Origin of the sequence: Pseudomonas versuta (genome assembly GCF_001294575.1) — a bacterium.
Lineage (GTDB): Bacteria > Pseudomonadota > Gammaproteobacteria > Pseudomonadales > Pseudomonadaceae > Aquipseudomonas > Aquipseudomonas versuta.
On record NZ_CP012676.1, the window covers coordinates 3508891 to 3680000 of the forward strand.

General features: G+C 58.2%; 163 protein-coding genes, 2 tRNA genes, 2 rRNA genes and 2 pseudogenes (1 of these 169 running past the window's edge). 92 read left to right on the forward strand and 77 right to left on the reverse strand.

Going from position 1 to position 171110, the window contains the following annotated elements; genetic code table 11:
* Window positions 1–274: 274 nt before the first annotated feature.
* On the reverse strand, window positions 275–1396 hold the full coding sequence (locus AOC04_RS15730) for a polysaccharide deacetylase family protein (RefSeq protein ID WP_060694951.1): 1122 nt from the start codon (window positions 1394–1396) through the stop codon (window positions 275–277).
* A gap of 215 nt (window positions 1397–1611) precedes the next feature.
* Here AOC04_RS15730 and yaaA point away from each other — a divergent pair, with 215 nt between their 5' ends.
* The 15 genes from yaaA to AOC04_RS15805 all read left to right on the forward strand — a co-directional run bounded on the left by yaaA (window position 1612) and on the right by AOC04_RS15805 (window position 20963).
* Window positions 1612–2391 carry a peroxide stress protein YaaA gene (gene yaaA, locus AOC04_RS15735; protein ID WP_060694953.1) on the forward strand — a complete coding sequence of 260 codons (780 nt, stop codon included), beginning with the start codon at window positions 1612–1614 and terminating at the stop codon, window positions 2389–2391.
* 634 nt (window positions 2392–3025) lie between these two features.
* Window positions 3026–4342, forward strand: coding sequence for a nucleotide sugar dehydrogenase (locus tag AOC04_RS15740; protein ID WP_060694954.1), 1317 nt, complete (start codon window positions 3026–3028; stop codon window positions 4340–4342).
* Between the two features lie 134 nt (window positions 4343–4476).
* Window positions 4477–5958 carry a mannuronan synthase gene (alg8, locus tag AOC04_RS15745; RefSeq protein ID WP_060694956.1) on the forward strand — a complete coding sequence of 494 codons (1482 nt, stop codon included), beginning with the start codon at window positions 4477–4479 and terminating at the stop codon, window positions 5956–5958.
* Between the two features lie 35 nt (window positions 5959–5993).
* Window positions 5994–7163: an alginate biosynthesis protein Alg44 gene (locus AOC04_RS15750; RefSeq protein ID WP_060694958.1), complete on the forward strand. Its 1170-nt coding sequence runs from the start codon at window positions 5994–5996 to the stop codon at window positions 7161–7163.
* Window positions 7164–7165: 2 nt separating this feature from the next.
* Window positions 7166–8653, forward strand: coding sequence for an alginate biosynthesis TPR repeat lipoprotein AlgK (algK, locus tag AOC04_RS15755; protein WP_060694960.1), 1488 nt, complete (start codon window positions 7166–7168; stop codon window positions 8651–8653).
* Window positions 8650–10125 carry an alginate export family protein gene (locus tag AOC04_RS15760; protein ID WP_060694962.1) on the forward strand — a complete coding sequence of 492 codons (1476 nt, stop codon included), beginning with the start codon at window positions 8650–8652 and terminating at the stop codon, window positions 10123–10125. Before algK ends, AOC04_RS15760 begins: the two co-directional genes overlap by 4 nt.
* A 26-nt stretch (window positions 10126–10151) precedes the next feature.
* Complete coding sequence (gene algG / locus AOC04_RS15765; protein ID WP_060694964.1) at window positions 10152–11723, forward strand: mannuronan 5-epimerase AlgG; 1572 nt, start codon at window positions 10152–10154, stop codon at window positions 11721–11723.
* An 11-nt stretch (window positions 11724–11734) separates the two neighbouring features.
* Entirely contained in the window at window positions 11735–13168 is a 1434-nt protein-coding gene (locus tag AOC04_RS15770; protein ID WP_060694967.1) for an alginate O-acetyltransferase, read from the forward strand.
* An 8-nt stretch (window positions 13169–13176) separates the two neighbouring features.
* The gene (locus AOC04_RS15775; RefSeq protein ID WP_060694969.1) at window positions 13177–14298 is read left to right on the forward strand and encodes a mannuronate-specific alginate lyase; all 1122 of its coding nucleotides are present in this window, start codon (window positions 13177–13179) and stop codon (window positions 14296–14298) included.
* A gap of 199 nt (window positions 14299–14497) precedes the next feature.
* On the forward strand, window positions 14498–16048 hold the full coding sequence (locus AOC04_RS15780) for an MBOAT family O-acyltransferase (protein ID WP_060694971.1): 1551 nt from the start codon (window positions 14498–14500) through the stop codon (window positions 16046–16048).
* 12 nt (window positions 16049–16060) lie between these two features.
* The gene (locus AOC04_RS15785) at window positions 16061–17239 is read left to right on the forward strand and encodes an alginate O-acetyltransferase (RefSeq protein WP_060694973.1); all 1179 of its coding nucleotides are present in this window, start codon (window positions 16061–16063) and stop codon (window positions 17237–17239) included.
* Window positions 17240–17270: 31 nt separating this feature from the next.
* On the forward strand, window positions 17271–17927 hold the full coding sequence (locus AOC04_RS15790) for an alginate O-acetyltransferase AlgF (RefSeq protein ID WP_060696966.1): 657 nt from the start codon (window positions 17271–17273) through the stop codon (window positions 17925–17927).
* A 102-nt stretch (window positions 17928–18029) separates the two neighbouring features.
* Entirely contained in the window at window positions 18030–19481 is a 1452-nt protein-coding gene (locus AOC04_RS15795; protein WP_060694975.1) for a mannose-1-phosphate guanylyltransferase/mannose-6-phosphate isomerase, read from the forward strand.
* 188 nt (window positions 19482–19669) lie between these two features.
* The gene (locus tag AOC04_RS15800) at window positions 19670–20134 is read left to right on the forward strand and encodes a hypothetical protein (RefSeq protein ID WP_060694977.1); all 465 of its coding nucleotides are present in this window, start codon (window positions 19670–19672) and stop codon (window positions 20132–20134) included.
* A gap of 10 nt (window positions 20135–20144) precedes the next feature.
* The gene (locus tag AOC04_RS15805) at window positions 20145–20963 is read left to right on the forward strand and encodes an SDR family oxidoreductase (protein WP_060694979.1); all 819 of its coding nucleotides are present in this window, start codon (window positions 20145–20147) and stop codon (window positions 20961–20963) included.
* Window positions 20964–21037: 74 nt separating this feature from the next.
* Here the strand turns inward: AOC04_RS15805 and AOC04_RS15810 are convergent, their stop codons facing one another.
* A complete protein-coding gene (locus AOC04_RS15810; protein ID WP_060694981.1) occupies window positions 21038–21922 on the reverse strand; it encodes a LysR family transcriptional regulator in 885 nt (294 codons plus the stop codon).
* Window positions 21923–22031: 109 nt separating this feature from the next.
* Here AOC04_RS15810 and AOC04_RS15815 point away from each other — a divergent pair, with 109 nt between their 5' ends.
* Window positions 22032–23255 carry an MFS transporter gene (locus AOC04_RS15815; protein ID WP_060694982.1) on the forward strand — a complete coding sequence of 408 codons (1224 nt, stop codon included), beginning with the start codon at window positions 22032–22034 and terminating at the stop codon, window positions 23253–23255.
* 14 nt (window positions 23256–23269) lie between these two features.
* Complete coding sequence (locus AOC04_RS15820; protein ID WP_060696967.1) at window positions 23270–23665, forward strand: hypothetical protein; 396 nt, start codon at window positions 23270–23272, stop codon at window positions 23663–23665.
* A gap of 110 nt (window positions 23666–23775) precedes the next feature.
* Here the strand turns inward: AOC04_RS15820 and AOC04_RS15825 are convergent, their stop codons facing one another.
* From AOC04_RS15825 to AOC04_RS15840, 4 genes are read right to left on the reverse strand one after another with little or no spacing between them, the layout of a single operon-like run.
* The gene (locus AOC04_RS15825; RefSeq protein WP_060694985.1) at window positions 23776–24642 is read right to left on the reverse strand and encodes an efflux RND transporter periplasmic adaptor subunit; all 867 of its coding nucleotides are present in this window, start codon (window positions 24640–24642) and stop codon (window positions 23776–23778) included.
* Window positions 24643–24652: 10 nt separating this feature from the next.
* Window positions 24653–24853, reverse strand: a complete 201-nt coding sequence (locus AOC04_RS15830; protein WP_060694986.1) for a DUF1656 domain-containing protein — start codon at window positions 24851–24853, stop codon at window positions 24653–24655.
* Window positions 24843–27029, reverse strand: a complete 2187-nt coding sequence (locus tag AOC04_RS15835) for an FUSC family protein (protein WP_060694988.1) — start codon at window positions 27027–27029, stop codon at window positions 24843–24845. The genes AOC04_RS15830 and AOC04_RS15835 overlap by 11 nt, the downstream gene beginning before the upstream one ends.
* 23 nt (window positions 27030–27052) lie before the next feature.
* A complete protein-coding gene (locus tag AOC04_RS15840; protein ID WP_060694990.1) occupies window positions 27053–28564 on the reverse strand; it encodes an efflux transporter outer membrane subunit in 1512 nt (503 codons plus the stop codon).
* Between the two features lie 213 nt (window positions 28565–28777).
* Between AOC04_RS15840 and AOC04_RS15845 the strand changes: the two genes are divergently transcribed.
* Window positions 28778–29710, forward strand: a complete 933-nt coding sequence (locus tag AOC04_RS15845) for a LysR family transcriptional regulator (protein WP_060694992.1) — start codon at window positions 28778–28780, stop codon at window positions 29708–29710.
* Window positions 29711–29852: 142 nt separating this feature from the next.
* The gene (locus tag AOC04_RS15850) at window positions 29853–30842 is read left to right on the forward strand and encodes a 2-hydroxyacid dehydrogenase (RefSeq protein ID WP_060694995.1); all 990 of its coding nucleotides are present in this window, start codon (window positions 29853–29855) and stop codon (window positions 30840–30842) included.
* Window positions 30843–30950: 108 nt separating this feature from the next.
* On the opposite strand, the gene AOC04_RS15855 is transcribed toward AOC04_RS15850, so the two are convergent.
* Window positions 30951–31847, reverse strand: a complete 897-nt coding sequence (locus tag AOC04_RS15855; RefSeq protein ID WP_060694997.1) for a DMT family transporter — start codon at window positions 31845–31847, stop codon at window positions 30951–30953.
* 134 nt (window positions 31848–31981) lie between these two features.
* On the opposite strand from AOC04_RS15855, the gene AOC04_RS15860 reads away from it, so the two are divergent.
* Window positions 31982–32857 (forward strand): helix-turn-helix domain-containing protein, encoded by an 876-nt coding sequence (locus tag AOC04_RS15860; protein WP_060695000.1) that lies wholly within the window; start codon window positions 31982–31984, stop codon window positions 32855–32857.
* A gap of 116 nt (window positions 32858–32973) precedes the next feature.
* On the opposite strand, the gene AOC04_RS15865 is transcribed toward AOC04_RS15860, so the two are convergent.
* The 3 genes from AOC04_RS15865 to AOC04_RS15875 all read right to left on the reverse strand — a co-directional run bounded on the left by AOC04_RS15865 (window position 32974) and on the right by AOC04_RS15875 (window position 37148).
* Window positions 32974–35400, reverse strand: a complete 2427-nt coding sequence (locus tag AOC04_RS15865) for a TonB-dependent siderophore receptor (protein WP_060696968.1) — start codon at window positions 35398–35400, stop codon at window positions 32974–32976.
* A gap of 204 nt (window positions 35401–35604) precedes the next feature.
* Window positions 35605–36597, reverse strand: coding sequence for a FecR family protein (locus AOC04_RS15870; protein WP_060695003.1), 993 nt, complete (start codon window positions 36595–36597; stop codon window positions 35605–35607).
* Complete coding sequence (locus AOC04_RS15875) at window positions 36594–37148, reverse strand: RNA polymerase sigma factor (RefSeq protein WP_060695005.1); 555 nt, start codon at window positions 37146–37148, stop codon at window positions 36594–36596. Before AOC04_RS15875 ends, AOC04_RS15870 begins: the two co-directional genes overlap by 4 nt.
* 413 nt (window positions 37149–37561) lie before the next feature.
* On the opposite strand from AOC04_RS15875, the gene AOC04_RS15880 reads away from it, so the two are divergent.
* On the forward strand, window positions 37562–37990 hold the full coding sequence (locus tag AOC04_RS15880; RefSeq protein WP_060695006.1) for an HPF/RaiA family ribosome-associated protein: 429 nt from the start codon (window positions 37562–37564) through the stop codon (window positions 37988–37990).
* A gap of 187 nt (window positions 37991–38177) precedes the next feature.
* On the opposite strand, the gene AOC04_RS15885 is transcribed toward AOC04_RS15880, so the two are convergent.
* Window positions 38178–38678, reverse strand: coding sequence for a phosphate-starvation-inducible protein PsiE (locus AOC04_RS15885; RefSeq protein WP_060695008.1), 501 nt, complete (start codon window positions 38676–38678; stop codon window positions 38178–38180).
* Between the two features lie 256 nt (window positions 38679–38934).
* Here AOC04_RS15885 and AOC04_RS15890 point away from each other — a divergent pair, with 256 nt between their 5' ends.
* The 3 genes from AOC04_RS15890 to AOC04_RS15900 all read left to right on the forward strand — a co-directional run bounded on the left by AOC04_RS15890 (window position 38935) and on the right by AOC04_RS15900 (window position 40256).
* The gene (locus AOC04_RS15890; protein ID WP_003439988.1) at window positions 38935–39192 is read left to right on the forward strand and encodes a YebG family protein; all 258 of its coding nucleotides are present in this window, start codon (window positions 38935–38937) and stop codon (window positions 39190–39192) included.
* A gap of 78 nt (window positions 39193–39270) precedes the next feature.
* Window positions 39271–39846 (forward strand): NAD(P)H-dependent oxidoreductase, encoded by a 576-nt coding sequence (locus tag AOC04_RS15895; protein ID WP_060696969.1) that lies wholly within the window; start codon window positions 39271–39273, stop codon window positions 39844–39846.
* A 38-nt stretch (window positions 39847–39884) separates the two neighbouring features.
* Window positions 39885–40256 (forward strand): MerR family transcriptional regulator, encoded by a 372-nt coding sequence (locus AOC04_RS15900; protein ID WP_060695010.1) that lies wholly within the window; start codon window positions 39885–39887, stop codon window positions 40254–40256.
* A 10-nt stretch (window positions 40257–40266) separates the two neighbouring features.
* On the opposite strand, the gene AOC04_RS15905 is transcribed toward AOC04_RS15900, so the two are convergent.
* The 4 genes from AOC04_RS15905 to hmgA all read right to left on the reverse strand — a co-directional run bounded on the left by AOC04_RS15905 (window position 40267) and on the right by hmgA (window position 44752).
* Window positions 40267–41286, reverse strand: a complete 1020-nt coding sequence (locus AOC04_RS15905) for a Glu/Leu/Phe/Val dehydrogenase family protein (RefSeq protein WP_060695012.1) — start codon at window positions 41284–41286, stop codon at window positions 40267–40269.
* A 204-nt stretch (window positions 41287–41490) separates the two neighbouring features.
* Window positions 41491–42129 (reverse strand): maleylacetoacetate isomerase, encoded by a 639-nt coding sequence (gene maiA / locus AOC04_RS15910; RefSeq protein ID WP_060695013.1) that lies wholly within the window; start codon window positions 42127–42129, stop codon window positions 41491–41493.
* Window positions 42130–42140: 11 nt separating this feature from the next.
* The gene (gene fahA / locus AOC04_RS15915; protein WP_060695015.1) at window positions 42141–43445 is read right to left on the reverse strand and encodes a fumarylacetoacetase; all 1305 of its coding nucleotides are present in this window, start codon (window positions 43443–43445) and stop codon (window positions 42141–42143) included.
* Window positions 43446–43447: 2 nt separating this feature from the next.
* Window positions 43448–44752, reverse strand: coding sequence for a homogentisate 1,2-dioxygenase (gene hmgA / locus AOC04_RS15920; protein ID WP_060695017.1), 1305 nt, complete (start codon window positions 44750–44752; stop codon window positions 43448–43450).
* 162 nt (window positions 44753–44914) lie between these two features.
* On the opposite strand from hmgA, the gene AOC04_RS15925 reads away from it, so the two are divergent.
* Window positions 44915–45709 (forward strand): IclR family transcriptional regulator, encoded by a 795-nt coding sequence (locus tag AOC04_RS15925; RefSeq protein WP_060695019.1) that lies wholly within the window; start codon window positions 44915–44917, stop codon window positions 45707–45709.
* 305 nt (window positions 45710–46014) lie between these two features.
* Here the strand turns inward: AOC04_RS15925 and AOC04_RS15930 are convergent, their stop codons facing one another.
* Both AOC04_RS15930 and AOC04_RS15935 read right to left on the reverse strand, forming a co-directional pair.
* On the reverse strand, window positions 46015–46701 hold the full coding sequence (locus AOC04_RS15930) for an LrgB family protein (protein WP_060695021.1): 687 nt from the start codon (window positions 46699–46701) through the stop codon (window positions 46015–46017).
* The gene (locus tag AOC04_RS15935; RefSeq protein ID WP_060695022.1) at window positions 46691–47077 is read right to left on the reverse strand and encodes a CidA/LrgA family protein; all 387 of its coding nucleotides are present in this window, start codon (window positions 47075–47077) and stop codon (window positions 46691–46693) included. Before AOC04_RS15935 ends, AOC04_RS15930 begins: the two co-directional genes overlap by 11 nt.
* Window positions 47078–47176: 99 nt before the next feature.
* Between AOC04_RS15935 and AOC04_RS15940 the strand changes: the two genes are divergently transcribed.
* Window positions 47177–48073 carry a LysR family transcriptional regulator gene (locus AOC04_RS15940; protein ID WP_060695024.1) on the forward strand — a complete coding sequence of 299 codons (897 nt, stop codon included), beginning with the start codon at window positions 47177–47179 and terminating at the stop codon, window positions 48071–48073.
* Here AOC04_RS15940 and AOC04_RS15945 read toward each other — a convergent pair.
* Window positions 48054–48509, reverse strand: a complete 456-nt coding sequence (locus tag AOC04_RS15945; protein WP_060695026.1) for a flavodoxin — start codon at window positions 48507–48509, stop codon at window positions 48054–48056. The two genes, AOC04_RS15940 and AOC04_RS15945, sit on opposite strands and share 20 nt — an antisense overlap.
* Window positions 48510–48643: 134 nt before the next feature.
* Between AOC04_RS15945 and AOC04_RS15950 the strand changes: the two genes are divergently transcribed.
* Both AOC04_RS15950 and AOC04_RS15955 read left to right on the forward strand, forming a co-directional pair.
* Window positions 48644–49117 (forward strand): PAS domain-containing protein, encoded by a 474-nt coding sequence (locus tag AOC04_RS15950; protein ID WP_060695028.1) that lies wholly within the window; start codon window positions 48644–48646, stop codon window positions 49115–49117.
* A gap of 52 nt (window positions 49118–49169) precedes the next feature.
* Window positions 49170–49775 (forward strand): hypothetical protein, encoded by a 606-nt coding sequence (locus AOC04_RS15955; RefSeq protein ID WP_060695030.1) that lies wholly within the window; start codon window positions 49170–49172, stop codon window positions 49773–49775.
* Between the two features lie 6 nt (window positions 49776–49781).
* Here AOC04_RS15955 and AOC04_RS15960 read toward each other — a convergent pair whose 3' ends face one another.
* Window positions 49782–50723 carry a MerR family transcriptional regulator gene (locus AOC04_RS15960; protein ID WP_060695032.1) on the reverse strand — a complete coding sequence of 314 codons (942 nt, stop codon included), beginning with the start codon at window positions 50721–50723 and terminating at the stop codon, window positions 49782–49784.
* Between the two features lie 251 nt (window positions 50724–50974).
* On the opposite strand from AOC04_RS15960, the gene AOC04_RS15965 reads away from it, so the two are divergent.
* From AOC04_RS15965 to AOC04_RS15990, 6 genes are all read left to right on the forward strand, one after another.
* A complete protein-coding gene (locus tag AOC04_RS15965) occupies window positions 50975–51541 on the forward strand; it encodes a putative antibiotic biosynthesis monooxygenase (RefSeq protein WP_060695034.1) in 567 nt (188 codons plus the stop codon).
* 94 nt (window positions 51542–51635) lie between these two features.
* Complete coding sequence (folM, locus tag AOC04_RS15970) at window positions 51636–52346, forward strand: dihydromonapterin reductase (RefSeq protein WP_060695036.1); 711 nt, start codon at window positions 51636–51638, stop codon at window positions 52344–52346.
* Window positions 52347–52367: 21 nt separating this feature from the next.
* A complete protein-coding gene (gene folE, locus AOC04_RS15975; RefSeq protein WP_060695038.1) occupies window positions 52368–52928 on the forward strand; it encodes a GTP cyclohydrolase I FolE in 561 nt (186 codons plus the stop codon).
* On the forward strand, window positions 52928–53314 hold the full coding sequence (folX, locus tag AOC04_RS15980; protein WP_060695040.1) for a dihydroneopterin triphosphate 2'-epimerase: 387 nt from the start codon (window positions 52928–52930) through the stop codon (window positions 53312–53314). The genes folE and folX overlap by 1 nt, the downstream gene beginning before the upstream one ends.
* Before the next feature lie 15 nt (window positions 53315–53329).
* Window positions 53330–53626: a DUF1244 domain-containing protein gene (locus AOC04_RS15985; RefSeq protein WP_003439952.1), complete on the forward strand. Its 297-nt coding sequence runs from the start codon at window positions 53330–53332 to the stop codon at window positions 53624–53626.
* Window positions 53619–53960, forward strand: a complete 342-nt coding sequence (locus tag AOC04_RS15990) for a HopJ type III effector protein (RefSeq protein ID WP_060695042.1) — start codon at window positions 53619–53621, stop codon at window positions 53958–53960. The genes AOC04_RS15985 and AOC04_RS15990 overlap by 8 nt, the downstream gene beginning before the upstream one ends.
* A gap of 182 nt (window positions 53961–54142) precedes the next feature.
* On the opposite strand, the gene trxB is transcribed toward AOC04_RS15990, so the two are convergent.
* A complete protein-coding gene (gene trxB, locus AOC04_RS15995; protein WP_060695045.1) occupies window positions 54143–55105 on the reverse strand; it encodes a thioredoxin-disulfide reductase in 963 nt (320 codons plus the stop codon).
* Window positions 55106–55416: 311 nt separating this feature from the next.
* Between trxB and cysZ the strand changes: the two genes are divergently transcribed.
* Window positions 55417–56172, forward strand: a complete 756-nt coding sequence (gene cysZ, locus AOC04_RS16000) for a sulfate transporter CysZ (protein WP_060695047.1) — start codon at window positions 55417–55419, stop codon at window positions 56170–56172.
* A gap of 120 nt (window positions 56173–56292) precedes the next feature.
* Window positions 56293–57462, forward strand: a complete 1170-nt coding sequence (locus AOC04_RS16005; protein ID WP_082363721.1) for a glycosyltransferase family 4 protein — start codon at window positions 56293–56295, stop codon at window positions 57460–57462.
* A 12-nt stretch (window positions 57463–57474) separates the two neighbouring features.
* On the opposite strand, the gene AOC04_RS16010 is transcribed toward AOC04_RS16005, so the two are convergent.
* Together AOC04_RS16010 and AOC04_RS16015 are read right to left on the reverse strand one after the other, a co-directional pair.
* Window positions 57475–57957, reverse strand: a complete 483-nt coding sequence (locus AOC04_RS16010; RefSeq protein ID WP_060695051.1) for a glutathione peroxidase — start codon at window positions 57955–57957, stop codon at window positions 57475–57477.
* Between the two features lie 133 nt (window positions 57958–58090).
* On the reverse strand, window positions 58091–58576 hold the full coding sequence (locus tag AOC04_RS16015; protein WP_060695054.1) for an FKBP-type peptidyl-prolyl cis-trans isomerase: 486 nt from the start codon (window positions 58574–58576) through the stop codon (window positions 58091–58093).
* On the opposite strand from AOC04_RS16015, the pseudogene AOC04_RS23580 reads away from it, so the two are divergent.
* From AOC04_RS23580 to AOC04_RS16025, 3 genes and pseudogenes are all read left to right on the forward strand, one after another.
* Window positions 58545–58884, forward strand: a pseudogene (locus AOC04_RS23580) (DUF3565 domain-containing protein). The gene AOC04_RS16015 and the pseudogene AOC04_RS23580 overlap by 32 nt on opposite strands.
* A 59-nt stretch (window positions 58885–58943) precedes the next feature.
* Window positions 58944–61043 (forward strand): phosphate acetyltransferase, encoded by a 2100-nt coding sequence (gene pta / locus AOC04_RS16020; protein ID WP_060695057.1) that lies wholly within the window; start codon window positions 58944–58946, stop codon window positions 61041–61043.
* On the forward strand, window positions 61044–61949 hold the full coding sequence (locus AOC04_RS16025) for an acyltransferase (protein ID WP_060695059.1): 906 nt from the start codon (window positions 61044–61046) through the stop codon (window positions 61947–61949).
* 77 nt (window positions 61950–62026) lie between these two features.
* Here AOC04_RS16025 and cysN read toward each other — a convergent pair whose 3' ends face one another.
* The 3 genes from cysN to AOC04_RS16040 form a co-directional block, all read right to left on the reverse strand.
* Window positions 62027–63925 carry a sulfate adenylyltransferase subunit CysN gene (cysN, locus tag AOC04_RS16030; protein ID WP_060695061.1) on the reverse strand — a complete coding sequence of 633 codons (1899 nt, stop codon included), beginning with the start codon at window positions 63923–63925 and terminating at the stop codon, window positions 62027–62029.
* A 9-nt stretch (window positions 63926–63934) separates the two neighbouring features.
* On the reverse strand, window positions 63935–64852 hold the full coding sequence (gene cysD, locus AOC04_RS16035; protein WP_003439932.1) for a sulfate adenylyltransferase subunit CysD: 918 nt from the start codon (window positions 64850–64852) through the stop codon (window positions 63935–63937).
* 223 nt (window positions 64853–65075) lie between these two features.
* On the reverse strand, window positions 65076–65834 hold the full coding sequence (locus AOC04_RS16040) for a Nif3-like dinuclear metal center hexameric protein (RefSeq protein ID WP_060695063.1): 759 nt from the start codon (window positions 65832–65834) through the stop codon (window positions 65076–65078).
* Window positions 65835–65935: 101 nt separating this feature from the next.
* Between AOC04_RS16040 and algW the strand changes: the two genes are divergently transcribed.
* Entirely contained in the window at window positions 65936–67093 is a 1158-nt protein-coding gene (algW, locus tag AOC04_RS16045) for a Do family serine endopeptidase AlgW (RefSeq protein ID WP_060695065.1), read from the forward strand.
* A gap of 59 nt (window positions 67094–67152) precedes the next feature.
* On the opposite strand, the gene hisC is transcribed toward algW, so the two are convergent.
* The 10 genes from hisC to AOC04_RS16095 all read right to left on the reverse strand — a co-directional run bounded on the left by hisC (window position 67153) and on the right by AOC04_RS16095 (window position 75201).
* Entirely contained in the window at window positions 67153–68205 is a 1053-nt protein-coding gene (hisC, locus tag AOC04_RS16050; RefSeq protein ID WP_060695067.1) for a histidinol-phosphate transaminase, read from the reverse strand.
* Window positions 68206–68207: 2 nt separating this feature from the next.
* Window positions 68208–69536, reverse strand: a complete 1329-nt coding sequence (gene hisD / locus AOC04_RS16055) for a histidinol dehydrogenase (protein WP_060695069.1) — start codon at window positions 69534–69536, stop codon at window positions 68208–68210.
* A 149-nt stretch (window positions 69537–69685) separates the two neighbouring features.
* The gene (hisG, locus tag AOC04_RS16060) at window positions 69686–70321 is read right to left on the reverse strand and encodes an ATP phosphoribosyltransferase (RefSeq protein WP_060695071.1); all 636 of its coding nucleotides are present in this window, start codon (window positions 70319–70321) and stop codon (window positions 69686–69688) included.
* A 182-nt stretch (window positions 70322–70503) separates the two neighbouring features.
* Complete coding sequence (murA, locus tag AOC04_RS16065; protein ID WP_060695073.1) at window positions 70504–71769, reverse strand: UDP-N-acetylglucosamine 1-carboxyvinyltransferase; 1266 nt, start codon at window positions 71767–71769, stop codon at window positions 70504–70506.
* 31 nt (window positions 71770–71800) lie between these two features.
* The gene (locus AOC04_RS16070; protein WP_003439919.1) at window positions 71801–72040 is read right to left on the reverse strand and encodes a BolA family protein; all 240 of its coding nucleotides are present in this window, start codon (window positions 72038–72040) and stop codon (window positions 71801–71803) included.
* Window positions 72041–72154: 114 nt separating this feature from the next.
* Window positions 72155–72460 (reverse strand): STAS domain-containing protein, encoded by a 306-nt coding sequence (locus AOC04_RS16075; protein ID WP_060695075.1) that lies wholly within the window; start codon window positions 72458–72460, stop codon window positions 72155–72157.
* Window positions 72457–73116, reverse strand: a complete 660-nt coding sequence (locus AOC04_RS16080) for an MlaC/ttg2D family ABC transporter substrate-binding protein (protein WP_060695077.1) — start codon at window positions 73114–73116, stop codon at window positions 72457–72459. The genes AOC04_RS16075 and AOC04_RS16080 overlap by 4 nt, the downstream gene beginning before the upstream one ends.
* A gap of 11 nt (window positions 73117–73127) precedes the next feature.
* Entirely contained in the window at window positions 73128–73595 is a 468-nt protein-coding gene (gene mlaD / locus AOC04_RS16085; protein WP_060695079.1) for an outer membrane lipid asymmetry maintenance protein MlaD, read from the reverse strand.
* Window positions 73595–74392 (reverse strand): lipid asymmetry maintenance ABC transporter permease subunit MlaE, encoded by a 798-nt coding sequence (gene mlaE, locus AOC04_RS16090; protein ID WP_060695081.1) that lies wholly within the window; start codon window positions 74390–74392, stop codon window positions 73595–73597. The genes mlaD and mlaE overlap by 1 nt, the downstream gene beginning before the upstream one ends.
* A complete protein-coding gene (locus AOC04_RS16095) occupies window positions 74392–75201 on the reverse strand; it encodes an ATP-binding cassette domain-containing protein (protein WP_060695083.1) in 810 nt (269 codons plus the stop codon). The genes mlaE and AOC04_RS16095 overlap by 1 nt, the downstream gene beginning before the upstream one ends.
* A 282-nt stretch (window positions 75202–75483) precedes the next feature.
* Between AOC04_RS16095 and AOC04_RS16100 the strand changes: the two genes are divergently transcribed.
* The 10 genes from AOC04_RS16100 (at window position 75484) to AOC04_RS16145 (ending at window position 82508) form a co-directional block, all read left to right on the forward strand.
* The gene (locus AOC04_RS16100; RefSeq protein ID WP_060695084.1) at window positions 75484–76458 is read left to right on the forward strand and encodes a KpsF/GutQ family sugar-phosphate isomerase; all 975 of its coding nucleotides are present in this window, start codon (window positions 75484–75486) and stop codon (window positions 76456–76458) included.
* Window positions 76458–76982, forward strand: coding sequence for a KdsC family phosphatase (locus AOC04_RS16105; RefSeq protein WP_060695086.1), 525 nt, complete (start codon window positions 76458–76460; stop codon window positions 76980–76982). The genes AOC04_RS16100 and AOC04_RS16105 overlap by 1 nt, the downstream gene beginning before the upstream one ends.
* An 8-nt stretch (window positions 76983–76990) precedes the next feature.
* Window positions 76991–77563: an LPS export ABC transporter periplasmic protein LptC gene (lptC, locus tag AOC04_RS16110; protein WP_060695088.1), complete on the forward strand. Its 573-nt coding sequence runs from the start codon at window positions 76991–76993 to the stop codon at window positions 77561–77563.
* Window positions 77550–78095: a lipopolysaccharide transport periplasmic protein LptA gene (gene lptA / locus AOC04_RS16115; RefSeq protein ID WP_060695089.1), complete on the forward strand. Its 546-nt coding sequence runs from the start codon at window positions 77550–77552 to the stop codon at window positions 78093–78095. The genes lptC and lptA overlap by 14 nt, the downstream gene beginning before the upstream one ends.
* Complete coding sequence (gene lptB / locus AOC04_RS16120; RefSeq protein WP_060695091.1) at window positions 78095–78820, forward strand: LPS export ABC transporter ATP-binding protein; 726 nt, start codon at window positions 78095–78097, stop codon at window positions 78818–78820. The genes lptA and lptB overlap by 1 nt, the downstream gene beginning before the upstream one ends.
* A 183-nt stretch (window positions 78821–79003) precedes the next feature.
* The gene (locus tag AOC04_RS16125) at window positions 79004–80497 is read left to right on the forward strand and encodes an RNA polymerase factor sigma-54 (RefSeq protein ID WP_060695093.1); all 1494 of its coding nucleotides are present in this window, start codon (window positions 79004–79006) and stop codon (window positions 80495–80497) included.
* A 76-nt stretch (window positions 80498–80573) separates the two neighbouring features.
* Window positions 80574–80882, forward strand: coding sequence for a ribosome hibernation-promoting factor, HPF/YfiA family (gene hpf, locus AOC04_RS16130; protein WP_060695094.1), 309 nt, complete (start codon window positions 80574–80576; stop codon window positions 80880–80882).
* Window positions 80883–80894: 12 nt separating this feature from the next.
* Entirely contained in the window at window positions 80895–81356 is a 462-nt protein-coding gene (gene ptsN / locus AOC04_RS16135; protein ID WP_060695096.1) for a PTS IIA-like nitrogen regulatory protein PtsN, read from the forward strand.
* A 5-nt stretch (window positions 81357–81361) separates the two neighbouring features.
* Window positions 81362–82219, forward strand: a complete 858-nt coding sequence (rapZ, locus tag AOC04_RS16140) for an RNase adapter RapZ (protein ID WP_060695098.1) — start codon at window positions 81362–81364, stop codon at window positions 82217–82219.
* Window positions 82220–82235: 16 nt separating this feature from the next.
* Window positions 82236–82508, forward strand: a complete 273-nt coding sequence (locus AOC04_RS16145) for an HPr family phosphocarrier protein (protein WP_060695100.1) — start codon at window positions 82236–82238, stop codon at window positions 82506–82508.
* Window positions 82509–82554: 46 nt separating this feature from the next.
* On the opposite strand, the gene AOC04_RS16150 is transcribed toward AOC04_RS16145, so the two are convergent.
* The 6 genes from AOC04_RS16150 to pmbA form a co-directional block, all read right to left on the reverse strand.
* Window positions 82555–83448 carry a ZIP family metal transporter gene (locus AOC04_RS16150; RefSeq protein WP_060695102.1) on the reverse strand — a complete coding sequence of 298 codons (894 nt, stop codon included), beginning with the start codon at window positions 83446–83448 and terminating at the stop codon, window positions 82555–82557.
* 27 nt (window positions 83449–83475) lie between these two features.
* Window positions 83476–84087: a superoxide dismutase gene (locus tag AOC04_RS16155; protein WP_060695105.1), complete on the reverse strand. Its 612-nt coding sequence runs from the start codon at window positions 84085–84087 to the stop codon at window positions 83476–83478.
* Window position 84088: 1 nt separating this feature from the next.
* Complete coding sequence (locus tag AOC04_RS16160; protein WP_060695107.1) at window positions 84089–84538, reverse strand: hypothetical protein; 450 nt, start codon at window positions 84536–84538, stop codon at window positions 84089–84091.
* Window positions 84539–84564: 26 nt separating this feature from the next.
* Window positions 84565–85941, reverse strand: coding sequence for a class II fumarate hydratase (locus AOC04_RS16165; RefSeq protein WP_060695110.1), 1377 nt, complete (start codon window positions 85939–85941; stop codon window positions 84565–84567).
* Complete coding sequence (locus tag AOC04_RS16170) at window positions 85934–86329, reverse strand: hypothetical protein (protein WP_060695112.1); 396 nt, start codon at window positions 86327–86329, stop codon at window positions 85934–85936. The genes AOC04_RS16165 and AOC04_RS16170 overlap by 8 nt, the downstream gene beginning before the upstream one ends.
* Before the next feature lie 154 nt (window positions 86330–86483).
* Entirely contained in the window at window positions 86484–87830 is a 1347-nt protein-coding gene (pmbA, locus tag AOC04_RS16175; protein WP_060695115.1) for a metalloprotease PmbA, read from the reverse strand.
* A gap of 107 nt (window positions 87831–87937) precedes the next feature.
* Here pmbA and yjgA point away from each other — a divergent pair, with 107 nt between their 5' ends.
* Window positions 87938–88459 (forward strand): ribosome biogenesis factor YjgA, encoded by a 522-nt coding sequence (yjgA, locus tag AOC04_RS16180; RefSeq protein ID WP_003439877.1) that lies wholly within the window; start codon window positions 87938–87940, stop codon window positions 88457–88459.
* A gap of 45 nt (window positions 88460–88504) precedes the next feature.
* Here yjgA and tldD read toward each other — a convergent pair whose 3' ends face one another.
* The 8 genes and pseudogenes from tldD to mreB form a co-directional block, all read right to left on the reverse strand.
* A complete protein-coding gene (gene tldD / locus AOC04_RS16185; protein WP_060695117.1) occupies window positions 88505–89947 on the reverse strand; it encodes a metalloprotease TldD in 1443 nt (480 codons plus the stop codon).
* 177 nt (window positions 89948–90124) lie between these two features.
* Entirely contained in the window at window positions 90125–90964 is an 840-nt protein-coding gene (locus AOC04_RS16190; protein WP_060695119.1) for a carbon-nitrogen hydrolase family protein, read from the reverse strand.
* A gap of 36 nt (window positions 90965–91000) precedes the next feature.
* Window positions 91001–94812: pseudogene (locus AOC04_RS16195) on the reverse strand (YhdP family protein).
* Between the two features lie 72 nt (window positions 94813–94884).
* Window positions 94885–96342: a ribonuclease G gene (gene rng / locus AOC04_RS16200; protein WP_060695120.1), complete on the reverse strand. Its 1458-nt coding sequence runs from the start codon at window positions 96340–96342 to the stop codon at window positions 94885–94887.
* Between the two features lie 56 nt (window positions 96343–96398).
* Complete coding sequence (locus tag AOC04_RS16205) at window positions 96399–97004, reverse strand: Maf family protein (protein ID WP_060695122.1); 606 nt, start codon at window positions 97002–97004, stop codon at window positions 96399–96401.
* Between the two features lie 52 nt (window positions 97005–97056).
* Window positions 97057–97545 carry a rod shape-determining protein MreD gene (gene mreD / locus AOC04_RS16210; RefSeq protein WP_060695124.1) on the reverse strand — a complete coding sequence of 163 codons (489 nt, stop codon included), beginning with the start codon at window positions 97543–97545 and terminating at the stop codon, window positions 97057–97059.
* A complete protein-coding gene (gene mreC, locus AOC04_RS16215; protein WP_060695126.1) occupies window positions 97545–98588 on the reverse strand; it encodes a rod shape-determining protein MreC in 1044 nt (347 codons plus the stop codon). Before mreC ends, mreD begins: the two co-directional genes overlap by 1 nt.
* Before the next feature lie 174 nt (window positions 98589–98762).
* The gene (gene mreB, locus AOC04_RS16220; protein ID WP_003439856.1) at window positions 98763–99800 is read right to left on the reverse strand and encodes a rod shape-determining protein MreB; all 1038 of its coding nucleotides are present in this window, start codon (window positions 99798–99800) and stop codon (window positions 98763–98765) included.
* A gap of 210 nt (window positions 99801–100010) precedes the next feature.
* On the opposite strand from mreB, the gene gatC reads away from it, so the two are divergent.
* From gatC to AOC04_RS16245, 5 genes are all read left to right on the forward strand, one after another.
* Window positions 100011–100298 (forward strand): Asp-tRNA(Asn)/Glu-tRNA(Gln) amidotransferase subunit GatC, encoded by a 288-nt coding sequence (gatC, locus tag AOC04_RS16225; protein ID WP_003439854.1) that lies wholly within the window; start codon window positions 100011–100013, stop codon window positions 100296–100298.
* Window positions 100299–100313: 15 nt separating this feature from the next.
* Window positions 100314–101765, forward strand: coding sequence for an Asp-tRNA(Asn)/Glu-tRNA(Gln) amidotransferase subunit GatA (gatA, locus tag AOC04_RS16230; protein WP_060695129.1), 1452 nt, complete (start codon window positions 100314–100316; stop codon window positions 101763–101765).
* A 10-nt stretch (window positions 101766–101775) separates the two neighbouring features.
* On the forward strand, window positions 101776–103221 hold the full coding sequence (gatB, locus tag AOC04_RS16235) for an Asp-tRNA(Asn)/Glu-tRNA(Gln) amidotransferase subunit GatB (RefSeq protein ID WP_060695130.1): 1446 nt from the start codon (window positions 101776–101778) through the stop codon (window positions 103219–103221).
* Between the two features lie 84 nt (window positions 103222–103305).
* Entirely contained in the window at window positions 103306–103677 is a 372-nt protein-coding gene (locus AOC04_RS16240; protein ID WP_060695134.1) for a septal ring lytic transglycosylase RlpA family protein, read from the forward strand.
* 49 nt (window positions 103678–103726) lie between these two features.
* Window positions 103727–104767: a calcium/sodium antiporter gene (locus AOC04_RS16245; RefSeq protein ID WP_060696970.1), complete on the forward strand. Its 1041-nt coding sequence runs from the start codon at window positions 103727–103729 to the stop codon at window positions 104765–104767.
* A 22-nt stretch (window positions 104768–104789) separates the two neighbouring features.
* Here the strand turns inward: AOC04_RS16245 and AOC04_RS16250 are convergent, their stop codons facing one another.
* The 3 genes from AOC04_RS16250 to AOC04_RS16260 all read right to left on the reverse strand — a co-directional run bounded on the left by AOC04_RS16250 (window position 104790) and on the right by AOC04_RS16260 (window position 106860).
* Window positions 104790–105731, reverse strand: a complete 942-nt coding sequence (locus AOC04_RS16250) for an AEC family transporter (RefSeq protein WP_060695135.1) — start codon at window positions 105729–105731, stop codon at window positions 104790–104792.
* Window positions 105732–105799: 68 nt separating this feature from the next.
* Window positions 105800–106285: a WbuC family cupin fold metalloprotein gene (locus AOC04_RS16255; RefSeq protein ID WP_060695137.1), complete on the reverse strand. Its 486-nt coding sequence runs from the start codon at window positions 106283–106285 to the stop codon at window positions 105800–105802.
* A 17-nt stretch (window positions 106286–106302) separates the two neighbouring features.
* The gene (locus AOC04_RS16260) at window positions 106303–106860 is read right to left on the reverse strand and encodes a hypoxanthine-guanine phosphoribosyltransferase (protein WP_060695139.1); all 558 of its coding nucleotides are present in this window, start codon (window positions 106858–106860) and stop codon (window positions 106303–106305) included.
* Between the two features lie 165 nt (window positions 106861–107025).
* Here AOC04_RS16260 and upp point away from each other — a divergent pair, with 165 nt between their 5' ends.
* Together upp and AOC04_RS16270 are read left to right on the forward strand one after the other, a co-directional pair.
* Window positions 107026–107664 (forward strand): uracil phosphoribosyltransferase, encoded by a 639-nt coding sequence (upp, locus tag AOC04_RS16265; RefSeq protein ID WP_060695140.1) that lies wholly within the window; start codon window positions 107026–107028, stop codon window positions 107662–107664.
* 1 nt (window position 107665) lies between these two features.
* Window positions 107666–108943, forward strand: a complete 1278-nt coding sequence (locus tag AOC04_RS16270; protein ID WP_060695142.1) for a uracil-xanthine permease family protein — start codon at window positions 107666–107668, stop codon at window positions 108941–108943.
* 57 nt (window positions 108944–109000) lie between these two features.
* On the opposite strand, the gene hemH is transcribed toward AOC04_RS16270, so the two are convergent.
* On the reverse strand, window positions 109001–110026 hold the full coding sequence (hemH, locus tag AOC04_RS16275) for a ferrochelatase (RefSeq protein WP_060695144.1): 1026 nt from the start codon (window positions 110024–110026) through the stop codon (window positions 109001–109003).
* 13 nt (window positions 110027–110039) lie between these two features.
* Window positions 110040–110942 (reverse strand): TIGR01777 family oxidoreductase, encoded by a 903-nt coding sequence (locus AOC04_RS16280; protein ID WP_060695146.1) that lies wholly within the window; start codon window positions 110940–110942, stop codon window positions 110040–110042.
* A gap of 206 nt (window positions 110943–111148) precedes the next feature.
* Here AOC04_RS16280 and AOC04_RS16285 point away from each other — a divergent pair, with 206 nt between their 5' ends.
* From AOC04_RS16285 to AOC04_RS16335, 11 genes are all read left to right on the forward strand, one after another.
* Window positions 111149–112135, forward strand: coding sequence for an NAD(P)/FAD-dependent oxidoreductase (locus tag AOC04_RS16285; RefSeq protein WP_060695148.1), 987 nt, complete (start codon window positions 111149–111151; stop codon window positions 112133–112135).
* Entirely contained in the window at window positions 112132–112347 is a 216-nt protein-coding gene (locus AOC04_RS16290; protein ID WP_060695150.1) for a TIGR02450 family Trp-rich protein, read from the forward strand. Before AOC04_RS16285 ends, AOC04_RS16290 begins: the two co-directional genes overlap by 4 nt.
* Window positions 112348–112516: 169 nt before the next feature.
* Window positions 112517–113485, forward strand: coding sequence for a YbgA family protein (locus AOC04_RS16295; protein ID WP_060695152.1), 969 nt, complete (start codon window positions 112517–112519; stop codon window positions 113483–113485).
* A gap of 2 nt (window positions 113486–113487) precedes the next feature.
* Window positions 113488–114423 (forward strand): MerR family transcriptional regulator, encoded by a 936-nt coding sequence (locus AOC04_RS16300; protein WP_060695154.1) that lies wholly within the window; start codon window positions 113488–113490, stop codon window positions 114421–114423.
* A 15-nt stretch (window positions 114424–114438) separates the two neighbouring features.
* The gene (phrB, locus tag AOC04_RS16305; protein ID WP_060695156.1) at window positions 114439–115884 is read left to right on the forward strand and encodes a deoxyribodipyrimidine photo-lyase; all 1446 of its coding nucleotides are present in this window, start codon (window positions 114439–114441) and stop codon (window positions 115882–115884) included.
* Window positions 115877–116647 carry an SDR family NAD(P)-dependent oxidoreductase gene (locus AOC04_RS16310; RefSeq protein ID WP_060695158.1) on the forward strand — a complete coding sequence of 257 codons (771 nt, stop codon included), beginning with the start codon at window positions 115877–115879 and terminating at the stop codon, window positions 116645–116647. Before phrB ends, AOC04_RS16310 begins: the two co-directional genes overlap by 8 nt.
* Complete coding sequence (locus AOC04_RS16315) at window positions 116644–117891, forward strand: NAD(P)/FAD-dependent oxidoreductase (protein ID WP_060695160.1); 1248 nt, start codon at window positions 116644–116646, stop codon at window positions 117889–117891. Before AOC04_RS16310 ends, AOC04_RS16315 begins: the two co-directional genes overlap by 4 nt.
* Window positions 117888–118688: a DUF1365 domain-containing protein gene (locus tag AOC04_RS16320; protein ID WP_060695163.1), complete on the forward strand. Its 801-nt coding sequence runs from the start codon at window positions 117888–117890 to the stop codon at window positions 118686–118688. Before AOC04_RS16315 ends, AOC04_RS16320 begins: the two co-directional genes overlap by 4 nt.
* A complete protein-coding gene (locus AOC04_RS16325) occupies window positions 118675–119946 on the forward strand; it encodes an SAM-dependent methyltransferase (RefSeq protein WP_060695165.1) in 1272 nt (423 codons plus the stop codon). Before AOC04_RS16320 ends, AOC04_RS16325 begins: the two co-directional genes overlap by 14 nt.
* Entirely contained in the window at window positions 119939–120469 is a 531-nt protein-coding gene (locus AOC04_RS16330) for a DUF2878 domain-containing protein (protein ID WP_060695167.1), read from the forward strand. Before AOC04_RS16325 ends, AOC04_RS16330 begins: the two co-directional genes overlap by 8 nt.
* A gap of 133 nt (window positions 120470–120602) precedes the next feature.
* Window positions 120603–120908, forward strand: coding sequence for a YkgJ family cysteine cluster protein (locus tag AOC04_RS16335; RefSeq protein WP_003439808.1), 306 nt, complete (start codon window positions 120603–120605; stop codon window positions 120906–120908).
* 92 nt (window positions 120909–121000) lie between these two features.
* Here AOC04_RS16335 and AOC04_RS16340 read toward each other — a convergent pair whose 3' ends face one another.
* The 6 genes from AOC04_RS16340 to hemA all read right to left on the reverse strand — a co-directional run bounded on the left by AOC04_RS16340 (window position 121001) and on the right by hemA (window position 126365).
* On the reverse strand, window positions 121001–121519 hold the full coding sequence (locus AOC04_RS16340; protein WP_060695169.1) for an acyloxyacyl hydrolase: 519 nt from the start codon (window positions 121517–121519) through the stop codon (window positions 121001–121003).
* 113 nt (window positions 121520–121632) lie between these two features.
* Window positions 121633–122424 (reverse strand): glutamate racemase, encoded by a 792-nt coding sequence (murI, locus tag AOC04_RS16345; protein WP_060695171.1) that lies wholly within the window; start codon window positions 122422–122424, stop codon window positions 121633–121635.
* A complete protein-coding gene (locus AOC04_RS16350) occupies window positions 122417–123172 on the reverse strand; it encodes a molybdopterin-synthase adenylyltransferase MoeB (RefSeq protein ID WP_060695173.1) in 756 nt (251 codons plus the stop codon). Before AOC04_RS16350 ends, murI begins: the two co-directional genes overlap by 8 nt.
* Window positions 123166–123996 carry a peptide chain release factor N(5)-glutamine methyltransferase gene (prmC, locus tag AOC04_RS16355; RefSeq protein WP_060695175.1) on the reverse strand — a complete coding sequence of 277 codons (831 nt, stop codon included), beginning with the start codon at window positions 123994–123996 and terminating at the stop codon, window positions 123166–123168. Before prmC ends, AOC04_RS16350 begins: the two co-directional genes overlap by 7 nt.
* Window positions 123997–125079, reverse strand: coding sequence for a peptide chain release factor 1 (prfA, locus tag AOC04_RS16360; RefSeq protein ID WP_060695177.1), 1083 nt, complete (start codon window positions 125077–125079; stop codon window positions 123997–123999).
* Between the two features lie 2 nt (window positions 125080–125081).
* A complete protein-coding gene (gene hemA / locus AOC04_RS16365) occupies window positions 125082–126365 on the reverse strand; it encodes a glutamyl-tRNA reductase (RefSeq protein WP_060695179.1) in 1284 nt (427 codons plus the stop codon).
* Window positions 126366–126578: 213 nt separating this feature from the next.
* On the opposite strand from hemA, the gene AOC04_RS16370 reads away from it, so the two are divergent.
* The 9 genes from AOC04_RS16370 to AOC04_RS16410 all read left to right on the forward strand — a co-directional run bounded on the left by AOC04_RS16370 (window position 126579) and on the right by AOC04_RS16410 (window position 134700).
* Window positions 126579–128303: a tetratricopeptide repeat protein gene (locus AOC04_RS16370; RefSeq protein WP_060695181.1), complete on the forward strand. Its 1725-nt coding sequence runs from the start codon at window positions 126579–126581 to the stop codon at window positions 128301–128303.
* 3 nt (window positions 128304–128306) lie between these two features.
* The gene (lolB, locus tag AOC04_RS16375; RefSeq protein ID WP_060695184.1) at window positions 128307–128933 is read left to right on the forward strand and encodes a lipoprotein insertase outer membrane protein LolB; all 627 of its coding nucleotides are present in this window, start codon (window positions 128307–128309) and stop codon (window positions 128931–128933) included.
* 1 nt (window position 128934) lies between these two features.
* A complete protein-coding gene (gene ispE / locus AOC04_RS16380; RefSeq protein WP_060695185.1) occupies window positions 128935–129810 on the forward strand; it encodes a 4-(cytidine 5'-diphospho)-2-C-methyl-D-erythritol kinase in 876 nt (291 codons plus the stop codon).
* 10 nt (window positions 129811–129820) lie between these two features.
* A tRNA-Gln gene (locus AOC04_RS16385) sits at window positions 129821–129895 on the forward strand.
* Window positions 129896–129940: 45 nt separating this feature from the next.
* Window positions 129941–130882, forward strand: a complete 942-nt coding sequence (locus AOC04_RS16390; protein WP_003439794.1) for a ribose-phosphate pyrophosphokinase — start codon at window positions 129941–129943, stop codon at window positions 130880–130882.
* Between the two features lie 140 nt (window positions 130883–131022).
* Window positions 131023–131613 carry a 50S ribosomal protein L25/general stress protein Ctc gene (locus AOC04_RS16395; protein WP_060695187.1) on the forward strand — a complete coding sequence of 197 codons (591 nt, stop codon included), beginning with the start codon at window positions 131023–131025 and terminating at the stop codon, window positions 131611–131613.
* Between the two features lie 167 nt (window positions 131614–131780).
* On the forward strand, window positions 131781–132365 hold the full coding sequence (gene pth, locus AOC04_RS16400; protein ID WP_003439790.1) for an aminoacyl-tRNA hydrolase: 585 nt from the start codon (window positions 131781–131783) through the stop codon (window positions 132363–132365).
* A 23-nt stretch (window positions 132366–132388) separates the two neighbouring features.
* Window positions 132389–133489 carry a redox-regulated ATPase YchF gene (gene ychF / locus AOC04_RS16405; protein ID WP_060695189.1) on the forward strand — a complete coding sequence of 367 codons (1101 nt, stop codon included), beginning with the start codon at window positions 132389–132391 and terminating at the stop codon, window positions 133487–133489.
* A 137-nt stretch (window positions 133490–133626) separates the two neighbouring features.
* Window positions 133627–134700 (forward strand): FUSC family protein, encoded by a 1074-nt coding sequence (locus AOC04_RS16410; protein WP_060695191.1) that lies wholly within the window; start codon window positions 133627–133629, stop codon window positions 134698–134700.
* A gap of 11 nt (window positions 134701–134711) precedes the next feature.
* On the opposite strand, the gene AOC04_RS16415 is transcribed toward AOC04_RS16410, so the two are convergent.
* Complete coding sequence (locus AOC04_RS16415) at window positions 134712–135929, reverse strand: MFS transporter (protein ID WP_073509536.1); 1218 nt, start codon at window positions 135927–135929, stop codon at window positions 134712–134714.
* Between the two features lie 171 nt (window positions 135930–136100).
* On the opposite strand from AOC04_RS16415, the gene AOC04_RS16420 reads away from it, so the two are divergent.
* Window positions 136101–136177, forward strand: a tRNA-Met gene (locus tag AOC04_RS16420).
* A gap of 182 nt (window positions 136178–136359) precedes the next feature.
* Here the strand turns inward: AOC04_RS16420 and AOC04_RS16425 are convergent.
* Window positions 136360–137760, reverse strand: coding sequence for an FAD-binding oxidoreductase (locus tag AOC04_RS16425; protein ID WP_060695196.1), 1401 nt, complete (start codon window positions 137758–137760; stop codon window positions 136360–136362).
* Between the two features lie 137 nt (window positions 137761–137897).
* Here AOC04_RS16425 and AOC04_RS16430 point away from each other — a divergent pair, with 137 nt between their 5' ends.
* The gene (locus AOC04_RS16430) at window positions 137898–138614 is read left to right on the forward strand and encodes a GntR family transcriptional regulator (protein WP_060695198.1); all 717 of its coding nucleotides are present in this window, start codon (window positions 137898–137900) and stop codon (window positions 138612–138614) included.
* Window positions 138615–138647: 33 nt separating this feature from the next.
* Here AOC04_RS16430 and AOC04_RS16435 read toward each other — a convergent pair whose 3' ends face one another.
* Window positions 138648–141896: a hybrid sensor histidine kinase/response regulator gene (locus tag AOC04_RS16435; protein WP_060695201.1), complete on the reverse strand. Its 3249-nt coding sequence runs from the start codon at window positions 141894–141896 to the stop codon at window positions 138648–138650.
* Window positions 141897–142135: 239 nt separating this feature from the next.
* Between AOC04_RS16435 and AOC04_RS16440 the strand changes: the two genes are divergently transcribed.
* The 6 genes from AOC04_RS16440 (at window position 142136) to AOC04_RS16465 (ending at window position 148105) form a co-directional block, all read left to right on the forward strand.
* On the forward strand, window positions 142136–142693 hold the full coding sequence (locus AOC04_RS16440) for a fimbrial protein (protein ID WP_060695202.1): 558 nt from the start codon (window positions 142136–142138) through the stop codon (window positions 142691–142693).
* 73 nt (window positions 142694–142766) lie between these two features.
* A complete protein-coding gene (locus AOC04_RS16445; RefSeq protein WP_060695204.1) occupies window positions 142767–143465 on the forward strand; it encodes a fimbrial biogenesis chaperone in 699 nt (232 codons plus the stop codon).
* Window positions 143466–143500: 35 nt separating this feature from the next.
* Window positions 143501–146131, forward strand: coding sequence for a fimbria/pilus outer membrane usher protein (locus tag AOC04_RS16450; RefSeq protein WP_060695206.1), 2631 nt, complete (start codon window positions 143501–143503; stop codon window positions 146129–146131).
* Between the two features lie 571 nt (window positions 146132–146702).
* Window positions 146703–147071: a hypothetical protein gene (locus AOC04_RS24270; protein ID WP_237178877.1), complete on the forward strand. Its 369-nt coding sequence runs from the start codon at window positions 146703–146705 to the stop codon at window positions 147069–147071.
* Window positions 147072–147090: 19 nt separating this feature from the next.
* The gene (locus AOC04_RS16460; RefSeq protein WP_060695210.1) at window positions 147091–147579 is read left to right on the forward strand and encodes a fimbrial protein; all 489 of its coding nucleotides are present in this window, start codon (window positions 147091–147093) and stop codon (window positions 147577–147579) included.
* A 7-nt stretch (window positions 147580–147586) separates the two neighbouring features.
* Window positions 147587–148105: a fimbrial protein gene (locus AOC04_RS16465; RefSeq protein ID WP_237178878.1), complete on the forward strand. Its 519-nt coding sequence runs from the start codon at window positions 147587–147589 to the stop codon at window positions 148103–148105.
* 10 nt (window positions 148106–148115) lie between these two features.
* Here the strand turns inward: AOC04_RS16465 and AOC04_RS16470 are convergent, their stop codons facing one another.
* The 5 genes from AOC04_RS16470 to AOC04_RS16490 form a co-directional block, all read right to left on the reverse strand.
* Window positions 148116–148760: a response regulator gene (locus tag AOC04_RS16470; protein ID WP_060695214.1), complete on the reverse strand. Its 645-nt coding sequence runs from the start codon at window positions 148758–148760 to the stop codon at window positions 148116–148118.
* Window positions 148761–148863: 103 nt separating this feature from the next.
* Window positions 148864–149514 (reverse strand): response regulator, encoded by a 651-nt coding sequence (locus AOC04_RS16475; RefSeq protein WP_060695216.1) that lies wholly within the window; start codon window positions 149512–149514, stop codon window positions 148864–148866.
* A gap of 124 nt (window positions 149515–149638) precedes the next feature.
* Window positions 149639–150835, reverse strand: a complete 1197-nt coding sequence (pvrR, locus tag AOC04_RS16480) for a response regulator cyclic di-GMP phosphodiesterase PvrR (protein ID WP_060695218.1) — start codon at window positions 150833–150835, stop codon at window positions 149639–149641.
* 11 nt (window positions 150836–150846) lie between these two features.
* Entirely contained in the window at window positions 150847–153615 is a 2769-nt protein-coding gene (locus AOC04_RS16485) for an ATP-binding protein (protein WP_060695220.1), read from the reverse strand.
* A gap of 124 nt (window positions 153616–153739) precedes the next feature.
* Window positions 153740–154624 carry a Dyp-type peroxidase gene (locus AOC04_RS16490; protein WP_060695222.1) on the reverse strand — a complete coding sequence of 295 codons (885 nt, stop codon included), beginning with the start codon at window positions 154622–154624 and terminating at the stop codon, window positions 153740–153742.
* Window positions 154625–154860: 236 nt separating this feature from the next.
* Between AOC04_RS16490 and AOC04_RS16495 the strand changes: the two genes are divergently transcribed.
* Complete coding sequence (locus AOC04_RS16495) at window positions 154861–155085, forward strand: DUF6555 family protein (protein WP_060695224.1); 225 nt, start codon at window positions 154861–154863, stop codon at window positions 155083–155085.
* A 54-nt stretch (window positions 155086–155139) separates the two neighbouring features.
* On the opposite strand, the gene AOC04_RS23585 is transcribed toward AOC04_RS16495, so the two are convergent.
* Window positions 155140–155304, reverse strand: coding sequence for a metallothionein (locus AOC04_RS23585; protein ID WP_073509524.1), 165 nt, complete (start codon window positions 155302–155304; stop codon window positions 155140–155142).
* A gap of 181 nt (window positions 155305–155485) precedes the next feature.
* Between AOC04_RS23585 and AOC04_RS16500 the strand changes: the two genes are divergently transcribed.
* Entirely contained in the window at window positions 155486–156904 is a 1419-nt protein-coding gene (locus AOC04_RS16500) for a short-chain fatty acid transporter (protein WP_060695226.1), read from the forward strand.
* Window positions 156905–156977: 73 nt separating this feature from the next.
* Here AOC04_RS16500 and can read toward each other — a convergent pair whose 3' ends face one another.
* Entirely contained in the window at window positions 156978–157622 is a 645-nt protein-coding gene (can, locus tag AOC04_RS16505; RefSeq protein WP_060695229.1) for a carbonate dehydratase, read from the reverse strand.
* Window positions 157623–157743: 121 nt separating this feature from the next.
* Here can and AOC04_RS16510 point away from each other — a divergent pair, with 121 nt between their 5' ends.
* A complete protein-coding gene (locus tag AOC04_RS16510; RefSeq protein ID WP_060695232.1) occupies window positions 157744–158163 on the forward strand; it encodes a hypothetical protein in 420 nt (139 codons plus the stop codon).
* A 117-nt stretch (window positions 158164–158280) separates the two neighbouring features.
* Here AOC04_RS16510 and rimI read toward each other — a convergent pair whose 3' ends face one another.
* Window positions 158281–158733: a ribosomal protein S18-alanine N-acetyltransferase gene (rimI, locus tag AOC04_RS16515; RefSeq protein ID WP_003439747.1), complete on the reverse strand. Its 453-nt coding sequence runs from the start codon at window positions 158731–158733 to the stop codon at window positions 158281–158283.
* Entirely contained in the window at window positions 158726–159502 is a 777-nt protein-coding gene (locus tag AOC04_RS16520; protein WP_060695235.1) for a hypothetical protein, read from the reverse strand. Before AOC04_RS16520 ends, rimI begins: the two co-directional genes overlap by 8 nt.
* A 178-nt stretch (window positions 159503–159680) precedes the next feature.
* Here AOC04_RS16520 and mksB point away from each other — a divergent pair, with 178 nt between their 5' ends.
* The 3 genes from mksB to mksF are packed head-to-tail and all read left to right on the forward strand — an operon-like array spanning window position 159681 to window position 164447.
* On the forward strand, window positions 159681–160958 hold the full coding sequence (gene mksB / locus AOC04_RS16525) for an Mks condensin complex protein MksB (protein ID WP_060695238.1): 1278 nt from the start codon (window positions 159681–159683) through the stop codon (window positions 160956–160958).
* A complete protein-coding gene (gene mksE / locus AOC04_RS16530) occupies window positions 160948–161610 on the forward strand; it encodes an Mks condensin complex protein MksE (protein WP_060695239.1) in 663 nt (220 codons plus the stop codon). The genes mksB and mksE overlap by 11 nt, the downstream gene beginning before the upstream one ends.
* Window positions 161607–164447, forward strand: coding sequence for an Mks condensin complex protein MksF (mksF, locus tag AOC04_RS16535; RefSeq protein WP_060695241.1), 2841 nt, complete (start codon window positions 161607–161609; stop codon window positions 164445–164447). The genes mksE and mksF overlap by 4 nt, the downstream gene beginning before the upstream one ends.
* A gap of 75 nt (window positions 164448–164522) precedes the next feature.
* Here mksF and AOC04_RS16540 read toward each other — a convergent pair whose 3' ends face one another.
* The 5 genes from AOC04_RS16540 to AOC04_RS16560 form a co-directional block, all read right to left on the reverse strand.
* The gene (locus tag AOC04_RS16540) at window positions 164523–166826 is read right to left on the reverse strand and encodes a PqiB family protein (protein ID WP_060695243.1); all 2304 of its coding nucleotides are present in this window, start codon (window positions 166824–166826) and stop codon (window positions 164523–164525) included.
* The gene (locus AOC04_RS16545) at window positions 166819–167442 is read right to left on the reverse strand and encodes a paraquat-inducible protein A (RefSeq protein ID WP_003439738.1); all 624 of its coding nucleotides are present in this window, start codon (window positions 167440–167442) and stop codon (window positions 166819–166821) included. The genes AOC04_RS16540 and AOC04_RS16545 overlap by 8 nt, the downstream gene beginning before the upstream one ends.
* Entirely contained in the window at window positions 167429–168088 is a 660-nt protein-coding gene (locus tag AOC04_RS16550; protein ID WP_060695245.1) for a paraquat-inducible protein A, read from the reverse strand. The genes AOC04_RS16545 and AOC04_RS16550 overlap by 14 nt, the downstream gene beginning before the upstream one ends.
* Before the next feature lie 201 nt (window positions 168089–168289).
* Window positions 168290–168405, reverse strand: a 5S ribosomal RNA gene (rrf, locus tag AOC04_RS16555).
* 154 nt (window positions 168406–168559) lie between these two features.
* A 23S ribosomal RNA gene (locus tag AOC04_RS16560) occupies window positions 168560–171110 on the reverse strand; it runs 343 nt beyond the window's last position.

Sequence of the window (171110 nt, forward strand, 5' to 3'; positions counted from 1 at the left end):
TCTGATGCGTTCAGATGAATACCCTTCCCGATGGGTCCTGGAAGACGCCACCTGTGGTGCAGGTTTCGGCGGTCTGTCTTCGTAATACTCCTAAACGTGTGACAAAAAAAAGGATTTTTAACGAATAAAGAATTTATTTTTCAGAATGACGAATCGCCTTGGCGGATGCCCGAAGCGCAGCTAGAGTCAGAGGTCTATATGTAACTTTTTCTTACCCAAGCCCTGCAGGAGCGAGCTTGCCTCGCGATTTTTTAAACAGCTCGCGAGCAAGCTCCTACAGAGGTTTTGCGCAATCCGCCCAGCCAAGCCCGCTCTGCGCCGTTGCCTTCAATAGCCAGGGCAATGCGCTGCGCACCTTGTCCTGGGTATCGTGAAAAGCAATCACCCCGTGGCGCCACAACAACATCAGGCTCAATACCCGTTGTGCTGACTGCTCGGCCGTCATGCCGCCAGCCATGTCTTGCGAATCAATGTCCCACAGCGCCACCTTCACGCCTTGCGATTCAAAGAACCCTGCGCTATCCGCCCGACGCTGCCCATAAGGCGGACGAAACAGAGGAACGTAGTTCTGAGGCACCCCTTGTTTGACCAACGCCAGGCTGCGCAAAATCGAAGCCTGCCAGTCTTGCCAATGGCTGTGGGAACGATACTCCCAGCCCTGCACGCCCACGCACTGCCCCTGGTACAGCGCCTTCACTGCTGCTTCGGAGCTTTTATCGAGTCGGGCTTGCAGACTGTTACCCAGAACAAAGAACGTGGCACTGATCGATTGCTTGCGCAGATAGTCGGTCAACCAGTCCGTGTTACCCGGTGACTGCGTCGGGCCGCTGTCAAACGTCAGCATGAACAGCCGGTCATTCATCTCATCGCCGTTGAACTCATGATCCCCGAACAGGCCGATTTCACTGCTGATTTGCGGGAACAGCGCCGCCATGCGCAATTGCTCATCCAGATAGCGCCGGTGAAACTCGCGGGCCGGTTCGGCCCAGGCGGCATAAAACGAGTCATCGGCGACTTCGAACTTGCCCGCCTGCTCACGCAAACTGTCCATGTCATCGACGTAATAGCAAAACGATGCGTCCTGATCGCAGCTCTGCTGTGCAAAGTTGTAATTGGCCAGCAGCCGCAACCATAGCTTGCGCCGCAGGCTATCAATCTCATCGATGTTGATGACCTTCAGGTTCAGACGCTGCTTCAGAGCATTGTCATCAAGCGCCTCGCTGGCCAGCAAGGCGTGAGCGAAGGTCAGGATTTCTGCACGCGAGGCCACATCGAACAAGGCCGGGCTGTTCAGTTGTTCAGGCCATGTGCTGCGGTCCAGCGTCGCCGGTTCGTTCGGCACTGCCACTGCCGCCGAACACAGCAGCCAGGCGCAGAAAATAAGAGCAATGCGCACGGATCCGTCTCCCTTTAAAAAACTGCCAGCACTATAACCGCACCGTACCGTAGTCGCTGACGAGGCACGAGGCTGCGAAAGGATTTGTTGAAGGTCCTTCGGCCCTTATCGCAACCTCGTACCTCGTCAGCGACGAGGGCTTCCTATCACCACCATAGGTGGAGTCAAACCCCGCCAGCGCCTAGAATCGCCCGACGCTAAAAGGAGACGACCTCATGCTGATGGTGATTTCACCCGCTAAAACCCTCGATTACCAGACGCCGCCGGCCACTGCGCGTTTCACCCTGCCGCAATACCTGGACCACTCCCAGGAACTGATCGGGCAATTGCGCGAACTGAGCCCGCAACAGATTGGCGAGCTGATGCATTTGTCCGACAAGCTTTCGGGGCTCAACGCGGCCCGTTTCGGCAGCTGGACCCCGGCCTTCACTCCCGAAAACGCCAAGCAGGCGCTGCTGGCCTTCAAGGGTGATGTGTACACCGGCCTCAATGCCGTGGACTTCAATGAAGCCGACTTTGACTACGCACAGACCCATCTGCGCATGCTCTCGGGCCTGTATGGCCTGCTGCGGCCACTGGACCTGATGATGCCGTACCGCCTGGAAATGGGCACCAAGCTGGCCAATGCCCGCGGCAAGGACCTGTACGCCTTCTGGGGCACCCGCATCAGCGAATGGCTGAATCAGGCCCTGGCCGAACAAGGCGATGACGTGCTGCTCAACCTGGCGTCCAACGAATACTTCTCGGCAGTCAAAAAGCCGGCCCTGAACGCGCGCATCATCAACACCGAATTCAAGGACCTGAAAAATGGTCAGCACAAAATCATCAGCTTCTACGCGAAAAAAGCCCGGGGCATGATGAGCCGCTTCGTGATCAAGGAGCGGATCAATAATCCCGAACTGCTCAAACAGTTCGACGAGCAGGGCTACCGCTACAGTACCGAACAGTCAAAACCTGACCTGTTGGTTTTCCTGCGTGACCACGCCCCCGAATAACCCCCGCCTTTTTGACGCAGCTCTGTCCCGCAGAGCATGCGTCGCGCTGTAAATCCCCGCCTGAGGCACTGCATGAACTTAAATTCACTCGACAAATGTGAATTTTTTTCGTAATGGCACCCTGTTTTTTAATCGGTACTGGCACTTAACTATTAGTCACGACCAACTACCCGTTATTAAAGGGCCAAACCTTAAGTGCCATCAATATGAAAGCAGTGCCATCTTTTTCGAAATTGTTCATATCCCGGGAAAACGCGATCAACGGACCGGAACTATGTTCATAAGTGCTGCTCAGAGAATCCGTAACATTTATTACAAGGTTTGTAGGAAATGACTTACAACGACGGCACTAACTTCGATCGTATATAAGATTTAATAGACCGTGACCAACACGGTTGACAATCGCTCATCGCGATCCGCATGAAATCGCTTATCAACCAATGAGTTACAGCCAAAAACCGACAATACCAGGTTATGCCTGCGACCCGGCATGCCTTGTAATAAATGATCAGTTGCTCGCTTTAAGCACAACTTAAAACAGTTTGAAACTTAACGATGTCTGTTCCAGACGTTGCGGGCTTTATTTGCCGTAATTCCTGGTACGCCCCTACTTTAGATGACAGAGGTAAATGCGATGCGCATTAGCATATTTGGTTTGGGTTATGTCGGTGCCGTGTGTGCCGGTTGTCTCTCTGCACGTGGCCATGAAGTTATCGGGGTCGATATTTCCCAGGACAAAATTGATCTGATCAACCTCGGCAAGTCGCCCATCGTGGAACCCGGCCTGGGCGAACTGCTGGCCCAGGGCATTCAGACCGGACGCCTGCGTGGCACTACCAATTTTGCCTCGGCGATCCGTGAAAGCGATCTGTCGATGATTTGCGTCGGCACGCCGAGCAAGAAAAACGGCGACCTGGAACTCAACTACATCGAAGCGGTGTGCCGTGAAATCGGTGCAGTACTGCGTGACAAAACCTCGCGCCATACCATCGTGGTACGCAGCACCGTATTGCCGGGCACCGTGAAAAATGTCGTGATCCCGCTCCTTGAGCAATGCTCGGGCAAAAAAGCCGGTATCGACTTCGGGGTCGCAGTAAACCCTGAGTTCCTGCGTGAAAGCACCGCCATCGCCGACTACGACCAGCCACCAATGACCGTGATCGGCGAGTTCGACACCGCCTCCGGTGATGTGCTGCAGGCGCTGTACGAAGAACTCAGCGCCCCGATCATCCGCAAGGACATCGAAGTGGCCGAGATGATCAAGTACACCTGCAACGTGTGGCACGCCACCAAAGTGACCTTCGCCAACGAAATCGGCAACATCGCCAAAGCGGTCGGTGTGGATGGCCGTGACGTGATGGACGTGGTGTGCCAGGACAAAACCCTCAACCTGTCGCAGTACTACATGCGCCCGGGCTTTGCCTTCGGCGGTTCGTGCCTGCCCAAGGATGTACGTGCCCTGACCTTCCGCGCCGGCTCCCTGGATGTTGAGGCGCCGCTGCTCAACTCACTGATGCGCAGCAACGAATCGCAAGTCCAGAACGCCTTCGACATCGTCGCCAGCCACGACAAACGCAAAGTCGCCCTGCTCGGCCTGAGCTTCAAGGCCGGTACCGACGACCTGCGTGAAAGCCCGCTGGTTGAACTGGCCGAAATGCTGATCGGCAAAGGGTTCGAGCTGAGCATCTACGACACCAACGTCGAATACGCCCGCGTACATGGTTCGAACAAAGAGTACATCGAATCGAAAATCCCCCACGTCTCGTCCCTGCTCAACTCTGACTTTGACGCCGTCATCAACAACAGCGACGTGATCATCCTGGGTAACCGCGACGAACAATTCCGCGCCCTTGCGCAAAACGCCCCCCACGGCAAGCAAGTGATCGACCTGGTGGGCTTCATGTCCCAAGCCACCAGCGTCAGCGGCCGTACTGAAGGCATTTGCTGGTAACAAACCCTTTCCTGTAGTCGCTGCCGAAGGCTGCGAACAAGCGCGAAGCGGTTGCGCTTTTCAAAGCTCGCAGCTTGCGGCAGCGACTACGGGGTTTGCGCACTACCGCCTTAATGCTCAAACGGATACTGATTATGCCCAGGCTTAAAAACGGCCTTCTCCAGGCCGCCGGTTGGCTGTTTTACCTGACACTATTGATGGGCCTCGCGCTGGCGCTGCCGACATCGATCTTCGACGCCGAGTCGAAAAACTTTATTTTCCTGATTGGCGTCGTGGGTATCTGGCGCTACTCAATGGGTGCCACGCACTTCCTGCGCGGCATGCTGTTTTTATATGTGGTGTACCCGCACCTGCGGCGCAAAGTGCGCAAACTGGGCACGTCTGCCGACCCCTCGCACGTGTTCCTGATGGTCACCAGTTTTCGCATCGACGCCCTGACCACCGCCCAGGTGTACAGCTCGGTGATTCGCGAAGCGATCGACTGCGGCCTGCCCACCACCATCGTCTGCTCGCTGGTCGAGATGTCCGATGAGTTGCTGGTCAAAAGCATGTGGCAACGGCTCAACCCGCCTGCCCGGGTCAAACTGGACTTTGTACGCATCGCCGGCACCGGCAAGCGCGATGGCCTGGCCTTTGGTTTTCGTGCCATCTCCCGCCATCTGCCGGATGAGCGCGCAGTGGTTGCAGTGATCGACGGCGACACCGTGCTCGCCCCCGGCGTAGTGCGCAAAACCGTGCCCTGGTTTCAGCTGTTCGGCAATGTCGGCGGCCTGACCACCAACGAATTTTGTGAAGTGCGCGGCGGCTACATCATGAGCGAGTGGCACAAGCTGCGCTTCGCCCAGCGTCACATCAACATGTGCTCCATGGCCCTGTCCAAACGCGTGCTGACCATGACCGGGCGCATGTCCGTGTTCCGCGCCAACGTGGTCACCGACCCGGCCTTTATCGCCGATGTTGAAAGTGATTCGCTGCAGCACTGGCGTCTGGGCCGCTTCAAGTTTTTGACCGGCGATGACAAGTCCAGCTGGTTCAGCCTGATGCGCCTGGGTTACGACACCTTCTACGTGCCGGACGCCGCCATCTACACCGTGGAACACCCGCCGGAAAAAAGCTTTATCAAGGCCAGCCGCAAACTGATGTTTCGCTGGTACGGCAACAACCTGCGCCAGAACGCCCGGGCGCTGGGCCTGGGGGTCAACCGCCTGGGCCTGTTCACCAGTCTTGTGCTGTTCGACCAGCGGGTGTCGATGTGGACCTCCTTGCTGGGCCTGACCGCCGCACTGATCGCCACGGCCCGATACGGCATCAGTTTCCTCATCGCCTACCTGCTGTGGATCGGCTTCACCCGCCTGGTCCTGACCCTGTTGCTCGCCTGCTCGGGGCACCGGATCGGCCCGGCTTACCCGCTGATTCTTTATTACAACCAGATCGTTGGCGCGCTAGTGAAGATCTATGTGTTCTTCCGCCTCGACCAGCAATCCTGGACCCGTCAGGACACCAAATTGACCCGTGATCTGGCCAGCTTTCAACGTTGGTTCAACACCTGGTCGTCCCGGACCATGACCTTCTCCGCCGGCAGCATCTTCGTCGCCGTGCTGTTGATGATGGTCTGAACCGCTTCGATCGAATTAACCAGGAACAAGACCTTATGAACACTCAAGTAAACGCCAACGTTGTCCACGAATCTGAAGCCCAGCGCCAGCATGCGCGGGTCAAAATCCCGGCCAAGCTGCGCTTTTTCGGCGCCGACCGTACGCCGATGGAGGTCAAGCTGATTGACCTCTCGGCAGGCGGCCTGAGCTTCAACGCTGCCAACCAGCCCTTCAAGGTCGGCGATGTAATCAAAGGGCGCTTACAGTTTGTAATCGACAACCTGGGCCTGACGATGGACGTCGACCTGCTGGTACGCAACGCCGACCGCCAGACCGGCCGCGTCGGCTGCCAGTTCCAGAACCTCGACCTGCAAGACATTGCCACCCTGCGCCATCTCATCACCTCGCACCTGAGCGGCGACATTGTGACCATGGGCGAAGTGCTTGCCACCTTGCAGCGCGACAACTTCACCAAGGCGCGCAAAGTCAAGGACGGCGGCAGCGGCATGAGCCCTTTCGGGCGCTTTAAAGCCGTCACCTTCAGCGCCGGGATTTTTGTCGTCGGCCTGCTGGCCTTCGGTTTTGTCGCCAAGTCGGTCTACGGCCTGTACTTCGTGACCCACGCCCAGTCGGCACTGGTCAGCGTGCAGGGGCTGAACATCACCATGCCCCGCGACGGCACCGTACAAAGCCTGATCAAGGATGACCAGCTGGCGGCCAACGGCGCGCCACTGGCCACCTTCAGCACCAGCATGCTCGATGTACTCAAGGGCCACCTGGACGAGAACCAGCTGCAACCCGAGAACATCGAAACCCTGTTCGGCAAGCAAATGACCGGCACCCTGACCTCGCCATGTGACTGCGTAGTTGCCGAGCAACTGGTTGCCAACGGCCAGTACGCCAGCAAGGGCGACGTGATTTTCAAACTGGTACCGCGCAACAGTGAAGCCGACGTGGCTGCACGTTTCAGCTACCGCCAGTTTGGCAACGTACTGCCCGGCACCCGCGTCAACTTCCAGGTAGCCGGTGAAGACGCCGTTCGCAGCGGCAAGATCATCAGCAGCACCAGCCTGGACAGCGACAACCTGTCCTCGGACATCCGCGTGCAAATCAAGCCCGACGCCCCGCTCGACAGCGCCCTCACCGGTCGCCCGGTTGAAGTCAGCAGCGATCGTGGGCCCTCGTTGAACTGGCTGATCGACAAAGCCATGGCTGCGGGTCTTTAACCATGACAAACCTTACCCCCAATCAGCGGTGGGAGCTGGCTTGCCAGCGATTGCATCCCCCCGGTGTTGCAGGCCAACCCCATGGACCGTATCGCTGGCAAGCCAGCTCCCACAAGATTACCGCGCTATGTCTGCTGGCCATCGCGCTGGCCGGCTGCTCCGGCCTGCCCGATCAACGTCTGGCCAATGAAGCGCTCAAGCGTGGCGATATCGCCACCGCGCAACAGAACTATCAAGTGCTCGCCGACCTGGGCTACACCGAGGCCCAGGTTGGCCTGGCCGATATCTGGATGCAAAGCCGCGACACCGAGCAACTGAACAAAGCCGAAGCCACCTACCGGGCAGCGGCGCAAACCTCGCCCCGGGCCAAGGCGCGTCTGGGCCGTTTACTGGCAGCCAAGCCCGGCGCCACCGACGCTGAACTGCACGAAGCGCAAACCTTGCTCAAGCAAGCCTTTGCCAGCGGCGACGCCAGCAGCCTCACACCTTTGGCCATGCTGTATTTGCAGCACCCGCAGAGCTTCCCCGAGGTCAACGCACAGCAGCAAATCAACCAGTGGCTCGCGGCTGGCTATCCCCAGGCGGGCCTGGCGCAAATTGCCCTGTACCGCATTCAAGGCACCTACGATCAGCATCTGGATCAAGTCCAGTCCATCTGCAAACAGGCGCTGGTCAGCAATGACAGCTGCTATGTCGAGCTGGCCACGGTTTATCAGAAACAAGGCAACACCGAACAGCAGGCGCAGTTGCTCAAGCAACTTCAAAACGCTTACCGCGAGGGCAGCGCATCGGCCCAACGGGTCGACGGCGTTGCCCGGGTGCTGGCCGATCCGAGCCTTGGCACTCCCGACCCGGATACGGCCAAATCGTTGCTTGAGAACATCGCACCGATTTACCCGGCGGCCTGGGTCAGCCTCGCGCAACTGCTCTACGACTTCCCGGAGCAAGGCGATGTCGCACAATTACAGGCCTACCTGGACAACGGCCGCGCGGCAGATCAGCCACGAGCCGAGCTGCTGCTGGGCAAGCTGTACTACGACGGTAAATGGCTGACCCCGGACGCGAAACAGGCCGAGGCGCATTTCCTGCAGGCAGTGGATAAAGAAGTGGCCGCCGATTACTACCTGGGGCAGATCTACCGCCGTGGTTACCTGGGGCAGGTCTACCCGCAAAAAGCCCTCGATCATTTGCTCAAGGCTGCCCGTAACGGCCAGAACAGCGCCGACTTCGCCATCGCCCAGCTTTTCTCCCAAGGCAAGGGGACCCAACCCAACCGGCTCAACGCCTACGTGTTCAGCCAGCTGGCCAAAGCCCAGGACACCCCGCAAGGCAATGAACTGGCCGCGCAACTCGATGAGCAACTGCCCGTAGAGCAGCGCGCGCAGGCTCAACGCCTGCTGCAAAAAGAACAAGCGGTGCGTGCCACCTTGAGCCAGAACGCCCTGGCCGTGCAGACGCTGGAACAAGACAACGGCGAGGAAACCCCATGACCCTGAACCCTTTTGTGAAAGCCGGCATTGGCCTGTCCTTCGCCCTGCTGTGGTCGTGCCCGACACTGGCGGCCCTGACCGATGAGCAGAATTTTGGTCTGGAGATGAAAGTCACTGCCCAGTCCGAAGACGACCGTGACCTCGGTACCCGTGAAGGCGGTGACGTCAACGGGGTGGGGCTGGACCTGCGTCCATGGGTGTATGGCGAGCGCGGTAACTGGAGCGCCTATGCCATGGGCCAGGCCGTGACCTCCAGCGACATTATTGAAACCGATACCCTGCAACAGTCCGATGAAGAGCAATCGAGCAGCGGCAATGACGCGCGCAAACCGGACAAAAGCTATCTGGCTTTACGCGAGTTCTGGATCGGCTACAAAGGCTTCACCGCTTACCCCGGCGAGCAGCTCAAACTCGGGCGCCAGCGCCTGCACAACGATGATGGCATGTGGCGCGATACCAACATCGAAGCCCTGAACTGGACCTTCGACACCACCCTGCTCAAGGCCAACCTCGGCGCGGCGCAGCGCTTCAGCGAATACCGTACCGACCTCAGCGAACTGGCCCCGGACGATCAGGACCGGTTGCACCTGTACGGCGATATTTCGGCGCAATGGAAACCCGGCCAATGGGTCGGCGCCCGCGCCCACCACAGCCACGATGACGGCAAGCTCAAGCACGAAGGCGCAGAAATCGACGCCCTGGATAAAACCCGTAACGGCGACCTGACCTGGCTCGGCATCGAGGCTAACAGCGACGCCTACAACTACCGCAACACCAACACCGTCAACTACTGGGCCAGCGTCACCGGCATGACCGGCAAGCGCGACAGCCTGGCCACCTCGACGGTCGACGGGCACACCCTCGCCGGCGCTAAAACCAGTGACGACGTCGACGGCTGGGCCACCGATCTGGGGGTGCGTTTGCGCCTTGATCCGAACTGGCAGGTGGGCGGTGCCTACTCCCGCGCCAGCGCCAACTATCAGCAGACCGGGCTTGAGAGCAACCGCTCCAGCTTCACCGGGACCCGCTCGCGGGTTCACCGTTTTGGTGAAGCCTTCCGTGGCGAGATGCAGAACATCCAGAGCGCCAGCCTGTTCACCTCGTGGCAGTTGCGCGACGACTACGACGCCAGCCTCGTCTACCACAAGTTCTGGCGCGTCGACGCCAGCAAGCCGGTGGGCAGCAACGGCATCAATGCCGTAGAAAACAGCGAAGATCCCACCAGCGGCCTGCTCTCCAGCACCTCACTGCCGCTGGTCGACGGCAAAAACGACCTCGGCCAGGAAATGGACCTGGTGGTCACCAAGTACTTCAAAAAAGGCCTGCTGCCTGCCGCCCTCAGCCAGTCCATCGATGAGCCTTCGGCCCTGGTGCGGTTTCGCGGCGGTGTATTCAAGCCGGGCGATGCCTACGGCAAAAGCGTGGACTCGTACATGCACCGCGCGTTTGTCGACGTGATCTGGCGCTTCTGATGACAACGCCAACGGGAGTGCGAGAGATGAACCATCCTGCCAATAAAGGCGCGGTCAGCCTGCTGGCCGGCGCCCTGCTGCTGGCAAGTTCAATGGCCTTTGCCAGTGTCGAGCCACCGCGCCCGGGCCTGGCCAAAGAGCTGCAACAGGCCAAGACCTATACCGTGCGTACCGCCCCCAGCGCGCCGCTGGAAATAGCCAAACCGGCACTGCCCGACATCAGCGGCTACACCGCCGAGGCGGCAGCGGCCAAGATCGTGCGCAGTACCGCCGGCAAGGTCAGCGTGCGCCGCATGATGCAGGAAAACGCCCTCAAGGACTTTATCGGCGGCGACAACAAAATGGCCGAATGGGTAGTGCGCCAGGGCGGCATCCCCCAGGCAATTTTTATCGACGACGGCTATGTAAACCTCAAGGATCTGGCCCGCCGCCTGCCGAAACAATACTTCAGCGAAACCGCACCGGGGGTATACCTGGCACGCTTGCCGATCGTGGTCGGGCACAAGGGCATTCTGGACATCGACAGCAGCACCAAAGAGCTGCGCCTGTCTGAAGAAGCCGGTGCATTCATGGTCAACGACGGCCAGCTGTTCGTGCGCGACACCAAGGTCACCGGCTGGCGCGAAAAGGACAACGGCCCGGCGACCTTCCGTGATGCCAAGGCGTTTCGCCCGTTCCTGCTGGCCTGGGGTGGCACCGAGACGTACATCGTCAACAGCACAATGGCCAGCTTCGGCTACGCCAACAGCAAGTCGTACGGGGTGAGTATTTCCCAGTACACGCCCAACATGGCCAAGGTGGTCAAACGCGATGAGCCGACTGGCTGGATCGTGGGCTCCGAATTCTCGGACATGTGGTACGGCTTCTACTGCTATGAAACCCGCGACTTTGTGGTCAAGGGCAACACCTACCGCGACAACATCGTCTACGGCATCGACCCCCATGACCGTTCCCACGGGCTGATCATCGCCGACAACGATGTGTTCGGCACCCAACGCAAGCACGGGATCATTATTTCCCGCGAGGTGAACGACAGCTTCATCTTCAACAACCGCAGCCATGACAACAAATTGTCGGGCCTGGTGATCGACCGCAACAGTTCCAACAACCTGATTGCCGACAACCAGATTTTCCAGAACCACACCGACGGCATCACTCTCTACGAGAGCGGTGACAACCTGCTGTGGGGCAACAAGGTGATCAACAACCGCCGCCACGGAATCCGGGTGCGCAACAGCGTGAATATCCGGCTGTACGAAAACATCGCCCTGGCCAACGGCCTGACCGGCGTCTACGGCCACATCAAGGATTTGACCGAGACCGACCGCGACATCGACCTCGACCCGTTCGACACCCAGGTGTCACTGATTCTGGTAGGTGGCGAACTGGCCGGTAACGGCAGCGGCCCGCTGAGCATCGACTCGCCCCTGAGCATCGAGCTGTATCGGGTATCGATGCTGGCCCCGAGCAAATCCAGCGGCATCAGCTTCAACGGCATTCTGGGTGAGCGCCAGGGCGAGATTCTCGACCTGCTGGTGCGCCAGCAAAAAGCCGTGCTGATCGACCCCGTTGAACGCCAGACCGAAATGCGCGACTGAGGATGACTGTTATGCCCCCCCATATGATCAAATTTCTAAGCTTGTCGGGCCTGACCGCCGCCATCCTCGCCGCCGGTTGCGGCGTGCAGGCAGACGAGATTCAAGCCCCGGCATTCAGCGCAGAACCTTGCTGCAACCTGTGCCCCCAAGCCCACGACGCGAAAAACTACACCACACGCTACCAGCAAAACTTCACCACCCTGGTGCAGGCTGAAGGCGACTGGCTGTTCCGCACCCAGGAAGACCTGCGCACCGAATTCGACACCACGCCGGCCGGCTACAAACGCATGCAGCAATTGCACGATGCGTTCAAAAGCAAAGGGGTGGAGCTGGTGGTGGTGTATCAACCGACCCGCGGGCTGGTCAACCGCAACAAACTGATGCCCGCCGAGCGCGAAAAATACGACTACGACAAGGCCCTGAAAAACTATCAGGCCATGCTCGGGCGCTTCGCCAAAATGGGCTACTACGTGCCCGACCTGTCACCTTTGACCAACGAAAAACAGGCCCACGATTTCTACTTCCGCGGCGACCAGCACTGGACACCTTACGGGGCTGAACGCACCGCCAGAATCGTCGCCGACACCGTGAAAAAAATCCCCGGTTTCGCCGATATTCCCCAGCGTGAATTCGAGACCAAAATCTCCGGGCGCATGGGCAAGACCGGCACCCTGCACAACATGGCCGGCCAGCTATGCGGCACCAGCTATGCCGTGCAGTACATGGATCAGTTTAGCACCGAGCCCAAGGGCGAAGCCGCTGACGGCGACCTGTTCGGCGATTCGGGCAACCCGCAGATCACCCTGGTGGGTACCAGCCACAGCGGCAAAAACTACAACTTCTCGGGTTTTCTGGAGCAGTACATCGGTGCCGACGTGCTCAACGTTGCCTTCCCCGGTGGCGGCCTGGAAGGCTCGATGCTGCAGTACCTGGGCAGCGAAGAATTCCAGAAAACCCCGCCAAAGGTGCTGATCTGGGAATTCTCACCGCTGTATCGCCTCGATCAGGAAATCACCTACCGGCAAATGCTGTCCTTGCTCGACAACGGTTGCGAAGGCAAGCCCGCGCTGATGAGCAACAGCACCACGCTCAAGCCCGGCGCGAACCAGATGCTGGTCAATAGCCGCAACCTGGACCTGCGCAACGCCAATCACCAAATTGATATCCGCTTCGCCGACCCCTCGGTGAAAACCTTGCAAGCCACCCTCTGGTACATGAACGGGCGCCACGAGAATCTGAAAATCGACAAGCCGACCACTTCTGACACCGATGGGCGTTTCGCCTTCGAACTGCGCACTGACGAAGACTGGGCCAGCCAGAATTTGCTGGCCATTGAAATCGAGGGTCCGCAAGCCGGGGCCGAGCCGCAGAAGGTCGAGGCCCGACTCTGCAAACGCAACGTATTCCCCTCCCCTGCGCAATCCCACGCGCAGGCCGGACGATGAGGTATCTGATGCCAACTGCACCGATCACACTACGTTCATTACTGACCCCGGCCTTGCTCGGGCTGGCGATGTTTGCCAGCACCGCCAACGCCGCCGAGACACTGCGCCCGCCCCAGGGTTATTACGCTGCGGTCGAAGCCTTTAAAACCGGCGATTTCAAAAACGACTGCGAGACCATGCCGCAGCCGTACACCGGCAAGCTGGAATTTCGCAGCAAGTATGAAGGCTCGGACAAGGCCCGCTCGACACTCAATGTCGACTCGGAAAAAGCCTTCCGCGAGGCCACTTCCGGCATCACCACCCTGGAACGCAGCACCAGTAAAAAGGTGATGCAATTCATGCGTGACGGTCGCCCGCAACAGCTCGAATGCACGCTGAACTGGCTTACGGCCTGGGCCGAGGCCGATGCACTGATGAGCAAAGACTTCAATCACACCGGCAAGTCGATGCGCAAATGGGCGCTGGGCAGCATGGCCTCGTCTTACATCCGCCTGAAATTCTCCAGCTCGCAGCCGCTGGCCCAACATCCGCAGCAAGCGCAGGTGATCGAAGCCTGGTTCAGCAAAATGGCGGATCAGGTGGTCAGCGACTGGGACAACCTGGCGCTGGAAAAAACCAATAACCACTCGTACTGGTCGGCATGGTCAGTGATGGCAACCGCCATCGCCACCAACCGTCGCGACCTGTTCGACTGGTCGGTGAAAGAGTTCAAGGTCGGCGCCAATCAAGTCGATGCCCAAGGCTTTTTGCCCAACGAACTCAAGCGCCAGCAACGTGCCCTGGCCTATCACAACTACGCCCTGGCGCCCCTGTCGATGATCGCCAGTTTTGCCCTGGTCAATGGCGTGGATCTGCGCAACGAAAACAACGGGGCCCTGAAACGCTTGGGCGAACGCGTGCTCAGCGGGGTCAAGGACCCGGATGAGTTCGAACAAAAGAACGGTAAAAAGCAGGACATGACCGACTTGAAAGTCGACGCCAAATTCGCCTGGCTCGAACCCTTCTGCACCCTCTACACCTGCACCCCGGACGTCATTGAAATGAAACGCGGCATGCAGCCGTTCAAGACCTTTCGACTGGGTGGCGATTTGACCCGGGTCTACGACCCGGCCCACGAAAAAGGCAAATAACCCGCCACCCTGAACCCTCTGTAGGCGCGAGCTTGCTCGCGAGCTCTTCGAGATCAAAAGATCGCGAGCAAGCTCGCTCCTACAGAGGGGAAAAGGGAAGACGCGAAGAAGGGATTGCATCGATTTACCCCCCCGACTTTTTCATGGGGGGTTTGGGGGGGCCTGGCCCTTTACTGTTGGTCAACACGGAGAAGTCAGGATGGTTTTTTCATCCAATGTGTTCCTGTTTATGTTCTTGCCAGTATTTCTGGCGCTGTATTACTTGAGCGGGCAACGCTATCGCAACCTGCTGCTACTGCTCGCCAGCTATGCGTTCTACGCCTGGTGGCGGGTGGATTTCCTGGCACTGTTTATCGCCGTCACCCTCTGGAACTACTGGATCGGCCTCAAGGTCGGTGCCGCCGGGGTGCGCACCAAACCCGCCCAACGCTGGCTGTTGCTCGGGGTAGTGGTCGACCTGGCGATTCTGGGCTACTTCAAGTACGCCAACTTTGGCGTCGACAGCATCAACGCCATGATGAGTTCGGTGGGTCTGGACCCGTTCATCCTGACCAATGTACTGCTGCCCATCGGGATCTCGTTCTACATCTTCGAGTCCATCAGCTACATCATCGACGTGTACCGCGGCGATACCCCGGCGACCCGCAACCTGATCGACTTTGCCGCCTTTGTGGCGATCTTCCCGCACCTGATTGCCGGGCCCGTGTTGCGCTTTCGCGACCTGGCCGACCAGTTCAATAACCGCACCCACACCCTGGACAAGTTCAGCGAAGGTGCCACGCGGTTCATGCAAGGGTTTATCAAAAAGGTATTCATTGCCGACACCCTGGCAGTGGTTGCCGATCACTGTTTTGCCCTGCAGGCCCCGACCACCGGCGATGCCTGGCTCGGAGCGCTGGCGTACACCGCGCAACTGTATTTCGACTTCTCCGGTTACAGCGACATGGCCATCGGTCTGGGCTTGATGATGGGTTTCCGCTTTATGGAAAACTTCAAACAGCCGTACATCAGCCAGTCGATCACCGAGTTCTGGCGCCGCTGGCACATCAGCCTTTCCACATGGCTGCGTGACTACCTGTACATCACCCTGGGCGGCAATCGCAAAGGCACGCTGACCACCTACCGCAACCTGTTCCTGACCATGCTGCTGGGCGGTTTGTGGCATGGCGCCAACATCACCTACATCCTGTGGGGAGCCTGGCACGGCCTGTGGCTGGCGCTGGAAAAAGCCCTGGGCCTGAACACCAATCCCCGGGCCCTGAACCCGATCCGCTGGGTACTGACCTTCTTCATCGTGGTGCTGGGCTGGGTGATTTTCCGCTCCGAAAACCTGCACGTCGCCGCTCGCATGTATGGCGCCATGTTCAGCTTTGGCCAGTGGTCACTGTCGGATCTCAACAGCGCCAACCTTACCGGCCTGCAGGTCGCCACCCTGATCGTTGCCTACCTGACCCTGGCCTTTTTCGGCCTGCGCGACCTGTACAACACGCCCAAAACAGCCGGTAAAACAGACGCCGACGGCCCTGCCACCGCACAACCGGGCCTGATCAAGGCAGTACCCGGCGATGTGCCGGGCAGCCTGCACCTGCCCGGTTACACCGTCGGCACCGAGGCCACCGTGCAACCGGCGTACTGGGTTGCTGACTGGCCGCGTTACGCCATGCGCACTCTGATCGTGCTGCTGTTTATCGCCTCGATTCTCAAACTTTCGGCGCAGAGCTTTTCGCCGTTCCTCTACTTCCAGTTCTAAGGGGAGCCGACCATGAACCGAACATTACGCATCCTCTACGTCACGTTCTTCTGTGCCCTGCTGGTGGGCCTGGGGCTGCTGGCCACGCGCAGCTTCATCGGCTTCAACACCACCGGCAAAGACACCGTGCTAAACGGCCGCTGGAGCAAAGCTGTCGAAACCCGTTACGACGATGAGTTCCCGATCAAGCGACTGGGCACCAACCTCTGGGCAGCGCTGGATTTCACCCTGTTCAACGAAGGTCGTCCCGGCGTGGTGCTGGGCCGCGATCAATGGCTGTACAGCGACGAAGAGTTCAAGCCGTGGCCCGATGCCGAGCAGCACGTGGCCGACAACTATGCGCTGGTCGAAGGCGTACGCCGCACCCTCAAGGAACGCGGGATCAAACTGGTGATGGCGGTGGTGCCGACCAAGGTGCGCCTGTATCCCGAGCATATGGGTGAGCAGCGCCCGGCCGCCATTTATGCCGATCTGTACCGCGACTTCCATGCCCGCCTGGCCGCCAGCAAGGTGCTGGCCCCAGACCTGATGGGCCCGCTGCAACAGGCCAAGCAGGCCGGTGCGCAGGTGTTCTTGCGTACCGACACACACTGGACGCCGGACGGCGCTCTGATTGCCGCCCAACAGTTGGGGGCTTCGATTGCCGAGCAATTCCCGCTCAGCGGCAACCCGCAACAGTTTGTGACCGAGGCGCAAAAGGTCGAGCAACACAACGGCGACCTGGAGCGCTTCCTGCCACTGGACCCGTTGTTCAGCAACCTGCTGCCGCCGTCCGAACCGCTGGAAAAACGCAGCACCCGCCCCGCTGAATCGGCTGCTGACAGCGAAGACTCATTGTTCGCCGACAGCGAAGTGCCGGTGACGCTGGTGGGTACCAGCTACAGCGCCAACCCCAACTGGAATTTTGTCGGTGCCCTGAAGCAGGCACTGCGCAGCGATGTCATCAATGACTCCACCGACGGCCACGGACCGATCCTGCCGATGCTCGCCTACCTCAAAAGCGATGCGTTCAAGAACACCCCGCCACAGGTGCTGATCTGGGAATTCCCCGAGCGTTACCTGCCGGTGGACAACGAGATTGGCGACGCCGACCCGCAGTGGGTCGCGGACTTGAAACAGGCCGCCGGCCAGCCGCCGCAAGTCGCACAGAACACCGCTGAATCCGAGACGCCCGTCCGGGCGCAAAACTGAAAGAGAGGTACTACTGATGTCATTCAAAGCCATGCCGTTTACACCTGCTCCACGCCGTCTCGCCAAATCCCTCGCGCTGGTTGCGGGCATGAGCCTGCTCTCAATGCAAGCCTGGGCCGGCGGCGATGCCGCCCTCTATGGGCCGGTTGCGCCGAAGGGGTCGAGCTTTGTGCGTATTTTTAACGCCAGCCCTCAGCAAGTCAGTGCCACCGTGGGCAGCACCGCCCTCGACGACGTTCCCCCTCAGGGCAGCAGCGATTTCAGCTTTATGCCCCAGGGTGATTACAGCGCCAAAGTCGGCAGTCAGAACCTGTCGGTGAAACTGGCCGCCGATCACTATTACACCCTGGTCAACAGCGCCAGCGGCCAGCCGCAATTGATTGAAGAGCCACCGTTCAAAAACAAGCAGAAGTCCCTGGTCCGGGTGCAGAACCTCACCGATAAAACCCTGACCCTGAAAACCGCAGACGGCAAGACCGACGTGGTCAAGGCCGTGTCTGCCAAAGGCCGTGGCGAGCGCGAGATCAACCCGGTCAAGGTCAGCTTTGCGCTGTTCGATGGCGACAGGAAAATCAGTGATCTCAAGCCTGTCGCCCTGGAGCGCGGTGAAGCCGCCGTGCTGTACGTCACCGGCAGCGGTGCCAGCGTCTCGCCGACCTGGGTAAAACGCCCTGTTTCGACCCGATAAAAGCCTTCCCTTGTCTGTAGGAGCGAGCTGTGTGCGCGTTGAAAAGCTCGCGAGCAAGCTCGCTCCTACAGGGGAAACCTATTTCAGATTTGGAGAGACAACATGATTCCGGTAATTCTTTCAGGTGGTAGCGGTTCGCGTCTGTGGCCTTTGTCGCGCAAGCAGTTTCCCAAGCAGTTTCTGGCCCTGACCGGCGAGCAGACGCTGTTCCAGCAAACCCTCGAACGGCTGGTATTCGAAGGCATGCAGCCACCGATCGTGGTGTGCAATAAAGACCACCGTTTTATCGTCAATGAGCAACTGGCCAACCGCAAGCTCGAGACCCAGCGCATCCTCATGGAACCCTTCGGCCGCAACACTGCGCCCGCCGTGGCACTGACGGCGATGATGCTGATCAGCGAAGGTCGCGACGAGTTGATGCTGGTATTGCCCGCCGACCACGTACTGGAAGACCGCAAAGCCCTGCAACGGGCGCTGGCCCTGGCCACCGTGGCCGCCGAGCGGGGCGAAATGGTGTTGTTCGGCGTGCCGGCCCTCAAGCCTGAAACCGGCTATGGCTATATCAAGTCCGCAGCCGACGGCTTACTGCCCGAAGGCGTGAGCCGGGTCGCATCCTTCGTCGAAAAACCGGATGCCAAGCGTGCCGCCGAGTTCGTCAAAAGCGGCGGCTATTTCTGGAACAGCGGCATGTTCATGTTCCGCGCCAGCCGCTTCCTCGAAGAACTCAAGCAACACGAGCCGGATATCTATGACACCTGCGTGCTGACCCTGGAGCGCAGCCAGCAAGACGTCGACACCATCGACATCGACGAAGCCACCTTCGCCTGCTGCCCGGACAATTCCATCGACTATGCGGTGATGGAAAAAACCCAGCGCGCCTGCGTCGTCCCTTTGACGGCGGGCTGGAGTGATGTGGGCTGCTGGTCGTCGTTGTGGGACGTCAATGAAAAAGACGTCAACGGCAACGTCTGCAAGGGCGATGTGGTGATTCAGGACAGTACCAACTGCATGATCCACGGCAACGGCAAACTGGTGTCGGTGATCGGTCTGGACAACATTGTGGTGGTCGAAACCAAAGACGCGATGATGATCGCCCACAAGGACAAGGTTCAGGGGGTCAAACAGATGGTCAACACCCTGAACGGGCAAGGCCGCAGCGAAACCCAGAACCACTGCGAAGTCTATCGTCCGTGGGGCTCCTATGACTCGGTGGACATGGGCGGACGGTTCCAGGTCAAACATATTTCGGTCAAGCCCGGCGCGTGCCTGTCGCTGCAAATGCACCACCACCGCGCCGAACACTGGATCGTGGTATCGGGCACAGCAGAAGTGACCTGCGACGAGAACGTATTCCTGCTCACCGAGAACCAGTCGACCTACATCCCGATTGCCTCGGTACACCGTCTGCGCAACCCGGGGAAAATCGCCCTGGAAATCATCGAAGTGCAGTCCGGCAGCTATCTGGGCGAAGACGACATCGAGCGCTTTGAAGATGTGTACGGACGCTCGACCCCGGTGGGACGTAGCGTGTCGATCAAGACCATAGCCCAGTAACGCCCATCACTTTGTAGTCGCTGCCGCAGGCTGCGATAAGGGCCGCAGGCCCTTGCTTTCAGCTCTGCGGCGAATAAAAACCTCGCAGCCTGCGGCAGCGACTACAAGTGGCGCAGCGCGGCATCGCGCTTGATGCCGCGGGCTTCACCCCTCATGCTGACAGCTCATCTTCAGATAAGGCGAGCGTCATGCTTATCGGCGTTTTACTGATCATCACCTGGCTCATCCTGTTGCTGCGCTATCCGTCCAAGGCATTGCCGGTGTCGCTGGCGGCAGTGGTCGGCCTGGGTCTGGTGGCCGCATCGGTGGCGTGGCTGGACAACCGCGAAGCCCGGCAACTGGAACGGCTTGAACTGCGTATTACCTACGCACCCGGCGAATGCCCGGCTGACCGTCCCCTCGCTGTGACCCTGCGCAATGGCAATGACGTGCCGCTGATCGAACTGGGCTGGCGGATCGCGGCCTATGCTCCGGGCGATACCGTCAATCTCGCCGACAACCTCTACACTGCCCCCCGCTATCGTGGCCCTGGCGAACTTCAAGGCGCTGCGACCTGGCATGACTGTTTGCCCATGCCGCCCCTGCGCGCCGGTTATCGCCCGCAAACCCTCGAGTTCCGCGCAGAGCGCCTGCAAGGCAGCTTTTCCAACTAAGGATTTTTTGATGCCCCGTGTCTTGATCACCGGTTGTTCCAGCGGCATTGGCCGCGCCCTGGCCGATGTCTTCCACAAGGCCGGCCATGAAGTCTGGGCCTGTGCCCGCAAACCGCACGACGTGGCCCGACTGGCGACGGCAGGGTTTCACGCGGTGCAACTGGATGTGAATGATCCGGTAGCGCTGGCGCAACTGGCCGAACGCCTGGCGCAGGACGGGCTGGATGTGCTGATCAACAATGCCGGCTATGGCGCCATGGGCCCGGTGCTCGACGGTGGCGTCGAGGGCATGCAGCGCCAGTTTGAAACCAATGTGTTTTCCGTGGTCGGGGTGACCCGCGCCCTGTTTGCAGCACTGCGCCGCAACAACGGGCTGGTGATGAATATCGGCAGTGTCTCCGGGGTACTGGTCACGCCGTTTGCCGGGGCCTACTGCGCCTCAAAAGCCGCCGTGCATGCCCTGAGCGATGCCCTGCGCATGGAGCTGGCGCCCTTTGGCATTCGCGTACTGGAAGTGCAGCCCGGCGCCATCGATACCGCGTTCGCCAGCAATGCCAGCGCTCAGGTTGAAGAACTGATTGCCCGGGACTCACCCTGGTGGCCGATGCGTGAAGGCATTCGCGCTCGCGCCAGGGCTTCACAAGACAACCCTACGCCGGTGGCTGCGCTTGCTGACGCCGTGTTCAAAGCCACGCAAAAATCCAGGCCGCCGTCGATATTGCGCTTCGGCAATGGCAGCCGTGCCCTGCCGCTGCTGGCCGCGTTGCTGCCGGGCTGCCTGCTGCAAAAAATCCTCATGAAGCGCTTCGGGTTGAATACCGGGAACTGAAGAACTGTCACCTGTAGGAGCGCGCTTGCTCGCGAGCTTTAGAGGCTCGCGAGCAAGCTCGCTCCTACCGTTTTTTAGCTCTGGTGTTTCATGAAATCGATAAACACCCGCACCTTGAGCGGCAAATGGCGGGTATCGGGATACAGGGCGTAGACCCCCTGGCGGGTCAGTTGCCACTCAGGCAGCAGGTGAATCAGGCGCCCGGTGCGCAAGTCATCCTCGATCAGCCAGTCGGGCAGGATCGCCACCCCCTGCCCGGTCAGGGCAAAAGCCCGTAATACCGAGGAATTGTCGGCCTTGATCCGCGCCCTGGCGGGGTTGGGTTGATAGGGTTGAGTCGTTGCGCGCCCGACATGGGTAATACTCAACTCCCCGACCCGCCCGTGCTCCAGCCACGGGGTCTGCTCAAGGGCATGCACCGAGTCGATGGGCGCCACGCTGGCGACAAATGCCGGTGTGGCCACGGGCAAAATATCGAAGGTACTCAATTGCACGGCCCGATGGCTGGAGTCGACCACCCGGCCGAGCCGCAGGGCCACGTCAAAACGCTCGGAGATCAAGTCCGCGTGGGTCGATGACGTGGACAGGTGCACCTTGAGATCGCGGTGCAGGTCGCGAAACAGCTCCAGCGCCGGCACCACCTTGGCCAGTGCATATTCCACAGTGGTGGTAATGCGTAATGTGCCCTTGAGTTCGGTGTGCTCACTGCGGGCTTCGTCTATCGCCAGTTGCGCCGCTTCCAGCATGCTCAGGCAGTGCAGATAAAAGCGCTCCCCGGCCTCGGTCAGCGCCAGCCGCCGGGTGTTGCGCGTCAACAGAGTCACCCCCAGCTCGGCCTCGAGCCGCTTGATGTTAAAGCTCACCACCGCCCGGGTCTGGCCCAGCAAATCGGCGGCGGCCGTCAGGGAACCGGCTTCGACTACAGCTTTGAAGGTGTCGAATCGATCGAGACTGACCATGCTGAATCTCGCTCATTGTCAAAATAATTTTGACAATCTAGCAGTCCAGACGCGGTTCCTCCAGCCGCAAAAGCAGCCTACTGTGCCCTGCGCAATCAAGGAGCCGGTCATGGCCTATCGCAATAAAATCGCCCTGGTGTATTTGCTGGGCTACGCACTGGATCTGGTGAACATGTTCGCCGCCGCCATTGCCTACCCCGACATCAGTCAGCAACTGCAGGCCTCGGTCAGCCAACTGGGCTGGGTCGCCAATGCCTACATGCTCGGCCTGACCCTGGTCATCATCCCCGGCGTGTGGCTGGCAGCGGTATTTGGCGAAAAACGCCTGATCATGGCCTCGCTCTTGTTGTTCAGCCTGGCGTCATGGTGCGTGGCGCAGGCAGGTTCGATTGAGGCGCTGATTGGCTGGCGTCTGCTGCAGGGCCTGGGTGGCGGGTTATTGATTCCGGTGGGGCAGGCCATGGTCTATCGACATTTCCCCGTGCGCGAACGGGCTCGCCTGACCTCGGTAATTTTGCTGGTGGCGTTGCTGGTGCCCGCCTTGTCACCGGCCCTGGGTGGCCGGGTCGTTGAGGCCTGGTCATGGCGCTGGGTGTTTTATGCCAATTTGCCGCTGGCATTGCTGGCACTGTTGCTGGCCGGCTGCTGGCTCAAATCAGAGCCGCGCCCCGCCTCACGCCCGGTGCTGAATGCCCGCAGCCTGGCAACCGGCGCCCGGAACATGGGGCGCTTGCTGAAAAGCCCGTTGTTGCGGGTGGCGATGCTCACTTATCTGTTTATCCCCGGGATTTTTATCGGCACCCAGCTGGTGAGCATCCTGTATCTGCATCAACAGGGTTTGAGCCCTGCCCAGACCGGCATCCTGATGCTGCCATGGGCGCTGGCATCGGCCCTGGGCATTACCCTGAGCCGCTATCAGTTCAATCGTCTCGGGCCAAAACCCCTGCTTTTGCTGGGTATGACGGCCCAGGCCACAGGCATTGCGCTGCTGATCCAGGCGGATGTTTCAAGCACCTGGCAGACGATGGCGCTGTACGGACTCATGGGCTTTGGCGGCAGCCTGTGCAGCAGCACCGCGCAAAATACCGCGTTTATCGATGTCAGTGCCCGGCGCATGGGCCACGCCAGCGCACTGTGGAATATCAACCGGCAATTGAGTTTCTTGCTCGGCCCGGCGTTGATGATGGGCATATTCGCGGCCTTGACCGTGATCACCTCGACGCCCCGCGCCTTTGCCCTATGCTTTGCCATCGGCGCTGCGTTGACCCTGTTGCCGTTGTTTGCAGTGTTACGCCTCAATACCCCATGCGTGCTGGCCTTGCTGGCACCCTGACCGAAGAGAAATTGATGACTGACTATTCGAGCTACTTCGACCTTGTAACCGAAACCCATGCCGAGATTGAGGGCTGGTTCTCAGGGCTGGAACCTGGCGTATTGCCCATCTTGCTGGGGCGTTTTTCAGCGCAGTTTTCGATGATTACACCCGGCGGCAAAGAGCTGGATATGGACGGTGTAGAAGCGCTGTTTGAACAGCTGCGAGGTGCCCGCCCAGGGCTGAATATCACCTTGAGTGACTTCAAGGGCATCGCCCTGTATGCCGGCGGCGCGGTGGTCAGCTACCGCGAGTTGCAAGAGGAGCACAACGGCAACCGTACCGATCGGCGCGCTACCGTGGTTTTTGAAAAGGATGCCGGTGGCAAGGTGCTGTGGCGCCATTTGCATGAGACTTTCTGCGCCGATTGATACCCGGGGCAGGCCCTGTGGGAGCTGGCTTGCCAGCGATGCAAGCGACTCGGTTGATTGCATTGACCAAGGTGATGCTATCGCTGGCAGCCAGCTCCCACAAAAAAACGTTATTGCGCTGCTGCATCCTGCTGCACGATCACCGTGCAGGTGGTGCCCGCTGCCAGCAGGAAACCGTCGGGGATTTCATCGATGTGGATACGCACCGGCACCCGCTGCGCCAGGCGCACCCAGTTGAATGTGGGGTTAACGTCAGCGACCAGCTCCCGGCTCTCGGGGTTGTCGCGGTCGTAGATGCCACGCGAGATGCTTTCGACATGCCCCTTCAATACTTCGCCGCTCATCATCTGCAGATCGGCTTTGTCACCCACGCGAATGTGCGGCAGTTTGGTTTCTTCGAAGAAGCCATAAACCCAGAACGAGTTCATGTCGATCACCGCCATTTTCGGATCACCGACCCGGGCATAGTCACCGCGGTGCACATTGAGGTTGGTCACGTAGCCGTCGACCGTAGCCAGGACCTTGGTGCGCTTGAGGTCAAGTTGCGCCGCGTCCAGCTGGGCCAGGGCGTGCTGGTAGTCGGCCAGTGCCGAGTCGGCAATGTTGCTGGCGTCGTCACGGTTTTCGCGCGAGATCACCATGCTGTCCATGTCTGCCCGGCGATGGGCGTTGACCTTGCGCATCTCCCAGGTGGCCTTGCGGGACGCCACCAGCGATTGCGCCTGCTTGACCACGATCTCGTAGTGCTCGGGGTCGATTTCCAGCAGTACGTCGCCCTTTTTCACCAACTGGTTGTCCTTGACCGGTACGCCAACCACGTACCCGTTAACGTCGGCGGCGACGTTGATAATATCGGCCCGTACCCGTCCATCACGGGTCCACGGGGTATTCATGTAATGCTCCCAGAGGGTGCGGCCGATCCATATCGCAAGGGCCAAAACCAGCAAGGTGGCAAGCAGGCTGAAGAACTTTTTCATCGGATCGGTCTCAACGGTAAACAGTGAGCGCCATGGCGCCAAAAAGACAAGCAAACAGGCTCAGGCGCAGCAGCGCCGGGTGCCAGAAGAAGCGATACAGGTCATAGCCGGAAAACAGTCTGTCAAAGGCCCACGCCAACCCCGCCGCGATAAAAAACATCAGGGTCATGCTGGGCATGTAGACGCCGTGGAAGGCGATTTCACGAGGCATTTTCAAGTCCTTGCTGCCGGGCATAGGCGGCCAGCGGCGATTGCGGATCAAGCAGTGAAGTACGGATAAAGTGCAGGTAGCTTTGCACCCGGACCAGCGCCGAAGTATCAAAGTTACGGGCGAACGGTTCATCGGTGGCCTGAACCCGGCTGATGGCGTGATCAACTGCGATCAGTGCACGTTCAAGGTTGCTGTTGCCCGGCGCAATGAACAGACGCACCAGCGCCCGACCCATGACCCGGATGGCCTGACGCCATGGCTGGGACTCGGCGTAAGCCGGGTGGATCGGCAAAATCGCCTGTTCCTTGCGCAGTTCGATAATCGCGTGGCCGATTTCCAGCACCACAAACATCCAGCGCAGCAAGTTGCGTTGCACCTGCGGATTGCCGGCTGCGAGGCCGTAAGCCTGGTGCATCAGGTCACGGGTGCGGCTCTCAAGGCTGGAGCTCAAACCGCGCAACTTGCCGCTGATGGCGTACACCACCTGCTCGCGCAGATCCTGCTCCAGACGGCTCCATAACCAGCGGCTGTTGGGCGGCAGAATAATCGCACCGGCTGCCGCGCAGACCAGCATGCCCAGCACCATCGCGATGTAGTCATTGATGAACTGGTAGGGGTTGTAAATGGTCAGGTTGTCCGGAACCGAGCCGGTGCTGAAAAAGATCAGCAAGCCCAGGCCGACCCCGGCGTACTTGGCCCGCGAGGTGAGGAACGAGCCAAATATGATCACCGGCGCCAGCACCAGGCACAGCAGCGGGAAACCGTCGATGCGGGGCAGCACGAAGAACATTTCGACAAAGCCCACCAGTGCACCGATAAAGGTGCCGCACGCCATCTGGAAAGCCATGCGTTTAGGGTTGGGGGTGGCCGCGGACAACCCCACGGTAGCGGCGGCAATCAGGGTCATGGTGGCGCCGCTGGGCCAGGCCGTCATCACCCAGTAGGTGCCGAGCACCACCAGAATGAACGCTGCCCGAATCCCCGAGGCGGCCGCTGACCACCAGTTGGTTTGCGAGATGAAGGGTTGGTCCCAATGCTCGCGCTCGTGGGTGTGGGCCACCAGCGAAGCGTGGGTCAACGCGTAGTTGTGCAGGTCGTCAACAAAGCGGAACAACAGTTCATAGGCGGTGTTGAAGTCCAGGAAGTCCGAAGGGCCCGGATCGGTTTCAAGAAAGCTCACCCGCAGTGCACGCACATGCCCCGGCAGGCCGGCCTTGAAGGCCTCCAGCTGCTCGGCCAGCAGCACCGCGTCCTTGTCCGTCAATGAGCGCCCGGCGTAGGTATCGAGCAACTGCGCGAGCAATTCCAGCTCCGGTTCGATGGCCGACACCACTTGCACCACACCGCGGCTGCGAAGACGCGCGAGCAATTGGTGCAGGGCATTGAAGCGGGTGGTGATGGCCATGAACTCACTGTTCAAACGACTCAAACGGCCACTGCGACGACGCATGTGCGGATCTTCGAACACGGTCACGCTGCGCATGCCTTCCAGGCCCACACTTTCGCTGATAAAGCGCATGTTGCTGTCTTCATAGGTCTCTTGCGAAGACTGGTTGCGCAGCCCCTGGGCCACGAAGCCGGCAAACACACCAAAGCGTTTATACAGCGCGTCATGCATGGCCGCGCCTGCGGTTTTAGGCAGGATGGCTGCACTGACAACGGTAGAGCAGAGGATGCCCAGGGAAATTTCCAGCACCCGCCAGACCGCGGCCATAAAGGCGCCATCGGGGTGGGCCAGCGCAGGCAGGCCGACCATTGCCGCGGTGTAACCGGCCAGGACAAAACCATAGGCCCGGAAGTTGCGGCAACGGGCCGCACCGGCCGAGCAGATACCGACCCAGATCGCCAGTGAGCCCAGGAACAATACGGTGTTCTGGGCAAACAAAGCGATCAGCGCAACCATTACCGCCGAGCCGGTCAGGGTGCCCAAAAACCGGTAAAAGCTTTTGGCAAACACCTGGCCACTTTGCGGTTGCATCACGATAAATACAGTGATCATCGCGGTGCGTGGCTGTGGCAGTTCAAGGCGCATGGCCAGCCACAGGGTCAAAAAGGCCGCGATCAATACTTTGAAAATATGGACCCAGGTCACGCCATCGCTGCGCGCCCAGTCATAAAAGCCACGGCGCCATTCCAGGGAATACAGCCAGCGTACCGGGGCGGGCAAGTGGTTCATTTACAGGCTCTCGGGGTTGAGCATCAATGTACAAACGGCGCCATGAGGGCTGGCGGTTTGTCGGGCACGTAACGATCTTGTTTCGGTACATCGCTGCCGGCACCAAGGCCGCCACCCAGCGCTGTCACCAACTCGGCATGGGCAACCAGGCGTGCGGCCTGGACCTGCTGTTGCACTTGCTGCTGACGAAACAGCAGGGTTTGTGCGTTGAGTACGTTGAGGTAATCGGTCAGGCCGCGCTGATAGGCGAGCATCGCGATGTCGTAGGTTTTTTGGGCAGCGCTAACCGATTCGGCGGCGAACACTTGCTGCTTGTCCATGGACTCGCGCTTGATCAACTGATCGGAAATACCCTTGAGCGCAGTCACCAGGGTCTGGTTGTACTTGGCGACGGCCATGTCATAGCCGCTTGCAGCCACACCCAGTTGCGAGCGCAGGCGACCGCCATCAAAGATCGGCAGCGAGATCGCCGGGCCGACGTTGTAGGTGAGTTTCTTCGCGCTCAGGAACTCCAGCGCGCCGCCCCCCGTAGCCATAAAGCCAAGGCTGGCGACCAGGTCGACGTTGGGGTAGAAGTCGGCATGCGCCACATCGATACCACGCGTCTGTGCGGCCACTTCCCAACGGCTGGCAACGACGTCCGGGCGCTGGCCCAGCAGTTCGGCCGGCAACGTGGAAGGCAGTTTGAGCGCGGTGTTTAATGCCATCACCGGGCGTTTGAGACGTGCGCCCTCGCCCGGACCTTTACCCGCCAGGGCAGCCAACTGGTTGCGCGTGAGGGCGATTTCTTCTTCCTGGGCGTCGATCTGGCGATGGATTTCGGGCAGCGGCGCTTGCGCCTGGCTGACTTCGAAATGCGTGCCGATACCGCCGTCCAGGCGTTTTTGCGCCAGATCGAGGATCTGCTCTTGCTGGTGCAAGGTCGACTCAATGATGTCGAGCTGAGCAAAGTGCAGCGACAACTGGATATAGGTGCGAATCACGTTGTTCTGCAATTCAAGTTGCGCCTGGCGCGCTTCGGCAACGCTCATGTGCGCCATGTCCACGGCCTGTTCGGTGTTGTTGCTGTCGCGGCCCCACAGATCGAGGGAAAAACTGAAGCCCAGGGCGGCGTTGTTGTCCCAGGTGGTGGCGTTGTCCAGCTCACCCGGACCGTAAAACTGGTCCGATGGCCAATTGTGACGTTTGAGCGTCGAGTCGCCATTGATCTGCAACGACTGCGCCGACTCGGCGATCCCGGCCATGGCTCTGGCCTGCCGCACACGGGCGGCGGCCATGGCCATGGTTGGACTACCCTGCACCGCAAGGCTGACCCAGTCATTCAATTGCGGATCGCCATAAGCGTGCCACCATTGAGCCTTGGGCCAGTTGGCGTCTTGCGCGGCGTTTTGAATGGCCTCGTCGGTGACCAGTGTATTAGCGGCGAGCATCGTGTCTTTTGGACCGATACCACCGAAGCTGATGCAGCCGTTTAATGCTAACGATAAAGCCAGAACACTGAGGGCTTTAAGCTCTCTGCTGATGCGACGTTGCACTGCTGCAAATACCTGAGGGTGATAGGAGGGATAAAACCGAAGAAGACAATTCTAGGCCCTGGCAGGTGCAGCGATAAGCTGGCATAAATGTGAATCTTTATTACCATTCTTGGGATAATCCCTTGGTCTTATGCAAACCTGCCAGTAAACGCTGAAACTTCGTGTCACAATTTGTCGCTGCTTGTTGTCGTTGCCCCTACTTGAGAGCACTCCATGGACACTTTGCAAAATATGCGCGCCTTCAGCTGCGTAGCCGAAGCCGGAAGTTTCACCGCCGCGGCTGCCATGCTGGATACCACCACTGCCAACGTCTCGCGCGCGGTCTCCAACCTTGAGGCCCACCTGCAAACCCGCTTGCTCAACCGCACCACTCGACGCATCGCCCTGACCGAAGCCGGCAAACGTTATTTGCTGCGCTGCGAACAGATCCTGGCCTATGTCGAAGAAGCTGAAGCCGAGGCCAGTGACGCTCACTCGCGCCCGGCCGGCCAGCTCAAGGTGCACACGATGACCGGCATCGGTCAGCACTATGTGATCGACGCCATCGCCCGTTATCGCAAGACTCACCCCGACGTAACGTTCGACCTGACCCTGGCCAACCGCGTGCCGGACTTGCTCAACGAGGGCTATGACGTGTCCATCGTGCTCGCCAGCGAGCTGCCGGATTCGGGGTTCGTGTCACAGCGTCTGGGCATCACCTACAGCATCGTCTGCGCATCGCCCGGCTATGTGAAAACCAACGGCACCGCGGACAAGCCCGGCGACCTGCTCAACCATGCCTGCCTGCGCCTGGTAAGCCCGGTGATCGCACTGGATAAATGGGTATTTGAAGGGCCGGAAGGTCAGGAGATGGTCGTGATCAACTCCTCGCCGTTTTTGGTCAACTCGGCCGATGCGATGAAAACCGCGATTACCAGCGGCATGGGCGTCGGCATATTGCCGGTGTACGCGGCCATCGAAGGCCTGCGCAACGGCACCCTGGTGCGCATGCTGCCCAAGTACCGCTCCCAGGAGCTGAACCTGTACGCCATCTACCCGTCGCGCCAGTACCTGGATGCGAAGATCAAAACCTGGGTGGAATACATGCGCGGTTCGTTACCCGAGATTCTGGCGGCGCATCAGACCGAGCTGGCGACCTATAGCTGACAGTCAAAACGATCTGGCTGGTGTGATGCCATCGCTGGCAAGCCAGCTCTCACAGGCTTGCTTCATGCCTGAAGGAATTGGCGGATGATCGGCGGGAATGTTAGCGTGCTTACATTCCCGACAGCCGATGAGTCTTGTTCAGATGAGCCTTTCCAGCACCAAGAAAACCGTACTTGCCTTCAGCCGTGTCACCCCCCAGATGGTCGAGCGCCTGCAACAGGATTTCAACGTCATCGTGCCTGACCCCAAGCTGGGCGATCTCAATGCCCAGTTCGATGAAGCTCTGCCCCATGCCCACGGTTTGATCGGCGTCGGCCGCAAACTGGGGCGCAAGCAACTGGAGAACGCCAGGCAGCTGGAGGTGGTCTCCAGTGTGTCGGTGGGTTACGACAACTACGATGTCGACTACTTCAACGAACGCGGGATCATGCTGACCAACACCCCGGACGTGCTCACCGAAAGCACCGCTGACCTGGGTTTCACCCTGATCATGAGCAGCGCCCGCCGGGTGGCGGAACTGGATGCATGGACCAAGGCCGGGCAATGGCAGGCCAGCGTGCCGCCTGCGTTGTTTGGCAGCGATGTACATGGCAAGACCCTGGGCATTGTGGGCATGGGCAATATCGGCGCGGCCATCGCCCGCCGTGGTCGCCTGGGGTTCAACATGCCCATCCTCTACAGCGGCAACAGCCGCAAGACTGCCGTTGAGCAAGAGCTGGGCGCGCAGTTTCGCAGCCTGGACCAGTTGCTGGCCGAAGCCGATTTTGTCTGCCTGGTAGTCCCGCTGAGCGAAAAAACCAGACACCTGATCAGCCGGCGCGAGCTGGGCCTGATGAAGAAAAGCGCGATTCTGGTGAACATCTCCCGCGGTCCGGTGGTGGATGAACCGGCGCTGATCGAAGCCCTGCAAAACGGCACGATTCGCGGCGCGGGGCTGGATGTGTACGAGAAAGAGCCGCTGGCAGAGTCACCGTTGTTTGCATTGAAAAACGCCGTGACCTTGCCGCACATTGGCTCGGCGACCCACGAGACCCGTGAAGCCATGGCCAATCGTGCTTTGGACAACCTGCGCAGCGCCCTGCTGGGCGAACGCCCACAGGATCTGGTTAACCCGCAGGTCTTTAAAGGCTGATACGGCACTGGTCTGCTGCTGATCTGATCTGATCCTGTAGGAGCGAGCTTGCTCGCGAGCTTTTTAAACAGCTCGCGAGCAAGCTCGCTCCTACAGGGTGTGCGGGGTTCAAGCCAGCTTTGCGGCCATTGGTACCGGCCGGGGTTTGCGAAACACCAGCACGTTGCCCAGCATCACCAGTACCAGCCCGGCCAAAGCCGGTGCCGTCCATTGGTAACCCTCGGCAAAGGCCGACACGTTGAGTGCCACCAGCGGAAACAATACCGTGCAATACGCCGCACGCTCCGGCCCCATGCGCCCGACCAGGGTCAGGTAAGCGGTAAAACCGATCACCGAACCCGGAATCACCAGATACAACAACGAGCCGATATAACGAGTGTTCCATTCCATGTTGAACGGGATGCCGCTGAACGCGCAGTACAGCGCCAGCATGCTGGCGCCATAGAGCATGCCCCAGGCGTTTGTGGTCAGCGGTTTGAGCCCGGCTTTTTGCTGCAGGCTCGAGAGCATGTTGCCCGCCGAAAAACACAGGGTACCAATCAATGCCAGGCCCAGACCGAGCAGGATTTGCGGGGTTGCGGTATGCCCGCTCAACTCCGGCCAGAACAGCAGCCCCAGCCCGAACAGGCCCAGCGCTGCGCCGGCGATCACGTTGCGGGCGATTTTCTGCTTGAAGAAGATCCGCGCGTTCAGGGCGTTCCATAGCGTGGCGGTGGAAAACACCACGGCGATCAAACCGGTGGTCACCCACTGACTGGCGGTCAGAAAACACATGAAGTTCACGCAGAACAAACACAAACCCTGTGCCAGGCAAATCAGATGCCCGCGCCGGTTCATGGTTTGCAGCCGCCGCGTCAGCAGCAATAACCCGAACAGCACCAGCGCCGCCAGGCCAAAGCGGTACACGATGGACACCGGAATCGCTACCACCCCCAATTGCAGCTTGAGGGCGATCCAGGTCGTGCCCCAGATCAACACGGTCAATAAGTACAGGGATAGGTTCATGGCAAGCTCCTGGAGTTGGCTTGCAGTCTGCGATGCAATGCCGGAGCGCACTTGCAGATTCTTGCGCTTTTGTGGGTTCGGGGCTGGCAGCGGTGATGCGACGGAGTAGGATGCAAAGCGTTGGAGTAATCACCATGTCTGCATTCGATACCCTGCAAGTTTTTCAATCCATGAGCCGCTCGCCCAATGCCCGTCTGGAGCACAGTGCCGAGCTCGGTGACGGCATGGCCGCAGCCTTGTGGACCAACCATCACGATGCCCGCGACTATCAAGCGCCGACTCACCACACCCTGTCGTGCTACATCTCGGGCGGCACCGGGACCTTTCGCCGGGAGCAACCGGGAGCAACGGGGGCGCCGGGCAAACTCTGCGTGCTGCCCGCCGATCATCAGTCGGCATGGGTGATCAATGGCGCCATTCGCCTGGCCCACGTGTATGTCAGCCAGGAGCAATTCGCTCTGGGTTGCGTGACCTTGCTCGACCGCGAACCTCGCGAGCTGCAGTTGCGCGAAATCACCTTTTTCGATGACGAGCAGCAAACCCGGCGTTTTCATCAATTGATCAACCTGAACTGGAACGAGCCCGGCGAACGGCTGCTGACCAGCAGCCTGGCCTGCGAGTTGCTCGATCATGCGTTGCTCAACCAGGTGGGCCTGCGCAGCGGGCTGCAGCTCAAGGGCGGGCTGGCGGCGTATCAACGGCGCCAGTTGGTGGACATGATTGAGCAGCAACTGGCCGAGCCGTTGAACATTGGCCAACTGGCCGCGCACTGCGCATTGTCGCCTTACCACTTTGCCCGCATGTTTCGCCAAAGCTTCGGCCTGCCGCCCCATCAATACTTGCTGGCGCGCCGCCTGGCGCGAGCCCGCGACTTGCTGCGCAATAGCGCGCTGGGGCTGGGTGATATTGCATTGGCCTGCGGTTTTGCCAGCGCCAGCCACTTCGCCAACCGGTTCAAGCAGACCGTGGGCGCGACGCCGGGGGAATATCGGGCGGCGTTCAGGCCTTGAAGCACATGAACCCCGCATAACCCTGCAGGAGCGAGCTTGCCTCGCGTGCTCTGTGTCATCCGCAAGATTGCTGAAGAGCTCGCGAGGCAAGCTCGCTCCTACCGGGGGGGGGCTGGTCAGAATTCCAGGGTGGTGGAGACGCTCACTTGCCGCGCATCACCCATGGAGACAAACATCCGGCTGGCCGCCGAGGTGTAGTACACGCGGTCGAAGAGGTTTTTGACGTTGAGCTGAACCTTGAGCTTTTGCCCTTCGACGTGGGTGTCGTAGGTGGCAAAGGCGTCGGCCACGGTGTACGACGGCAAGTCGAAATCGTTCAGGGCGTCGCCCGCACGTTCACCGACATAGCGCGCCCCGCCTCCGACCCGTAATTTGTCACCACCCACGATGCTGCCAAAGTCATAAACCGCCGACAGCGATCCGCTGTTTTTGGCCACGTTCTGCAAGCGCATGCCTTGATAAGTCGTGTCTTTGGTGACCTCGGCATCGGTGTAGGCGTAGCTGCCGATCAGGCTCCACTGCTCGCTCAACTGGCCGCTGACATCCAGTTCCAGACCGCGGGAGCTGACCTGGCCCGCTGTCGAGTAGAGGGTGTCATCCCCCACGGTGGTGGACACCAGGACGTTGCGCTTTTTGATGTCGAATAACGCCGCACTGGCGGTGATGCGCCCCGGGATATCCAGTTTGGCCCCCAGTTCCCAGGACTTGGACTGTTCCGGGGCGATGGCCGAGTCCAGCACCACGCCTCCGGTCAGGGGGGCAATGCTGGAGTTGGGTTTGAATGATTCGGTGTAGCTGCCGTAGAACGACAATTCATCGCTGTAGCGATACACCAGACCCGCACGCGGTATCCATTTGACGCCGTTGGTATCGGTGTTGGCCTTGAACGGGATGCCCTTGCCCGCGAGCTGGTCGTACTTCTGGAAACGGGCGCCGGCCACCAGAATCCATTGATCGGTCAGGTGGATGGAGTCTTGTGCGAACAGTGAATCACTGCGCAGCAAGTCAGTCTGGTTGCTGTCACTGGCGCTGACCGTGGTGCCCGCCACTTCGCGGCCATAAACCGGGTCGAGGTAGCTGAAGGGGTATTGGCTGTTCTGGCGAATCAGTTCGGCGCGATAGATTTTGCGGTACTCGTCATCCAGCCCGAACACCAGATCATGCTGCATGCCCGCAGCCTGGACCTTGCCTTGCAGGCTGACCGTGGAGAAGCGGTCAGTGGTGATGGCGCCCCGGGTACCGTCCATTTTGCGAGTCAGGGTGCCGGTAGACGGGTCGACGGCGGTCACGCGAACCTGGCTGGCGTCGTAGGTTTCGCGGCTCCAGCTGTAGCCGAAATGGGCTTTCCAGTCGTCGTTGAGGTCGTGATCGACTTCAAGGCGGTACAGGTCAGAGCGCCCTTCCATGTTGTTGAACGGTTCGTCGAGACGACGTGTGGCCGGGATATCCAGCGGGTGGTTGGTGGCCGGGTTGATCGCCGTGCCCCGGTCAAAGGGGGTCAGAAACTCGCGGTGTTCGTAGGCCAGCAGCACTTGGGTGTTATCGCCGTACCAGGCCAGAGACGGCGCAATCAGGGTCTCGCGGTGCAGGCCAAAGTTGCGCCAGTAATCTTCATCGTCATGATCGATGATCATCCGGTACGCCAGCCCCGAATCACCCAGCGCGCCGGTGCTGTCCAGCGTCCCGCCGCTACCGTTTTTGCCTGCACCGTAGCTGGAGCCTTTTACGGTCAGTGCGTTGTACTGCTCCAGTTGCGGCTTTTTGCTGACCACGTTGACGACACCGCCCGGGTCCTGGATTCCATAGAGCAAGGACGCCGGCCCCTTGAGCACTTCGACCCGTTCGGTGGCCGCATTCAGCGCCCTGCCCTGCACCAGCGGCATGCCATCGCGCATGATCGAGCCGTCACGGTTGTCGCCAAAGCCGCGTTTCATCACCGAGTCCTGGGTACCGCCCAGGGTGTTGCCCTGGGTGATACCGCTGATGTTAGTCAGCGCATCGTCCAGATTGCGCGGAGTCTGGTCGCGGATGACCTGGGCGGCGACCACGTTGATGGTCTGCGGGATCTCCATCGACGTGCCCGTGCCGCGCATCACCGAGGTGCTGGCCGGGGGCTGATAGCTTGTGTCACTGACGGCCTGCGAGGTGATGCTGGTGGCCCCCAGGCTGAGGGTGCCGGCCTCGGGCCGGGGCTCGAGGGCAAAGGTGTTGGCATCGGTACGGCGGGCATTGAAGCCCGTTTGCGCGAGCATCCGTTGCAAGGCCTGGTCGGCAGGCATGCGGCCCTTGATCGCCGGGGCTTGCAGGCCCAGGGGGGCTTCGTCGGTGTAGACCACGCTGAAGCCGGTCAGGCGGCTGAAGTCGTTGAGGGCCCGGGGCAGCGGCTCGGCGGGAAGATTGAAATCAAACAGAGCACCGGTTTGCTGCGCAGTGGCCTCGGCGGCCATGGCGACAGACAAAGGCGTTAACACCAGACCGGCCATCAAAGCCGAAACGCTCAACCACTGTTTAACCGAACCGCCTGCCGCTGACGTGGACTTCATGCTCATGACCTGTGTGCCAACCTGATACGGAATGCGAATTTTTCGCATTTTCAAGCACTACACGGATGGACCCGGGGTTTACCTCATACCTTGATTGAAAATAATTTCCTGTGGGAGCTGGCTTGCCAGCGATTGCTTCAGCCAAACCGGGGCGGTTGAATCGCTGGCAAGCCAGCTCCCACGATCAATGAACAGGTATGAAACTCAACGCAACACGATCACCCGTCCAAACAAGGTGTGCTGTTCAAACCCGAGCACGCCTTGCAGGGAGGCAAGCACTGCTTGCGGGTCCTGGCTGGGGAAGCTGGCGCTGATGCGGCGTGAGCCCAGCTGGCTATTGAGCAGCACGATTTGCCCGGGGTAGTAGCGCCTCAGATCGGCCACCACATCGGCCAGCGGCGTCTTGTAGTAGCCCAGCCAGCCGCTGCGCCACGCCAGTCGGGCCTGACTGTCGACCTGTTGCACCGCGTCGCTCACGGCACCATCGGCATAGGCCACTTGCTGGTCCGCCGTAAGAATCTGCTGTGGCGCGTGCTCGCCCGCCTTGACCCCTACCCGCCCGGATAACACGGTGACTTGCGCGCCCGCAGGCTGCAGACGCACTTCAAATTCAGTGCCCAACACCCGCGCTTCGCCGCCACTGGCATCGACCACAAACGGCTCGCCGGTATGGGTGACGTGGAAAAACGCCACCCCGCGACGCAGTTCGACATGGCGTTCACCGCCGCTGAAATTCACCGCAATGGCACTGTCGGCATCCAGCGTGACCCGGGATTGATCGGCCAGGGTCACGGTGCGTACCTGCCCCGGCGCACTGACGTAATCGGCGCCCAGATCATTGAACCAGCGCATGGGCTGCCAGCCCGCAAATACGCCAACCATCAACAGCAGGCACGCCGCAACGGCCAGCCCGCTGGACCAGTACCTCACTGTGCTGCGCCGCGAAACCTTCATCGCCGACAAGTAACGGTGCAATGTCAGCGCCTCTTCGTGCGCCAAGGTGCTGCCCGCCACTTCGCTCAACTCCCATATCACTTGCGCCCGGGCGTAGGCTTCAGCGTGGGCAGGATCGGCCTGCAGCCAACGGCTGAAGGTGGCCTGGTCACCGCTGTCGGGCTGATCGTGCAACACGGCGAGCCACGCCAGCGCAGTGCGTTCCTGTTCGTCAGTGACCGGGACAACCGCACGATTGATCACGGTGCGGTCCCTGCTGGCGGCTCACGCAAACTGGCTTTGCAGGCCTCGAGGGCGCGCATCATGTGTTTTTCGACGGCACTTTGCGACACGCCCATGACCCTGGCGATGTCGGCGTAGGTACGACCGTGAATCCGGTTGAGCAAAAAAATATGCCGGGTGCGCTCGGGCAAGCCACGCAAGGCAGCCTCGACCTGGCGCAGGTCATTGCCCGCCTCCAGTGCCGCCTGGGGCTCGCAGCTTCGGGCGTCCGGCTCGGGCTGCCAGTGCTGATTGACCCGCCCGCGAGCGCCTTCGCTGCGCAGATGGTCAATGGCGATGTTGCCCGCGCTGCGCAGCAAGTAAGTGCTGAGTTCTTCGACCTGCACCAGCGGTCTGCGCCAAAAACGCAGGAACAAGTCCTGAACCAGATCGGCGGCCGTAGCCCGGCATCCGACACGGCGGCTGACCAGTGCTTCCATTTGTAAACGCTGAGATAAAAACACCTGCAGAAAATGCGCTCGCCCATGACGGGTTTCACTGCCGGGGCCTTCATTGAGTTCGGGAGAGGTCATGGGAATCGGTATGCAGGCTGCAAAGGAAAGCGATACTAATGATAAATATTCTCATATGCAAAATTAGAAGCCAGAGCCTGACCAAATCCCTGTAGGCGCGAGCTTTTAACCATGATTACAAACGGCTCGCGAGCAAGCTCGCGCCTGCAGAGTGGTGCTCTTTACATAATCTGAGCCGGCGAGCCGCCTCCCGACTTCTGTCGCATTTGGATATAAATCGACCATAGCCTGCACACGCGGGGTTGTCCGTCTCATCAAAGACTGACGCCGGTCACGGCTGGGGAGGCTTCCTGAAAATAGTGCTTGAAATATTTGTTCATCGGCCCAAACACTGTAACTGAGCGATGACGATGAACCTTTGAATGCACGAGGCCGTCAGACCTCACACGAGCACGCTATATAAGGGAAGAATTATGCAAACTGAAGTCTTTTCCGATAAGAACATCGCCGTTGACGTACGTACCCAGAACTGGGTAACAGCGACAGTTGAAGTTACGCTCGAACGTCATTTGGAAGACCTGACTCGAGTCATCGTGCATGTCACCGATGAGAACGGTGGCAAGTCAGGTACTAAAGACAAACGTTGCAAAATGGAGGCTCGACCTAAAGGACACCAGCCATTTCTCGTCTCCCACGACGCTGACTCCCTGACAGAAGCGGTAGAAGGTGCCGCGACAAAACTGGAGCACAAGCTGGAACACCTGTTCGGCAAACTGCGTGGAAAGCACACCCCTAAACTGGCCGTTGAAGGCTTTGAAGAAAAAGAACCAAAACAGAGTGCTGACGATTTGCTTGAAGAAGAGTTTTTGGAAAAAGAAAAAGAACTCGATAAAATCAGCTGATTGAGCGTCCAGAACGCACTAAAAAAGGCGGGCTTACTTCGGTAAGCCCGCCTTTTTTATGGTTTGAAGAAAGCGCAGTGACCCACATCTGTGGGAGCCAGGCTTGCCGGCGACGCCATTTAACGGCCAGCCCCCACCGATTCAATCGCAGGGAAAGCGGCCTGCTGCTGCAGACTTTCGGTCCGAACTACAACTCGCCCTTCTCCACTTCCGGGTGTTCACTCGAGCCGGCCCCGGTCTTGCGACGCGGGTTCTCGATCTTCACCGACGGGAACTGCGACGAGGCATAGCGCACCACCAGAATCGCCAGCGCCAGCAACAGAATGGCTCCGGTCAGGTATACCACCCCCATGTCCGGCGGGTTGTGATGCGAGACATTGGAAATCAGCAAACGGGTCAGGGCCGTTATCGCCACATAAATCAGGAAGCGCACCGGCATGTGGTTGGTCTTGAAGTAAATCCCGACCATGGCGCCCAATTCGAGGTAGATGAACAGCAGCAGAATGTCATCGATAGAGATATTGCCCTTCTCCACCATCTGCAAAAATTCCATCACCGCCGCCCAGGCAGTGACGGCACCAATGGCAAACAACGCCATGTAGTGGAAGGTTTCGACGAACAGATTGCCCATCGATTCAGCCAGTTCATGAACCTGGCGACGTAGCTTCTCAGCTTTGTTAACTCTCACGATGCAGCTCCTTGAATCGACTCGAACGGATCATCCGCGATGCTCATGACACTTTCTGCATGCAGAAAAAAGGCCAGGCATGGCCAGTAAGATGATGGCCGACGGCTATTAGACACTTCAGACACCCGTTGCGCACACCAATTGCGGCTAGAGTAAAAAAGCCGCTATTCAAATCCCGGGGATTGGCTTATTCTTTTAGCTGTATATAAATACAGTAATCGTTAGATAATTTACGTGAAGGCATATGAGGTGGTAAATGGCCGTCGAAGTGGTATACCGCAGCAGCCGAGATCTGGAGCGTTTGTTCATGGATAAAGCCGAAGCTGACCGTCATGACAAAATGCTGGAACTTGCAGAGTTGCTGGCTGAAGTGTTGCAAAAGGCTGTGCCGTCACTGAGCGAGCAGCAAGTCGAAGAAGCCGGTATCTACATGGCGAAAAACCGCGATGTGTTTGCCAAGGCATTCAAGAGCCAGCCGGACGCCCTGTCCGAACTGCTGGTCGAGAGCGAGTAATTGCACCGGGTGCTCGCTTGACTCTCCCCCTTGGGGCAGACCCTATCCTGAAAGGCCGTCTTTCAGGTTGGTGTAATGATGAGCAAGCGAGTACTGGTAATTGTGGGTCACCCCTCTACCGACAGTTTTTGTGCAGCCCTGGCAGACAACTATGTCGAGACGGCCATTGGCGCCGGCCAGGATGTTCGCGTTCTATATCTCGGCGACCTGTGCTTCGATCCGGTCCTTCACGAGGGGTATAACCGAATCCAGCCGCTGGAGCCCGACTTGCTCAAGGCCCAGGTTGATATCACCTGGGCAGAGCATCTGGTACTGGTGTTTCCAGTCTGGTGGGGCGGCGTTCCGGCTTTGCTCAAAGGCTTTTTCGACCGCATCCTGCTGCCCGGTTTCGCCTTTTCCTACCGCAAGGGCAAAGCCTTTCCCGAGAAGCTGTTGCTCGGGCGCAGCGCATACCTGCTGGTGACGATGGACACCCCGCCCTGGTATTACAAGTGGGTGTACCGCATGCCCGCACTGCATCAAATGCGCAAAACCACTCTGGCCTTTTGTGGCATAAAACCGGTCGCGACCCTGACATTTGGCCCGATTCTGGATTCAACTGCCAAACAACGGGACAATTGGCTCGGGCAAGCCCGCAAGCTCGCCATCAAGTGAGTACCTGATAGGCGGGCGGCCATAAAAAAGGACTTTTCATGTATATCGGCAAAGCCGCCCAACTCTCGGGCACCACCATCAAAAGCATTCGTCACTATGAAGACATCGGCCTGCTCCCGGCGCCACAACGCCGTGGCAACTATCGCGTCTACTGCGAGCAGAGTGTCGAGCGGCTGATGTTCATCAAATGCGCGCAGCAATTGGGCTTCAAACTCAAGGAAATGCTGGCGATTCTTGATGATCACCGCGGGCAGACCCTGCCGTGGGAAGTGGTAAGGAACGCCGTCACTCATAAAAAACAGGCCGTGATGAATCAGATCCAGGCGCTGCAAAACCAGCACGCGGGGCTGGTCGAGTTTGAGACACGTTTTTTAGGCGCCCATGAACTCTGCCAGCTGCAAAACCTGTAGGCGCGCCGTTTTACGGGTACAACAAGCGCTGCGCCAGTTCGTCCGAGACCCTGGCCGGTGAGCGTTTTTCAGCCTGGGCGTGGGCGTAGATACCGGTCAGGCGCTGGCTGATGCGGAGCAACTGCTCGTTGATGGCCTCCGGCGTTGCGCCTTGATGGGTCAGGGCCATGTAAATCAAGCCGCCCGAATTGATCACGTAGTCAGGCGCATACAGGATTCCCCGGCGCTCTAGCTGGTCGGCCACTTGCAGGTTGGTCAGCTGATTGTTCGCACAGCCGGCCACCGCCGAGCAACGCAGTTGCGCCACGCTGTGCCAGTTCAGCACGCCTCCCAGGCCGCACGGCGCAAGAATGTCGCAGGGCGTACTGAGCAGAGCCTCACAGGCAACCGGGTGAGCCCCCAGCTGATCCATGGCCAGACGCACTTTACCGGGATCGGTATCGCACACCAGCAACTCGGCTCCGGCCGCATGCAGTTGCTCGGCCAGCGCGTAACCGACCTTGCCCAGGCCCTGCACGGCAACCCTCAGCCCTTCCAGGTTGTCACTGCCCAGACGCGACGACGCGGTACTGCGAATACCGGCAAACACCCCCATGGCCGTATGCGGCGACGGGTCGCCTGCGGCCGTGGTGCTGGTAACGTGCCGGGTGCTCTGGGCAATACAATCCATATCGGCGGTGGAGGTGCCGCTGTCGATGGCAGTGATGTAGCGTCCATCCAGTTGTTCGACACAGCGACCAAAGGCTTCAAACAACGCCGCGCGACTTTCGACATGCGCCGCCCGCATGATCACGGCCTTGGCCCCCCCTACTGCCAGACCGGCCAGCGCAGCTTTATAGCTCATGTCCTGGGCCAGGCGGATGGCGTCATTCACAGCACTTTCATCGTTAGGGTAGGCCAGATATCGGCACCCTCCCAAGGCAGGCCCCAGGCGACTGCTATGAATGGCAATCACCGCCTTGAGCCCCGTAAGAGGATCAACACTGAGGTGCAACGACTCCACATGAGCACTTTGCATGAGAGCAAACATTAACCAGCCCTCGAACGATAAAAGGTAAACGGCAGTATAGGTTGCGCCGGAAAAATCGTCGGAGTGCGCAGGAATAAGCCTGAGCCGATTTCACGGTTTCGGACATAACCTGTCGGAGGCTGATGGAAATTGCCGGCGAATGCATGGAATCAGCAATTTTAAAACCCTGTAGCCGCTGCCGAAGGCTGCGGCCACAGGTTATTTTCAGACCGGCGTATCGGGTTGCCGCGCCGGGTGCGCAGCGATGAACGCCGGGTGATTGTCTGCCAGGGCCGCGACCCGGGCAATCCGCGAGTACGGCACCAGTGACACCTTAAAACGTTCAGCCGCGTACAGCTGCGGGATCAGGTACACATCCGCCAACCCGGGCTCAGGCCCGAAGCAATAGCCGTTATCGCCAATCAATTGCTCAATGGCGGCCAGGCCTTGGGTGATCCAGTGACCGATCCACTGCACCACCTGCTCTTCGGTCTGACCCATCTGACGCAGTTGATTGAGCACACTGACGTTGTGCAGCGGATGAATATCGCACGCGACCAAAGCGGCCACCGCCCGTTCATGGGCACGGGTGGCCAGGTCTGTGGACAGCAATGCCACCTGCGGATAGCGCTCTTCGAGGTATTCGATGATCGCCGGGGACTGGGTCAGCACGCTGCCCTCCTCCGTGCGCAAAGCGGGCACCCGGCCTTGGGGGTTGATCGCCAGATACGCCGCCTGTTTGTGCTCGCCGCTAGAGGCGGCAATCAGATTGACCGGCACCGCCTGATAATCCAGACCTTTAAGCGCCAGCGCGATCCGTACCCGGTAGGACGAAGTTGAGCGGTAATAGGTAAAGAGTTGCATGGCTCGCTCCTTTAGCGCGCAGCGACAACCTTGCCGCGGCATTCGCCAAAACCGATGGAGGCATAACCCTCACGCGAGCAACGGGCACGCAGAATGATTTCATCGCCATCCTCAAGGAACTTGCGAACCTCGCCCGAGGCCAGTTCGATCGGGTGTTTACCGCCTTCGGTGATTTCCAGCAGGCTGCCCAGTTGTGAGCGATCCGGACCAGACAGGGTGCCCGAGCCGAACAAGTCACCCGATTGCAGTTGGCAGCCGTTGACACTGTGATGGGCCACCAGCTGCGCGGCCGTCCAGTACATGTTCAGGCTGTTGCTCAAGCCCAGTCGATGGGCGGGCAGGTTCTGCTCGCGCATCGATTCGGTCAGCAGCAACACTTCGAGTTCGATGTCCAGCGCGCCGCCGGCCTGATCCTTCGGATCGAGCAAGTACGCCAATGGCTGCGGATCACCTTCAGGGCGGGCGGGCTGTGCACGGCGGAACGGCTCCAGGGCTTCGGCAGTCACCACCCAGGGGGAAATGCTGGTAATGAAGCTTTTCGACAGGAACGGCCCCAGCGGCTGGTATTCCCAGGCCTGGATGTCACGCGCCGACCAATCGTTCAGCAGGCAGAAACCGGCTATATGATCGCCCGCTTCGCTGATCGCGATGGCATCCCCCAGGTCATTGCCCTGACCGATCCAGATACCCAGTTCCAGTTCGTAATCCAGACGTGCACACGGACCAAAAGTCGGCTCGGTCTGACCGGCTGGCAAGGTTTGCCCTTTAGGACGACGCACCTCGGTACCCGAGGCGCGAATGGTTGAAGCACGACCGTGGTAACCGATGGGCACGTATTTATAGTTGGGCAACAAAGGATTGTCAGGGCGAAACAGTTTACCGACGTTCTTCGCGTGTTCGATGCCGACATAAAAGTCGGTGTAATCACCAATCCTGGCGGGCAGGTGTAACTGACAGTCGGCCGCCAGCGGCAACAACTTTGCGCCCTGGGCTTCGATCTTGCCGCGCAGGGTACTGCCCTCGCCCAGCAGTTCCAGCAAGCGCTCACGCAAGGCCACCCGGGCACTGCGCCCCAACGCAAAATAGGCATTCAAAGCGCCGCCCAGCGACGCTTCTACGGCGACCTTGGCCTGACCTTCAAACAGACCGCCAGCCAAGGCCGCCTCGAGATCAAAAATATGCTCGCCGATAGCGACACCGCTACGGGGCGCCGATCCATTAAGACTGAAGACCCCCATCGGCAGGTTTTGCAACGGGAAATCAGTGTGACCGTTGGCGGAGGCGATCCAGCTGCGGGTAAGTGTGGACTGGGTCATGTTTATCTCCGATTTGGGTTGAAGGTTGCGGGCAGCGAGGCCCAGCAAGCGTCGTAACTGGATTGCAATTGCGGGCATTGAAGGGCGAACTGGCTGGGGCGCAACACTTGGCTGGTTTCAAACATGAAGGCCATGGTGTTGTCGATTTTGCCCGGTTGCAGTTCAGCGGCAATGGCTTTGCTACAGGTTTCAGCGTCCGGGCCGTGGGCGCTCATGCAACTGTGCAGCGAAGCACCGCCGGGCAGGAAACCCTCGGCCTTGGCATCGTAGCTGCCCTGGATCAGGCCCATGAATTCGTTCATCAGGTTGCGGTGAAACCAAGGCGGCCGGAAGGTGTTTTCAGCCACCATCCAGCGCGGCGGGAAGATCACAAAGTCGAGGTTGGCCATGCCCGGCACGCTGGTGGGCGAGGTCAATACCGTGAAAATCGACGGATCGGGATGATCGAAGCTGACGGTGCCAATCGTGTTGAAGCGGCGCAGGTCATATTTGTACGGCACGTTATTGCCATGCCAGGCGACCACATCGAGTGGCGAATGATCCAGCTCACAGTCCCACAGCTCGCCGAGGAATTTCTGCACCAGCGTTGTCGGTTGCTGGTTATGTTCGTAATGCGCCACCGGGGCCAGGAAATCCCTCGGGTTAGCCAGGCCATTGCTGCCTATGGGGCCAAGATCTGGCAGACGCAGCGGCGCGCCATGGTTTTCAGCCACGTAGCCCCGGGCTTGCGGGTCGAGCAATTGAACCCGGAATTTAAGACCGCGCGGGATCACGGCAATTTCTAAAGGCCCGAGGTCAAGCACCCCCAACTCGGTCGCAATCCGCAGTCGGCCCTGCTCGGGCACCAGCAGCAATTCACCATCGGCATTGAAGAACACGCGCTGCATCGAGGTGTTCGCGCGGTAGGTGTAAATGCTGATACCCGCAGGCTTTTGCGGGCCGCTGTTGGCAGCCATGCGCACCAGACCGTCAATAAAGTCTGTGGCCTCGTCAGGGATCGGCAACGGGTTCCAGCGCAAGCGATTGGGGGTTACCGGGCCCGGCTCGCAGCCGCTCAACTGCCGCTGCAGTTTGACGAACGCCGGGTGGTTGGCTGACGGCTTGATCCGGTACATCCAGGTGCGGCGCGACTCGCTGCGCACCATGGTGAACGCGGTACCCGACAACAACTCGGCGTACAGACCATAGGGGACTTTTTGCGGGGAGTTCTGACCAACCGGCAAGGCGCCGGGCAAAGCTTCACTGCTGAATTCATTGCCAAACCCGGATTGATACACGAGATCGGACAAGGACGAGTCGAGGTTCATGGAGCCTCCAGAGTGGAGAATACAGTTGACTGCGCCCGGCCCGGAAACAGCGTGCGCGTCGCTGCGTTATTTTTATCGTAATTCAATTACGCATAACGTAATTTGATTGGTATTAAGCGTCAAGCTATAAAGACGCCCATTCGTCCCGAGACCCAGGCCCCCATGGAAAAGCCCCGCAGCAGCAACGACAGCACCGGCAAGCAGAAAGTACGCTCCGCCGAGGTCGGTACTGACATCCTCAAGGCCCTGGCCGAACTGTCACCTTCAACGTCACTGTCGCGCCTGGCCGAACACGTACAAATGCCCGCCAGCAAGGTGCATCGCTACTTGCAGGCGTTGATCGCCAGTGGTTTTGCTGAACAGAATACGGCCACCAATCATTACGGGCTGGGGCGTGAGGCATTGCGCGTGGGGCTGGCGGCACTCAACAGCATGGATGTGCTGAAAGTCGCCGCCCTGCCCCTGGCCGAACTGCGTGATGACTTGAATGAAACCTGCTTCCTGGCGGTGTGGGGCAATCAGGGCGCGACGGTGGTGGCTATTGAAGCCGCGGTTCGCGCAGTCACGGTGGTGACCAAGCTGGGCTCGGTGCTGCCACTGCTGAGTTCGTCGACAGGGCTGGTGTTCAATGCCTTTCTGCCTGACCGGGAAACGGCCGCTTTGCGCGAGCTGGAGTTGCAAACCGATAACATTCATCCGCTGAAAAAGCCTGAAGCCTACGCCGCTACAGGCGCACAGATCCGTGAGCGCGGACTGCATTTTGTCCATGGTTTGCTGATGCCCGGCGTCGATGCGTTGTCGGCACCGGTGTTTGATGCCACCGGTCATGTAGCAGGTGTACTGACCGTGGTCGGGCCTGCGTCGCTGTTCCATGCCGATGAAAACGGACCCGCAGCCAAGCGACTGCTGGAAGCGAGCAAGGCCATCAGTTGGCGTATGGGCTATCAACCGGACTGAAGAACGCCACCCCAGTAAAACTGCATCGCTGGCAAGCCAGCTCCCACAGGTTAGCTGAGGGCCTAGTTCGGCTTTCGACTATTGCCGAGGCGGTAATAGAGATTGTCCAATACCGCCCTTATTCCCCAAGCAAATAGCCCTTATTCTTAGCGAACTTTCCGGCACGGGTGCCGGTCATACGCATTGAGTCACCTCGACTCTGCATCCCCCAATTTACCCTGACGTTGATTTGTTGCTCCTTGATGAACGTCTTCCTTGGCCGCTGTTTTACAGCGGCCTTTTTTATGCCCGGGATTTGCCACGGGTCAGAGCATCATCATCAGCAAGGGCGCCGCAAACAGGTTGAGAATCCCGGTCAGGACCATGACCAAACCTGCCACTGAGCCCTCCTCACTACCGACCTCGCGGGCGCGACTGACTCCCGCACCGTGCGCACCAATACCAAACAGGGCCCCCCGCGCCAGGCTGCTGCGCAGCGGTAACCACTTGAGCAAAATACCGCCCAGCAATGCGCCAAACACGCCGGTGAACATCACAAACACCGCTGTAAGCTCGGGAACTCCGCCCAGGTGTTGCGCCAGGGGCATGGCAAACGGGGTGGTGATGGAACGCGGGACCAAAGACATCGCCAGCGATGTGTCGAGCGCCAGCGCCCTGGCCAGCCAGAATGAACTGCCAATGGACGCAACACTCCCCGCCAGCATCCCCAGCAGCAACGCTATCCAATGGCGTGCCAGCAACTTGCGCTGCTGCCAGATGGGTACGGCGAAGGCCACGGTCACCGGTCCCAATACCAGCATCAACCAATGGGTATCGCTTGAGTACTCGGCATAAGCGGTGTGCAGCGGCACGGCCACTGCAAGCAACAATACCGGTACCAAAATCAGCGGTGACAGCACGTAGCGTCCGGTGCGCCGGTACAGCCAGCGGCTCAGGACGTAAGCGCCAAGGGTGAGGGTCAGCCAGAACACAGGCATCCATTCAAACTTCATGACGCGACCTCCAACGGCATACCGCCTCGACGGTGAAGGCGGTCACCACCATGACCAATAAGGTACTGACCCCGATTACCAGCAGAATCCGCCACCCGTCATTGCGCACCAGTGCGCCGTAGTCGAGCAGACTCATCAGGGCCGGGATGAAGAACAGCAGCATCTCGGCCATCAACACCCCGGCGCCCAATTGCAGGGTCGCAGGTTTGATCAGGCCCAGAGCAAATGCCGACAGCAACAAGGCCATGCCAATCACGCCCCCCGGTATTGGCAAATGCCACCATGCCGCGATCTGGCAACCGAGAAAGTAAATGGCCAGCAATACCGCAACTTCACTGACCAGACGGGCAAAGCGTTTTACATCAAAGCGTTTCATGTGGGTTCCAGTGCAGACTGGACTTCATTTTAATGAGCGGCCTTCCATCCCGAAAACGAATTGTTAGACTAGCATCCATTCCAAAACGGAATCACACACATGGAATTCAAACAACTGCGCACTTTTGTAGAGGTGGCGCACCAAGGCGGGTTTACCCAGGCCGCGCACCTGCTGCATATCAGCCAGTCGGCGGTCAGCAAGCAGGTGGCACAACTGGAGCAAAACCTTGGCACGCCCCTGTTCGACCGTCTGGGTTCGCAGGTGCGCCTGACGGCAGCCGGAAATGTGGTGCTGCAACGCGCCGAAGGCATGCTGCGCCTGCACAAGGAGCTGCTCAGTGAGCTGGACGACCTGAGTCAATTAACCCGTGGCGAGTTGCGGGTCGGCCTGCCATTACTGGGCAGTAACGCGCTGTTTGCCAGCCTGTTTGCCGAGTACCGGCGGCGCTACCCCAATATTCAGGTGCAACTGCTTGAAGGCGGCAGCATGCATATCGAGCAAGCGGTGATGAGTGGCGAACTGGAGCTGGGCGGCAGCTTGACCCCGAAAAATCCGCTGTTCGGCTATCAACCGTTTTGCGATGAACCGCTGGATGCGCTACTCCCGGCTGATCATCCGCTGGCGCAAGGAGGCAGCGTGCGCCTGGAGCAATTGGCCGACACGCCGTTTCTGCTGTATCAGCGCAGCTTCATGCTCAACGAGCGCTTATTGCAGGCGTGCCAGCAATTGGGCTTCACCCCCAAAGAGGGTGGCCGCAGCGGGCAATCGGACTTTTTAGTGGCGCTGGTGGCTGCCGGGCAAGGTGTGGTGCTGCTGCCCAGCGTGGTGGCCAGGGAGCTGATACGACCGGGAGTCGTACGTTTGAAGCTGGTCGCGCCGGATTACCTGCGTTGGGATATCGCCTTCATCTGGCGCGACGGTGCTTATTTGTCGCGAGCCGCCCAAGCCTGGCTGGAGCTGCTGCGCGAGCGACCGGTTACTGCGTCAGTGCCTTGATAAAATCTTGCAGCCACGGCTCGGAATCTTCTTCCGGGGTCACGGTGACGCTGGAGTCCAGACGCAACATTGGCAGCACCTCGCGCAGCCCCAGTTCTGCGAACAGTTCACGCATTTGCTCACCGCCGCCGCAGAAAGTGTCGCCATAACTTTCATCGCCCAGGGCGATCACGGCCCCGGGCAAACCGCGCCAGGCAGCTGGCAGCAGATCACGGATCTGGCTGTACAACGGCATCAGGTTGTCAGGCAGCTCGCCCATGCCAGTGGTCGAGGTAACGGCCAGCAAGGCTTCAGGGCCAAACGCCTGAATCTCGGCCAGCGTGGCGCGGTTATTGAGAAAAACCTCAAAACCGGCATTGATCAGCAGTTGTCTGGCGTTGCGGGCGACTTCTTCAGCGGTGCCGTACACCGAGCCGGAAAGGATGGCGACTTTCATCAATCTGATCCTGTAACTGACTAAAAGGCCGGGATATTAGCAGGTGAGGCGCAGCTTTCGGTGATGGCCAGTAGACTGCATCTGCGCCAGCCTTAAAATGTATTCACCTTGCCCACCCTTTCCGGAGCCCCTCGATGATCAACTCTCGCTTGTTACAACGCATGGTGGACGCGTCTCAGGACGGAATTGTGATCGCCGAACAGGAAGGCGAAGACAACATTCTTATTTACGTGAACAAGGCATTTGAAACGCTCACCGGTTACAGCAGCGACGATATTTTGTATCAGGACTGCCGCTTTTTGCAGGCCGGTGACCGAGATCAAATCGGCCTGCAACTGGTCCGTGAAGCCATTGCCAGCGGCCAACCTACCCGCCAGGTACTGCGCAATTATCGAAAGGACGGCTCGCACTTCTGGAACGAACTGTCGATCACCCCCGTGTTTAACGAGAACGATCAACTCACCTACTTTATCGGTGTGCAAAAGGATGTCACTGCCCAGGTGAAGGCCCAGCAACGGGTTGCTCAGCTGGAGGCCGAGCTGGCCGAGGTGAAGGCCGAACTGCAGGCGTACAAGGCGACGAACGGATCTAACAAATCGTGTAAATAAAGGTCTTACATTGGCTTGAAAGAATTTGTAACCCTAATTTACGAGCCAGATAATGTCGTACGAGACCCTTCTGACTCAGGACGAGTTGGATTTTATCCAGTCGTTGCATGAAAGCCCGCTGCTCAATCAGCGGGAGACGTCATCGAGCCTTACGGTTAAAGGTGTCTCACAAATACGCGATCTGCTGACACGCCTGGCAGCACATGAGCAAGTCACGATTCAGGCGCACTTTGCCGACCAGAAAATGAGTTTTCCGCTGAGTCTGGTAGAAGACGAATTTCATACCCAGCATCTGCAGCTGGGAGCGCCCAGCATTTTTGAAGACGGCCCGCTTGGCCGCCCCTGGCGTTTGACCCTGGAAGAACCGGTGGCGCTGGAGAATATTCGGGCAAGGCCGGGCAATCTGTGGATTACCGAGGTGTCCTTCAAGGGCCTGCTGATCGAGGTGCGGAACGAAGGCCGCCCGCCGCGTCAATTTGCGCAATGGTTCAGCCCTGTTGGCTATGAGCGGATTGCGGTGCGCGGCACGCTGGAGCGTAAAACCGAATCAGGGCTGTATGCCTACCGGCTGAGCCAAAGCGATAAAGGCGAAACCGAACGTTTGCGCCAATTCATCCTGCAACAACATCGCCTGACACATCCCGCCCTGCACGCTTGATACCACTCAGCTATCGCGATGGCCCAGGAGCTCGGCATCCAGACGCTGACTCACCTCCAGAGCTTCGCGCCCCAAACAGACAATCGATGTGCCCTTCAGCGCCTCTTGCGCCATGGATTGGGTTTGCCCCGCCAAAAACGTCGGGCAGTTCAGGGTCGGCACCAGCCGCACAAGTCGCCGATGGTGCGCGGCTGCCAGAGTACGCTGAGCAAACAGCACAACCGCTGTGGGCCGGACCTTCTCGCAAATCAGCGCAAGCTCATCCAGAGGCTGTGCTGTGGGCAACACCCTGACCACCCGGTCGTGGCGGCTCAGGAGCAGGCCGGCAACCAGCAGCTCCAGCTCATGACACAACTCCGGCACCGCGACCATTAACACACACTGTGACGCCTGTGCTGCCTGCATCTGCAGACGGTGCTGGACCCGCGTGCGCAAGAACCCGTCCAGCAACAACCATTCACTGGTGCGGCCGAACTCATCCCGCGACCTGAACAACTGTTGATACAGCGGCAGGAAGATGTCGTGGAATACGGTTTCTGCCGGGTAACCGGAATAAATCTGCCCGTACAGGCGGTCCAGCTCAGGCTCGTTGAATGTACTCAGGGCCGCCCCTACCCGGGACTGCCACTCGCTGTGTTCAGTGGCAGCAGGTTGCGGGCGGTTATGTGCAGAGTCATTGGCGAGTAACTGCGCGACCTTGCTGACCGCAACTCCCCGCTCAAGCCAGCCCATGACCCGGCGCACTGTCTCAATATCGGTCACTGAGTACAGGCGATGCCCACTTATGGTGCGTATTGGCTGAATCAAGCCGTAGCGCCGCTCCCAGGCGCGCAGGGTCACCGGGTTGATGCCTGTGAGCCGGGCGACTTCCCTGATCGGATACAAGCCTTGCGACTCAGGGCAATCGGCAGACAACGCTACGGGCTCAAGTTCAGTAATCACGGGCATCGGAGGGCAAGGACCAAGAGGATATAGGGGGATTCTACGCCTCATAGCGTCATCTGGTGCTCAAACAGGAGCCGGGATTTTCACAATCAATTGTCGGAGCCGGCCTGCCGGCGATGCAAACGGCCGGATTGCGTAGAGACTGGCGCAAGGAGGAACAATCCTTGCTTGTTTTTCAGAACACGGCCCACCACCCCGGCGCTGCGTTTTGTGACTGCCCTACCCGGGCAGCATTAGCCTTATGGAGATACACAATGTCTACCTCCCCTGTCACCTTGCTGGTTGCGCGTCGCGTCGCTGACGGCCGCTATCAGGAACTGATCGCCTGGCTGCATGAAGGCGAGCAATTGGCCACCGACTTCCCCGGTTATCTGGGTTCAGGCGTACTGGCCCCGCCTGCGGGCGATGATGAGTTTCAGATTATTTTCCGCTTTGCCGACGAAACCACCCTCCACGCATGGGAACACTCGGTGTCGCGCAAGTCATGGTTACTGCGCGGCAGTGACTTGTTTGCCCATCCTTCAGAGCGACGTGTCAGTGGCATCGATGGCTGGTTCGGTGCCGGCGGGCAGCGCCCGCCACGCTGGAAGCAAGCGGTGGCCATCTGGCTGGCATTCTTCCCGGTGTCGCTGTTGTTCAATTTTGTGCTGGGCCCGCTGCTTGGCGAGTTGAGCCTGCTGCCGCGAATATTTGTCAGCACCCTGGCCCTGACCCCGCTGATGGTTTTCTGGTTTATTCCGCTCTCGACTCATTTGCTGGCCGGCTGGCTTCACAGCCTCCCGGACAAACCTTTGGGCGGCACAATCGCCCAGCGCCACTAAACCCCGACTCGGGTTTGGCCGTTACGTCGCGGACGCTGGTATAGTTTTGCCATTACGCCGCGACTGTTTCCGACCTTACTCCACCGAGTCCGCCATGCCCTCTCCTTCTGCACCGATTCTGATCACTGGCGCCGGCCAGCGCATTGGTTTGCATTGCGCCAGGCAATTGCTGGCCGATGGGCATGCCGTAATCATCAGCTACCGCAGTGAAAAACCCGGGGTGCAAGCCTTGCGCGAACTGGGTGCGACGACACTGTTTGCCGACTTCTCAAACGAAGACGGTATTCTCGACTTTATCCAGCGCCTCAAAAACCATACTGATTCGTTGCGGGCCATTGTCCACAACGCCTCGGCCTGGCTTGCCGAGACTGCAGACACCGGCACCTGTGCATTCACACAAATGTTCAGTGTGCACATGCTGGCGCCGTACTTGATCAATCTGCATTGTGCCCAGTTGCTGGAGCGTTCAACGCCGGCGGACATCATTCATATCAGCGACGATGTCACGCGCAAGGGCAGCAGCAAGCATATTGCTTATTGCGCAACCAAGGCCGGGCTCGACAGCCTGACCCTGTCATTCGCCGCTAAACTGGCGCCACGCATCAAGGTCAACGGCATTGCCCCGGCCTTGCTGATGTTCAACCCCGACGACGACGCGGCGTACCGCGCCAAAACCCTGGCCAAGTCAGCAATGGGGATAGAGCCCGGCGCCGAGGTCATTTATCAGAGCCTGCGCTACCTGCTGGACAACCCGTATGTGACCGGCACAACCTTGACCGTCAATGGCGGCCGGCATCTCAAATAGCCGTCCCCGAGGAAGTACTTCATGAGCGCAACACTGCCTGAGCAATATCGCGAGATCCTCATAGGTCTGGGTGAAAACCCCGACCGCGAAGGCTTGCTCGACACCCCCAAACGCGCAGCCAAAGCCATGCAGTATCTGTGTCATGGTTACGAACAAAGCGTTGAAACCATCGTCAATGGCGCCCTGTTTGCCTCGGACAGCGATGAAATGGTGATCGTCTCCGACATCGAGCTGTACTCACTGTGCGAGCATCACCTGCTGCCGTTTATTGGCAAGGCACATGTCGCGTATATCCCGACCGGCAAAGTGCTGGGCCTGTCGAAGATTGCCCGTATCGTCGACATGTTTGCCCGCCGCCTGCAAATCCAGGAAAACCTCACCCGGGAAATCGCCGATGCCATTCAAGGCATTACCCAAGCCGCCGGCGTGGCCGTAGTGATTGAAGCCAGGCACATGTGCATGATGATGCGCGGCGTTGAAAAACAGAACTCGACCATGAACACCTCGGTCATGCTGGGCGCGTTTCGCGAACCAAGCACCCGCATGGAGTTCCTGCAATTGATAGGACGGAGCAAGTCTTAATGCCACAACTTCAGCCAGGAATGGCCCGCATTCGCGTCAAAGACCTGTGTCTGCGCACATACATCGGGATCAATGAGGAAGAAATCCTCAACAAGCAGGATGTACTGATCAACCTCACCATCCTGTATGCCGCCCAAAAAGCCGTGCGTGACAACGATATCGATCACGCCCTCAATTACCGGACCATCACCAAGGCGGTGATCCAGCACGTCGAAGAAAACCGCTTCGCCCTGCTTGAGCGCCTGACCCAGGAACTGCTGGATCTGGTAATGGCCAATGGCGCCGTGCTGTACGCCGAAGTCGAAGTCGACAAGCCGCACGCACTGCGCTTTGCCGAATCGGTTTCGATTACGCTGGCGGCAAGCCGCCAGGCTCCCACCCTTTGAATGTCGGTGAACCCCATGACGCCCCAAGAACGCCTTGAACTCGAAGCCGCCGCCTTCCGTCGCCTTGTCGCGCATCTGGACAGCCGCAAGGACGTGCAAAACATTGACCTGATGAACCTCTCGGGCTTTTGCCGCAATTGCCTGTCCAAGTGGTACAAGGCGGCGGCCGACGAGCGCCAGATCGACCTCAGCCTCGATGACGCCCGTGAAGTGGTGTACGGCATGCCTTATGCCGAGTGGAAATCCCAATACCAGAAAGAAGCCAGCGCCGAACAGGCCGCGGCCTTCGCAACAGGAAAAAAGCATGACTGATTTGAACACCCTGCGCGCCAGCCTCAACAGCGGCGAACACCTGTTCGCCGATACCCTGGCGTTTATCGCAGCGCACTACAATTACCAGCCACAAGCCTTCAACAACGGCGGCGTAGAAAATGCGGCCGGGCAAAATGAGGGTTCTTGCAAAACATTGGGCCTGGCCCTGCTGGAAGGTCTGAGCGATGACGAAGCGCTGCTCGCGTTTGGCGAACACTATCGCTCGGTCGTGGCGACCCCGGATGGCACCGACCACAGCAACATCCGCGCGTTGCTCGCCCATGGTCTGGCAGCGGTTGAGTTCACCACCTTGCCGCTGACCCCCAAGGCCTGACACCTGCTGCAACTGTGGGAGCTGGCTTGCCAGCGATAGCATCACTTGGGTCTATCAGGTAATTCGTGTTGCCTGCGAGCTCTTCTTTGCTGCTCTGAAAATCTCACGAGCAAGCTCGCTCCCACAGTTTGCCGCACACAAAAAAACCGGCCGAGGCCGGTTTTTTCATGTGCGGCAAACTATCAGAACGCAGCGTTCTGCAGGCCGTCCAGGTAGCGCTCAGCATCCAGTGCAGCCATGCAGCCAGCACCCGCCGAGGTGATGGCCTGGCGGTAGACGTGGTCAGCCACGTCGCCTGCCGCAAACACACCTTCAATGCTGGTGGCGGTAGCGTTGCCTTCACGGCCACCTTGCACAACCATGTAACCGTCCTTGAGCTCCAGCTGGCCTTCGAACAACGAAGTGTTCGGCGTGTGGCCGATGGCGATGAATACGCCGTCGACTTTCAACTCGTCAAAGCTGCCGTCGTTGTTTTTCAGACGTGCGCCGGTCACACCCATGTTGTCGCCCAGCACTTCGTCCAGGGTGGCGTTGAGCTTGAGCTCGATCTTGCCTTCAGCCACACGAGCGTGCAGCTTGTCGATCAGGATCTTCTCGGCGCGGAAGGTTTCGCGGCGGTGAACCAGGGTTACTTTGCTGGCGATGTTGGCCAGATACAGCGCTTCTTCAACAGCCGTGTTGCCACCACCAACCACAGCCACAGGCTTGTTGCGGTAGAAGAAACCGTCACAGGTCGCGCAGGCGGAAACGCCTTTGCCCATGAAGGCTTCCTCAGAAGGCAGGCCCAGGTAACGGGCGCTGGCGCCTGTCGCGATGATCAGCGCGTCACAGGTGTAAACACCGCTGTCGCCGGTGAGGCTGAACGGTTTGTTTTTCAAATCAACGGCGTTGATGTGATCAAACACGATCTCGGTTTCAAAACGCTCGGCGTGTTCGCGCATGCGCTCCATCAGAACCGGACCGGTCAGGCCATGAACGTCGCCCGGCCAGTTGTCGACTTCAGTAGTGGTCGTCAATTGACCGCCAGCCTGCATGCCCGTGATCAGCAGTGGTTTGAGGTTGGCGCGGGCCGCGTAGACCGCGGCGCTGTAACCGGCAGGGCCGGAGCCCAGAATAATCACACGCGAATGACGTACTTCAGACATGACTCACTCCTATGACCGCCCGTGTCGAAACCGGGTCGGAACGCCGGTTCACCGGCTGGAATAAAAAGAAATCGCAAACCTGCTCAGGCAACGCCTGAAACGCGCAGGTCCTGAAAAATGTAGGTGTAGCGTATAGAGGCCGCAGAGAGTAAGGAAATACGCAATAACAATCCAGCTCATAGCAGGTCTCTATGTAGTCCAAGAGATGCCTGGACGTCTTTGTTACAGTAATTGTCGATTCTTAAGCAAGGCTATCGCCCTATAGATAAAGCCGTTAAGGTCGCCCGGTTTTCCACTGCTCGGAGCACACTATGCCCGCACCTGTTCTCTCTGGCCCGCAGTACCTGCGTGAAGGCCTCAAGTTGGTACTCAGCCCCGGCCTGCGCCTGTTCGTACTGCTGCCACTGCTGATCAACCTGGTGCTGTTCGTCGGGTTGATTTATTTCGCCGGGCACCAGTTCAGCCTTTGGGTCGATACCCTGATGCCGTCGCTGCCCAGCTGGCTCAGCTTCCTGAATTACTTGTTGTGGCCGCTGTTTGTGGTGCTGGTGGCGTTGATGGTGTTTTTCACCTTCACCATGCTTGCCAATATTATTGCCGCCCCTTTTAACGGCTTTCTCGCGGAAAAAGTCGAAGCGGTGGTGCGCGGGGTCGACAACTCACCGCCTTTTAGCTGGGGTGAACTGATCGCCATGGTGCCCCGCACCCTGGCCCGTGAAATGCGCAAGCTGGGCTATTTTCTGCCCCGCGCGATTGCCCTGCTGATTCTGTCATTCGTGCCGGTACTCAACTTGATAGCCGCGCCGTTGTGGCTGATTTTCGGGGTCTGGATGATGGCCATCCAGTACATCGACTACCCGGCGGACAACCACAAACTGGGCTGGAACGACATGCTCGCCTGGCTGCGCGAAAAGCGCTGGCAGAGCCTGAGTTTTGGCGGGATCGTGTATGTGGTGTTGCTGATACCTGTGGTCAATATCCTGATGATGCCGGCCGCTGTCGCAGGCGCGACCCTGTTCTGGGTGCGGGAGCGTGGTGACGAAGCGCTGGCCAAAAGCAGAGCCTGATCAGTGCAGGTGCCTCGCGATTGCAGGGCGCGAGGGACCTGCGGGTATTTTTACGCCAGCGTCATAAATCCAACATGGCACTGACACATTGACGACATCGCGCTGGTTAACACTGATGTCATGACAACAGCCCTGCATATCGCCCTGATCACTGAAACCTTCCCGCCCGAAATCAATGGAGTGGCCAATACCCTCGGCCATTTGAGTGAAGGGCTGCGCGCGCGCAATCACCGGGTGGAAGTGGTTCGCCCGCGCCAGACTGACGATGCAAACCAGCGCAGCACCGATGTCCTGATGCTGTGTCGAGGCTGGCCTTTACCGGGGCATCCGGGTTTGCAATGGGGCATGACCTCCACCCACCGGCTGACCAGGCGCTGGCAGCAACAGCGCCCGGACGTGGTCTATATCGCAACTGAAGGACCTCTGGGCCTGTGCGCCCTGCGCGTTGCCCGACGTTTGGGGATCCCGGTGGTCAGTGGCTTTCACACCAATTTCCAGCAGTACTTCAATCAATATGGCCTGAGCCTGTTCACTCGCGCCATGACCCGCTATTTGCGCTGGTTTCATAACCGCTCCAACCTGACTCTGGTGCCCAGTGCCAGCCAGCGCCTGGAGCTCACGCGCAGGCATTTTGAACGTCTGGAGTTACTCGCCCGCGGCGTCGACAGCCAGTTGTTCAACCCGTCAAAACGGCAAACGTCCTTGCGCCAGAGCTGGGGCCTGAGAGAAAACGATATTGCGCTGTTGCATGTCGGTCGGCTGGCCCCGGAAAAAAATCTGGGTGCACTCAAACACTGCCTTGATGCGTTGCAGGCACGCTACCCGGCACGGCGCTTCAAGTTGATTGTGGTGGGTGACGGTCAAAAGCGTGCGGCACTCGAGGCGTCGTTGCCCGAGGCAGTGTTTTGCGGCGTTCAGTGCGCAGAGGCCCTGGCCAGCCACTACGCCAGCGGGGATGTATTTTTATTTCCGAGCCTGTCAGAGACCTTTGGCAACGTGGTGCTTGAAGCCCTGGCTTCGGGACTGGGCGTGGTGGCCTATGACGAGGCCGCTGCCGGCCAGCATATTCGCCATGGCTACAACGGTGTGCTGGCCATGCCCGGAGATGAATATGCCTGGATCGAAGCGGCCTGCTGGCTGCTCGAAGCCCCCGAAACCCTGCGCACCATTCGCCTGAATGCCCGTTGTCATGCCAGCCGTCAACGCTGGGCCGCGATAGTCGAACAGTTCGAAGGCCAGCTGCTGCGGGCCTTCCATGGCTGCGCCGGGAGCGTCGAAGTACCGGGCTGACGGCACTACGGTTTAAGACAGGGCTTTCTCAATCGCCTGAATCACTGCTGCATCATCCGGCGCGGTACGCGGCGAAAAGCGCTCAAGCACCCGGCCATCCGGCCCGACCAGAAACTTTTCAAAATTCCAGCTGATGTCACCCGGGAACTCGGCGCCTTCACCTGCCAGCAAACGGTAAAGCTGATGGCGCTGCGGGCCATTGACGTCCAGTTTGCTGCTCAGGGGGAAAGTCACCCCATAGTTCAGGCTGCAAAATGCCTGGATTTGCTCTTCAGTGCCCGGCTCTTGCCCGGCGAACTGGTTGCAGGGCACACCCAGCACGCTGAAACCTTGAGCCTTGTATTGCTGATACAGGTTTTCCAGCGCGGCATATTGCGGGGTCAACCCGCATTTCGAGGCAACGTTGACTACCAGCACCACTTGGTCCTTGAAGGCTTCCAAGGGCAGCGGGCTGCCGTCCAGCGCGTCTAGGGTAAGGTCGTGAAAAGCGCTCATGACGAACTCCAAAATTCCCGGGCTACATCCAGGCAATCGTTCAAAGTACCGATTGCCATATTATTCAAAAAGCAAAAAGGCGCCCGTAGGCGCCTTTTTCTGGCTAGCTCGCAAGTGAGCGTAGCAGCTGTTATCAGTGCTGATGACCGCCTTCACCGTGAACGTGGCCGTGAGCAACTTCTTCTTCGCTCGCGTCACGTACAGCAACAACCTTGACCTTGAAGGTCAGGCGCTGGCCTGCCAACGGGTGGTTGCCGTCTACAGTTACGTCGTCGCCGTCCAGATCACGGATAGTCACGATCTGCATCTGGCCGTCCGGTGCGGAAGCGTGGAACTGCATGCCCACTTCCAGTTGGTCAACGCCTTCGAACATGCTGGCGCTCAAGGTGCTGACCAGTTCAGCGGAGTACTCGCCGTAAGCGTCTTCAGGTTCAACGGTTACCGTCAGTTCTTCGCCAACGGCCTTGCCTTCAAGAGCCTTTTCCAGACCTGGAATGATGTTACCTGCGCCTTGCAGGTAAACCAGCGGTGCGCCGCCGGCAGAGCTGTCGATGACATCGCCATCGTCGTTGGTCAGGGTATATTCGATGGAGACTGCCTTGTTGGCGGCGATCGTCATGGGGCGAGACCTTTTGCAAAAAAATAAATGAGTTCGCAAGTCTAACCAAGCAATCGCCTGAAAGCGAACACAACAAAGACCAACGGATAACTTTGAAAACTTCAACGATCATTGGCTGGCGTCAAGATGAAGAGGAGCACTGGGTCGCAGTGCTGTCCTGTGGCCATACCCAGCATCATCGTCACCAGCCGCCCTGGCAATCCAGGGCCTGGGTCCTTGATCCCCAGCAACGCCAGAAAAAAATAGGTCAGCCCTTTACCTGTGGCTGGTGTGCTCAAGACGCAGATAGCGCTAATCTTGGCAATTGATTCAGGCACACGTCCCGTTCATCGGACATTGCCCTGCACTGCCACGTCAGGAAGCCCGCATGCAAACTTTCTTTATAGCCCCCACCGATTTTGGTGTGGGCCTGACATCTATTAGTCTCGGACTGGTTCGCACGCTGGAGCGCGCGGGGTTGAAAGTCGGCTTTTTCAAACCCATTGCCCAGCCGCACCCGGGCGATATCGGCCCAGAGCGCTCAACTGAACTGATCGCCCGGACCCATGGCCTCAAGCCGCCAACCCCTTTGGGGCTGGCGCATGTGGAGCGCATGCTCGGAGACGGCCAGCTGGATGAACTGCTCGAGGAAATCATCAGCCTTTATCAGCAAGCAGCCATTGGTAAAGATGTACTGATCGTTGAAGGCATGGTGCCGACCCGCACTGCCAGTTATGCCGCCCGGGTCAACCTGCATCTGGCCAAGAGCCTGGATGCTGAGGTGATACTGGTTTCGGCCCCCGAAAACGAAGTACTGACCGAACTCTCCGGCCGTGTCGAATTGCAGGCGCAGCTGTTTGGTGGCCCCAAGGATCCAAAAGTGCTGGGTGTGATCCTCAACAAGGTGCGCACCGACGAAAGCATGGAGGTATTTTCGGCGCGCCTCAAAGAGCATTCGCCGTTACTGCGCAGTGGTGATTTCAAGCTGCTGGGCTGCATTCCCTATCAGCCCGAGCTCAACGCTCCCCGCACCCGCGACGTGGCCGACCTGCTCGGTGCCCAGGTGCTCAATGCCGGGGACTACGAAACCCGGCGCATGTCAAAAATCATCCTGTGTGCCCGCACCGTACTCAACACCTTGCAACTGCTCAAACCCGGCGTGCTGGTGGTCACCCCCGGCGATCGCGATGACATTATCCTGGCCGTCAGCCTGGCGGCCATGAATGGCGTGCCATTGGCCGGCTTGCTGCTGACCAGCGACACCAAGCCCGACCCCCGCCTGATGGAGCTGTGCCGCGGCGCGCTGCAGGCCGGGCTGCCGGTGCTGTCCGTGAGCACCGGCTCCTACGACACGGCCAACCAGCTCAACCAGTTGAACAAGGAAATCCCGATTGATGACCGCGAGCGCGCGCAAATCATCACCGACTTTGTTGCCAGCCATCTGGATGCCGACTGGCTGCACCAACGCTGCGGTACCCCGCGGGAAATGCGACTGACCCCTGCAGTGTTTCGCTATCAACTGATCCAGCGGGCCCAGCAAGCCAACAAGCGAATCGTTCTGCCCGAGGGCAGCGAGCCGCTGACCGTGCAGGCTGCAGCTATTTGCCATGCCCGCGGGATTGCCCGCTGTGTATTGCTGGCCAAACCTGAAGAGGTTCTGGCAGTGGCCAAGGCCCACGGTTTCGAACTGCCTGAAGGGCTGGAGATTCTGGACCCGGATCTGATTCGCGGGCGTTACGTGGAACCAATGGTGGCGCTGCGCAAAACCAAAAGCATCAATGCGCCGATGGCCGAGCAACAGCTGGAGGACACCGTGGTGATCGGCACCATGATGCTGGCGCTGGACGAAGTGGACGGGCTGGTTTCCGGGGTTATTCACTCGACCGCCAACACCATCCGCCCTGCTCTGCAGCTGATCAAAACGGCGCCGGGCTGCACCCTGGTGTCATCGGTGTTCTTTATGCTGTTTCCCGAGCAGGTGCTGGTATATGGCGACTGCGTGATGAACCCGCACCCGTCCGCCTCCGAGCTGGCCGAAATTGCCCTGCAAAGCGCCGACTCGGCCGCAGCCTTCGGCATCACTCCGCGCGTGGCAATGATCAGTTACTCCAGTGGTGAATCGGCCAGTGGCGAAGAGGTCGAAAAAGTTCGCGAAGCCACCTTGCTGGCCCATGAGGCCCAGCATTCGTTGCTGATCGACGGGCCCCTGCAATACGACGCCGCCGCCAATGAAGCGGTCGCCAGACAACTGGCCCCCGACAGCAAGGTGGCCGGCCGGGCGACGGTCTTTGTGTTCCCTGACCTGAACACCGGCAACACCACGCACAAGGCGGTACAACGCAGCGCCGATTGCGTCAGCCTCGGGCCGATGCTGCAAGGCCTGCGTAAACCGGTCAACGATCTGCCTCGCGGCGCGCAAGTTGACGACATCGTCTACACCATCGCCCTTACGGCGATTCAAGCCGCCAACCGACCTATGGATGTGTAAATGCTGGATTTCTTGCCTGCGCCGTTACGCGGTGTCATCGCTTCATTGCTGCTGGCGATCAACACCATCGTGTGTTGCACGCCGCTGTTCGTGGTTGCCATCTTCAAACTGTGCCTGCCATTTCCGGCAGCGCAGCGTGTCACCGACGAGTTGATGCGGCGGATCCACGAAGCCTGGGTCAGCAACAACTCGCGCTGGATGGATTTACTGCGCAAGACCCGCTGGCACATCGAAGGCCTTGAGGGGCTGGACTACCAGCACTCCTACCTGATCACCAGCAACCACCAGAGCTGGGTCGACATCATGGTGTTGCAATACGTCCTCAATAAACGTATTCGTCCGCTCAAGTTTTTCCTCAAGCAGGAGCTGATCTGGGTGCCGGTGATTGGTCTGGCGTGGTGGGCCCTGGGCTTCCCGTTCATGAAGCGCTACACCAAGGCTTACCTGGCCAAACACCCGGAGAAAAAAGGCGCGGACCTGGCCACCACCCGTAAAACCTGCGCCAAGTTTAAAAACCAGTCCGTAGCGATTTTCAATTTCGTCGAAGGCACGCGCTTTACCGAGGCCAAACACGCGCAGCAGAACTCCCCGTTCCGCTACCTGCTCAAACCCAAGGCCGGCGGCATTGCCTTTGTGCTGGATGCGATGGGTGAACAACTGCAATCGATCATCAACGTGACCATCCACTACCCCGGTGGCAGGCCGGGTTATTGGGACTTGCTGTGCGGCAATGTGCGCGAGGTGGTGGTGGACTTCGAAGAGCTGAAAATCCCGGCCGGGTTTATCGGTAAAAACTACGACCAAGACCCTGAGTACAAGCGGGCGTTTCAGAGCTGGATCAACACCTTGTGGGAAAACAAGGACCGGCTGCTGGACGAGTTGCATCGCAAATACCCCGGAGCCTGAGGCGCCTACAGAGGGGAAATAGACGCGCATAAAAAAGCCCGCCACCGAGCACTCGGTGGCGGGCTTTTTCGTACGGCTTAAATCGCGCCGCGTTGACGCAACAGGTCCAGCACCAACTTCACGCTCTCATCCAGCGACAGCGATTGAGTGTTGACCACCAGGTCTGCATTCAACGGCACGTCATACGGGAAGGACTCTCCCGGGATGTTGTCGCCGCCGGCTGCATACAGGCCTTGCGGGTCACGCTCGGCACATACGGCCGGCGATGCCTGTACATAAACAGTCAGCAGGCGATCTTCACCGATCAATGCCTTGGCCTCTTCACGGCCCAGGGCATCCGGAGCCACGAACGCAGCCAGGGTCAACAAACCGGCTTCGTTGAACTGACGCGCCACATGAGCGGCGCGGCGCCAGTTTTCGGTACGACCGGCACGGTCCTGGGGCAAGCCCTTGTTCAGGTCGTGACGCAGGTTCTGGCCGTCCAGTACGAACACCGCACGCCCCATATCGAACAGCTTGCGCTCAACGGCGTAGGCCAGGGTGCTTTTGCCCGCGCCGGACAGACCGCTGAACAGCACGGTGGCAGGTTGCTGACCAAAGCGCTGGGCACGCTCTTCGGTGGTCACGTGGGCCAGTTCGCCATGATGGGTCGCGCTGCCATGACTCAGGGGTTGGGCGACAATCATGCCCGCGCCGACGGTGCCGTTGGTCAGGCGATCGATAATGATGAACGAACCCGTGGTGCGGTTGCTGGCATAGCCATCGAGCGCAATCGGTGCGTCGAGGCTGATCTTGACCTTGCCGATCTCATTGAGCTGCAAGGCGCTGGCCGGACCTTCTTCCAGCGTGTTGACATCGACTTTGTTGACGATGCTGGCGATGGAACCCGGCACATAGCTGGTAGCGCGCTTGATGTCGTACTTCTTGCCCGGCAGCATCGGCTCTTCAGCCATCCACACCAGCATGGCCTCGAAGTTGTCGGTGACCAGCGGCTGGTTGTCGGCATGCACCAACAGGTCGCCACGTGAGATATCGATCTCGTCTTCCATGGTCAACGTCACCGCCTGACCCGGACCCGCGTGTTCCAGCTCACCTTCAAAGGTGACGATGGATTTGACGCGGCTGCTTTTGCCCGACGGCAACACCACGATTTCGTCGCCCTTGCGCACGATGCCGCTGGCCAGCGTACCGGCAAAGCCACGGAAGTTCAGGTTGGGCCGGTTCACGTACTGCACAGGGAAGCGCAGGTCGGTGAGGTTGCGATCGGCCGCCACTTCCACGGTTTCGAGAATTTCCATCAGCGACTGGCCGGTGTACCACGGCGAGCGCTCGCTTTTGTTCACCACGTTGTCGCCCTTTAGGGCAGACATCGGCACAAAGTGCATGCTGGTGGGCTTCATCTTCAAGCCTTCGGCGAACTTCAGGTAATCGGCCTTGATCGACTCGAAAACACCCTCATCGAAGTCCTTGAGGTCCATCTTGTTGATGGCCACCACGATGTGCTTGATGCCCAGCAACGAAGCAATGAAGCTGTGGCGACGGGTCTGGGTCTGCACGCCGTAACGGGCGTCAACCAGGATGATCGCCAGGTCACAGGTCGAAGCGCCGGTGGCCATGTTGCGGGTGTACTGCTCATGGCCCGGAGTATCGGCAATGATGAATTTGCGCTTGGCGGTCGAGAAATAACGGTACGCCACGTCAATGGTGATGCCCTGCTCGCGCTCGGCTTGCAGACCGTCTACCAGCAGCGCCAGGTCGATATCGTCACCGGTGGTGCCGCTCTTTTTCGAGTCGCGGGTGATGGCTTCCAGATGGTCTTCATAGATCATCTTGGAGTCGTGCAGCAGGCGCCCGATCAGGGTGCTCTTGCCGTCGTCGACGTTGCCGCAGGTCAGAAAGCGCAACATCTCTTTACGCTCGTGCTGGCCCAGGTAGGCGAGGATGTCCTCGCTGATCAAATCAGATACATGCGACATGACAACCCCTTAGAAATAACCCTGACGTTTTTTATCTTCCATTGAGCCGGCACCATCATGATCGATGACTCGGCCCTGGCGCTCGGAAGTTCGCGTCAGGAGCATTTCCTGGATGATGTCGGTCAGGGTTTCAGCCTCAGACTCCACCGCGCCGGTCAGCGGGTAGCAGCCCAGGGTACGGAAACGGACCTTTTTCTTGACGATGCGAGCCTTGTCTTCGTCAGACAGGTGCTCAAGGATGCGTTCGTCGTCGATCATGATCAGCGTGCCGTTCTTCTCGATCACATCGCGTTCAGCCGCGAAGTACAGGGGCACAATCGGGATGCCTTCGAGGTAGATGTACTGCCAGATATCGAGTTCGGTCCAGTTCGACAACGGGAACACGCGAATCGATTCGCCCTTGTTGACGTTGCCGTTGTAGACGTTCCACAGCTCGGGACGCTGGTTTTTCGGGTCCCAGCGGTGCTTGCTGTCGCGGAAGGAGTACACGCGCTCTTTGGCACGTGACTTCTCTTCGTCGCGGCGCGCGCCACCGAAGGCCGCATCGAAACCGTATTTGTCCAGAGCCTGCTTGAGGCCCTCGGTTTTCATGATATCGGTGTGCTTGGCACTGCCGTGGGTGAAGGGGTTGATCCCTTGCGCCACGCCGTCCGGATTGACGTGTGTGATCAGGTCCAGGCCCAGCTCGGCAACCATCTTGTCGCGAAAGCGGTACATCTCCTGGAATTTCCACTGGGTATCGACATGCATCACCGGAAACGGCAGCTTGCCAGGGAAAAACGCCTTGCGTGCAAGGTGCAGCATCACGGCGGAATCTTTACCGATCGAGTACAGCATTACCGGGTTATCAAACTCGGCTGCCACCTCGCGGATAATGTGGATGCTTTCCGCCTCCAGCTGTTTCAGGTGCGTCAGTTTGTCGACCATGGCTACTCACGAAAGCTATCTTATGAACGGCCTGCGGGCCGAGTTCGAGGGTCGAATGCTAGCACAGCGCCCTCTTCTATTGAGGGCGCCAACTAGATCGAAACGGTCTAAGAATAGATCGGCGAGTTTGGCTGCCCGGCGAGGGTTATATCGGGCATTACAACGTGTAAAACGTCTTAAATTCTGTGGGAGTCTGGCTTGCCAGAGGTTATCCAGCTGACGGTTAAATCGGGTTCGGGCAATCGATGAACAAATGCTCAAGGGCAAAGCGACGGGCCAGGTAGTCACCCAGGGCTTGCACGCCATAACGCTCGGTGGCGTGGTGGCCGGCAGCAATGAAACTGATGTCGTTTTCCCGGGCACTGTGGAAGGTCTGCTCCGACGCTTCACCGCTCAGGTACAAATCAACCCCGGCCAGTACGGCCTGATCGATGTAGCCCTGACCGCCACCGGTACACCAGCCTACGCGGCGGATCATTTCGCTGCCTTCGATCAGCAACGGTTCACGCCCCAGGGCTTCTTGCACACGGCGGGCAAAATCACGCGCCGTCACAGGCTCGGCCAATGACCCCACCAGCCCCACCACTTTGGCGTTACTCGGGTCCAGCGGGCCTTCAACAGTGATGTCCAGCTGTCGCGCCAGCTGCACGTTATTGCCAACGTCGGGGTGCAGGTCCAGTGGCAGGTGATACGCCAGCAGGCTGATATCGTGTTTGAGCAACGTTTTGAGGCGGCGCTGCTTCATACCGGTGATGCAAGGGTCTTCGCCCTTCCAGAAATAACCGTGGTGTACCAGCACCAGATCCGCCTGGGCCTCCACCGCCGCATCCAGCAATGCCTGACTGGCGGTCACGCCGCTGACGATTCGCAGCACTTGCGGGCGGCCTTCAACCTGCAGCCCGTTAGGGCAGTAATCGCTGATTGCAGCGCAGTTCAGATAACGATTGGCTTCTTCTACCAGTGTGCTCAGAGCGACAGCCATAAAAGACTCCTAAATATAGCGTTCAGAGGCCTTCGGCCCTCGTATAATGGCCGCCATTATGGGCCGTCAAGATGGCTCTGCAACCTTCAGGACTGAGTTCAATGTTTAAGGCTTTGCGTTATTCCGGCTGGCCACTACTGGCGGGCGTGCTTGTCGCCATGCTGATTATTCAGCGATACCCGCAGTGGGTCGGGCTGCCGAGCCAGGACGTTAATCTGCAGCAGGCCCCGCAAACCACTTACGTGCAGCAGGGGCCGGTCACCTATGCCGACGCCGTGACCCGCGCGGCGCCTGCAGTGGCCAACCTGTACACCACCAAAGTGGTGAACAAAAACGCCAAGCCCCTGTTCGAAGATCCGCAGTTCCGGCACTTCTTCGGCAATAACGCGCCCAAGCAAAAACGTATGGAGTCCAGCCTCGGTTCGGCGGTCATCATGAGCCCCGAGGGCTATTTGCTGACCAACAACCACGTGGTGACAGGCGCCGACCAGATTGTGGTGGCGCTCAAGGACGGTCGCGAAACACTGGCCCGGGTGATTGGCAGCGATCCGGAAACAGACCTGGCAGTACTCAAGATCGATTTGAAAAACCTGCCGGCGATCACCATCGGCCGCTCGGACACCCTGCGCATCGGCGATATCGCACTGGCGATCGGCAACCCGTTCGGGGTCGGCCAGACCACCACCATGGGCATCATCAGTGCCACCGGCCGCAATCAATTGGGGCTGAACAACTATGAAGACTTCATTCAGACGGACGCCGCGATCAACCCCGGCAACTCCGGTGGCGCGCTGGTGGATGCCAATGGCAACCTGACCGGCATCAACACTGCAATCTTCTCCAAGTCCGGTGGTTCACAAGGCATAGGCTTTGCGATCCCGATCAACCTGGCGATGGAAGTCATGAAGTCGATTATCGAACACGGGCAAGTGATTCGAGGCTGGCTGGGCATTGAGGTGCAGCCGTTGACTGCGGAACTGGCCGAGTCGTTCGGGCTGGGTACACGCCCGGGGATTGTGGTGGCGGGGATTTTCCGTGACGGTCCGGCGCAAAAAGCCGGCCTGCAATTGGGCGATGTGATCTTGAGCATTGACGGTGCACCGGCAAGCGATGGCCGCCGCTCAATGAACCAAGTGGCTCGCATCAAGCCTTCGGACAAAGTGTCGATTGTTGTGATGCGCAATGGCAAAGAGCTGAAGCTCACCGCCGAGGTTGGCCTGCGCCCACCGCAAGAGCAGCCGCCGCAGCAAGAGGAATAACCTGTATTACCTGTAGGAGCGTCGACCGGCTGCTCCTACAGTCAGAGTGGTGGCGGTGTTTACAGGTCGGACAGGCCTTCAATCAGCGCCGCATTCTGCTCCGCCGTGCCGATGGTTATGCGCAGGAACTGGGCAATGCGCAGTTGCTTGAAGTGACGTACGATCACCCCCTGCCCCCGCAATTTGGCCGCCAGCGCAGCTGCATCATGTTCCGGATGACGGGCGAAGATGAAGTTCGCCGCCGATGGCAGCACCTCGAACCCCAGCGCCTTTAGCTGCCCGACCACTTGCTCGCGGCTGTCGATCACCACTTTGCAGGTGTGTTCGAAATATTCGCGATCCTCGAACGCCGCGGCAGCACCGGCAATTGCCATGCGATCCAGCGGGTAGGAGTTGAAGCTATTTTTGATCCGCTCCAGCGCCTCGATCAGGTCGGGATGCCCCACTGCCAGGCCCACACGCAAACCGGCCAGCGAGCGGGACTTGGACAGGGTTTGGGTCACCAGCAGGTTCGGGTAGCGATCTACCAGGCTGATGGCCGTCTCGCCACCAAAGTCGATATAGGCCTCATCCACCACCACCACTGAATCCGGGCTGGCCTGGAGTATCTGCTCAATGGCATCCAGCGCCAGCAGGCAGCCGGTCGGTGCATTCGGGTTAGGGAAGATGATCCCGCCATTAGGTCTGGCGTAATCCGCGGGCTGGATCTGGAACTGCTCATCCAGTGGCACTGCGTCGAATTCGATGCCATACAGGCCGCAGTAAACCGGGTAGAAGCTGTAGCTGATGTCCGGAAACAGCAACGGCTTGTCGTGCTGGAACAGACCGTTGAACACGTGGGCCAATACTTCGTCGGACCCGTTACCCACAAACACCTGGCCGGTCTGCACGCCGTAATACTCGGCCACCGCCTGCTTGAGCTGGTCGCTGTTGGGGTCCGGGTACAAACGCAGGTTGTCGTTTATCTGCGCCTGCATCGCCGCCAGTGCTTTTGGCGAAGGCCCGTAGGGGTTTTCATTGGTATTGAGCTTGACCAGCCTGGCCAGTTTCGGTTGTTCGCCCGGTACATAGGGCACCAGCTCTTTAACGAACGGACTCCAGAATTTACTCATGCTTATTGCCCCTGTTCGCTATCAGCAATGATCCGGTATTCGGCACTACGGGCGTGGCCGGTCAGTGACTCTCCGCGGGCGAGAATCGAAGCCGTCTTGCCCAGGTCGGAAGCACCCTGCTCAGAACAGAAGATGATCGAGGAGCGCTTCTGGAAGTCATACACACCCAGGGGCGATGAGAAACGCGCGGTACCGGACGTAGGCAATACGTGGTTGGGACCGGCGCAATAGTCACCAAGAGCCTCAGAGGTGTGACGGCCCATGAAGATCGCACCGGCGTGGCGGATCTGCGGCAGCCAGGCTTGCGGGTCGGCAACCGACAACTCAAGGTGCTCCGGGGCGATGCGGTTGGCAACGTCGATGGCTTGCTGCATGTCATTGACCAGAATCAGCGCACCACGACCATTGATCGAGGTGTTGATGATTTCAGCACGCTCCATGGTTGGCAGCAGTTTGGCGATGCTGGCCGCCACTTTGTCGAGGAACTCGGCGTCGGGGCTGACCAGAATGGCTTGGGCGTCTTCGTCGTGCTCGGCCTGCGAGAACAGGTCCATGGCGATCCAGTCCGGATCAGTCTGGCCATCGCACACCACCAGGATCTCCGAAGGGCCGGCGATCATGTCGATACCGACCTGACCGAACACGTGCCGCTTGGCAGTGGCAACGTAGATGTTGCCGGGACCGACCACCTTGTCGACTTTTGGCACGCTTTCGGTGCCGTAAGCCAATGCCGCAACCGCCTGCGCGCCACCGATGGTGAACACCCGGTCAACCCCTGCGATGCAGGCAGCGGCCAGCACCAGTTCGTTAAGTTCGCCACGGGGCGTCGGCACCACCATCACCACTTCGGTAACGCCTGCCACCTTGGCCGGAATCGCGTTCATCAGTACGGACGACGGGTACGACGCCTTGCCGCCGGGTACGTACAGGCCTGCTCGATCCAGCGGTGTGACTTTCTGGCCCAGCACCGTGCCGTCGGCCTCGGTGTAGCTCCAGGAGTCCTGTTTCTGTTTTTCGTGGTAGCTGCGAACCCGCTGCGCGGCTTTTTCCAGCGCTTCACGCTGAGGGGCCGTGATGCGGGTCAAAGCCAGCTCAAGGCGTTCACGCGGCAGGATCAAATCCGCCATCGAGTTAACGCTGAGGCCGTCAAAACGCTGGGTAAACTCAACCAGCGCAGCGTCGCCGCGTTCGCGCACGGCTTTGATGATGTCGAGCACACGCTGGTTGACCGAGTCGTCAGACACACTTTCCCAGCTCAGCAGATGATCCAGATGCTGCGCGAAATCCGGGTCAGCAGCGTTGAGTCGGCGAATTGCAGTGGGAGCGGTCATAGCGAGGGCCTCGGAAATTGGCGAATGCTTAGAATTTATGGTTTTGCACAGCACAGGCACCGCAAGACTACCAAGCCATCCGCGCGGGTACCTGAGATTTCTGGCTATTACACGGATGGATGGGCGCGACTCAAGGTCGCGCAGGTGAGTCAGCCGCGGTGTCGCGACTCCACTGCTTTGCGCAGGGTGTCGATCAGGGCTTGAATACGGGCGTGCTGCATTTTCATCGAAGCCTTGTTGACCACCAGGCGGGAGCTGATGGCGGCAATGAAGTCCTGAGGTTCCAGGCCATTGGCACGCAAGGTGTTACCGGTATCGACCACGTCGATGATCTTGTCGGCCAGGCCAATCAGCGGAGCCAGTTCCATCGAGCCGTACAGCTTGATGATGTCGACCTGACGGCCTTGCTCGGCGTAATACCGCTTGGCGACATTGACGAACTTGGTGGCTACGCGCAGTCGGCCTTTGGGCTCGGCGACACCGATGGCACCGGCAGTCATCAGTTTGCACTGGGCAATCTGAAGGTCCAGAGGCTCGTAGAGGCCCTGGCCACCGTATTCCATCAACACGTCTTTACCGGCCACACCGAGGTCGGCAGCGCCATGCTCTACATAGGTAGGCACGTCGGTGGCACGTACGATCAGCAGGCGAACGTCGGGCTGGGAAGTCGGGATAATCAGCTTGCGGCTTTTGTCCGGATTCTCGGTCGGCACAATACCCGCTTCAGCCAGAAGCGGCAGGGTGTCGTCAAGGATACGGCCCTTGGACAGTGCAATGGTCAACATGGGAAACGTAAGTCCTTATCAGGGTACTTATGTCCGGTCACAAGCGGTGCCGGACATGCATCGAGCCTGATAATCAGGCTCGACTTGAACGATTCGAGGCCAGGTAAGGTAACGCTTGCTAGCCATTACGTCACCTGGCGGCTGGACACTATCCCTGTGCCCATGATGCCAGACAGCAAAAACTAGCCCGGAACGCGGCGGATTTTGGCACCCAGCATTTGCAGTTTTTCTTCGATGCACTCGTAGCCACGGTCTATGTGGTAGATGCGATCGATCAGGGTGTCGCCCTCAGCGACCAGTGCCGAGATCACCAGGCTGGCAGAAGCCCGCAGGTCGGTCGCCATGACTGGCGCACCCTTGAGGGTTTCAGTACCGGTGACGATGGCCGTGTTGCCTTCGACCTGGATCTTGGCGCCCATGCGGTGCAGTTCATACACGTGCATGAAGCGGTTTTCGAAGATGGTCTCGATCACCGCACCCGTGCCTTCGGCAATGGCGTTAAGCGAAATGAACTGCGCCTGCATGTCGGTCGGGAACGCCGGGTATGGTGCTGTACGCACGTTCACCGCTTTAGGGCGCTTGCCGTGCATGTTCAGCTCGATCCAGTCTTCACCGGTGGTGATCTCGGCGCCAGCTTCCTTGAGTTTTTCAAGAACGGCTTCGAGGATGGTCGGATCGGTATCCTTGACCTTGACCCGGCCACCGGTCACTGCTGCCGCTACCAGGTAAGTACCGGTTTCGATACGGTCCGGCATGACCTTGTAAGTGGTCGGGTGCAGCTTCTCGACGCCATCGATGATGATGGTGTCGGTGCCAGCACCACTGACCTTGGCGCCCATGGCGTTCAGGAAGTTGGCCAGGTCGACGACTTCAGGCTCGCGGGCAGAGTTCTGCAAAACACTGCGGCCTTTGGCCAGGGCTGCGGCCATCATGATGTTTTCGGTACCGGTCACACTGACGGTATCGAAGAAGAAGTTGGCACCGCGCAAGCCGCCTTCGGGGGCCTTGGCTTTAATGTAGCCGCCTTCAACGTCGATCTCTGCGCCCATGGCTTCAAGGCCACGGATGTGCAGGTCAACTGGACGCGAACCAATTGCGCAACCGCCTGGCAATGCAACTTCAGCATAACCAAAGCGCGCAACCATCGGCCCCAGTACCAGGATCGACGCACGCATGGTTTTAACCAGCTCGTACGGTGCCACCAGGGTTTTGATGGTATTCGGGTTGATTTCAACACTGAGCTTTTCATCGATCACGGGCTCAATGCCCATACGACCGAACAGTTCGATCATGGTGGTGATGTCGTGCAAGTGCGGCAGGTTGGCAACGGTTACCGGGCCATCGCACAGCAAGGTTGCAGCCAGAATCGGCAGAGCGGAGTTTTTCGCCCCGGAAATGCGGATTTCGCCATCAAGACGAACACCACCAGTAATAATCAATTTATCCATAACAATCTCGACGCCAATGGGCTCAGGGGGCTCAGGTGCGCTCGGCCCAGGCCGCGCTGCTGAAGAATTTCATAGTGACCGCGTGGATGCTGCCATCAGCGATCCAGGGGTTCAAATGGGCATAGATGCTTTGTTGACGCTTAACCGGGCTCAAGGCCACCAGTTCGTCACTAATCACGTTCAGCTGAAAGTTGCAGCCTTCGCCCTCAACTTCTACCTGGGTTCCAGGCAGCTTTCCTTCAAGAAAGCTCTTCACTTCTACGGCCTGCATGCTCAACCTCAATCGGCGCCTAACGCGCGCGGGTCGGCCATCATACAAAAAAGCCCCGCGCCTGCGAACCCCATATCACAGGGCTCTGACGGAGGGCTTTTCTATAAATGGCTATTAATGATTTGCCAGCAATTCGGTCAAACCCGAAACCTGAGCGATTTCGCGCATGTCTTCGGGCATTGCCCGAATGCTCAATGGCTTGTTCTGGGCTTGTGCATCACGGATGTAACAGAGCAGCAATGACAAACCGACGCTGCTTGATTTAGTGACCGCCGAGCAATCCACGACCAAAGCCTTGGCCAGCGCCTTTTTGATCAGGGCCTGGCCTTCCTTGCGCAAGCGAGGACCGGTCTGATAATCGAGCACGCCGTTCAGGCGCAGCTCGCTTTCGCCGGCCAGTGTCACAGCCGCTTCACTCATTGGCCGGCAGCCTTGGGAGCTGCTTGATCGGTCACTTCCTTGGCCTTGGCAACTTCGCCGGCCCAGTTATCAATGGTCTTGTCCAGATTGTTGCCATTGCGCTGCATGGCGTCGGCGAACTGATCACGGAACAGCTTGCCAATGTTGATGCCATTGATAATCACGTTACGTACTTTCCACTCGCCATTGACCTTGTTAAGGGTGTAGGACAGCGGATAAATCGCGCCATTGTCGCCCGTCACAATCATGTCGACGCTGGTACGATCGCCACTTTCATCCTTGGCCGGCTTAACTTCGATGCCTTTATTCTTGAACTCGAGCAAGGCATTGCCATAGAACTGCATCAGGCTGCGTTTGAAGTTTTCCTGGAATCGCTGCATTTGCGCCGGCGTGGCGTTGCGCGAGTACTTCACGGTCATGATGCTTTTGGAAATACCGTCGACATCCACCACAGGCCCGACAATGCCATTCAGGGCATCGTAGAACTTGCTCGGATTGGTCTTGTACAGATCTTTATTGGCAGACAGGTCTGCCAATAAACGGGTAGTCGTATCTGAAACGATGTCGTGGGCAGATTGCCCCGGAGCAGCATTTGCCACAATAGGAAGGGCTGCTGCCAGAATTACCAGCAGGCCACGGCGCAAGAGAGAAATCATCTAAAAGCTCCTTATTTGGCTTCTTTGCTAACGGTATTCATCAAAAACTTGCCGATCAGGTCTTCAAGGACCAGTGACGATTGCGTGTCGTGAATGGTTCCACCGTCCTTGAGTACGGTGTCTTCGCCGCCAACGCTGATACCGATGTATTTCTCGCCCAGTAAGCCCGCGGTGAGAATAGACGCTGTCGAATCGGTCGGCAGGTTATCCACGCGCTTTTCCAGTTGCAGGGTGACCCGGGCAGTGTAGTTATCACGGTCCAGATCGACTGCAGTGACCTTGCCGATGGTCACGCCCGCCATGGTGACTTTGGCACGCACAGTCAGACCGGCAATATTGTCAAAGTAGGCGTAGAGCTTATAGGTATCGGTGCTGGCGGTCGGGGACAGTCCACTGACTCGCAGGGCAAGCAACAATAAAGCCAGGATGCCAGCCAGCAAAAACAGGCCGACACCGATTTCCATGGTGCGGTTTTGCATCAGAAATCTCCAAACATCAAGGCAGTCAAAATAAAGTCCAGCCCGAGGACTGCCAGCGAGGCATACACCACGGTCTTGGTAGTGGCACGACTGATCCCCTCTGAAGTGGGCTCACAGTCATAACCTTGGAACACGGCAATCCAGGTCACCACAAAGGCAAATACGATGCTTTTGATGATCCCGTTAAGTACGTCACCACTGAAGGTTACGCTGTTTTGCATGTTGGCCCAGTATGAGCCGTCATAGACGCCCAGCCAGTCAACAGCTACCCAGGAACCGCCCCAGATCCCGACCACGCTGAAAATCATCGCCAGTATCGGCAAAGAAATGAAGCCGGCCCACAAGCGTGGCGCAATGATGTATTTGAGCGGGTCGACCCCGATCATTTCCAGGCTGGACAGCTGCTCGCTGGATTTCATGTTGCCAATCTCGGCGGTCAAGGCAGACCCCGCCCGCCCGGCAAACAACAGTGCAGTGACCACCGGCCCCAGCTCGCGCAGAAGCGTCAGGGCAACCATCTGCCCGACCGCCTGCTCGGAGCCGTAGCTGGACAGGATACTGAAGCCTTGCAGCGCCAGGACCATGCCGATAAACACACCGGACACCACGATAATCACCAGCGACATGACGCCTACGGAGTGCAGTTGTTTGAGCAACAATCCGAAACCGCCACCAATGCCGCCCCGCCCCAGCAATGAATGAAACAGGAATATCGCCGAACGCCCCAGTACCGAGACAATGTCGATCCCGGCCCGGCCGAACAATCCGACGCGGTCCATAATTGAATGCTTGCGCATCAGCGCTTCCCCAGAAGATCGGTTCGGTAGTCCGAGGCCGGAAAGTGGAACGGAACCGGGCCATCCGGATCGCCATTCATGAACTGGCGAATGCGCGGGTTATCGGCGTTCATCAATTCTTCAGGCGTACCCTGCCCCAGCACCTGGCCATCACCGACTACATACAGATAGTCAGCAATGCTCGCTGTTTCAGCCAGATCGTGAGAGACCACGATACTGGTGATGCCCAACGCATCATTGAGCAAGCGAATCAGGCGTACCAAAACCCCCATCGCGATCGGGTCCTGCCCGACAAAGGGTTCGTCATACATCAGGATTTGCGGGTCCAGAGCAATCGCCCGTGCCAGGGCAACCCGGCGCTTCATGCCACCGGACAACTCATCGGGCATCAGGTCAATGGCTCCGCGCAGTCCCACCGCCTGCAATTTAAGCAGCACGATGTCGCGAATCATTTCTTCCGGCAACTGGGTGTGAACCCGCAGCGGGAAGGCCACATTCTCGAACACGTCCAGGTCAGTGAACAGCGCCCCGCTCTGAAATAACACCCCCATGTGCTTGCGGGCATCGAACAGATCGCTGCGCGACAGCGTCGGCAGGTTCTGACCGTTGACCCACACCTCTCCGCTGTTGGGACGCAGTTGCATTCCCATCAAACGTAAAAGGGTGGTCTTGCCGCAGCCGGAAGGCCCCATGATTCCCGTGACCTTGCCACGCGGAATCAGAATATCGACATTATTGAAGATGCTGCGCGTACCGCGCTTGAAGGACACTCCCTTCAGCTCGACCGCGTAGGCGTTATCGGCGCTCATCTAAACTCCTTGCGATGCAGCCTCTGCCTCTCACCCGGACACTTTGCTCCTTAATATAAGAAGCGCGTTCCCTGAGCGGGCCGAACTGGCGGCGAACTATACCACTGCTCATAGTGACCGCCCAAGGCCGAAGGAGTGCCCTATCAGGTTCCAGACAGCGAAATAAAGTCGATTCAGGCAGGAGTTTGTAGCAAGTGACAACAAAGCACGACGATCTAGCGTGAGGGAATGGCGCATAACCGCTATAATCTTTGCCTTTTCTCAGGCTATCCGACTTCAAACATGAGCCAATCCAGCGACCTGATCCAATCTGCCCAACGCACCATCCGCCTCGAACTGGAAGCCGTAGAAGGTTTACTGGCTCATATCGACGCTGATTTTGTACGCGCTTGCGAGATGATTTTGGCCAGTAAGGGCCGGGTAGTCGTGGTCGGCATGGGCAAGTCCGGGCACATCGGCAACAAAATTGCTGCAACCCTGGCCAGTACCGGCACCACCGCCTTTTTCGTCCACCCGGCGGAAGCCAGCCATGGCGACATGGGCATGATTACCCGTGACGACATCATCCTCGCGCTGTCCAACTCGGGATCGACGGCTGAAATCGTCACCCTGCTGCCGCTGATCAAGCGCTTGGGCATCCAGTTGATTAGCATGACCGGCAACCCCGAGTCGCCACTGGCGAAAGCCGCCGATGTCAGCCTTGACGCCCGCGTGGCCCAGGAGGCCTGCCCGCTAAATCTGGCGCCGACCTCCTCCACCACTGCAACCTTGGTGCTGGGTGATGCCCTGGCCATAGCACTGCTCGAGGCGCGCGGCTTTACCGCTGAAGACTTTGCCTTTTCGCATCCCGGTGGAGCCCTGGGCCGTCGCCTGCTATTGAAAGTCGAAAACGTCATGCATTCGGGCGAAGAGCTGCCGCAGGTTGTACGCGGTACATTGCTCAAGGAGGCATTGATGGAGATGACTCACAAAGGCCTCGGCATGACCGTAGTTATAGAAGAAGATGGTCGCCTGGCCGGCATCTTCACTGACGGTGACTTGCGCCGCACTCTGGATCGCGAAATCGATATCCGCAATGCCAGCATCGATGCAGTCATGACCCCGCACGGCAAAACCGCCCGGGCCGACATGCTTGCTGCCGAAGCCTTGAAAATTATGGAAGACCACAAAATCAGCGCACTGGTTGTTGTCGACAAGGAAGACCGCCCGGTTGGCGCCTTGAACATGCACGACTTGCTACGCGCAGGAGTGATGTAATGACCCTCGAACTACTTAAGCGTGGCAAAGACATCAAACTGGCAATCTTCGACGTTGATGGAGTTTTGACTGACGGTCGCCTGTACTTTCTCGAAGACGGCAGCGAGTTCAAGACTTTCAACACACTCGACGGCCAGGGCATCAAGATGCTGATGGCTGCCGGAGTTCAAACCGCAATCATCAGCGGCCGAAAAACACCCGTGGTTGAACGACGCGCACAAAATCTGGGCATCGGGCACCTGTACCAGGGCCGTGAAGACAAGTTGGTGGTATTGGACGAACTTCTTGGCCAACTCAACCTAAGCTATGAACAGGTCGCCTATTTAGGCGATGATCTGCCTGATTTGCCAGTTATCCGCCGGGTTGGCCTAGGCATGGCAGTAGCCAATGCTGCCAGCTTTGTTCGCGAGCACGCCCATGGCGTCACTCAGGCACGTGGCGGAGAAGGTGCCGCACGCGAATTCTGCGAATTGATTTTGCGCGCTCAAGGCCGCTTAGACGCAGCCCACGCAGCCTACCTATAGAGTTTTCCATGCTGAGCAAAAAGATCCGGAACATCCTGTTATTCACGGTCATTGCTGCGCTGTTCGCATCAGTTGGCTACTGGAATATCAGCCCCGAACGTTTTCTCGACACCCCTAAAGCGGCCGTCGATGAAACCGCTATCGACTATTACGCCCTTAACGCGCGCAGCCTGCAATTCTTGCCGGACGGCAAACTGCAGTATGAAATGACATCCGACAAGATTGAGCATCTGCAGGCATCCGAGGTCACCCTGATGACCAAGCCCGACCTGCAAATGTACCGCGGCACAGCATTCCCGTGGCACGTACAGAGTGAGCGCGGAGAAGTTAACCCGGACGGCACCGAAGTCGAGTTGATCGACTCGGTACGCGTGGCCCGTACAGATGAAAAAAATCGCACTACGATTATTACCAGTTCCCGCATGACTGTATTCCCCCAGAAGCAATATGCGCAGACCGAGCAAGACGTTAGAATTGACGGCGCTGGCGGCGTAACAACTGGCAAGGGCATGAAAGCATATTTGAAAGACGGCAGGATGGACCTGCTGTCCAACGTAAGAGGACAGTATGAGTCTCGTTAAAACCCTCCCTTTATTGCTCAGCCTGAGCGCAGCACTGGGAAGCGTGAGCGCCTGGGCCCTGCCGAACGATAACGAACAGCCAATCCGCATCCAGGCCAATGAAGCACAGCTGGATGACAAACAAGGTGTCGCGACCTACAAGGGCGATGTGATCATCACCCAGGGCTCGATGAAGATCACCGGCAACACGGTCACTATCACTCGCAACGCTGCGGGTGAAATTGACATCGTGACCTCGGTCGGCAACCTGGCGTATTTCGAGCAGTTGCAAAAAGCCACCGACCCCAAGCCGGTTCAAGCTTATGCCGTAACCATTCAATACCATGCGCCACAAAACCGCATTGTGCTGATCGACAAAGCCAAAGTGATCAACGACGGCAACACCACCGAAGGCGAGAAAATCGTCTATGACACGGTGAAACAGGTCGCAAATGCAGGGCGTGCGAACGGTACCAACGTAACTGCACCGCGCCCACGTATCGACATGGTGATCCAGCCGAAGAAGAAAACCGACCAACAGAAGGCCCAGTAATGGCAACTCTGAAAGCCCAGCATTTGGCCAAAAGCTACAAGAGTCGCCAAGTGGTGCGTGATGTCAGCCTGTCAATCGACAGCGGGCAAATCGTAGGTTTGCTCGGCCCTAACGGCGCCGGCAAAACCACATGCTTCTACATGATTGTCGGCCTGGTTCAGGCTGACCAGGGACGCGTACTGATCGACGACCTGGATGTCAGCCATCAGCCCATGCATGGCCGCGCGCGCGCCGGCATTGGCTACTTGCCGCAAGAAGCCTCCATCTTCCGCAAGCTGTCGGTCGCCGATAACATCATGGCGATCCTGGAGACCCGCAAGGAGCTCGACAAGGCCGGTCGCCGCAAAGAGCTGGAAAGCCTGCTTCAGGAATTCCACATCAGCCACATCCGCGACAACCTGGGCATGAGCCTGTCCGGCGGTGAACGTCGCCGGGTCGAAATTGCCCGGGCACTGGCAACCGCCCCCAAGTTCATCCTCCTTGACGAACCTTTTGCAGGCGTTGACCCGATATCCGTGGGCGACATCAAGCAAATCATTCATCACCTCAAGGCCAAGGGCATTGGCGTACTGATCACCGATCACAACGTCCGTGAAACCCTCGATATCTGCGAAACCGCCTATATCGTCAATGACGGACAACTGATCGCTGAAGGTGATGCTGAAACGATTCTTGCCAACGAGTTGGTGAGAGAAGTTTACCTGGGCCACGAGTTCCGCCTGTAAAGCCTGCTACATCGCGAACTCCGGGGCGCCAAGGCAGCAGAAAGTCCGCATGATTTTTATTATCTTGGCGCTCTAGGCAAACGCACCGGTTTCAGGCATATAATTTGCTTATGTTTGGCGCTCACGCGCCTTGGTAGTGGATGGCGCCATGCGCGCCGGCGAATAAGGTCTTAAGCCCCAGCCATGAAACCATCGCTAGTCCTGAGAATGGGCCAGCAGCTGACGATGACACCGCAGCTGCAACAGGCCATCCGCCTGCTCCAATTGTCGACCCTGGACCTGCAACAGGAAATCCAGGAGGCCCTGGAATCCAATCCGATGCTCGAACGCCAGGAAGACGGCGACGACTTCGATAATTCAGATCCCCTGGCCGACAATATCGAGCAAAAACCCAACAGCGACATTCAGGAACCCTCCTACCAGGAATCCGCACCGACTGTGGACAACCTGGATGAAGGCGACTGGAACGAACGCATTCCCAATGAGCTTCCCGTCGACACTGCCTGGGAAGACGTTTATCAAACCAGCGCCAGCAGCCTGCCCAGCAACGATGATGATGAGTGGGACTTCACCACGCGCACCTCTGCTGGCGAGAGCCTGCAAAGCCATCTGTTGTGGCAACTGAACCTGGCCCCGATGTCTGACACCGACCGACTGATCGGCGTGACCCTCATCGACTGCATCAACAATCAGGGCTATCTCGACGAAAGCCTGGAAGAGATCCTTGAAGCATTCGATCCAGAGCTGGATATTGAACTTGATGAGATCGAAGCCGTTCTGCACCGTATTCAGCAGTTCGAACCGGCCGGCATTGGTGCTCGCAACCTGAGCGAGTGCCTGCTGTTGCAATTGCGTCAGCTGCCTGCAAACACCCCTTGGCTGAACGAAGCCAAACGCTTGGTGAGTGATTACATCGACCTGCTGGGTGCCCGCGACTACAGCCAGCTCATGCGCCGCATGAAGCTCAAAGAAGACGAACTGCGCCAGGTCATCGAACGGGTACAGAGCCTTAATCCCCGCCCTGGATCGCAGATCGAATCCGGCGAAGCCGAATACGTCGTACCCGATGTGATCGTTCGCAAAGACAACGAACGCTGGCTGGTGGAGCTCAACCAGGAATCAGTGCCGCGCCTGCGGGTCAACCCGCAGTATGCAGGCTTCGTACGGCGTGCCGACACCAGCGCCGACAACACCTTCATGCGCAATCAGCTGCAGGAAGCTCGCTGGTTCATCAAAAGCCTGCAAAGCCGCAACGAAACCCTGATGAAAGTGGCGACCCAGATCGTCGAGCATCAACGCGGTTTTCTGGAGTATGGCGACGAAGCAATGAAGCCACTGGTGCTGCATGACATTGCAGAAGCGGTCGGCATGCACGAGTCCACCATCTCCCGCGTTACGACACAGAAATTCATGCATACCCCGCGCGGTATTTATGAATTGAAGTACTTTTTCTCCAGCCATGTCAGCACCTCGGAAGGCGGTGAATGCTCGTCCACTGCAATACGTGCCATCATCAAAAAACTGGTCGCGGCTGAAAATCAGAAAAAGCCGTTGAGTGACAGCAAGATCGCTGGTTTACTGGAGGCACAAGGTATTCAGGTGGCCCGTCGCACCGTCGCCAAGTACCGCGAATCCCTCGGGATAGCGCCTTCGAGCGAACGCAAGCGTTTGATGTAAGCCACGGGTCACAGCGTTTCAGTGGCAGGTAGCTCGGCCTGCCACTTTATACAATGGCAACAGAAGGAGAAACTGCATGCAAGTCAACATCAGTGGACAACATCTGGAAGTCACCCAAGCGCTCCGCGACTCGATCAATGAAAAATTCGCACGACTGGAACGTCACTTCGACAAAATCACCAATGTGCAGGTGATTCTCTCTGTTGAAAAACTTCAACAGAAAATCGAGGCCACACTCAATATTCACGGTGGCGAAGTTGTCGGTAATGCCGTAAATGAAGACATGTACGCGGCCATCGACAGCCTTTACGAGAAGCTTGATCGCCAACTGAAAAAGCATAAGGAAAAGACCCTAAGCCTGCTCCAGGGCGCAACGGGTCGTTAATACCCCCTACCCATGATTCGACTTGAAAATATCCTGACTCCCGGCCGTTCTTTGGTGAACGCGCCGGGCGGCAGTAAAAAGCGCGCACTCGAACAAATTGCCACTCTGATCAGCCGCGAAGTGCCGGGTCTGGAAATGCAAGATGTCTTCGAGAGCCTTATTGCACGTGAAAAACTCGGATCTACGGGTTTTGGTAACGGCATCGCCATCCCTCATTGCCGCCTCAAGGGCTGCGAGTCGCCTGTTAGCGCCTTGCTGCATCTTGAAGCTCCCATAGATTTCGACGCCATCGATGGCGCGCCGGTCGACCTGCTGTTCGTTTTACTGGTGCCAGAAGCGGCAACCGATGCACACCTGGAACTGCTCCGGCAGATCGCCAGCATGCTCGATCGCAAAGAAGTGCGTGAGAGATTACGCAATGCACCCAGTAACGAAGCGCTGTATCAGGTTGTTCTGGACGTACAGAACGGTTAACTATCATGCGCTTAGTCATTGTCAGCGGACGCTCCGGCTCCGGAAAAAGTACCGCCCTCGCCGTCCTCGAAGATAACGGTTTCTATTGTATCGACAACTTGCCAGCCGGCTTGCTGCCGGAGTTGGCGGAACGTGCACTGATTCATACTGAACTGGCACAACCGCTGGTGGCGGTATCGATTGATGCGCGAAACCTGCCAAGCCATTTGTCACGCTTTCCGCAGTTGCTTGAAGAAGTACGCAACCGGCATATCCAGTGCGATGTGTTGTTCCTCGACGCCGACGAAGAGACCTTGCTCAAGCGCTTCTCGGAAACACGACGACGTCATCCGCTCAGCAGCGCAAGCCGTTCGCTGGCCGAGGCTATTCGTGACGAGACCCAATTGCTCGGACCGATTGCCGACCTTGCAGACCTGACCATCAACACCACCAACCTGAACCTGTATCAGCTGCGCGATACCATCAAACTGCGCCTGCTGAACAAGCCTGAACCCGGCACCGCCTTTTTGGTCGAGTCGTTTGGCTTCAAGCGCGGCATGCCGGTCGATGCCGATCTGGTTTTTGATGTGCGCTGCTTGCCCAACCCATACTGGAAGCCTGAACTGCGCGAGTTGTCAGGGCTGGATCAACCCGTCGCGGATTATCTGGCAGCACAACCTGATGTCGAAGAGATGTTCCAGGACATCTCCAGCTACCTGCTTAAGTGGCTACCCCGCTTCGCCGCCAGCAACCGCGCATATGTCACCATCGGCATCGGCTGCACGGGCGGCCATCACCGCTCTGTTTACCTCACCGAACGGCTCGGTCAATGCCTGCAACAAACTCTGAAGAATGTCCAGGTTCGCCACCGCGACCTTACTTGAAAGGATCAACCCCGCAATGCCTGCACTGGAAATTGAAATCATCAACAAGCTGGGCCTGCACGCTCGGGCATCCGCCAAGTTCGTCGGCATTGCAGGACAGTTTCCATGCCAGATCAGAGCAGGACGCACCCCGGAGTCAATGGTAGACGGCAAAAGCATCATGGCCATGATGATGCTTGCCGCCGGCAAGGGCACAAAAATCCATCTCAAGACTGAAGGCGAGCAAGAACAGGAAGCACTGGATGCGCTGGTCAAACTCATCAACAACTGCTTTGATGAGGGCGAGTAACCATAGCGGGAATGTTGACCGACCTCCCACTGCCGTTTTCAGCGCCCTACCCCAAGGCCGTATCCATCACCATCATCAAGCAAAACCCGACGCACAACCCCAGGCTTGCCAGCTTCTCGTGACCATTGCGCCTCGACTCGGGAATCACTTCTTGCGTCACCACCAACAGCATTGCCCCTGCTGCCAGTGCCAGCCCCAATGGCAACAACACCTCGGCCAAATTAACCAGCCAGGCGCAGAGCACCGCAAATACAGGCTCGACCAGTCCTGAGGCTGCACCAATCAGGAACGCCTTGATCCGCGACATCCCGGCACCCGCCAACACTAATGCGATCACCAGCCCTTCCGGAACATCCTGCAGGGCGATGCCCATCGCCAGGCTGTCGGCATCCGGCATGCCACCACCCGCCGACACCCCGACCGCCATCCCCTCAGGGATGTTGTGCGCCACAATCGCAATGACAAACAACCAGATACGCGGAGCAATCGCCGGCTCCCCCGGGCGATTGAGGAGCATTTCAGGTCCGGCTGCGCAGACTTTACGGTCAACCAGAAACAGGCAGAACGCACCCAGCATGATACCCGCACTGACCAGCCCGCTTGCCCCCCAGGATGACAACCCCAGGCCTTGAGCCGCCGCGATGCCGGGCACAATCAACGAGAACGCTGTAGCCGCTAGCATCACGCCGGCGCCAAAGCCCAACAAGGTATCACTCACCGCCACCGGCATTTTGCGGATCACCAGTACCGGCACCGCGCCCAGAGCCGTGCCCAACGCACAGAGTGATCCGCCTTGAAGTGCCCGTAACATTCTTGGCTCAAGGTCCAGCCAGACCAGTCCTTTGGCCACCAGCAAGGCCGTGCCCGCCAACAGCAAGAGCGTGCCGAGGGCATAACGGAACATCCGTACACCACCGACCGCTAATAGTTGCGTGCCCATAATCGACCTGAATCCTTTTCAACGTTATCAGGCAACCGCTGCCTGATAACGGCGCGCCACTTCCGGCCAGTTGATCACGTTGTAAAACGCATTAATGTATTCCGGACGACGGTTTTGATAGCGCAGATAGTAAGCGTGCTCCCACACGTCCAGCCCCAAAATCGGCGTGTTGCCATTCATCAACGGACTGTCCTGATTACCGCTGCTCTCGACCACCAGAATTTTTTGCGGGGTCACGCTCAACCATGCCCAGCCGCTGCCGAAACGGGTCAGGGCGGCCTTGGTAAAGTTATCCTTGAACACCTCAAGCCCACCCAGCTGCTCATCAATTGCCTTGGCCAATGCGCCGTCCGGACGCCCGCCGCCCTGAGGGCTCATGACTTCCCAAAACAGCGAATGGTTGGCATGCCCGCCGCCTTGATTGATGACCGCAGCCCGCAGCTTTTCGGGAAGTTGCTGAACACCGGCGACCAGTTTTTCTACTGGCCATTGCGCCCACTCAGTCCCGTCAACGGCGGCGTTGAGATTATTGATGTAGGTCTGGTGATGCTTGGTGTAGTGAATTTCCATGGTTTGCGCATCAATATGCGGCTCAAGTGCATCGTAGGCATAAGGCAACGCAGGCAAGGTAAAAGTCATATCAATGTGCTCCTGAATGATGGCCGCTGACGGTTGAGAACTCGTGACCGGTCTGAGCCACGTTACTTTTGAGCAACAGACTGGACCGCGGGTATTCGCCGTGATCACTGATGAAGTTCAAAAGCTCGACATAGGTTTTGCTGCTCTGGCGCAGCGCGGCTTCGCGCAACGCAGAGGTCAGACGAGGGTTCTGCATGGTTTGCAGCAAGCGCTGGTGAATCGCACAGAGGTACTCGACGCTCTCCTCTGGCTGGTTAAGGCGTAAATGCAGATCCGCCAGGTTGTGGTGAGAAATAACGCAGGCTGCCACTGCTTCGTCGGCATCACTCCAGCGCTCGAACAGTACCTGGGCCAGCGCGAGAGCCTGCAGGTAGTGCTCTCGGGCATCGACCAGCTCGCCTACAGCGAAACAGCGATTGGCTCTTTCGATCGTGCGTCTCCAGTGCTCCATGTGAACCTCCAAAGCAGTGTCCAGGGTTAAACACCGCCGGCAGTCAGTTTCTCGGGGTCTAGCAAGACCTCAAGCTGACTGCGCGACAGCTCTGTGTATTCAAGGGCAACGTCAATCACCGGGCGCCCCTGTTGATAGGCGGCCTTGGCAATTTCAGCGGCCTTTTGATAACCAATGATCGGGTTCAGCGCCGTCACCAATATCGGATTGCGCGACAGCGCTTCCTTAAGCTTGGCGTCGTTAACTTTGAAGCTGGCGATCGCCTTGTCAGCCAGTAAACGACTGGAATTGGCCAGCAATTCGATGCTGCTCAGCAGGTTCTGGGCAATCACCGGCAGCATCACATTCAGTTCGAAGTTGCCGGATTGACCGGCGATGGTGATCACCGTGTCGTTGCCGATCACCTGTGCTGCGACCATAGCCGTGGCTTCAGGAATCACCGGGTTGACCTTGCCCGGCATGATCGAAGACCCCGGCTGCAAGGCCTCAAGCTCGATTTCACCCAAGCCGGCCAGCGGGCCGGAGTTCATCCAGCGCAGGTCATTAGCGATCTTCATCAGCGATACGGCCGTGGCCTTGAGCTGGCCCGAGACGGAAACAGCGGTGTCCTGGGAACCGATCAAGGCAAACAGGTCTCGGCCTGGCGTGAACGGTACATTGGTCAATGCACTGAGCTGCTGACTGAACAACCCTGCGAACTGCGGATGGGCGTTGATCCCGGTACCCACGGCAGTGCCGCCCTGGGCCAGCGATTGCAGCGCAGGCTGCAGGTTGTGCAAGTGCCCGATATTGGCCTTGAGCTGTTGTGCCCAGCCATTGAGGACCTGGCTCATGCGCACGGGCATGGCGTCCATCAAGTGAGTTCGGCCGGTTTTGACATACACGTGAACCTGTTCAGCCTTATGCTCAATCACCTGCACCAGATGGGTCAGCGCTGGCAGCAGTTGCTCATGCAGGCCCAGCGCCGCGCTGACATGGATCGTGGTGGGAATGATGTCGTTGCTGCTTTGCCCGCAGTTGACGTGATCATTCGGATTAACCGCCTCTCCCAATACCCGGGTGGCCAGCGTGGCAATTACTTCGTTGGCATTCATGTTGGAACTGGTGCCCGAACCGGTCTGGAAAATATCCACCGGGAAGTGTTCCATGAAGTCTGCGGCCAGAAGGATTTGCACAGCCTCGACAATGGCGTTGCCCTGCGCCTCGCTGATCTGCTCGAGTTCAACGTTGGCCCTGGCAGCAGCAGCTTTGGCCAGGATCAGGGCGCGAATGAATTGCGCGGGCATACGCTGATGACTGATCGGGAAGTTATCCACCGCACGCTGGGTCTGGGCGCCATACAGCGCGGCCTCAGGTACGTGCAATTGGCCCATGCTGTCACGTTCTATACGCGTATTACTCATCAGGAAATCCTTGCAGCAGTTCTGTTAAAGAAATTGATGGCTCGAGCTCGCAGGTTGCCAATTGCCAGGCAAAGCTTTGCCAGCGCTTGAGGCGGCAGGTACACAGGGCTTGAGTTTCGATATCGCGCAGCGGGCGCCACGCGTGGTCCAGGCACAGGGTGCGCCACTGCCAGGGCAGCGCGGTGTCGCTTGCCGTGTCCAGCAGCAGCCGGAAAGTGGTCACGGCAATCGTCCAGGGTGACGTTGACGTGCAGGCGGCCAAATAACGGCCTTCGGCCAGGTAATGCTCAATCAGGCGCGGTTCGTCAGGCGCCAGCCCGCAACGGATCTGACGGCTCATCCAGCGCCAGCTTTCCAGATAAGGCCCTTCATGCAAGGCAGAACTCATGACCCGGGCTCACTCGATAATGAGACTCATTATTAAGCGATATTGATTATCAAAACAAGCCTGCTTGAGGATGTGCCGCACAAGCCTGTTACTGCGGGTAAAAAAAAGGCGTATCACCGAATAAGTGATACGCCCTGATCAGCAGCACACAGCGTTAACTGCCAGCCACCATCATTCGCTCAATCAGTACTGAACCGGTGCGGATGTTGCTGCGCAACTCCAGGTCATTACCCACGGCAACGATCTGCTTGAACATGTCGCGCATGTTGCCGGCAATGGTCACTTCCTGAACCGGGAACTGGATCTCGCCGTTTTCGACCCAGAAACCTGCGGCGCCACGGGAGTAATCGCCCGTTACCATGTTCAGCCCGCTGCCCATTAGCTCGGTGACGAACAGGCCACGCCCCATGCGCCGGATCAGCGCGGCCTGGTCTTCGTCACCATGGGTCACGAACAGGTTGTGCACGCCGCCCGCGTTGGCGGTGCTTGGCAGGCCCAGCTTGCGTCCGGAATAGGTGCTGAGGATGTAGGACACCAGCTCGCCGTCTTTGATGAACGGTTTGGCGTAGGTGGCCAGGCCATCGTTATCGAACGACGAACTGCCCATGGCACGCATCAAATGCGGGCGCTCATCCAGGGTCAGCCATTCAGGGAAGATCTGCTGGCCCATCGCGTCCAGCAGGAAGGATGACTTGCGGTACAGGTTGCCCCCCGAGATCGCCCCCAGGAAGCTGCCAAACAAGCCGCCGGCCAGCTCGGCCGAGAACAGCACCGGCACTTCGCAGGTGGGCACCGGACGCGAACCCAGTCGCCGGGCCGCCCGCTCTGCAGCGCGCTTGCCGATGGTTGCTGCATCCATCAACAACTCACCCTGGCAATTAACGTCATACCAGTAGTCACGCTGCATCTGGCCGTCGCCCTCGGCAATCATCACGCAGCTCAGGCTGTGGCGGGTCGAAGCCGAGCCACCGATAAAACCGTTGCTGTTGCCATACACCCGGCAGCCCTGGTGGGTGCTCAGGGTGGTGCCGTCGGCGTTTTTGATGCGGCTGTCGGCCTCGAATGCCGCGGCTTCACAAGCCAGCGCTTTTTCGATGGCTTGTTCCGGCGTGATATCCCAGGTGTGGAAGACATCAAAGTCTTTCAGGTCGCGCGCCATCAGGCTGGCGTCGGCCAGGCCCGAGCTTTCATCTTCAGAAGTGTGTTTGGCGATTGCCAGAGCCGCCGCAACGGTTTCGCGGATGGCATCGGGACCGGTGGCCGAAGTGCTGGCCGACCCCTTGCGCTGACCCACATAGAGCGTGATGCCAAATCCCTGGTCGCGGTTGAACTCAACGGTTTCAACTTCGCGCTGACGTACAGAAGTCGACAGCCCTTGCTCCAGTGACACTGCCACTTCACAGGCGCTGGCCCCCTGACGCCTGGCTTCAGCGATGATTTGCTCTACTTGCTCCTGCAGTGCCGGCAAGGCCTGCGGGCCGACGCTTTGTACTGCACTCATGGTTTTCTCCACTCAAATTCTGTTTTCGGCAGGGCCGCCGAGCGACCGGGCCGGACAAGCGGCCCCCGACTGGTTATCATGGCGGCGTTTCTTTGCGGACTGCCACCATGGTTGATTCTTACGACGACGCCTTCGACGGCGAAAAAAGCAAAACACAGGTCAAGAAAGAGCTGCATGCTCTGGTTGATCTGGGCGAGCGTCTCACGACACTCAAGCCTGATTTGCTGAAAAAACTGCCTTTGACCGACGCCTTGCGCAAGGCTCTGGCAGATGCTCCAAAACACACGGCCAATATTGCGCGCAAGCGCCATATGATGTTCATCGGCAAGCTGATGCGTGATCAACCGATCGACGAAATCCTTGCATTGATTGATCAAGTAGATGCCTCTTCGCGCCAATACAACGAACGTTTCCACGGACTCGAACGCTGGCGTGACCGCTTGATTGCGGGCTCCGACGACGTACTTGAAAAGTTCGTTGCCGATTTCCCCGAGACCGACCGCCAGCAATTGCGTTCGCTCGTGCGTCAGGCTCAACACGAACTTGCCCATAACAAGGCGCCGGCCGCAAGCCGCAAATTGTTCAAGTACATTCGTGACCTGGACGAGGTTCAACGCGGTCTGCGTTGATCCCCGACCAATGGGTGGGCTGCATTGCAGTCCACCCAGTCTTTATCACCCGCCTGTACCGCCTACGGTGATCGCGTCAATCTTCAAGGTTGGCTGACCCACACCCACCGGCACCGACTGCCCATCCTTGCCACACGTGCCCACGCCGCTGTCCAGCGCCAGATCGTTACCGACCATCGACACCTTGCTCATCGCTTCCGGCCCGTTGCCAATCAGGGTCGCGCCTTTGATCGGGTAAGTGATTTTGCCGTCCTCGATCATGTACGCCTCACTGGTGGAGAACACGAACTTGCCGCTGGTGATATCCACCTGTCCGCCGCCCAGATTCGCGCAGTAAATGCCTTTCTTCACCGATGCGATGATTTCGGCCGGATCACTTTCGCCACCCAGCATGTAGGTGTTGGTCATGCGCGGCATCGGCAGATGCGCGTAGGACTCGCGACGGCCATTGCCGGTGCGGGCCACACCCATCAGTCGGGCATTGAGCTTGTCCTGCATGTAACCCTTGAGCACACCATTTTCGATCAGCGTCGTGCACTCGGTAGGGGTGCCTTCGTCATCCACGCTCAACGAGCCACGACGACCCGCCAGGGTGCCGTCATCGACGATGGTGCACAGCTTGGAGGCAACCATCTCGCCCATCCGCCCGCTGTAGGCCGAACTGCCCTTACGGTTGAAATCGCCTTCCAGACCATGGCCGACGGCTTCGTGCAGCAACACGCCGGACCAGCCGGAACCCAGTACCACCGGCATGGTGCCCGCAGGAGCCGGCACGGCCTCAAGGTTGACCAGTGCCTGACGCAGCGCCTCACGGGCATACCCCATGGCACGGTCTTCAGTGAGGAAGTAACGGTAATCGGTACGCCCCCCGCCGCCATGACCGCCGCGCTCGCGACGGCCATTTTGCTCGACGATCACACTCACGTTGAAGCGCACCAAAGGCCGTACATCCGCAGCCAGGCCGCCGTCGGTGGATGCCACCAGAATGCGTTCCCAGACCCCGGCCATACTCACGGTGACCTGTTGAATACGCGGGTCGAGCGCCCGCGTGGCAGCATCGACACGCTTGAGCAGCTCGACTTTTTCTGCGCGGCTGATGACCTCCAGCGGGTTATCCGGCGCATACAGCTGAGCGACATCTTGCGTGGTGAAGGCTTGAACGGTGCCGTTTTGCCCGGCACGCGAGATTGATCGCGCAGCACGTGCAGCCAGACCCAGTGCTTCCAGGGTGATGGCGTTGCTGTAGGCAAATCCGGTTTTTTCGCCGGATTGCGCACGTACGCCTACCCCCTGATCAAGGTTGAAGCTGCCTTCTTTGACAATGCCATCTTCCAGGGCCCAGGACTCGGATATCTGGCCCTGGAAATACAAATCCGCCGCATCAATGCCTGGCCCGGCCAGATCACCCAAAACGCTTTGCAGGCTTTCAATGGTGACACCGCCCGGTGCCAACAGATGTTCGCTGACTGAGGTCAACAAGTCGCTCATATTCACTCCGTCTTGGCCCCTGCTTCAGCATCTTTGAGCGCTGAATCCACGGGCCTGAAAATTACTGCGGGAGCCAGCTTGCTGGCGATGCAGACAACTGGATCTGTCTGGCGCACTGCCGTGCTGCTATCGCTGGCAAGTCAGCTCCCACAAAAAATGCATCTAACCGAAACGGCTCTAAACTTGCTTCTGTGCACCCTGCGAAAAAAAACGCCGATGGTTCACCACCGGCATGCGGGCCCTGATGGCCGCTTGTTCTACGCTGTCACGCTCGGCCAGTAACACCCCTTCGCCTTTGGCCTGCTCTGCCAGCACCCGCCCCCAAGGGTCGATTATTGCGGCATGCCCCCAGGTTTCACGCGGCCCGGGATGTTCCCCACCCTGGGCTGCGGCCAACAGGTAGCATTGAGTTTCTATAGCCCGCGCACGAATCAGTACATCCCAGTGCGCCTCGCCGGTAACCGCGGTAAAAGCCGACGGCGCGCTAATCAACTCAGCGCCAGCTGCCCTTAACTCGCTATACAGCTCCGGAAAACGCAGGTCGTAACAGACGCTGAGGCCCAGTTTGCCTACCGGGGTATCGGCTACTACTACCCGGGTGCCCGGCGCATAGTCATCGGATTCACGGTAACGACCACGACTGTCAGACACGTCCACATCAAACAGGTGCAGTTTGTCGTACCGCGCTGCCTGCTCGCCATCGGCATTGATCAACAATGAACAGGCGTTGACCTTGGCGTTTGGTTGCCCCTCGGGCGGCAGCGGTAAAGTGCCTGCCACTATCCATAAGTTGAGGTCACGAGCAGTCTGTTTCAACCATGGCAGGATCGGCCCCTGCCCCATGGCCTCGGCGCGACCGATATCGACGACATCACGCCGGCCCATCGCCACGAAATTTTCCGGCAGTACGGCCAGCTGCGCACCGCGCTCTGCGGCCTGCTCCAGCAAACGCCGGGCCTGGGCCAGATTGGCCAGCACGTCGCTCTGACTGACCATTTGAATCACTGCAAGCGACATGGCGCACTCCTTGAACTGTCTGACGCCATGCTACTCCTAGTTTTTCTCAAAAGGCTTGTCGAACGTGATCTTCGGATCGATCCACGGGCCCTGGATGCTGTATTGCACACTGGCGAAGCGCGACACCTGATCACCGATCAGTTTGTTGAGTAAGAACATGGCTCCACCTGCCGCCGGTCCGCCCACCAGCAGGGCTGCCAGTGGCAGGTTGTTGGTCACAGGCAGGGTCACCAGCAGTTTGGCGTTGACCTGGTCGGTGATCATATTCAGCGTGCCACTGAGTTCAAGGTTCGTGGACGGCCCGGTCATCAGCACCGGCCGGGATGTGCTGTAAACCCCACTGCTGGCATTGAGCACACCTTTGACCCGGTCATAGCTCAAGCCTTTGCCAAACAGATCCGAGAAATCCAGACGCAAGCGGCGGCCGATGGCGTTGAAGTTCAACAGGCCAAAAATACGCAACACCTGAGCGCTGCCATCGACCTCGACAAACTGGCCTTTATTCAACGAAGCATCCAGGGTGCCCGAGAAACGCTTGAGGCCGATCCAGGCAGGAGAACCCGGCCAGCGCCCATCAACGTCCACATGGAAATTGTCACTGGTTACACTCGGCGCAAAGCCCCAGTTCTTCAATACGTCAGCCAGATTACGCCCGCCGATACGCCCCCTGTACCAGCTGTTGCTCGCACCGGCGACCCCATCCCAACCGCCCGAACCTTCGAGCAGCAAGCCCTTGAGCCCCAGGTTCAGATCGTTAAGGTTGATTCCGCGGCTGGTAGGACGCACTTTCAGCGACCATGCGCCCAGCAGGTCCGGCCCTTGATAAAGCTGGCGAATAATGATGTCCAGCGCAGGTATTTTGCGTGGATCGACTGAAGCCAGCGGGTCCGGGGAATTGTCGTCAGTCACGGCCTTGGGATCAGGTGCCGGCAGGCGAATGGTCTGCATCGTGACCACAATCGGAGCGTTTTTGGCATCGGGCAAGGTCACAGAGCCCGTGGCCTGCTTGCTGTCAATCTGTAGCCCCCAGGACGCCGCACTGCGCTTCATCTGCAGGCTGACCTGATCCAGTTGTGTACCGAACGCGGTCAGCTTGCCTACCTTGAAGTCCGCACTGCTGAGCATCTGCTTGGCGCTGCCTCCCGGGTCCTTGCCCGCATAGCGTTCCACCAGAGCCTGCCATGGCGCAACGTCTAGCTCCGACAGTACGCCGCGAATGCGTAACCCTTTGGTGGGCGGCAACACAGGGTCGCCATCCCCCAGGAACAACTCGCCTCGCCCATCTTCGAATTTGCCGTTGGGCGCAGCGAAGGTCAGGTTTGCCAGATCGCCGTAGTCAAACCAGTACCGGCGCTCGGCCCCCTGCAGGGTCATGCGGAATATGGTATTGCGGGTTTGGCTGGAGGTCAGGCCGAACGGTGCCGGCAGATCGACCACGGCGCCTTTTAGACTGGAACTGACCCGCAACTGGCTGTCGGCTCCATCCAGAGTGAGCTGCAGTTGATAAGGCAAATCCCCGGAGACGGGTATCGGCTGGTTGAACTTGAGCCAGTCAGTGAGTTTCTTGACCCCGACCTGACCGTTTGCCACCACACGGGTGCTCAGCCTGCCTGGCTTGCCATCAGCGAATATCTGCGCCGTAACCGGGCGATCAAAGACCCTTGCACTGATCCCTTTACCACTTAAGCCTTTGGCACTGTCAAAACGAAAGTCACCCTTGAGTTGAGTCAACTCAAGTTCGGGCTCGCTGAGTTTCAAGCGCGCCTTGTCGGTTTTGAAGTCCACCAGGATCTTCGGCTCTACACTTTTTTCCAGAGGGATATCGAGGTCGACACGGCCTTTGAGCGAACCTTCGCCTTGCCATCCGGCAAAGGTGTCGGCCGTACCGATCGGTGCTTCCTGAAGGATTTTCAGACCGTCGCCCAGGCCACCATCAAAATCGCCGTCCAGAAACAGGTGGCTGACCTTGCCCGCGGGCACATGGGGAATACTGACCGCGACATTGCGCACCTTGGTGTCGAGTAACTGACCTTGACTGGCCATGATGCGTACACCGCTGTCTTCGATGAATACATCACCCGACACATTGCGCACATGGGGCCAACCGGGCTGGAAATCCAGCTCGGCTCCATGAACCTTGAAGAACAGGCTGATATTGCGCGCCGCTGCCACCGCATCGTGACTGAGCGAGCCCTGATACTGGAAGAAGCCTTCTTCAACCTTGCCTTTGATAATGGCCGTACTCAGCCATTCGGTGAGCGCCGGGCTCAATACCTCAGGCAGGTATTTGGGGGTAAAGCGCCCATCGCCATCGCTCAGACCTACGCGCAGGTCCATGTAGTCTTCTTCAGAATGATCCATATGAATACGGATCAAGAAGTCAGCGGCAATCTTGCCTTCCTCCCCAGCACTTTGATGGCAGGCGCTATCAGGGTGAAGCTGTTTTTATCCAGCTTCCAGGTGAGCAAGGCGTTGGCCTGCAGGTATTGCCAGGGCTTGGCGAAAATCGGCTCCAGGTGCAGCGAGAAGTCTTTGCTGTCCAGGCGCAGCTCGCCCTTACCCAGATCCCCGCTGATCAGACCGCTGACATTACGTGCCGCAGGCGCGCCATGGGTGGCATTGAAACCCACTTGTTGCAGGTTGGCAGCAAAGCTGAGCTTTTGATCGTCGGTGGCATCGGGCCGATAGTCGACCAGCACATTGCGTAATGCCCCGGTCACCTTCAGTTGATCGATGACTTTAGCGGCGGCCTCTGGCACTGGCGCGAGGGAATCCATCAACGGGGTGATCGGAGTCAGATCCAGGTGATCGGCTTGTAAGTGCCAGCGTCCCTGCTCTTTGTCGGTAGCGGCGAACTGCTGCAACTGCATCCGGGTTTCCCAGCGCTCCTTGCCCAGATTCATCGCCAGTGAATCCAGCACCACTTTGAAGCCTTGATCTGCACGCTGGACCCAGGCATGCAGCGCCAGGTCCTCAACGGCCTCAGGCTTTCGCTCTGCGTAAGCACCGCGCAGTGATGGCGCATTCAAGCGCGCAACGGCACTTTGCACCGAGCCCTTGCTCCAGTTAAACCAGAATTCACCGCCGGCTTTTAGCTCGGACACTTTCCAGGGCTTGATCAGGCTGGCGGGCAACCACTTGGCCCAATCACTTTGCGGCAAGCTCAGATAGGTTTGAACCGCACCGTCGCGCCAGTGGCTGGCCTGGACCTGTGCCTTGAGGCTCATCGCCACAGGCTGGCCATCAGGCAGGGTGAAGCGGGCATCGAGCCGCTGATCAGAGGCTCCCGCATCAAGAGAGAGCCCCACATAGGTCAGGGTCATCGGGGCGTGCGCCCACGGTTCCAGAGTCACCTGGCTATCAAGCAGCGACACCCGGGCCACACGCTGCAATTGATTCAACAGCTGCTCAGGGTCCAGCGGCTGATCGTCCTGTACCGGCAACCCTTCAAGCGCCCAATGACCATTCTGGTCCTGACGCAAGCTCAGTTGCAGGCCATCAAGTTGCACATGGGCAAGACGAATTTCTCGGTTCAGCAGGCTGGCCCACATATCGGGAACCACCTGCACTTGATCCAGACGCAGGGCACTGTTGCCCTCCCCGACCATGACATCGTGGGCCAACAACACTGGCCTCATGCCACTCCAGCGCCCTTCAAGGCTGCCAATGGTCAGCGGCATATCCAGGACTTCGCGGGCTTTGTTCTGGACTTCTACGCGATACTCGGCGATCAGGGGTGTCAGTTCGCGACCCAGGCTGACGTACAGCGCCGTGAGCACCAGAATCAAGGCGACCGACCCTAGCCCCCAACGGGTCAACGCGGCAAAAAAGCGTTTTAGACGCTCCATGTCAGGCGGCCCCTTCAATGATGATCAAAGGGGCAGGAGTGAGCCCCTTTCTAATGCGGCATGCAGGATACTTCAGAGCAGCACCACGTCGTATTGTTCCTGGGAATACATTGTTTCGACTTGAAAGCGGATCGTACGCCCGATAAATCCTTCCAGTTCGGCGACGTTGCCCGACTCTTCGTCCAGCAAGCGATCGACAACTTTCTGATTAGCCAATACACGATAGCCAACAGCCTGGTAAGCGCGTGCTTCCCGGAGAATTTCACGGAAAATCTCGTAGCAGATGGTTTCCGCAGTTTTCAGCTTGCCACGGCCCTGACAGCATACGCAGGGCTCACACAGCACCTGCTCCAGGCTCTCGCGGGTGCGCTTGCGGGTCATCTGCACCAGGCCCAGCTCAGTGATACCGATGATGTTGGTCTTGGCGTGATCACGCTCAAGTTGTTTTTCGAGGGTGCGCAAGACCTGACGCTGGTGCTCTTCATCTTCCATGTCGATGAAATCGATGATGATGATCCCGCCCAGGTTGCGCAGGCGCAGTTGCCGGGCGATGGCGGTGGCGGCTTCGAGGTTGGTCTTGAAGATGGTTTCTTCGAGGTTGCGGTGCCCCACAAATGCGCCGGTGTTAACGTCGATAGTGGTCATGGCTTCCGCCGGATCAACCACCAGATAACCACCGGACTTGAGCGGCACCTTGCGATCCAGCGCTTTCTGGATCTCGTCTTCGACACCATAGAGATCAAAAATCGGCCGCTCGCCCGGGTAGTGCTCAAGGCGATCCGCAATTTCCGGCATCAGTTCGGCAACAAACTGCGTGGTCCGTTGAAAGGTTTCACGTGAATCGATGCGGATTTTTTCGATCTTGGGGCTGACCAGGTCACGCAATGTGCGCAACGCCAGCCCCAGGTCCTCATAGATCACGCTCGGGGCGCCGACGGTTTTGATCTGCGAGCCAATCTGGTCCCACAGGCGCCGCAGGTAACGGATGTCCATGAGGATTTCTTCGGCCCCGGCACCCTCGGCCGCCGTACGCAGAATGAAGCCACCGGCTTCCTTGATCCCCTCTTTGGCCACGCAATCGCTGACCACCTGCTTGAGGCGGTCACGCTCGGCTTCGTCTTCGATTTTCAACGAAATGCCTACATGCGCGGTACGTGGCATGTACACCAGATAGCGCGAAGGGATCGATAGTTGAGTGGTGAGGCGTGCGCCCTTGGAGGCAATCGGGTCTTTGGTGACTTGCACCACCAGGCTTTGGCCTTCATGCACCAGCGCACTGATGCTTTCTACGGCCTGGCCTTCGCGCAGGGAAATCTCGGAGGCGTGAATGAATGCCGCACGGTCCAGACCGATATCGACAAAGGCAGCCTGCATGCCGGGTAAAACCCTGACCACCTTGCCTTTATAAATATTGCCGACAATGCCCCGGCGCTGGGTACGCTCGACATGCACCTCTTGCAGAACACCGTTCTCTACCACCGCCACGCGCGATTCCATCGGCGTGATGTTGATCAGGATCTCTTCACTCATGGCTGGGTCTCGTTCAGGCGTCATCACATTAGTGCCACGTCTCGTAGGTGCGGTATTCAGCGCACGTTAAGGTTTTGCCAACAGGGTATGCCGAAATGCCCCAGCAGTTCTGCGGTTTCGCATACAGGTAACCCCACCACGCCCGAATAACTGCCATTAAGGCCTGCAACGAACACTGCGGCCAGCCCCTGAATGGCGTAACCACCTGCTTTGTCCTGAGGTTCACCGCTGGCCCAATACAGGCAGGCTTCTTGTTTACTGATGTTTCGAAAGCTGACCCGGCTTCTCACGACGCGAGTTTCACTGCGCTCGGCATCAATAAGCGCCACGGCAGTCAGTACTTCATGCTCGCGGCCAGATAACGCCATGAGCATAGCCAAGGCATCCACCTCGTCGACTGGCTTGCCAAGAATGCGACCATCAAGCACGACGGCCGTGTCAGCACCCAGCACGCAAAATGTGCTGCCGAGTATCGATTTGAGCAGCCGATCAAATCCCGCCCGGGCCTTTTCCAGCGCCAGGCGCTCGACATAGGCCACAGGGGATTCGTTTGCAAAAGGGGTTTCGTCAATGGCGGCACTGATTGTATTGAACGACACGCCGATTTGAGTCAGCAACTCGCGTCGACGTGGCGAACCAGAAGCCAGATAAAGCGAAAGCATCGTGACATCTCCCTGTCAAAGTGCACAAACCAGGAAATGGCTCGCGCTCCTGTTAATTGATTTTAAAACGTCTGCGCAACCCGCGCAGACCGTAACTGACCCAAGGCCAAAGCAGTGCGCTGACTAGCGCAGGCAGTATCAGCGCCAGGGTTGGTTGTCGGTTGCCGGTCAAAGCACTTAGCCACAACTGAGCCAGCTGAGCGAGACCGAAGATCACCAGAATCACCAAGCTTTGCTGCCACATGGGGAACATCCGCAGACGCTGCTGCAGCGACAGCACCAGGAACGTAATGAGGGTCAGAATTAATGCGTTCTGCCCCAGTAACGTGCCGTACAGCACATCTTCGGCCAGCCCCAGGCACCATGCCGTGACCATGCCCACCTTATGCGGCATGTAGAGCGCCCAGAAAGCCAGTAACAAGGCCAGCCAGAGCGGACGCAGGATTTCCATGAACTGCGGCATCGGCGAAATGCTGAGTAACAGGCCGATGGCGAACGTTAGCCAGATCATCCAGCCATTATTCGAACGGGTACTCGCCATTATTGCCTCTCCCGAGTCGTGGCCGGCGCAGCTGCTGGCGGGTTGGCTGCGGCGGGGGTTGGCGCTGGAGCAGGTTTTTTCACCGCACCGGAATGGCTGGCAGCCGGGACCGGAGTAGCAACCGGTGCAGGTGCAGGTGCAACCGCAGGCACTACCGGTTTGGGCACAGTTGCCGGAATGACCGGAGGTGCTTCACCGTTCTGCTCGGCCTCCTGGGCCTTGGCTGCATCGTTGGCGCGCTCTTCCGGGGTGCGGCTGTCGCTGAATACCAGCAGTAAATAGCGACTGCGGTTCAAGGCGGCTGTCGGAACGGCACGCACAATGGCGAACGGCTGACCCGAGTCATGAATCACTTCTTTGACGGTTGCCACTGGATACCCGGCCGGGAAACGCTGGCCCAGGCCCGAGCTGACCAGCAAGTCACCCACCTTGATATCCGCGGTGTCGGCCACATGGCGCAATTCCAGACGCTCGGGATTACCCGTACCGCTGGCAATGGCGCGCAAACCGTTACGGTTTACCTGCACCGGAATACTATGGGTGGTATCGGTCAGCAACAAAACCCGTGAGGTATAGGGCATCAGCTCAACCACTTGCCCCATCAGGCCTCGAGCATCGAGCACCGGCTGCCCCAGCACTACGCCGTCGCGTTCACCCTTGTTGATGATGATGCGATGGGTAAAGGGGTTCGGGTCCATGCCGATCAACTCGGCCACTTCAACCTTCTCGTTCACCAGCGCAGAAGAGTTCAACAACTCGCGCAGGCGAACGTTCTGCTCGGTCAGGGAGGCCAGCTTTTGCATGCGGCCCTGAAGCAGAAGGTTTTCGGTTTTGAGTTTTTCGTTATCCGCGACCAGCTCGGTACGGCTGCCGAATTGACTGGCCACACCCTGCCACAAGCGCTGCGGAAAATCGGTAATCCAATAGGACTGCATCAGCACCAGCGACATTTGACTGCGCACGGGCTTGAGCAATGTGAAGCGGGCATCCACTACCATTAGCGCGACCGATAGCACGACCAGCACCAACAAGCGCACGCCCAATGAGGGGCCTTTGGCGAAGAGCGGTTTAATAAGCCGCTCCTCCCGGGCAAGTGTTCAATTTATTCATACGGCTTCAAAGCGGCCTGGATGAAGATTGACAGAAGATAAACGCCAAAAGGCAGCACTGCAAAGTGCTACCTTCTGGTGATAACCATAGGACTGCACCACGCGATCTTATTCGCTGGAGAGCAAGTCCATCGTGTGTTTATCCATCATTTCCAGCGCACGGCCACCGCCACGCGCAACACAGGTCAGCGGGTCTTCGGCAACAATTACCGGCAGGCCAGTTTCCTGGGCCAGCAACTTGTCGAGGTCACGCAACAAGGCGCCACCACCGGTCAGCACCAGACCGCGCTCGGCGATGTCCGAAGCCAGCTCTGGCGGAGACTGCTCCAGCGCACTTTTCACAGCCTGAACGATGGTTGCCAGGGACTCTTGCAGAGCCTCAAGCACTTCATTGGAGTTCAGGGTGAAGGCACGTGGCACACCTTCTGCCAGGTTACGGCCACGCACGTCGACTTCACGCACTTCACCGCCCGGGAAAGCCGTACCGATTTCGGTCTTGATGCGCTCGGCCGTCGACTCGCCAATGAGGCTGCCGTAGTTACGACGCACATATGTGATGATCGCTTCGTCGAAACGGTCGCCACCAACCCGCACGGATTCGGCGTAAACCACACCGTTCAGGGAGATCAGCGCGATTTCAGTGGTACCGCCACCGATATCGACAACCATCGAACCGCGCGCTTCCTCAACCGGCAAGCCGGCACCGATGGCAGCAGCCATTGGCTCTTCGATGAGGAACACTTCACGGGCACCGGCACCAAGTGCCGACTCACGAATGGCGCGACGCTCTACCTGAGTCGATTTGCAAGGAACGCAAATCAGGACCCGCGGGCTTGGTTGCAGAAAACTGTTTTCATGCACCTTGTTGATAAAATACTGCAGCATTTTTTCGCAAACGCTGAAGTCGGCGATAACGCCATCTTTCATCGGACGAATGGCTGCAATGTTGCCCGGTGTACGGCCGAGCATGCGCTTGGCCTCGGTGCCGACGGCAACGACACTTTTCTGATTACCGTGCGTCCGAATTGCCACAACCGACGGCTCATTCAGGACAATACCGCGCTCACGCACGTAAATAAGGGTGTTGGCAGTGCCCAGGTCGATGGAAAGATCGCTGGAAAACATGCCACGCAGTTTCTTGAACATGGGAAAGGGACCCTAGGCAACGCGTGGGTAAAAAAGTGCGGCAAACTCTAACAACGACAGGGATTTTGGGCAAGGCGCCAATATGTTAAATTGGCAGCTTTTCAGAGCACCAACCCCCACAATCGCGGCCATATGACCGTAGAAATGCGGTAGTGTTCCGACAATCTAACACACGGATAGCATCCGTCCTGTTTTCCACTGGAGAATCCCATGGCGCTTGAACGCTCCGACGTGGAAAAAATCGCTCATTTGGCCCGCCTGGGTCTCAATGATGCCGATATCCCACGCACCACCGAAGCCCTTAATAGCATTCTGGGGCTGATTGATCAGATGCAGGCTGTCGACACCACCGGTATCGAGCCTCTGGCCCACCCCCTGGAAGCCAGCCAGCGCCTGCGCGCAGACGTCGTGACTGAAAGTAATCATCGCGAGGCTTACCAGTCCATCGCACCAGCGGTCGAAAACGGCCTTTATCTGGTTCCGAAAGTCATCGAGTAAAGGGAAAGAGCCTGCATGCATCAATTGACTCTGGCCGAGATCGCCCGCGGACTCGCCGATAAAAAGTTTTCTTCCGAAGAGCTGACCAAGACCTTGCTGGCGCGTATCGCCCAGCTCGATCCTCAGCTCAACAGCTTCATCACCCTCACCGAAGACCTCGCCCTGGAGCAGGCCAAGGCCGCTGACGCACGTCGCGCCAACGGTGAAACCGGCGCATTGCTGGGCGCACCGATCGGTCACAAAGACCTGTTCTGTACCCTGGGCGTGCGCACCAGCTGCGGCTCGAAGATGCTCGACAACTTCAAGGCTCCGTATGACGCCACCGTGGTCGCCAAACTGGCCGCAGCAGGCGCCGTGACCCTGGGCAAGACCAACATGGACGAGTTCGCCATGGGGTCGGCCAACGAGTCGAGCTACTACGGCGCAGTGAAAAACCCGTGGAACCTGGAGCACGTGCCCGGCGGTTCGTCGGGTGGTTCGGCGGCGGCCGTTGCCGCTCGCCTGCTGCCTGCTGCAACCGGCACCGACACCGGCGGCTCGATCCGCCAGCCGGCGGCCCTGACCAACCTCACCGGCCTGAAACCGACCTACGGTCGTGTTTCGCGCTGGGGCATGATTGCGTACGCCTCCAGTCTTGACCAGGGCGGCCCGTTGGCTCGCACTGCAGAAGACTGCGCCATTCTGTTGCAAGGCATGGCCGGTTTCGATCCTCAAGACTCCACCAGCATCGACGAACCCGTGCCGGACTACAGCGCCAGCCTCAATGGCTCGCTGCAGGGCCTGCGTATCGGCGTGCCGAAAGAGTATTTCAGCGAAGGCCTGGACCCGCGTATCGCGCAGCTGATCCACACCAGCATCCAGGAGCTCGAAAAGCTGGGCGCCGTGATCAAGCACATCAGCCTGCCTAACATGCAGCACGCGATTCCTGCGTACTACGTGATCGCACCCGCCGAGGCCTCCTCCAACCTGTCGCGTTTTGACGGCGTGCGCTTTGGCCATCGCTGCGAAGACCCGAAAGACCTCACCGACCTGTACAAGCGCTCGCGCGCCGAGGGCTTTGGCCCCGAAGTACAGCGCCGGATCCTGGTAGGTGCCTACGCCCTGTCGGCTGGCTACTACGACGCTTACTACCTGCAAGCGCAAAAAATCCGTCGCCTGATCAAAAACGACTTCATGACCGCATTCAATGAAGTCGACATCATCCTCGGCCCGACCACACCTAACCCGGCCTGGAAAATCGGCGCTAAAAACAGCGACCCGGTTTCTGCCTATCTGGAAGACGTGTACACCATCACCGCCAACCTCGCGGGCCTGCCGGGCCTCTCGATGCCGGCCGGTTTTGTCGATGGCCTGCCGGTCGGCGTGCAGTTGCTTGCACCCTACTTCCAGGAAGGTCGCTTGCTCAACGTCGCGCATCAGTACCAGTTGAACACTGACTGGCACCTGCGCTCACCTGCCGGCTTCTGAGGAAACACACATGCAATGGGAAGTTGTGATCGGGCTGGAAATTCACTCCCAGCTCGCCACCCAATCGAAGATTTTCTCCGGTAGTGCCACCACCTTTGGTGCAGAACCGAACACCCAGGCCAGCCTGGTTGACCTGGGCATGCCTGGCGTATTGCCGGTGCTGAACCAGGAAGCCGTGCGCATGGCTGTTATGTTCGGCCTGGCCGTTGATGCTGAAATCGTTCAGCACAACGTGTTTGCCCGCAAAAACTACTTCTACCCCGACCTGCCCAAGGGCTACCAGATCAGCCAGATGGAGTTGCCGATCGTCGGCAAGGGCCACCTGGACATCACTCTGGAAGACGGCACCGTCAAACGTGTCGGCATCACGCGTGCGCACCTGGAAGAAGATGCCGGCAAAAGCCTGCATGAAGACTTCAGCGGTTCCACCGGCATTGACTTGAACCGTGCCGGTACGCCTCTGCTCGAGATCGTTTCCGAGCCGGACATGCGCAGTGCCAAAGAAGCAGTGGCCTACGTCAAGGCGATGCACGCGCTGGTGCGCTACCTGGGCATCTGCGACGGCAACATGGCCGAAGGCTCGCTGCGTTGCGACTGCAACGTGTCGATTCGCCCGGTTGGCCAGGCTGAGTTCGGTACCCGCTGCGAGATCAAGAACGTCAACTCGTTCCGCTTTATTGAAAAAGCGATCAACAGCGAAGTACAGCGCCAGATCGAGCTGATCGAAGATGGCGGCAAGGTTATTCAGCAAACTCGCCTGTATGACCCGAACAAGGACGAAACCCGCGCCATGCGCAGCAAAGAGGAAGCCAACGACTACCGTTACTTCCCCGATCCGGACCTGCTGCCGGTGGTGATCGAAGATTCGTTTATCGAAGACGTTCGCGCCACCCTGCCTGAACTGCCACCGCAAAAGCGCGAGCGCTTCCAGTCGCAATTCGGCCTCTCGGCCTACGACGCCAGCGTCCTCGCTTCGAGCCGTGAACAGGCCGACTACTTCGAGAAAGTGGTCAGCATTGCTGGTGACGCCAAACTGGCGGCCAACTGGGTCATGGTCGAGCTGGGCAGCCTGCTCAACAAGCAAAGCCTGGATATCGACCAGTCCCCGGTCAGCGCCGAGCAACTGGGTGGCATGCTGTTGCGCATCACCGACAACACTATCTCCGGCAAAATCGCCAAGGTCGTGTTTGAAGCGATGGCCAATGGCGAAGGCAGCGCAGACGAAGTGATCGACAAGCGCGGCCTCAAGCAAGTGACCGACAGCGGCGCAATTGAAAAGGTGCTGGACGAAGTGCTGGCAGCCAATGCCGAGCAAGTCGAACAATACCGCGCAGCTGATGAAGCCAAACGCGCCAAGATGTTCGGCTTCTTCGTGGGCCAGGCAATGAAAGCCTCCAAAGGCAAAGCCAATCCGCAACAAGTCAACGAACTGCTGAAAAGCAAACTCGAAGGCTAAGCAAGATGCCCGCGGGAGATCTGTTGAACATGGATCTCCCGCGGGCGCGGGCTAACCACACACTGCAATAAAAGGATTCCCCCCATGAAGCGGCTACTCGGCGCCTGCGCCCTGCTCAGCTTGCTCGCCGGCTGTGCCAGCCATGACGTAGACCCTCGGGGCTATGACAAAACCGGCATTGCCTCGTATTACGGCGCTCGCCACCACGGTAAACGGACTGCCAGCGGCGAACCCTTCAACCAGCATGCCCTCACAGCCGCCCACCCCGGGCTGCCATTCGGCACTCGAGTGCTGGTCACCAACCTTCGCAACGACGAGTCTGTGGTAGTACGCATCAATGATCGCGGACCGCATACTCGAGGCCGGCTGATCGATCTTTCACGCGAAGCCGCCAAACAGTTGGATATGCTGGGCAGCGGTACAGCCAAGGTCCGGGTTCAGGGCCTGAGCGACTAATCGAGGAGTGGTCAACATTTTAGGGTTGAACGCATTATCACCATGGAGTCTGCTGCAACTGCTCTGCGGCCTGGTTTTACTGATTGCCGGCGCCGAATTGCTGGTGCGCTGCGCCATGCGTATCGCCGCCAACCTGAAGATTCGCCCATTGCTCATCGGCTTGACCGTGGTTGCGCTGGGCAGCAGTGCACCGCAAATGACGGTCAGCCTGCAAGCCGCGTTCAATGGCACCCCGGACATTGCCGTCGGCAGCGTCATCGGCAGCAATATCTTCAACATTCTGGTCACTCTCGGGCTCTCGGCGCTGATTATTCCGCTGCGCGTGTCACGCCAACTGGTGCGCCTGGATATTCCCCTGATGATCCTGGCCAGCGGCCTGGTGTTCGCCCTGGCACTGAACAAACAACTCGACCGCCTCGATGGCGTCATATTGTTGTGCGGCCTGCTGATCTATTTCGGCCTGCTGCTGCGCCAGTCACGCCACAGCGGCCATCATCACGCCAGCCACGAACTGCCCCCCACTTCAAGCCTGCACAATGGCTTACTGATGCTTGCGGCCCTGGCGTTGCTGGGGCTGGCCGGACACTTGCTGCTGGGGGCTGCGGTCAATATCGCCACAGAGCTGGGATTATCCGAGCGCATCATCGGCCTGACCATCATCGCCGTCAGCACCTCACTGCCACAGCTGGCCACGTCACTGATCGCCGCCTTGCGGGGCCAGCGCGAAATAGCCGTCGGCAACGTGATTGGCAGTAACGTCTTCAACCTGCTCGGTGTGCTTGGCCTTACGGCCCTTGTGGCACCGCAGCCGCTGTCCGTCTCGCCCAATGCGCTGACGTTCGACCTGCCGGTAATGCTGGGTGTCGCAGCACTGTGCCTGCCGGTGTTCTATGCCGGGTACCGCGTGACCCGCGGCGAAGGTGTGTTGCTTCTGGGGCTGTATCTGGCCTACGGCCTGCACGTAGTGTCATTCACTACCGGCATGCCCCTGGCCGCAAAGCTCGAACATCTGATGCTGTTTTATATCTTGCCGGCGCTGCTGGTGTTTATTCTGTTCAGTACCCTGCGTGCATGGCGTCGGCAACACTGACGTTCCAGCCACCAGGGACTGGCTAAATCCAGCCGCCCCACTGCAACACAAAAATCCCGATATTGGTCGTGATCGCAGCCATCAGGGTGGTGATCACGATAATGGCTGCTGCCAGCTCATGGTTGCCGTTGGCAGCCCGGGCCATGACATAGCTGGCCGCCGCTGTCGGGCTGGCAAAGTACAAAAACAGCGTACCCAGCTCCGGCCCGCGAAAGCCACAAAGCCAGGCGCCCAGGGTCGTCAGCAGTGGCAGGCTGACCATTTTCACCAGACTCGCGCTCATTGCCAGCTCGCCACTTTTGCGCAAGCTGGCCAACGACAGCGTGCCGCCGATGCAAATCAATGCCAGCGGCAAAGTCATCGATGCCAAATATTCGCCCGAGGTTTGCAACCAGTGCGGCAGGCTGAGCTTGAACGCGGCAAACGGGGTCGCCACCAGCACACTGATGATCAGCGGGTTCTTGAACACACTTTTGCAGATGCTCCACGGATCGGACTTGATCACCGGGCTGTACACCGCCAGCACGATCGTCGACAACGTGTTGTAGAGCAGAATCACCAGCGCCGCGAGCACTGCCCCCAGCGAAATGCCGTAATCGCCATACATGCTGGCCGCCAGGGCCAGACCGATGACCGCGTTGTTGCCGCGAAAAGCACCTTGAGTGTAAATACCGCGCTCAGCCGGCGGGCAGCGCCAGATCGACCAGCCCCAGGCCAGGGCAAAGCTGGCAAGAGTCGCCACGGTGAAATAACCGAGCACCTTGGGCTGCAAGGCGGCCCTGAGATCGGCATGCAAAATACCCAGAAACAACAACGCCGGCATGGTGACGTTGAACACCAGTGCCGACGCAGTGTGGATAAAGTTGTCATTGATCCAGCCCACGCGCTTGAGCACTACCCCCAGAAACAGCATGGCAAACACGGGAGCAGTGATCGTAAGCGTCTGAAGGAAGATAGCCAGCATGTCGGGTCAGCCTAGTGGCGATCGAAGGGAAGATCGTATGCGCGATCAAACGCGAGAGTAAGCCAGCGTCAACCTGCAGTTTTATCGAACTGGGCACGCATCCAGCGCTGATACTCGGCCACCCCGGGCTCCCCTTCGCGAGGTGCCCACGGCGCCAGTTCGCCATCCCCCACCGGCCGATAAGGCCCTGCCTTGCACTCGAACATCAGGCTGTCGGCTTCAAGCACCACCAGGCCATGAAAAACGCCAGGCGGCAAATCAACCCCAAGACTCTCGCCAGCAGCTTGCAACACACGCTTGTCGAGCACCCGGCCTTGCTCATCAAAGATCAGGACCCCAAGCGTACCCTTGAGTACCAACAGGGTTTCAACCTTGTCACTACCCAGGTGCCGGTGCGGCGGAACATAGGTTGAGGGTTGCAACCCCACCACCATGCGATGGCAGGGCTCTTCCATCTGATGCAAGTTGTGATGCTGGCGACCACGGGGGTTGCCGGCAGCTTTCTCTGCCAGGTCGTTGAAGAGCGATTGATCGAGAAAGCTGTGGCGGGTCATGGTTTCAACGTCCTTTATTACATGCCTTTAACGGCATAAATCCCGGCGGCATTGCGCCAGTAACCTTTGTAATCCATACCGTAACCGAAGAGGTAGCGGTCAATGCACGGCAGACCAGCGTAGTTGGCTTTCAGGTCCGGACGCGCCTTGCGGTCGTGGTCCTTGTCGATCAGTACTGCAGTGTGCACCTGACGGGCGCCCGCATGTTTGCAGAAATCGACGATCGCACTCAGGGTATGACCTTCATCGAGGATGTCATCGATGATCAGCACATGACGGTCAATGAACGACACTTCAGGCTTGGCTTTCCAGAACAGATCGCCGCCAGTGGTCTCATTGCGATAGCGCGTCGCGTGCAGATAAGACGCTTCAAGCGGGAACTTCAGATGGGTGAGCAGCTTGCCCGCAAAAATCAGGCCGCCGTTCATCACACAAAATACCACTGGATTGGTCTCGGCCATTTCGGCCGTGATTTGCGCGCCAACGCGGGCAATGGCGGCCTCTACTTCAGCTTCGGTATACAGGCAGTCAGCCTCTCGCATGATTTGACGGATATGCTCGAGATCAGCAGACATGACGCTCTCCAGGGGGGGTTGTGCAAGAAAAGCGGGCAAAGGTACGCACCCGCATGGCTCAGATCAAGCATTTATGGACTAACGTGCAGTAATGTTCTGTAGGACATAGCCCCGGATTAGATTAATCTAGGCCGCTTTTTTTGCCTGCCCACGGAGCCTTTCCCCATGCCCATTCGCGAGATACGCCACCCGCTGATTCGTCACAAGCTCGGCCTTATGCGCCGCGCAGACATTAGCACGAAGAACTTCCGCGAGCTTGCTCAGGAAGTCGGCGCGTTGCTGACCTATGAAGCCACCAAAGACCTGACCCTCGAAACCTACGAGATTGAAGGCTGGTGCGGCACTGTTCAAGTTGAAAAAATCGCCGGCAAGAAAATTACCGTCGTGCCGATTCTGCGTGCCGGCATCGGCATGCTTGAAGGCGTACTCAGCCTGATCCCGGGCGCCAAAGTCAGCGCTGTCGGTGTCGCCCGCAACGAAGAAACCCTTCAGGCCCATACCTACCTGGAAAAACTGGTACCGGAAATCAACGAGCGTCTGGCGATGATTATCGACCCGATGCTGGCCACCGGTTCGTCGATGGTTGCCACCATTGATCTGCTGAAGAAAGCCGGCTGCAAGGAAATTCGCGCCATGGTGCTGGTTGCCGCGCCAGAAGGCATTGCCGCCGTAGAAGCTGCACACCCGGATGTCATCATCTATACCGCTTCCATCGATGAGCGCCTGAACGAGCACGGCTACATCATTCCAGGCCTGGGCGACGCCGGCGACAAGATCTTCGGCACCAAGCAAAAGGACTCATAACATGCAGGACGAGTTCAACGACCCGCTCTGGCGCCAGATCATCTCTGGCGCGCAGATGCTCTTCGTGGCCTTTGGCGCGTTGGTCCTGATGCCTTTGATTACCGGCCTGGACCCTAACGTTGCGCTGTTCACGGCGGGTCTCGGGACTCTGTTGTTCCAGATCGTGACCCGGCGTCAGGTGCCGGTTTTTCTGGCTTCGAGTTTTGCGTTCATTACCCCGATCATTCTCGCCAAAGGCCAGTTCGGTCTTGCCGCGACCATGGGCGGCGTAATGGCAGCCGGTTTCGTGTACACCTTTCTCGGTTTCGCGGTAAAGCTCAAAGGCACCGGTTTTATTGACCGTCTGCTGCCGCCCGTAGTCATTGGCCCGGTCATTATCTCGATTGGTCTGGCGATGGCCCCAATTGCAGCGCACATGGCCATGGGCCGCGCTGAAGATGGCACAGAGTTGATCCACTACCAGACGGCCATGCTGATCTCGATGCCAGCCCTGCTGACTACCCTGATCGTAGCCGTGTTCGGCAAAGGCATTTTCCGCCTGGTACCGATCATTGCCGGGGTGCTGGTGGGTTTTGCCATGGCGTTTTACTTTGGCGTGGTCGACACGGCCAAGATTGCCGCAGCTCCATGGTTTGCCTTGCCACACTTCACTGCCCCCGAGTTCAACTGGCAGGCGATTCTGTTTATCGTCCCCGTGGCCCTGGCCCCGGCCATTGAACACATCGGCGGCGTCATTGCCGTGGGCAGCGTGACCGGTCGCGACTACCTGAAAAACCCTGGCCTGCATCGCACCCTGTTCGGTGACGGCATTGCCACCACCGCTGCCGGCCTGCTTGGCGGTCCACCCAACACCACCTACGCCGAAGTGACTGGCGCAGTGATGCTGACCAAGAACTACAACCCGAAAATAATGACCTGGGCGGCGATCTTCGCCATCAGCCTGGCATTTATCGGAAAGTTCGGCGCACTGCTGCAGAGCATTCCAGTACCGGTAATGGGCGGAATTCTGTGCCTGTTGTTCGGTTCAATTGCCGCGGTCGGGATGAACACCCTGATTCGCCATCAGGTCGACCTGAGCGAAGCCCGCAACCTGGTGATTGTCTCGGTGACCCTGGTATTCGGGATCGGCGGTGTGCTGATCGGCACCGGTATGGGCCCGGAAGACTTCGGTCTAAAAGGCATCGCTCTGTGTGCCATCGTCGCCATTGCGCTGAACTTGTTGTTGCCGGGCAATGACAGCTGGAAACACAAAAAGAAAGGTGACGAGCCGACTCTCTGAATCGACCCGCCACCCAGTCCTGCGGGAGCCTGGCAAGCCAGGCACCCGCAGGAATCTTTACAGCGCCAGTGGCGCCCGCTCACACAACGTGTTCAACGCTGCCGCCCACTCAGGGTTGTCATTGAGACACGGCACCAGCACCAACTCCTCGCCCCCCGCCGCAACAAACTGCTCGCGACCGCGATCGCCGATTTCTTCCAGGGTTTCAATGCAATCGGCCACAAACGCCGGGCACATGACCAGAATCTTCTTCACCCCGTCTTTGGCCAGAGCATCCAGCCGCGCCTCGGTATAGGGTTCGATCCATTTGGCCCGGCCCAATCGGGACTGGAACGCCACCGACCACTTGCCCTCAGGCAACCCCATGCGTTCGGCAAACGCCTGGGCAGTACGCAAGCACTGCGCGCGGTAACAGGTAGCCAACACGGCTGCTGAAGCGTTCTGGCAGCAGTCGGCATTTTTAAAGCAGTGATTACCGGTCGGATCGAGCTTGTGCAGATGACGCTCGGGCAAACCGTGAAAGCTGAGCAACAAATGATCGTAATCCTGCTCCAGGTGCGGCCTGGCACTTGCCACCAATGCGTCAAGGTATTCGGGTTGATCGTAAAACGGCTGCACGATGGAGATTTGAATGGCCAGCTTTGCGGCTTTAACCACGCGCTTGGCTTCTTCAATCACCGTGGTCACCGTGCTGTCGGCAAACTGGGGATACAACGGCGCCAGCGTGACCTTTTGAATCCCCTGCGCGGCCAGACGCTTGAGTACGGTTTCAATTGACGGTTCGCCATAGCGCATCGCCAGCTCAACCGGGCCCTTGCTCCACTCTTTGCTCATCGCCTGCTGCAAACGACGGCTGAGGACTACAAGCGGTGAGCCTTCATCCCACCAGATGGAGGCATAGGCATGCGCCGATTGCTCGGGGCGCTTGATCAGAATCAGCGACACGATCAGACGTCGCAATGGCCACGGCACATCGATCACATACGGGTCCATCAGAAACTGGTTCAGGTAACTGCGTACATCCGCTACCGAAGTAGACGCGGGCGACCCCAGGTTAACCAGCAATAGTGCGTGCTCGGTCATGCAACATCCTATTTCAGAGGCGGGTGGACAGATCATCCAGAGCCGCACGCAAATCGGTGAACTGAAAAGTGAAACCGGCTGCCAGCAATTTGGCCGGCGCTGCCCGTTGGCCGCCCAGCAATAACTGTGACAGTTCGCCCAGGCCAACGCGCAAGACAAAGGCAGGGACAGGAATAAACGCCGGACGGTGCAACACGCGGCCCAGGGTTTTGGCGAACTCGGCATTGCGTACCGGCTGCGGCGCGCAGGCATTATAGGGACCCGACGCGGCATTCTCATGTACAAGAAAATCAATCAGGGCAATTTGGTCCTTGATATGGACCCATGGCATCCATTGCCGACCATTACCTATCGGCCCGCCCAGCGCCAGCTTGAAAGGCAGCACAAGGCGCGACAAAAAGCCGCCTTCGGCCGCCAGCACCAGCCCCGTACGCACCAGCACCACGCGAATGCCCAAGGCTTGTGCGCGTTGCGCGGTTTCCTCCCAGGCAATACACAAATGGCTGGCGAAATCTTCGCTGACCGGCGGCGACTCTTCGGTCAACTCGCGCTCCCCCCCATCGCCATACCAGCCCACTGCCGAACCGGACACCAATACCGACGGTTTTTGCTCACGAGTGCCGAGCCAGGTCACCAGGGTTTCCGTCAGGGTAATCCGGCTGCTCCACAGCAACGCCTTACGCTTGCGTGTCCACGGCCGTTCGGCAATCGGCGCACCGGCCAGGTTGATCACTGCGTCAATCGGCTCCTGGCCAAGCTCTTCGAGCGTGGCGATCCCTCTTGCGCCGGCACCGCATAACTCACTCACCCGATCAGGGCGACGACTCCACACACTCAGGCGGTGACCTTGCGCCAGCCAGTGGTGGCAGAGCTGGCGTCCTATCAAACCTGTACCGCCGGTCAGCAAAATATGCATGAGTTGAGCCTCGCTGGGAGTTTTATCGGGTGCACTGGTCTATTTTTAAGGAAAGCCCCCATTTCTTCGGGCCGTTGACCTTATAAAGAATAGGCCAGACTGGCCCGGCAAGCGCACTAAAACTTATACTAATAAATTAATTTGTACAGGTATTAGCGGCATCGTAGTCTGTGCAGCTGACCTTGCAACCAGGGATTGAGGCCAATATGACTGTACCTATCGCAATAATCGGGGCCGGCATCGCCGGGCTGTCTGCCGCACGCGCACTCCACAAGGCCGGGCACACCGTGCATCTGTTCGATAAAAGCCGGGGTAGCGGCGGACGCATGTCGAGCAAGCGCAGTGAAGCCGGATCACTGGACCTGGGGGCTCAGTACTTCACCGCCCGCGATCGCCGCTTTGTTGATGAAGTTCAGCAGTGGCAGGCTCTGGGCTGGGTGGCTGAATGGGAACCGCGCCTCTACAACCACAAGGACGGCCAGCTGACACCCTCGCCGGACGAACAGACCCGCTGGGTGGGCAGCCCGCGCATGAGCGCGATTACCCGCGGCATGCTCGGCCATCTCACGATCAACTTTGCATGCCGTATCACTGACTTGATTCGCGGAGAAAAACACTGGCACCTGCTGGATGCCGACGAATGCAGTCACGGCCCGTTCAGCCACGTGATCGTTGCTACGCCAGCGCCCCAGGCGACTGCCCTGCTTGCCGGAGCACCGAAACTGGCGAGCACTGCGGCCGGGGTAAAAATGGACCCGACCTGGGCCGTTGCTCTGGCTTTCGAAACACCTCTGGAAACCAAAATGGATGGCTGCTTTGTACAAGACAGCCCGCTCGACTGGCTAGCCCGCAACAGCAGTAAACCAGGACGTGAACACAAGCCCGACACCTGGGTGCTGCATGCCTCCAGTGCCTGGAGCAAACAAAACCTGGACCTGCCCAAAGAAGCAGTCATCGAGCAACTGCACGGTGCCTTTGCCGAACTGATGCACTTTCCGACTCCCGCGCCGATCTTCAGCCTGGCCCACCGCTGGCTCTATGCCCGCCCCTCCACTGCCCATGAATGGGGCGCCCTGGCTGATGCCGACCTGGGGCTGTATGCCTGCGGCGACTGGTGCCTGTCGGGGCGGGTCGAGGGCGCGTGGCTCAGCGGCCAGGAAGCAGCCCGACGGTTGATTGAGCATCTCCAATGAACCGCCTCAACCCGCGCAAATTGCTGCTGTCAAAATGGACAGCAGCCACCCCGCACAACCGAGAGAAACACTTTCTGGTCACCGAACTGTTTTGCGACGAAGAAGGCAACGTGCTCGAACTCGAACTGCAAGCGGTGCTCACCCGGCGCAGCCAGCGGTTGCCCTGGCAAAGCCTGCAGGATGCAGCGGCCTGGAAAATGGGCTGGCTGTAGGAGCGAGCTTGCTCGCGAGCCGTTTTAAAAGATCGTGAGCAAGCTCGCTCCTGCAAAAGCACCACAAATACCTGTACAAGATAATTGACTTGTACAAGGCAAGGCCTAAGATGAACTCAAGTTGTACATCCAAACAAAGATGTACAAGTAATTCTTGGAGACTCATCCCATGGCCTGCGACATCTCAGCCCGTCAAAAACCGAAAATCGCCATCAGCGCCTGCTTGCTCGGGGCCGAAGTTCGCTTCAATGGCGGGCACAAAGAGTCGCGACTGTGCAGCCAGGCCCTGAGTGAACATTTCGACTTCGTCCCGCTGTGCCCCGAAGTCGCCATCGGGCTTGGCATTCCGCGCCAGCCCATCCGCCTGATCGGCGACCCTGCCCAACCGCAAGCCTTGGGCAGTGTCGACAGCTCTCTGGACGTAACCCGGCCATTACACGATTACGGTGTGGCCATGGCCGCAGCGCACACAGACATTTGCGGCTACATCTTTATGCAAAAGTCACCGTCTTGCGGACTCGAGCGAGTCAAGGTCTATCAGGACGGTGGACGCCCCGCAGAGCTGAGCGGACGGGGGATTTACGCACAAGCGTTTTGCGCGGCCCACCCCGATTTGCCTGTGGAAGAGGATGGCCGCCTCAACGACCCGGTATTGCGTGAAAACTTTCTGACCCGGGTTTACGCCTATAGCACCTGGCAGCAATTACTCAGAGCCGGCATCACCCGCCGTTCCCTGACCGAATTTCATGCCTGTTACAAATACCAGCTCATGGCCCACCACCCCGAGCAGTACAAAATCCTGGGCACCATGCTCGGCAATCTGGGCAAAAATGATCCCCGCGAGATCGCCCCTCAGTACTTCAGCGAGTTGATGAAAGCCCTGAAAAAATGCGCCACGCGTCGCACTCACACCAATGTGCTGCAACACATCAGCGGCTATCTAAAACAATTCATCAGCCCCGAAGACAAGCAAGAAGTGCAATACCTGATTGGCCAGTACCTGCACGGCATTGTGCCGCTGATCGTGCCGCTGACACTGCTCAAACATCATTTTCGCCTGCATCCGGATCCCTACATATCGCGCCAGGTATACCTGCAACCGCACCCGGAAAACCTCAGCCTGCGCAATGCGATATGAACATGAGCAAAGACCTTTCGGTGAACGGCCCTCCTGCCCCTGACTACAACCAGGCCCTGGACGCCGGCTGGCTGCCGATACGCGAAGTAGCCCGTATCACAGGCGTCAATGCCGTGACCCTGCGCGCCTGGGAACGTCGTTATGGCCTGATCGTCCCGCACCGTACCGCCAAGGGCCATCGCATGTTTTCGGACACGCATATCCAGCGGATCCAGCAGATTCTGACCTGGCTTAATCGCGGGGTCTCAGTCAGTCAGGTCATGCCGCTGCTCGACGCAGCCCCCGCCTGGCACGCCCCCGTCGACAACGACTGGCAGGCATGGCGCCAGACCCTGACGCTGGCGATCACTGAGCTGTCCGAGCGCAGGCTCGATGACAATTTTAATCAAGTCATGTCGCTGTATCCGGCCCACACACTGTGCGAACAACTGTTGATCCCGCTTTTAAACGAGCTGGAACAACGCTGGCAGGGCCAGTTCGGGGCACAACTGGAGCGGGTATTTTTCAACTCCTGGCTGCGCAGCAAACTGGGCGCCCGTATCTATCACAACAACCGCTCGCTCAAGGGCAAGCCCGTGCTGCTGATCAATCATTCGGCCCTGCCTTTTGAGGCACAGCTATGGCTCACGGCCTGGCTGGTCAGCAGCAGCCATTGCCCGGTTGAAGTATTCGACGGGCCACTGCCCGGCGGTGAACTGGCCCTGGCGGTTGAGCGCCTCAATTGCCCCGCCGTGGTGCTCTATTCAAGCCAAACCCTCAACCCCCGGCAGTTGCCGAAGCTACTCGGCGGCACCAATTGCCCGGTCCTGATTGCCGGACCGACGGTATGCATCCATAGCGCCGAGTTGGCCGTAAGTACTACTGAAATCGCAGGATTGTCCCTGGCTGTTGATCCGCTTGAAGCCCATCAACGACTCAGCCAGCTCGGACTCTTCTAGCCCCAAGGAATAAACATGCAACTGATCTGGCTGCGCAGCGATTTGCGCCAAAGCGACAACACTGCCCTGAGCGCCGCCGCTGCACGCGGCCCCACTGTGGCCGTGTACCTCATAAGCGCCGAGCAATGGCTGGCCCATGATGATGCGCCATGCAAAGTCGACTTTTGGCTGCGTAACCTGAGCGTCCTGAGCGACAGCCTCGAACAACTGAATATCCCGTTACTGATTCGCAGCGCACCCGCCTGGGACCAGGCCCCCGCGGCGCTTGTTGAGCTGTGCCAACAACTGGGCATTCAGGATGTTCATGTAAATGATGAATACGGCATCCATGAAACCCGGCGCGATCAGGCCGTCGCCTGCGCACTCGACGCCCAAGGCATCGGCTTTCATCGCTACCTCGACCAACTGTTGTTTCAGCCCGGCAGCGTGCTGACCAAAACCGGGGGGTACTTTCAGGTCTTCAGCCAGTTCCGCAAGGTTTGCTATGAGCGCCTGCATACGGGGCTGCCGGGCATCGTGGCCAAACCACAGGCACAGGCGCCGCTGTCGATTGCCCGGGATCGCGTTCCTGAATCTGTTACCGGCTTTGCCCGGCCCGGCCAATCCTTGCGTGCACTGTGGCCGGCTGGGGAAGAAGAAGCCCGGGAGCGCCTGGCACGCTTCGCCGATGAGCAAATCCACTACTACAAAGAAGAACGCGACTTACCCGCAAAACCTGGCACCAGCCAGCTTTCGCCCTACCTGGCAGCAGGCGTTATCTCACCACGCCAATGCCTGCATGCCGCACTGCTAAGCAACAACGGCGAGTTTGAAAGCGGCAGTGTCGGTGCCGCGACCTGGATCAGCGAACTGATCTGGCGCGAGTTTTATAAACACATTCTTGTGGGCTACCCACGGGTTTCCCGGCACCGCGCATTCAGGCCTGCCACCGAGTTCCTGCCCTGGCGTGACGCCCCGCAGGAGCTGGCAGCCTGGAAAGAAGGCCGCACCGGCATCCCGATCATAGACGCGGCCATTCGCCAACTGCTCGAAACCGGCTGGATGCATAACCGCCTGCGGATGGTGGTGGCGATGTTTCTGACCAAAAACCTGTTGATCGACTGGCGCGAGGGTGAGCGCTTCTTTATGCAGCACTTGATTGATGGTGACCTCGCAGCCAACAACGGTGGCTGGCAGTGGAGTTCATCCACCGGGACCGACTCGGTTCCCTACTTCAGAATTTTCAACCCGCTGAGCCAGTCCGAGCGCTTCGACCCCGAAGGGCGCTTCATCAAGCACTGGCTGCCAGAGCTCGCAACGTTGAATAAAAAGGAAATCCACAACCCGGCCAGTGCTGGAGGCCTGTTTGGCGTTGCCGACTACCCGCAGCCGATAGTCGACTTGAAACACAGCCGCGAGCGGGCCCTCAGCGCCTTCAAAAATCTGCCGAGGCATCAGCTCTATGAGGTGTGTGATGACTGAGACCCGGCGTATCTGGCTGACCGGAGCCAGCAGCGGGATTGGCGCCCGCCTGGCTGAAGAACTGCTGAGCAGTGGGGCGCGTGTGGCATTGAGTGCCCGTACCCTGCCCCCTCTGCAGGCTTTATCCGACCGTTATCCGGGCCAGGTCCTATTGGTGCCTGGTGACTTGACCGACAGCCTGCAAGTGCGCGAAATCGGCAAGCGCATTGCGCAAGCCTGGGGCGCGCTGGACACCGTGATTCTCAATGCCGGCTCCTGTGAATATGTCGATGTCCGGCACTTTGACGCAGCCTTGGTCGAGCGTGTCGTACGCACCAATCTACTGGCCAGCAGTTACTGCCTTGAAAGTGCACTGCCTTTGCTGCGTGCAGGTGTACGACCGCATCTGGTAGGAGTGGTCAGTTCCGTGACTTACTGGCCCCTGCCGCGGGCCGAAGCTTATGGCGCCTCGAAAGCCGGCCTGCGTTACCTGCTGCAGTCGCTGCGCATCGATCTGGCCCATGAGGGAATAGATGTCACCCTGGTCAGCCCCGGTTTCGTTGATACCCCGCTGACTGAGAAAAACGACTTCCCCATGCCCATGCGCTGGCCGGTACTCAAAGCCGCGCGGCACATTAGCCAGCGTCTGGAAAAACGCCCGCTGGAAATCGCTTTCCCCTGGCTATTTATCCTCATCCTCAAGCTGATGTCTCGTCTGCCCGGCCGCCTGCAACTGGCCATTGGCAAGCGTCTGGCGCGCACTTCTGACGAGACTCCGACATGAAAATTGCAATCATCGGCAGCGGTATTTCCGGCCTGACCTGTGGCTATCTATTGCACAAGGAGCACGACATCAGCGTGTTCGAGGCCAGTGACTGGGTGGGGGGGCATACCCATACTGTGGATGTCAGCATCAAGGGACGTACCTATGGGATTGATACCGGCTTCATCGTGTTCAACGACTGGACCTATCCCAACTTCATCAAGCTGATCAATCAACTGGGGGTGCGCTCAAAAGCCACTGAGATGAGTTTCTCGGTGCGCGATCCCCAGCGCAATTTCGAATACAACGGCAACACCCTCAACAGTTTGTTTGCCCAGCGCAGCAACCTGTTGTCGCCCGGGTTCTGGGGCATGCTGCGCGATATCCTGCGCTTCAATCGCCAGGCCGTTCGCGACCTGCAAGAGCAACGCATTGCCAGCGACACCCGGTTGGGTGACTACCTGCAACAGCACGGTTATGGCACCCGGTTCATCGAGCACTACATTGTGCCCATGGGCGCAGCAATCTGGTCCATGCCACTGGCGGACATGCTGGAATTTCCGCTGCAGTCGTTTATCCGCTTCTTCAAGAACCACGGTTTGCTGAGCATTACCAATCGCCCGCAGTGGCGAGTGATCGAAGGCGGTTCGAGTGCTTATGTACAGCCACTGAGTGCTGGTTTTTCAGAAAAAATCCGCCTCAACTGTCCGGTTACGGCGGTTGAACGTGACGCGCTCGGCGTACTTATCCACAGCCGTGCAGGCAGTGAGCGTTTCGATAAAGTTATCTTTGCCTGCCACAGCGATCAGGCATTAAAGCTACTGGCCCGGCCAACCGCCGCAGAACAGCAAATTCTCGGCGCCCTGCCCTACGCCGATAACGAAGTAGTACTGCATACCGATACCCGACTGTTGCCTGAGCGAAAACTGGCCTGGGCCAGCTGGAACTACCGACTGGGTGATGCCGGACAACGCGGTGCCGCAGTCACTTACGCCATGAACATCCTGCAGGGGATCGAGAGCGAGACAACGTTTTGCGTCAGTCTTAACCAGACCGCCGCCATTGATCCGCTTAAAGTGCTGGCCACTTACACCTACTCGCACCCGCAATACAGCCTCGATGCCGTAGCCGCGCAAGCGCGCTGGAAAGAATTGCTGGGCACACAGCACAGCTATTTTTGCGGCGCTTACTGGGCCAATGGCTTCCACGAGGACGGGGTAGTCAGTGCATTACGTGTCGCATCAGCGTTCGGTCAACACTTATGAACAGCGCCCTGTACAGCGGCTGGATCGCCCACCGGCGCTTTGCTCCCACCAGCCATGCGTTCCGCTATCAGATCGGCTTGATGTATCTGGATCTGGACGAACAGGACGCTGTATTCGGGCTGTCTCCTCTGGCGGGCAAAAGCCGCTTTGCACCGTTCTCGTTTCGCGAAACCGATTACCTCAAGACCTACACCCGGACCGGCATGCGCCTGATCGATGCCGTGCGCCAACAAGTCGGCCAGGCCCTCGGACATACCCCGCAAGGGGCCATCTGTTTGCTGACTCAAGCTCGCAGCTGGGGCCTGTCCTTCAACCCGGTGAGCTTCTTTTATTGCCATGAGCCAGACGGAAAACTGGCCGCCATCTTGTGCGAAGTCAGCAACACCCCATGGCGCGAGCGCTATCACTACGTGCTCCCCGCCGAGGGCGACAGTCATCAGCACTTCGCGGTGGCCAAGGCCTTTCATGTGTCGCCCTTTCTGCCCCGCGATCTGGAATACCGCATGAGCTTCAGCCCGCCTGCGGCACGACTCGGCGTGCATATGGCGGACTGGCAGGGTGAACTGAAAATGTTCGATGCCACCCTCAATCTGCAGCGCAGCGCGCTCGATCGTGCCGGGTTGCATCGCTATTTGAGGCAATTTCCATGGATGACGGCAAAGACTTGCGGGGCCATTTACTGGCAAGCCTTACGCCTGTTTCTCAAACGCATGCCGATATTTTCCCATCAGGCCGCCGACGGCGCCTTTCGCATTGCCGCCCTGCAACCCAAGGATAAACGTCATGAAAAGCCCTAGCCTGGTGAGCAAAACCTCACGTCTGAGTACTTACAATCTGACCAGCGTACTGCTGCGGCGCGGGGTCATGCGTCAACTCTGCCAGCTGCAACACGGCCAACTGGTGCTGACTGAAAATGGCGAGCGTCATCAGTTCGGCGACAGCAGCGCTGCGATGATCGGCGAAGTGCACGTCAGCGACCCCAGTGTCTGGGGGATGATCGCCAGCAACGGCTCTATTGGCGCTGGCGAAGCATTTATCCACGGATACTGGAGCTCGCCCGACCTGACCAAAGTGATCCGGGTACTGGTCAGCAATCTGCAAGTCCTGGACGCCATGGAAAGTGGCCTTGCCAGCCTCGGACGCCCGTTGATTCGGTGCCTGCACTGGATCAATCGCAATACCCGCAAAGGCTCGCAAAAAAACATTGCGGCTCATTACGACCTTGGCAATGAGATGTTCGAGCAGTTCCTCGATCCCACCATGATGTATTCGGCGGCTCAATTCCTCAGCCCTGACGACAGCCTGGAACAGGCTCAGCTGAATAAACTGCAACGCATTTGCCAGAAACTCGACCTCAAACCCGAAGACCACTTGCTGGAAATCGGCACAGGCTGGGGCAGCATGGCCATTTTTGCCGCGCAGCATTACCACTGCAAAGTGACCACCACCACACTCTCGAAGGAGCAGTTCGATTACACCCGTGAGCGCATTGATGCATTGGGACTACAGAATCAGGTGACCTTGCTGCTTGAGGACTACCGGGATCTGACCGGGCAGTACGACAAACTGGTGTCCATCGAGATGATCGAAGCGGTCGGCCATCATTTTTTACCCAACTACTTCAAACAGTGTTCGCACTTGCTCAAGAACCAAGGGTTGATGCTGCTGCAAGCCATCACCATTCGCGACCAGCGTTACGAGCAAGCCAAGAACAGCGTGGACTTTATCCAGCGCTATATCTTCCCCGGCGGCGCATTGCCCAGCGTGCAGAAAATGCTCGAGATCGTCACCCGCGATACCGATATGAACCTGATGCACATGGAGGATTTTGGCCTGCACTACGCCAGGACCTTGCGTCTGTGGCATGAGAACTTTCGCCATGCCCACGGCCGCCTGACAGAGCTGGGCTATGACGAATACTTCCTGCGGCTGTGGGAATTTTATCTGTGCTACTGCGAAGGCGGTTTTCTCGAGCGCAGCATAGGCACCGCGCAATTGCTACTGGCCAAGCCCGGTGCCATGCCGCAACCCTTGCTCGGTCGCTTTGATGCCTAGCCCTGCCCTTAAACGGCAACTGGCCAACGCCGTGCTGTTTCAGCTGGGCTGGTTTGCCTGTGTACTGGGCGGCAATAGCCTGTGGTTACTGGTAGCGGCAAGCGCATTGCTGGCAAACGGACTGTGGATAAGTCGATCGTGGGCACAAGCCCGCTTGATCATCTATGTCTGCTTGCTCGGTACCCTGGTGGACAGCCTATTGCTCAATGCCGGGGTCTTTGAGTTCCGGCAAGAGGGTATTTTGATCCCGTTCTGGCTGGTGCTGCTCTGGGCATTACTGGCGACCACGTTGAACCATTGCCTGGCCTGGACCGCACGACCGCTGTGGCGGGCAATGTTGCTTGGCGCGGTTGGCGGGCCAATGTCGTATTACGCCGGGCAACGACTGGGGGCGGTGCAATTCGGTTTCGGGCTGTGGCCGACCCTGGTATTGCTGGCCGTGATCTGGGCCGGATTGTTTCCGGCACTGCAATGGCTCGCGGGCAAACAGACACCCCCCCAGCAGGAGCGAGCTTGTCTGTAGGAGCGAGCTTGCTCGCGAGCTTTTTCATCGCAGCAACAAAAAGCTCGCGAGCAAGCTCGCTCCTACAAGAGATCGAAGGCGGTTTGTCAGCGGTTTTACACCTGACAGCTGCTCTGCCTTACACTGCGCGCCTATGACCAACATCCCCCTGACCGAAATTACCGAACCCGCCGTCACCTGTTCGACGTGCGCGGCATGCTGCTGCCAACTGGAAGTGATGTTGATCACCGACACCGGCGTGCCCGAGCGCTTTATCGACACCGATGACTGGGGCGGCGAGGTCATGCTGCGCCTTGATGATGGCTGGTGCGCAGCGCTGGATCGCAACACCATGATGTGCACCATCTACGAAAAGCGTCCGTTGATTTGCCGCGAGTTCGAAATGGGTGATGTTGAATGCCTGAACGAGCGTCAAGGCATCACGACGGCGTATCGGTAACGACTTGATCCCTTGTAGGAGCGAGCTTGCTCGCGAGCTGTTTGCGGTATTGGATATCGCGCTGAAAAGCTCGCTCCTACAGGGGGCGCCGGTTACAAAGGCATCGTGTAATGCAGGGCGTAGCTCTCTACACCGTCATTGGTGGTCGATAGCCCGGCATTGGAGTAATGAGTCGCCCGAATACCCACTTCATGCCCACCGGCAAAGCGCAGGCCAAAACCCAGGCGATCTTCGAACTGGAAAGCCGTGCCCAGCTTGTTGCCCTCAACTTCGGTACGGGAAAACAGTGCGACCCCGATACCGGCCTCTACGTAAGGCTTGACCGTTTCGCCGGCAAACTCGTACACAAATACAGGCGAGAACGACAAGCTGTTGCTCGAAGAGGACTTGTCACCGTCCCAATAGGTGTAAGCCCCATCCCAATACCCAGTCAGACGACCGACGTCACTCTGCAGCCAGCTTTTGTCCCAGTCGGACTTCAAGCCCAGACGATAGGTCATGGTCGATTCGCTGGTATGCCCGACCCCAAACTCGATACCGGCCGCTTGTGCCGTGTAGCTGTGCCCCAGAACAGTTGCTGCCAGCGCAGCCAGGCAAAAAAATCGCTTCATAAGAAAATCCCGCTTCCATATCCACAGATCATTGTTGTGTGCCTCACAGGCAAGCGCTAAGAATCCAGTCAACGCCCGAAAGTTCAACCGCCCTGAACCTTTTCACACTTTTTTCACAAGCCGAAGCTTTGCACACTCCCAGATTTATTCCACAACAGCGGCAGGATATTTTCCATGTGCTCTGGGGTAGCGCTGGTCCAGAACTGTGTTTGCCGGGCTGGGCCCGCTGCCAGCAGGCTTCTTTCACTCAATAACCGCTTGAGCTGACGGGCCACGGCGGCGCCGGTATCGATCAGGATGATCGAAGGCGCCAGGATCTGGCTCAGCAAGGGCTTGAGGAAGGGGTAATGGGTGCAGCCCAGAATAATGGTGTCGCAACCTGCCGCCACCAGCGGCTCAACATAGCTGCGCAATAGCGTTCGCAAGGCATCACTGTGCAAGTCACCGGTTTCAATCAGTTCCACCAGCCCTGGGCATGGCTGGGTGATTACCCGTACGTCGTTGGCAAAACGATCAAGCAAGGCGGCAAATTTGGCGCTCTGCAAGGTACCGGTGGTCGCAAGCACCCCTACCACTCCACTGCGGGTGGCCGCCGCGGCCGGTTTGACCGCCGGCTCCATACCGACGATGGGCCAATCGGGATAACACTGACGCAACTGCGCAACGCCGGCCACGGTGGCCGTGTTACAGGCCAGCACCAGGGCTTTGGCACCCTGGCGCCGAAAAAAATCAGCCATTACGGCGCAGCGCTGGCGGATAAATTCGGGGCTTTTTTCTCCATAAGGGATGTGCCCGCAATCTGCGATGTACAGCAGCGACTCATCGGGCAGCAGCGCATGGATTTCTCGCAGTACCGACAAGCCGCCGACACCAGAGTCAAAAACACCAATCGGTGCTTCACTCATGACCCGTACCGCATACGCTGCACGCCGGGTCACGCTTGACCCGCAACTCACGAAACCGCGTACCCAAGGCATCGATCAAGAGCAGTCGCCCCACCAGCGGCTCACCAAAACCTGCCAGTAATTTAAGGGCTTCGAGCGCCTGCAGACTGCCCACCAGCCCTACCAGGGGGCCAATGACTCCAGCTTCGCTGCAGGTCAGTTCATCTTCACTGCCGTGACCATACAAGCAGTGGTAGCAAGGGCTCGCAGGCTGGCGTGAATCAAACACCGACAGCTGCCCTTCCAGGCGAATTGCCGCGCCACTGACCAGAGGTTTGCGTGCCGCAACGCAGGCGACGTTCACGGCTTCACGCGTACCGAAGTTGTCGCAGCAATCGAGTACCAGATCCACCTCAGACACGGCATGGGCCAATGAGTCGGCATCCAGTGCCGAACGGTGTGCAACCAGTTTGATCTGCGGATTGATCGCCGCGAGGCGACTCAGGGCCGAGTCGACCTTGCTTTGGCCAATACTGGCGGTGTCATGAATGATCTGGCGCTGCAGGTTGGTCAGGTCGACGCTGTCGAAGTCTGCCAGATGCAACTCGCCAACCCCGGCTGCCGCCAGGTAGAGCGCAACCGGCGAACCCAGCCCGCCCAGACCGATGATCAGCACACGGCTGTTTTTCAGCTTCAGCTGGCCTTCGATATCGACCTGTTGCAACAGGATCTGTCGGCTATAGCGCAACAGTTCCTCATCGGTCAGCACGGCAGGCGGCCCAACGTGATGCGTTCGTGGGTGCCCAGGTCCTTGCGGCTTTCTACCTGTTCAAAACCTGCGTCCAGCAATAGCTGGCGAACGGCCGCGGCCTGATCGTAACCGTGCTCAAGCATCAACTGCCCGCCTGCATTCAGGTGCTGAGGGGCGGCTTGAATAATTTCGCGTATGTCGTCTAGGCCGTCGACACCGGCGACCAGGGCGCTTTCAGGCTCGAAACGCACATCGCCCTGCCCCAAATGCACGTCGCCCGCAGCAATGTAAGGCGGGTTGCTGATAATCAGGTCAAAGCGCTGACCGTCCAACGCACTGAACCAGTGGCTGGTCAGTACATGGACGTTGTCGAGCTGCAGGCGCTGACGATTACGCTCAGCCAGCGCTACGGCTTCAAGTACCCGGTCTACCGCCGTGATATGCCACGCCGGGCGCTCACTGGCCAAGGCCAGGGCAATTGCCCCGCTGCCGGTACCCAAATCAAGCACCCTGGCAGGGCTGGCCCGAAGCAGGTCCAGTGCGGTCTCGACCAGCAGTTCGGTGTCAGGACGGGGAATCAGCGTGTGGGGCGCGACTTCAAGGTCCAGCTTCCAGAAACCCTGCTGCCCCAGAATGTAGGCCACAGGCTCACCGGCACGACGACGCAGCAGGTACTCGGCGAAGGTCAAGGCCGATTCGCTGCTGACAATTTTCTCGGGCCATGTGTGCAGGTAACTGCGCGACTTGCCCAGGGCTGCGGCCAGTAACAGTTCCGCATCCAGGCGGGCCGAGGGTGAATCCGGGAGTTCTGCGGCACGCAACAAGCTGGCAATAATGGTCATTTACTCACCCAGGGCTGTCAGTTGGTCAGCCTGAAATTCCGCTAATAACGGCTCAATAACGGCATCGACGCCGCCAGCCAGTACATCATCCAGCGAGTACAAGGTCAGGTTGACACGATGGTCGGTGACCCGCCCTTGTGCAAAATTGTAAGTGCGGATGCGTTCTGAACGATCCCCCGAACCCACCAGCGATTTTCGTTCGCTGGCAATGGCGCTGGCCGCGGCACTGGTTTGCTGGTCATTCAATTTAGCCGAAAGCCAGGACATCGCCCGCGCCCGGTTTTTATGCTGGGAACGCTCTTCCTGACACTCAACCACGATGCCCGATGGCAAGTGAGTGATACGAATGGCCGAGTCGGTCTTGTTAACGTGCTGACCACCGGCGCCCGAAGAGCGATAGGTGTCGACACGCAAGTCGGACGGGTTGATCTCAATCGCTTCCTGCTCGTCCGGCTCCGGCAATACCGCCACAGTGCACGCGGAAGTGTGGATACGGCCCTGGGATTCTGTCGCCGGGACCCGCTGTACACGGTGTACGCCCGACTCGAACTTCAGCTTGCCGTAAACATTCTCACCTTCAACCCGGGCGATGACTTCTTTGTAGCCGCCATGCTCCCCGCTGTTTTCCGACAGGATTTCCAGTTTCCAGCCACGACGCTCGGCGTAACGCGAGTACATGCGAAACAGGTCACCGGCAAAAATTGCCGCTTCATCACCGCCGGTTCCGGCGCGAATCTCAAGGAATACGTTGCGCCCGTCATTCGGGTCCTTGGGCAACAGCATGCGCTGCAGGTCTTGCTCCAGCTCGAGCAGCCGGTCTTTGGCTTCGCGGACTTCTTCAACCGCCATTTCGCGCATGTCAGGGTCGTTATCCTTGAGCAACGCCTGGGCGCCCTCAAGGTCGGCCTGGACTTTGAGCCACATCCCGTAAGTTGTGACAATGGGCTCTACTTCCGAGTATTCCTTGGAATAGGCACGGAATTTGGTCTGATCAGAGATGACTTCGCCATCGCCAAGCAACGCGGTCAGTTCTTCAAAACGGTCCTGGAGGATGTCCAGCTTATTCAGCAGTGACGCTTTCATTACTATTTTTTATCCGCAGAGCTATCCGATGAGCCCTCACCGAGGGCAAAAAGTTCTTGGGCCATGGCCAGCGCATCGAGGCGGCCTTCGGCGGAAAGCTTTTTCAGCTGCACGCTGGGTGCGTGCAGCAATTTATTGGTCAGGCCACGTGCCAGTTGTACCAGCACGTCTTCAGGGTTGCTGCCATTGGCGAGCATCCGCTGGGCTTTTTGCAGTTCTTCATCACGCAGGCGCTCGCTTTGCTGGCGGTAGGCCTTGAGCACATCCACTGCCGCCAGCTCGCGCAAACGCACCATGAACTCTTCAGCGCCAATGCTGACCAGCTCCTCCGCCGCCTGGGCTGCGCCCTGACGGCTTTTCAGGTTTTCAGCGACCACTTCGTGCAAGTCATCTACGGTGTAAAGGTAAACGTCGTCGAGCTCGCCGACTTCTGGTTCGATATCGCGGGGAACGGCGATATCCACCATGAAAATGGGTTTGTGCTTGCGCAGTTTCAAGGCGCTTTCAACCGCACCCTTGCCCAAAATCGGCAGCTGGCTGGCCGTGGAGCTGATGACGATATCGCTGTGCACCAACTCCTGGGGGATGTCCGACAACAACACCGCGTGCGCCCCGAACTGTGCGGCCAGCGTGCTGGCGCGCTCCAGCGTACGGTTAGCCACGACGATGCGCTTTACCCCCAGGTCATGCAGGTGACGGGCGACCAGGGTGATGGTCTCGCCCGCGCCAATCAGCAAGGCCTGACTGCGCTGCAAGTCGCTGAAAATCTGCTTGGCCAGGCTAACGGCGGCAAAGGCTACCGATACCGGGTTTTCGCCGATAGCGGTGTCGGTGCGTACTTGCTTGGCCGAATTGAACGTCGCCTGAAACAGCCGCCCCAACAAAGGCCCGACCGTGCCAGCCTCTCGCGCCACGGCATAGGCCGACTTCATTTGGCCGAGAATCTGCGGTTCACCCAACACCAGCGAATCCAGACCTGAAGCCACACGCATCATGTGACGAACGGCAGCGTCGTCTTCATGGACATAGGCACAAGCGCGCAACTCTTCGAGGCTCAGATTGTGATAGTCGGCCAGCCACTTCAGCACCGAATCTGCCGAGAGGTGGTCTTGTTCTATATATAGCTCGCTGCGATTGCAGGTGGAGAGGATCGCAGCTTCGCGGCTGTCGGTGTGTCGGCAGAGTTGCTGCAAGGCCTCAACCAACTGCTCGGGAGTAAAAGCCACGCGCTCGCGGACGTCTACTGAAGCAGTCTTATGGTTAATACCGAGTGCGAGGAAGGCCATTCAAGATCGCTGATGATGACGAGAAGCCGGCAATTGTCCTACTTCGCCAGATTGAGAACAACCATTGCTGACTATTGTCTCTATAGTTAAGGTCTCTTGAAGCCCAGTTATCTCGCATCAATTGACTCTGATATCGATAGTCGCAGCTGTTAGGGTTTGCCCTATCGCATGTGTCATGATGCCCAGACCGCAGGTAAGTCGCCCTTCTCCTATATGAATAGATCCTCCGCGTTGCTCCTCTCTCTCGTCCTTCTCAGTGGCTGCCAGGCTTTGGCCCCCACGTCACCGGATGATTCATCGCCGGCTGAAGAGGCTACTTCCACTCCGGAAAAACCCACGGTTTATGGCTCGTTCAGCGAAGAAACGCTGTACAGCCTGCTGGGCGCGGAGTTGGCCGGCCAACGTAATCGTCTGGATATCGCTCTCGACAACTACGTCACCCAGGCGATCAATACGCAAGATCCCGGCATTGCCGAGCGCGCCTTGCGGATTGCCGAGTACCTGGGCGCCGATCAGGCCGCTCTCGATACATCGCTGATCTGGGCTAAAAACGCGCCGGACGATCTTGAGGCCCAACGTGCGGCTGCCATTCAACTGGCGCGCAATGGTCGTTATGACGATGCCATGGTGTACATGGAGAAAGTCCTGCAGGCCAAAGGCGATACACATTTCGACTTTTTAGCCCTGTCGGCGTCAGAAACAGATGCCGATACCCGTGCAGGCCTGCAGAAAAGCTTTGATCGCCTGCTGGTCAAGCACCCGGACAATGGCCAGCTGATTTTCGGCAAGGCCTTGCTGATGCAACAGGACGGTGACGCTGAAGGCGCCCTCAAGTTGCTGGAAAAGAATCCGCCTCAGGATGGTGAAGTTGCCCCGGTATTATTGCGGGCCCGTTTGCTGCAAAGCCTCAATCGCGGTGATGAAGCCCTGCCGCTGCTGAAAAAAAGCATTCGCCAGTACCCTGATGACAAACGTTTGGGGCTGACCTACGCGCGCACCCTGATCGAACAGAACCGCATGGATGAGGCCAAAGCCCAGTTCACCAGCCTGGCCGAGCAGTACCCGGAAGACGATGAGCTGCGCTTTTCTCTGGCCTTGATTGCCCTGGAAGGTAAAAAGTGGGACGAAGCCCAAGGCTATCTGGAAGAGTTGATTGAGCGCGACAGCCATGTCGACTCCGCCCATTTGAATCTGGGCCGCATTGCCGAAGAGCGTAATGACCCTCAGGGGGCACTCGCCGAATATGCCCAGGTTGGCCCGGGCAATGACTACTTGCCGGCACAAATGCGCCAGGCCGACATTCTTGTCAGTCACGGCCGCGGGGCTGAAGCCTCGAAAAAACTGGCCGCGGCCCGTGATGCCCAGCCGGACTACGGCATTCAGCTGTTCTTGATAGAGGCCGAGACCCTGGCTGCGAACAATCAGACTGATCGCGCCTGGAATGTCCTGCAACAAGCACTCAAACAGTATCCCGACGATCTGAACCTGCTCTATTCACGCGCCATGCTGGCCGAGAAACGTAACGATCTGGAGCAAATGGAGCGCGATCTGCGCGCAATCATCAAGCGCGAACCGGACAATGCAATGGCATTGAACGCGCTGGGTTATACGCTTTCAGATCGGACCACCCGCTATGCCGAAGCCAAAGTACTGATCCAGCAAGCTTACGACTTGAACCCGGACGACCCGGCAGTGCTCGACAGCCTGGGCTGGGTGAATTTCCGCCTTGGCAATCTGGATGAAGCTGAACGATTGCTGCGCCAGGCCCTCGAACGTTTCCCGGACCAGGAAGTGGCTGCGCATCTGGGCGAAGTACTGTGGGCCAATGGCAAACAGCGCGAGGCCAAGCAGATCTGGGGCAAGTTCCTTAAAGAAAACCCTGAAAGCCCAATCCTGCGCAAAACCGTGTTGCGCCTGACCGGATCGGAGAATCTTTAAATCATGTTTTTTCGTCATCTGCGCCATCTTATTGCCTTTGGCCTGATCGCCCTGCTCGCCGGTTGCGCGGGTTTTGGTGCTCGCGAATCGGTTGAAGGCCATGGCAGCCCGGCCTTGTGGTCGGAACATAAACAGCAACTGACCCAACTCGACGGCTGGCAAATCAACGGCAAGGTCGGGATTCGCGCACCTAAAGACTCGGGCAGCGCCACCCTGTTCTGGCTGCAGCGTCAGGATTATTACGACATCCGCCTCTCGGGGCCGCTCGGCCGTGGCGCTGCCCGCCTGACCGGCCGCCCCGGAAAGGTCAGCCTGGAAGTCGCCAATCAGGGACGTTATGAAGCGCCAACCCCGGAAGAATTACTGGGCGAACAACTGGGCTGGAGCCTGCCAGTGTCGCACCTGGTCTGGTGGGTACGCGGCCTGCCTGCCCCCGGCAGTAAAAGCCGTGTGACCTTGAATGCCGACAGTCGCCTGGCGAACCTGGAACAGGACGGCTGGAAAATTGAGTATTTGAGCTACGTCGAGCAGAACGGTTTCTGGCTGCCCGAGCGGGTCAAGCTGCATGGCCCGGAGCTGGACGTCACATTGGTGGTTAAAGATTGGCAACCCCGTCAGTTAGGTCAATGACATGCAAAAAGATGCTCTGGTTTTGCCCTCCCCGGCAAAACTCAATTTGATGCTGCACATTCTCGGCCGTCGTGAAGATGGCTATCACGAACTGCAAACGTTGTTTCAATTCCTCGACTACGGCGACGAGATGACGTTTTCGGTACGTGATGATGGGGTTATTTGCCTGCACACCGATTTCCCCGGGGTCCCGCACGATGCAAACCTGATCGTGAAGGCGGCAAGAAAACTTCAGGAACAATCCGGCTGCCCCCTGGGGATCGACATCTGGATCAAAAAAGTTTTGCCCATGGGCGGCGGCATCGGTGGTGGCAGTTCGAATGCAGCCACGACTTTGCTGGGGCTCAACCATCTCTGGCACCTGGACTGGAGTGAAGACCGACTCGCCGCACTGGGCTTGGGTTTAGGGGCCGACGTGCCGGTTTTCGTACGGGGCCACGCCGCATTCGCTGAAGGTATTGGCGAAATTCTTACGCCAGTCGATCCGGAAGAACCCTGGTATTTGGTACTTGTCCCGCAAGTATCTGTAAGTACTGCAGAAATATTTTCAGATCCTTTGTTGACACGTGACTCTTTGCCCATTAAAGTGCGCCCCGTTCCCAAGGGAAACAGCCGAAACGACTGCGAAGCAGTAGTTAAGGAGCGTTATCCAGAAGTACGTAACGCTTTGAATTTGCTAGGTAAATATACCGAAGCAAAATTGACTGGAACTGGAAGTTGTATATTTGGGGCCTTCCCAAACGAAGCAGATGCTGATAAAGTGCTGCACCTTCTGACAGACACCCTTACAGGGTTTGTAGCAAAAGGAAGCAACGTTTCGATGTTGCATCGCAAGCTACAAGATCTGGCAAAGGAAACGGGTACACGGTACTCGTAGCAACAGATACAGGGGCGTCGCCAAGCGGTAAGGCAGCAGGTTTTGATCCTGCCATGCGTTGGTTCGAATCCAGCCGCCCCTGCCATTTCTTATACTCATCCAGGTTACCCTCAGCCTTCAGGTACTGCGCGTGTCCAAGATGATGGTCTTTACGGGGAACGCTAACCCCGATCTGGCTCGGCGTGTCGTACGTCAGCTGCATATCCCACTCGGTGACATTTCTGTCGGAAAATTTTCTGACGGCGAGATTACCGCTGAGATTAATGAAAATGTCCGCGGTAAAGACGTTTTCATCATTCAGCCGACTTGTGCTCCGACCAACGATAACCTGATGGAACTCGTCGTGATGGCTGATGCCTTCCGCCGCTCCTCAGCTACTCGTATTACTGCTGTTATTCCTTACTTTGGTTATGCCCGTCAGGATCGCCGTCCGCGTTCCGCACGTGTGGCTATCAGCGCAAAAGTTGTTGCTGACATGCTTACCGTAGTCGGCATCGATCGTGTTCTCACGGTTGATTTGCATGCTGACCAGATTCAGGGTTTCTTCGATATTCCTGTAGATAACATCTATGGCTCCCCAGTTTTGGTGGATGACATCGAAGATCAGCGCTTTGAGAACCTTATGATTGTGTCCCCGGATATCGGCGGCGTCGTGCGTGCACGTGCTGTTGCCAAATCCCTGGGCGTTGATCTGGGTATCATCGACAAACGCCGTGAGAAAGCCAATCACTCGGAAGTGATGCATATCATTGGTGATGTCGAAGGGCGTACCTGTATTTTGGTTGATGACATGGTCGATACCGCCGGCACTCTGTGCCACGCGGCTAAAGCCTTGAAAGAGCATGGCGCTTCCAAAGTGTTCGCCTACTGCACACACCCTGTGCTGTCGGGTCGGGCAATCGAGAATATCGAAAATTCCATGCTGGATGAGCTGGTGGTGACTAACACCATTCCGCTGTCCGCTGCCGCACAAGCCTGTACGCGTATCCGTCAACTGGATATCGCACCGGTTGTGGCTGAAGCGGTTCGCCGCATCAGCAACGAAGAATCGATCAGCGCGATGTTCCGATAAGGGCCCTGCCCTTCTCAGATATCCCGCTGACGAAAAGCGCCCCGCCCCAGCAGCCTGTTGGGGCGGGGCTTTTTTGCCCATACCGTCCATAGCGCTGGTCGCAAACGCTAGGCCGGATGTGGTTATTTTGGAGATACAACATGAACGATTTTACTCTGAATGCTGAAGTGCGTTCCGACCTGGGGAAAGGTGCGAGCCGCCGCCTGCGTCGTCTCGCAAGCCTGGTTCCAGCTGTAGTTTACGGTGGCGAAAAAGCCCCTGAATCCATCAGCATGCTGGCTAAAGAAGTTGCCAAACTGCTCGAAAACGAAGCTGCTTACAGCCACGTTATCGAACTGACCGTTGGCGGCGTAAAGCAAAACGTAATCATCAAAGCTCTGCAGCGTCACCCGGCTAAAGGCCACGTGATGCACGCTGACTTCGTACGCGTTGTTGCTGGTCAGAAACTGACTGCAATCGTACCGGTTCACTTCGTTGGTGAAGCGGCTCCGATCAAGAAAGGCGGCGAGATCTCGCACGTTGTTGCTGAAATCGAAGTTAGCTGCCTGCCAAAAGACCTGCCTGAATTCATCGAAGTTGACCTGGCTAACGCCGAAGTCGGCTCGATCATTCACCTGTCTGATATCACCGCCCCTAAAGGCGTTGAGTTCGTAGCTCTGGCTCACGGTAACGACCTGGCAGTAGCCAACGTTCACGCGCCACGCGTTGCACCAGAAGAAGCAGCTGAGTAATTCATTACTCTGTGTGCTGGAGTTATGAGAAACATCGCGAGCTAACACGCAGCGAGTAAAGCGGACAAGATCGCGAAGTTTACTCATGTAAACCCGCTTTTTTGTCCGCTTTCGCCGCTAACTGTCAGTGGCGATGTTATCCACAACTCCATAGAAGGGCCCTTGTCGTGACCGCCATAAAACTGATCGTTGGCCTGGGAAATCCAGGCACCGAATACGAACAGACCCGGCATAACGCAGGGGCCCTTTTTGTTGAGCGTCTCGCGTCGGCAAACGGGGTCAACCTCGTTGCAGACCGCAAGTATTTTGGCCTGACCGGGCGTTTCAGCCACCAGGGTCAGGACGTTCGTCTGTTGATTCCCACCACCTATATGAACCGAAGCGGCCAGGCCGTTGCGGCGCTTGCCGGTTTCTACCGCATTGCGCCGGAATCCATATTGGTAGCCCACGACGAACTCGATCTCCCACCCGGCGTTGCCAAGCTCAAACTGGGCGGCGGCCACGGAGGTCACAACGGATTGCGCGACATTATTGCGCAACTGGGAAACAACAATAATTTCTACCGTCTGCGGCTCGGCATTGGCCACCCAGGCGTCGCCAGCATGGTGTCCAATTTTGTTCTGGGTCGTGCGCCTCGCGCCGAACAGGAAAAACTGGACGCCAGCATCGATTTTGCCCTCGGCGTGCTGCCGGATATCCTCGCCGGGGAATGGAACCGTGCGATGAAAAACCTGCACAGCCAGAAGGCCTGACTCTTTATCCGAGGGGAAACACCATGGGATTTAACTGCGGCATCGTCGGCTTGCCTAACGTCGGCAAGTCCACCCTGTTCAACGCCCTGACCAAGTCTGGTATTGCGGCCGAGAACTTCCCCTTCTGCACGATCGAACCGAACACCGGTATCGTGCCGATGCCCGATCCACGCCTGGAAGCACTGGCTGCCATCGTTAAACCCCAGCGTGTATTGCCGACCACCATGGAGTTCGTCGACATCGCAGGCCTGGTGGCCGGCGCATCGAAAGGCGAAGGCCTGGGCAACAAGTTTTTGGCCAACATCCGCGAGACCGATGCAATCGCTCACGTGGTTCGCTGCTTCGAAGACGAAAACGTCATCCACGTCTCCAACAGCGTTGACCCTAAGCGCGACATCGAAATCATCGACCTCGAGCTGATCTTCGCCGACCTCGACAGCTGCGAAAAGCAACTGCAGAAAGTCGCACGTAACGCCAAAGGCGGTGACAAGGACGCAGTCGCTCAAAAAGCCCTGCTGGAGCAGCTGATTGCCCACTTCACTCTGGGCAAGCCGGCACGCAGCCTGATCAAGAACATGGATGCCGATGAGAAACAAATCATCAAAGGCTTCCACCTCCTGACCACCAAGCCGGTGATGTACATCGCCAACGTGGCTGAAGACGGCTTCGAAAATAACCCGCTGCTCGACGTAGTGCTGGCCATTGCCGAAGAAGAAGGCGCGATCGTGGTTCCGGTCTGCAACAAGATCGAAGCCGAGATTGCCGAGCTGGAAGACGGCGAAGAAAAGGACATGTTCCTTGAAGCACTGGGTCTTGAAGAGCCGGGCCTGAACCGCGTGATCCGTGCCGGTTACGAAATGCTTAACCTGCAAACCTACTTCACTGCCGGCGTACAAGAAGTACGCGCCTGGACCGTGAAAGTGGGCGCTACGGCTCCGCAGGCTGCCGGCGTGATCCACACCGACTTCGAAAAAGGCTTCATCCGTGCCGAAGTGGTCGCATACGACGACTTCATCAAGTTCAACGGTGAAGCCGGTGCAAAAGAAGCCGGTAAATGGCGTCTGGAAGGCAAGGAATACATCGTTAAAGACGGCGACGTATTGCACTTCCGCTTCAACGTGTAAAACACCACACGTATAAAAAAACCGCGCCCAGGCGCGGTTTTTTTTGGTCTTGTACCTGGTAGAAGCTGCATCCAGCACTCTGGTCCGCCGTGAGGGTCTATGGTTAACGCCATCCATTACCAAGATCGGGAGCATCGATGATCCCCAGCGCCAAATCCCTCAGTGACTTCGCAGACGCCATAACAGACAAAGTCAAAACACGCTGGGCCTCAGGCTGGCGCGACGCTCTGGCATCAGCCATCGCGGCTGCACTGGCCTGGATTCTCGCCAAATATTTCTTTGGCCATGCCCACCCCGTGTTTGCCGCCATCAGTGCCGTGGTCTGTCTGGCGCCCGGCCTGCCCAGCCATGGCAAACAGGCTGTAGGCCTGATGCTCGGGGTAGCCACCGGGATTATCGTAGGCGAGGCCGCCTTGTGGCTGCCGGACTCCTATCCCTTGCTGCGTATCGGCTTTGCAACGTTCTTTGCGATTGCCATTGCAGCCCTTTACGGCCAGGGGGCCGTGGTGCCGATTCAAGCCGGGGTCTCTGCAGTTCTGATGCTGGCCGTCGGCCCTGAAAGCGCAGGCTTTGTGCGCATGCTGGATGTGGTGGTCGGTGCGTCCGTGGGCTTGATCTTCAGCCAGATATTGCTTACCCCCAACCCCATCGGAATCATTGATAGCTCGGCAAAAGACTTGCTGGAAAAACTCGCCTCGGGCTTCAGCAAAAGTCTTCAGGCCCTCGAAGCAAAGGACGCGGCCAGGGCTCAAAGTGCGGTGCAGATTTTCTCTCGCGCTCACGACAGCCTGATTGCCCTTGAAAACGGTATCAGCATGGCGCGCAACACCGCGCGCTGGACGCTGCGCGGGCGCTTTGTGTCGCGAGAGGTAAAAGACATTGCCGGGCGTTACGAACGCCACGCCGTGCGGTTGTACGCCAGCTCCTTGCTGTTCGCCGAAGCCTTTGCCGATGCCTTGCGCAAGGAACAAGGGCCACCACCAGCCTCATTGCATGAACGGCTGAGCAACGTCGCCGCAGGGTGTGCATCCATCGCCAGGGATGATGAGCGACCACAGCTGGTGAAGGTCTCCGGCGATCAGTTGGCCGATGCGGTTTCCGCACCGTGGCAACTGTGTTTACAGCACATGAGTACCGTTGAAAGTGCCCTGCTGACGTTTGGCTTTACCACGCAAACAGACGAAAAAAGGGTCACTGAAAAAATCCGGTGACCCGCGACTCATCAAACCTTTTTGGTCCGTGGCAGCAGGATCGCCAGCACACCGAATAACGGCAGGTACGAACACAGCTTGTAGACGTATTCGATGCCATGAATGTCAGCCAGATGACCGAGCAATGCAGCACCAATCCCGCCAAAGCCGAACATCAGGCCGAAGAAAATACCGGCGATCATGCCGACATTGCCCGGCACCAGTTCCTGTGCGTAGACCACGATAGCTGAAAACGCCGATGCCAGAATAAAGCCGATGACCACGCTCAGGACGCTGGTCCAGAACAGATCGGCATAGGGCAGCAGCAAGGTAAACGGCGCCACACCCAGAATCGAGAACCAGATCACGGCCTTGCGGCCGATCTTGTCACCAATCGGGCCGCCGAAGAACGTACCCGCGGCAACCGCCCCGAGGAACAGGAACAAATACATTTGCGAATTGGCGATCGACACGCCGAATTTTTCAATCAGGAAGAAGGTGTAATAGCTGGTCAGACTCGCCATGTAGAAATACTTGGAGAACACCAGCAGCCCCAATACCACCAGCGCCCCGATGACGCGCTGCTTTGACAGGCCGTGGGTGGCCTTCTGTCCGGCTTTGAGCTTGAACAGGTTCAGGTGATTGCGGTACCAGCGGCTGATGACGTACAGCAGCCCTACAGCGAAGAGCGCAAACAGACCGAACCAGGCCACATTGCCCTGGCCAAAAGGAATGATGATCGCCGCAGCCAGCAACGGACCGAAGGCCGAGCCGGCATTACCGCCCACCTGAAAGGTCGATTGCGCCAGACCGTAGCGTCCGCCTGATGCCAGTCGCGCGACCCGGGAAGCCTCGGGATGGAAGGTTGACGAGCCGACACCGACCAAAGCCGCCGCGACCAGAATCAGCGGGAAGCTGCCCACCTGGGACAGCATCAAAATGCCGATCAGGGTACACACCATGCCCGAGGGCAGTAACAGCGGATTGGGATGACGGTCGGTGTAATAGCCGACCCAGGGCTGCAATAGCGAAGCGGTGAGCTGGAACGTCAGGGTAATCAGACCGATCTGGGTAAATGTCAGGTCATATTTGGCCTTGAGCATCGGGTAGATCGACGGCAGTACCGCCTGGATCAGGTCATTGATCAGATGCGCCAGCGCCACGGCGCCGATAATGCGCATGACTAAGGGGCTGGATTGCGGGACTGAGGGGGAATCGGTTGTTTTTGTTTGAGCGTTGCTAAGGGACATTTTAGTTTCCGGACAACAGGTGAATGTGCACTTGCAGGTGCGTCAATGTGCCATTTTTTTACAGAAGATTTCCATCCCAGGCATGAAAACCTTAAGCAATTGATAGCACAGAGAAAAATTTCAGATATTTGCTTGACACATGTCCAGTACGAGGGAATAATGCGCGCCATTGGCTACATAGCTCAGTTGGTTAGAGCATAGCATTCATAATGCTGGGGTCCGGGGTTCAAGTCCCTGTGTAGCCACCAAACACCGGTTCAGGCTCATCGCAAGATGAAATCGAACCAACAAGAAGCCCGCCTAGTGCGGGCTTTCTTGTGTCTGGGGTATTAGTTTTGCCCTCGCTCTTCCAGACCGGAAAACGGCACGCCTCCTCCCCTTTCAGCACACTCATCAACGGCACTGAAGTTGCTGGCCTGACATTCGAGCATCAAGCCTCAGGCAAGACTTTGCCCGGGTTCATCAGCGCAAAAGGGTCCAGAGCCTGTTTGACCAGACGCATCACACCGACTGCCGCACCGTGCTCCAGGTCCATGTACTTGATCTTCCCCGAACCAATGCCGTGTTCCCCGGTGCACGTGCCCTCCAATGCAATGGCGCGCTCCACCACACGCTCATTGAGCGCTTCGGCCTCGGCCATTTCTGCCTCGTTATCCGGATCGACCACCAGCGCCAGGTGGAAGTTGCCATCGCCCACATGCCCCACCACTCCCACGAAAAAAGAAAGCCTGGCGACATCTTCGGCGGTTTCGGTAATGCATTGGGTCAGCGCCGAGATCGGTACACATACGTCTGTACTCCAGATCCGCGCATTAGGGCGCATGGATTGCATCGCATAGTGCACATTGTGCCGGGCACGCCACAGGCTATTGCGCGCATCGGCATCCGCTGCTGCCTCAAACCCCAGCGCGCCATTGCTTTGGACAATCTCGCGAGTCAGTTCTACCTGCTCCGCCACACTGGCCGGGGTGCCGGCGAATTCGAAAAACAGGGTCGGGGTTTCGGCCAGCGCCATCTTCGAAAAGCGGTTGACCGCCTGCACCGTGCGCGCATCCAGCAGCTCAACGCGCGACACCGGGATACCGTACTGAATGATGGAGACCACCGAGCTCACCGCCGCTGCGATCGTGGGGAAGGTACAGACTGCCGCCGAAGTCGTTTCCGGAATGCCGTAAAGGCGCAGAGTGACTTCAGTGATGATCCCCAGCGTACCTTCTGAACCGACAAACAAGCGGGTGAGGTCGTAGCCTGCCGCAGACTTGCGCGCGCGGCCGCCGGTCTTGATCACCCGGCCATCGGCGAGCACTACGGTGAGGTTCAATACGTTCTCGCGCATAGTGCCGTAGCGCACGGCATTGGTCCCTGATGCGCGGGTTGCCGCCATGCCGCCCAGGGTGCTTTCACCTCCGGGGTCGACCGGAAAGAACAGCCCGGTGGTGCGCAGTTCAGCATTGAGCTGCATGCGCGTGACGCCCGCTTCGACGGTCACATCCAGATCATCAGGGCGCACGGTAATGATTCGCTGCATGCGGCTCAGGTCTATGCAAACCCCGCCCCGGGTGGCGCCCACATGCCCTTCCAGAGAAGTACCGCCTCCAAAGGCGATGATCGGCACCCGCTGTGCGGCACAAAGCTTGACGATGGCCGCGACCTCGGCAGTGGTCTGGGCATAACACACCGCGTCCGGCGCCAAGGTCGGGTGGTAAGACTCACCACGGCCGTGTTGCTCGCACTCGGCACGGCTGGTGCTTAAACGCTCACCGAGCAGCTCGCGCAAGGCATCGAGCAAGGTGGGCAAAGAAGATGACTGAAGCGCTTGGGAAGTAGCCATTGAAACGTCCATATTATTGTTGGGGGGACGTATCTAAGGTACAACAACTAGTATACAAGTTTAAAGCTGATGTTCCGTTATCATGATGCCCCCACAGCCTTGAGCCATGGCTCGGCGAAAAAAACTGCGTAGATCCGATGAGCAAATCCGTAGAAAAATCCCTCGCCGTGCGTCTGGCCAATGAGATCCGTGAAGCCATTGTCTCGGCGCGTTTCGACCTGGGCGAGGCGCTGTCCGAAGAAAGTCTGGCCGCCGCCTTTGAGGTCAGCCGCACGCCGGTCCGTGAAGCTCTGGCACTCTTGCAGACCGAGGGGCTGGTGAACGTGGTGGCCAAATCCGGCAGCTACGTATTCAGTCCAACCGAAGACGACATTGTCGAGCTCTGCGAGCACCGTGTGACCCTGGAAGTCGAAGCCTCACGTCGTGCGCTTGAGCGTAACCCCGAGGCCACCCTGCAGGCACTGCGCGATGCACTGACGCAGATGATCAGGGCGCTGGAGCAGGATGACAGGCTGGCCTACGGCGCTGCCGACACCGAGTTCCACTTGAGTTTTTTCAAGTTCAGCGCCAACCGTTATCTGGTGGATGCCTACGAACGTAACCTGGGCCGTGTTGCGGCCTTGCGCACGCATCTGGCCCGGCGCGCCCGGCATGAGCCGGACCGTTCATTCAACGATCACCGACAGATGATCGAGCTCGCTGAGGCGGGTAAGCATGGCGCGCTGGCGACACTGCTCAGCCGCCATATCCTGCGAACCCGCGAGAGCTACATTGCCACCCTGCGAGAGCGCCAGGAGCTGCTGGGCCCTAACAGTGACCGGGTGGAAAGAATCCGTCGCAAGCTGCGTTTGTAGCGAGCGGGCCGCACCCGCTCTCAACCTGAATCGCTAACCGCCGGGGTACAGCTCCCCTTCAACCATCCTCGCCACCACGCCGTGCAAGCGTTTAAGCAATGCCTTGATCGCCACAGCTGACTCAGGGTTCAAGGACTCACGCAGCAAGGCGATTTCACACTCATTGCATGCCACCGCCAGGTTGACCGCGCAGACCGTGGCAAATGAACCATTCATTCGATGCACATAACTGACCAGCTTCGATGTATCGCCTTGCTGCAGCGCCAACCCAGCCTGGGCCAGGTCCTCCTGCATGGTGCTGATAAACAGGCGATGCATGGCCGGCGAAAGCGTAATCCAGCCTTCAAGGTCGTCTGTGTGTTCAGCCCTGGCGGCGGATTCCAGCCCGGACGCAGGGGCCTGCGTTGCCTGCGGGCAATAAGCACACAAGGTCTGGCGCAAGGTGCTCAGGCTCAAGGGTTTGACCAGCCACGCATTCATCCCGACTTCCAGACAGTGCTCACCCTCCTCACGCATGGCATTGGCGGTCACACCGATAATCGGTACAGCCGGATCAAGCTCACGCAAGTGCCGGGTCAACTGATAACCATCGAGCCTGGGCATGTTCACATCGGTAATCACCAGATCGAACGAGCCCTCGCTCCAGCGCAACAAGGCTTGCTCGCCATCCTCTGCCAATGTCACTCGAACACCCAGAGCCTCAAGCTGTTCCTTGAGGATCTCGCGGTTGACCGGATTGTCCTCGGCCACCAACACCTTCAACTCCAGACTTGCCTGCGGCTGCGGCACATTGGCACTCAGCTGCGGTGCAGTTCCCTGCGCCACCTGCATCAAGGTTCGGGCAATCGCCCGGATGTCATACGCATTGACCTCCCATCCCCGAGCTGTCCTTTGCGCCTGGCTGCGGCCCGACTCAGTCGCAATGACGCGCTCACCCGGGCCTTGCTGCGATTGCCCGGAACCCGCAACGATGTCCAGCAGGATCGCATCCCGGTCTTCAACTTCCGAGACCGGCAATAGCTGCGCCCGCGCCCCCCAGGTGCTCAACCAGTCAACCAGGCTCTGGCCGATATCCTTGAGCGGCGCACGGACATGGATATTCAGATTGCGCAGATCGATGTCTGCACTGTTGACCAGCGCGCCGGCAATCACGGGCAGAGACATTTGTAATGAGAAGCTGCTGCCAAGCCCCGGCTCACTGACCACCCGCAAATTGGCGCCCATCATTTCACTCAACCGCGAGCAAATGGACAAACCCAGCCCTGCCCCGCCTGCCCGCTCGCTGCCACCGACCTGGGAAAAAGTCTTGAACAGACGGGTCAGTTGCTGCTCGCTGATTCCGATACCGGTATCAGACACTTGCCACTGCAGCGACACATGGTCCGGTTCAATGCCGATCACTTTGAGCCTGAGAACAACCCGGCCTGAATCGGTGAACTTGATCGCGTTACTCAGCAAGTTATTAATGATTTGCCGGATGCGCACTGCATCCCCGCATACCAGTGGCGGCAAGTTCGCGTCCGCACAGGCAAACAGCTTCAACCCTTTATTGCTCGCTGCCGCCGAGTAACTGCGTACGCAATCTTCAAATAAATCCAGAGGGCAAAAGGGTTGGGCTTGCACCGCCATTTGCCCGGACTCGATCTTGGAGACGTCCAGTACATCGCTGATCAACTGAAACAGCACAGCGGATGAACGCTGAATGGTTTTCAGGTACTCGTGCTGGCGCTCATTCAGGGGCGTGAGTTCCAGCAACTCAAGATTGCCCAGCACCCCGTACAGAGGGGTACGGATTTCATGGCTCATGGTGGCCAGAAACAGGGTCTTGGCCTTGCTGGCTTCATCGGCAGCGAGCCTTGCCTGCTCCATCAGGTTGGCGTCATCCACATGCCGGGTGATGTCGTTGAAACCGCACAGCACCACGTTTTTGCCCTTGTAACGAGTGGATGCAATACAGGCCTGAAGGTAGCGCCCTGCCACTTCAATCTGCACTTCACTCAGCTCGCGCTCAGCGTAATCACGCTTCAATAATGCGATCAGCTCTGGCGTGCCCTGCCACTGCTGAGCCCGCTGGTTCTCCAGCAATATGACCCCGGTTGCGCGCTCTACCACGCACAGACCAACGGGAGCGCTATCGAGCATGACCCTATTGAACTCTTCACTTTCAGCCAGGGACTGGCTGGAGCGCTGAGCAGGCTCGATGATCCGCACCCGATACCAGCGGTTGACGCGCCAGCCAATCAGGACGAAGAACACAAACAAGCCGGCCGCGCCCATCAAGGGCCATTTCGCATAGCCAAAGAAGTTCTGATACGTGATGGCGTACAGACCGATCCAGGGGTCGGCCCCGCCCGAAGTCAATTTGAAGCGCAGACCGTCTCGGGTAAAACTCAGCCCCGGCGCCAGCTCCTCGACATCCTGAACGTCGCCCAACAGCACGTCGCCAGCAGGGGAAATGAGGGTCAGGCGACTGTTGGTGGGGCGCATCAACAAGCGTTCAAGGTCACTCACATCGCTGACATCGAGCAGGGCGCTGAGAATCACCGAGCTCCCCTCATTAGCCGCCTGCATAAAGCGATCGGGAAGATCGACATTGATAGCGCCCACTATGTATTTGCGCTTTTGAATGAGCTCGAGCGGAGCTTTCATCCACAACACTTGATCACTGCTGAGCACATGACGCCGGGGCAAAAACGCGTCGTACAAACGCTTGGTCACATCAAAGAAATTGTTCTTGAGCAACAGCGGGTACTGGCGGGTGCCATCAATACCGGGGACGGCAATGGAGAATTGGGCGGTGGGTGAAAAAACAAACACTTGCGGTGCCGGATAATAAGAGTCGGACCAGTAAGCCGTGAACAGATCGGTCAACTGCACGCCAAACGAATAGACGCCCTGCATTTCATCCAGGCTGAACTTGTCGCGCTGACTGACGGTAAACGGCAGTGATTTGGCCGTGTCCCGGTTTTGAAATAAAACTTCATCGCCCTGACGCATCAACTCAATGTGCGAGCGCGGCTTGTTGTCCATCGAAAAGTTGCCACTGGCGTGGTCATAACCCTCAGCACCAACGCGTAAAAAGTCTTCGTGCTCATGAATACTTTCAATCAATCGTGCGAAGTGAAATTCCGTCTTTTCGCGCTCCTCCATCAACAAACGGTTAACTGCCCAATAACTCATGCTCACCAACAACAGGGCAAGTCCGGTCAGCAGGAGCAACAGCTTGTTCAATCGCAGAGAACTCAGTGCCAGTGCACCGAGACGTACCTTTGCTTGCTTCATTATTCAGCGCCGTCATTTAGCTGGGTGGAGCCTGGCAAGCCCACTACCTGCCAAGGTATCTACGCACTTTTAAAGCTCTTTGCGCCCCTGGATCAATCTTGAAGCGACGAACAAGAATCGTCTGATGGGGTTCCTCCACGTTCAGTTGCATCCTGTGCAACACCTGCTGCGGCAAGCCGTTAACAGGCGGACACTTAAAATGAATATCACACTTCATCTGTTTGTAAAGGACGTCTCTCATGTTTCAAAAAATAGGCAAATACACGGCACTTTGTGGTTCTTCGATGCTGATCGTCATGGCAGCGGCGACTGCTCAAGCGGCTGATGGCCAGGTTGAATTCACTGGTGTCATCAACGACAACCCATGCACCATCAACAGCGAAAGCGTAAAGAAATCCGTTGATATGGGCCAGGTTCGTATCGCTGACTTCGCCAGCACTGTTGGCTCAACAGCCGGTTCCACTCCGTTCTCCATCTCTCTGGAGAACTGCAGCGGTCCGACCCTGAAAAACGCCTCCATCAAGTTCAGCGGCCAACAAGCCGTTACTGATGCAACCGTACTGGGCATGACCGGTGAAAACCAGATCACTGGCGTCGGCATTCAGATCAACGATGCACGCACCGGCTCCAAACTGGCACTGAACACCGCCAGCTCTGATTACGTACTGCGCCCTCAAGGCAACACCTTCGATTTCACCGCGTCCTATGTACGTCTGGCTGCAGACACTGACGAAGTGAGCGGTATCGGCACCGGTAAAGTTAACGCCCTGGCCAGCTTCGACGTTACTTACAAGTAACCAGTGTTTCTAAACGAAAGAGCTCGTGTTTTAGCGCGAGCTCATTCGTTACGTTAAACAGAGGACACCCTTCATGCGTTTTAAAATTGCAGCCTTTTTGACACTGGCAGCAGTCTTTTGGCTGCCCCAGATTCAAGCGGGCGTCAATGTAGGCTCTACGCGGGTTATTTATCAAAGCAAGGACAAGGAAGCCAACCTTTCACTCTCAAACTCCGGTGACGACGGCGTACCGTATCTGGTGCAATCCTGGGTCAGCACGTTTGACAAACCGGATGAGAGCGCAGATGAATTCATCATCACCCCGCCACTGTTTCGCCTGGATGCCAATAGCCAGAACATTTTGCGGGTCATTGCGACCAACGCGCAAAACTTGCCCACCGATAAAGAAAGCCTGTTTTTCCTCAACGTAAAAGCCATCCCGGCCCTGAGTGAAGAACAACGTAATCAAAACGTGCTGCAAATTGCACTCAAGACCACAATTAAACTCTTCTATCGCCCTGCCGACCTGAAAGGCACGCTGGTGCAAGCCGTTGATGGACTTCAATGGCGTGTGGAGGGCGGTAACTTAAGTGTGCATAACCCGTCGGGCTATAACGTTGTTGTCAGTGAACTGCTGATTAATAACAGCGCCAGCAAGGACATGCCTGAAGTTATCAAGCCCGGTACTACCGTCACGACCAAAATACCGCTGAAAAACAGCGACGCCCTCGAGTTCAGTTACATCAATGAGTACGGCAGCACCGTTAAAGCAACACCTGTTATAGCTCGCTGAATACTGAACTACACGCCGACTGGAAGAACTATCTCATGCTGCGATTGCGCATGTGCGCCTTCGCGCGCCGAATAAACTACTGGGGCCTTCTGTCCCTCAGTGCGATCAGTCTCACCACGACTGCCGTTCGTGCGGACTACAGCTTCGATTCTTCCTTTCTGGAAATTGGTGGCGGTCACAGTTCGGCCGAAGTAGCCGAGCAAGTAAAAGCCATGAGCCAAAGCCAACTTCCGGGTATTTATCGTGTCGACCTGTCACTGAGCAATCGTTATGTCGAACAGCGCGACTTGCAGTTCGTGCGCGAAACGCCGAGCCAGACATCGACACCTTCAGGTTTGTTTCCCTGCTTCAGCCTTCAGGCCCTGACTGATTTCGGCGTTGATCCCGAGCGCCTGAAAAACACTGAGGTCAGTGCTGACAATTGTGTGTACTTCCAGGGCGACCTGACCGGTATCACCTATGACTACGACTTCAATAAACAGCATCTTGACCTGCAAGTGCCTCAGGCTTATATCGGCAGCATTCCATTCGAAACCCGCCGTAAAAGCTGGAGCGATGGCGAGCAAGTCGCTTTTGCCAACTATAACTTTTCGGGCAGCAACTACGAGAACCAGTCCGGTAATCGTCAGTCCCAGTTCGGCAGTGTGCACAGCGGTTTCAATAGCGGGGCCTGGCGCTTTCGCAACTTCTCGACCTGGCAGAAGAGCACCAACGTCGATGGCAACTGGAAGTCCGTGGACACCTATGTCCAGCGGGACCTGGGCAACCTGATGGCGATTGCCACTGTCGGTGAAAGCTCAACCGACAGCGATCTGTTTGACACGATTTCCTACCGTGGTGTGGGCATTGCTTCTGACCTGGACATGCTGCCGGATGACTCGCGCAACTTCGCGCCTGTAGTTCGTGGCGTGGCCAATGGCCGCTCGCTGGTGACGTTGCGCCAGCGCGGCTATGTGATCAGCGAACAGTGGGTGCCGTCCGGCCCGTTTGCGCTCAAGGATCTGTACTCGACCTCTGGCAACGGTGATATCGAAGTCACGGTTGAAGGTCCCAATGGCGAACGCCAGGTATATATCCAGTCGTTCTCGTCCGTACCCTACATGTTGCGTGAAGGCCAGCAAAGTTACGCCGTGACCGCAGGCCAGTATCGCCCTGCAGACGGTGCCTTGAACCCGCAAAAACCGGGCTTTGTACAAGGCACCTATCGCCGGGGCCTGACTGACGGTACCACGCTGTTCGGTGGCACCATCGTCAGTGAGCAGTACCACTCCGTACTTGCGGGCTTTGCCCATGACTTTTCGGGTTTCGGCGCCATTTCGCTGGACGTGACCCATGCCATCAGCGACGACATGGGCCCGGACTCCAAAACCCTCTCGGGTCAGTCCTACCGTTTTCGTTATTCCAAGTCGATCGACCTGACAGACACCAGTTTCAGCCTGATTGGCTACCGCTACTCCACCAGCGGTTATTACAGCTTTAACGAAGCGATCAATGCGCGTGCCAATAACTCGCTCGAACCCTATGTGGACGAAACGCTGACTGAAAGTGCGATGTATACCCCGTACTTGAGCGGTCATATGAAAAGCAGCTTTACCGCCAACGTATCGCAGCAATTCGGCTCCTACGGCGGTATGTACGCCAACCTGACCAAAACCGATTACTGGAACCTGGCCAAGAGCAATACCTCGGTGCAACTGGGTTATAGCTTCAGTGTTGGTCGCGCGTCCTACAACGTGGGGGTGGCGCAGAACAGTGGCGTCGGTGATGACATTCGCAGCGTATCGTTGAGCGTGAGTATTCCCCTGGGCGATCCGGGCAGCAGCAGCCGTCTGGGCCTGAGCAACAGTCAGGATTCGGGCGGTAATGCCAGCCGCAACGCCACCTTCAGCGGCTCGTATTTCCCGAACGACACCCTGTCTTACAACCTGGGCATCAATCAGCAAGTCAGTGACGACGAGCGCTTGCTCGGCGGTTCGGTTGCCGCCCGTTACAACGCGGCCAATGCCATCTGGCACGGGTCTTACAACAAGGACCAGAACACCCGCCAGACGGACTATGGCGTGGAAGGTGCGATCGTCGCCACCCGTGACACCCTGATGTTCACCCAGCCTTTGGGCGAGACCAACATCATCGTGGCCACGCCCGGTGCCGGGGACGTCGGTGTGCTGACCAAAAGCGGGGTCAAAACCAACAGCAGCGGTTACACGATTATTTCTTCTGCCCAGCCCTACCGCAAAAACAAGGTAGCGCTCGATACCGACTCGTTATCGGACAACACCGACGTCGAGCAACTGGTGCAGGAAGTGACCCCCAATCGTGGCGCCTTTGTACTGGCCAACTTCGAGACCCGTAACGGTCGCCGTCTGTTGATCAGCCTCAGTTCCAAAGATGGCAAGCCGGCACCCTTTGCTGCCGAGGCTCAGGTGTATGGACTGGACGGCACCTTATTGAGCAACGCCATGGTGGCGGACAAGGGTCGGGTATTTCTGACCGGCGTACCCGAAAAGTCGCGACTGGTGATCAATGTCAGCGGCCGGCAGTGGTGCGCCACAGATCTTGACCTGAACAATTACACGCTGTCAGAAACGGGCATCGGGCAACTGCAGATCAGTTGCGATACCCCATCGGCCGCACATGCAGACACTCAAGGTACTCCCGATGCATAACTCAACAAACCTGCTGCCCGGCTCGCGCTGGGTGAAACGCGGCTTGCTGCTGCTTGGCTTGCTGTTCGGCCTTGGTTGCCAACAGGCCTTTGCACTGATTCAGAACAACCTGGCGTGTACCCCAGCAGGAACCTACGGAGTAGTTGATCTTGGCGATCTGGCACCTGGGGAATATTTTGAAGTAAGAATGCTAGGCAATTGCCGAGTGACACGGAATTTCCCCTATGGCTCGTCGTTGCAGCAAACCCAAGTCCTGACCCAAGCGCCAGGGCCAGCTTTGTCGATGATTGCGACGGCTGTAACTGGAGAGGTGGTTCCGGAACAGCCCTGGGGTGTCGCGTCATCCGTTTGCCTGCCAACCGACGGCAGCGGATGTATACCGCGGCCCGTTGGTACCTATAACGTCTACAACGTGATGTTTTCTATGCCCAAGGGTAGAGGCCCGACAACGCCAGGCAATTATACGGTAACCCTAAACCTGACTAGCACCTCTATCAGAGGCTATGAAGGTTATGTCGATATCATTCAAACCCTGACGTTGAAATATCGGATTGTAAATCCGGCCTGCTCCATGAGTTCGGGCACGGCCCTGAACCTCCCATTCGGCACCCTGAACAGCAATGACTTTGCGACCTCGCAGCAACTGGCCAATGTCACGTTGAACTGCACCCGCGGCACCCAGGCAACCGCCACGCTGGTGCCCACGCAAAGTGCTGTGAGTGGCAGCCCCGGGGTTTCGGCGACCACCCTGGCCGGCCTGTCGATGGCCGCCACCTGGGCCGATAACAACTCTGCCGTGACCTTCAACAGTCCGCGCACGCTAAACCTGACTACAGGCGCCAATACCATTCGCCTGGGTTTCCGGCCGCGTCTGAATACCAGCGTTTCACCCACTGGAAGTTTCACCAGCCAATACACCCTCAACATCAACTACCTCTGAATGACCACAGGAACCGATCATGAACTTGCGCTTATCAATGGCTGCAGCCCTTCTCACTGGTCTGGCGTGCACCTCTGCGTATGCAGACGACACCGTCACCATCAACGTCAGTGGCACCCTGACAAAAGCGCCCTGTTCCCTGACCAGCAGCAAAACCTTGACCGCCAACTTTGGCAGCATTCGCACCGACCAGATAAGCAGCGCCAGCAGTGTCGATATCCCGGTCACTCTGAACTGCCCGGCCAACTCGGCACTGAACGTCAGCATCAAGGCTTCGGGCGTCTATTCAGGCTCCACCACTTATGCGACTACCAGCAAGACCAACCTTGTGTATATGTTGTCGTGGAAAAGTGACAACTCCGTGGCCAATGTCACCGGGACGAAACGCAACCTGACCAATCAAAGCGGCACCGTAAACCTTGGCTTGACCGCCAAGCTGATTGCTATCGCCGCACAGACCGAGGGTAGCTTCACCGGTTCTTCGGTCATTACCCTCGAGTACCTGTGAGATGTTCATGCAGGCCAGAGTCAGCCTGATTGCAGCACTGCTTGCGAGCGTAACGCTGTGCTGCGGCACAGCGTATGGCGACGAGGAGGCCAGCCGGCTCGATATTACCGGCACCCTGATAAAACCGCCGTGCACGGCCAGTTTCCCGACGTCGCAGAGTGTGGATATCCCCAAGGCGAGCCTGAGTGTGTTGAGCGCAGACAGTTCTGAATGGACTGATGTGGACTTGAACTTTCAATGCCTCAAAGGCAGCCAAGTGCTGCTGCGCTTTAACGCGGGCAATGGTTCATTTGACAGCAACACGCTGCGCACCACCCTCGACAGAGTGGGCCTCAAAACCCGCCTGAGTGACATGAGCAGCAGCGGCAAAGCGGTGGATTTGACCCTGGGTGAACAACAAACCTTCACTGTTGAAGACACACTATTAAAGCTCAAGCTCTCGGTGCGGCCAGTCAGGATCGGCGATCAAATGCCCGCAGTCGGCAGCTACAGCTCAACGCTGCTGATGGAAATGATCTACCAGTAAACCCGGCCGATCAGGTGAACAGATTGGCTTTGAGGCACAGGATCAGCAACGCCTGATCATTGTCGACATCAAGCTTGCGCATTGCCGAAATCTTCAGGGTGCTGATCGTTTTAATACTGCGGTTCAGGCTTTGCGCAATTTCCCCGACCGCCATGCCAGAAGCAAACAGTCGCAGGACTTCAAATTCCTTGACGGTTAATTGGCTGAGACTTTTCGCAACATCATCCAGCGCGTCACTCGACGTTTCGTCAGGCATGTCTTGCTGGTAATGCCCCTCACGATAGAACGCATCCAGTGCGACCAGAATCTGCTCCAGCCCCGAGCTCTTGGATATGACCCCGCTGATGCCCAATTCATACAGCCAGGTCAAAACCTGCGGATTGGAAATTACTGTCAGAACTATGATCCGCGGCTCGGGAAAATGCCGGCGCAGGTATTCCACCAGACGCGAGCCATCGCCGTAATGCTCGTCACCCGGCATGTTGTAGTCCGTGATAATCACGTCCGGACGCAGTAGTGAAATCTTTTCGATTAATTCGGAAGGACTCAGCGCTTCGCCCACCACTTTGAAACGCGGGTCGCGCTCGATGATTTCACGCACCCCCATCAACACAATCGGGTGATCGTCGGCCAATAAGACTTTCATTTGCGGCATGGCTTACATAACTCCAACATTCTGTGTAGTCGCTGACCTGCTATGGGACTGTGATCTGTCAGGTTCTTTCGTCGCCATTCGCAGCCTCGTGCCTGGGCAACGACTACAAGTTCCAGGGGTCAGCCTTGATGCAGTAAGTGAGTAAAGCATGGTCATTTAGCACTTCCAGCTTATGCATCGCAGATACTTTATGGGTGCTGACTGTTTTGACGCTTCGATTTAACTGACGGGCGATGTCACCCACACTATTGCCGGCCACAAATAGCCGCAACACTTCAACTTCGCGGGGTGACAGTGTGGAAAAACGCTCATCAATGACCTTGGGGTTGCTGATCACCGACGTGGCCGGAGCCGCCGGCCCGGCATAGGGCCGACCATGGGCCAGGGCATTCAGTGCTTTACCTATTTCCTGGTAGATATGATTTTTGGCAATCACACCCGCCACGCCCATTTCCAGCAAGCGAGAAATAATCAGCGGATTACTCTCCATGGTCAGCACCAGGATTTTCACCCCCGCAAAATGTTCAATCAGGTACTCGATCAGTTGCAGCCCATCACCATAGGTCTCATCACCGGGCATGTTGAAATCGGTAATCAACAAGGCTGGTTGATGCACTACCAACTGCTCCACCAGTTGCGACGAATTCAGGGCTTCGCCGACAAGATTGAAACACTTGTCCCGTTGAATCACTTCCCGAAGCCCCACCAGGACCACCGGGTGATCGTCGGCAATCACAACCTTTAACTCGCGCATTGCCTGACTCCATATTGATGACGCAACTAAAGCGGGAATGCCCCTGCAGGAGCGAGCTTGCTCGCGAGCTGTTGATTACAACCTGAATCAAAGGCTCGAGAGCAAGCTCGCTCTTACAGGGGGGCTAGTTCCTGGATGGCTTGGAGCTGTCTTCAAGCAGCAGGGTTTCGAAATCCGTGCATGAGACGGCGCCGCAGATCAAAAATCCCTGGGCCTGATCACACTCAATGCTACGCAAGAATGCAAGTTCTGCCTGTGTCTCGACCCCTTCAGCAACGACCGTCAGGCCCAGCTTTCGGCTCAGCTCCACGAGACTGCGCAGGGCCGACGCCAGATTTTCATTTTCAACACAGCCATGCACCAGCGAACGGTCGATCTTGAGTTCGCTGAAGGGGGTTGAGACCAGGTTGAAATAGGAACTGAAACCCTTGCCGAAGTCATCCTGAGCCAGGCCAAAACCCATCATGCGCAAGCGGCAGGCGCCAGCATAGTAGTTACTGAGTTCCTCTGTGGTTGAGCTTTCCATCAGCTCAAACACGATGCTGCGCGGCTCACCGCCATCAGCCATCACATAATCGCGCAAGCGGTCGGCCAGATCGTGGTTGTCCAGCAAGTGGGTCGGCAAATTGATTGAGACCGGGATATCCCAGCCCTGCTCGCGCCACTTTCTTTGTGCCTGCAGCGTTTGCTCCAGCATCAGCCACAGCAGTCGCTCCTCCAGCCCCTGGTTGATCAAGAGCGACAGAAAATCCTTGGGCAATAACAACCCGACCTCGGGGTGAGCCCAACGGACCAGCGCTTCAGCACTGAGAATATTGCCGTTGCGCAGAGACTTCTTGGGCTGAAACCACGCCTGGATCTGGCCGTTGCCCATGGCCATTTCGATACTTTGCGGATCGACCTCTATACCCTGTGCAGGGTGCATGTCACCGTTGAGCCGGAAGATCGCCATGCGCTCTTTCAAACGCATGACGGCATTGATTTCCACCGGTTTGGAAATCAGGCCGACCACTGTAATACCCAGGTTTTTCGCCGCCAGGCCCGCACTGATCAACATTCGCCGTGACGAGGCACTCATCAGCGCCAGCGCCGGTGTTTTTTTCAGGGCCGCAATCTTCTGGATCAATTGCACGCCATCCATGCCCGGCATCAGCAAATCGCTGAGCAGCAGGTCATAGTCATTACGGGCCAGGCATTGCAAGGCACCCGCACCGTCCCAAACGGTGTCAACTGTAAAGCCCCCCACTTCGCTGAATACATTCAGTAAATACTCATGCTGAAAGGGATGATCCTCGACGACCAGTACACGATAGGGCTTCACTGGATCCTCCTTTAAAAGTGCTGAAGACAGTTGTATAGGGTGTGCAGCGTAAAAGGCTTGATCAGACAGTGATTCATCCCGGCGCTCAGGCAACGCTCGGAGTCGTCGGGCATGGCCTTGGCCGTTGCCCCGATGATTGGCTCAGTGATATTCATGGCCCGTAACCTGGCGGCCAGCTCATAACCGTTCATTCTTGGCATGTTGACGTCGGTCAAAATCAGATCGAATGTCCCTTGCTGCCAGAGCTCGAGAGCCTCCAGACCATCACTGGCCAATGTCACTGTGCAGCCCAGCTCCTGGAGCTGGTCACGCAAAATCAGCTGATTGATGACGTTGTCTTCGGCAACCAGGATTCGTAATCCAAGGTTGAGCTCAGCCCTGGCGGCTGCCGTTTTTAAATGACTGTCTGTGCGCATCCCCTGTGCCTCGCACAGGGCACGGTATACGTCCTGCAAGCTATTGAGGTCGGCGTGCCAGCAAGGATTTCCAGTCGAGAGCGGCTGCGAACTGTCGCTCGCGGCCACCACCAGCGGCCCCGTCCAATCGGGCTCCAGCAATTGCCGGGCAGAGCCCGGGTGCAGCTCCAGCAACACCGCATCGTCAAGGGCATCGCCCTGCTTGGGGACTCCCAGATGAGCCCGCGCCCCCCAGCGCCGTAACCAGGCGCAGTAACATTCAGCCAGCTCGCGCAGGGGCGAAACCACATAAACAACACTGGAAGACAATTCGCCCAAGGGGCTCAGGCGCGAGGGGGCCTTGACCTGTACCAAGGGCAAATGCAGGGTAAAACTGCTGCCCAGGCCCGGCTCGCTGACCAACCGCATGGTGCCGTTCATCAAGTGCATGAGGCGCTTGCAAATGGATAGCCCCAGCCCCGTACCCGCGACCACGTGCTGGGCAGACTCCACTTGATAAAAGGGCTCGAACAAGTGGGCCTGTTCTTCATGGGCGATCCCTTTACCGGTATCCGAGACCTGCCAGTGCAACATGACCCGTTCATCATCGCGGCTGTCCATTTTCAGGCGCAGCACGACTTTTCCGTAGTCGGTGAATTTCAGAGCGTTGTTGAGCAGGTTGTTGAGGATCTGGCGGATACGGGTGACATCCCCGCTGAGCCACTCGGGCACCGTCGAATCAATCAGGGCAAACAGCTGCAGGCCCTTGGCCTGGGCAGCACCGTTGTATCCCTGAATAACCTCCTCGATCAATTCCATCGGGCTGAAGGTGGTGAGCTCAAGCTGCAGTTGGCCCGCCTCAATGCGCGACACATCCAGTACGTCGCAAATCAGTTGCAACAGATTGCCGGAAGAGCGCTCGATGGCTTTTAAATAGTTGTTTTGCTGATCGTTGAGATCGGTGCGCGCCAGCAATTCAAGGGTGCCTAAAACACCATACAAAGGCGTACGGATTTCATGGCTCATGGTCGCCAGAAACAAGGTCTTGGCCTCATTGGCCCGATCCGCCAGCTGTCGGGCACGCTCCAGCGTCACTTCTATCTGTTTGCGCGCACTTATGTCGCTGAACGCACAAATCAGCACGTCTTCACTTTTGTAACGGGTCGGAGCAAACGCGAGGTTAAGAAGACGACCATCTTCCATCTCAATTTCATCGCTGTTGCTCAGGTCGGGCTCTTCAAAAGCGCGATGAATCCAGCCATGGCACAACTTGCCACGCTCACTGCTACTGCCTAACCACTGTTGCGACAGCGAGTTTTCCAGTACCACCGTGCCGTCCGTGCGGCGAATGACGCACAAGGCGACCGGCGCGACCTGCAATGCAGCTCGACTGAAGGCTTCACTTTCAACCAGCGCCTGGATCCGGTTTTCGCCCGGAGTAATCAGGCGCCGGTCGATGCGCACGATCAAAAAGCGCAGCCCGATGCAGACGGCAATAAACAGCAGAACACAAGCCGCCAAAGGCCAGCCCAATACTGGCAGCAACGATTTAATGTCCACGGCATAGACGATTTGCCAGCCTGAATAACCCAGTTTTTTGCGGATCGCCAGGCTGTCGGCGAACCACCCTGAACCAATAAAGCCAAACGAATTTTTGGCTTCCAGGGCGTGCAATGAATCCACCAGGGTGGACTGCGCAGCATTGGTGAAAATGATCTGCCCCTGCGCGTCCAGCAACATGAAATCGCCAGCGCTGTCACTGCGTAATGCCTCGATAAGGTCCGGCACTTCAACTTCAATGCCCAACCAGCCGGAAGACAGATTGCGGCTATCAAGGCGTGCGAATAAATAGAACGGGGAGTCCAGTACTTTGTTGTCGGTCAGCCAGAGGTCATCATCAAAGGAATACGCCCTGTCGCCCTCCTCGGCCAAACGTTGCAACACCACCCGGGGCAAGGATTCCACGCCGGGGGACGCGTCAAACAGACGTACCACCTCGGGTTGATCGGTTGGCGGGACGTACAGCAGATTGACTTTGCTCTCGTGCAGATAGTCCATCATTCGTCGGGTAAGCCACAGGCTCCAATGGCCCGCATCGCTGCCCAGACTGATTTTGATCTCTTCTTGCGGATCGACACTGCCAGGCGTTTGAGACTGTGCGATGTCAGGCACCGTTGCCAGGACCAGACTTTTGAGCAGGGTCTGGCGGCTGACGAAAAAATCCTGAGCGTTGAACACCGCCTCGTTCATGATGCTGCGGCGCTGGGACACTTCTTCGTTAAAGACTGCCCGCAGGTATACGAACGAGCTCGCGAAAACCGCAACTAAGAGGCCGCAGGCAAAAAGATGGAGAAGTTGTCGGGCGGCTTGGGGAGTGGATTTCATGCCCCAAGCCTGAGGCCGGGGCATGACAAAAATAATCAGACAATTCCTGAAAGCACTCCCCCCGTAGCCGCTGACGAGGAACGAGGCTGCGTGCGGCGACGCCTACAAGAAATGCGCTACAGGGTTAAGCCGGGCGAACCGCGCTCAAATCCATATGCCCGTCTTTCATCGGCGGGCACCAGTAATAACCGCCGCTCAATGGCCGGCTATAACGGTAGAGGCCGTCAACAATGCCGTCTTCAAGGCCGCTCATGCGACGCAACTGGACTTCAAAGGCATTCAGGGTCCGGCTGAACGAGACAAACATCAGCCCGGACTTGCCGTTTTCCGTCCACGGCATGGAGCGACGCACGGTGAAGGCCTCGGGCGAGAAGCTCTCCTGGGCGGTGCGTTTGACGTGGGCCGAAGCCGGTGCGTCTTCAAGCTCTTCGTTATCGCTCAGGCGACGGCCGATGATGTTGTCCTGCTCGGCCTGGGGCAGCGCGGCAAAACCGTTCAGATCATGCTGCCACTGCTGCACCGCGACAAAACAGCCACCGTCCAGGCCAGGGCCGGCATTGGCGACAATGGCCGCTTCTACCGCGGCTTCGTCCACCGGGTTTTCGGTGCCGTCTTCATAGCCGGTCAGGTCTCGGTCGGAGCCGTAGCGGAAACCTTCGGTCACTTGCAGCATGTTGAACGCAGGCGCCAGCGCGGTCTCGATCTTCTGACTGCGATGCAGCAGTTCGCCGCGGTCATCACCCAACAACCACAACCACAGGGCGTGCTGGGTCGACGGGTTTTCAACCATGGCATTGAGTGCCGGGAACACGCGCAGCCCCTGAATTTTCGCGCCCAGGGCCATTACCAGCGGCGACCCGAAGCCTGCCACTACGCTTTTGCCATCCACCCATTGCGACAAAACGTCGAGCGCTGCCGGCAGTGCTTCTACCGACCTGAGGGCGAAAAACATGTAGCGCCCCTGAGAGGGCACGGGTTTGGCGAGAATGCCGGGCTGGTAAAGACTCATAGAAACTCCTTCAGAAAAGCCGGGAGTTTACCCTTGCAGCAGCGCCTTTTCGCAGATCGGGGGGTTATTTTTGTTAAGGACTACGCTAGGTGTGCATAGCGTTTGCCCGCACAGTCAAAAAAACGCTGCTCGCTCGCAACACCCGGGTCGAAGTGCACCTCGACCTTTGTCAATTAAACGGAATTTTTTGATGGCCACAGACTCACTTACAAACCACAGGGAGGTTTTTTTGAATCATGAATTCGGCAAAGCTTTACGTTATTGAATACACACTGCACGGGACCCCGAAATCTTTCATCATCCGCCTGGCACGCATGGATAACGCCGTTGCGTGGCATTGGGCAGGGTGTGATGCGGGGGTGGTACGTATCGGCCGCCCAGGTCGTGAAAACGAGAACAAGTCCAGCCGTCTGGAGGTGGAAAAACACGGTGTTGCGGATGTGAAGTGGCGGGCCACTTGAGTCGCTCTACGCCAGAGGAATCGCGCAGTGCAGAACTGCGCGAGGTTTAGCTGATTACCCCTTGTCACCACAATGGCAGCCGCTGGAGGTGGCGCACGCCTGCCCTTTAGGGTGATGGTCGGCACAGGCCTGGCAGCAGTAGTGCTTGCCATCGCGTTCAATGCCATGGGTGCCTACCTTGCAATTACAGTTCGGACAGTCACATGTGTGCTCTTTCATCTTGAACTCCAAGTTGTCTGGTCGTCACAAAGCGACAGGCTTGCCGCTTACAGTCAGTGACTCTAGACCCTGCGCGATGGTTCACCCTTTATCCCGTCGGAAATACCCTCGAATTGATTTATTGTGCACGCCAGGCTGAAACCGGCCCTTCAATAATCATAAGAACACTGAGGTATTTTCCATGGCCGCTGAGATTGTAGACAGCCGCTACGCCCGCTTTGCCCTGCACTGCTCGAACTGGGCTGAGCGCTGGTTCCCCGACTCTTGGGTATTTGCCGCCGTCGCCGTCATCACGGTCGCGCTGGCCACAATGGTGATGGGCGCCAAACCCACCGAGGCCGCTGTGGCCTTCGGTGACGGGTTCTGGAGCCTGATCCCGTTCACCATGCAAATGGCCTTTGTGGTGATTGGCGGCTATGTGGTCGCCAGCTCTCCACCCGCCGTAAAACTGATCGACAAGCTGGCAAAGGTCCCGAAAAACGGGCGTCAGGCGGTGTGCTGGGTGGCACTGATTTCGATGGTGGCCTCCTTACTTAACTGGGGCCTGTCGCTGGTGTTTGGCGGGCTGCTGGTGCGGGCGCTGGCCCGACGTACCAATTTGCGCATGGACTATCGCGCCGCCGGTGCCGCCGCCTATTTGGGCCTGGGCGCGGTCTGGGCTTTGGGCCTGTCGTCATCTGCCGCGCAACTGCAGGCCAACCCGGCCAGCCTGCCACCGTCGATCCTGTCGATTACCGGGGTCATCCCGTTCACCGAAACGATCTTTTTGTGGCAGTCCGGCGTCATGCTGGCGGCGCTGGTGGTGGTTTCGCTGATCGTTGCCTACGCGACGGCTCCAGGCCCTGACTCGGCACGCGATGCCGCCGCCTGCGGCATTGACCCGACGTTCAGCACCCCCAAACTGCCACCGCGCACCCGGCCCGGCGAATGGCTGGAATACAGCCCGCTGCTGACTATTTTGCTGGTACTGCTGGCGGGAGGCTGGCTGCTTCATGAGTTCTCGACCAAACCCGCGATCAGCGCCATTTCAGGGCTCAACACCTATAACTTCTTGTTCCTGATGCTCGGTGCGCTGCTGCACTGGCGCCCCCGCAGCTTTCTGGATGCGGTAGCCCGCGCAGTGCCTACGACCACCGGGGTGATGATTCAATTCCCGCTGTATGGCTCGATTGCCGCGCTGATGACAGTGGTCAAAGGCACTGACGGGCAAACCCTGGCCCATCATATTTCCACGTTCTTCGTGCAAATCGCTTCCCATGACACCTATGCCCTGTTGATGGGGGTGTATTCGGCGATCCTGGGCTTTTTCATTCCGTCCGGCGGCGGTAAATGGATTATCGAAGCACCCTATGTGATGCAAGTGGCCAATGACCTGGAGTACCACCTGGGCTGGGCGGTGCAGATTTATAACGCGGCCGAGGCCTTGCCGAATTTGATCAACCCGTTCTATATGCTGCCGTTGCTGGGCGTGCTGGGGTTAAAGGCGCGGGACTTGATTGGCTTTTCATTCGTGCAACTGCTGGCGCATACGCCCCTGGTGCTGTTTTTGCTGTGGGCGCTGGGCACCACGCTGACTTATGTACCGCCAGTGATGCCATAGCAGCAGAAAACACTTGCTCGCGATGCAAGGGGCGCCATCGCGAGCAAGCTCGCGCCTGCAGGTTACGGGTGTGTCAGACCGCACCCAGCGGACGCAAACGGTATTGCGGCGGCAATTGGTCCAGCCCGCTGATGGTGGTGTTCAGGCTTTTCCAGCGGCCGTCTTTAATCCCGTAGATGCAGCCGTGGACCGACAGCTTCTGCCCGCGATGCCAGGCGTTCTGCACAATGTTGGTGTGACCCACGTTTGCCACTTGCTGGATCACATTGAGCTCGCACAAACGGTCGACGCGCTCTTCCTCGGTGGGCAACAGCGCCAGCATTTCGCGGTTCTCGTAATACAGATCGCGTATCGAGCGCAGCCAGCCGTCGATCAAGCCCAGCTGCTGGTCCTTCATCGAAGCCCGCACCCCGCCACAACCATAATGGCCGGTGACCAGAATGTGTTTGACCTTCAATACGTCAACCGCGTACTGGATGACCGACAGGCAATTAAGGTCGGTATGCAGCACCACATTGGCCACATTGCGGTGTACGAACAAGTCGCCCGGCAGCATGCCGACGATCTCGTTGGCGGGTACTCGCGCATCCGAACAACCAATCCATAGGTATTCCGGCGTTTGCTGGCGGGCCAGTTTGGCAAAGAACTCGGGATCTTCCTGCTTGATCGCATCTGCCCAGCGTTCGTTGTTATCAATCAGGTCTTGTAGTTCGTTCATGCTGTGAAGCCTCAAGAGTTGATGCGCTGCTTTGACAGCCAACCATTGGTCGGGGTCACGTGGAATCTTCAGGGTCGTCTACAGTCCACCGTAATAAGGACCCACATTATGAGGAATTACCATGACTGATTCACGTCGTCCGTTTGGAGCAGAAGAACCTGAGGACATCGACGATACAGAAGACCGCATGGGCTCGGTTGAACCGCTGGACTTTGACGATCCTGATGACACTCGCGAGTCGCTGGACGACCTGGTGACGGATGAAGAATACAAGCGCCATATCGGTGACAATCGCCCCCGCAACCGGGAAGTCAGCGGGGCGGCACTGCCGGGCAGGGATTCGGATCCGGATGACCTGGATGCAGACATGCTGATACCCGAAGACGGTGCCCGGGATGCCTACGAGGCAGTGGAAGAGCGTGGTGGCGCAGCCGACTGGGATCTTAGCGTGGTCAAGGGCAGTGAAATTGGCGCAGGCCACGGTCTGGACGAAGCGGAGCTGGCAGATATAGATCCGGTGGGGCGTAAACAACCTAAGTAACTTGCTGAACCTGAGCAGGCCAGCTCTTACAAACCTGTAGGAGCGAGCTTGCTCGCGAGCTTTTCAAGAAAGATACAGCTCGCGAGCAAGCTCGCTCCTACAGGGTGCTGGTGCTGGTCAGTCCACCAGGGTGCAGGCCATGACGACCGCATCTTCACGACCGCCAACGGCCGGATAGTAATCGCGGCGGCGGCCGATTTCGTTGAAGCCATAACGCTCGTACAACTTGAACGCCGCCGTGTTGCTGTCGCGCAGCTCAAGGAAACACTCCCGAGCCTTATTTGCGTAGGCAATCGACATCAGGTGTTCGAGCAATTTGAGACCGAGGCCACGGCCCTGGCTTTCCGGCTTGACGGTAATGTTCAGCAAATGTGCTTCATCGAGGATGATTTGTACCACCCCGTGGCCTACTTGCTGTTCACCTTCAAACATCAGCCAGATCTGGTATTTGCCCAGTCCGTCGAGAAAAATACCGCGGGTCCACGGGTGGCTGAAGGCGGCGTATTCAATTTTCAGTACGGCTTCAAGGTCCGCCTCGGTCATCGGGCGAAAAGTTACAGCGTCACTCATCATTTTGTTTCCAGCGCGCCATTAGCCGGCGCATGGCTTGCCACACATGCGCTTTGCGTTGTGGCTCATCCATTAAGAGTTCCAGACCCGGCAGCGCCCATGCGCAGCCCAGCCCTTCAATTTCGAGTTCACTGTTAAACGCTTCAGCGTCTGCCTCACCGGCAAAACGCACAGCCGGCAACCCCACCAGCCACAAGCAGGCACACTCGGCGTCTTCGAGACGGGCCATGACAAAGCCCTGTACGAATTCACGTGCCGCTTCCGGCCCCTGATCGACATTGCCGCGGCGCAACAGCGGCCAGCGTACGGGCTCGCCAATGATTTGCGGGCTGTCGGGCAGACCGGCAGCACGCAACATGTCCTTTAACAACAAGTAGGCCGGGTCACGGCTCTGGAACGCGCTGCCTGTGGGTAACTCCACCAGCACCAGGCAACGCCCGGCCCGCAGCAACTGCAAGGCAAAGCGCGGTGGCGGCAGTTGCACCACCCTGGCCGTTACCGGCACCGGCTCGGCTTCAACCACAGGTTTGCTGACCGGGCGTACTGTGACCGAAGGCCGAGGCACTTCGATCTTTGGCCGCTCAGCAGGCACGCTCGCAGCCGCCACTGCCTTGACCTCTGGACGCGCAATCACGGGCTCTGCGGGCGGCTCAGGGAGCACCAGCAGTTCGGGCCGCGAAGGCGCGGCAAACGGCAATTCGGTGCGCGGTAACCAGCTGACCACCTGCATGGCAGTCATGTAAGCGCGGCGGCGGGACTCGTTCAACAAGGGGCGGCCATCTGTGGATAACTAAAGAGGGGCGATTCTACCGCCCTTCTGCCCTTCCCGCCCGCAGTTGATGCCTAAACGGTTGATCGGTCCGTGGCGCCTCTGATCGCCAAGTGATGACTCGACAGCACGTTGCAGTACAATCGCGACCTTTCATTGCCAATTGACCGGCCCTCCCATGATCGAACCCAAGCGCGTATTACGTGCCCTCGCCGAGCACTGGGCCCTCCTTGAGCCTTTGTGTGAACACTTCGACCAAGGCACGTTGAGCCTCAGCGAGCTGCGTCTGCAATTGGCTATCCATCAAGTGGATAGCACGCCGCAGGACATCACTAACGTCCTCGACAGCTGGATCCGGCTGGATATTCTGGTGCCGGTCGCCAAAAGCCCGAACCGCTTTGAGTTGAATGCACAAATTCTCGACTTTCTGGCGTACCTGAGGCGCGAACACCGCCTGGGCCTGTGCCTGGAAATCGAAGCCTATCTGCGTCATCTGGAGCGTCTGGCAGGTTATATCCAGGATGCGTTCGACATCCGTGACGGTCATGATCTGGCGCGCCAGTTGCGTTTGCTCGATATGCGCGTTCGCGATGTGCTGAAAAAACTCGCCAATGACGAACAGGCCCTGGTCGCGGTGGCCGAACGGGCCAAGACCAGCGACAGGCAGATCCCTCTGCGCCAGCGTTATGCCGAAGTTCTGGCGACCTGGGACGAATACGTCGAGCCGATGATCCAGCTGGTCAACGCCGACGGTGCTTTCGAGCAAGGCGTGCGCAAGGTTGAAAACGTATTGCTGCGCATGCTCAGCGAGCAGCAGCGACTCGGCCATCTGGTCGATGACGACATGTTGCTGCGCACCCACGCGCGGATCCTTGAAATGCAAACCAGCGCCCAGCTGACTTTGCGCCATGCCCGTGAACTGCTGTTGCCACTGCGTGAAGAAGCGCGCCGTCACAACGCCGTGACCCGTGGCGCGGCACTGGCGCTGGCAGCCATTCGCCGCAAAGGACTGGACGCCGTGCCCCAAGCGTCGATGCCGATGTTCACGCGCCCGCAAAGTACTTTTTTGGGCAGCGCCAGCCAGGTTGAAGCCTACGTGTATGCACTGGCCCGCTTTGAGCCCAAGCCGGCACGCTTCCCCAAGGCGCATAAAGTCCATCGGGGCGAAACGCCCAAAGCGCCGCGTACGGTCAAGGAAATGCTCGATCGGTGCAGCGCTGCGCTGCCGATGCCGGACTTGATGAGCTGGCTGCTGGCACAAGAGCCCGACGGTGACACCGACGAGTTGCTGTACTGGTTCTCCCGCCTGTCACGGGAAAAACGCTTCGTGCGCGAACGCCTCGAGCGTCGCGATTATTACACCCACGAACATCTGGTCAGCCTGCGTTCCTTCGCCCTGCTTTCGCGCAGCGAAGACGCAACCGAGACTACAGCGAGCCCTCTCCATGCATCTTGATCTGTCAGAACTGCCCCAACTTGCGCCGATCTTTCGTGAGTTGTTCAAGGGTTACCACGTCAGCCGTCGCGACCCGGAGCTGTACGCGCAACTGTCCAACTTCCAGGATCAATACCGCGCCCTGTTCAAGGCGCTGGGCTTTGAACTGGTGTGTGATACCCGCGGGTTTTATTACTTCGTGCCCGACACCGCTACCGCGCAAGTGAACAAGACTGCGCAACGCCTGGCGCTGTTCACTTTTATCATCGTCGAGCATCTGGCCGATCAGGGCCGCGACCCGATTGCCGTACTCGATGGCGGCAGTCTGGGGCGCGATGAGCTGCCCGCGCTGCTGGATAAATACCGGGACCTGTTTGTACAGGCGGAAGTCACCACCCACGAAGAGCTGGAAGAAAAGATCATGCGCCGCATGACGCAGCTCGGATTTGCCAGCGAAGAGCCCGGTATCTACCGTTTTCTGCCGCCGATGCACCGCTTCCTCGACGTCTGCCTGTCGGTTCAGCAAGACCGCGATCTGGCCGCCAGCCTGCACAGCATTCTGCCGCTGCCCACGCCGGTGTTGATCGACGATGACGCAGAGCCCGCGGATGAAGATGAAGACGCCGCACTGGCTCGCGCCATTGCCGCCGAGCAACAGGAGATGGATGCATGAGTCAGGAACGCTACGGAATACGCCGCTTTGCCTTGCTCAATACCGCCGGTTACAGCCTGGGTCTGTTCCCGCTGGAGCATCCGCTGTCGGTGTACGGCGCCAACAACCTCGGCAAATCAGCCTCGATCAATGCCTTGCAGTTCCCGATTCTGGCGCGCATGTCAGACATGAGCTTCGGCAAGTACAGCCTCGAACAGTCGCGCCGCTTCTACTTTGCGTCGGACACCAGCTACATCCTAGTGGAAGTCTCCCTGCCCCATGGCCCCCATGTGATCGGCGTGGTGGGCCGCGGCCCGGGCGGCGGCTTCGGTCATCAGTTTTTCGCCTACGCGGGCGAGCTGGACTTGGCCCATTACCAGAAAGATGACACCTGCCTGCGGCAAAAAGAGTTGTTCACCAACCTTGAGCGCAATGGCCTCAAGGCCTACGAGCTCAAGCCTGACGAGCTGCGCCGCTTGCTGGTGGGCGGGCATACCTCGATCCCGCTGGACCTGACGCTGATCCCGCTGCGTTCCACCAGCGAACAAAGCATGAAGACGTTCCGCGCGCTGTTTATCAACCTGCTGCACATGCGCGAAATCACCGCGGCCAAGCTCAAGCAACTGTTCCTCGATGCCTTCGAGCACAGCCTGCGTTCGGGCAGCGTCGATTACATTGCCGCCTGTGAAGAAGCCTTCCGCGACGTGCGACGCATGGAGCAGGACTACAACGCTCTGGTCGGCGCCGGGCCGCTGGTTGAAGCGCTGGCTGCCGGCGTTCGCCAGCGCGATCTGTTGCGCGGCAAGCTGCATCGCCTGTCGCCGCTCCTGGATTCGCTGCTCGGCACCTGGCAGGACTACGCCGGGGCACGCAAGGAAGAGTTGCTGATTCAATCCGAGCACTACCGCAACGAACAGGATTCGCTGCAAAACAATCAACGCAGCAGCACCCAGGAGCTGATGCGCCTGGAGCGGGAAATCAGTGGCATCCAGCGCTGGCTCGGCGAGCTGTCAGTGCTCAAGCATCGCTTTGCCCTGGTTGACGATGTGAAAGTGCTGGAGCAGCAATTGCTGGCCGCCAAGGATGCCCACGACGAATTGGCAGGCGCCCTGGCGCAATCGCGGCAGTTCAGCGCCGAGGATCTGGACGAGCGCCTGCGGGATCTGGAAAAACGCCTGAAATCGGTCAAGCAACAGCTCGACCACGCCGACAACAATAGCTACGCCCGTCTGCGCGAAGAGTTTTCACAGCAGGATGTGGAGCGCCTGATGCGCCTGTTCAACAGCGCCCTGTTCAGCTTGCCTCTGGGCGAGCACGGGATTGCGCTGGATGACAGTGACGCGTGGGTCAAATCCCTGGAGTTGATCCTCGATGGCTTTAAAGGTGAGCGTTTTGAGGCACCCGGGCTTTGCATCGACCTCAGTCACATTGAGCCGCCTGCCCTGCAAGCGCTGGCCGACCGCGCTGCGTTGCGCGAGCAAAAAGAGCGCCTGGAAAAAGAACTCAAGCAACTGAAAACCCAGCAGGCCGTGACCTCTGACCGGGCGGCGAGCAAGAGTGAAGCCGAGTCTCTGTATCAACAGGTGCTGGACGCGCAAAAGGCGCTGGAAGACTTCCGCCGCAGCCAGACGTTGAGTGCCGAGGAAGGCGAAAAACTTGAGCAACTGGCCCAGGCCGAAGGTGCGCAAGACGAATTGAAACGCTCCAGCGATGCATTCACCGAACGGGTGCAACAACTGTCGGCCAAGCTGCAGCTGGTGGGCCGCCAGATCGGTGACATGGAAGCCAAGCAGCGCACTCTGGATGACAGCTTGCGCCGTCGTCAGTTGTTGCCGGCCGATCTGCCGTTCGGTACGCCGTTCATGGACCCGGTCGACGACTCGATGGACAACCTGTTGCCGTTGCTCAACGACTATCAGGACAGTTGGCAGAGCCTGTTGCGCAGTGACGGTCAAATCGAAGCGCTGTATGCGCAGGTGCGCCTCAAAGGCGTTGCCAAGTTCGACAGCGAAGATGACATGGAGCGTCGTCTGCAATTGCTGATCAACGCTTATGCGCACCGTACCGAGGAAGCCCTGACTCTGGGCAAGGCCCGTCGTGCAGCCGTGACTGACATCGCCCGGACCCTGCGCAATATTCGCAGTGACTACGACAGCCTTGAACACCAGCTGGCGCTGTTCAACCGCGAGATCAACAAGCGTCAGGTCTCCAACTTGCAGAGCTTTCGCATCGTGCTGGCGCCGAACAAGGAGGCGCTCAAGCATATCGATCAGATTATCCACAGCGCCGGTCAGTACGAAGAAGGCGAAACCTTGTCGGTGTTCGACCTCAGCCAGAGCGCCGAGCAGGACAACAAGAACGAAGAAGCCAAGGAGTATCTGGCGCGGCTGGTAGCGGCAAACCATAACCAGCTGGGGCTCAAGGATCTGTTTGAGCTGGCGTTCGAGATCACCAAGGTCAATGGACAGCCTGTGATCCACACCGATATCGACGGTGCTGCGTCCAACGGTACGACCATGACCATCAAGGCGCTGACCAACATGTATCTGTTGCTGCACTTGATGGATCGCGATCAGGCCGGGCGTATCCGTTTGCCGTACTACCTGGACGAAGCCGCCGACATTGACGAGAAGAACCAGACTGCGCTGCTGGAAACCAGTCTGCAGCTGGGCTTTGTGCCTATTCTGGCCAGTGTCAAACCGCAGGTCTGTGCCCACGTGGCCATCGACCTTGAAGGTGGCAGCGGCCCGAACGGGATTTACATCGACGAGGATGACTGGAAGTACATCCGCCGCCATGACGAGGTGCAACCTGCGACTGGCGCACCGGTTCAGCTGCCGGAGCTGGATGAAGTCTGAGACCTGATGTGTGCTATAAACCAAAAGGCCGCGATCAATGATCGCGGCCTTTTTTTGAGCGGTTACAACTGGCGGCTATTTGCCCAGCGGGATTTTCGGTGCCCATTGCAGCCACTCTTCCTCGAACTTGTCGAACAAGGGGAAGGTTTGCTCCGGGCGGGCCTGATTGCCCATCTTGTCGTCATCCGGCGTGGCAAAGGCAATACCGCCCTGGACCAGGGTTTCCAACGACTCGGTGCGGATGGTGGCGCCTTTGAACAGGCCAAAATCGACACCAAAACCGCTGCTGTTCCAGAAGCGGCTGCCACTGCGCACTAACGGCGCATAACGCGGCTCGATCAGGATATGCACCAGTACACGGTCCGCGGTGTTGCCCAGCTCGTATCCGGTGACCTTGCCGACCGTGACTTCACGGTAGGTCACGGGTACGCCTTCCTTGAGCGAGCCACGGCGTGCAGCACTCAACACCAAGCTTAGCCCGGCTTGCGAGACGGCAGCCTCCGGCGCTTGGTCCAGAGCGACAAAGTTGGTTTGCGGCCCCAGTTGTCGGGCCGCAGGCTGCACTTCAAGGTACTGACCGGTTACCAGGGTTTCCAGGTTTGCAGTTTTCATCAGCCCGAGCTCGGGTTTGACCACCCAGAACTGACTGCCCACCCGTGCAATTCGCCCCGGCACTTCAGTGATGCGGGCCTTGAGCATTACCGACTGCAGATCGTCACTGAGGTCGACGCTTTCGATCTTGCCTACATCCAGACCTTTGAACCGAATCGGTGTACCGCTGCGCAGTCCATCGGCACGGGCCACTTTGATTGTTACAGCAACACCTTGCTGCATTGCAGCGTCGCGGTCGGTGAACAGGCGGAAACGCGGGATACGTTTTTGCAGGGGCGCCGTGGCTTCCGGTGTTTCGAATGCAATCCCGCCGGCCATCAGGCTTTGCAGGGACTCACTCTTGACCTGAATTCCTCCGGTCAATCCGCCCGTAAGGGTAATACCGCTGGCATTCCAGAAACGGGTCGAGGCGTTGACCAGGTTTTCATATTCTTTCTCGATGTGCACACCGATGACCAGCTGTTTCTTGGTGCGGGAGAACTGGTAACTCTGGACCGAGCCCACCTTGACCTGCTTGTAGAGAATCGGACTGCCTACATCCAGTGAGCCCAGGTTTTCGGTAAAGAGCACCATGTGCAGACCCGGTGAACGCAGGTCCAGCGGTGGCGCTTTGGGCCGGGCCACGAATTCACGCTCCGGCGTACTGCCCTTGTCACCCGGGCGGATGGCGATGTAGTTGCCTTTCACCAGAGCCTCGAGCCCGGTGATGCCGGCCAGCGAGATGGAGGGTTTTACCACCCAGAACTGGGTGCCCTGCACCAGGTAATCTTCCGCCAACGGGTCCAGTGCCAGTTCGGCACTGGCACTGGTCAGGTCCGGATCGACTTTCAAGGCCTTGAGGCTACCGACCTGGATACCTTTGTACATGACCGGTGTACGACCGGCTTGCAGACCTTCAAAGTCACTCAGTTTGACTTTGACCTTGATCCCTGCCTGGGCGGCGTCAAAGTCCTCATAGAGCCGGAACGGCAGGCTTGAATCAGTCGGCGGGCTATCTTTGCGGTTCTCTGGCGTCGCGAAAGCGATACCACCGGCAACGATGCTGGCCAGGGATTCGCTGCGAACTTTCACACCGGAGAGGTTGGCGTCGATGCTGATGCCGCTGGCGTTCCAGAATCGCGTGTGTTTACGCACCAGGTTGGCGTAAGTAGGTTCGATGAAGACCTTGATTTCGACAGTGCTTTGATCTTCTGACAGCACGTAGCTTTTGATCTGACCCACCTGGATCTGTTTGTAAAAGACCGGGCTGCCACGGTTTAACGAACCCAGGCGATCGGCTTTGAGCGTCAGGTGCAGTCCGGGCTTGGCGTCAGACAGAGGCGGCTCTTGTGACAAGGCCTTGAACTTGCGAGTGGGTTCGCCATCGGCCGGGCTGACGGCGATGTAGTTGCCTGATACCAGGGTTTCCAGGCCGGTAATACCCGCCAGGGAGACGCTGGGTTTGACCAGCCAGAATCGAGTGTTTGTTTTGAGGTACTGCTCGACGTCTTTGTCCATCTCGACGGTGGCAATCACCCCTTTGCTCGGGCCATCCTCATCCAGGGCCAGGGTTTTGACCTTGCCCACAGGCATGCCTTTGTAGACCACTTCAGTCTTGTTGGCGACGATGCCTTCGCCACTTTCGAAGCGTACCTGAATATCGATTCCGGTCTGGGTATAGGCGCGCCATCCCAGCCAGCCACCGATGATCAGGGCAATGAGCGGGAGAATCCAGATTGCCGACCAGTTGGAGGCCGGGCGGGTTTTAGCGGTAGGCAATTCACTCATGGTCGTCGTCCGACTCCGTGTTATCCCAAATCAGTCGGGGATCAAAAGTTACAGCGGCTAGCATTGTTAATACCACCACACTGGCAAAAGCCACCGCGCCAAGATTGGCCTCGATGCTGGCTATTCGTCCAAAGTTCACCACCGCCACCAGGATGGCGATGACAAAAATATCCAGCATTGACCAGCGGCCAATGAATTCGATAAAGCGGTACATGATGATCCGCTGCCGGGCTGACAGAGGCTGGCGGCGCTGTACTGAAAACAACAGCAAGGCGATACCGACGAGCTTGAAGGTTGGCACCAGGATACTGGCCACAAATACAACGGCCGCAATCGGGATCATGCCGTGCTGCACCAGCTCGATGACGCCGGCCATGATGGTGCTCGGAGAACCTTGGCCCAATGAGTTGACTGTCATGATCGGCAGCAGATTGGCCGGAATATAGAGAATGGCGGAGGTTAGCAACAATGCCCAGGTACGCATAAGGCTGTCTGGGCGCCGTGCATGGACCAGTGCGCCACATCGGGTACAGCTTTGTTCATCGGTCTCGGGATCTTGTCTGTTCAGTTCGTGGCACTCGCCGCAAATCAAGATTCCTGCATCAATCGCCCGCATGGAGATCCTCCCCGGAAAGTGCCTGCCAAATCTGGTGAGGCGACATCACCACCTCCAGCAAGACCTGTATCAGCAATAAACTGACAAAGCAGGTTAAACCAAGACCGAGACTCAACTCTGCAAGGTCGGACAATTTCACAATCGCCACTAATACCCCCATCAGGTACACCTCGAGCATGCCCCAGTCCCGTAAGTGGTGGTACATACGGTAAATAAGCAGCCCGTAGCTGCGGCCTATGTTCCAGCGAATGCTGAGTAACACGGCGAGTTGGCAGAGCAGCTTGAGCAGCGGAATCCCCATGCTGCACAGGAAGACCACGACGGCGATACCCTGCATGCCGGTATTGAACAGGCCCAGTACACCGCTCCAGACTGTATCTTGCGATGTCTGACCCAATAGATTGAGCTGCATGATGGGTAAAAAGTTCGCAGGCACGTAGAGCAGCAAAGCGGCAATCACCAGCGCGAGGCTGCGTTCGACGACATTGTGCCGATGGGCATAGAGTTCATAACCGCAGCGAGGGCATTGGGCTTTTTCACCGAGGGCGAGATGCGGCCTGCGCATCAGCAGATCGCACTCGTGGCAGGCCACTAACTCGTCCAGCGGTAGATCTGACACCCCTTGGGGGTCAACCGGATCTGGCATATAGGAGTCTCTGGCTCAGAAAATGACTGCGCCTATTCTAGTGCGCGGACTACAAAATAACTGTGCATATTTGTAGGACTTTAGCTTCAGGTGAGCCTGGGCCCGTAGTGCTGGAGTTGCAGCGTATCGCTGTCTGCAACTTTTCTCGCCACAAAAACAAACCCCCTGTCTGCATGAGCAGACAGGGGGTTTGGAATTTAATCTTGACGATGACCTACTCTCACATGGGGAAACCCCACACTACCATCGGCGATGCATCGTTTCACTACTGAGTTCGGGATGGGATCAGGTGGTTCCAATGCTCTATGGTCGTCAAGAAATTCGGTAGCCAGCGCGTTTACCTTACGGTTAACGTTCCAGCGAATGGGTATGTAATAGATTTGTGTGTTACGCAAACTTTCGGTTTGTATCGTCTTCACACACCGCAACTTGCAGGCTTTGTATTCAAAGCGCAAATTGCTTGGGTGTTATATGGTCAAGCCTCACGGGCAATTAGTATTGGTTAGCTCAACGCCTCACAGCGCTTACACACCCAACCTATCAACGTCGTAGTCTTCGACGGCCCTTTAGGGAACTCAAGGTTCCAGTGAGATCTCATCTTGAGGCAAGTTTCCCGCTTAGATGCTTTCAGCGGTTATCTTTCCCGAACATAGCTACCCGGCAATGCCACTGGCGTGACAACCGGAACACCAGAGGTTCGTCCACTCCGGTCCTCTCGTACTAGGAGCAGCCCCTCTCAAATCTCAAACGTCCACGGCAGATAGGGACCGAACTGTCTCACGACGTTCTAAACCCAGCTCGCGTACCACTTTAAATGGCGAACAGCCATACCCTTGGGACCGGCTTCAGCCCCAGGATGTGATGAGCCGACATCGAGGTGCCAAACACCGCCGTCGATATGAACTCTTGGGCGGTATCAGCCTGTTATCCCCGGAGTACCTTTTATCCGTTGAGCGATGGCCCTTCCATACAGAACCACCGGATCACTAAGACCTACTTTCGTACCTGCTCGACGTGTCTGTCTCGCAGTCAAGCGCGCTTTTGCCTTTATACTCTACGACCGATTTCCGACCGGTCTGAGCGCACCTTCGTACTCCTCCGTTACTCTTTAGGAGGAGACCGCCCCAGTCAAACTACCCACCATACACTGTCCTCGATCCGGATAACGGACCTGAGTTAGAACCTCAAAGTTGCCAGGGTGGTATTTCAAGGTTGGCTCCATGCAGACTGGCGTCCACACTTCAAAGCCTCCCACCTATCCTACACAAGCAAATTCAAAGTCCAGTGCAAAGCTATAGTAAAGGTTCACGGGGTCTTTCCGTCTAGCCGCGGATACACTGCATCTTCACAGCGATTTCAATTTCACTGAGTCTCGGGTGGAGACAGCGCCGCCATCGTTACGCCATTCGTGCAGGTCGGAACTTACCCGACAAGGAATTTCGCTACCTTAGGACCGTTATAGTTACGGCCGCCGTTTACCGGGGCTTCGATCAAGAGCTTCGCGTTAGCTAACCCCATCAATTAACCTTCCGGCACCGGGCAGGCGTCACACCCTATACGTCCACTTTCGTGTTTGCAGAGTGCTGTGTTTTTAATAAACAGTCGCAGCGGCCTGGTATCTTCGACCGGCGTGGGCTTACGCAGTAAATGCTTCACCCTCACCGGCGCACCTTCTCCCGAAGTTACGGTGCCATTTTGCCTAGTTCCTTCACCCGAGTTCTCTCAAGCGCCTTGGTATTCTCTACCCAACCACCTGTGTCGGTTTGGGGTACGGTTCCTGGTTACCTGAAGCTTAGAAGCTTTTCTTGGAAGCATGGCATCAACCACTTCGTTAACTAAAAGTTAACTCGTCATCAGCTCTCGGCCTTAGAATCCCGGATTTACCTAAGATTCCAGCCTACCACCTTAAACTTGGACAACCAACGCCAAGCTGGCCTAGCCTTCTCCGTCCCTCCATCGCAATAACCAGAAGTACAGGAATATTAACCTGTTTTCCATCGACTACGCTTTTCAGCCTCGCCTTAGGGACCGACTAACCCTGCGTCGATTAACGTTGCGCAGGAAACCTTGGTCTTTCGGCGTGGGTGTTTTTCACACCCATTATCGTTACTCATGTCAGCATTCGCACTTCTGATACCTCCAGCAAGCTTCTCAACTCACCTTCACAGGCTTACAGAACGCTCCTCTACCGCATCATCCTAAGATGATACCCGTAGCTTCGGTGTATGGTTTGAGCCCCGTTAAATCTTCCGCGCAGGCCGACTCGACTAGTGAGCTATTACGCTTTCTTTAAAGGGTGGCTGCTTCTAAGCCAACCTCCTAGCTGTCTAAGCCTTCCCACATCGTTTCCCACTTAACCATAACTTTGGGACCTTAGCTGACGGTCTGGGTTGTTTCCCTTTTCACGACGGACGTTAGCACCCGCCGTGTGTCTCCCATGCTCGGCACTTGTAGGTATTCGGAGTTTGCATCGGTTTGGTAAGTCGGGATGACCCCCTAGCCGAAACAGTGCTCTACCCCCTACAGTGATACATGAGGCGCTACCTAAATAGCTTTCGAGGAGAACCAGCTATCTCCGAGCTTGATTAGCCTTTCACTCCGATCCACAGGTCATCCGCTAACTTTTCAACGGTAGTCGGTTCGGTCCTCCAGTTAGTGTTACCCAACCTTCAACCTGCCCATGGATAGATCGCCCGGTTTCGGGTCTATTCCCAGCGACTAGACGCCCTATTAAGACTCGCTTTCGCTACGCCTCCCCTATTCGGTTAAGCTTGCCACTGAAAATAAGTCGCTGACCCATTATACAAAAGGTACGCAGTCACCCAACAAAGTGGGCTCCCACTGCTTGTACGCATACGGTTTCAGGATCTATTTCACTCCCCTCTCCGGGGTTCTTTTCGCCTTTCCCTCACGGTACTAGTTCACTATCGGTCAGTCAGTAGTATTTAGCCTTGGAGGATGGTCCCCCCATATTCAGACAAAGTTTCTCGTGCTCCGTCCTACTCGATTTCACTGTAAAGAT

Coding starts and splice junctions, on each gene's coding strand:
- yaaA (WP_060694953.1), top strand. CDS start 1,612: ATGCTGATGGTGATTTCACCCGCTAAAACCCTCGATTACCAGACGCCG.
- AOC04_RS15740 (WP_060694954.1), top strand. CDS start 3,026: ATGCGCATTAGCATATTTGGTTTGGGTTATGTCGGTGCCGTGTGTGCC.
- alg8 (WP_060694956.1), top strand. CDS start 4,477: ATGCCCAGGCTTAAAAACGGCCTTCTCCAGGCCGCCGGTTGGCTGTTT.
- AOC04_RS15750 (WP_060694958.1), top strand. CDS start 5,994: ATGAACACTCAAGTAAACGCCAACGTTGTCCACGAATCTGAAGCCCAG.
- algK (WP_060694960.1), top strand. CDS start 7,166: ATGACAAACCTTACCCCCAATCAGCGGTGGGAGCTGGCTTGCCAGCGA.
- AOC04_RS15760 (WP_060694962.1), top strand. CDS start 8,650: ATGACCCTGAACCCTTTTGTGAAAGCCGGCATTGGCCTGTCCTTCGCC.
- algG (WP_060694964.1), top strand. CDS start 10,152: ATGAACCATCCTGCCAATAAAGGCGCGGTCAGCCTGCTGGCCGGCGCC.
- AOC04_RS15770 (WP_060694967.1), top strand. CDS start 11,735: ATGCCCCCCCATATGATCAAATTTCTAAGCTTGTCGGGCCTGACCGCC.
- AOC04_RS15775 (WP_060694969.1), top strand. CDS start 13,177: ATGCCAACTGCACCGATCACACTACGTTCATTACTGACCCCGGCCTTG.
- AOC04_RS15780 (WP_060694971.1), top strand. CDS start 14,498: ATGGTTTTTTCATCCAATGTGTTCCTGTTTATGTTCTTGCCAGTATTT.
- AOC04_RS15785 (WP_060694973.1), top strand. CDS start 16,061: ATGAACCGAACATTACGCATCCTCTACGTCACGTTCTTCTGTGCCCTG.
- AOC04_RS15790 (WP_060696966.1), top strand. CDS start 17,271: ATGCCGTTTACACCTGCTCCACGCCGTCTCGCCAAATCCCTCGCGCTG.
- AOC04_RS15795 (WP_060694975.1), top strand. CDS start 18,030: ATGATTCCGGTAATTCTTTCAGGTGGTAGCGGTTCGCGTCTGTGGCCT.
- AOC04_RS15800 (WP_060694977.1), top strand. CDS start 19,670: ATGCTTATCGGCGTTTTACTGATCATCACCTGGCTCATCCTGTTGCTG.
- AOC04_RS15805 (WP_060694979.1), top strand. CDS start 20,145: ATGCCCCGTGTCTTGATCACCGGTTGTTCCAGCGGCATTGGCCGCGCC.
- AOC04_RS15810 (WP_060694981.1), bottom strand. CDS start 21,922: ATGGTCAGTCTCGATCGATTCGACACCTTCAAAGCTGTAGTCGAAGCC.
- AOC04_RS15815 (WP_060694982.1), top strand. CDS start 22,032: ATGGCCTATCGCAATAAAATCGCCCTGGTGTATTTGCTGGGCTACGCA.
- AOC04_RS15820 (WP_060696967.1), top strand. CDS start 23,270: ATGACTGACTATTCGAGCTACTTCGACCTTGTAACCGAAACCCATGCC.
- AOC04_RS15825 (WP_060694985.1), bottom strand. CDS start 24,642: ATGAAAAAGTTCTTCAGCCTGCTTGCCACCTTGCTGGTTTTGGCCCTT.
- AOC04_RS15830 (WP_060694986.1), bottom strand. CDS start 24,853: ATGCCTCGTGAAATCGCCTTCCACGGCGTCTACATGCCCAGCATGACC.
- AOC04_RS15835 (WP_060694988.1), bottom strand. CDS start 27,029: ATGAACCACTTGCCCGCCCCGGTACGCTGGCTGTATTCCCTGGAATGG.
- AOC04_RS15845 (WP_060694992.1), top strand. CDS start 28,778: ATGGACACTTTGCAAAATATGCGCGCCTTCAGCTGCGTAGCCGAAGCC.
- AOC04_RS15850 (WP_060694995.1), top strand. CDS start 29,853: ATGAGCCTTTCCAGCACCAAGAAAACCGTACTTGCCTTCAGCCGTGTC.
- AOC04_RS15855 (WP_060694997.1), bottom strand. CDS start 31,847: ATGAACCTATCCCTGTACTTATTGACCGTGTTGATCTGGGGCACGACC.
- AOC04_RS15860 (WP_060695000.1), top strand. CDS start 31,982: ATGTCTGCATTCGATACCCTGCAAGTTTTTCAATCCATGAGCCGCTCG.
- AOC04_RS15865 (WP_060696968.1), bottom strand. CDS start 35,400: ATGAAGTCCACGTCAGCGGCAGGCGGTTCGGTTAAACAGTGGTTGAGC.
- AOC04_RS15875 (WP_060695005.1), bottom strand. CDS start 37,148: ATGACCTCTCCCGAACTCAATGAAGGCCCCGGCAGTGAAACCCGTCAT.
- AOC04_RS15880 (WP_060695006.1), top strand. CDS start 37,562: ATGCAAACTGAAGTCTTTTCCGATAAGAACATCGCCGTTGACGTACGT.
- AOC04_RS15890 (WP_003439988.1), top strand. CDS start 38,935: ATGGCCGTCGAAGTGGTATACCGCAGCAGCCGAGATCTGGAGCGTTTG.
- AOC04_RS15895 (WP_060696969.1), top strand. CDS start 39,271: ATGAGCAAGCGAGTACTGGTAATTGTGGGTCACCCCTCTACCGACAGT.
- AOC04_RS15900 (WP_060695010.1), top strand. CDS start 39,885: ATGTATATCGGCAAAGCCGCCCAACTCTCGGGCACCACCATCAAAAGC.
- AOC04_RS15905 (WP_060695012.1), bottom strand. CDS start 41,286: ATGTTTGCTCTCATGCAAAGTGCTCATGTGGAGTCGTTGCACCTCAGT.
- maiA (WP_060695013.1), bottom strand. CDS start 42,129: ATGCAACTCTTTACCTATTACCGCTCAACTTCGTCCTACCGGGTACGG.
- fahA (WP_060695015.1), bottom strand. CDS start 43,445: ATGACCCAGTCCACACTTACCCGCAGCTGGATCGCCTCCGCCAACGGT.
- hmgA (WP_060695017.1), bottom strand. CDS start 44,752: ATGAACCTCGACTCGTCCTTGTCCGATCTCGTGTATCAATCCGGGTTT.
- AOC04_RS15925 (WP_060695019.1), top strand. CDS start 44,915: ATGGAAAAGCCCCGCAGCAGCAACGACAGCACCGGCAAGCAGAAAGTA.
- AOC04_RS15930 (WP_060695021.1), bottom strand. CDS start 46,701: ATGAAGTTTGAATGGATGCCTGTGTTCTGGCTGACCCTCACCCTTGGC.
- AOC04_RS15935 (WP_060695022.1), bottom strand. CDS start 47,077: ATGAAACGCTTTGATGTAAAACGCTTTGCCCGTCTGGTCAGTGAAGTT.
- AOC04_RS15940 (WP_060695024.1), top strand. CDS start 47,177: ATGGAATTCAAACAACTGCGCACTTTTGTAGAGGTGGCGCACCAAGGC.
- AOC04_RS15945 (WP_060695026.1), bottom strand. CDS start 48,509: ATGAAAGTCGCCATCCTTTCCGGCTCGGTGTACGGCACCGCTGAAGAA.
- AOC04_RS15950 (WP_060695028.1), top strand. CDS start 48,644: ATGATCAACTCTCGCTTGTTACAACGCATGGTGGACGCGTCTCAGGAC.
- AOC04_RS15955 (WP_060695030.1), top strand. CDS start 49,170: ATGTCGTACGAGACCCTTCTGACTCAGGACGAGTTGGATTTTATCCAG.
- AOC04_RS15960 (WP_060695032.1), bottom strand. CDS start 50,723: ATGCCCGTGATTACTGAACTTGAGCCCGTAGCGTTGTCTGCCGATTGC.
- AOC04_RS15965 (WP_060695034.1), top strand. CDS start 50,975: ATGTCTACCTCCCCTGTCACCTTGCTGGTTGCGCGTCGCGTCGCTGAC.
- folM (WP_060695036.1), top strand. CDS start 51,636: ATGCCCTCTCCTTCTGCACCGATTCTGATCACTGGCGCCGGCCAGCGC.
- folE (WP_060695038.1), top strand. CDS start 52,368: ATGAGCGCAACACTGCCTGAGCAATATCGCGAGATCCTCATAGGTCTG.
- folX (WP_060695040.1), top strand. CDS start 52,928: ATGCCACAACTTCAGCCAGGAATGGCCCGCATTCGCGTCAAAGACCTG.
- AOC04_RS15985 (WP_003439952.1), top strand. CDS start 53,330: ATGACGCCCCAAGAACGCCTTGAACTCGAAGCCGCCGCCTTCCGTCGC.
- AOC04_RS15990 (WP_060695042.1), top strand. CDS start 53,619: ATGACTGATTTGAACACCCTGCGCGCCAGCCTCAACAGCGGCGAACAC.
- trxB (WP_060695045.1), bottom strand. CDS start 55,105: ATGTCTGAAGTACGTCATTCGCGTGTGATTATTCTGGGCTCCGGCCCT.
- cysZ (WP_060695047.1), top strand. CDS start 55,417: ATGCCCGCACCTGTTCTCTCTGGCCCGCAGTACCTGCGTGAAGGCCTC.
- AOC04_RS16005 (WP_082363721.1), top strand. CDS start 56,293: ATGACAACAGCCCTGCATATCGCCCTGATCACTGAAACCTTCCCGCCC.
- AOC04_RS16010 (WP_060695051.1), bottom strand. CDS start 57,957: ATGAGCGCTTTTCACGACCTTACCCTAGACGCGCTGGACGGCAGCCCG.
- AOC04_RS16015 (WP_060695054.1), bottom strand. CDS start 58,576: ATGACGATCGCCGCCAACAAGGCAGTCTCCATCGAATATACCCTGACC.
- pta (WP_060695057.1), top strand. CDS start 58,944: ATGCAAACTTTCTTTATAGCCCCCACCGATTTTGGTGTGGGCCTGACA.
- AOC04_RS16025 (WP_060695059.1), top strand. CDS start 61,044: ATGCTGGATTTCTTGCCTGCGCCGTTACGCGGTGTCATCGCTTCATTG.
- cysN (WP_060695061.1), bottom strand. CDS start 63,925: ATGTCGCATGTATCTGATTTGATCAGCGAGGACATCCTCGCCTACCTG.
- cysD (WP_003439932.1), bottom strand. CDS start 64,852: ATGGTCGACAAACTGACGCACCTGAAACAGCTGGAGGCGGAAAGCATC.
- AOC04_RS16040 (WP_060695063.1), bottom strand. CDS start 65,834: ATGGCTGTCGCTCTGAGCACACTGGTAGAAGAAGCCAATCGTTATCTG.
- algW (WP_060695065.1), top strand. CDS start 65,936: ATGTTTAAGGCTTTGCGTTATTCCGGCTGGCCACTACTGGCGGGCGTG.
- hisC (WP_060695067.1), bottom strand. CDS start 68,205: ATGAGTAAATTCTGGAGTCCGTTCGTTAAAGAGCTGGTGCCCTATGTA.
- hisD (WP_060695069.1), bottom strand. CDS start 69,536: ATGACCGCTCCCACTGCAATTCGCCGACTCAACGCTGCTGACCCGGAT.
- hisG (WP_060695071.1), bottom strand. CDS start 70,321: ATGTTGACCATTGCACTGTCCAAGGGCCGTATCCTTGACGACACCCTG.
- murA (WP_060695073.1), bottom strand. CDS start 71,769: ATGGATAAATTGATTATTACTGGTGGTGTTCGTCTTGATGGCGAAATC.
- AOC04_RS16070 (WP_003439919.1), bottom strand. CDS start 72,040: ATGCAGGCCGTAGAAGTGAAGAGCTTTCTTGAAGGAAAGCTGCCTGGA.
- AOC04_RS16075 (WP_060695075.1), bottom strand. CDS start 72,460: ATGAGTGAAGCGGCTGTGACACTGGCCGGCGAAAGCGAGCTGCGCCTG.
- AOC04_RS16080 (WP_060695077.1), bottom strand. CDS start 73,116: ATGATTTCTCTCTTGCGCCGTGGCCTGCTGGTAATTCTGGCAGCAGCC.
- mlaD (WP_060695079.1), bottom strand. CDS start 73,595: ATGCAAAACCGCACCATGGAAATCGGTGTCGGCCTGTTTTTGCTGGCT.
- mlaE (WP_060695081.1), bottom strand. CDS start 74,392: ATGCGCAAGCATTCAATTATGGACCGCGTCGGATTGTTCGGCCGGGCC.
- AOC04_RS16095 (WP_060695083.1), bottom strand. CDS start 75,201: ATGAGCGCCGATAACGCCTACGCGGTCGAGCTGAAGGGAGTGTCCTTC.
- AOC04_RS16100 (WP_060695084.1), top strand. CDS start 75,484: ATGAGCCAATCCAGCGACCTGATCCAATCTGCCCAACGCACCATCCGC.
- AOC04_RS16105 (WP_060695086.1), top strand. CDS start 76,458: ATGACCCTCGAACTACTTAAGCGTGGCAAAGACATCAAACTGGCAATC.
- lptC (WP_060695088.1), top strand. CDS start 76,991: ATGCTGAGCAAAAAGATCCGGAACATCCTGTTATTCACGGTCATTGCT.
- lptA (WP_060695089.1), top strand. CDS start 77,550: ATGAGTCTCGTTAAAACCCTCCCTTTATTGCTCAGCCTGAGCGCAGCA.
- lptB (WP_060695091.1), top strand. CDS start 78,095: ATGGCAACTCTGAAAGCCCAGCATTTGGCCAAAAGCTACAAGAGTCGC.
- AOC04_RS16125 (WP_060695093.1), top strand. CDS start 79,004: ATGAAACCATCGCTAGTCCTGAGAATGGGCCAGCAGCTGACGATGACA.
- hpf (WP_060695094.1), top strand. CDS start 80,574: ATGCAAGTCAACATCAGTGGACAACATCTGGAAGTCACCCAAGCGCTC.
- ptsN (WP_060695096.1), top strand. CDS start 80,895: ATGATTCGACTTGAAAATATCCTGACTCCCGGCCGTTCTTTGGTGAAC.
- rapZ (WP_060695098.1), top strand. CDS start 81,362: ATGCGCTTAGTCATTGTCAGCGGACGCTCCGGCTCCGGAAAAAGTACC.
- AOC04_RS16145 (WP_060695100.1), top strand. CDS start 82,236: ATGCCTGCACTGGAAATTGAAATCATCAACAAGCTGGGCCTGCACGCT.
- AOC04_RS16150 (WP_060695102.1), bottom strand. CDS start 83,448: ATGGGCACGCAACTATTAGCGGTCGGTGGTGTACGGATGTTCCGTTAT.
- AOC04_RS16155 (WP_060695105.1), bottom strand. CDS start 84,087: ATGACTTTTACCTTGCCTGCGTTGCCTTATGCCTACGATGCACTTGAG.
- AOC04_RS16160 (WP_060695107.1), bottom strand. CDS start 84,538: ATGGAGCACTGGAGACGCACGATCGAAAGAGCCAATCGCTGTTTCGCT.
- AOC04_RS16165 (WP_060695110.1), bottom strand. CDS start 85,941: ATGAGTAATACGCGTATAGAACGTGACAGCATGGGCCAATTGCACGTA.
- AOC04_RS16170 (WP_060695112.1), bottom strand. CDS start 86,329: ATGAGTTCTGCCTTGCATGAAGGGCCTTATCTGGAAAGCTGGCGCTGG.
- pmbA (WP_060695115.1), bottom strand. CDS start 87,830: ATGAGTGCAGTACAAAGCGTCGGCCCGCAGGCCTTGCCGGCACTGCAG.
- yjgA (WP_003439877.1), top strand. CDS start 87,938: ATGGTTGATTCTTACGACGACGCCTTCGACGGCGAAAAAAGCAAAACA.
- tldD (WP_060695117.1), bottom strand. CDS start 89,947: ATGAGCGACTTGTTGACCTCAGTCAGCGAACATCTGTTGGCACCGGGC.
- AOC04_RS16190 (WP_060695119.1), bottom strand. CDS start 90,964: ATGTCGCTTGCAGTGATTCAAATGGTCAGTCAGAGCGACGTGCTGGCC.
- rng (WP_060695120.1), bottom strand. CDS start 96,342: ATGAGTGAAGAGATCCTGATCAACATCACGCCGATGGAATCGCGCGTG.
- AOC04_RS16205 (WP_060695122.1), bottom strand. CDS start 97,004: ATGCTTTCGCTTTATCTGGCTTCTGGTTCGCCACGTCGACGCGAGTTG.
- mreD (WP_060695124.1), bottom strand. CDS start 97,545: ATGGCGAGTACCCGTTCGAATAATGGCTGGATGATCTGGCTAACGTTC.
- mreB (WP_003439856.1), bottom strand. CDS start 99,800: ATGTTCAAGAAACTGCGTGGCATGTTTTCCAGCGATCTTTCCATCGAC.
- gatC (WP_003439854.1), top strand. CDS start 100,011: ATGGCGCTTGAACGCTCCGACGTGGAAAAAATCGCTCATTTGGCCCGC.
- gatA (WP_060695129.1), top strand. CDS start 100,314: ATGCATCAATTGACTCTGGCCGAGATCGCCCGCGGACTCGCCGATAAA.
- gatB (WP_060695130.1), top strand. CDS start 101,776: ATGCAATGGGAAGTTGTGATCGGGCTGGAAATTCACTCCCAGCTCGCC.
- AOC04_RS16240 (WP_060695134.1), top strand. CDS start 103,306: ATGAAGCGGCTACTCGGCGCCTGCGCCCTGCTCAGCTTGCTCGCCGGC.
- AOC04_RS16250 (WP_060695135.1), bottom strand. CDS start 105,731: ATGCTGGCTATCTTCCTTCAGACGCTTACGATCACTGCTCCCGTGTTT.
- AOC04_RS16255 (WP_060695137.1), bottom strand. CDS start 106,285: ATGACCCGCCACAGCTTTCTCGATCAATCGCTCTTCAACGACCTGGCA.
- AOC04_RS16260 (WP_060695139.1), bottom strand. CDS start 106,860: ATGTCTGCTGATCTCGAGCATATCCGTCAAATCATGCGAGAGGCTGAC.
- upp (WP_060695140.1), top strand. CDS start 107,026: ATGCCCATTCGCGAGATACGCCACCCGCTGATTCGTCACAAGCTCGGC.
- AOC04_RS16270 (WP_060695142.1), top strand. CDS start 107,666: ATGCAGGACGAGTTCAACGACCCGCTCTGGCGCCAGATCATCTCTGGC.
- hemH (WP_060695144.1), bottom strand. CDS start 110,026: ATGACCGAGCACGCACTATTGCTGGTTAACCTGGGGTCGCCCGCGTCT.
- AOC04_RS16280 (WP_060695146.1), bottom strand. CDS start 110,942: ATGCATATTTTGCTGACCGGCGGTACAGGTTTGATAGGACGCCAGCTC.
- AOC04_RS16285 (WP_060695148.1), top strand. CDS start 111,149: ATGACTGTACCTATCGCAATAATCGGGGCCGGCATCGCCGGGCTGTCT.
- AOC04_RS16290 (WP_060695150.1), top strand. CDS start 112,132: ATGAACCGCCTCAACCCGCGCAAATTGCTGCTGTCAAAATGGACAGCA.
- AOC04_RS16295 (WP_060695152.1), top strand. CDS start 112,517: ATGGCCTGCGACATCTCAGCCCGTCAAAAACCGAAAATCGCCATCAGC.
- AOC04_RS16300 (WP_060695154.1), top strand. CDS start 113,488: ATGAGCAAAGACCTTTCGGTGAACGGCCCTCCTGCCCCTGACTACAAC.
- phrB (WP_060695156.1), top strand. CDS start 114,439: ATGCAACTGATCTGGCTGCGCAGCGATTTGCGCCAAAGCGACAACACT.
- AOC04_RS16310 (WP_060695158.1), top strand. CDS start 115,877: ATGACTGAGACCCGGCGTATCTGGCTGACCGGAGCCAGCAGCGGGATT.
- AOC04_RS16315 (WP_060695160.1), top strand. CDS start 116,644: ATGAAAATTGCAATCATCGGCAGCGGTATTTCCGGCCTGACCTGTGGC.
- AOC04_RS16320 (WP_060695163.1), top strand. CDS start 117,888: ATGAACAGCGCCCTGTACAGCGGCTGGATCGCCCACCGGCGCTTTGCT.
- AOC04_RS16325 (WP_060695165.1), top strand. CDS start 118,675: ATGAAAAGCCCTAGCCTGGTGAGCAAAACCTCACGTCTGAGTACTTAC.
- AOC04_RS16330 (WP_060695167.1), top strand. CDS start 119,939: ATGCCTAGCCCTGCCCTTAAACGGCAACTGGCCAACGCCGTGCTGTTT.
- AOC04_RS16335 (WP_003439808.1), top strand. CDS start 120,603: ATGACCAACATCCCCCTGACCGAAATTACCGAACCCGCCGTCACCTGT.
- AOC04_RS16340 (WP_060695169.1), bottom strand. CDS start 121,519: ATGAAGCGATTTTTTTGCCTGGCTGCGCTGGCAGCAACTGTTCTGGGG.
- murI (WP_060695171.1), bottom strand. CDS start 122,424: ATGAGTGAAGCACCGATTGGTGTTTTTGACTCTGGTGTCGGCGGCTTG.
- prmC (WP_060695175.1), bottom strand. CDS start 123,996: ATGACCATTATTGCCAGCTTGTTGCGTGCCGCAGAACTCCCGGATTCA.
- prfA (WP_060695177.1), bottom strand. CDS start 125,079: ATGAAAGCGTCACTGCTGAATAAGCTGGACATCCTCCAGGACCGTTTT.
- hemA (WP_060695179.1), bottom strand. CDS start 126,365: ATGGCCTTCCTCGCACTCGGTATTAACCATAAGACTGCTTCAGTAGAC.
- AOC04_RS16370 (WP_060695181.1), top strand. CDS start 126,579: ATGAATAGATCCTCCGCGTTGCTCCTCTCTCTCGTCCTTCTCAGTGGC.
- lolB (WP_060695184.1), top strand. CDS start 128,307: ATGTTTTTTCGTCATCTGCGCCATCTTATTGCCTTTGGCCTGATCGCC.
- ispE (WP_060695185.1), top strand. CDS start 128,935: ATGCAAAAAGATGCTCTGGTTTTGCCCTCCCCGGCAAAACTCAATTTG.
- AOC04_RS16395 (WP_060695187.1), top strand. CDS start 131,023: ATGAACGATTTTACTCTGAATGCTGAAGTGCGTTCCGACCTGGGGAAA.
- ychF (WP_060695189.1), top strand. CDS start 132,389: ATGGGATTTAACTGCGGCATCGTCGGCTTGCCTAACGTCGGCAAGTCC.
- AOC04_RS16410 (WP_060695191.1), top strand. CDS start 133,627: ATGATCCCCAGCGCCAAATCCCTCAGTGACTTCGCAGACGCCATAACA.
- AOC04_RS16415 (WP_073509536.1), bottom strand. CDS start 135,929: ATGTCCCTTAGCAACGCTCAAACAAAAACAACCGATTCCCCCTCAGTC.
- AOC04_RS16425 (WP_060695196.1), bottom strand. CDS start 137,760: ATGGCTACTTCCCAAGCGCTTCAGTCATCTTCTTTGCCCACCTTGCTC.
- AOC04_RS16430 (WP_060695198.1), top strand. CDS start 137,898: ATGAGCAAATCCGTAGAAAAATCCCTCGCCGTGCGTCTGGCCAATGAG.
- AOC04_RS16435 (WP_060695201.1), bottom strand. CDS start 141,896: ATGAAGCAAGCAAAGGTACGTCTCGGTGCACTGGCACTGAGTTCTCTG.
- AOC04_RS16440 (WP_060695202.1), top strand. CDS start 142,136: ATGTTTCAAAAAATAGGCAAATACACGGCACTTTGTGGTTCTTCGATG.
- AOC04_RS16445 (WP_060695204.1), top strand. CDS start 142,767: ATGCGTTTTAAAATTGCAGCCTTTTTGACACTGGCAGCAGTCTTTTGG.
- AOC04_RS16450 (WP_060695206.1), top strand. CDS start 143,501: ATGCTGCGATTGCGCATGTGCGCCTTCGCGCGCCGAATAAACTACTGG.
- AOC04_RS24270 (WP_237178877.1), top strand. CDS start 146,703: ATGAGTTCGGGCACGGCCCTGAACCTCCCATTCGGCACCCTGAACAGC.
- AOC04_RS16460 (WP_060695210.1), top strand. CDS start 147,091: ATGAACTTGCGCTTATCAATGGCTGCAGCCCTTCTCACTGGTCTGGCG.
- AOC04_RS16465 (WP_237178878.1), top strand. CDS start 147,587: ATGCAGGCCAGAGTCAGCCTGATTGCAGCACTGCTTGCGAGCGTAACG.
- AOC04_RS16470 (WP_060695214.1), bottom strand. CDS start 148,760: ATGCCGCAAATGAAAGTCTTATTGGCCGACGATCACCCGATTGTGTTG.
- AOC04_RS16475 (WP_060695216.1), bottom strand. CDS start 149,514: ATGCGCGAGTTAAAGGTTGTGATTGCCGACGATCACCCGGTGGTCCTG.
- AOC04_RS16485 (WP_060695220.1), bottom strand. CDS start 153,615: ATGAAATCCACTCCCCAAGCCGCCCGACAACTTCTCCATCTTTTTGCC.
- AOC04_RS16490 (WP_060695222.1), bottom strand. CDS start 154,624: ATGAGTCTTTACCAGCCCGGCATTCTCGCCAAACCCGTGCCCTCTCAG.
- AOC04_RS16495 (WP_060695224.1), top strand. CDS start 154,861: ATGAATTCGGCAAAGCTTTACGTTATTGAATACACACTGCACGGGACC.
- AOC04_RS23585 (WP_073509524.1), bottom strand. CDS start 155,304: ATGAAAGAGCACACATGTGACTGTCCGAACTGTAATTGCAAGGTAGGC.
- AOC04_RS16500 (WP_060695226.1), top strand. CDS start 155,486: ATGGCCGCTGAGATTGTAGACAGCCGCTACGCCCGCTTTGCCCTGCAC.
- can (WP_060695229.1), bottom strand. CDS start 157,622: ATGAACGAACTACAAGACCTGATTGATAACAACGAACGCTGGGCAGAT.
- AOC04_RS16510 (WP_060695232.1), top strand. CDS start 157,744: ATGACTGATTCACGTCGTCCGTTTGGAGCAGAAGAACCTGAGGACATC.
- rimI (WP_003439747.1), bottom strand. CDS start 158,733: ATGAGTGACGCTGTAACTTTTCGCCCGATGACCGAGGCGGACCTTGAA.
- mksB (WP_060695238.1), top strand. CDS start 159,681: ATGATCGAACCCAAGCGCGTATTACGTGCCCTCGCCGAGCACTGGGCC.
- mksE (WP_060695239.1), top strand. CDS start 160,948: ATGCATCTTGATCTGTCAGAACTGCCCCAACTTGCGCCGATCTTTCGT.
- mksF (WP_060695241.1), top strand. CDS start 161,607: ATGAGTCAGGAACGCTACGGAATACGCCGCTTTGCCTTGCTCAATACC.
- AOC04_RS16540 (WP_060695243.1), bottom strand. CDS start 166,826: ATGAGTGAATTGCCTACCGCTAAAACCCGCCCGGCCTCCAACTGGTCG.
- AOC04_RS16545 (WP_003439738.1), bottom strand. CDS start 167,442: ATGCGGGCGATTGATGCAGGAATCTTGATTTGCGGCGAGTGCCACGAA.
- AOC04_RS16550 (WP_060695245.1), bottom strand. CDS start 168,088: ATGCCAGATCCGGTTGACCCCCAAGGGGTGTCAGATCTACCGCTGGAC.